The organism is Pedobacter frigidisoli, assembly GCF_032678525.1.
Taxonomy (GTDB): domain Bacteria; phylum Bacteroidota; class Bacteroidia; order Sphingobacteriales; family Sphingobacteriaceae; genus Pedobacter; species Pedobacter frigidisoli_A.
The window spans coordinates 519,043-749,728 of the sequence record NZ_JAVTSE010000001.1 but is presented as its reverse complement, the minus strand read 5'-3'; the positions used below and the strand labels follow the sequence as shown (position 1 = coordinate 749,728).

General features: G+C 41.6%; 176 protein-coding genes, 1 tRNA gene and 1 pseudogene (2 of these 178 running past the window's edge). 75 read left to right on the top strand and 103 right to left on the bottom strand.

All coding sequences use genetic code 11. From position 1 onward, the window contains the following. From R2Q80_RS03130 to R2Q80_RS03095, 8 genes are all read right to left on the bottom strand, one after another. On the bottom strand, nucleotides 1-211 hold the 5' end (the start) of the coding sequence (locus R2Q80_RS03130) for an ABC transporter ATP-binding protein (RefSeq protein ID WP_316798186.1). The gene continues 473 nt to the left of window position 1, outside the view; only the first 211 of its 684 coding nucleotides appear in the window; the start codon lies at nucleotides 209-211; its stop codon lies off the left edge, out of view. 88 nt (nucleotides 212-299) lie between these two features. Further along, complete coding sequence (locus R2Q80_RS03125) at nucleotides 300-2,726, bottom strand: ABC transporter permease (protein WP_316798185.1); 2,427 nt, start codon at nucleotides 2,724-2,726, stop codon at nucleotides 300-302. A 90-nt stretch (nucleotides 2,727-2,816) separates the two neighbouring features. Beyond that, the gene (locus R2Q80_RS03120) at nucleotides 2,817-5,216 is read right to left on the bottom strand and encodes an ABC transporter permease (protein ID WP_316798184.1); all 2,400 of its coding nucleotides are present in this window, start codon (nucleotides 5,214-5,216) and stop codon (nucleotides 2,817-2,819) included. 89 nt (nucleotides 5,217-5,305) lie between these two features. Then, nucleotides 5,306-7,687 carry an ABC transporter permease gene (locus tag R2Q80_RS03115; protein WP_316798183.1) on the bottom strand — a complete coding sequence of 794 codons (2,382 nt, stop codon included), beginning with the start codon at nucleotides 7,685-7,687 and terminating at the stop codon, nucleotides 5,306-5,308. 52 nt (nucleotides 7,688-7,739) lie between these two features. Beyond that, nucleotides 7,740-10,115, bottom strand: coding sequence for an ABC transporter permease (locus R2Q80_RS03110; protein ID WP_316798182.1), 2,376 nt, complete (start codon nucleotides 10,113-10,115; stop codon nucleotides 7,740-7,742). A 52-nt stretch (nucleotides 10,116-10,167) separates the two neighbouring features. Beyond that, nucleotides 10,168-12,528 (bottom strand): ABC transporter permease, encoded by a 2,361-nt coding sequence (locus R2Q80_RS03105; RefSeq protein WP_316798181.1) that lies wholly within the window; start codon nucleotides 12,526-12,528, stop codon nucleotides 10,168-10,170. Nucleotides 12,529-12,748: 220 nt separating this feature from the next. Beyond that, nucleotides 12,749-13,447 carry an ABC transporter ATP-binding protein gene (locus tag R2Q80_RS03100; protein ID WP_316798180.1) on the bottom strand — a complete coding sequence of 233 codons (699 nt, stop codon included), beginning with the start codon at nucleotides 13,445-13,447 and terminating at the stop codon, nucleotides 12,749-12,751. 24 nt (nucleotides 13,448-13,471) lie between these two features. Beyond that, nucleotides 13,472-14,716 (bottom strand): efflux RND transporter periplasmic adaptor subunit, encoded by a 1,245-nt coding sequence (locus tag R2Q80_RS03095; protein ID WP_316798179.1) that lies wholly within the window; start codon nucleotides 14,714-14,716, stop codon nucleotides 13,472-13,474. 179 nt (nucleotides 14,717-14,895) lie between these two features. On the opposite strand from R2Q80_RS03095, the gene R2Q80_RS03090 reads away from it, so the two are divergent. The 3 genes from R2Q80_RS03090 (at nucleotide 14,896) to R2Q80_RS03080 (ending at nucleotide 20,007) form a co-directional block, all read left to right on the top strand. Then, a complete protein-coding gene (locus R2Q80_RS03090) occupies nucleotides 14,896-16,266 on the top strand; it encodes a sigma-54 dependent transcriptional regulator (RefSeq protein WP_316798178.1) in 1,371 nt (456 codons plus the stop codon). Nucleotides 16,267-16,339: 73 nt separating this feature from the next. After that, on the top strand, nucleotides 16,340-17,656 hold the full coding sequence (locus R2Q80_RS03085) for a sensor histidine kinase (protein WP_316798177.1): 1,317 nt from the start codon (nucleotides 16,340-16,342) through the stop codon (nucleotides 17,654-17,656). Nucleotides 17,657-17,817: 161 nt separating this feature from the next. Then, nucleotides 17,818-20,007, top strand: coding sequence for a bifunctional alpha,alpha-trehalose-phosphate synthase (UDP-forming)/trehalose-phosphatase (locus tag R2Q80_RS03080; protein WP_316798176.1), 2,190 nt, complete (start codon nucleotides 17,818-17,820; stop codon nucleotides 20,005-20,007). A gap of 87 nt (nucleotides 20,008-20,094) precedes the next feature. Here R2Q80_RS03080 and R2Q80_RS03075 read toward each other — a convergent pair whose 3' ends face one another. From R2Q80_RS03075 to R2Q80_RS03020, 12 genes are all read right to left on the bottom strand, one after another. Next, the gene (locus R2Q80_RS03075) at nucleotides 20,095-21,879 is read right to left on the bottom strand and encodes a glycoside hydrolase family 15 protein (protein ID WP_316798175.1); all 1,785 of its coding nucleotides are present in this window, start codon (nucleotides 21,877-21,879) and stop codon (nucleotides 20,095-20,097) included. A gap of 137 nt (nucleotides 21,880-22,016) precedes the next feature. Continuing rightward, on the bottom strand, nucleotides 22,017-23,285 hold the full coding sequence (locus tag R2Q80_RS03070; RefSeq protein ID WP_316798174.1) for a glucose-1-phosphate adenylyltransferase: 1,269 nt from the start codon (nucleotides 23,283-23,285) through the stop codon (nucleotides 22,017-22,019). Between the two features lie 8 nt (nucleotides 23,286-23,293). Further along, the gene (locus tag R2Q80_RS03065; protein ID WP_316798173.1) at nucleotides 23,294-24,706 is read right to left on the bottom strand and encodes a glycogen synthase; all 1,413 of its coding nucleotides are present in this window, start codon (nucleotides 24,704-24,706) and stop codon (nucleotides 23,294-23,296) included. Between the two features lie 186 nt (nucleotides 24,707-24,892). Then, complete coding sequence (cobA, locus tag R2Q80_RS03060) at nucleotides 24,893-25,687, bottom strand: uroporphyrinogen-III C-methyltransferase (protein WP_316798172.1); 795 nt, start codon at nucleotides 25,685-25,687, stop codon at nucleotides 24,893-24,895. A 126-nt stretch (nucleotides 25,688-25,813) separates the two neighbouring features. Further along, the gene (locus tag R2Q80_RS03055) at nucleotides 25,814-26,278 is read right to left on the bottom strand and encodes a hypothetical protein (protein WP_316798171.1); all 465 of its coding nucleotides are present in this window, start codon (nucleotides 26,276-26,278) and stop codon (nucleotides 25,814-25,816) included. A 223-nt stretch (nucleotides 26,279-26,501) separates the two neighbouring features. Then, nucleotides 26,502-27,752: a sulfate adenylyltransferase subunit 1 gene (locus tag R2Q80_RS03050; protein WP_316798170.1), complete on the bottom strand. Its 1,251-nt coding sequence runs from the start codon at nucleotides 27,750-27,752 to the stop codon at nucleotides 26,502-26,504. Between the two features lie 72 nt (nucleotides 27,753-27,824). Further along, nucleotides 27,825-28,730 carry a sulfate adenylyltransferase subunit CysD gene (cysD, locus tag R2Q80_RS03045; protein ID WP_316798169.1) on the bottom strand — a complete coding sequence of 302 codons (906 nt, stop codon included), beginning with the start codon at nucleotides 28,728-28,730 and terminating at the stop codon, nucleotides 27,825-27,827. Between the two features lie 116 nt (nucleotides 28,731-28,846). Further along, nucleotides 28,847-29,551, bottom strand: coding sequence for a phosphoadenylyl-sulfate reductase (locus R2Q80_RS03040; RefSeq protein ID WP_316798168.1), 705 nt, complete (start codon nucleotides 29,549-29,551; stop codon nucleotides 28,847-28,849). 2 nt (nucleotides 29,552-29,553) lie between these two features. Next, a complete protein-coding gene (locus tag R2Q80_RS03035) occupies nucleotides 29,554-31,065 on the bottom strand; it encodes a TSUP family transporter (RefSeq protein WP_316798167.1) in 1,512 nt (503 codons plus the stop codon). Then, entirely contained in the window at nucleotides 31,049-31,819 is a 771-nt protein-coding gene (gene cobA / locus R2Q80_RS03030; protein ID WP_316798166.1) for a uroporphyrinogen-III C-methyltransferase, read from the bottom strand. Before cobA (R2Q80_RS03030) ends, R2Q80_RS03035 begins: the two co-directional genes overlap by 17 nt. A 72-nt stretch (nucleotides 31,820-31,891) precedes the next feature. After that, nucleotides 31,892-33,982 (bottom strand): nitrite reductase, encoded by a 2,091-nt coding sequence (locus tag R2Q80_RS03025; protein WP_316798165.1) that lies wholly within the window; start codon nucleotides 33,980-33,982, stop codon nucleotides 31,892-31,894. A 246-nt stretch (nucleotides 33,983-34,228) separates the two neighbouring features. Beyond that, complete coding sequence (locus R2Q80_RS03020) at nucleotides 34,229-34,675, bottom strand: Rrf2 family transcriptional regulator (RefSeq protein ID WP_316798164.1); 447 nt, start codon at nucleotides 34,673-34,675, stop codon at nucleotides 34,229-34,231. 124 nt (nucleotides 34,676-34,799) lie between these two features. Here R2Q80_RS03020 and R2Q80_RS03015 point away from each other — a divergent pair, with 124 nt between their 5' ends. Further along, on the top strand, nucleotides 34,800-36,581 hold the full coding sequence (locus R2Q80_RS03015; protein ID WP_316798163.1) for an ATP-binding protein: 1,782 nt from the start codon (nucleotides 34,800-34,802) through the stop codon (nucleotides 36,579-36,581). A gap of 94 nt (nucleotides 36,582-36,675) precedes the next feature. Then, entirely contained in the window at nucleotides 36,676-37,899 is a 1,224-nt protein-coding gene (locus tag R2Q80_RS03010; RefSeq protein ID WP_316798162.1) for a metallophosphoesterase, read from the top strand. A gap of 47 nt (nucleotides 37,900-37,946) precedes the next feature. On the opposite strand, the gene R2Q80_RS03005 is transcribed toward R2Q80_RS03010, so the two are convergent. Next, nucleotides 37,947-39,665, bottom strand: a complete 1,719-nt coding sequence (locus R2Q80_RS03005) for an FAD/NAD(P)-binding protein (protein WP_316798161.1) — start codon at nucleotides 39,663-39,665, stop codon at nucleotides 37,947-37,949. A gap of 183 nt (nucleotides 39,666-39,848) precedes the next feature. Here R2Q80_RS03005 and R2Q80_RS03000 point away from each other — a divergent pair, with 183 nt between their 5' ends. The 7 genes from R2Q80_RS03000 to R2Q80_RS02970 all read left to right on the top strand — a co-directional run bounded on the left by R2Q80_RS03000 (nucleotide 39,849) and on the right by R2Q80_RS02970 (nucleotide 53,948). Further along, a complete protein-coding gene (locus R2Q80_RS03000) occupies nucleotides 39,849-40,274 on the top strand; it encodes a DUF1810 domain-containing protein (RefSeq protein WP_316798160.1) in 426 nt (141 codons plus the stop codon). Beyond that, entirely contained in the window at nucleotides 40,267-40,851 is a 585-nt protein-coding gene (locus R2Q80_RS02995) for a DUF1543 domain-containing protein (protein WP_316798159.1), read from the top strand. The genes R2Q80_RS03000 and R2Q80_RS02995 overlap by 8 nt, the downstream gene beginning before the upstream one ends. A 416-nt stretch (nucleotides 40,852-41,267) precedes the next feature. Beyond that, on the top strand, nucleotides 41,268-44,498 hold the full coding sequence (locus tag R2Q80_RS02990; RefSeq protein WP_316798158.1) for a TonB-dependent receptor: 3,231 nt from the start codon (nucleotides 41,268-41,270) through the stop codon (nucleotides 44,496-44,498). 11 nt (nucleotides 44,499-44,509) lie between these two features. After that, entirely contained in the window at nucleotides 44,510-46,504 is a 1,995-nt protein-coding gene (locus R2Q80_RS02985; protein ID WP_316798157.1) for a RagB/SusD family nutrient uptake outer membrane protein, read from the top strand. Nucleotides 46,505-46,741: 237 nt separating this feature from the next. Next, a complete protein-coding gene (locus R2Q80_RS02980) occupies nucleotides 46,742-49,702 on the top strand; it encodes a glycoside hydrolase family 2 protein (RefSeq protein ID WP_316798156.1) in 2,961 nt (986 codons plus the stop codon). A 39-nt stretch (nucleotides 49,703-49,741) separates the two neighbouring features. Next, nucleotides 49,742-51,412 (top strand): GH39 family glycosyl hydrolase, encoded by a 1,671-nt coding sequence (locus R2Q80_RS02975; RefSeq protein ID WP_316798155.1) that lies wholly within the window; start codon nucleotides 49,742-49,744, stop codon nucleotides 51,410-51,412. A 67-nt stretch (nucleotides 51,413-51,479) separates the two neighbouring features. Beyond that, nucleotides 51,480-53,948, top strand: coding sequence for a glycoside hydrolase family 95 protein (locus R2Q80_RS02970; protein ID WP_316798154.1), 2,469 nt, complete (start codon nucleotides 51,480-51,482; stop codon nucleotides 53,946-53,948). Nucleotides 53,949-53,958: 10 nt separating this feature from the next. On the opposite strand, the gene R2Q80_RS02965 is transcribed toward R2Q80_RS02970, so the two are convergent. Continuing rightward, nucleotides 53,959-56,322, bottom strand: coding sequence for a glycosyl hydrolase 115 family protein (locus R2Q80_RS02965; RefSeq protein ID WP_316798153.1), 2,364 nt, complete (start codon nucleotides 56,320-56,322; stop codon nucleotides 53,959-53,961). A gap of 257 nt (nucleotides 56,323-56,579) precedes the next feature. Here R2Q80_RS02965 and R2Q80_RS02960 point away from each other — a divergent pair, with 257 nt between their 5' ends. The 6 genes from R2Q80_RS02960 to R2Q80_RS02935 all read left to right on the top strand — a co-directional run bounded on the left by R2Q80_RS02960 (nucleotide 56,580) and on the right by R2Q80_RS02935 (nucleotide 62,646). Continuing rightward, entirely contained in the window at nucleotides 56,580-57,029 is a 450-nt protein-coding gene (locus R2Q80_RS02960) for a protein-disulfide reductase DsbD N-terminal domain-containing protein (protein ID WP_316798152.1), read from the top strand. A gap of 7 nt (nucleotides 57,030-57,036) precedes the next feature. Beyond that, nucleotides 57,037-58,698, top strand: coding sequence for a protein-disulfide reductase DsbD family protein (locus tag R2Q80_RS02955; RefSeq protein WP_316798151.1), 1,662 nt, complete (start codon nucleotides 57,037-57,039; stop codon nucleotides 58,696-58,698). A 131-nt stretch (nucleotides 58,699-58,829) separates the two neighbouring features. After that, nucleotides 58,830-59,984, top strand: coding sequence for a cysteine desulfurase family protein (locus R2Q80_RS02950; protein ID WP_316798150.1), 1,155 nt, complete (start codon nucleotides 58,830-58,832; stop codon nucleotides 59,982-59,984). Between the two features lie 2 nt (nucleotides 59,985-59,986). Next, the gene (locus tag R2Q80_RS02945; protein WP_316798149.1) at nucleotides 59,987-60,790 is read left to right on the top strand and encodes a sulfite exporter TauE/SafE family protein; all 804 of its coding nucleotides are present in this window, start codon (nucleotides 59,987-59,989) and stop codon (nucleotides 60,788-60,790) included. A gap of 21 nt (nucleotides 60,791-60,811) precedes the next feature. After that, the gene (locus tag R2Q80_RS02940) at nucleotides 60,812-62,191 is read left to right on the top strand and encodes an MBL fold metallo-hydrolase (RefSeq protein WP_316798148.1); all 1,380 of its coding nucleotides are present in this window, start codon (nucleotides 60,812-60,814) and stop codon (nucleotides 62,189-62,191) included. A 71-nt stretch (nucleotides 62,192-62,262) separates the two neighbouring features. Then, entirely contained in the window at nucleotides 62,263-62,646 is a 384-nt protein-coding gene (locus R2Q80_RS02935) for a nuclear transport factor 2 family protein (RefSeq protein WP_316798147.1), read from the top strand. 358 nt (nucleotides 62,647-63,004) lie between these two features. On the opposite strand, the gene R2Q80_RS02930 is transcribed toward R2Q80_RS02935, so the two are convergent. Beyond that, nucleotides 63,005-63,676 (bottom strand): YceI family protein, encoded by a 672-nt coding sequence (locus R2Q80_RS02930; RefSeq protein WP_316798146.1) that lies wholly within the window; start codon nucleotides 63,674-63,676, stop codon nucleotides 63,005-63,007. Between the two features lie 153 nt (nucleotides 63,677-63,829). On the opposite strand from R2Q80_RS02930, the gene R2Q80_RS02925 reads away from it, so the two are divergent. Next, nucleotides 63,830-64,414, top strand: coding sequence for a GDSL-type esterase/lipase family protein (locus R2Q80_RS02925; protein ID WP_316798145.1), 585 nt, complete (start codon nucleotides 63,830-63,832; stop codon nucleotides 64,412-64,414). 97 nt (nucleotides 64,415-64,511) lie between these two features. Here the strand turns inward: R2Q80_RS02925 and R2Q80_RS02920 are convergent, their stop codons facing one another. From R2Q80_RS02920 to R2Q80_RS02830, 19 genes are all read right to left on the bottom strand, one after another. Then, nucleotides 64,512-65,837, bottom strand: coding sequence for a rhamnogalacturonan acetylesterase (locus R2Q80_RS02920; protein ID WP_316798144.1), 1,326 nt, complete (start codon nucleotides 65,835-65,837; stop codon nucleotides 64,512-64,514). 81 nt (nucleotides 65,838-65,918) lie between these two features. Further along, entirely contained in the window at nucleotides 65,919-67,652 is a 1,734-nt protein-coding gene (locus tag R2Q80_RS02915) for a RagB/SusD family protein (protein WP_316798143.1), read from the bottom strand. Between the two features lie 17 nt (nucleotides 67,653-67,669). After that, complete coding sequence (locus tag R2Q80_RS02910) at nucleotides 67,670-70,870, bottom strand: SusC/RagA family TonB-linked outer membrane protein (RefSeq protein ID WP_316798142.1); 3,201 nt, start codon at nucleotides 70,868-70,870, stop codon at nucleotides 67,670-67,672. A 62-nt stretch (nucleotides 70,871-70,932) separates the two neighbouring features. Then, the gene (locus R2Q80_RS02905; RefSeq protein WP_316798141.1) at nucleotides 70,933-72,375 is read right to left on the bottom strand and encodes a fasciclin domain-containing protein; all 1,443 of its coding nucleotides are present in this window, start codon (nucleotides 72,373-72,375) and stop codon (nucleotides 70,933-70,935) included. Nucleotides 72,376-72,408: 33 nt separating this feature from the next. Further along, nucleotides 72,409-74,226 (bottom strand): fasciclin domain-containing protein, encoded by a 1,818-nt coding sequence (locus R2Q80_RS02900; protein ID WP_316798140.1) that lies wholly within the window; start codon nucleotides 74,224-74,226, stop codon nucleotides 72,409-72,411. A 9-nt stretch (nucleotides 74,227-74,235) separates the two neighbouring features. After that, on the bottom strand, nucleotides 74,236-75,702 hold the full coding sequence (locus tag R2Q80_RS02895) for a RagB/SusD family nutrient uptake outer membrane protein (protein ID WP_316798139.1): 1,467 nt from the start codon (nucleotides 75,700-75,702) through the stop codon (nucleotides 74,236-74,238). A 12-nt stretch (nucleotides 75,703-75,714) separates the two neighbouring features. Further along, nucleotides 75,715-78,975 (bottom strand): SusC/RagA family TonB-linked outer membrane protein, encoded by a 3,261-nt coding sequence (locus R2Q80_RS02890; RefSeq protein WP_316798138.1) that lies wholly within the window; start codon nucleotides 78,973-78,975, stop codon nucleotides 75,715-75,717. Nucleotides 78,976-78,980: 5 nt separating this feature from the next. Further along, nucleotides 78,981-81,206: a fasciclin domain-containing protein gene (locus R2Q80_RS02885; protein ID WP_316798137.1), complete on the bottom strand. Its 2,226-nt coding sequence runs from the start codon at nucleotides 81,204-81,206 to the stop codon at nucleotides 78,981-78,983. A gap of 362 nt (nucleotides 81,207-81,568) precedes the next feature. Next, on the bottom strand, nucleotides 81,569-84,331 hold the full coding sequence (locus tag R2Q80_RS02880) for a glycosyl hydrolase (protein ID WP_316798136.1): 2,763 nt from the start codon (nucleotides 84,329-84,331) through the stop codon (nucleotides 81,569-81,571). Between the two features lie 6 nt (nucleotides 84,332-84,337). Continuing rightward, nucleotides 84,338-84,646: an L-rhamnose mutarotase gene (rhaM, locus tag R2Q80_RS02875; RefSeq protein WP_316798135.1), complete on the bottom strand. Its 309-nt coding sequence runs from the start codon at nucleotides 84,644-84,646 to the stop codon at nucleotides 84,338-84,340. A 56-nt stretch (nucleotides 84,647-84,702) separates the two neighbouring features. Continuing rightward, nucleotides 84,703-87,150 carry a glycoside hydrolase family 31 protein gene (locus R2Q80_RS02870; RefSeq protein WP_316798134.1) on the bottom strand — a complete coding sequence of 816 codons (2,448 nt, stop codon included), beginning with the start codon at nucleotides 87,148-87,150 and terminating at the stop codon, nucleotides 84,703-84,705. A 37-nt stretch (nucleotides 87,151-87,187) separates the two neighbouring features. Continuing rightward, a complete protein-coding gene (locus tag R2Q80_RS02865; RefSeq protein WP_316798133.1) occupies nucleotides 87,188-88,327 on the bottom strand; it encodes a glycoside hydrolase family 88 protein in 1,140 nt (379 codons plus the stop codon). Between the two features lie 15 nt (nucleotides 88,328-88,342). Continuing rightward, the gene (locus R2Q80_RS02860; protein ID WP_316798132.1) at nucleotides 88,343-91,249 is read right to left on the bottom strand and encodes a sugar-binding domain-containing protein; all 2,907 of its coding nucleotides are present in this window, start codon (nucleotides 91,247-91,249) and stop codon (nucleotides 88,343-88,345) included. A gap of 110 nt (nucleotides 91,250-91,359) precedes the next feature. Continuing rightward, entirely contained in the window at nucleotides 91,360-92,154 is a 795-nt protein-coding gene (locus tag R2Q80_RS02855) for a rhamnogalacturonan acetylesterase (RefSeq protein WP_316798131.1), read from the bottom strand. Nucleotides 92,155-92,163: 9 nt separating this feature from the next. Beyond that, the gene (locus R2Q80_RS02850; protein WP_316798130.1) at nucleotides 92,164-92,931 is read right to left on the bottom strand and encodes a rhamnogalacturonan acetylesterase; all 768 of its coding nucleotides are present in this window, start codon (nucleotides 92,929-92,931) and stop codon (nucleotides 92,164-92,166) included. Nucleotides 92,932-92,965: 34 nt separating this feature from the next. Then, nucleotides 92,966-95,311, bottom strand: coding sequence for a glycoside hydrolase family 2 TIM barrel-domain containing protein (locus R2Q80_RS02845; RefSeq protein ID WP_316798129.1), 2,346 nt, complete (start codon nucleotides 95,309-95,311; stop codon nucleotides 92,966-92,968). Between the two features lie 5 nt (nucleotides 95,312-95,316). Then, complete coding sequence (locus tag R2Q80_RS02840) at nucleotides 95,317-97,164, bottom strand: rhamnogalacturonan lyase (protein WP_316798128.1); 1,848 nt, start codon at nucleotides 97,162-97,164, stop codon at nucleotides 95,317-95,319. Nucleotides 97,165-97,171: 7 nt separating this feature from the next. Next, entirely contained in the window at nucleotides 97,172-99,580 is a 2,409-nt protein-coding gene (locus tag R2Q80_RS02835; protein WP_316798127.1) for a hypothetical protein, read from the bottom strand. A gap of 305 nt (nucleotides 99,581-99,885) precedes the next feature. Beyond that, nucleotides 99,886-101,304, bottom strand: coding sequence for a glycoside hydrolase family 28 protein (locus tag R2Q80_RS02830; RefSeq protein ID WP_316798126.1), 1,419 nt, complete (start codon nucleotides 101,302-101,304; stop codon nucleotides 99,886-99,888). Nucleotides 101,305-101,536: 232 nt separating this feature from the next. Here R2Q80_RS02830 and R2Q80_RS02825 point away from each other — a divergent pair, with 232 nt between their 5' ends. Genes R2Q80_RS02825 through R2Q80_RS02810 form a run of 4 tightly spaced genes read left to right on the top strand, consistent with a single transcriptional unit; the run spans nucleotide 101,537 to nucleotide 107,016 of the window. After that, entirely contained in the window at nucleotides 101,537-103,537 is a 2,001-nt protein-coding gene (locus tag R2Q80_RS02825) for an alpha-L-arabinofuranosidase C-terminal domain-containing protein (protein ID WP_316798125.1), read from the top strand. A 27-nt stretch (nucleotides 103,538-103,564) separates the two neighbouring features. Beyond that, entirely contained in the window at nucleotides 103,565-105,106 is a 1,542-nt protein-coding gene (locus tag R2Q80_RS02820; RefSeq protein WP_316798124.1) for an alpha-N-arabinofuranosidase, read from the top strand. A gap of 10 nt (nucleotides 105,107-105,116) precedes the next feature. After that, nucleotides 105,117-106,049, top strand: coding sequence for a glycoside hydrolase family 43 protein (locus R2Q80_RS02815; protein WP_316798123.1), 933 nt, complete (start codon nucleotides 105,117-105,119; stop codon nucleotides 106,047-106,049). A gap of 1 nt (nucleotide 106,050) precedes the next feature. Continuing rightward, nucleotides 106,051-107,016: a glycoside hydrolase family 43 protein gene (locus R2Q80_RS02810; RefSeq protein ID WP_316798122.1), complete on the top strand. Its 966-nt coding sequence runs from the start codon at nucleotides 106,051-106,053 to the stop codon at nucleotides 107,014-107,016. A gap of 39 nt (nucleotides 107,017-107,055) precedes the next feature. On the opposite strand, the gene R2Q80_RS02805 is transcribed toward R2Q80_RS02810, so the two are convergent. The 3 genes from R2Q80_RS02805 to R2Q80_RS02795 form a co-directional block, all read right to left on the bottom strand. Next, the gene (locus tag R2Q80_RS02805) at nucleotides 107,056-109,413 is read right to left on the bottom strand and encodes a glycoside hydrolase family 127 protein (protein ID WP_316798121.1); all 2,358 of its coding nucleotides are present in this window, start codon (nucleotides 109,411-109,413) and stop codon (nucleotides 107,056-107,058) included. A gap of 189 nt (nucleotides 109,414-109,602) precedes the next feature. Next, on the bottom strand, nucleotides 109,603-110,646 hold the full coding sequence (locus tag R2Q80_RS02800; RefSeq protein WP_316798120.1) for an NAD(P)-dependent alcohol dehydrogenase: 1,044 nt from the start codon (nucleotides 110,644-110,646) through the stop codon (nucleotides 109,603-109,605). A 139-nt stretch (nucleotides 110,647-110,785) separates the two neighbouring features. Continuing rightward, nucleotides 110,786-111,604, bottom strand: a complete 819-nt coding sequence (locus R2Q80_RS02795) for a heparin lyase I family protein (RefSeq protein ID WP_316798119.1) — start codon at nucleotides 111,602-111,604, stop codon at nucleotides 110,786-110,788. A gap of 305 nt (nucleotides 111,605-111,909) precedes the next feature. Here R2Q80_RS02795 and eat point away from each other — a divergent pair, with 305 nt between their 5' ends. The 4 genes from eat to R2Q80_RS02775 are packed head-to-tail and all read left to right on the top strand — an operon-like array spanning nucleotide 111,910 to nucleotide 116,195. Continuing rightward, nucleotides 111,910-113,250 carry an ethanolamine permease gene (gene eat, locus R2Q80_RS02790; RefSeq protein WP_316798118.1) on the top strand — a complete coding sequence of 447 codons (1,341 nt, stop codon included), beginning with the start codon at nucleotides 111,910-111,912 and terminating at the stop codon, nucleotides 113,248-113,250. Then, nucleotides 113,240-114,631: an ethanolamine ammonia-lyase subunit EutB gene (locus tag R2Q80_RS02785; RefSeq protein ID WP_316798117.1), complete on the top strand. Its 1,392-nt coding sequence runs from the start codon at nucleotides 113,240-113,242 to the stop codon at nucleotides 114,629-114,631. The genes eat and R2Q80_RS02785 overlap by 11 nt, the downstream gene beginning before the upstream one ends. Then, the gene (gene eutC, locus R2Q80_RS02780) at nucleotides 114,625-115,389 is read left to right on the top strand and encodes an ethanolamine ammonia-lyase subunit EutC (protein ID WP_316798116.1); all 765 of its coding nucleotides are present in this window, start codon (nucleotides 114,625-114,627) and stop codon (nucleotides 115,387-115,389) included. The genes R2Q80_RS02785 and eutC overlap by 7 nt, the downstream gene beginning before the upstream one ends. A gap of 2 nt (nucleotides 115,390-115,391) precedes the next feature. Then, a complete protein-coding gene (locus R2Q80_RS02775; RefSeq protein WP_316798115.1) occupies nucleotides 115,392-116,195 on the top strand; it encodes a 5'-nucleotidase, lipoprotein e(P4) family in 804 nt (267 codons plus the stop codon). A 40-nt stretch (nucleotides 116,196-116,235) separates the two neighbouring features. On the opposite strand, the gene R2Q80_RS02770 is transcribed toward R2Q80_RS02775, so the two are convergent. From R2Q80_RS02770 to R2Q80_RS02755, 4 genes are all read right to left on the bottom strand, one after another. Beyond that, nucleotides 116,236-116,796, bottom strand: coding sequence for a sigma-70 family RNA polymerase sigma factor (locus tag R2Q80_RS02770; protein WP_316798114.1), 561 nt, complete (start codon nucleotides 116,794-116,796; stop codon nucleotides 116,236-116,238). Nucleotides 116,797-117,162: 366 nt separating this feature from the next. Further along, the gene (locus R2Q80_RS02765) at nucleotides 117,163-118,086 is read right to left on the bottom strand and encodes a DUF5017 domain-containing protein (RefSeq protein ID WP_316798113.1); all 924 of its coding nucleotides are present in this window, start codon (nucleotides 118,084-118,086) and stop codon (nucleotides 117,163-117,165) included. 11 nt (nucleotides 118,087-118,097) lie between these two features. Further along, complete coding sequence (locus tag R2Q80_RS02760) at nucleotides 118,098-119,999, bottom strand: RagB/SusD family nutrient uptake outer membrane protein (RefSeq protein ID WP_316798112.1); 1,902 nt, start codon at nucleotides 119,997-119,999, stop codon at nucleotides 118,098-118,100. A gap of 17 nt (nucleotides 120,000-120,016) precedes the next feature. Beyond that, nucleotides 120,017-123,220 carry a TonB-dependent receptor gene (locus R2Q80_RS02755; protein ID WP_316798111.1) on the bottom strand — a complete coding sequence of 1,068 codons (3,204 nt, stop codon included), beginning with the start codon at nucleotides 123,218-123,220 and terminating at the stop codon, nucleotides 120,017-120,019. A 214-nt stretch (nucleotides 123,221-123,434) separates the two neighbouring features. Between R2Q80_RS02755 and R2Q80_RS02750 the strand changes: the two genes are divergently transcribed. Continuing rightward, nucleotides 123,435-127,514, top strand: a complete 4,080-nt coding sequence (locus R2Q80_RS02750; RefSeq protein WP_316798110.1) for a two-component regulator propeller domain-containing protein — start codon at nucleotides 123,435-123,437, stop codon at nucleotides 127,512-127,514. A gap of 74 nt (nucleotides 127,515-127,588) precedes the next feature. On the opposite strand, the gene R2Q80_RS02745 is transcribed toward R2Q80_RS02750, so the two are convergent. Both R2Q80_RS02745 and R2Q80_RS02740 read right to left on the bottom strand, forming a co-directional pair. Next, nucleotides 127,589-128,977 carry an alpha-L-fucosidase gene (locus tag R2Q80_RS02745; RefSeq protein WP_316798109.1) on the bottom strand — a complete coding sequence of 463 codons (1,389 nt, stop codon included), beginning with the start codon at nucleotides 128,975-128,977 and terminating at the stop codon, nucleotides 127,589-127,591. A gap of 162 nt (nucleotides 128,978-129,139) precedes the next feature. Continuing rightward, nucleotides 129,140-130,366 carry a metallophosphoesterase family protein gene (locus R2Q80_RS02740; RefSeq protein WP_316798108.1) on the bottom strand — a complete coding sequence of 409 codons (1,227 nt, stop codon included), beginning with the start codon at nucleotides 130,364-130,366 and terminating at the stop codon, nucleotides 129,140-129,142. Nucleotides 130,367-130,871: 505 nt separating this feature from the next. Here R2Q80_RS02740 and R2Q80_RS02735 point away from each other — a divergent pair. Then, nucleotides 130,872-131,327 (top strand): hypothetical protein, encoded by a 456-nt coding sequence (locus tag R2Q80_RS02735; RefSeq protein ID WP_316798107.1) that lies wholly within the window; start codon nucleotides 130,872-130,874, stop codon nucleotides 131,325-131,327. A 68-nt stretch (nucleotides 131,328-131,395) separates the two neighbouring features. Then, on the top strand, nucleotides 131,396-132,331 hold the full coding sequence (locus tag R2Q80_RS02730) for a polysaccharide lyase (protein WP_316798106.1): 936 nt from the start codon (nucleotides 131,396-131,398) through the stop codon (nucleotides 132,329-132,331). A 173-nt stretch (nucleotides 132,332-132,504) separates the two neighbouring features. Here the strand turns inward: R2Q80_RS02730 and R2Q80_RS02725 are convergent, their stop codons facing one another. Beyond that, complete coding sequence (locus tag R2Q80_RS02725) at nucleotides 132,505-133,194, bottom strand: winged helix-turn-helix domain-containing protein (protein ID WP_316798105.1); 690 nt, start codon at nucleotides 133,192-133,194, stop codon at nucleotides 132,505-132,507. Nucleotides 133,195-133,366: 172 nt separating this feature from the next. Next, on the bottom strand, nucleotides 133,367-134,356 hold the full coding sequence (locus R2Q80_RS02720; protein WP_316798104.1) for an MBL fold metallo-hydrolase: 990 nt from the start codon (nucleotides 134,354-134,356) through the stop codon (nucleotides 133,367-133,369). Nucleotides 134,357-134,472: 116 nt separating this feature from the next. On the opposite strand from R2Q80_RS02720, the gene R2Q80_RS02715 reads away from it, so the two are divergent. Beyond that, nucleotides 134,473-134,826, top strand: coding sequence for a helix-turn-helix domain-containing protein (locus tag R2Q80_RS02715; RefSeq protein WP_316798103.1), 354 nt, complete (start codon nucleotides 134,473-134,475; stop codon nucleotides 134,824-134,826). A gap of 7 nt (nucleotides 134,827-134,833) precedes the next feature. On the opposite strand, the gene R2Q80_RS02710 is transcribed toward R2Q80_RS02715, so the two are convergent. Continuing rightward, nucleotides 134,834-136,609, bottom strand: coding sequence for an aminopeptidase P family protein (locus R2Q80_RS02710; protein ID WP_316798102.1), 1,776 nt, complete (start codon nucleotides 136,607-136,609; stop codon nucleotides 134,834-134,836). A 97-nt stretch (nucleotides 136,610-136,706) separates the two neighbouring features. On the opposite strand from R2Q80_RS02710, the gene map reads away from it, so the two are divergent. Further along, on the top strand, nucleotides 136,707-137,504 hold the full coding sequence (gene map, locus R2Q80_RS02705) for a type I methionyl aminopeptidase (protein ID WP_047797538.1): 798 nt from the start codon (nucleotides 136,707-136,709) through the stop codon (nucleotides 137,502-137,504). A gap of 105 nt (nucleotides 137,505-137,609) precedes the next feature. Here the strand turns inward: map and R2Q80_RS02700 are convergent, their stop codons facing one another. The 6 genes from R2Q80_RS02700 to R2Q80_RS02675 all read right to left on the bottom strand — a co-directional run bounded on the left by R2Q80_RS02700 (nucleotide 137,610) and on the right by R2Q80_RS02675 (nucleotide 149,132). Further along, the gene (locus tag R2Q80_RS02700) at nucleotides 137,610-139,823 is read right to left on the bottom strand and encodes a GH92 family glycosyl hydrolase (RefSeq protein WP_316798101.1); all 2,214 of its coding nucleotides are present in this window, start codon (nucleotides 139,821-139,823) and stop codon (nucleotides 137,610-137,612) included. 75 nt (nucleotides 139,824-139,898) lie between these two features. Beyond that, entirely contained in the window at nucleotides 139,899-142,112 is a 2,214-nt protein-coding gene (locus R2Q80_RS02695) for an alpha-N-acetylglucosaminidase (protein WP_316798100.1), read from the bottom strand. After that, nucleotides 142,109-143,323, bottom strand: coding sequence for a DUF5009 domain-containing protein (locus R2Q80_RS02690; protein WP_316798099.1), 1,215 nt, complete (start codon nucleotides 143,321-143,323; stop codon nucleotides 142,109-142,111). Before R2Q80_RS02690 ends, R2Q80_RS02695 begins: the two co-directional genes overlap by 4 nt. 128 nt (nucleotides 143,324-143,451) lie before the next feature. After that, nucleotides 143,452-145,122 carry a RagB/SusD family nutrient uptake outer membrane protein gene (locus R2Q80_RS02685; RefSeq protein ID WP_316798098.1) on the bottom strand — a complete coding sequence of 557 codons (1,671 nt, stop codon included), beginning with the start codon at nucleotides 145,120-145,122 and terminating at the stop codon, nucleotides 143,452-143,454. A gap of 18 nt (nucleotides 145,123-145,140) precedes the next feature. After that, nucleotides 145,141-148,179, bottom strand: coding sequence for a SusC/RagA family TonB-linked outer membrane protein (locus R2Q80_RS02680; protein WP_316798097.1), 3,039 nt, complete (start codon nucleotides 148,177-148,179; stop codon nucleotides 145,141-145,143). 65 nt (nucleotides 148,180-148,244) lie between these two features. Continuing rightward, nucleotides 148,245-149,132: an inositol oxygenase family protein gene (locus tag R2Q80_RS02675; protein WP_316798096.1), complete on the bottom strand. Its 888-nt coding sequence runs from the start codon at nucleotides 149,130-149,132 to the stop codon at nucleotides 148,245-148,247. A gap of 335 nt (nucleotides 149,133-149,467) precedes the next feature. Here R2Q80_RS02675 and R2Q80_RS02670 point away from each other — a divergent pair, with 335 nt between their 5' ends. From R2Q80_RS02670 to R2Q80_RS02660, 3 genes are all read left to right on the top strand, one after another. After that, nucleotides 149,468-150,475, top strand: a complete 1,008-nt coding sequence (locus R2Q80_RS02670) for a LacI family DNA-binding transcriptional regulator (protein ID WP_316798095.1) — start codon at nucleotides 149,468-149,470, stop codon at nucleotides 150,473-150,475. A 115-nt stretch (nucleotides 150,476-150,590) separates the two neighbouring features. Continuing rightward, on the top strand, nucleotides 150,591-152,219 hold the full coding sequence (locus tag R2Q80_RS02665) for a sodium/sugar symporter (RefSeq protein ID WP_316798094.1): 1,629 nt from the start codon (nucleotides 150,591-150,593) through the stop codon (nucleotides 152,217-152,219). Between the two features lie 46 nt (nucleotides 152,220-152,265). Beyond that, the gene (locus tag R2Q80_RS02660) at nucleotides 152,266-153,669 is read left to right on the top strand and encodes a glycoside hydrolase family 28 protein (RefSeq protein ID WP_316798093.1); all 1,404 of its coding nucleotides are present in this window, start codon (nucleotides 152,266-152,268) and stop codon (nucleotides 153,667-153,669) included. A 145-nt stretch (nucleotides 153,670-153,814) separates the two neighbouring features. On the opposite strand, the gene R2Q80_RS02655 is transcribed toward R2Q80_RS02660, so the two are convergent. Further along, nucleotides 153,815-155,449 (bottom strand): ABC-F family ATP-binding cassette domain-containing protein, encoded by a 1,635-nt coding sequence (locus tag R2Q80_RS02655; RefSeq protein WP_316798092.1) that lies wholly within the window; start codon nucleotides 155,447-155,449, stop codon nucleotides 153,815-153,817. 276 nt (nucleotides 155,450-155,725) lie between these two features. Here R2Q80_RS02655 and R2Q80_RS02650 point away from each other — a divergent pair, with 276 nt between their 5' ends. Together R2Q80_RS02650 and R2Q80_RS02645 are read left to right on the top strand one after the other, a co-directional pair. Beyond that, on the top strand, nucleotides 155,726-156,034 hold the full coding sequence (locus R2Q80_RS02650; protein WP_316798091.1) for a DUF3817 domain-containing protein: 309 nt from the start codon (nucleotides 155,726-155,728) through the stop codon (nucleotides 156,032-156,034). Between the two features lie 77 nt (nucleotides 156,035-156,111). After that, nucleotides 156,112-156,191, top strand: a tRNA-Leu gene (locus R2Q80_RS02645). 81 nt (nucleotides 156,192-156,272) lie between these two features. On the opposite strand, the gene hscB is transcribed toward R2Q80_RS02645, so the two are convergent. The 13 genes from hscB to R2Q80_RS02580 all read right to left on the bottom strand — a co-directional run bounded on the left by hscB (nucleotide 156,273) and on the right by R2Q80_RS02580 (nucleotide 170,671). Continuing rightward, nucleotides 156,273-156,809, bottom strand: coding sequence for a Fe-S protein assembly co-chaperone HscB (gene hscB / locus R2Q80_RS02640; protein ID WP_316798090.1), 537 nt, complete (start codon nucleotides 156,807-156,809; stop codon nucleotides 156,273-156,275). A gap of 79 nt (nucleotides 156,810-156,888) precedes the next feature. After that, nucleotides 156,889-158,289, bottom strand: a complete 1,401-nt coding sequence (gene rseP, locus R2Q80_RS02635) for an RIP metalloprotease RseP (RefSeq protein ID WP_316798089.1) — start codon at nucleotides 158,287-158,289, stop codon at nucleotides 156,889-156,891. Nucleotides 158,290-158,318: 29 nt separating this feature from the next. Further along, complete coding sequence (locus tag R2Q80_RS02630; protein ID WP_316798088.1) at nucleotides 158,319-159,491, bottom strand: 1-deoxy-D-xylulose-5-phosphate reductoisomerase; 1,173 nt, start codon at nucleotides 159,489-159,491, stop codon at nucleotides 158,319-158,321. A 19-nt stretch (nucleotides 159,492-159,510) separates the two neighbouring features. Next, nucleotides 159,511-161,007 carry a GH3 auxin-responsive promoter family protein gene (locus R2Q80_RS02625; protein ID WP_316798087.1) on the bottom strand — a complete coding sequence of 499 codons (1,497 nt, stop codon included), beginning with the start codon at nucleotides 161,005-161,007 and terminating at the stop codon, nucleotides 159,511-159,513. Between the two features lie 39 nt (nucleotides 161,008-161,046). Further along, on the bottom strand, nucleotides 161,047-161,874 hold the full coding sequence (locus tag R2Q80_RS02620; protein ID WP_316798086.1) for a hypothetical protein: 828 nt from the start codon (nucleotides 161,872-161,874) through the stop codon (nucleotides 161,047-161,049). Continuing rightward, nucleotides 161,871-162,839, bottom strand: a complete 969-nt coding sequence (locus R2Q80_RS02615) for a glycosyltransferase (protein WP_316798085.1) — start codon at nucleotides 162,837-162,839, stop codon at nucleotides 161,871-161,873. The genes R2Q80_RS02620 and R2Q80_RS02615 overlap by 4 nt, the downstream gene beginning before the upstream one ends. 1 nt (nucleotide 162,840) lies before the next feature. After that, nucleotides 162,841-163,791, bottom strand: a complete 951-nt coding sequence (locus R2Q80_RS02610) for a glycosyltransferase family 2 protein (RefSeq protein ID WP_316798084.1) — start codon at nucleotides 163,789-163,791, stop codon at nucleotides 162,841-162,843. A gap of 133 nt (nucleotides 163,792-163,924) precedes the next feature. After that, the gene (locus R2Q80_RS02605) at nucleotides 163,925-164,494 is read right to left on the bottom strand and encodes a DUF4199 domain-containing protein (RefSeq protein WP_316798083.1); all 570 of its coding nucleotides are present in this window, start codon (nucleotides 164,492-164,494) and stop codon (nucleotides 163,925-163,927) included. 11 nt (nucleotides 164,495-164,505) lie between these two features. Next, nucleotides 164,506-165,174 (bottom strand): hypothetical protein, encoded by a 669-nt coding sequence (locus R2Q80_RS02600; RefSeq protein WP_316798082.1) that lies wholly within the window; start codon nucleotides 165,172-165,174, stop codon nucleotides 164,506-164,508. Between the two features lie 99 nt (nucleotides 165,175-165,273). Next, nucleotides 165,274-166,530: a dihydroorotase gene (locus R2Q80_RS02595; protein WP_316798081.1), complete on the bottom strand. Its 1,257-nt coding sequence runs from the start codon at nucleotides 166,528-166,530 to the stop codon at nucleotides 165,274-165,276. Further along, on the bottom strand, nucleotides 166,527-168,566 hold the full coding sequence (locus R2Q80_RS02590) for a BatA and WFA domain-containing protein (protein WP_316798080.1): 2,040 nt from the start codon (nucleotides 168,564-168,566) through the stop codon (nucleotides 166,527-166,529). Before R2Q80_RS02590 ends, R2Q80_RS02595 begins: the two co-directional genes overlap by 4 nt. 119 nt (nucleotides 168,567-168,685) lie before the next feature. Continuing rightward, nucleotides 168,686-169,090, bottom strand: a complete 405-nt coding sequence (locus tag R2Q80_RS02585; RefSeq protein ID WP_316798079.1) for a hypothetical protein — start codon at nucleotides 169,088-169,090, stop codon at nucleotides 168,686-168,688. Between the two features lie 18 nt (nucleotides 169,091-169,108). Beyond that, a complete protein-coding gene (locus R2Q80_RS02580) occupies nucleotides 169,109-170,671 on the bottom strand; it encodes a L,D-transpeptidase family protein (protein ID WP_316798078.1) in 1,563 nt (520 codons plus the stop codon). A gap of 277 nt (nucleotides 170,672-170,948) precedes the next feature. Here R2Q80_RS02580 and hisG point away from each other — a divergent pair, with 277 nt between their 5' ends. The 10 genes and pseudogenes from hisG (at nucleotide 170,949) to R2Q80_RS02530 (ending at nucleotide 179,716) form a co-directional block, all read left to right on the top strand. Beyond that, complete coding sequence (hisG, locus tag R2Q80_RS02575) at nucleotides 170,949-171,800, top strand: ATP phosphoribosyltransferase (RefSeq protein WP_316798077.1); 852 nt, start codon at nucleotides 170,949-170,951, stop codon at nucleotides 171,798-171,800. 60 nt (nucleotides 171,801-171,860) lie between these two features. After that, entirely contained in the window at nucleotides 171,861-173,144 is a 1,284-nt protein-coding gene (hisD, locus tag R2Q80_RS02570) for a histidinol dehydrogenase (protein WP_316798076.1), read from the top strand. 80 nt (nucleotides 173,145-173,224) lie between these two features. Continuing rightward, a complete protein-coding gene (gene hisC / locus R2Q80_RS02565) occupies nucleotides 173,225-174,265 on the top strand; it encodes a histidinol-phosphate transaminase (protein ID WP_316798075.1) in 1,041 nt (346 codons plus the stop codon). A 3-nt stretch (nucleotides 174,266-174,268) separates the two neighbouring features. Beyond that, the gene (gene hisB / locus R2Q80_RS02560; protein ID WP_316798074.1) at nucleotides 174,269-175,402 is read left to right on the top strand and encodes a bifunctional histidinol-phosphatase/imidazoleglycerol-phosphate dehydratase HisB; all 1,134 of its coding nucleotides are present in this window, start codon (nucleotides 174,269-174,271) and stop codon (nucleotides 175,400-175,402) included. Between the two features lie 87 nt (nucleotides 175,403-175,489). Then, entirely contained in the window at nucleotides 175,490-176,083 is a 594-nt protein-coding gene (gene hisH / locus R2Q80_RS02555; RefSeq protein ID WP_316798073.1) for an imidazole glycerol phosphate synthase subunit HisH, read from the top strand. 1 nt (nucleotide 176,084) lies between these two features. Beyond that, a complete protein-coding gene (hisA, locus tag R2Q80_RS02550; RefSeq protein ID WP_316798072.1) occupies nucleotides 176,085-176,834 on the top strand; it encodes a 1-(5-phosphoribosyl)-5-[(5-phosphoribosylamino)methylideneamino]imidazole-4-carboxamide isomerase in 750 nt (249 codons plus the stop codon). Between the two features lie 58 nt (nucleotides 176,835-176,892). Next, nucleotides 176,893-177,282, top strand: a pseudogene (locus R2Q80_RS02545) (endonuclease domain-containing protein); the annotation flags it as partial. Nucleotides 177,283-177,291: 9 nt separating this feature from the next. Further along, nucleotides 177,292-178,092, top strand: coding sequence for an imidazole glycerol phosphate synthase subunit HisF (hisF, locus tag R2Q80_RS02540; protein ID WP_316798527.1), 801 nt, complete (start codon nucleotides 177,292-177,294; stop codon nucleotides 178,090-178,092). Nucleotides 178,093-178,152: 60 nt separating this feature from the next. Beyond that, nucleotides 178,153-178,755, top strand: a complete 603-nt coding sequence (gene hisIE / locus R2Q80_RS02535; RefSeq protein ID WP_316798071.1) for a bifunctional phosphoribosyl-AMP cyclohydrolase/phosphoribosyl-ATP diphosphatase HisIE — start codon at nucleotides 178,153-178,155, stop codon at nucleotides 178,753-178,755. Nucleotides 178,756-178,816: 61 nt separating this feature from the next. Continuing rightward, the gene (locus R2Q80_RS02530) at nucleotides 178,817-179,716 is read left to right on the top strand and encodes a WD40 repeat domain-containing protein (protein WP_316798070.1); all 900 of its coding nucleotides are present in this window, start codon (nucleotides 178,817-178,819) and stop codon (nucleotides 179,714-179,716) included. A gap of 17 nt (nucleotides 179,717-179,733) precedes the next feature. Here the strand turns inward: R2Q80_RS02530 and R2Q80_RS02525 are convergent, their stop codons facing one another. Continuing rightward, on the bottom strand, nucleotides 179,734-180,519 hold the full coding sequence (locus R2Q80_RS02525) for a C40 family peptidase (protein ID WP_316798069.1): 786 nt from the start codon (nucleotides 180,517-180,519) through the stop codon (nucleotides 179,734-179,736). Nucleotides 180,520-180,629: 110 nt separating this feature from the next. Here R2Q80_RS02525 and R2Q80_RS02520 point away from each other — a divergent pair, with 110 nt between their 5' ends. Together R2Q80_RS02520 and R2Q80_RS02515 are read left to right on the top strand one after the other, a co-directional pair. Next, nucleotides 180,630-181,079, top strand: a complete 450-nt coding sequence (locus tag R2Q80_RS02520) for a universal stress protein (protein WP_316798068.1) — start codon at nucleotides 180,630-180,632, stop codon at nucleotides 181,077-181,079. A gap of 10 nt (nucleotides 181,080-181,089) precedes the next feature. Next, complete coding sequence (locus tag R2Q80_RS02515) at nucleotides 181,090-182,343, top strand: serine hydrolase domain-containing protein (protein WP_316798067.1); 1,254 nt, start codon at nucleotides 181,090-181,092, stop codon at nucleotides 182,341-182,343. A 61-nt stretch (nucleotides 182,344-182,404) separates the two neighbouring features. Here R2Q80_RS02515 and R2Q80_RS02510 read toward each other — a convergent pair whose 3' ends face one another. Next, nucleotides 182,405-182,755 carry a 4Fe-4S dicluster domain-containing protein gene (locus tag R2Q80_RS02510; protein ID WP_316798066.1) on the bottom strand — a complete coding sequence of 117 codons (351 nt, stop codon included), beginning with the start codon at nucleotides 182,753-182,755 and terminating at the stop codon, nucleotides 182,405-182,407. Between the two features lie 78 nt (nucleotides 182,756-182,833). Here R2Q80_RS02510 and R2Q80_RS02505 point away from each other — a divergent pair, with 78 nt between their 5' ends. The 6 genes from R2Q80_RS02505 (at nucleotide 182,834) to R2Q80_RS02480 (ending at nucleotide 187,787) form a co-directional block, all read left to right on the top strand. Beyond that, on the top strand, nucleotides 182,834-183,856 hold the full coding sequence (locus R2Q80_RS02505) for an acyl-CoA reductase (protein WP_316798065.1): 1,023 nt from the start codon (nucleotides 182,834-182,836) through the stop codon (nucleotides 183,854-183,856). 69 nt (nucleotides 183,857-183,925) lie between these two features. After that, entirely contained in the window at nucleotides 183,926-184,129 is a 204-nt protein-coding gene (locus R2Q80_RS02500) for a fructose-6-phosphate aldolase (RefSeq protein WP_316798064.1), read from the top strand. Nucleotide 184,130: 1 nt separating this feature from the next. After that, on the top strand, nucleotides 184,131-184,814 hold the full coding sequence (locus R2Q80_RS02495; protein ID WP_316798063.1) for a cell division ATP-binding protein FtsE: 684 nt from the start codon (nucleotides 184,131-184,133) through the stop codon (nucleotides 184,812-184,814). Between the two features lie 125 nt (nucleotides 184,815-184,939). Beyond that, entirely contained in the window at nucleotides 184,940-185,521 is a 582-nt protein-coding gene (locus R2Q80_RS02490; protein ID WP_316798062.1) for a nucleotide exchange factor GrpE, read from the top strand. Between the two features lie 89 nt (nucleotides 185,522-185,610). Continuing rightward, nucleotides 185,611-186,774, top strand: coding sequence for a molecular chaperone DnaJ (gene dnaJ, locus R2Q80_RS02485; RefSeq protein WP_316798061.1), 1,164 nt, complete (start codon nucleotides 185,611-185,613; stop codon nucleotides 186,772-186,774). Nucleotides 186,775-186,872: 98 nt separating this feature from the next. Further along, nucleotides 186,873-187,787 carry an exopolyphosphatase gene (locus R2Q80_RS02480; protein ID WP_316798060.1) on the top strand — a complete coding sequence of 305 codons (915 nt, stop codon included), beginning with the start codon at nucleotides 186,873-186,875 and terminating at the stop codon, nucleotides 187,785-187,787. 10 nt (nucleotides 187,788-187,797) lie between these two features. On the opposite strand, the gene R2Q80_RS02475 is transcribed toward R2Q80_RS02480, so the two are convergent. From R2Q80_RS02475 to R2Q80_RS02440, 8 genes are all read right to left on the bottom strand, one after another. Further along, nucleotides 187,798-188,361 carry a Maf family protein gene (locus tag R2Q80_RS02475; RefSeq protein WP_316798059.1) on the bottom strand — a complete coding sequence of 188 codons (564 nt, stop codon included), beginning with the start codon at nucleotides 188,359-188,361 and terminating at the stop codon, nucleotides 187,798-187,800. Between the two features lie 77 nt (nucleotides 188,362-188,438). After that, nucleotides 188,439-188,840 (bottom strand): Spy/CpxP family protein refolding chaperone, encoded by a 402-nt coding sequence (locus tag R2Q80_RS02470; RefSeq protein WP_316798058.1) that lies wholly within the window; start codon nucleotides 188,838-188,840, stop codon nucleotides 188,439-188,441. Nucleotides 188,841-188,971: 131 nt separating this feature from the next. Beyond that, nucleotides 188,972-189,499, bottom strand: coding sequence for an HAD hydrolase family protein (locus R2Q80_RS02465; protein WP_316798057.1), 528 nt, complete (start codon nucleotides 189,497-189,499; stop codon nucleotides 188,972-188,974). 55 nt (nucleotides 189,500-189,554) lie between these two features. Beyond that, entirely contained in the window at nucleotides 189,555-189,800 is a 246-nt protein-coding gene (gene iscX, locus R2Q80_RS02460) for a Fe-S cluster assembly protein IscX (RefSeq protein ID WP_047797582.1), read from the bottom strand. 71 nt (nucleotides 189,801-189,871) lie between these two features. Further along, nucleotides 189,872-190,204, bottom strand: a complete 333-nt coding sequence (locus R2Q80_RS02455; RefSeq protein WP_316798056.1) for a 2Fe-2S iron-sulfur cluster-binding protein — start codon at nucleotides 190,202-190,204, stop codon at nucleotides 189,872-189,874. A gap of 39 nt (nucleotides 190,205-190,243) precedes the next feature. After that, entirely contained in the window at nucleotides 190,244-191,008 is a 765-nt protein-coding gene (locus R2Q80_RS02450) for a Rossmann-like and DUF2520 domain-containing protein (protein WP_316798055.1), read from the bottom strand. Between the two features lies 1 nt (nucleotide 191,009). Next, nucleotides 191,010-193,475: a cytochrome c biogenesis protein CcsA gene (gene ccsA / locus R2Q80_RS02445; RefSeq protein WP_316798054.1), complete on the bottom strand. Its 2,466-nt coding sequence runs from the start codon at nucleotides 193,473-193,475 to the stop codon at nucleotides 191,010-191,012. A 4-nt stretch (nucleotides 193,476-193,479) separates the two neighbouring features. Then, entirely contained in the window at nucleotides 193,480-193,911 is a 432-nt protein-coding gene (locus tag R2Q80_RS02440; RefSeq protein ID WP_316798053.1) for a cytochrome c maturation protein CcmE, read from the bottom strand. Nucleotides 193,912-194,234: 323 nt separating this feature from the next. Between R2Q80_RS02440 and R2Q80_RS02435 the strand changes: the two genes are divergently transcribed. Continuing rightward, the gene (locus R2Q80_RS02435) at nucleotides 194,235-195,839 is read left to right on the top strand and encodes a Na+/H+ antiporter (protein WP_316798052.1); all 1,605 of its coding nucleotides are present in this window, start codon (nucleotides 194,235-194,237) and stop codon (nucleotides 195,837-195,839) included. A gap of 76 nt (nucleotides 195,840-195,915) precedes the next feature. Here the strand turns inward: R2Q80_RS02435 and R2Q80_RS02430 are convergent, their stop codons facing one another. The 4 genes from R2Q80_RS02430 to R2Q80_RS02415 all read right to left on the bottom strand — a co-directional run bounded on the left by R2Q80_RS02430 (nucleotide 195,916) and on the right by R2Q80_RS02415 (nucleotide 199,131). Continuing rightward, nucleotides 195,916-197,337: a Glu/Leu/Phe/Val dehydrogenase gene (locus tag R2Q80_RS02430; RefSeq protein ID WP_316798051.1), complete on the bottom strand. Its 1,422-nt coding sequence runs from the start codon at nucleotides 197,335-197,337 to the stop codon at nucleotides 195,916-195,918. A gap of 132 nt (nucleotides 197,338-197,469) precedes the next feature. After that, the gene (locus R2Q80_RS02425; RefSeq protein WP_047797589.1) at nucleotides 197,470-197,688 is read right to left on the bottom strand and encodes a CcmD family protein; all 219 of its coding nucleotides are present in this window, start codon (nucleotides 197,686-197,688) and stop codon (nucleotides 197,470-197,472) included. After that, on the bottom strand, nucleotides 197,688-198,350 hold the full coding sequence (gene ccsA, locus R2Q80_RS02420) for a cytochrome c biogenesis protein CcsA (RefSeq protein WP_316798050.1): 663 nt from the start codon (nucleotides 198,348-198,350) through the stop codon (nucleotides 197,688-197,690). Before ccsA (R2Q80_RS02420) ends, R2Q80_RS02425 begins: the two co-directional genes overlap by 1 nt. Before the next feature lie 115 nt (nucleotides 198,351-198,465). Continuing rightward, nucleotides 198,466-199,131: a heme exporter protein CcmB gene (locus tag R2Q80_RS02415; protein WP_316798049.1), complete on the bottom strand. Its 666-nt coding sequence runs from the start codon at nucleotides 199,129-199,131 to the stop codon at nucleotides 198,466-198,468. A 162-nt stretch (nucleotides 199,132-199,293) separates the two neighbouring features. Here R2Q80_RS02415 and R2Q80_RS02410 point away from each other — a divergent pair, with 162 nt between their 5' ends. The 10 genes from R2Q80_RS02410 to R2Q80_RS02365 are packed head-to-tail and all read left to right on the top strand — an operon-like array spanning nucleotide 199,294 to nucleotide 207,056. Then, on the top strand, nucleotides 199,294-199,773 hold the full coding sequence (locus R2Q80_RS02410; RefSeq protein WP_316798048.1) for a methylated-DNA--[protein]-cysteine S-methyltransferase: 480 nt from the start codon (nucleotides 199,294-199,296) through the stop codon (nucleotides 199,771-199,773). Between the two features lie 13 nt (nucleotides 199,774-199,786). Then, nucleotides 199,787-200,185 carry a hypothetical protein gene (locus R2Q80_RS02405; RefSeq protein WP_316798047.1) on the top strand — a complete coding sequence of 133 codons (399 nt, stop codon included), beginning with the start codon at nucleotides 199,787-199,789 and terminating at the stop codon, nucleotides 200,183-200,185. 28 nt (nucleotides 200,186-200,213) lie between these two features. Next, nucleotides 200,214-200,588 (top strand): S-adenosylmethionine decarboxylase, encoded by a 375-nt coding sequence (locus R2Q80_RS02400; RefSeq protein ID WP_316798046.1) that lies wholly within the window; start codon nucleotides 200,214-200,216, stop codon nucleotides 200,586-200,588. Continuing rightward, nucleotides 200,588-201,901: a DUF4178 domain-containing protein gene (locus R2Q80_RS02395; protein WP_316798045.1), complete on the top strand. Its 1,314-nt coding sequence runs from the start codon at nucleotides 200,588-200,590 to the stop codon at nucleotides 201,899-201,901. Before R2Q80_RS02400 ends, R2Q80_RS02395 begins: the two co-directional genes overlap by 1 nt. Then, nucleotides 201,902-202,075 carry a hypothetical protein gene (locus R2Q80_RS02390; protein ID WP_316798044.1) on the top strand — a complete coding sequence of 58 codons (174 nt, stop codon included), beginning with the start codon at nucleotides 201,902-201,904 and terminating at the stop codon, nucleotides 202,073-202,075. It abuts the gene before it with no gap. Between the two features lie 7 nt (nucleotides 202,076-202,082). Next, entirely contained in the window at nucleotides 202,083-202,307 is a 225-nt protein-coding gene (locus R2Q80_RS02385) for a DUF350 domain-containing protein (RefSeq protein WP_316798043.1), read from the top strand. A 2-nt stretch (nucleotides 202,308-202,309) separates the two neighbouring features. Further along, entirely contained in the window at nucleotides 202,310-203,821 is a 1,512-nt protein-coding gene (locus R2Q80_RS02380) for a polyamine aminopropyltransferase (protein ID WP_316798042.1), read from the top strand. Beyond that, complete coding sequence (locus tag R2Q80_RS02375) at nucleotides 203,799-205,454, top strand: NAD(P)-binding protein (protein ID WP_316798041.1); 1,656 nt, start codon at nucleotides 203,799-203,801, stop codon at nucleotides 205,452-205,454. Before R2Q80_RS02380 ends, R2Q80_RS02375 begins: the two co-directional genes overlap by 23 nt. Beyond that, nucleotides 205,447-206,502: a hypothetical protein gene (locus R2Q80_RS02370; protein ID WP_316798040.1), complete on the top strand. Its 1,056-nt coding sequence runs from the start codon at nucleotides 205,447-205,449 to the stop codon at nucleotides 206,500-206,502. Before R2Q80_RS02375 ends, R2Q80_RS02370 begins: the two co-directional genes overlap by 8 nt. A 50-nt stretch (nucleotides 206,503-206,552) precedes the next feature. Continuing rightward, nucleotides 206,553-207,056 (top strand): lipocalin family protein, encoded by a 504-nt coding sequence (locus R2Q80_RS02365; protein ID WP_316798039.1) that lies wholly within the window; start codon nucleotides 206,553-206,555, stop codon nucleotides 207,054-207,056. Nucleotides 207,057-207,120: 64 nt separating this feature from the next. On the opposite strand, the gene R2Q80_RS02360 is transcribed toward R2Q80_RS02365, so the two are convergent. Genes R2Q80_RS02360 through R2Q80_RS02345 form a run of 4 tightly spaced genes read right to left on the bottom strand, consistent with a single transcriptional unit; the run spans nucleotide 207,121 to nucleotide 209,554 of the window. Continuing rightward, nucleotides 207,121-207,519 carry a hypothetical protein gene (locus R2Q80_RS02360; protein ID WP_316798038.1) on the bottom strand — a complete coding sequence of 133 codons (399 nt, stop codon included), beginning with the start codon at nucleotides 207,517-207,519 and terminating at the stop codon, nucleotides 207,121-207,123. A gap of 28 nt (nucleotides 207,520-207,547) precedes the next feature. Then, nucleotides 207,548-207,883, bottom strand: coding sequence for a gliding motility protein GldC (gene gldC, locus R2Q80_RS02355; protein ID WP_010602534.1), 336 nt, complete (start codon nucleotides 207,881-207,883; stop codon nucleotides 207,548-207,550). Between the two features lie 55 nt (nucleotides 207,884-207,938). Next, on the bottom strand, nucleotides 207,939-208,208 hold the full coding sequence (locus tag R2Q80_RS02350; RefSeq protein ID WP_316798037.1) for a hypothetical protein: 270 nt from the start codon (nucleotides 208,206-208,208) through the stop codon (nucleotides 207,939-207,941). After that, nucleotides 208,208-209,554, bottom strand: a complete 1,347-nt coding sequence (locus tag R2Q80_RS02345; protein WP_316798036.1) for a DEAD/DEAH box helicase — start codon at nucleotides 209,552-209,554, stop codon at nucleotides 208,208-208,210. Before R2Q80_RS02345 ends, R2Q80_RS02350 begins: the two co-directional genes overlap by 1 nt. Before the next feature lie 120 nt (nucleotides 209,555-209,674). Between R2Q80_RS02345 and R2Q80_RS02340 the strand changes: the two genes are divergently transcribed. The 3 genes from R2Q80_RS02340 to R2Q80_RS02330 all read left to right on the top strand — a co-directional run bounded on the left by R2Q80_RS02340 (nucleotide 209,675) and on the right by R2Q80_RS02330 (nucleotide 212,756). Next, on the top strand, nucleotides 209,675-211,009 hold the full coding sequence (locus tag R2Q80_RS02340) for a dihydroorotase (RefSeq protein WP_316798035.1): 1,335 nt from the start codon (nucleotides 209,675-209,677) through the stop codon (nucleotides 211,007-211,009). A gap of 250 nt (nucleotides 211,010-211,259) precedes the next feature. Next, entirely contained in the window at nucleotides 211,260-211,634 is a 375-nt protein-coding gene (locus R2Q80_RS02335) for a hypothetical protein (protein WP_316798034.1), read from the top strand. 6 nt (nucleotides 211,635-211,640) lie between these two features. Beyond that, on the top strand, nucleotides 211,641-212,756 hold the full coding sequence (locus R2Q80_RS02330; protein ID WP_316798033.1) for a DUF3810 domain-containing protein: 1,116 nt from the start codon (nucleotides 211,641-211,643) through the stop codon (nucleotides 212,754-212,756). Here R2Q80_RS02330 and R2Q80_RS02325 read toward each other — a convergent pair. Continuing rightward, nucleotides 212,743-213,324, bottom strand: a complete 582-nt coding sequence (locus R2Q80_RS02325) for a tRNA-(ms[2]io[6]A)-hydroxylase (protein WP_316798032.1) — start codon at nucleotides 213,322-213,324, stop codon at nucleotides 212,743-212,745. The two genes, R2Q80_RS02330 and R2Q80_RS02325, sit on opposite strands and share 14 nt — an antisense overlap. A gap of 149 nt (nucleotides 213,325-213,473) precedes the next feature. Between R2Q80_RS02325 and R2Q80_RS02320 the strand changes: the two genes are divergently transcribed. The 3 genes from R2Q80_RS02320 (at nucleotide 213,474) to R2Q80_RS02310 (ending at nucleotide 217,750) form a co-directional block, all read left to right on the top strand. Next, nucleotides 213,474-214,697, top strand: coding sequence for a glycosyltransferase (locus R2Q80_RS02320; RefSeq protein ID WP_316798031.1), 1,224 nt, complete (start codon nucleotides 213,474-213,476; stop codon nucleotides 214,695-214,697). A 75-nt stretch (nucleotides 214,698-214,772) separates the two neighbouring features. Further along, complete coding sequence (gene hscA / locus R2Q80_RS02315; RefSeq protein ID WP_316798030.1) at nucleotides 214,773-216,629, top strand: Fe-S protein assembly chaperone HscA; 1,857 nt, start codon at nucleotides 214,773-214,775, stop codon at nucleotides 216,627-216,629. 92 nt (nucleotides 216,630-216,721) lie between these two features. Next, on the top strand, nucleotides 216,722-217,750 hold the full coding sequence (locus R2Q80_RS02310; protein WP_316798029.1) for an Atu2307/SP_0267 family LLM class monooxygenase: 1,029 nt from the start codon (nucleotides 216,722-216,724) through the stop codon (nucleotides 217,748-217,750). A gap of 48 nt (nucleotides 217,751-217,798) precedes the next feature. Here the strand turns inward: R2Q80_RS02310 and R2Q80_RS02305 are convergent, their stop codons facing one another. Then, nucleotides 217,799-218,242 (bottom strand): DUF4395 domain-containing protein, encoded by a 444-nt coding sequence (locus R2Q80_RS02305; protein WP_316798028.1) that lies wholly within the window; start codon nucleotides 218,240-218,242, stop codon nucleotides 217,799-217,801. A gap of 105 nt (nucleotides 218,243-218,347) precedes the next feature. On the opposite strand from R2Q80_RS02305, the gene R2Q80_RS02300 reads away from it, so the two are divergent. The 3 genes from R2Q80_RS02300 to R2Q80_RS02290 are packed head-to-tail and all read left to right on the top strand — an operon-like array spanning nucleotide 218,348 to nucleotide 222,915. Then, nucleotides 218,348-220,726, top strand: a complete 2,379-nt coding sequence (locus R2Q80_RS02300) for a DUF2339 domain-containing protein (RefSeq protein WP_316798027.1) — start codon at nucleotides 218,348-218,350, stop codon at nucleotides 220,724-220,726. After that, a complete protein-coding gene (locus R2Q80_RS02295; RefSeq protein WP_316798026.1) occupies nucleotides 220,704-221,936 on the top strand; it encodes a DUF3999 family protein in 1,233 nt (410 codons plus the stop codon). The genes R2Q80_RS02300 and R2Q80_RS02295 overlap by 23 nt, the downstream gene beginning before the upstream one ends. Nucleotides 221,937-221,958: 22 nt before the next feature. After that, nucleotides 221,959-222,915, top strand: coding sequence for a zinc dependent phospholipase C family protein (locus tag R2Q80_RS02290; RefSeq protein ID WP_316798025.1), 957 nt, complete (start codon nucleotides 221,959-221,961; stop codon nucleotides 222,913-222,915). Nucleotides 222,916-222,958: 43 nt separating this feature from the next. Here R2Q80_RS02290 and R2Q80_RS02285 read toward each other — a convergent pair whose 3' ends face one another. The 9 genes from R2Q80_RS02285 to R2Q80_RS02245 form a co-directional block, all read right to left on the bottom strand. Then, nucleotides 222,959-223,639 carry a DedA family protein gene (locus R2Q80_RS02285; protein WP_316798024.1) on the bottom strand — a complete coding sequence of 227 codons (681 nt, stop codon included), beginning with the start codon at nucleotides 223,637-223,639 and terminating at the stop codon, nucleotides 222,959-222,961. A 62-nt stretch (nucleotides 223,640-223,701) separates the two neighbouring features. After that, nucleotides 223,702-224,412, bottom strand: a complete 711-nt coding sequence (locus R2Q80_RS02280) for a hypothetical protein (RefSeq protein ID WP_316798023.1) — start codon at nucleotides 224,410-224,412, stop codon at nucleotides 223,702-223,704. 58 nt (nucleotides 224,413-224,470) lie between these two features. Next, complete coding sequence (locus R2Q80_RS02275; RefSeq protein ID WP_316798022.1) at nucleotides 224,471-225,139, bottom strand: DUF4397 domain-containing protein; 669 nt, start codon at nucleotides 225,137-225,139, stop codon at nucleotides 224,471-224,473. A 79-nt stretch (nucleotides 225,140-225,218) separates the two neighbouring features. Beyond that, nucleotides 225,219-226,343: a DNA polymerase III subunit beta gene (gene dnaN / locus R2Q80_RS02270; protein WP_047797611.1), complete on the bottom strand. Its 1,125-nt coding sequence runs from the start codon at nucleotides 226,341-226,343 to the stop codon at nucleotides 225,219-225,221. Nucleotides 226,344-226,376: 33 nt separating this feature from the next. Then, complete coding sequence (gene gldG, locus R2Q80_RS02265; protein ID WP_316798021.1) at nucleotides 226,377-228,065, bottom strand: gliding motility-associated ABC transporter substrate-binding protein GldG; 1,689 nt, start codon at nucleotides 228,063-228,065, stop codon at nucleotides 226,377-226,379. Further along, nucleotides 228,062-228,787, bottom strand: a complete 726-nt coding sequence (gldF, locus tag R2Q80_RS02260; protein ID WP_316798020.1) for a gliding motility-associated ABC transporter permease subunit GldF — start codon at nucleotides 228,785-228,787, stop codon at nucleotides 228,062-228,064. Before gldF ends, gldG begins: the two co-directional genes overlap by 4 nt. A gap of 77 nt (nucleotides 228,788-228,864) precedes the next feature. Beyond that, the gene (locus tag R2Q80_RS02255; RefSeq protein ID WP_316798019.1) at nucleotides 228,865-229,536 is read right to left on the bottom strand and encodes a porin family protein; all 672 of its coding nucleotides are present in this window, start codon (nucleotides 229,534-229,536) and stop codon (nucleotides 228,865-228,867) included. A 34-nt stretch (nucleotides 229,537-229,570) separates the two neighbouring features. After that, nucleotides 229,571-230,278, bottom strand: a complete 708-nt coding sequence (locus tag R2Q80_RS02250) for an ATP-binding cassette domain-containing protein (RefSeq protein ID WP_316798018.1) — start codon at nucleotides 230,276-230,278, stop codon at nucleotides 229,571-229,573. A 29-nt stretch (nucleotides 230,279-230,307) separates the two neighbouring features. Then, nucleotides 230,308-230,686, bottom strand: the 3' portion of a protein-coding gene (locus tag R2Q80_RS02245) for a glycerophosphodiester phosphodiesterase family protein (protein ID WP_316798017.1). 542 nt of this gene lie beyond the right edge of the window; only the last 379 of its 921 coding nucleotides appear in the window; the start codon falls outside the window, past its right edge; its stop codon occupies nucleotides 230,308-230,310.

The window sequence follows — 230,686 nt, the reverse complement described above, 5'->3', positions numbered from 1 at the left end:
TCGTTACATTTTCACCTGAAAATTCATAGGTACCATAAGTTGGGTCCTCAAGCATCCCCAAAATATTAAGCAAAGTTGATTTTCCTGCTCCCGAAGGGCCCATTATGGACACAAATTCTCCCTGATCAATGGTTGCGCTTACATTGCGGAGCACGTAACTTTTGTTGCCTTTTGAGGCATAGTATTTTTCGATATTTTTTAATTCGATCATGTTTTTAAGGTTCATGGACGGAAGGTTGAAGGTAAGAAGGTTCCGTAGGCATTAGCCTCCGACCTTAAGCCCCTTTACCTCACTGCCCTTATTCATATTTAAGTGCATTAACGGGGTCAGAAGTTGCGGCTTTTCTGGCCTGAATACTTACGGTTAAGATTGCAATAATAACAGAAATTAAGGTCGATATTATGAAGGGTACTATCGGCATTTCAATGCGGTAAGCAAAACCATCAAGCCATTTTTTAATAATAATATAGGCTATAGGCCAGCTGATCAGGTTAGCAACAATCACCAGGATCAGGAACGATTTGTTCAGCAGATTTATAATCTGGACATTTGATGCGCCAAGCACTTTTCTTACAGCAATTTCCTTGGTACGGCGTTTGGCTACAAAAGTAGAAAGTGCAAATAAGCCAAGCAGCGATAAGGATACAGAAATAGCACTGAAAAGGATGATCATGTTAATAAAACGCTTATTATCCTGAAGAGTATTTGAAAATGCATCATCCAGAGAGCTGTATTCCATTGGGAAATTTGGGTAAATCGCTTGCCACTCTTTCTCAATTTTACCAATCAGGGTCTGATATTCTGAAGTGGTAAACCTGACTAATAAATTATTTGTATTTGATGTTCCGCCCAAGCTTGTAACTTTATATACTGTTGGCAAAACTGATTTATCAAAACCTTCATTATGATAGTTTTTAATCACTCCAACAATTTGAAAAACATTTGTTTTCCCTTCCCAATCCGCTTTTCCATAGGTTTGCCCGATTATATTCTTACCAAATAAAGCAGCTGCAGCCTCATTTAAAACCACAGTATTCACTGTATCCTGTTTATATTCCTTAGAAAAGATTCTTCCGGCTATCACTTTTACTCCTAGCGCAGGTAATGCATCCATCGTAACTGTAACCGTATTAAGATTAATGGTACTTCCCTTATATTTTACCTCCTCCGGAACATTAAAAGTATTTCCCATTACCTGTGTGGTGGTTGCAACATACTGTATTCCGGGAATCTTCTTTAACCGTTCGGCAAACTTCTCTTCGTAATTGGTTTTGATATTAATCAGATTTGCCCTTTCAAATCCTAAATCCTTATTAGTTATAAAGCGGGACTGCATTTGCATTACCCCTATTGATATGATGAATGTAACTGAGATAATAAACTGAAAGACTACCAGCACATTACGCAGTGCAACACCTTTTAAACCATTTTCATAATTGCCTTTGAGCACAGATACAGGATTATAATTGGATAAAATCCACGAAGGATAAAAACCTGCAACCAAAGTTACAAAAAAGAATAATCCAAATAGCTGGCTTAGCATAACAGATAGTTGCGCGTTATGCCAGAAACTTAAATCAACTTTAAACTGATGATTAAAGGCAGGTAATACCATCTCAATTAGAATGATACAGATAAAAAGAGATATAACACTTTGAAGCGCTGACTCAATTAAAAACTGCACAGTTAATTGTGCCCTGTATGATCCCAGCACCTTTTTTATCCCAACTTCTTTTGCACGTTGAACCGATTGGGCAGTTGCCAGGTTGATAAAATTAATTACCGATACCAACAACAGGAATGCCGATATCGCTATCACCGGTTTTAGCTTTTCGAACCAATTAATGGTGTATGGCGGATTACCATGAACCTCTTTTATTGGAATCACTTTCAAACCGGGTAATTTTCCATCCTTGTATATATCATCGTAGGTTGTTTTTTGTCCATTTAAGAGTTTCTTTTTAAAATCAATATACAGTTTTTTTAAGGTTTGATTAAGCACGAGTGTATCACTTAACTTATTCAATTTAGCGAAAACCAGGCAATAGTTATTGCTGGTTGGATTTTCAGGATCACTGTCTCTATCGCCTGTCCGGCTAATGGCATTAAAGCTCACACTTTGTGGTGATTGCGGATCTGCAACAACCCCAGTAATCGTTAACAGGTTTCCGGCGTCGCTTCTCCATCTTATCATTCTGACAGTTTTCCCGAGCACTTTGGTTGTTCCGAAGAGTTGTATAGCGAGGCTTTCTTTCAATACAATAGTTTCTTTTCTCTCCAGGGCTTTGTCTGCGCTCCCCTGAATAAACTGGTAAGGAAATACATGGAAGAAACTGCTGTCGGAATCCTTGATTTTAGTAATCATAACCGGGTCAGCATTGTCTACCTTTAAGGAATACCCACCTCTGAAATCCCATTCATTGTCTACTTTGGTTACAGCAACTGCCTGAGGTAACTTATCTCGCACCATTGCAGCCACCCTGCTGTTTGCTATCTCATTCCAATGTTCTTTATTATCTGGCGTGAAAAAATCATGTTTCTCCCTGATCTGGTAAATATTTTTTAATTCAGGCGACCAAGTGTCGTAACTTTCTTCATGGTTGATGTACAATAGCATCAGTACAAAAGCGGTTAGGCCTAGTGCCAGCCCACCGATATTAATTGCAGCATATACTTTGTTCTTCCAAAGGTTCCGCCAGGCAATTTTGAGGTTGAGTTTGAACATATCTTTAATGGTTGGAGGTTAAAAAAGGTTGAAAGCTGGAAGGTGTTGGTTACTCTAGCCTTCACCTTCCAGCCTTCCACCTGCCTGCGTTTATTCATATTTCAGTGCATCGATGGTATTGGTAACCGCGGCTTTGTAAGAGCGCACACTCACCGTAATCAATGTAATGACCATAGAAATAATCATAGCCAGTGCAAATGGCCAGATACTGATATCGATGCGGTAAGCAAAACCTGAAAGCCATTTCGAAATGAATAAATAAGCCAGGGGCCACGCCACGATATTGGCAATAAAAACCATGACCAGAAATGATCCGTTGAGCATTTTTACCAGTTCAATAGTTGAGGCACCTAGTACTTTCCTGATGGCTACTTCTTTGGTTCGCTGGGTAGCCACAAAAGAAATTAAGCCGAATAACCCGATAAAGGAAATGAAGATGATGACACCCGCAAAGAATTTAAATAAAGTTCCCATGATTCTTTCAGTTTCGTAGTACTGACTGATATCATCATCAACAAAGGAAGAGCTGTAAAAATTCTCAGGAAAAGTGTCATTCCAGATTTTCTCAATTTGTGGCATCACTGAAAGAATGAGCCTGCTATCCATTTTAACGGCAAGGTTCCGGTAGCTTTCTTTCATTGGCACAATCACTATGGGTGATATCGGATCATGTAAACTCAGGTTATTAAAGTCTTTTACTACCCCTACAATAGTCCCCTCTTTCCCCCACAATCTGATCTTTTTACCCAACGCGTCGTTAAAGTTGACAACATTTAATTTTTTTAGCATAGTTTCATTAACTACGAGCTCTTTAATTGTATCACTTTTGGAAAAGCCTTTGCCGGCAACAAATGTCATCCCAAAGGTGTCGAAGTAATGCTCATCTGCTACTTTTGTATTAGCCTGAAAATTGGCCGTTTCAGTACCATTGTATTTAAAATTGCTTTCGTTATTGTTGCCCGATGAAGGCGGATTTCTACAAAAGCTGCTAGATACCACGCCAGGCAGTTTTGAGATCCGCTCCTGAAACACCTGATATTTCAATACACTTAAACTATCGTTTCTCACACTCACCATTGCTATTGCAGAGGGGTTAAAACCGAGTGGTTTTTCTCTCATATAGTTCATCTGTCGCAATACTACCAGTGTACCAATAATAAGGACTATCGTAATTGTGAACTGCACAATAACCAATATTTTGCGTAAACTCAGGCCACCTGCATTGGCGGTAATTTTATTTTTGATAGCTAAAGCCGGACTGAATTGCGACATTACCATCGCCGGATAAAAACCAGCAAGTAAGCTTACAACCAGCACCAAAGCAATCATAAAAATAAAAATCATTGGATGTTGAATGATACTGAAGGAAATATCATCATGAAATAACTTTTTCATACCAGGTAAAGCAATTTCAGTTAACACGCAGGCAACAAGTAATGATAGTGTGCTTATCGTCAGCGTTTCTGTTAGGAACTGAACAACCAGTTGTCTTTTCAGGCTACCCATCACTTTACGAACTCCAACTTCTTTACTTCTGCTAACGGCCTGGGCTGTGGCCAGATTAATAAAATTAATACAGGCCGTAAGCAGTAGAAAAACACCGATGATCGCCAGGCCATAAAGTTCTTTGCGGGGCATTGTTTTATTGGCAAAATTCCCCAGATTATCGTTGTAATGAATATCTGTTAAGGCTTGTGCGCTCACTTCCTCCTTAGATGACGCATTTTTTTCAAAGTATTTTTCAGAAAACTTAGGGAGTGCGGCTCTTATTTCATCAATTGATACACCCTTCTTTAAAAGGAAGTAACACTCATCATTTGATGAGGTGTTTCCCCACTGATCGAATTTCTCATCTTTATAACTTCTAAACGTTTGATACGAGACCACAATATTAAGGGGAAAAGAGGTGTTTTCAGGCATATCTTCAAGAATACCAGTTACTCTAAAGTTTTCTCTGTTTTGGTAATTGATGGTTTTACCGATCGCTTTAGTCCAGTCCCCAAAAAACCTGGCAGCCATCTGCTTTGATAAAACAACCGTGTGAGGTGCCGTTAATGATTCATCGGGATTTCCCTGTAGCCACTTAAAACTCATGATCTCGAAGAACGCCGGGTCTGCATAAAACACGTCCTCCAGCACTTTCACTCTTTCCTTTCCAGAAACATCTTTTACTTTTATAATTCCGCCGTCCTGTCGGATGGCTCCAACCTTTTCAATTTGATTTTTAAAATCATTCCTCAACGCATCCGGAGCGGGCTTCGGCACGCCCTGCGATTCCTCAAACCCATCTCCTGAAGTCCAGTTGGTAGTTAAGCGATAAATCCGGTTCTGATCTTTAAAACCTTCATCAAAACTCATCTGATAGCGGATGAAAATAAAAATAAGGATACAGCTGGCCATGCCTATAGACAGACCAAGAATATTAATGAATGTATAACCCTTGTTTTTCCAAAGGTTTCGCCAGGCGATTTTAAGGTTGAGTTTGAACATATTTTTAAAGTTTGAAGGTTAAAAAGCTTGAAGGCTGGAAGGTGTTGGTTGCTTTAGCCCTTCACCTTAAACCTTCCGCTTTCCCACCATTATTCATATTTAAGCGCGTCTACTGCGTTGGCATTTGCAACCTTAAAGGTCTGCGTACTAACTGTTAAAACTGCGATAATTACTGATGTCAAAAGCGCTAATAAAAAGGGCCATGGATTGATGCTGATTTTATAATCGTATTTCTCGAGCCATTTGCTAACCAGGATATAGGCTACCGGAATAGCAATTACATTTGAAATAATGACCAGTTTCATGAAATCTTTATTGAGCAGCATAAGTATATCTGAGAGGTTTGCTCCCAAAACTTTACGGATACTAATTTCTTTACTCCGCTGTTCGGCCATATAAAGTGCTAAACCGAGTAAACCCAGGCAAGATATGAAGATGGCAAACCCGCCAAAAATATTGGATAGCACGCTCAACAGCTTTTCATTTGCTATTTTTTCTGCCATGCCATCGCTCACAAGCTTAAGTTCAGCTGGGTAAGCAGGATTTAGCCGGCGGCTAATCTGCTTAATCATTTCAATAGATGCGGAAAGAGATTGCTTTGGACTGAGCTTTAATAACAGGCTTTTGCTTTTCTTAACATTATAGTAGTAAACTGTTGGGGTTACTTTGGCGCCTAAAGATTCATTATAAATATCATGTACAACACCTACAATTTTGAGTGGTGGATTATCACCCCAGTGAATGATTGTTCCGATAGGGCTTTTTAGCTGCATGAGTTTTACAGCTTCCTGATTCAGCAATAATGAAGTTGCCGTATCCGCAGGGAATTTTGAAGAAAAATCTCTGCCCGCAATGATCTTCACCCCTGCTGTGCTGGCGAAGTTAAAACCTGTACTCCGGTAACTTAAAATAGACACATCATTTTTGGGTTTGTTTGGCCAAGATATATCGCCCGTTATGTTGCCCCCACGGGTAAATGCACCTGCATATTCAGTTGCTGATTCAATGGCTCCGGCTTGTTTGAGTTCATTTTTAAACACTTCCATTTTACCGGGCTTTGTAAGCTCGCCTTCCAAATCGATTTGAGCCAGGGCGGTAGCATCAAATCCCAATGGTTTATCCCGCATGTACTGAATCTGATTATAAATTACGATGGCGGAAATAATCATACAGATGGATAAACTAAACTGGAATACCACCAATACTTTACGAATAGACAATGAGCCAGCAGCCCCCTTAGAGCTTTTTAAAACTTTAACTGGAATAAATGAAGACAGGTAGAATGCCGGATAACTTCCGGCTAATAAACCGGTAATAGTAACCAAAATAAATAATGTAAGCCAAATGGTGTATGAGCTATAATCAATAGCAATCCTGATGTTTAATAAGTTGTTGAAATAGGGTAAAAGAACTTCTAACATGGTAAATGCAATCACCAAGGCAAGGATAGAAAGGATAAACGACTCTATCATGAACTGACCCATTATTGTATTTCTAGTTGACCCTAAAGCTTTGCGAACACCAACTTCACGGGCACGCTTTTCAGATCTGGCAGTAGAAAGGTTCATATAATTGATACAGGCTATGAGTAATACGCAAATAGCAAGAAAAAGAAATAATCTCGCCTGGTCTACCCTCCCTCCTGTGGACTTGCCGTTATCAAAATCATTATAGAGATGAAGTTTTGAAAAGGGAAAAAGAAAAGGTGTGTAAATCATGCTTTTCAACTCTGGTTCTTTATTTACTATAAAATTTCGGAGGAGGTTGTTGGTTGCGTCCATAGAAACGTTATCCTTTAATTCGAAAAAAGTATAACAGGTAATGGCACCCCATCCGTTTTCTTTATCTTGAGGATTAATCTGATCAAAAAAGGCCCAGGGATGCAACACATCAAATTGCATGCTCAGGTTTTTGGGCAAATCTTCGATTACTGCACTTACTTTAAGTTCTTTTTTACCATTATAGCTTATTCTTTGTCCGATTGGATTTTCATTACCAAAAAGTTTTTTGGCTGTTGTTTCATTGATAATGATCGAAGCCGGATCATTTAAAGCAGTATTTGAATCACCATAAATGAAATGATAATCGAAAATCTTTAAGAAATCAGGGTCAACGTAGAATGCTGAAAGCTTAAAGTGATCCTGACCATGACTGTACAAATTAACGTTATTTTCGTTGGAGGCACGTGAACTTCTCTTAAAACCCGGCAACTCTTCCATAGCGGCTTTTGAAAGTTTATTCGGTAAGGCCATAGTAGTAGCAAGTTTGCCATTGAACTTCAAATTCAATGCAGCGATATAAACCTTATCTATATTTTTAAACTGCTTATCGTAACTCCATTCATAATTTACATAGAGTAGAAGCATTAAACAGCAAGCCATGCCAATGGCTAGTCCACCAATATTGATAAGGGTAAAACCTTTGTTTTTCCGGAGATTTCGTAAGGCAATTTTTAGGTTGAGTTTAAACATATTTTTCAGGGTTGAGGGATGAATGGTTAGATGGCTGAGGTCATAGCCTTAACTATTCGTATTTCAATGCATCAACAGGATTAGCTTTTACAGCCTTATTGGCCTGGATGCTCACGGTAATGATGGTTAATAAAATAGTGATCAGCGCACTGGTAATAAAGGGTAAAATGGGCAGATCGATTCGGTAAGCAAAAGTTTCGAGCCATTTTTTAGTGAGGATATAGGCTATGGGCCACGAAATAACATTGGCCACAAGCACCATTAAAAAAAATGAGCTGTTTATGAGCCTGAAGATCTGAATATCGCTCGCTCCCAGAATTTTGCGTACGGCAATTTCTTTGATACGGCCATTGGTAATGTATTTCGCAAAAGCGAACAGGCCCAAAACCGCGATGAAAATGGTTAACATTGCCGCCGCAAAAAATACGGACTGTAGCTGCTCTTGTTTTTTGAAAAGTTTTCCATAAAGCTCGTCCAAAAATTCATACCGAAAATCTTCTCCGTCCAGCTTGTTGATTTCCGGCCATTGCGATTTCAAGGCAGCCAAAGCATCGGCCATTTTGTTTTCTTCGATTTTGAGCATGATTTGCAGTTTAGCATTTCCGCAGGAATTTTTAATAGCATAAATGGTTGGCTGAACTGCGCTCTCAAAACCCTGTGCCTTGAAATCTTTAGCTACGCCAACTATTTTATAATTGGTATTGCACCCCCTAATGGTTTGACCGATAGGGTTTTTAATCCCATATTTTGCTACTGCGCTTTCATTGATTACGGCAGAATTTGCAGTATCTGTTTTAAAAGCAGAGGAGAAAAACCGCCCTTCCTTAAGTTTAATACTCAGGGTTTCGAAATAATCAAAATCTACATCTACAAAATCGATGCTTGCATTTACGCCGTTTACGGTATAACCGTTCGAACCGTTTTCTGCGCCGTCGGGCACATCGGTAGCCACGGTTGCCGACTTAATCCCGGGGATTTTTAAGATTTTCTCTCTGAGGGGTTCGAATTTGGCCGGATTGTTAAAATAGGCTATATTTTTAATGAATACCACCTGATTGGCATTAAAGCCCAAATCTTCGCTCCGCATATATTTAAGCTGCGAATTGATGATAAGTAAACCGATAATAAACACAACAGCAATACTGAACTGGAAAACCAATAAACCGTTACGTAACCAGTAGCTTTGTTTACTGGTTGAAAAATTCCCTTTAAGTACCAATGCAGGTTTAAAACCAGATAATACCATTGCCGGGTAAATACCTGCAATAAGGGTGATCATGCAAAGAATTAGCGGCAACTGCCAAAACAGATGATTGTCAATATGCCAGATGGATAACTTAATCTGAAAAAGATTATTGAATGCGGGCAAAACCAATTCGGCTACAATTAAACCTAGTATGGTAGCGGCAAAACACTGCATAAAAATTTCGACTAAAAACTGGGTTGTCAATTGCAGGCGATAAGCGCCCATTACTTTTTTAACCCCAACTTCTTTAGCACGTTTTGTAGCCTGTGCAATGCTCAGATTAGTGAAATTGATACAGGCAATAACCAAAATCAAAATACCCAGAACAGACAGGGCGAGTAATATCTTATAAGGTGCGTCACTCCCGGCTTTTGGTTTTAAATGCTGATTGGCAAGCGGATCTAAAAACGTAGAAACACTTTTTATCTCGTCAATTGTTTTCTTGTCGGTTTCTCCCTTTAATAATTCAGACCTATATAAATTGGTGATTTTTTGTTCAAGATTAGCTACATCAGTTCCCGGTTTTACCTGAATGTAAGTCGTATAATTGTTGTAGCCATAGTTTTCATCCTGTCCCAGCTCATTCGCGATTGATATTCCATCAAAAGTGATGTTAGAGTGTAAATCGTTAAGAATGGAACCATTTATTTTGCTTTTTATACCTGAATTGCTACTTCCTACAACTACCATTTCCGGGCTGTTGTCTTTTTTATCCGGGAAGAGAGTTTTCATATTCTCATTACTCAAATATGAAAGTCTTTCTATCTCGCCATTTGGCTTTTCAAGCCCGCCGGTAGGTTTTAAATTTAAAATTTTAGCCGCACTGTAGTCTGCCTGCATAAAATTTTTGGCAAAAAGTGCATTGTTGCCATTTTTCAATGCCAATTCATAGAAGCCCTTTTTGGTAATCCCCGCCAATTCTACTTCAGGAAAACTATTTTTTATGGCTTTGGCCAATGGAGGGGAAGTATAATTTGTAGTGAAGTCGGGTTCGATTCTTCCTACCACATATATGTTATCGTAATTAGGGTTATTTTTATCGAAACCAGTTTCATAACTGAAATACATTACAACTAAAATAAATGCTGCTAAAGCGATTGCCAGGCCACCAACATTAATGGTTGTGATCCCTCTGTTTCTCCAAAGGTTTCGCAATGCGATTTTTAAATTGAGTTTGAACATATTTTTTAGGGTTGAGGGATGAAAGGTTAGATGGCTGAAGGCATAGCCTTAATTATTCGTATTTTAATGCATCCACCGGATTAGCTTTGGCAACTTTTACCGACTGTACGCTTACCGTTAGAATGGCAATTAAAAGAGATAAACCGATTGCAGTAATAAAGGGTAACGCCGAAATTGATACGCGGTATTCGTATGCAGAGAGCCACTTATTGATGACAATGTAGGCCACAGGAAATGCAATGATATTAGCAATAGCCACCAGCTTGATAAAATCTTTATTTAAAAGGGTAAGAATGTTGGTGGTACTTGCACCCAACACTTTGCGAATACTGATTTCTTTTCTACGTTGCTCGGCCATGAAAAGTGCCAATCCTAATAAGCCTAAACAGGAAATGAAGATAGCAAAACCACCAAACCAATTTGAAAGTGTGCCTAAAAGCTTTTCGTTTCTGAACTTAGCCTCAAAATTGTCGTCAACGAATTTTACATCAACCGGATAAGCCGGATTGATTTTTTTAACGATTGCATTAATAGTACTTAAAGAATTTGTAATGTTATTTTGCGGATTGAACCGCAATACCATGGTTGTAATTCTATCAGGATTTTGAGCAATTAATAATGGAATTGGTTTTTGATAGGCTGACTCCATCACGTAATCTTTCATGACGCCTATTATACGCAATGGCTGCCCCCAGTCGATCATTTTGCCAACAGGATCTTTCATACCCATCACTTTTACCATAGCCTCATTAACCAAAACGCTGGCTGTATCTACATAATCTTTAGAAAAATCCCTACCCTGCAAAATCTCCATCCCAGTGGTTTTAGTCAAATCCACGCTTGTGAATCGGGTGTTTACAAGAATTTTATCGCTTGGGTTTTTTCCTGGCCAGTTAATGCCATAGGTATTGTTTCCTCCTCCGGTTAAAGATTGACTATATTCTGTTACGGCCACTACGGCTCCCGATTTTATTAATTCATCCTTTAAAACCTGCCGTTTCTCTTTTTTACCAAGTTCACCAACTGTCGGAATCTGAATTAAATTTTTACGGTCGTAACCAATCGGTTTATTTTTGATGTAGTTGAGTTGCTGGTAAATAACAGCCGTACAAACAATTAAACAGGCTGCAAATACAAACTGAAAAACGACCAAAAACTTGCGGATAGAAAGCGATGAGCCACCACCAAGTTTAAAGCCTTTTAGTACCTTAACCGGATCAAAAGATGATAGGTAAAATGCGGGATAGCTGCCGGCAATAATGCCTGTGGTGAGCGTTAAACCTAAAAACACCGACCAGAATTGCCATTCGGCATAGTTAATTTGCAAGGTGATGCCTAATAAACTGTTGAAATACGGTAAGCTGACTTCAATTAAAACAAAGGCGATTAACATACTTAATGTAGTGAGTAAAATGGACTCGAACATAAACTGGGCGATCAGATTTTTCCTTGTTGACCCGATTGCTTTTCGCACGCCAACCTCTCTTGATCTTTTCTCAGATTTTGCTGTAGAAAGGTTCATAAAGTTTACGCAGGCGATCAAAAGAATACAAAAAGCCAAAAGGAAAAAGATGCGAAGCTGGTCTATTCTTCCACCAACATTTTTACCGTTTTCAAACTTCTCATATAAATGCCACTTCGAGAGCGGATGAATAAAAGGTTCGCCATTTGCATCTTTATCATGAGCTTTAATCATACCATGTAGCTGATTGTTTACCTGATCAAAACGTGAATTATCCTCCAACTGGAGAAACATCATGCAAAAATTATTACCCCATGGACTGTCTATTGCCCAGGGATTTAATTTTTCATACAAACTCCATGAAAGCACATAATCGATTTCGAGTGTGGTGTTTTTTGGCCGGTCTTCAATTATCCCCTCCACTTTTAAGCTTTCATTATTATCCAGCTTAACGACTTTGTTGAGCGGGTCTTCATTACCGAAAAGCTTTTTTGCAAGCGATTCCGATAAAACTACACCGTCAGGGTTCTGTAAAAATATCGCAGGATTGCCTTTCAAAACCTTGTAATCGAAAATTTTCAAGAAATCAGGATCGGCAAAACTTGCACTTGCTTTAAAATTATTCTGATTATAGGTAAGCAACTGAAATTCAGGGTAGGATAACCGGCTAACTTTAGAAACTCCGCTCACTTTGGTTCGCACATCCTCCTTAAGCTTCCCAGGAAATGCCATGAAACTGAAGGTTTCGGTTGATGTTTTTTGATTATTATACAAAACATAGGTTTTATCATAATCAGTAAACTGTTTATCATAACCGTATTCATAAGCTACATAAAGCAGTAAGACCATACAACTCGCCAAACCAATGGCTAATCCACCCAAATTGATCAGGGTAAATCCTTTATTTCTCCAAAGGTTGCGCAACGCGATTTTTAAGTTTAATCTGAACATTTTATAGTATCAAGTATTTAGTATCAAGTATCAAGACCCGCAAATTGCTTTGGTCTCTCAGTATTAGTCTTTCAGCTTCTTAAGCGCCTTACCCGAATCTTCCTATCCAGAAAGATTCGGTGGCTTATCATTAAACTAAAACTATTACTAAGGTTGAGGAATCGAAAGTAAAGACAAGATGGTTTAACCGCTTTAAGCTTGCAACCGTCTGCCATTCAATCTATATCAGTTCCTCATTTTTGCTTTTATTTATCTTTTCCGAAATTACATGACCATCTTTCAGGTTGATGATCCGGTTGGAGAAACTGGCATCATGACTGGAGTGGGTAACCATTACAATCGTGGTTCCGGTTTCATTTAACTCACAAAGCAATTCCATTACTTCGTTACCGTGAGAACTATCCAGGTTACCCGTAGGCTCATCGGCTAAAACCAGTTTCGGCTTCGTTACTAAAGCCCTTGCTACTGCAACACGCTGCTGCTGACCACCCGAAAGTTGTTGTGGAAAGTGACCGCTCCGGTTTACGATGTTCATCCTTTCAATGATTTCATTAACGAGTTTTTTCCGTTCACCTGCCGGAATCTTATTGTAAATCAAAGGCAATTCGATGTTTTCGAAAACCGTTAACTCATCAATTAAATTGAAATTCTGGAAAACGAATCCCATGTTTCTTTTACGGAAGTTTGAACGTTCTCTGTCGTTTAAGGTTAAAAGTTCGGTATCGATAAACTTGTAACTACCACTCTCCGGCTTATCCAACAAGCCCATAACATTCAGTAAGGTAGATTTTCCACAACCTGAAGGGCCCATAATGGAAACGAATTCACCTTCCTTAACCTGAAGATTGATCCCGTTAAGTGCTGTTGTTTCTATTTCTTCAGTTTTGTAAATTTTTTCGAGATTTTCTATTTTAATCATAGCGTTGTTTATCAGTATTTAGCTTTACTTATTGATTTCTACCTGGTCGTATTGATTAAACTGGTCATACGATGAGGTAATCACCTCATCCCCCTTCTGCAACCCATCCAATATTTCGTAATACAGGTAGTTTTTTCTTCCAATTTTAACGTTTTTCTTAATTGCTTTACCATTATTTACCACAAACACCCACGAGCCTCCGGTACTCTGGAAAAACTGACCCTGCGCGAGTAGTAGCGATTTACTATTGTCAGACAGTGTAAGTTTTGTTTGAAGCGATAAGCCACGTCGCAACCCTTCAGGGGTTGCACCCTTAAATACCATTTCTACCTGAAACTGACCGGCAGTAACTTCAGGGATAACTTTGCTTACAGTTAGATTGTATGTTTTTCCATTGAATTCGCAGGTTGAAGTTTGCCCTTCTTTAACCCGGTTAATATAATATTCATCAACTCCTGCCTGAAGTTTATACCCTTGCAGCACATCGATCTTACCGATCATTTCGTTTGAATTGTAAGACTTACCAATAACAGGATCATAAGAGGACAACTTGCCGGAAACGGGAGCCTTGATGGTCATGTTCTCAATATTTTTACGAATCATCTCCAAACTTTCATTCATCTGTCCCATCGATTGATCTATCTGGGCAAGCTGCATTTTACGGCTTTGATTTTCCTGCTTAATTGCCTGGCGGACAATTTTAAGTTTGCCCTGGTAATACTCGTAATCCTGACTCGATTTATTAAACTCCTGAAGGGTGATTACCTTTTTAGCAAAAAGCGAACTATCCAGTCGATATTGACGTGAAGCGGTTCTCAGACTATTTTCTACATCCAGAACATCCTGATTTAACACCCTTTGGTTTTGCTCAAGATCCAGTCTCGATTTGCGTAGCTGATTGATTTGTTCAGTAGCCGCAGTTTGACTCGAGGTATAACTTAGCATGGCGTTCGAGTTCGAAATTCTCAACAGTGGTGTTCCTTTAACAACCGAAGCCCCATTCTCGGTAAAGATCTCTGCAACCGTTCCCCCTTCTGATGAACTAACGATTACAGAAGTTAGGGGAACAACACTGGCATTCAATAGAACCACATCCTCAAAGTCGCCATATTCCACTTTGCTAATGGTTAATTTATCAGCATCGGCGCTATATGTTTTTTTCAAGGATAAGGTATAGCCATAAATTACAATTGCTACGAAAGCAACTGCTCCACCTATCATTATTAAAGCTTTGGTGCTGAATCTTTTCTTCTCTATCTTTTTGTCCATTGTTTGGCTATACTGTTTGATTGCTTATTAACCAAGCTTATGCCAAAAGGTCAAATCACATTTAAAACACTATATATCAGTATTTTAATAATTTAATTTAATTTTTACTGTTCGTTATCGAACAGTTTATGTGCGGGATCGGACAGTTTATTTAAATTCGTATTTCAAATTTAGTATCCATGTTAGACGCCACAGTTTTAATTATCGATGATGATGATGACATTCTCTTAAGTGCCCGCCTGTTTTTGAAACAGCAGGTAAAGCAGGTGATTACGTGTAAATCGCCCAAAGAAATTAACGTTTTGCTCAGCAAAAATGAGGTTGATATCATCTTGCTTGATATGAATTATCAAAAAGGTGCAAGTGATGGTCGTGAAGGTTTGTACTGGCTGGATCACATTCTGTCGATTGATAAAGATTATGTGGTGATCTTGATGACTGCTTTTGGCAATGTAGAACTCGCAGTTAGTGCCATTAAAAAAGGTGCAACCGACTTCATTCTGAAACCGTGGGAAAATGAAAAACTGTTTGCTACCCTCTCCGCAGCATCAAAACTTCGGCAGTCGACCAGAAAGGTAAAAAAGCTGGAGAAAATACATACGTCACTTCATCAGGATATGACCAGGGGTTTCGAACATATTGTTGGAGAGGCTGATGGCATCAGGCAACTGCAAACAACTTTGCTAAAAGTGGCACCAACTGACGCCAATGTGTTAATATTAGGAGAGAATGGTACAGGAAAACAGGTTTTTGCTTACGAGATTCACGGAAATTCGCAACGCAAGAACCAGGTTTTTATGCACGTTGATTTAGGATCGTTAAATGAAAATCTCTTTGAGAGTGAACTGTTTGGTTATGCAAAAGGGGCGTTCACCGATGCAAAAGAAGATAAACCGGGTAGATTTGAACTGGCAGATGGAGGAACAATATTTTTGGATGAGATCGGTAATCTCACCTTACCGTTGCAGGCCAAGCTGCTGAGCGTTTTGCAAAACCGTACCGTAACACGTTTGGGTGAAAGTAAGGAACGAAAGATCAATGTGAGGCTTATTACTGCGACAAACATGCCATTGGATGAAATGGTTGCCAAAAATAATTTCAGGCAGGATTTGCTTTTCCGCATCAACACTGTGGAATTATTACTGCCACCATTAAGAAAACGCGGAAAGGATATTCTCCTTCTGGCCAATCACTTTATGCAGGTTTTTAGCTCAAGATATCACAAAGAAATACGCAGTTTAAGCCATAAAGCCCAGGACGTGTTACTGAGCTATAAATGGCCGGGAAACGTCAGAGAGCTTCAACATGTACTCGAACGTGCTGTAATTATGACTGATGGCAATGAAATCAGCGAAGAGGATCTACAATTAAGTCCGCAGCGATTTGCACAAACTAATACCATGCCAGATGAAATGGCGCTTGAAGATATGGAGAAAATGATGGTGCAAAAGGCCATTGACAAGCACAAGGGAAATATATCAAAGGCAGCAGCAGAGCTGGGTTTAACCCGTGCAGCCTTGTACAGAAGAATAGAGAAATTCGGAATATGACCATCTACCCTTAGATTTTCGGCTTAGCACTATGTTTTATACACGCTTTACTTTTCGTTTAATTTCCCGGTTGGTGCTTATTAACCTATTGGGCTACCTCTTGTTCTATCTGATCAGCAACACACAATTGTGGTTTACGATTATTGGGGTAAGCTTGATATTCGTTAGTGCAATTATCTCGCTTTACTATTACATTAATGAAATCCGCTCAGATATTAAGCGGTTTATCCTGGCTGTGAAAACCCGCGACCATACACTTAATTTTAAGAATAAGGCCACGAGGGGAAGTTTTCCTGAGCTCTATGAGTCATTCAGCGAAATTCTTCAGGTGCATAAACAGATTCGTATGGAACAGGAAGCCATGTTCCAGCTGATTAAGACCATCCTCGAACAGGTTCCTGTAGGAGTCATTGTAGTCAATAACACCAAAACTGCTCAGGATAGCGAGGAAATTGCATTTTTTAACCAGGCGGCATCGAATTTACTCGGCGTGCCGGCATATAAATACTGGCATCGCCTGCAACTGCATCTTCCGCTTTTCGCCAGGGAAATTGAGCAGATTTCATCGGGTGGGAAACGTTTCCTTGAATTGAAGATCCAGGAGAAACTCATCCAGCTATCCACAGAAGTTATCCCTCTGAATCTTTATGGTAAAAATTATACAATTATTAGTTTTCAAAATATTAAAGATGAAATTGAACAGAAAGAAACTGAAGCATGGAATCGTTTGATAGGTGTAATTTCACATGAAATTCTGAATTCCATCACCCCAATCAGTTCCCTCTCCGATACCATAAATAGCATGGTTACAGATAAAGAGAATCTTGATATTGATGAAATGGAGGATTTAAAAACGGCTTTGCAGACTATCAAACGGCGATCTGCAGGCTTACTGGACTTTGTGAAAGATTACAGGCTTATTGCCGAACTGCCAACTCCAAATCTTGAATCGCACACTATAGGCGAAATCCTGAAGCACATTAAAGTTTTGATGCAGCCTTTTGCCAAAGTTAAGAATGTGGTGCTGGATGTGGCGCAAACCTCCTCTAAAATTACGGTACAACTCGACCTGAAACTGGTGGAGCAAGTGCTCATCAATCTGATCACAAACAGCATCTATTCTGTTGAGGAAGAGGAAAACCCACACATATCGGTGAGTTATCGGCTTGAAAACACCAGACTTTATATCGATGTAACCGATAATGGTAAGGGAATTGAGCCTGCAGATTTAGAAAAAATATTTGTTCCTTTTTACACCACCAGGAAAAACGGATCGGGAATTGGATTAACCATTAGCCGTAACATTATGAAAATGCACAGAGGCAGTATCGAAGTAGTTTCCAGTCCAAACGAACAGACAACTTTCTCCCTTGTGTTCAACTATGTTTAAGGTAATTGCAACAATACTTTAGCTCTGTTTCTGGTCGAAAGCCATCGAACATTCCTTTTAAGTAACCCCTTGAAAAATCATTTGAATGTTTCTTTCGAAACAAAATTCAAACAAAACCGTTGCTAGCTGCTTTTATTTATGTGAATACATCAAATACAAGCATGAAGACAGTTATAATTTCGAACAGACTACCCGTTAAAATCATTGAAGAAAACAACCAGTATACCTTTATACCAAGTGAGGGTGGCCTTGCTACCGGACTTGGCGACGTATATAAAACAGGCAATTCCATTTGGGTAGGCTGGCCGGGAATTGAAGTTCCTGAAGATCGCCAGCAGGAAGTGACCGAAAAACTACAGGAACTTAACCTCTACCCCGTTTTCCTAACGCAGGAAGAAATCAACTTATATTATGAAGGCTTTTCGAACGAAGTTTTATGGCCTGTATTTCATTACCTGGTTACCTATGCCCATTATGAACAAAGTTATTGGGATTGCTATAAATCGGTAAATGAAAAGTTTGCTAAAAGTGCCATGCAAGTGCTCAACAGAAGGGATAAGATCTGGATTCAAGACTACCAGTTACTCGTACTTCCCGGAATTTTAAGGGAAAAACTGCCAAATGCCACCATCGGCTTTTTTCAGCATATCCCCTTCCCGTCTTACGAAATATTCAGGTTAATTCCCTGGCGGGAAGAACTGTTAAACGGATTGATAGGATCTGATTTAATTGGCTTCCATACCTACGATGATGTGCGCCACTTTATCAGCACAGCAACCCGCCTGCTCCCGGTAAATTCATCTTCCAACGTACTCAGCAGCAATGAAAGGCAAATTGTGATCGAAGCCTTCCCAATGGGAATTGATTACGATAAATTCTCATCACTCACGTCGACCGAAAAAGTAAAAAAAGAAATTAACTACTTCAGAAACGGCAAGGAGGATATAAAAATCATTCTCTCAATTGATAGACTTGACTATAGCAAAGGCATTCTGGAGCGTTTAAAGGCCTTGGAATTGCTCCTGCAAATGCATCCCGAATTCATCGGGAAAATCGAGCTTTTTATGATTGTTGTTCCCTCAAGAGATACCGTTCCGCAATACAGCGAGCTTCGGGATCAGATTGATCAGTTCGTAGGGAACCTGAATGCCCGCTACCGGTCTATGAACTGGATTCCGGTGAACTATTTCTACCGTTCTTTTCCAATTGAAGTTTTATCTGCACTTTATGCATCGGCCGATATTTGTTTGGTTACACCCATGCGCGATGGCATGAACCTGGTGAGCAAAGAATATGTTGCCAGTAGAAATAATGAAGATGGTGTACTCATCTTAAGTGAAATGGCGGGTGCATCCAAAGAGTTGACAGATGCGTTAGTGGTAAATCCAAATAATTTGGGCGACATTATGGAAGCCATCGTAACAGCGCTCAAAATGCCCTCAGAAGAACAGCAGCAACGCATGAAAGCCATGCGTGCAATAGTAGAAAAATTCAATGTGAAACATTGGGTAAACAATTTTATTTTAAGATTAAACGAAGTGAAAGATTCTCAAAAATCATTGCAAACTAAACATGCAGTAAATGCTGTGAACGAAGTTATTGCGGCTAAATACGCAGAAACGAACGATCGTGTTTTATTTCTGGATTACGACGGTACTCTGGTGGATTTTACCGGCAACATTGACGATGCTTCGCCCGACGATGAATTATATGATCTGATTGAAAACCTGACGTTGGACAAGTCAAACAAAGTTGTGATCATCAGTGGAAGGCGACATGAGACCCTGGAAAGCTGGTTCGGACATTTGAAGGTTGATTTAATTGCTGAACATGGGGCCTGGCAAAAGGCCCAGCAAGAGAAATGGAACTGCCTGCCATTGCTTACTGACCAATGGAAAAGCGAAATCCGGGCATTACTGGAAACGTATACCGACCGAACGCCCGGTTCATTTATTGAAGAAAAAAGCTACTCGCTGGTTTGGCATTACCGCAAAGCCGAAGAAGGATTAGGTGATTTACGGGCAAATGAAATTGTCAGTCACATGAAGATTCTGGCAGCTGATAAGGGCCTTCAACTCATGCCTGGGAATAAGGTAATCGAATTTAAAAACATCGAGGTAAACAAGGGTAAAGCTGCCCTAAACTGGCTTTATGATAAACATCCTGATTTTATTATTGCCCTGGGTGATGACCATACTGATGAAGACATTTTTAAAGCGCTACCTGACGATGCCATTACTGTTAAAGTAGGAAATAACTTGTCTGAGGCAAAATATTACCTTAACGATTACAAAGAGGTACGGAAATTATTGTGGAGCCTTGTTAAGGAAGAGTTTGTAGAACGAGACTAATCTAAACACCTCACAAAAAAATCCCGCAGCTTAAGATATCGATGCAAAAGTAAATGGCATTAATATTCCAGACTGCGGGATATTTTTTTATAAGAATATCGGCCTATCCAGCTTAATCGCAATGCGGTATGCTGCATTCATTAAGCCTACGTGGCTGTAAGCTTGTGGAAAATTCCCCCACTGACTGCCTGTTTTCGCATCTACATCTTCACTGAAAAGCAATAAATGATTACAATATTTAATGATGTTTTCAAATTCCTTAATAGCCTCATCCGTTCTTCCTACACAGGCCAAAGCCTCCACATACCAGAATGCGCAAATTAAAAATGTTGTTTTAGGTTTTCCAAAGTCATCAGCATGCAGGTATCTGTAAAATAAGCCATCCTCAGTTTTAAGTTCCTTCTCCAGCGCAATTAAATGATCTTTTGCCCTGTCTGATGCCGGATCCAGGTAATTCATCATGATCAGTTGCAGCGTGCTGGCATCGAGATGCGGACTTCCGACGGCATTCGTATATACCTTTCTTATTGGATCATAACAGGCTTCTATATGTGCAGCCGCTTTATCAATGAGGACCTGTGCCCTTTCTTCGAAATCTTTGTTACCGATGGTTTTGGCCATTTTCAATGCAGCCTGGGCACCCGCCCATTGAAACAGGTTACTGTAGCAATGCACATTTGCAATGTTTCTAAATTCCCATATACCGGCATCTTTCTCATCAATGGTCATCTCGATTTTTGAAAGTACACTTTCAATCCATTTTACGGAGTCGCTGCGTTCAGAAAATACAAACCGATGATCGGTATATAAAGGCAACATGGATATTAAAACCTGCCCGTATATGTCATTCTGAATATGCTCGTACGCCTGGTTACCAATGCGAATGGGTTGTTCACCTTTATAACCTTCCAGATGATCGAGTGTGGTTTCGATAATTTCCCGTTCACCGGCAATACCGTAAAGCGGTTGGTAACGGGTATCTTCAGCATGAGATATATCAGAAAGATAATTGAAGTATTTCTCCATTTCTTCGAAATGCCCGATGTGATTAAGCGATGTGAGTACGTAATGAGAATCACGCAGCCAGCAATAGCGGTAGTCCCAGTTTCTGGTACTTCCGGGTGATTCTGGCAAACTCGTGGTACTTGCTGCGATTATCGCCCCTGTATCTTCGTATTGGTGGATTTTTAAAACCAATGCAGAGCGGATTACAAATGGTTGATAAAAACCAGCGATTGACGAATGTTTTATCCACAAACGCCAGTAAGAAACAGTATCGCGAAGGAAGTTTTCTGCAGTACTGATGATTGGTGCTTCGAAATTCTGTCCATAGGTCATGATCAGGTATTTCGTTTCATTCAATACAAAAGGTTTCTCATCGATAATGTAGGTAAGTGATACATTTGAGCTAAGTCTGATATTCTCATCGCAACCCAGATAATCGATATGGTTACTCCCTCTGCTCGAACGCATTTTGCCCTTTCCGTAATCACATACCGGCTGACATTTAATCGTGATGCGTGGATTTCCTTCCAGTGGCTCAATCTTCCTGATGAACAGTAGTGGTTTGAAATACCTGTCGTACAGACGAAAGCGGGGCGCAAAATCAGTAATGCGATATCGCCCATCTTCGGCAGTAATTTCTGTTCTCAGTACGTTCGTATTTTCAATGTAGTATTGTGTGGACGAAAACTCGCCCTGAGGCAGGATTGTAAATTGTCCTCCTTTGTTTTTATCAAGCAAACTGCCAAAAACAAAAGGGCTATCGAAGCGTGGCCAGCATAGCCATGAGATATCTGTATTTTTATTTACATGTGCCAGAAAAGCACAGTTACCTATTATTCCCGTTTCATAAAGGTGTTGTTCTGCCATAAGCTCATTTTGTGTTTATTGATTAACAAGATTATGGCGAAAATGTTGGAGGTGATTAGGATTTTAAATATTCAGATAGAATGAAAAAAGCCAGAGTGAACGAATTCAAACTGGCTTAGTTAATGATAATGATAATTTTATATAACTGTTCCGCTCGGCAAAACTGCTCCTTTTTTAACCACAACAATTCCATCTTTTACGGCGTAGAGCTCGTGATCTCCGTCTTCAAGATGCGGACCGCCGTTAATGTTAACATCATTTCCGATTCGGCAGTTTTTATCAATGATGGCGTTATTAATGTAACACCTGTCGCCGATACCAATCAATGAATTTCCTTTACTGGTTTCACTTTGTATTTCCTCGAGCGTTTGATAACGGTCGCTACCCATGATGTAAGCGTTAGTGATCACCGTATCACGGCCTATGCGTGCCCTGATTCCAAGCACAGCATGTTCAACTTTACTGGCCTGAATAATACACCCTTCAGCGATAATTGCTTTTTCGAGCGTTGTTCCAGAGATTTTTGAAGGTGGCAGCATCCTTGCTCTTGTAAAAATGGTATGATTGCTGTCGAACATATTGAACTTTGGAATTTCATCTGTTAAGCCCAAGTTGGCTTCAAAGAAGGATGAAATGTTACCAATGTCAGTCCAGTACCCCTCATATTGAAAGCTAAGCACACGGCTTTCGGTAATAGCCCTTGGAAGAATTTCTTTACCAAAATCTTTCTCTTCTACATTCTCGTTGAGGATATTAATCAGGTACTCCCGGTTAAATACATAGATTCCCATGGAGGCAAGAAAGTTTCTTCCTTCAGCCTGCATTTCTTCACCCGTGTCAGAAACCCAGTCTTCCAGACCGGTTTTTGGTTTCTCGATGAAAGAGGTGATCATATTTTCCTCATCTGCCTTTAGGATACCGAAATCGGTAGCATCTTTTGCTGTTACCGGAATGGTGGCGATGGTAATTTCTGCATTGGCTTCAATGTGCTTTTCAATCATATCCTTGAAATCCATTTGATACAACTGATCGCCTGAAAGGATTAGGATATAATCAAACTCGTGAGATACTATATGATGCATACACTGACGCACAGCATCGGCTGTTCCCTGGAACCAACCCGAATTCTGAACCGTTTGTTCGGCCGCAAGAATATCAACGAAAGCCGTACTAAAATGACTGAAGTGATAGGTATTTTTAATGTGTTTATTTAGGGATGCCGAATTAAACTGTGTTAACACAAACATACGGTGGATTCCTGAATTCAGGCAATTTGAAATCGGAATGTCTACCAAACGATACTTACCAGCGATTGGAACTGCCGGTTTAGAGCGTGTTTGTGTAAGTGGCGATAATCTAGAGCCCTGGCCACCGCCAAGGATAACGCCTAAAACTTTGTCAGTCATGTTTAAGCTTATTTTAATATTTGGTATAAATCTATATAATTAGTTGCTGCCCTGTCCCACGAATGATCAATCTTCATCATGGTTTTACGCACCGCTTTAAATGCTTTTTTATTATTGTATAAATCAACAGCGCGGTTTATAGAATGTGTTACATCCCATACGCTGGTCTGGTCGTGGCACAGCCCAAATCCGCCGTCTCCTATGTCTACTACAGTGTCCCTTAAACCACCAACCCTTCTTACAATCGGAACCGTTCCATATCGCAGGGCATAAAGTTGATTAAGCCCGCAAGGTTCGACCCTTGATGGCATTAAAAGGAAGTCTGCACCTGCATACATCTCATGAGAAACCTGCTCATTATAGCCGATGTAAACATTATACCTTCCTCCGAAAATATCTTTCAGCTGGTTCAACCTACCCTCTACCCAGTTTTCTCCGGAACCCAATACCAGTACATTAATATTATCCCCATGTTGCTGCAGAGCAGTGTAAAATATATCCGGTAGCAAATCAGCCCCTTTTTCATCAACCAGCCTGCCAATAAAGGTAAACAGTGGCTTGCTGGAGTCTAATTGAAAAACATCGCAAAGCGCTCTTTTGTTTGCTTCTTTTCCTGCTTCAACCGTTTTTAAATTGTAACTTTTGCCTAGCATAGGATCGGTTTCCGGATTCCACACTTCACTATCAATCCCGTTTAAAATCCCTACAGATTTCCAGCGTTCCTGACGAAGGAGACTTTCCAGTCCACGGGCATTGTTCATCATCTCTTCCAGATAACTTGGCGAAACGGTTGTTACGCGCCAGGCACATTTGATTGCAGCCGCCAACGGATTGATGGCATCCTCCCAACCCAGCAGTCCGCCTTTCCACAAGTCGAAAGCCGGCAGATAATACAATTTTTCCCAGCCAAACTGCCCCTGATACTGTGCATTATGAATGGTTAAAATGGTTGGAACTTTACTGATATTCTGGTATTTTAAACAGTTTGAAACCATGAAAGGAATCAAACCTGTATGGTGATCGTGGCAATGAATAATATCCGGGCGATGCTCCCATTGCGCTATCCAGTCAAGTGTAGCAATCTGAAAGGCAACAAAACGCTCGGTATCATCTGCATAGCCATAAACATTAGGCCTGTCAGTTAGCCCCTGTATGTGTACAACATATAAATCGAAACCAAGTTTATTGGTTTTCTCTCTGAGTACGCGGTAGGAAAAATGATGATTCCCATAATTTGACCAGGCATCGTAGGCTACTTCGAACTCGCTTTCGCGTACAAATTTCGTTTCGTAGGCGGGTACAACCACCTTAGCAATGTGGCCTGTTTTATTCTGATATTTTGGTAAGGCCCCTACTACGTCAGCTAATCCACCAACTTTCGCAACAGGGTAACACTCGGCGCTTATATGTATAATTTCCATTAAATATTTGGTGTAGATAACCCTGTTAAGTTAGCAATTGTTTTCTGATTTAGAAATTATCTAAAATTAATTTTTGAGGGACTATTCTGAAGGATCAATGATCTAATCGTAGTGCAATTCCACAAAAAAAACCGCTGGGCTTTAGCCAGCGGTTTTAACAACAAAACAAATATGAGTAATTTACCTTTAGTATTCTTCAGCAAGGGTTTCGTAAAAATCTCTGATGGGCTGGAACTGAGGATGCAGGGAAACCACATCTCCAAATACCAGAAGCGCAGGTGCACTGATTTTTTTGTCTTCCACAAGCTCAGCAATCGTATCAACGATTCCTACAGCTATTTTTTCTTGCGGGGTTGAACCATTTTCAATCACAGCCACGGGCAAAAGGTGTTTATTTTCAGCCTGGAAAATAGCGGCAATCTCTTTTACTTTTTGTATTCCGTTTAAAACCACAATTGTGGCTTTGGTTTTAGCAGCGATATATAAATCCTCGGAGATATCACCCTTAGCATTTGTTCCGGTTACGGCCCAAAAGCTTTCGCTTAGGTCTTTGTAGATCATTGGAATCTTCTGTAAACTTGGGGCGCCCGTAGCGCTTGAAATTCCGGGAATAATCTCCGTTGGAATACTATATGATTCGGCAGCGTCTATTTCCTCATAACCTTTGGCAAAGAAAAACGGATCGCCACTTTTTAAACGGACCACATGTCCGTAGTTCAAAGCATAATCAATCACCAGTTTATTTACCGCGTCCTGAGAGAAACCTTCATCATCACTGCGTTTACCAACGAAGATTTTTGGAATACCATCTGGGGCGTGACACAGTAAAGCTTCGTTTACATTTGCATCATATAAAACAACATCAGCTGTTTTTAATGATTTTACACCTTTCAAACTAAACAAATCAGGGTCACCAGGACCCGCACCTATTAGTGTAATTTTTGGTTCAATGTTCGCTTTTTCTACTTTACTTAAAATCATGACAGAAAATATTAGCTCGTGATAACTTGATTAATATCACAAATATACAAAGTCTATCGAAATGGTAGTAATTTATTTTAAAATAATTTATTTAAATCTAAAAAGGGCTACAAATACCCCTCAAGGCTACTTACACGGCACTTCCTGAAAGCTAAATTTACCTGCTTCGTAATTGATCTCTTTCCCTTTAACGAAGTAAGAACGTCCGAGTGTCGTTTCAATCTGACCTACCCCCATAATCAGCTTACCATCTTTTTTTAAGAATGCAAGGGGATTGGTAAAAGCCTTTGTCGTATCGTTGCCTGTATTAAAGCGATAGTCGACCAATAAGGTGTCGCCGTTGAATTTGCCAGTAATTTTTCCGTTATTCTGGGGTTTTTCAGCATATTTAACCAGCAAGGAGCCTTCAATCTTTCCTGAGGCCATCTCACTGACAATCATCGCAGCGCTGTCTTTTTCGAAAGCGGCGGCATAACAGGTTTGATTAATCAACGAATCTTTTTTTGCTGAACCAGCTTTCTGGTCCGAGGAATTACAGGCAAAAATAAATGGTACAGCAGCAAGGGCTGAAAACAGGATGTTCTTTTTCATGGTTCGAATCAAATAGTTCGTGTTATTAATTTAAGAACATGATGAAAGGTTTAGGACTTTTCCATAAAAAATCCGATTTATGAAAAACGGAGCTACCTTTATCGGTGCCCCGCTGAAATTGCTTTCGCTTTAAGATATACTAAAAGCTTTCCTAATTATATTTGGTCGTAGTTTTTTCATGTTTCAACTCCCCGATCTCACATCTCAGATCTAACACCTAACCCTACTCTACCGCTGCTCTGAACATCAAAGCACCTACCGTTAAGTTGGTTCGGCTGTCTATCAAAATGGCTGAACCATTCGCCCGGTTATCGTCGTAGAGATCAAAAGCCAAAGCATCAGCTGTTTTGACGATCACACGGCCGATATCATTAAGTTTAAATTCATCAGCCTGATGTTTTTCCAGTGTATTGATGTCAACCTTATGAAGGATTTCACTAATTTTGCACTTGGTTACCTTACTGTTATGCTGAATAAGGTACATGATGGAGGTATCCAATGCACGTGTATCCATCCAGCATAAATCTACTTCAATTAGTTTCGATTCCTGAGGTAAAGCAGATGCATTTACAATCGTATCACCACGACTGATATCCACATCATCTTTAAGGTGGATGGTAACCGACTGACCGGCATGTGCGGCTCCTGGAGTTTGATCAAAGAATTCAATTTTTTCTATTGTTGAACTTGCACCTGATGGGAGTATGGTCACCTTATCGTTTAAGTTGAATGTTCCACTTAGTACCCTTCCCGCATAACCGCGATAATCGTGCAATGCCTCTGTCTGCGGGCGAATTACCCATTGAACAGGCATTCGCGCCAGCTGCGATTTGTCCAGATTATCCGTATCTACTTTTTCTAAAAAGTGCAACAGGCTTTCACCACTGTACCAATCCATCCGCTCAGAATTCTGAACAATGTTATCTCCTTTTAAGGCGCTAACGGGGATATAATTGACATCAGCAAGTTTAAGCTGTTGGGCCAACACCTTGTATTTATCAATGATGGTATTGTAAACGTCTTCGCTATAGTCGACCATATCCATTTTATTGATCGCAACCACTAAGTGATTAATCCCCAGTAAGGAAACGATATAAGAGTGACGGATGGTTTGCTCCACCACACCATTTCTGGCATCAATCAAAATAATGGCCAGATTCGCTGTCGATGCACCGGTAACCATATTTCTGGTGTATTGAATATGCCCTGGGGTATCCGCGATGATAAATTTACGTTTATCGGTCTGGAAATATTTATAAGCAACATCAATGGTGATGCCTTGCTCGCGCTCTGCCCTTAAACCATCAGTTAAAATAGCTAAATCAATTGTTCCATCATCGTTTTTGCGGTTAGAGCTTTGTAAAGCCTCCAGCTGATCCGCTAAAATGGAATCTGTATCATATAACAAACGGCCTATTAAGGTACTCTTACCATCATCTACGCTGCCTGCTGTGAAAAATTTTAAAATGTTCATATTAATAAAATGATTGAATGAATGAGGGATTAAATTTTGAATGACTCCGGACTTAATACTCCGAACTCAAGACTAAAAATATCCGCCCTTTTTCCTGTCTTCCATTGCAGCTTCCGATACTTTATCGTCCAGGCGTGCGCCGCGTTCAGAAATTTTGGAAGCACTGATCTCGTCGATGATGTCATCAATCAGGGTTGCCTCTGATTCTACTGCAGCTGTACAGGACATATCTCCAACCGTACGGAAACGGACCTGTTTACGGAAAATAAAATCTTCCTCATCCATGTTCAGGAATGGCGAGGCAGCCATGAGCTGTCCGTTGCGGGTAATCACTTCACGTTCGTGAGAAAAGTAGATACTTGGTAACTCAATTTTCTCCCGGCGGATGTAATTCCATACATCTAATTCTGTCCAGTTGCTGATCGGGAATACCCTTACATTTTCACCTTTATGAACTTTGCCATTATATGTATTCCAAAGCTCCGGCCGCTGGCGTTTTGGATCCCACTGACCAAATTCATCGCGCACAGAAAAAATACGCTCTTTTGCGCGCGCTTTTTCCTCATCACGGCGGGCTCCGCCAATACAGGCATCGAATTCATATTTTGCAATGGTATCCAATAACGTAACCGTTTGCAAGGCATTTCTACTGGCGTTTTTGCCTTTCTGCTCTACAACTTTACCCTGATCTATTGATTCCTGAACAGAACCGACAATTAACCTTTCGCCAATTCTTTCAATCATTTTATCACGATAATCTATCGTTTCCTGAAAATTATGACCTGTGTCGATGTGCACTAAAGGGAAAGGGAATTTCCCCGGACGAAAAGCTTTTTCTGCTAAGCGAACCAGGGTAATTGAGTCTTTTCCTCCGGAAAACAGTAAGGCAGGTTTCTCAAACTGACCGGCAACCTCACGCAGGATGTGAATGGCTTCGGCCTCTAGTTCATCTAAGTAATCGAAATTATATGTACTCATTTATTAAGTTTTGATTGATTGAATCCCGGTTGAGTAAGTACCAAACTTCTCTTTATGGTATTCAATTGTTATATCATTTGTTGTTGTTGTTGTTTTTATCATTCGGTCAGACTACATTAAGCCTTTTCGGTAGCATGCAGTCCGCATTCTTTTTTGCTCTGGTCTTCCCACCACCATCTTCCGGCTCTAAAATCTTCACCTGGCTGCACTGCCCGTGTACATGGAGCACATCCTATACTCGGAAAGCCTTTATCGTGCAAAGTATTGTACACAATGTTGTTTTCCTTTATATAGCTCTTTACATCATCTAGTGTCCAGTCGAAAATGGGGTGGAATTTAATTAAATTATTGCCTTCATCCCACTCCAGATCATGCATGTCTTCCCGGTTAGGGCTCTGCTCAGCTCTAATTCCGGTTACCCAGATTTCATTACCCTTAAGCGCTCTTTTTAGCGGTTCGATTTTCCGGATGTAACAGCATTCTTTTCTGTTTTCCACAGATTCGTAAAAACTGTTCGGTCCTTTGGTGTTCACCATATCCTGCAGTAACTCATTTTTCGGGTAATAAGCATGAATTGGTTTATTATAAACTTCCAGCGTCCTGTTCCAAACATAATAAGTTTCAGGAAATAACCTGCCTGTTTCCAGGGTAAAAACCTCAATGGGGATGTTATTGGCGAAAATAAGGTGGGTAATCGCCTGATCTTCCCAGCCGAAACTGGTAGAAAATATGATACGGCCGGCAAATTTATCTGCCAGTAACTTTAATTTTTCTATCGTATTTAAACCTGATAATTCTTGTTTAAGGCCTTCTACACTCATCACTATATTAGTTTTAAAATAAACATCACTACGCTACGCAAACTTACAATCATTACGATAATTCCCACTGCCACCATGATTGTTTTGGCCGAAATCTTGTTCGAAACCCGAGCTGCAATCGGTGAAGCAACAGCACTGCCAATAATTAAACCGACTACTGCTTCCCAATACTTTCCACCCAGCATGGTAAAAAATGTAAGTGAGCTCAGCGTTGCAATAAAAAACCTGCTGATTTTTACGGTACCAAGAGAAAATAACGGATGGCGTCCTCCGGCAATTAGACTGGATAATACGATAGATCCCCAACCACCACCGAAAGCAGCATCGATAAAACCTCCAAAGAAGCCTAAAACACCTATCTTTTTAATTTTCTCGTCGGCTTTTTTTCTCTTGATATTAAATGCCTTCATCAGAATAACACCCCCTAAAAACAAGGTATATACGGCGACAACGGGTTTAACATAGGCACTGTAATGTTCCAACGAGGATAAGATGTATGCGCCTAAAACGGCACCAATGATGGCCGGAAGAATCAAAATCTTAAACAATTTCCAGTTCACATTACCCATGCGGTAGTGCATCCAACCTGCAATACCATTGCTCATCACCTCTGAAATGTGAATGGCCATGCTTGCTGATGCGGGTGGTAAGCCCATTGCCAGTGAAAAAGAGGCTGTTGTTACACCGTACGACATGCCGATGGCTCCATCAATCAGGGCGAACACAAATCCTGCTCCCAGGAACCAGTAAAATAAGGGATCGATATTAATTAAAAATGACTGAAATTCTGGTTCCGTAGTCCAAAGGGATATGCCAATTGCTCCGATTAAAAAAACCGCAGCCAGCCAGATCAGCCATTTGATATTTCTTTCAGCAAAACTTTTGCGGGGATTAATGAGGCTTTGTGTAACCTTATTGAGCTTTTTAACCTTTGCCGAAAAGTCGCCATTTAACGTCTGACGCAATGCACTCATATTCTGCAGGGTTTCATCAAGCTCTGCCGGCAAACCCTCATTTAAAATCTGCTTTAATCTTTTCGCAATGGTTGGCGACTTACCATTGGTAGAGATGGCGATTTTCAGATCACCTTTCTGAACGATAGATCCCAGATAGAAATCGCACAAATCAGGTTTATCTGCCACATTGATCAGCAAACCCTTTTCATGGGTAACTACCCTGATTTCTTCATTTAAGATATTGTTGTTGGTTGCTGCAAAGACGATATCAATGTTCTCGAGATCAGACACGTCGAAACTTTTCTGCTTCACTTTAATCTGGGGAAAATTTGCTATTAACGCATAAACCTCGGGTGATACGATTTCTGCAACGATGGTAATTTTTGCATGGCGGCTGTTGTTAACTATAGCCGTTAACTTTTCCAGGCCTATATTTCCTGCACCAATTAATAATGTACGCAGCTTGTTCAGCTTTACAAAAACCGGAAAAAGCTGATTACCTTTCTCCTCTTCATGGAGAATGGTTTCATTATCGGGTTGGTTAGGCGATATTTGCATACTGTTTTACAAGTTTTTTAAATGATGGATGTAAGGAAACAACCTCGCCAAAAATCAACAGCGCAGGTGCTTTCACATTTTCAAGCTGAACAAGCTCCTCTATGGTATCCACAACACCTACTACCAGTTTTTCATCTTCCGAAGAGCCATTTTGAACCACCGCTGCAGGAAGCTGATGTCTGCCTGCTGCCTTAAATATTTCTACAATTCTGGAAAGCTTTTTAAGCCCCATCAGTATCAGTACCGTGGCATTCGATTCAGCAGCCTGATAAATATCTGCAGAAACTTCTCCCGAAGTGGTGGTTCCGGTGATCACCCAGAAGCTTTCGCTCAAACCACGGTGTGTAACCGGAATCTGCTGTAATCCGGGAACACCAATAGAACTGGAAATACCGGGTATAACGTCGACTGGAATACTATACGAGGCGGCATAATCCAACTCCTCATATCCCCTTCCAAACACAAATGGATCGCCACCTTTCAAACGCACCACATGGCCGTAGTTTAAAGCATAGTCGATCATTAATTTATTGATGGTTTCCTGTGGATAAGAATGTTCTCCTGAACGTTTGCCCACATAAACTTTTATGGCTTCTGCCGGAGCGTGCTCCAGTAAAGCCTCATTGGTTAAAGCATCGTACAGAACCACATCTGCTGCCTGTAAAGCCTTAACACCTTTCAGCGTTAATAAATCCGGATCTCCGGGGCCCGCACCCAAAAGGGTTATTTTTGATTCTTTATTCTGATTAATCATAATTTTCAATTTTGAGGAGTGAAATTAAATGAATGAGTTTTGAATTCTCTCATTCTTTAATTCAATCATTCATTACTTCACTAATACTGCTCTCTTCTCTTTAATCTGCCCCAAAAATGCTTCTGCTTCTGCAAAATAACTTGTGGCAAATTCGGCCGTAGGTTCATTTTTATTAATCTGCAGCACCAGGTCAGAAAAATTGGTTGGCAAACTGAATTCACCTGTTTCTACATAGTGATTATCAAACTCTCTGATTACGCCAACCTGCGTGCTGCTGTTTACGCCTTTATCCAAAAGCAAGGATTTGGCTGCGCTTACAAAAGTTGCATAGGTATGGTAAATCGCATCAGCATATGCCCCTTTATCCAGGTTCTGTTTTGCCCATCCGAATTTTTCATCCGCTTCCAGGAGCAGGGTCGCCACTAAATCAATCACTACGCCGGCACATTCTCCAACGCCAATTGCAGTTACAAACTGCTCTACATGGCCCCAGTCTACAAATTCTTCCTGCTGTAAAGAAGTCAGATCTGCCAGCGGTTTTAATAACTGGTAAAAATGATCTTTACCTTTCCTATCGTAATATTGGTGAAAGTTTTCACCTTCCTCATTACTGGCTTTAAAATCATTCAAAATATAGTGCAATACGCTGGTTGCCCTTTTTGATGGCACTTTGATCACACGTTCTGCTACACGCCCAACACCGTTCCCAACCGTTCCGCCGCCCAGCATCACCTGAACTGCAGGAACTACTTTTCCTTCTGCTTTTAGCGAACTGCCGTGAAAACCAATTTCGGCGAGGCCGTGCTGCCCGCAGGAGTTCATACAGCCACTGATTTTGATTTTAATATTTTTCTCGTAAATAAATTCCGGAAAATCCGTGTAGATCACTTCTTCCAGCACCTCGGCAAGGGTCATTGAATTGGAGATCCCAAGGTTACAGGTATCCGTACCAGGGCAGGTCGTAATATCTGCCAGACTATCGAAACCTGCCGTAGTAAAGCCAATTTTATTCAACGCTGAATAAAGCGAAGGCAAAGCTTCCTTGCGTACAAATTTCAAAAGCAATCCCTGGTTTTGCGTAATTCTGATTTCATCAGCCACATAAGGTCTGATTGCCTCTACAAATGCACGCGCCTTATCGGTTTTAATGTCACCAACCTGTACTTTAACATAAACAGCGAAGAAACCTTCCTGCTTTTGCTCTACAACATTTGTTGCCGACCAGTGTTTATAGTGTGCTTCATTTAAAATCTCTACTGCTGCATATTCCTGATCAATTGGCAACTCAGGTTGAAGTACGGCATCTCTGTCGATGGAAAAGGTTTTCACCTTGTTGGCTGTGCGCTCCTCGGCAACCAGTTTCAACACTTCTTCCAAACCAAGTTTCTGAACCAGGTATTTCAGTCGCGCCTTGTTTCTGTTTGAACGCTCTCCATAACGGTCGAATACACGAAGAACCGATTCTGTAAAAGGAACCAGCTGGTCCTCAGGCAAAAACTCATGTACGGCACTGGCCAGAAAAGGTTGTGCACCCAAACCGCCTGCAAAAAGCACTTTAAAGCCCCGTTCTCCATCTTCATTGATTTTTGGAATAAAGCCTAAATCGTGGATATAGCTGAATGCCGTATCTTTATCACTTGAGGAGAAAGAGATTTTAATCTTTCTGCCCATTTCCTGGCAAATCGGATTACGCAGGAAATATTTAAATACCGCATGGGCATAAGGTGAAACATCGAAAGGTTCATCCTTATCAATACCAGAATTCGGTGAGGCCGTAACATTCCGAACTGTGTTACCACAAGCCTCCCTCAATGTGATATCGTCCTGCTCCAGTTTTGCCCATAATTCAGGTGTTCTATCCAGGCTTACATAATGCAACTGAATGTCCTGACGGGTAGTGAGATGCAAATTGCCGCTTCCATATTCATCAGCGATATCTGCAATACGCAATAACTGCTTAAAAGTTACCTTTCCAAAAGGTAATTTGATGCGAATCATCTGCACGCCCGGCTGCCGCTGACCATAAACGCCACGGGCCAATCGTAAACTTCTGAACTTTTCGTCGTGGATGGTTCCATCACGAAAAGCTTTAATCTTATTCTCTAAATCGATAATGTCCTGCTCGACAATCGGATTTTCGAGTTCTGTTCTGAAACTTTGCATATGTGTTGTTAGCTTTTATTCAAAAAATGCCTTCCTGGTTATTGAAAGGCATTCAAATATTTACGTCAAATCATTTAATACCCGCTCTTACTTTGTTTTGCAACAACAGCACATGTATAGTATATGGTTCTGATTCTCTGTAAATTTGAAGTTCATGCTTCAAATATATAAAGTATATAGAAATAGTCGTAGTTTTTTATGAAAAAAATTCCAACCATTAGGTTCAAGTGACAAAAAAGGAAGTTTTTACAGCGTATTGATACCCAGCTTCAGCGAGTCTTCACGACCAATTACATCAGCAACGCTGGTTTCACTTAGCACTTTTAGCGTTGCATCTCTTACATCAATAAAAGCACTTCGGATACCGCAGGTTTTCTCATCCTCACATTCATCACACTTGTGGTAGAAATTCAAACTGGCACAGGGAACCATGGCAATAGGTCCGTCGGTTACACGCATCACCTGAACTAAAAGTATATCTTCAGGTTTTTTGTTTAAGCTATAACCACCTCCGGCACCTTTTTTACTGTATAAGAAGCCTGCGTTACGCAAATCAAGAAGGATTTGCTCGAGAAACTTTTTGGGGATATGCTCCTCCTCAGCAATCTTAGAGATTTGCATCGGTGGTTTTTCTACATTTTTACCAAGCGCAACAAGCGCTTTAATGGCGTATTTTGTCTTTTTGGATAGCATATATCGTACAAAGCTAATAAAAGTAACTCATATATAAAACTAATCTCTAGCGAGTAACAACCAAGGCAGGTACGCAATTGAAATTTGTCATTATTCTATATATTTATCAAAAATATTGTTTTCAATGCTTCAAAGTGTAAGGTTATTAAACATCAGGAATCGAAAAATCAGCATTGAGTCTAAACTTTTTGCACTGCTTTGCCTGTGCATGATTATAGTTTCTGCATTCAGCATTATTTTAAATCTGATTATAGGCTTGGCATGGATCAATAGTGCATCTATACTGTTCTTTATCGCGGTTTACATTCTTTTCTATTACTACTCTCTTAAAGATCAGGTATCTGAAAACTGGCGTTTCTGCTTTTTCATTTTCAATTGCCTCACCATGTTTCCGGCCTGGTTTCTAAATGGGGGCTCGCGGGGTTCTACACCTGTTATCCTGATTTTTTACCTGAGCGTTGCGGTGCTTTCCCTTTCCAAAAAATTCAGATGGTGGTTTATATTTCTTTTTATTTCCACTGCTGGTTTATGTATTCTTCTCGAACAATTCATTCCATCACTGGTGAGTCCTTATGAGAGTGAAGGTGCAAGAAATCTGGATTTGATCTTTGCCTTCCTAAACATCTCTTTCATGATGATTTTCATGCTTATTGCTTACAGAAGGGTGCTCGACTACGAAAGAATTTTACTACTAAAAAGTAAACACCGCCTCGAAAGTTCACAGCAGGAGCTCATCCTGGCAAAAGAAACAGCGGAGGAAGCTACAATGGCCAAATCAAACTTCCTGGCAAATGTAAGTCACGAAATCAGAACGCCGCTGAATGGAATTATCGGTGCTTCGGAACTGCTGAAGCTTACTAAACTCAATCAGGAACAATCCGAATTACTCAATACGCTACAGGCCAGCAATAGTATTATGACCGATATCGTGAACGATCTTCTTGATATATCGCGCATAGAGGCAAATAAAATGGAGATCCATAATCATCCATTTGAAATCAGGAAATGCCTCATCGATACTGAGAATATCGTAAAACCTCTATTTACCAGAAAAAACCTGCAGCTGATTATCGAAGTCGAAAATAGTGTACCTGAAATTATCATTGCAGATGAGATCAGATTTAAGCAGATTTTGATCAATTTGCTCGGGAATGCGGTAAAATTTACCGAGTCTGGTTATGCCAAACTTAACGTACAATATATCCGAGTTGATGAGGTACAAACCCTTGTAACGGTTTTGGAAGATACCGGAATCGGTATTGACAAGGAAGATATGGAGAAACTCTTTCTACCTTTTTCTCAGATTAATCCATCCACTACGCGTAAATTTGGTGGTGCAGGCCTGGGTTTGGTGATTTGCAGAAAGCTAGCTGAAATGATGAGCGGAAAAATTTCAGCTAAAAGCCAGCCGGGAGCGGGATCAGTGTTTACCTTTTCGCTTCCTGCCGCATCATATTATGCGCACTCGCTGATTAAAAACCGTGATTTGAAAGCCACTAACCATCCCTATACAATTGCAGGTATGCACATCCTGATTGCAGAAGACAACATATTTAATCAGATCATCACATCGAAAATGCTGGAGAAATCAGGATACCGTTATAGTGTTGCGAGCGATGGAGAAGAAGCACTCATGAAAGCCAAAGCGGAATACTACAACATCATATTAATGGATATGCAGATGCCTAAAATGGATGGTATAGCCGCAACTATCGAAATTTTAACGTTCTACAAATCTCAGGAGGTAGTGCCACCGATTATCATCGGTTGTACGGCGAATGCCATGCAGGTAGATAAGGAGGCCTGCATAAACGCTGGCATGAAAGATTTTCTTGCTAAACCATTCACACTGAACGACCTGAGAACCGTGATGATCAAATGGACCAAAACCGTCATCTCCACTTAATCAAATAATTGTAAAAGTAATGCGGTCGACCAATGAACCGGCTCTTATTGGTGTTTAAGTACTAATTTTAACCTGTCCTGCTAACAAATTTATCATGCGAAGAAAATTCAGCCTCCTTCCTATTCTGGTCATTGCGATTTTATTTTTTAGTCTCAATGCCTATTTCATTTCCGGCCTGGCTGTTATATTTCACAATAGCTGGCTTAAACCTGCACTTTGGATAATCATATCGGCCTTAGCCCTGCTTTTTATATACGCCATCACCACCATTCAACGTAAAGGTGTGACTAAACTTTTCCAGGTTGTTGCGCATGCCTTTTTAATTGTATTTGTTGCTGAAATCATCTTTACCGTATTTTTATTTCTTGGCGATATTTACAGGGTACTTTGGTCTCTACCCACGCGATTTGAAGCAGGGGGTTATCATATCCTTGGCAGAAGTAGTGAATGGATCGATTTCGCGTTCATCATGTTTTGTTTAACCCTGATTTTGTTTGCTTATGGCATTACCAGAGGAAAATACGCTTACCGGGTAATCAGACACACTTTATTTTTCGATGATCTGCCGGAACAGTTTGAGGGTTTTACGCTGACACAGATTTCTGATGTACATGCCGGTAGTTTTACCAATCCAAAGGCCGTGCAAAAAGGCATTGATATGATCAATGCACAAAAAAGTGATTTATTTGTATTTACCGGCGATCTGGTGAATAACACAGCTGAAGAGATTGTTCCATATATCGGCCATTTTTCACAGATTAAAGCACCATACGGACAGTTTTCCGTTTTGGGTAATCACGATTATGGCGATTATGTGAAGTGGCCTGGTGAAGCGGAAAAAACAAAGAACCTGAATCAGTTAAAAGCTTACCATCAGCAACTCGGTTTCAGATTGTTGCTGGATGAGCATGTGGAACTGCATAAGAACGGAGAAAAAATAATCCTGACGGGAATTGAAAACTGGGGAATTGGCTTTGGCGAACGGGGGGACCTGAACAAGGCGCTGCAAGGAACTGCACAAAAAGACTTTAAGATTCTGTTATCACACGATCCATCCCATTGGGATGCGGAGGTTAAAAATTATCCTTCAAAAATTCAATTGAGTCTGGCAGGCCACACCCACGGTATGCAATTTGGAATTGAAGCCTTTGGGATTAAGTGGAGCCCGGTAAAATACAGATACAAGCATTGGGCAGGCATTAAATCCGAAAACGGCAGATACCTTAATGTGAACCGTGGCTTTGGATTCCTGGGTTTTTCCGGCCGAATCGGGATATGGCCTGAAATCACCGTGATTCAACTGAAAAAGAAAGTTTAACGGTATTCACCAACACATATTGTAGTTAAAAACTATCTGATTTGTCATCAGTTCCTAAACAAACTTTCTACAACGGCTTCAGAGGCAGATTCGCTAAAATCAATTCCCGAATAGTCGGGATTGTAGCCACCGATATAAGGAACGGCCATGATGTAGATTCTGTTGTTTACCCTTCCCTGTTTGTCTATTACATTAAAGTTATCATTTATGGTGATGCCCGGAACCTTAAGAAAATGATTTCCGTTTTCCACATTCACCAGGTCATTTCCATCACGAAGTGCGCTATCCCCCTTCTCTTCCGACTTAAACCTCAATTTCGCGGGACTTACCACCTCTTTTTCAATTAAACTTTTGAAGGGAAAATCCTCAAATGCCAGGTGCGGTTGCCCTACACAGTTTACAAAGGTTTTAAAGGAGACAGCCTGCTTTTGATTTTCACTATCGGTATAGTGATAAACTATGCCCCCTGATTGGATCGGCTCAACCTCGCTGTCTTTCCCAACAGTAACAATTTCCAGTGCCCCTGCATCATGCAAGGCCATTAAAACCCTGCACGAGCTTTGTGGTACGAAAGCAATTACAACGGAAATCAGTGGCATCAGGATGTGTTGCAAACGTTGCATGTCTTCAGCTGAAAGGTATTTTGCCGGATAGTTCATGGCAAAGCTCAGTATCGCTAAAGCTTCCTTCCAATAGATAGATTCCTTCCGCTCAATGGATTTTTCAGCTTCTTCATATTCTTTTTTCAAAAGCTCAAAAGGCTCCATGGATTCACGCATGTTCATCATCGCATCCACAAATTCCTCCAGGTTCATATCTTTAATTATCTTGTGGAATGAGGGATCATTTTTAATGAAAGTTTCTTTAAAGTTTTTTTCGAAAACATAATCCAGGTCTACAAACCCGCCGTTTTCTTTTATGTTCCGCATAAACTCCTGCCTGGTAAGTGTTTCGTCTTTACTCAGATGAGAATCCTTCAAATGAAATCTGACTGCAGGGAGTAGACCGTTTCTGGAGTGTAAAATCAGTTTAAAGTCTTTACTATCTTCATTGAGTTTAAAAACCAGCTTGCCATCTTCCCCCTCTTCAAAGTTTCCGTTTAACTTAGCCAGTGTTCGTACCGCATCAATTGCAGTAAGCGATGATCCCATTATGGCTACAGGATGGTTGATTTTTAATAATAATTTCTTTGGTGGATATGGCGAATCATAATATCCGTCAATTTTACCTTCAAATTTTTGGGGCCAGTTGTGCCCCGAGCAAATCATTACGTGATGGAAGTCTGACACCGGGTTCTGAGCCGTAACAACACTCACCATCTGATGCTCAGGCCGATCGATCAAATCGTTTACTAAACAATTCAAATGCACTCTGGTTACAATGCCTTTTTCATCAGCAGAGGCTTTTAATAAATCAAACTGTGCTTTAAGATACTCACCGAAAAACAGGCGTGGTAATACTTTAAATTCGTTGAAGTTTGCTGAACTGATCTGGAACTTCTCCAGTATATCTTTGGGGGCCACCTTAACCCAGTCTTCAATGGAGTTGAAGATACCTGGAATTTCATTGTCTGATACATTGGTAATGTGCTCTACGTTTGCCCCTTCTTCACTATAGGGCATACCCGCACCTAAAAATCCTTTTCGTTCAAAAATCTCAATTTCAATATTAGTTTGTCCCGATTCCACCAAACGTTTATACATAAACAGACCGCTTGGTCCCCCGCCAATGATTGCTATTCGTTTCTTAGTTGTTAATTTACTCATAAAGTTTTACCTTGTTTTTCCTCATTCGCTTAGGGGCTGCTATCTATTCCTCCGCGTCACTGTATTTATCCACCTATAATCCATAAAAAAACAAATTGTTTTGTTACACCACAAAAACTTACTGGCAAATTTCCTTAAACCAAATGCAGTGTGACTTGTTAGTTCACTAAGATTAACAAAACAATGGCAGAAAGAACACTTGAGCGATTTATTTCGGCACAGGCTACAGATTATGAGCAAGCTTTAAGCGAAATTAAAGGAGGCAGAAAAAGAAGCCACTGGATGTGGTATATTTTCCCTCAGATGAGTGGTTTAGGTTTTAGCGATACTTCAAAATTTTATGCCATCAATAACCTTACTGAAGCTAAGGAATATATGAGTCACCCTGTGCTCGGTAAGCGTCTCATAGAAATTTCACAGGTATTGCTGGACCTTGATGAAATAGACGCACTTAAAATTTTTGGTTCGCCTGACGATATGAAATTAAAATCCTGCATGACACTTTTTTCCAGTCTCCCTCAAACATTGCCTGTATTTCAAGCTGTTTTAAACAAATTTTTCAACGGGCAGAAAGACCCTCAAACCATAAAATTAATCCAAAATGACTAATCCGGAACCTTCACAAAGACCTAAACTTTTCATGCTTTTACTGGGGTCAAAAGCACCCCAACGCAATGTAGAGCAGCACGATTATTTCTTTGGTATCGGTTATGCTTTGAAAGACCTTGTCAGGGAAATCAAAGCTTTTTGGCCTGAAGCAGGAAACAGCATCCATGTAGACGGATGGCGGGAGGTAAACAAGGTGGGAGAATATAGCATCCTGGTGAAAGAAAAAACTGAAAACAGCAAAGCTTCTTTAAAAAAACTATTCTTCATCAACCTTGGTGGGTACCAGTCGAACGTACTTGCTGAGCAGCACTATATCGTGCTATCCGTTCATGATGACCGGGCACAAGCTGTTCAGGAAGCTAAAAAATCAGTCTTCTTCAAAACCAATTCTATTAAAGGAGCTAATGCCCATGTCGACGAGAAATATGGCATTGATGTGGATGATATTTACAAGATCGAAGATGTTTTGAGTGCTGAAATGAAAGCCAGATATGAAATAGAGATTGATTATCATCAAGAGACTGAACTGCCTGAAGATGAAATTCACTTAGGTTATTTTAAACTGGACAAGCTGTAGGAAGTCAGAAACCCATTTTAACGCACTCAAAATCAACCTTCAAACTTCACAACCTGAGCCTTCCCGGCTTCGGATCATTCCGTTTTTATTTCGGTTTATTTCATCCCGTTTCAAAAACAGGATAGAACAGGATGGAATAACAAAATTAAAGTCTTAATCTCGTGTAATATTTAACCAGGTATATATCAAAATCAGTTTCAATGTCACCTACAACCATTACACGCACCTGATAGATCAGCAATATCTGTCCCTATCCGCTGCATTCTAATTAAGCCCTCCGCTAATACTCAAAATCTCCTTTAATGCCACAAGATGGAATTGCCTTCCCTGTTTCGAAGCATCTAACGGAATACTATTGCTTATCATGTCGCAAGACATCATAATAAACAAAACCAAATATTTAAAAAATTAAAGCTATGCATTTTAATTTACCCTCATTTTTTAATCAGCGCGTTACCCGTTATCATGGGAAAAAGCTGGTTATTTTCAGTATGTCCGTCCTTTCTGTTGCAGTGGCTTCTCAAAAGGTATCGGCTGATACGATTCATACCCATCATGCGCCGGCCATGGCTCCCATCCATTTTGCGGATGTGATTAAAGGAAAAGTGACCGACGAAAAAGGTGAAACGCTTGTTGGTGTGGTACTGAAAGTTAAAGGAACTTCGGCTGTTGCCACAACCGATGCCAATGGAGCATTCTCAATTACGGTACCAACCGGAACAGCGAATCCCATTCTGGTGTTTTCTTACGTAGGTTATGGAACGCTTGAAGTGCCGGTAAATGGCAAAACAACACTTACCGTACACTTAAAAAGTACCACGAACGATCTGGATGAGATTGTGATTGTGGGATACAATGCCGTTAAAAAAAGTGATTTAACCGGATCGGTGGTAAGCGTTGGGGCGGAAGAGATCAGGTCCAGGCCGGTAGCCAATGCGCTGCAAGCCATTCAGGGTAAAGCTGCAGGGGTCGATGTTACCTCGAATGAGCGCCCGGGTCAATTAGGAAGTATTCTGATTCGTGGGGTCAGATCAATCAATGCCAGCAATTCGCCATTATATGTGGTTGATGGAATTCCATTGCAGTTTGGCGGTATCGACGCGATTAATCCAAACGACATTGAGAATATTGACATTTTAAAAGATGCCTCCGCCACTGCTGTTTATGGATCCCGTGGTGCAAACGGTGTAGTTTTAGTGACCACCAAGAAAGGTAAGGCCGGAAGGTTGACTATGGATTACGTAGGTACTGCGACCATAGAAACATTATATGATCGAATCGATATGATGAATTCGGGACAATATATTGAATTCCGTCGGGATGCTTACCGCAGAACTGCCTATTTGAATTCCATTAATGGAACTACAACAACACCAATCTACAATTATCCTACTGTAGCAACGCAGGCAGCTGACAGAGAAATCTTCAAACAAGATGCTAATATGCTTACCAACTTAGATAAGGGTTGGGTGAACGGCGTTTTTGATGGTAGCCTGGTACCTACAACAGATTGGACAGATCTGGTTACGCGCACCGGAGTTACACAGGATCACATATTGAGCTTGAGTGGTGGTACTGATAAAATTAAAGCCTATGGGTCATTTGGCTATCTAAATCAGAAAGGAACACAACTTGGTCAGGATTTCCAGCGGTATAGCAGTAAAGTTAGTATAGAAATCAATCCGGTAAAATGGTTTAAAATGGGAGCAAATATAACAGCTACCTATGGCCTGCAGAATTACGGTTTCCAGGCTGCAAGTGCATCTGGTGCAGCGGATATATATAGTGCCACACGAGGCATGTTGCCGTTAGCAATTCCTTACGATGAGAATGGAAACAGAATAAATTTGCCTGGCGGTGATATTAATATCCAGAACCCAATTCTGGAGGCTGATTACAATATTAATCTTCGTAAATCATTGCGTACTTTAGGATCCATCTACGCTGAAGTGAGTTTAATGAAAGGTCTGAAATACCGTATCAATTTTGGTCCAGATTTTTCCAATTATTATAATGGCAGATATCAGGATGCTAAATCTGTTAACCGTGACGCCGGAGTCCCGGGATCAACAAATAATTATGCCCAGTTAAATCAGAGCAGCAAATTTGCTTATACGCTCGATCATCTTGTATACTATGACAAAACCATCGGTAAACATAATTTTGGAGCAACCTTATTACAAAGCTCATCGTTAAACAGAGATGAATCATCATCCCTAACAGGAAGCAAAATCTCTTTACCCGGCGCACTGTGGTATGGATTGAACTCAGCAAATGTTACTGCTTTAGACGGATTTGACAGCAACTTAAGTAAATCGACCCTAGTTTCTTACATGGCGAGGGTAAATTATAGTTTCAACAACAGATACCTTTTAACGGCATCCGCACGTTGGGATGGTGCATCACAATTGGCGGAAGGCAATAAATGGGATTTCTTCCCTTCAGCTGCATTAGCATGGCGTATAGAGCAGGAAGATTTCATTAAAGATATCAAATGGATTAATCAGTTAAAATTACGACTTGGAGTTGGTAGTACCGGTAACTCTTCTGTTAATATAGGAAGTACACTAGGATTATTACAACCCTTAACTTACACTTTTGGAAGTTCGGCGCAAACAGGTTACGTATCTTCTGATGCTTCTTTAGCCAGTCCTATCCCCTTACCTAATAAAACCCTCAGTTGGGAAAAAACACTTCAATATAATCTTGGATTAGATTTTGATATCTTAAAAGGAAGAATCAGTGGATCATTAGATGTTTATAAGTCTAAAACCACAGATTTGATTTTACTGAAAAAAATCCCGTCTGTAAACGGATACACAACGGCATACGATAATGTGGGTTCCACTAAAAATAAGGGGATCGACTTAACGGTAAGCTCAACAAATGTCCGGACTAAAGATTTTACATGGGAATCTACACTGAATCTTTCCCTTAGTAAAGATCAGATCGTTAAGCTTGACAATGGCGACATTGTTTCAAACAACCTATTCATCGGGCAAAGAGTTGGAGTAGCTTACGATTATGAGAAAGTTGGAATCTGGCAGGATACACCAGAAGACAGAGCTGAAATGGCTAAATTCAATGCGAATATTGCCAGTAAAACCAGTTGGTTTAGCCCAGGCAGTGTCAGAGTTGCTGATTTAAACGGTGATTACAAGATTGATGCAAACAATGACCGTAAAATTTTAGGCCATTATAATCCTGGCATCACAGGAGGTATCACCAATACATTTGGGTACAAGAGTTTTGACCTTTCCATATTTATTGTATCACGCTTCAATTATATGATCGCAACTGGTGCAGAAGCATTACAGGGTCGTTTCGCACAGCGCGTGGTAGATTACTGGACGCCAACAAATCCAACGAATTCTTATCCAGCTCCAAATTACGCAAGTGCCGGGGGAGATCAATATGTAAATGCTTTAAACTATCAGGATGCTTCCTTCATCAAAATCAGAAACATCTCATTAGGCTACAATTTTGCTGATCATATTGCTAAAAAATTAACACTATCCAGATTGAGAATATATGCACAGGCAATTAATCCGGGCTTAATTTATTCTAAAATCAGTTGGATTGATCCGGATTTGGGTGGTTCAACTTTCAACAGAGGTTTTGTATTTGGTGTTAACGCCAGCTTCTAATAACAGATAACATGAAAAAGATTATAAATATAGTATCAGGATTGGCTTTGTTAGGCAGTATCATGATTGTGCCTACATCCTGCAAAAAAAGCTTTCTGGATGAACAAGTAATTAATTCACATAATACTTCTGAGTTCAAAACGACTTTAGGTTTAGATGGCCTGGTAATCGGAATGTACCAGAGCTTAAAGTTTCATTTTAATTACACCTGGGCTTACACGACTACAAACTATGGTGTTGACGAATTCACTGTGGGGGGTGACAGAACGGAGCAGATGTTCAACTCTTACGACGGAAACTTTAACTCAATTTCCGGAGATATAGCATCTATCTGGGACAATATGTATGGCAATATCAACTCCGCTAACATTGTTATCACCAATGTACCACAATATTACACCGGAGCAAACAAAAATACCCGCTTAGGCGAAGGCTACTTTATGAGGGGATTTGATTACTTCAAACTGGTAAAGCAGTTTGGTGGCGTAGTTTTAAAGTTAGAGCCTTCCGAAACCGTTCAGGAAGAATTTAGCAGAAGCTCTGCAAAAGAAACCTATGCACAGGTAATTTCAGACCTTACACAAGCCTACGAACTGCTTCCGGCAACTGCTGCAGAAACCGGCAGAATTACCAAATGGGCTGCTGCACACTTTTTAGCTAAAGCTTATTTGTTCCGTGCAAGTGAATTAAATAATGACTGGAATAGCGATACTAAAACGGCCGACTTACAAAATGCCGTTAAATATGCCGACCTGGTAATCAATAGTGGTGCTTATACCCTGGCTACGAATTATAGCGACCTATGGAATTTCACTACGCCTGATGGGGCAAATGAGACCAATAAAGAGGTAATACTTGCTGCACAATTTTCAAATAATACGACTACCCAGGGGCGTTACGGAAATCAGATTCATCTTTATTATCCTTCAGTTTATCAAACACTTCCAGGAATGGTACGCGACTTAGCTGGTGGACGTGAATTTCAGAGAATGCGTTCTACCGATTATGCACTGGATGTTTTCGACCGTGTAAATGATTCACGGTTCTGGAAAAGCTTTAAAACCAGATATATCTGTAACAATCCTGCCAGTGCACCTAAATGGACTGCCGCAAATGCACCAACTGCTGCACAAGCTGGCCAAGTGAAATTTGTAGGCGGAGAAGAAGCAGTCCTGTATATTATCAATAATGCTGGAGACACCAGATACACTCCTGCTACAACTTCAGCGTCTTTACCTACTGATATTGGTCGTCGCAAGCCAAATATGTTTGTACGCTATTATTCGGGAGAGGCTCAAAGCTATTTAAACGGTCATGGAAATTATGGTGTAAGTCAGTTTGTTGCGCTCTCTAAATTCATGGACGGATCGAGAAATCTGGTGGCTTCTCAATTTGGTCAGCGTGATGGTATTTTAGCACGCTTAGCGGAAACCTATTTGATCGCGGCAGAGGCTTATGGACGTTTAGGTCAGTACGCGGCGGCAGTACCCTACATCAACAGGGTTAGGGATCGCGCAGCTTATAAAGACGGCGAAAACAGAGAAAGCTATGTAGATGGAGGTATTGCTTACAAAACTAATCCTGTAACTATTTCAAGTGCTTTATCTTCGTATTCAGATAAAAATACCTATTTCGAATCTAACAATTTAACGGCTACAACTGCAAGTACGTTAACATCCATGCACTTGAACAGTGAGACAGATATTTTCAACTCAACCACTAACTTCTACGATAAAATTGGAGCAACGTCACAAGCTGATAAATTCACCGCCTTTATCTTAAATGAGCGGTCGAGAGAGCTCATGGGAGAATTAATGAGATGGGAAGATCTGGCTCGCACCAAAACCTTGGTTGCCCGCACCGCAGCATTCAACTCTGAGGCTAAACCAATTGACGGCAAACATTATTTGCGTCCAATTCCTCAAACTTTTTTAGATGCACTTAAAAGTGGAGGCTCTGCACTAAGCGGCGCCCAAAAACAAGCCATGCAAAATCCAGGCTGGTAAAATATTTTAAATTATTATGCTAAAGGCAGTTGACGTAAAGTTAACTGCCTTTTTTGCTTCCACGCAATTCACAGCAATCTGCTAAGCCATCACTCATTTTTTTCAAACGATTGAAACCGAATACAAAGCTCCGGTCAACCGCCAGTGCACATCAACAGGATGGCACAGGACGGCAATGAAAGCTAAAATCCTTAACCTCGTTTAATTTAACCAGATATATTAAACCCAACGCTAATCATGATCAGAAGACCAATCTTCATTTTCATGTTCTGCCTGTTCTCTATGATCGGCCGTGCACAGGAAAACAATCTTCGGAAAACCTATAATTTTAATCCCGGCTGGAAGCTGTTTGTCGGCGACACTACAGGCGCTGATGCTGTTTCATTCGACGACACAAAGTGGAAGGCCATCACCCTACCCCATGCCTGGAATGAAGATGAAGCTTTTAAAAAATCCATCGAAGCACTATCTACAGGCATTGTATGGTACCGTAAGCATTTTACCGTTCCTCAAAACGACGAGCAACAAAAAGTTTTCCTTGAGTTTGAGGGTATCAGACAGGCAGGCGAATTTTACCTGAACGGCCAGTTTATCGGCAGGCATGAAAACGGTGTGATGGCTTTTGGCTTCGACATCTCAACACTGATCAAAAAAGGACAGGAAAATGTGATTGCCGTAAAAATCGACAATGCATGGAACTACAGGGAAAAAGCAACCAACTCAGGCTACCAGTGGAATGACAAAAACTTCAATGCCAACTATGGCGGTATGTCTAAAAATGTGCGCCTGCATGTTACGGGCAGCATTTACCAAACCCTTCGAATTTATTCCATCCTCCATCATACAGGAAACTATATTTACGCCAAAGATTTCGATATTAAAAACAGAATGGCGACAATCGTTTCTGCCTCGCAGGTAAGAAACGAAAGCGCAGAGCCAAAATCAATTGTGTATGAAGTTGAAATCAAAGACGGCGATAACAAGATCATCAAAACATTTCAGTCGGCAGCGAAAACACTTAATGCCGGAGATAGTACAACCCTATCTGCCGAAAGTGCAGTATCGGGTTTAAACTTCTGGAGCTGGGGATATGGCTACCTTTATAATGTAACCTCAAGATTAAAAGTAAATGGGCTGCCGGTTGATGAACTCAGCACTAAAACCGGTTTCAGAAAAGCCGAATTTAAAAATGGAATGGTGTACCTGAACGATCGGGTATTGATGATGAAAGGTTATGCCCAACGCAGCAGCAACGAATGGCCTGCCATAGGCTTATCCGTTCCACCTTGGTTAAGTGATTACAGCAATGGTTTGATGGTGAAGAGCAATGCCAATCTGGTGCGCTGGATGCACATCACTCCATGGAAACAAGACATAGAATCCTGCGACCGGGTAGGTTTGATTCAGGCCATGCCGGCAGGAGATTCAGAGAAAGATGTAACTGGTACCCGCTGGGATCAGCGTAAAGCAGTAATGACCGACGCCATCATCTACAACCGCAACAACCCGAGCATCCTGTTCTACGAATGTGGAAACGAATCCATCAGTGCCGAACACATGCAGGAAATGCGGGCGATCAGGGATCAGTTTGATCCTTATGGCGGCAGGGCAATTGGTTCCCGTGAAATGCTCGACATCCCTTCCGCAGAATATGGGGGAGAAATGCTGTACATCAACAAAAGTGCAACCAAACCCGTATGGTCAATGGAATATTCGAGAGATGAAGCCCTTCGTAAATACTGGGACGAATTTTCACCTCCGTTCCATAAAAACGGAGCCGGCCCGCTTTACAAAGGAGCCGATGCAAGCGACTATAACCGCAATCAGGATTCGCAGGCTATTGAAGATGTGATCCGGTGGAATGAATACTATGAAGTAAGGCCGGGAACGGGCAAAAGGGTAAGCTCGGGTGGCGTAAATATCATTTTCTCCGATTCTAACACCCATTACCGCGGCGAAGAGAACTACCGCCGGAGTGGCGAAGTAGATGCCATGAGGATTCCTAAAGATGCTTTCTTCGCCCATCAGGTGATGTGGGATGGCTGGGTTGACACCAAAAAAACAGGGATTCACCTGGTTGGCCACTGGAATTATAACAAAGGAACCAAAAAAGACGTCTATGCCATTGCATCCGGAGATAAAGTGGAACTGATCTTAAACAATAAGTCTCTTGGCTTTGGAGAAAAATCAAACGGTTTTCTCTTTACTTTCAAAAACATCAGCTATCAGCCTGGAATATTGAAAGCCGTTTCCTACACCGCTGCTGGTAAAAAACTAGCCGAAACACAATTAAAAACCGCAGGCAATCCATTTGCACTGAAATTAACAGCGATAAAAAATCCTGCAGGCTTCAAAGCCGACGGTGCAGATGTGGCTTTAGTTCAGGTAGAAGTGGTAGATCAATCTGGCATGCGTTGTCCGATTGCATTAAACACCATTAAGTTCAACCTGGAAGGACCGGCAGAATGGCGCGGAGGCCTTGCACAAGGCCCCGATAATTATATCCTTTCGAAAGTACTTCCCGTAGAAGGTGGTGTAAACCGGGTGCTGATCCGCTCAACAATAAAGGCAGGAAAAATAAACCTGACCGCAAATACCGACGGACTGAAATCTTCAACGATCAGCCTGGAAACTTTGCCGGTGAAGGTGGAAAAAGGACTTACCCTGCAACTACCTTCCGAAGGGTTAAAACCAGGTTTGGTAAAAGGCCCAACACCTGCAGGTGCGTCGTACACCGATTCACGTAAATCTGTGCAGATCACAGATGCAGAAGCAGGTGCTAATCAAACCAAAGCCAAACTAAGTTTCGACGACAATGAACTAAGCGACTGGGTAAATGATGGTAAAATTCAAACGGCATGGATTAAATATAAGCTGGGAAAAGAGAGCCTGGTGAATGCAGTGTCATTAAAACTCAACGGTTTCAGAACAAAGGTTTACCCCATTAAAATCTTAGTTGATGGTAAAACAGTATTTACCGGAAACAGCAAGCCAAGTTTGGGTTACTTCGTAGCCAGCTTTACGCCTACAAAAGGAAGCTCAGTAACCATTCAGCTAGCCGGCTCACGAAAAGAGGAGAATACCAATATTGGTGTAGAGGTAAATGGAAAGAAACTGGATGATGGCATAGAACGCGCAGAAACAAAATCAAACGGCGGACTTAGCATTATTGAAGCAGAAATATACGAAAACCCTTAACATAAAAATATTCCGCTGCTGAAATTAACCATCTCTACTATGAAAACATCAACCAAAGCATTGCTGTTGTGGCTGTCATTTGCTTTTCTATCTGCAGGCGCATTCGCGCAGCAAAAAAGAAATATAGAAGTTAACTTTGATCGTAATGTTGCGCCTATGAAACCCGTATGGGCCTGGTTTGGTTACGATGAACCGAATTATACTTACATGAAAGACGGGCAGAAATTGCTCACCGAAATTTCGAAACTCAGTCCGGTTCCGGTATTTGTGCGGGCACATAATCTGCTTACGTCGGGCGATGGCACCCCGGCTTTAAAGTGGGGCTCTACCAATGCCTATACCGAAGATGCCAATGGCAATCCGGTTTACAACTGGAAAATCGTAGATCAGATTTTCGACACTTATGTAAAGAGAGGGATGAAACCACTCGCTCAGATTGGCTTTATGCCCGAAGCACTTTCTACACACCCCCAACCTTATCAGCATAAATGGAAACCCGGCACCCGTTACGAGGAAATCTTAACGGGATGGGCCTATCCGCCAAAGGAATACCAAAAGTGGAGCAATCTGGTTTATGAATGGGTAAAACACAGTATCGACCGCTATGGCAAAGCCGAGGTGGAAAGCTGGTACTGGGAAGTATGGAACGAAGCCGATGGGGCGTATTGGAAAGGAACACAACAGGAGTTTTTCAAATTATACGATTATGCCGCCGACGGCTTGAAAAGGGCTTTACCGACAGCCAGGATTGGTGGCGCAAACGTAACCGGTGGCGGCTCCAGCTACCTGGATGCCTTTATTAAACATTGCCTGGTCGATACCAATTATGCAACCGGTAAAGTCGGCTCGCCTCTGGATGCGGTGTTGTTCCACGCTAAAGGGTCGCCGAAGGTGGTGAATGGCACGGTGGTGATGAGCATCAAAACGCAACTAAAAAATATTGAATCCAATTACAAGGTAATCAGCAAATATCCGCAGATGAAAAACATCCCGGTGATCATCGGCGAATCTGATCCTGAAGGCTGTGCCGCCTGTGGTATGTCGACTAATCCGGAGAATGCCTACCGCAATGGCACCATGTATTCGAGCTACACCGCAGCCTCTTTTGCGCGGTTATATGAACTTACCGATCAATATAACATCAACCTGCTTGGAGCGGTTACCTGGTCTTTTGAATTCGAAAATCAACCCTGGTTTGCCGGTTTCAGAGATCTGGCCACCAACGGCGTCGACAAACCAGTATTAAATGTGTTCAGGATGTTCGGACAAATGAAGGGGAACCGGGTAGAAGCCAAAAGCGATGGCATGTATCCGTTAAAAACGATACTTGATTCAAGCATTAGAAAAGCCACTACCGATCTGGGTGCCCTGGCTACAAAAGATCAGCGCAGTGCTGCAATCATGATCTGGAATTACCATGATGAAGATAAAACCGGAAATAAAGAAATGGTTCGGGTGAAACTTAACGGACTGACCACGCCAACAGTAACCTTAACCCAGTATCAGATTGATCAGGAAAACAGTAACTCCTATGAAGTGTGGAAGAAAATGGGTTCGCCACAACAGCCGGATGCAAAGCAAATCGCTGTGCTGGAACAATCAGGTCAGTTAAAAAGGGTTGATAAGCCACGCAAATTCAATTCCGCAAACGGCGAAATTGAACTAGAACTTAGCCGGCAGGCGGTGGTGCTGCTGAAACTGGATTGGTAGGATTTGGTTAATAGTTTTATATTTGGGGGATCACACAGTATCTAACCAGATTACCGTATAATATTTCATGAAATACATCTCAAGATTTACAAGATGGGCATTGCTCCTCATCACCTTTCTTAACACAGGCGTATCCTTTGCACAAAAAGAAAGTAAACTGTGGTATAAAAAACCTGCCAGCAAATGGACAGAAGCTTTGCCTATCGGAAACGGCCGTTTAGCCGCCATGATTTTTGGTGTTCCCGGTGAAGAGTTGATCCAACTGAATGAAGCTACCTTTTGGAGCGGAGGGCCTGTTCGGCAAAGTGCCAGAGCAAGTGCACCACAAGCACTCGCCAATACGCGCAAAGCCTTATTCGAAGAAGAAGATTACGTTAAAGCCAACAAACTGATCCGAGGTATCCAAGGCCCTTACACCCAATCCTTTCTTCCGCTTGCCGATCTAAAAATTAAACAGGATATCGGAAGCAATGGATATAGTGCATATGAACGGAGCCTTTCTGTGGAAAGAAGCATCGCAGAAGTAAGTTTTCAGGCGAACGGCGTTTCCTATAAACGGGAACTGATCGCTTCGTTTCCTGATCAGTCGATCGTAATCCACTTTACCGCTTCTAAACCCGGCAGCATCAGTTTACATAGCAGCCTGAGCAGTCAGGTGCAATATGTTGTTTCAGGTGACGGAACTTCCGGTCTCCTGCTGAAAGCAAAAGCACCGGCGCATGTAGACCCAAATTATGTGAAATACAACAAAGAACCTGTCAAGTATCTGGATAGTACGGGTTGCGGCGGAATGCGTGCGGCAGTTCAAATCAAAGCCATTGTTCAAGGTGGAAAATCACGCACCGATACAACTGGATTATCGATCACCGATGCCGACGAAGTCACCTTATATCTCACTGCGGCAACCAGCTTTAACGGCTATGATAAATGTCCTGATCAGGACGGCAAAGACGAGCTTGCCCTGTCGCAAAAAGCCCTCTCGGCTGCCTCAGCTAAAGGCTGGAATGAAATTTACCAAAGGCATTATGCCGATTACTCGCAATACTTCAAAAGGGTAAACCTGGAACTGGGCAGTTCCAGCGAAGCGCAAACCAAGCTACCAACCGATGAACGCCTTTTACAGTTCAGTACAGGTGCAAAGGATCCGGAATTTGAAACTTTGTTTTACCAGTATGGGCGCTACCTGCTCATCAGTTCGTCGAGAGCCGGAGGTGTTGCGGCCAATCTACAGGGAATCTGGAACAACCTGATGCGTGCCCCCTGGAGCTCCAACTACACTATCAACATCAACACCCAAATGAATTACTGGCCGGCAGCCATCAGTAATCTCGAAGAAATGGAGTATCCGCTTTTTGATCTCATCAAGGAGCTGTCTGTCACCGGTAGCAAAACGGCCAAAGATTATTACAACATGAAAGGTTGGGTAGCCCATCACAATACCGACATCTGGGCACTCAGCAACCCGGTGGGCGATTATGGAAAGGGTGATCCGAAATGGGCCAACTGGTACATGGGTGCACCATGGCTTTGTCGCCACCTGTATGAACATTACCGCTTTACCAAAGATGAACAGTTTTTAAAAAATGCTTATCCTGTGATGAAAGGAGCAGCCGAATTCCTGATTAATTTCCTGGTGGAAAACAAACAGGGCCAGCTGGTTACCGCTCCCTCTTTTTCTCCTGAAAACGATTACTTCGACGGAAAAGGCCATGAGGCCAACACCTCGGTTGCCACCACAATGGATATGTCGATTATCCGGGACCACTTCCGCAATTGCCTGGAAGCTGCCGAAGCGCTACATGTAGATCCTGCTTTTCAGGCCGTTTTGAAACAGAAACTAGCTAAACTTTACCCCCTAAAAACCGGAAGCAAAGGCAATCTGCAGGAATGGTCGCAGGATTGGGAAGATGTTGATCCGCACCACAGGCACGTGAGTCACCTTTATGGCTTACATCCGGGCCGGGAAATATCACCATTACTGGATCCGCAGTTTGCCGAGGCCGCTAAGAAAACACTCGAACTCCGTGGCGATGCCGGTACCGGCTGGAGTTTAGCATGGAAAATTAACTTCTGGGCAAGACTGCTTGATGGCGATCACGCGTATCAACTGATCAGAGATTTAATGCGCGACCTGAGCGTATCTAAAGGTGGCGGACTTTACCCTAACCTATTCGATGCACATCCTCCGTTTCAGATCGATGGAAACTTTGGTGCCGTATCGGGCATGACGGAAATGTTGTTACAAAGTCACCTGGATAAAATACAATTATTACCCGCACTACCTGCCGCATGGGCAAACGGAAGTGTAAAAGGTTTGAAGGCCAGAGGGAACTACACGATAGATATCGCCTGGCAAAAAGGTGTTCTATCAACGGCAACCGTTAAAGCCAATTTGAATGGGCCATGCACTTTATTAACCAAAATGAAGGTTGCTGTAAAGGGCGTAAAAATCGCTTCCACGCTAACAGGTGGCTTTTACAAAACGACTTTCAGTGCTAAAAGAGGAATAAGTTACACCGTATCGCCATCAAAATGATGGCGATACTTTAAAATGCCAATATTTTAATCTGATCCAATATCACCCCTTCATCAAGCGCTTTAATCTGGATCTCATCCTCCGCACCTGTGGATGATGCTTTCGCCACTTTCAGCCGGACAGTTCTCGAAGCCCTGTTGGTCAGCACGTTTCTTTTCCATTCCTCGTTTCTGTCTACCGTGTGATAATCAACTATCTGCACATCTTTTCCATTCAATGAAATGGCGAACCTGATCAGCTTCCCCTCTACCGGGTGATTGGGTGCCAGTGCAACCTCAATGCTAACCGAATCGGTTCTGATCTTTTTTACCGCATAAAATACGGAGCTGTTCTTCCCCAGGCTGATTGCCCCTCCTTCGTAACCTAAGCCATGGCCAACAGGTGCCTTGCCTTCAAACTTCGAAAACTGATTGCCATTCAACGTCACCAGCGCTTTCTGGCTTACCGGCATTGGCGCTGTACTGGTGGTATGTGGCACTTTCATAAAAACCGGTTGTTTTCGCGGCTGATCGTCCATCATATTCTTCCATTTGCCTCCGCCCAGGTTATTGTATTTAGAAGTCAGTGTTTCGATGGTGTCAAAAGCCTTGTCGCTTTGTTCCCAGCTCGCTTTACCATGTCTGGCCAGCTGTGCATAAAGCATTTTTTTATTCATTTCTGTAGCCCCTCTGACCGGATATTCAATTAGCTGATACCAGGCATCCTGTTTGGTGGCGCCGATTTCTTTAGACAATGAAATTACTTTTTCCGAAATTTTATCATAGGCAGCAATCCTGGATTTGATTTCCTGCTCATCCCAGGGCAAATCGCTAACTGTTTTATATTTTGGATCCTGTTCTTCTGTTCTGGTATTACCCATAAACTCGGGTTTGCGGATATAGGCCAGGCGATAATATTCATGCATTACCTCAGCTAAATCAGCCGCATTTTTTTGCCCGAATTCCCTTGTAAGCCAGTTAAGCATGTGCTTGTCGAGCCCCTCTTTATTATCGGTTAAGGCATTGATGTTCCATGCCATATCCAGAAACAGCTCAGTCAGATACTCGCCGGGTTTAATGTCTCCAACATTCAGTATCCAGATGTCTTTAGCGCCTTTATTGTAGGCCATTTTCATCTGTGTGTAGATTTGGGCAGGATGATTGGTTGACAGCCAAAGGTAATCATGCGGCCTTCCCCAGTAAGAAACGTGGTAATACACGCCGTTGCCGCCTTTACGTGCACGCTCAGCGCTGTCAGGCAAACGGCGGATGTAGCCATAGTTATCGTCGCACCACATCAAGGTCACATCATCGGGCACTTTCAGTCCCATGTTATACACATCCAAAACCTCTTTATATGGAATAAATACCTGCGGTATTTTTTCTACATCTCTGTTCAGGTTTTTTCTGATCATCTCCCGTTGGTCTTTCAGCACATTCGTCAACGCATCGTACTGCTCCTGCAAAGTGTTGGCACCCTGCATTTTGCCATCATGCACGCCGCGAATGCCAAGCGTATAAAGGTTATCGGAGTTTTTAAGCTGCTTTACGCGTTCCTCCCAGAATTTCAGTATGGCAGGTCTGTTGTGTACATAGTCATAATTGCCTGTTCCCTCTAATTTCCATTCTGCATTGGCATTCCGCATCATGGGTTCACAGTGTGATGCACCTACTACAATTCCATACTTATCGGCAATTTCTTTATTTCCCGGAGTAAGATAAAAAGCTACAGATACCTCATGCATGGCCGGCCAGAAGGTATTGGCGCGCAAACGCAGGAGCAGTTCAAAAATCCGCGCATGGGTTTTAGGTCCGATTTGCCCTTTGATTTTTGAGGGTTCGTGAGTTAGGTAGCTCCAGGGTGTAAGTCCCCAATCCTCATCGTTAATAAAAATTCCCCTGAGCTTTACTGATGGGTATTCAAATAACTTAAAACCATTTTTGAACACCAAAGAATCCATTTTACTGATTTTGGCATCTGCCCACCATTCCCAGGGGGAAACGCCCATGCGCCTCGACAGTTCCAGAATCCCATAGGCGGTACCGCGTTTATCACTGCCAACGATACAGATATGGTCGTTTTGTACTTTGATTACATAGGCTTCAGGGTGTAAACGTAAGTCTTGCAATGCTTGCTGATCCAGCAGCTTTTCGGCCTCTGAGCCTTTGCCCAGCGTACCGATAAGCAACTTTGAACTCGCACTCAAGATTGCATATCCACCGAACACCACATGATAATCGTGGCTGAACATTCCAAATGCGGTATGCACCACTTGTTCTTCCTCATTAGAGAGGCTAACTTTTAATATTCTCCCTTTACTAAATATAAAATCAGCAGATACGTTATCGTGCATGGCCAGCATGATCACAATAAAAGCTATCCAGTATTTTTTCATTATTTGCTCGTTATGATGTCCGTAAGTTAATATTTTCAGCCAGCATAACTGTCATGCACCTTGGGTTGCTCTGTAAAATTTCCATAACATCATTGCCCATTCTGAAAGAAAGTACGGTTTACTCCCTTTAACAACCCCTTTTCCGTAAAATATTCGAAATAAAAACCTTTAACAATAAAATATACGGAAATAAGGCATTGTATTGATATAAAAAACAACAATGCTGATATTTACAAAATAATCAACAAACAACCACGATGAAAAAATTACTGATCGCCATTGCTTTGCTAACGCTTTCCTATCAAGGCGCAAAAAGCCAGATTCTTAAACCAGTTACCTGGTCGTACGCTGCAAAAAAAACAAGTACAACAACTGCAACGCTTTATATTAAAGCAACTGTTGACGAAGGCTGGCACCTGTACTCACAATTTGTTAAAGATGGCGGACCAGTGAAAACTACTTTCACTTTTCCTGCGGGCAAGGGATACACACTTGTCGGAAAAACCATTGAACCAAAACCAATTACCAAATTCGAATCTACATTCAAAATGGATGTGAGCTATTTTGAGAAATCGGTGATCTTTCAGCAGAAAGTGAAATTAACCGCAAAAAACGCAACGGTTAAGGGAAAAGTAGAATTTATGGTGTGTAACGACAAACAATGTCTGCCGCCTGAGGAAATTGAATTCAGCATCGCTGTAAAATAATAGCATCATGATGAACAAATTTAAAGTCTTATTTTTAGGGCTATTGCTATCCTGTGCCCTATGCACAACCGGATACGCGCAAGACAGTACATCAACGGATGATCTGGTATTTACGGAAATTACCCCTGCAACAGCAGACACGATCTCTAAGGCAACTGACACCAGAGCTACCATAGTTAAAGCTGCGACGAAAGCTGAACAAGTTCAAAACCTGGCCAAACCGCAGGAGCAAACACTCTGGGGTATATTTATAGCAGGTTTTGTAGGCGGACTTGCTGCTTTGCTGATGCCCTGCATTTTCCCCATGCTACCCTTAACCGTGAGTTTCTTCACTAAGGGAGCAGAAAAAGGAAGGGCTTTTGGAAAGGCCGCCCTTTACGGCTTTTTTATCATTCTGATTTATGTGGTACTCGGACTCCTGGTGACCGTTATTTTTGGAGCCGATGCACTGAACAGTTTATCTACAAACGGAATATTCAACTTCTTTTTCTTCCTGTTACTGGTCACCTTTGCGGCTTCATTTTTCGGTGCGTTTGAATTGACGCTTCCATCCTCATGGGCCAACAAAATGGACAGCAATGCAGATAAGGGTGGCATTGCCGGTTTATTCTTTATGGCAGGTACACTGGCATTGGTTTCATTCTCCTGCACCGGGCCGATTATCGGAACCCTATTGGTTCAGGCAGCCACAACCGGAGCGCTGTTAGGGCCGGCGATTGGCATGTTCGGCTTCTCATTTGCGCTTGCCATTCCCTTTGCCTTATTCGCACTTTTTCCTTCTGCGATGAACAAACTGCCAAAATCCGGTGGTTGGTTAAACAGCGTAAAAGTAGTGCTGGGTTTCCTGGAACTGGCTTTTGCTTTAAAATTTCTGAGCAATGTCGATCTGGCCTATCACTGGGAATGGTTCGACAGGGAAATCTTTCTTGCGCTGTGGATCATCATCTTCGGCATGATGGGCGCCTACCTGCTGGGTAAGCTTAAATTTTCACACGATAGTCCGGTTAACTACATATCTGTGCCGCGGTTATTTATGGCAACGATTATCCTGGCATTTACCATGTACCTGATCCCTGGCTTATGGGGAGCTCCACTGAAATCAGTATCCGCTTTTCTGCCTCCGCAGGATACACAGGACTTTGATTTGTACACCAGCAGTTTAGTTGGCGGTTCATTACCGGCAAAAACGGTGTCGGGAGGCCCTCATAAATATGCCGATAAGTTCCATGCTCCGTTGAAACTGGATGCCTACTTTGATTACAATGAAGCACTCGAAGCTGCGAAACAACAGTATAAACCAATCCTGATCGATTTTACCGGACATGCCTGTGTAAACTGCCGTAAAATGGAAGCCAATGTATGGCCGGATAAGGAAGTCTACAAAATGATCAGTCAGGATTACATCCTGGTGCAGTTATATGTAGACGACAAGAGCGAGCTGGCACCGGAAGATGTGGTAAAAACACCTGAAGGAAAAACACTTGGCACCATTGGTAAAAAGTGGAGCGATTTGCAGGCCAGGAAATTCCAGTCGAACTCCCAGCCGTTCTATGTATTGCTTGACCCGGCAACTGAAACGCTGTTAAGCCCTCCGCAGGGAGCAGATTACGAAGTGGCCAATTATAAAAAATTCCTGGAAACCGGCCTAGCTGCTTTCCAGACAAGATAAAAGCAGGTGTTTAGAAGTTTACCACCTAGTTTTAGTTAGTTAATGATAAACAGAGGGCATGGCTGGATAGCGTGCCCTTGTTTTAATGTTTGCGCTATCCTGTTACCATCAATATAAAATATAAATTCACCATGAACGAGATCGTATATTTAGATAATGCTGCTACCACTTCACTGGATCCGGTTGTATTAGAGGCGATGCTGCCTTTTTTAACGCAGCACTATGGCAATCCTTCTTCTTCCTACAGCATAGGCAGAAAAAGTAAAACAGCCATAGAGGCTGCCAGGAAAAAAGTGGCAGATCTGCTGGGTGTTAAAAGCACCTCCATCTATTTTACCAGTGGCGGTACCGAAAGCAATAATACCGCTATCGCTACGGCGGTAAAAACACTGGGCTGCACGCACATCATCACCTCTCCTATCGAGCACCATGCCGTGTTAAACACCGTTGAACATTATTGTGCCGACAAAAACATCACCTGTTCATTTGTAAAACTGAACGAATACGGGGAGGTGGACTATAACGATCTCGAACTACAATTAAATAGCCAGGTCAAAGCGGGCGTAAAGTGCCTGGTTAGCCTCATGCATGCCAATAATGAAATCGGCACTTTGCTCGATCTTAAAAGGGCGGGAGAAATCTGTAACCGCTATGGCGCCATCTTTCATTCAGATTGTGTGCAAACCATTGGTCATTATCCTTTGCAACTGGCTGAATACGGTGTTCATTTCGCCTCCGCTTCCGGACATAAATTCCACGGCCCTAAAGGTACCGGGATACTTTATGTAAGCGCAGGTACCAAAATCACCCCTTTAATTCATGGCGGTGGCCAGGAGAGAAAAGTGCGGGCAGGAACAGAAAATGTACATGGAATGATTGGTTTTGCCAAAGCGCTGGAGCTGGCATACGAAAATTACCCGGGCGATCAGATCTACATCAGCAACCTAAACAAAGCCATGCGCGATGGCCTGATGCAATTATCGCCTGAAATCAGCTTTAACAACAATGATAACGCACTTTACACAGTTTTGAGTGTCAACTTCCCGGGCAATATGGATACCGATCTGCTGCTGGCCATGCTGGATCAGGCAGGCATATGTGCATCTGGTGGTAGTGCCTGCAGCAGCGGCGACGACCATGGCAGCCATGTGATGCATGCATTGGGTAAAAAGCAATCGGGGGCCACAATACGGTTCTCATTCAGCAAGCTAACGCGGATGGGAGACATCGACATTGCGATAACCACATTGGCAGGCCTCCTGAAATACCCATTATCATTAGCCTAAACATGCAGGTAGTCGGCTATTTCTCTACGCTTTTAATCGGCCTTTCGCTGGGGCTCATGGGTGCCGGGGGCAGTATCCTTACTGTTCCGGTACTGGTGTATTTTTTCCGGCTGGAGCCAGCTTCTGCGGTCAGATATTCGCTGTTTATTGTGGGCTCTACCAGCTCCATATCCAGCATCGCTAAATTTAAACAGGGAGAAGTTCTGTTCAAAAAGGGGATCATTTTTGCCTCCATATCCATTGTTATGGTATGGCTGATCAGAAGTCTTATCATCCCGAAAATCCCTGCAGTGCTATGGCATTGGCATGGTGTAACGCTCACTTTTGGAATGCTTAGCATGATCATTTTTTCTTTGCTGATGATGATGGCCGCCAGAACGATGATGCAGGCGAAAAACGACTGCGACCTGGAACAAGTTGAAAAATCAAATTCCATTTCGGTATTGATTGGATGCGCTGTGGCCACAGGTGTGTTAACAGGCTTTCTTGGTGCTGGTGGTGGCTTTCTGATTGTTCCGGCTTTAACCTTATTCTTTCATCTTGACATCAAAAAGGCGGTCGGTACATCATTGTTTATCATTTCGCTGAATACCTTGTCAGGCTTCCTGAGCGATCTTGGTTTACAGGAAGTCAACTGGACATTTCTTTTGCTAACCACCGTTTTAGCCATTACTGGTGCTGTGGCAGGGCAGCGAATTTCCCACTTGTTCAATACCCGGCAGCTCAGGCTTTGCTTCGGCTGGTTTATACTGATACTGGCCATTGTCATTCTTGCCCTGCAGGCCGGCGAGCTCAGCAATCTATAATTTTATTCCAATAAAAACCACATGAAAATAAAACAGCTTTACGAGAAATGTCTTTCACAAGCCTCCTATTATATCGAACATCATGGTGAAGCTGTGGTGATTGATCCGCTTAGGGATATCGATGCTTATCTTGAGCTGGCAGAACAGGATCAGGCGAGCATTGCTTTCATCATGGAAACGCATTTCCACGCTGACTTTGTGAGCGGACATCTGGAACTTGCGGCAAAAACCGGTGCCACCATTGTATTGGGACCGGGTGCACAAACTGCCTACCCAAGCTACAACGGAGCCGATGGAGAACACTTCTCCATTGGAGGAGCAACCCTGAAACTTTTACATACCCCTGGGCATACGCTGGAAAGCTCCTGTTTCCTGCTCCTGGATGAGCAGGGAGTTGAACAAGCCATTTTTACCGGAGACACCTTATTTCTTGGCGACGTAGGCAGACCCGACCTTGCGCAGTCGCCTGATCTGGATATCAGTCAGGAGGATCTGGCAGGCATGCTTTACGATTCGCTTAGAAATAAAATACTTCCATTACCGGATCATACCGTTGTTTATCCAGGCCACGGCGCAGGAAGTGCCTGTGGCAAGAACATGAGTAAGGAAACCATTGGCGACCTGGGTTCACAGCGACTCAGCAATTATGCTCTGGCTGACGATCTTTCACGTGAAGATTTCATCAGCGAACTATGTGGGAACCTTGCGGCTCCGCCCGCATATTTCCCCATGAACGTAGAACTGAATATTAAAGGCTGCCCCCTGCTTGAAAAGGTACTTCATCAGGCCATCCAGGGGCTCAGCGCATCATCTTTCAAAAGCCGCATGGGGGTACCCGGAACATTGGTTCTCGATACCCGAAAACCTGATGTTTTTGCTTCAGCACATATTCCCGGATCAATCAATATCGGGCTCGACGGCAGTTTCGCACCATGGATAGGTGCCCTGCTTCCCATTGATCAGGAACGTATATTGATCATTGCTGAACCAGGCCGTGAAACCGAAGTCATCAGGCGACTGGCCCGTATCGGTTATCACCAGTGCGAAGGTTTTTTGATGGGCGGATTTGAGGAGTGGGTGAACAGTGGCAACGCAAAAGACACCATTGAAAACATTAGCGCTGAAAGTTTCAATCAGCTCCTTCAAAACGGGAAATATGATGTCATCGATGTGCGTGCAAAATCAGAACACGAACAAGGAACGGTATCCGGCGCATTGAACCTTCCGCTCGATCAGATCGCTCAGGCCGCTGAAGCGCTTGATCCTGGTAAACCTTACCTGGTTTATTGTGCAGGCGGTTACCGCTCCATGATCTTCATCTCCATGCTGAAAGCGCAGGGAATCAGGAAACTGACCAATATTACCGGAGGTTATCACGCAATCAGTGCTATTGTTCACTAAACGCTGATGCTAAATAACTAATTTAAAGGACTTTGAAAGAAACTATTGCGCTATGACTTTGTTTAAACCTCATGGCAACTACACGAGAACTTATCAGTAAAGTCAATCAGATTTTCGGGGAAAACAGGATGGACGAATTTATAGACTTCCTGTCAGATGACATTATCTGGGAGATGTTCAGCTCATCTACCGGACATACCACATTACGGGGAAAAGAGGAGATCAGTAATATGGACGGAGGCGAGAATATGCCTGAACGGATGTATTTTCAATTTGGAACCATCATCATTGAAGGCGACAAAGCATCCGTAGAGTGCACAAGCGCAGGTATAAGACCAGATGGAAGTCAGTACAGTGGTGCATCATGCGATATCTATCATTTTTCCAACGATAAAATTGTCCGCATGGTTTCGTATGTTATTGACAATAGTACTAAATCCCCATCTGATCATTAGCAAACCGAAGGTTCAAATAAAAGCATAAAAGAATGGCTAAAATGCCGATTCCAGCAAGTGGCTAGGATAAAAGTATTCAAAAACGGCCTTGGCGGCATTACGCTGGCACTTTCTTAGGCATTTTATCCTAGCATGTTCCTATCTGGTTCCTATCTTGTTCCTTGCAATATCCTAGCTGTTACCTGCGACGGTACTACGAACCTATAAGGAAACCTATGGCAAACCATGGCCCCCGTAGCGTTTTCTATAATTAGGTAATTGAAAATAAGATTTTTCCCGGAAGAAAGTAATCTTAAAAAAAACGCTCCGAATGTTTATCCGGAGCGTTTCATATGATGATAAGATTGTGTATCTGAAATTATTTTTTATCAGCTTTAAGCGTCAAACCGATTTCCACATCTTTTGAAATAATCCAGTTTTCAGGACTTCCTTCTGCCTTATAATTAATTCCCCATGCACTTCTGTCGATGATGAACTTGGCAGTTGCCGTAACGCCGGTAGCTGAAACTTCAACTTTAGACGGGAAGGTAATGTTCAATGTACTGTCTCTAAGAGTCAGGTTTCCACTGATTAAATAGTTAGGGTCTTTTAACAGGCTCGATGGCTGTGCGCCGGTAAATGGCTCTACTTTAGTGATCACAAATTTAGCAGTAGGGAATTTAGCTACGTCAAAAAAGTCAGGGCTTTTCAGGTGACCTTCCAAATCACTGGCTTTTTTGTCTTTTTCAGTAACAGATGCCGGATCAACTTTCAAAGAAGCCAGGTTGATGGTGAATTCCCCACCAGTTAATGAATCATTATTTACAGAAACGCTTCCTGAAGTAACGCTGATTTTACCCCAACGTGGAGCAAGTCCACCTTTATGGGTAGCTTTCCAGTCAACCGAAGTACCTACGGTATCAAGTGCTAAAGTTTCACCTGTTTGTGTTGCAGCAGTTTGTTCTGTGGTTGTTTTCGCACTATCGTTCGAAGAACCTCCACACGATGCAAGTAAAAGAAGCGCTGGAAGCGCAAAAAATAGTTTTTTCATCTGATATAAATTTAAGTTTAAATAAAATTACCCTTTTTTTGAATTTCAAAAGTAGTGCCTGAATTTAAGGAATGAATTGATGTATGTTAATAAACTTCATTTTCAATCATTTCTATGAACCATTTCCTCAAAATTTTGGTTATGAATGCCAGTATGAGTAAAAATAAGAAAATTATATTTTTCGGAGATAGCCTGACTGCAGGTTACGGATTGAGACAACCACAAAACGAATCCATCCCGGCCTTGCTTGCGGCAAATATTCACGTTGCAGGATTTAACTATGAGGTGGTGAATGCAGGAATAAGTGGTGATACTTCGCGCTCCGCTTTAAGCAGGCTTTCTTCAGTATTACAGGGCGACGTGGCTGGTTTTATTTTGGAACTGGGCGCCAATGATTTTCTAAGAGGGCATGCGCCTGCAGAGGTTTCAGCAAATTTACAAACGATCATTAACCAGGTGCGCAAAGCCTATCCTGCAGCATGGATCTTGCTGTTGGGTATTGAATTACCGGCATGGGCGCAAGCCTTTCAGGGATCAGGTTATGCGAACATCTTCCGTGAACTGGCCACTGTGAATAAAATTTTTCTGGTACCTTCATTTTTAAAAGGGGTAACAGGAAACCGCAGCTTGAATATGATCGATGGTGTACATCCACTTGCCAGCGGCTACATTAAAGCAGCTGAGAATATCTGGCCCACTTTGCTTGCGATATTGCAAAACGATTCATTAAAAGGTTAGCACATGATATTAAGCAGATGAATCATAAGCTTTCTTTGCTAAACACGTAATGTGAATTTTATACAAACCTTCGCCTAATCTCCTGTCATGTAAATGCCTAATTCCCCGCTGGCTTAACCAAATCCATATCCAGACTTGGCGGAACGTCAAAGTCAGCTACAGCATCAGGCTTCGATGGGTTAAAGCTAAATCCGGGAATTAAAAACTTTTTAAGCCCCAGGTTGGATTGCTGAATACCCAAAGCCACGCATTTCGCCAGCTCATAAGCCCCATAAGGATTAAAATGGGTATTATCTGCCAGTTCTTTATCCTGACCCGGATAGGTATTGGCAGGATAAAACACGAAAGCTTTTTTTGAAGGTTCCACACCCAAAACATCGTATAAAACGGCCGTCATAGCGTTCAGGTCAATTAACTCCACCTTTTCATCGGCTGCTACTTTTTTAGCTGCGGCCGGGAAATCACCAAGTGTATTGATCGTTTTACCATTCTCATCGAAACGGCGTCTGCTGGTGGAAGTTACGACTACCGGGATTCCGCCTTTCTTTTTCGCTTCAGCGATATAGTATTTAAAGTTGTCGGTATAGGATTTCCATGCACCATCATTTTCTCCCTTCATTTTCTGATCATTATGACCGAATTCAATAAAAAGATAATCGCCGGGTTTGATGAGTGTAAGTATTTTTTCCAGACGTTTCTGTCCTTTAAAGCTGGCCAGGGTTAATCCCGATTCAGCATAGTTGGCAAAAGCCACTCCCGGTTCGAAAAAACGCGGAATCATTTGTCCCCATGAAGCCCAGGGCTCCGCACGCTGATCAACCACGGTAGAGTTTCCGGCCAGATAAACCGTCACCTGATCATCCACCTTTGTAATTTCCAATGCAGCAACAGACGGTTTTGCACCATTAAATTCAAGCGTCAGTTTTTTATCCCAGCTTCTGCTGTTTAGTTCCCGGTCGTTGAGTTTCACCATGGCGCCTGTGCTGATTTCAGGATTACGTACATTTACAATAAAAGTTTTTGTTACAAACTCACCCGATTTAGTGGTGATGTTTTCAAGCATCAAACGGCGCGCTTCGGCTTTCACAGTCGTCGCGGTTTTTACTTTGGCATCGCCCAGGGTCAGCGTCACTTTATAGTTGCCTTCCGGTACATTTACCGAAAAATAAAAGGGTTGACCTGCAGTGATCGTGCTTTGTTTGATGAGGTCTTTCCCTCCACCCAATGCTACATTCACCGGCGTACCCGGTTCAAATCCATATCCTTTTTCAGGTGTAAATGCTGATTTTTCGTTGACCAAAACATAACCTGCTGGTACTTTGCCGGAGCCAAATTTAAATTTGTAATTGCTTTGCTGGGCGAAGAGTGTAATGCTTGATAAAAGTAAAACGGAAAGTGATGATATGGATTTGAATTTATTCATTAGTGCTGATGATGACTGAATTTTTATACAAGATATGGATTAAAATCTTTTGCTTATTCTTTTAAGAGTCCACCGGATTATTTATTTAGCCCAGTCGAAAGGTAAATACCAGTTGGCAGGATCCATTAGTTTCTCCCTAACCGCACTGGCATTGGGATTTCCGGCTTTTAACAGTTTCTGATAAATCTTATCGGCAAGGAATGCCGGATTATTCTGCCGGCGGGCAATGCGTAATAAATCTGGCCAGCGGTTACCTTCAAATGCAAGCTCCAATGCGGCTTCTTCAATCAGCTTGCCTTCCAGGCCAATCATATCGGTCTGAAAACTTACGTCAATCGGATTTAACACTGCCCTGCCTCTTATACCGATACTGCGGTACCAGGTACCAGACACATCGTTATTTTTTCTCGCATCAAAGTAGTAAGGCGAGCTTTGTGGATAAGGAGTAATCATGGTATTGAGTTCCGCGACGGTAGCGGGCGACATCGCTCCAGCAACAAATGTTCCTACATAATAAGTTCTGTTTAACCCGATGTTTAGAAATGCCCAACCCAGTTTGGTCTGCCCGTCCCGGTTAGCCGCTTCTGAAAAGCGTAGGTGTAACAATGCAGCACGGTAGATGCCCCATTTACCACCGTTATCGGTAAACTTTGTGATGGCATCACCCATTGCTGAAGCTGTGTAAGACAGTTTACTTCTCGAATCATAAGGAATACCATTGTTACCTCTTTGGCTATTCCACAGGTCTTTTACGGCCTGTGATGGCCGGATCTGGTAGCTTTTAAGGGGTGAGCAAAGGTCAATCATCGGATTAACAGGTTTAAACGTAGATCCGTAAGGCATCGCCCAAAACCATTCAGAGCTCCATGCACTGAGGGTAGTTGGCAAACCAAATATACCACGCCAGCCCGCATCAGGACTGTTTAGCAAGCTACTATCGTCCTGACTTCTGGTAAACTGTACAGCCAGGTTAGAGTATACGGCATCAACAAAATTGTTTATTTTATAGAAGTTAAAACGTACGTTATCGTTAGTATTAGTATTTTCAGCATTCATCAGTTTAGCATAGTTTTCTGCTGCTTTCAGGTAATTACCTTTCCACAAATACAGATCACCCAATAAAAATGCTTTCGACATGAAAAGCTTTTGCGTGAAGTTCCCATCAATGGTTACCAGAAGCGAACTACCTGCCGGATAAGCATATGGTTCCTTATAAGGTAAATTTTCGTTTAAAGCAATCAAACGGTCTAATAACTGATCAAAAGAAATTTTAGGATAGGTGTTCAGGTTATTTAAATCCTCAACCGTTTTGAAAGAATCGGTAATATAAGGCACACTACCGTACTGTATCCCCAATTGTAAATAAATCCAGCTTCTAAGGGATGCAATATCAGAGTAACGTTTATTGTAGTCATCCACACTCATCCTCAGGCTGGCTTTCATCGCATCGAAATTTTTAAGCACATCGTTGCAATTCACAATTACCTGATAGTAAGGCCTTGGATCCACATAAGGATTGTTTTTTGTTTCGGTATGTGAAGATAGCTCCTGTAAATCGGCAGTCGATCTGCTGGTCACATCCATCAGGTCGCCGCGAAGCTCGTTTTGCAGTACGTATAGTTTTTCAAGCCCCTGGAATTGCCCGTAAATCCCAATTACGGCGGCATCTGCATCAGAAACCGTTTTAAAACCATTGGCACTATCCAGTTTATCTTCTGCAGGTACATCAAGCATTTTCTTGCACGACCACTGGCCCGCCGACAAAACACCAAGTAAGCATAACGCTGCAATATTTTTATTGAAATTGATTTTCATAATGAATTTTTCTAAAATTATAACCCTACTCTTACACCCAACTGAAACGAACGGAACTGCGGTTCGAGCGTAGTATCTACACCCTGTGTAAATAAACTTGCCGAGTTGCTGAATTCAGGATCGTAGCCGAGATAATTTGAAACAGTGAACAGATTATTACCCGTTGCAAATACCCTGGCATATTTCACCGACTTTAACTTAAGTGGTATGTTGTAGGTAAGTGAAACGGTACGCAATCTCAGGTATGAACCATCTTCGATCCAGCGATCGGAAAACTTCGCATTTCCCATCGGATCGCCATAGGCCACTTTAGGTACATCAGTAATTTGTCCATTCCCTTTCCATCTGTTAATGAGGTTAGGTGTCTGGTTATAGTAAGTACTTCCCGATTCCAGCTGTGCACGGGTATAATTGTAAATATCATTTCCTTGTACAAAGGTAATCAGGGCATCCAGACTCCAGCGTTTGTAGGTAAAGGTGTTACTGAAGCTTCCGAAGAAATCGGGATTTGGATTACCGATCACGGTGCGGTCGTTGGCATCAATAATTTTATCACCGTTACGGTCTGTGAACTTTACATCCCCTCCGGTAAATGGCACGAGGTTACCCAGGCTGTTGCGGATGGACAGTCCTGCAGCAGCGGCTTCGGCATCAGTGGAATAGACGCCATTAGTGGTTAAGCCGAAAAACTGATTGGCCGCGCCACCCACCTGTGTGATATATGCGCCACCGGCATAACTGGTGATGATTGCATTGCCACCTGGCAGGCTGGTGATTTTATTTTTCGAAGTACCTATGGTGATGCCGGCATCCCATTTGAATGTTTTGTTTAAAATACGGCCATTTAGCGCCAGGTCTAATCCCTGAGTTTTCATGCCACCGTTGTTGTTTAGATAAGAAGCTGTTCCACCAACTGAATTCACCAGCTGATAAGTGAGCATGTTGTCGGTATGGTGATTCCAGTAATCCAGACTGATGCTCAGGCGTTCGCCGAAAAATGATCCGTCAATACCTGCGTTCAGCTTCCGAACAGTTTCCCACTGCAGGTTAGGATTAGCATAGTTGCCGGTCATTACACCACGCATACCAAAGAGGTTTTGCGAAACATAGTATTTGCGTGCCGTGTAGTTACCCACATCATCATTTCCGGTTAGTCCGTAAGTAACCCTTAATTTCAGTAAATCAACACGGTTCAGGTTTCTTATAAATTTTTCTGAAGAAATTACCCATGCTGCGCCGATAGCGGGCAAAACGGCATACCTGCTGCCTTGAATCCTTAAACCATCATCGAAGTTCATAAATCCCTGCCCTTCTTTGATTCCAAATCTCGATGAACCATCAACGGCAACAGCAACATTTAAAAGGTACTTATCTGCGTAACTGTAATTGGCAGTAAAATAATTATTCAAGGTGCGCCATTTACCGATGTCACCACCGAAAGTCCTGAATGCCGAGTTACTGTTTCCAATACTGATCAGATCATCTGTTGCAGAGTTAAATCCGGTAGCAAAATCCTGTTCTGCTTCACTTTGCGAATACCTGAATCCCACAATAGCATGTACCTTATGGTGTTTGCCAAATGATTGGTCGTAGGATAAGCGCAGGTCGTTATAGAAGCTGAAGAACCGGGCAACCTGGGTACCTAAACGACTATCGCCCACCACATTCGAAAGCGTATCATTGGTAACACCCTTTCTTGGGATGAACAGTGTTTCCTGTGTTTTATCATAGGTGATACCTGATAAATTGGAAAGTTTAAAGTTTTTGTTAAAGGTGTAATCAAAATTAATGTTTCCAAAAAAGCGGTAGGCCTTTTTAAAATTGGTTCCTTTTTCAATCAGTGATCTTGGATTACTCACCTGAAGGGTATCGTAATCGGCCAGATTTGGTGATACCGAACCGAAAGCATCGATTTCGTTGCGTCCCATAAACGGAGATTTTACCAGCGAAAGAAACAGTGGATTTGTAGCACTGGCAATGCCCTGATCTTTAAGCCGCTGCTCGGTGTAAGTGAAAGATAAACTGGTGGTTCCCTTTAACTTTTTGGTGAGGTTCAGATCACTGTTAAACCTTGTACTGTACTTAAGATTATTGGTACTGTCCAACACACCTTTATCATTACTATAACCCACTGAAAGCGCATACTTAGCGATGTTGTCTCCGCCGGATACCTTCAGAAAGTAATTCTGATCAAAACTTGTTCTTAATACCTGATCCTGCCAGTCCGTTTCATTATGGTATTTAAAATAATCTGCACTTGCAGGATTGGTATTCATATAGGGTTTGGCAGCAATGGCCACATTGCTAAGGCCCTGACTTTTTAAAATGTCTGACAAATACAGACGATGTTCATCTGCATTCATCAGTGGCAGATTTTTTGGTCTGAGGTTTACGCCGCTAAAAGCAGAGAAATCAATATTAGTAGCCTGATCATGCGCACGGTTAGTGGTAATCATCACCACGCCATTCGCTGCACGCGTGCCAAAGGTAGCCGCGGCAAGCGCATCTTTTAATATACTGATGTTTTCAATATCCTTAACGTCGATAAATTGCAAAGGATTGTTAATATGACCTTTAGTCAGGGATTTGCCGTAACTATTCGCATCGTAAATCATCCCATCCACCACGTACAGAGGCTGATTGGTGGTATATAGTGAATTGAAACCACGAATGAATACATCTGCACCAATACCTGGTGTACCCGATTTCCGTACAGCCTGTACACCTGCCGCTTTACCCTGTAGGAAACTCATCGGGGTTTCTGAGTTGTTGGTCCAGCTGTTTTGCAAACCGATGTTGCTTACAGCGGAAATAGTACGGGCCTGTGACTCTACTCCGGATGGTGTAACGACCTCATTGTACACAGAAGTGAAACTTAAGGGATATAGCCTGGTTTTGATTTCTTTCTCCTTGTAAACCGGTAATACCTTGGTTTGGAAACCATCGGCTGAAATGATTACAGTAGCGTTGAAATCGGGAACAACAATATTGAACCTTCCTTTTTCATCCGTAATGGAAGCCGTAAAATTAGGTACAGTAACATTCACCCCAACAAGAGGCTTATTGGTATTTCCGTCAATGACAATCCCCCTCACCCTTTCGCCCTTTACTGCACGGGCTTTCACCTTTACAGTAGTGGTATCCGTTTTTGTTTCAACAGAGTCTGTTTCCTGTGCTTTAACCATTCTGCCAAGCACAAGCAAGCACACCGTGAGCATACAAACTTTTTTTATCGTAGTAAAATTATACATAGTATTTTCTTTCAAAGCAGAGTTAATAATTAAGGTAAAACAGGTTCAAAGCGCAGGTAATCCAAAATCAGCGTGTTTACATTTACGGAAGTACTTGCGGCAGATGTCAGCCTCAGCAGTAATGGTCCAAAACTGCCGGGTGTATATTCACCCAGGTAAGTTTCAGTATAAGTAAGTGGATTAACCAGATGCGTAAAGGCAAGCGTGTAACCCGGTGTTGCTGAGTTCAGATTAAAAATAAAATAACGCTGGGTAAATGCCGCCACCTGCGAATCGCCCAGTGCACCTGAAATAGCCCTTGCATAAACCTTATATTTAACCACAGGCAGGTTAGCGCGACTATAAAATACACCAAACTCTGAGATTCCATGATTGTATACCTCAATATCTTTATATTCCTTTCCTTTATCGTCCAGTTTGGTGCGGTATAAAACGGTACGGGAAGCGGATATATTCACGAGTCTTTCTCCCTCTATTTTAAACTCAGGCACTTTATCTTTTACGCGGAATGGCAATGCACGAAGGACGTGCACTATCCCATTGCTGCTTCTGTAAGATTTAACCACATTGGCTTTACTTAACGGGACTTTTGCCCCGCGAACAGAGATCAGTGTATCGGGTAATTTATCGAGTGTATAAACACCTTTAACTGTAAGGTCTTTCACTACATAGAATGCGGCATTCTGATTTGGGTCTATTGGTGAAAAGAAGCTACTCAGTTTTGCCGATTCAGCTGTAAAGGCCGCATCCTGAAGCATAAAATAGGTGTACTGTTGCGATTCATCACGCAGATCGGCAACATTTACCCAATAGGTATTGCGGGCAATCATGGGTGGATTAGGTGCAAATATTGGGGTTCCGGATGCGTTGTAACCAATAATAGTGGCGTTAGCACTATCGATTACCGATATCGATAAGGCATTGATATAGTTTTTTTGCAGGTTGGCATCGGTACTTTGCTGCATGTAATCCCAGATACTTAATTTACTGGGTACTGGCTGATCAATTTTATACAAGACACCGTTCTTTACAAACTGACCGCTCCCTACAATATTTCCTTCTTCAAAAGTACTGTTGACGAAATTACCATACTTGTCATTCATTAGTTTTATCCGTAAAGTATCATTGGGTTTTACGGATACCTGGTAAAGGGAAAGTGCAATGTGGTTCCCCACAAATTCCTTCAGTTTCACCGGATCAGCAGCAATTGCAGGATCGAGACTGGCAATTGCCGTATTGGTGGGTGCCCAAACGGTATAGTTTTGTGCCGTTGCCAACAGTTTATCATAACCGGTACTCTTCACGTAGCCGTTAAAAATACTTAAGTCGCCCTGAGTATCCAGTCTTTGAGAAAGGTCTACTGTATTATCGGCATTTGTGATCTCATTATGCACCTCCAGATTATCCTTGCAGGAATACAATCCCATGCTCAGGGCCAGAAGCGTGATATATATCAGATATTTCTTATTCATTTCAATACGTATTTGGTTAGCTTAACAGACTGCTTAAGGGCGTTTAAAAATAACACCTGGTGTTGGATGAAATCTTGGATAGTTCTGGTCATCATCAACAGGTATGAAATGAATCATATCCAGGTTAACACCATTTCCATTGCCCCTTAAAGCAGTTAAACGAATCCAGTGCCGGTCAGTCGTTTTGATATCTACCGTTCCAGCAAGTTTCGCAGGCATAATTTTCCAGCCGTTGCTCGTTCCCACTGCCTGTAAACCTTTCGTTACCCCGTCTGTTGCGGTTTCAGCAGTTGTACCCAGGTAGCGTTTAAAGCCATTGGTCAGCATCAGCCCGTCTGATGAGGATTGTAGCGCTCCGGCATCGGTAACACCTGATGACGTCAATTGCTGCGTTAAATCAACCAGATTGGGAAGTATCTGTTCCTGATTGGTACCCACATCTGAAGCCACCTGCAAGAGTGGCCCTGCAACATTATAGGTGTAGCAAATCCAGATTTTGTATTTCCCTTTTACCAGCATTGGTGATCTGAATTCTATCCAGACTGCACGGGCATTGTTACTGATACTCATGTTAAAGTTCATGACATCACGGTTTGCGTAACTTCTGGTATCGGCACCCAATGGAAGGGATGCTGTTGAGTAAACCGGACCAATGGTATTCGACCTGATCTGGTCGAGGCGGATGCCGGCCGTAATCAATTTCCCGTTTTGAAGCAAACTAATCGATTGTCCCGGTACCCTCCAGGCGGCCATGGCCTTTAGCTCCGGCTGATCGCCCAGGTCGAAATAAACTCCGGTAGGAACGCGTGGCTTGATTTTGTAAAAGCTCCTCGATTCGTGTAGAACACCGTTCGAAGCGGTATTGTTGCTAAAGGTTCTGTTTACCTCTACGCCAGGTTCGATCACACCATTAAATTCATCATCATTCAACAGTATTCTGGTTCCTGAAAGTTTAGTGGTTACAATTTCCCCCGGTACAAGTGTTGATAATGATGGCGTTGAAACGATATCCGCTGTATAACTGGCGCCTGGAGATACATGGTAAGCCACATACATCCACAGGCTATCGGTATGGCTTTTGGTATTCCCGGTTTTAGAAAGTTTAGCTTTCAGGGCTGCGAAATTTGCAAACCCTGCTGCACGTATAGCAGAATCAGATTCCAGAACGACTGTTTGAAACCGGCGGGTAGTATCGGGCACGGCAGACTGTGCATAGTTCAATGAGTCATAAAAACCCGTTTCTTTTAAAGCCTGGGTAAAAATACCATAACGGGCATTGCTTTCGATAGTAGCAGCCAATGTTTTAGTTGCGGGTTCAAGAACATGATCAATGACGTGGATGATCCCGTTCCCTACCCTTACATTGGATTGGGTAATTAAAGACTCTTTATTAATGGTAATGTTGCTCGTTCCATTTTGGAAAGTAACACCTGTAAGCAGATATTGTCCGTACAAAGTAATCTGCGCAACCTTACCATCCGTAAACTTCGCTGTTGAAACAGTATCCTGCAATACGTGAAAGCGCACTACATTTTTCAGCTCCTCTGGAGTGAGCTGATCGACCGCTGTTTTATTGATCTTTTTCAGCCATGCATTAACCGCATTGTTATCGGGGGTAAAAATGGTGTACTTACCATAAGCGGCCAGGTAACCTTTAGTGCCCGAGCGGTCTAAAATCTGCGAAAACAGGGAGAATTTATCAGGATATTTTTCCAGGTAACCCGTGATGTTCACATCATCGGTAGTGGCTATGGTATATTGTTCCCTTTTGCAGGCATGAATCACGAACAGGATAAATGCACTGAGCAAAACCAAATAGGTGATCTTGTGAATGTTTAATTTCATTTTCATGTCAGTATACTATTTAGTGTAAAATGGGTTCTGGATGAGACTTGGATTGGTATTAATATCTACCTGAGGGATAGGCAAATAATGACTGTTATAATCCCTGAATTTGGTTATTGCCGATTGCTGCAAGGTTGGCATAACGGTTTTCGATACGACATCAAGCAAAATGTCGATTCTGCTGTAATTATTCCGTTTGGCGTGACGCAACAAATCAAACCAGCGCTTTCCTTCAAAAGCAAATTCGCGGGCACGTTCAGCAAGGATGTAATCACATATTGCGTCACTATCGCCAGGATCAACATTCTGCTCTGTGGCTTTAACGGCGTTCCGTCTTGTACGTAAAGTACGCACCAGTTCTAAAGCTTCGGCACCCCCGCCGGTAAGTGCAAGTGCTTCTGCTTTGATCATCATGATATCTGAAAGACGGTAAGCCTGCCACTTCACGTAAGACGGATTTTCTGTACCGTATTTCTGGATGGTGAATGCATTGTTATAAAATGAACCCGGCCTGATGTCGTAAACGTTATCCGGATCGGTTTCATCAGGGATATAGATTTCTGAAGCAACGAAGGGTGAAGCGATGTAACGTCTTCTGGTATTTACCAGCAGGTTGAAAAACGGGTTTTCAATGGCCTGATCAAACTCGAATATTGTTTCTGTAGATGAGCCACGAAAGAACACGGTATTGTACCATGCCGAATTTGAACCAACCAATGCATAACGCTGCGATTCGATAATTTTATTGCACTCCGCTATTGAAGCCGGATAATCTTCCATCCACAAATAAACATCGGCCAGTAGCGCATTGATGGTAAACTTAGTTACCCTGCCTTTATCTGATTTTGTGTTTCCATAAGTAGTTACCGAAAAGGATTCTGCTTTCTTCAGGTCGGCTACAATTTGTTTTAATATATCGGCCTGTTTGGTTTTAGCCAGGTTTTCAAGATCAGTATCCTTTACAGTCGCTTTTAACTTCAACGGTACATCACTAAAAGTACGCACCAGATAGAAATACATCATACTTCTCAATGTTAAAGCTTCTGACAGGTAGCCGTTTAAAATGGCATCAGTAAGCGTTGGATCGGTACTTTTAACATTAGGGGCATTATCCAGAACGGTATTACAATAATTGATAGTGCGATAGAATGACGCCCAGCTGGCGATGCCATTATCTGAAGTGATGTTTACATTCATAATATCAACTTCAGCAGGGGTAATACTTGGCCCGGCACTAATCATGTCGGCTCTTAATTCTCCGAACATAAACATGTATTCCAGCAGGGAGCGGTCTCCCGCCGTTGGAGGCGCCGCCAGCAGAGAAGTATAACAACCCGAAACCGCAGCCAGGATATCTTCTTTGGTTTTCCAGAATTCCTGGCGCGTAATACCATCCCTTGGCTCGAGATCAAGCCATTTATTACAGGAACTGCTTAAGCTCAGAATAAACAATAAACAGGTAGTATATAGTATCTTTTTCATATCAGGTGAATATTAAAAATTAGCAGTTAAACCAAGCGTTACCGTTTTAATTGGCGGAGTGGTAGAATTATCAACTACAGTATTTGATCCGTTCAGTTTAATGGGCACTTCAGGATCTTGTCCGGTATACTTCGTAAAGGTCAGGATGTTTTCAACGATGACATTTGCAGAGATAGACTTCATCCCAATGCGTTTCATCAGATTTTTAGCAAAATCATATTTTAAGCCCAATGAACGTAGTCTTACAAACGATCCATCCTCAATGTAACGGTCCGATCCGAGGAAGTTATAGCCACCGCCATAAATTGCCCTTGGCATATCGGTCTCGTCGCCTTCTTTCTTCCAGCGGCGTAAAACTGCGGTACTCTGGTTATTAAAGCTGTACATGTTGGTGGTACTGATTTTAGTGCCGTTAATAATGTCATATCCGGTACGGAATGAGAAGTTCACGCTAAGTTTAAGGTTTCCGTTTATGGTAAAGGATGAACCAAAACCACCGGTGATTTTCGGATTACCATTACCCAGATACACGATATCTTTGTAATCGATGTTACCATCGTGATTGATGTCTTCATAAATGGCATCTCCGGGTTGGAAAACATAATCAATAGAAGGATAGGCAAAACGCATGTACACCTTATCGCCGTTAGGCCCTACAATCTGGTTACCGTTTTCATCCACAGCGATTGTGGAGTTTTTATCTTTGTACACGCCTTTAAATTTAAAGCCATAAAAAGATCCGAAAGGATTGTTCTCCTGAACGAACACTTTGTATACATTGTTCTGTGTTACCCTACCCCTGTTTTCACGTGGATACAACGGAGAAACTTCCCGAATCACATTTTCATTGTGGGCGATATTGAAACTCATGTCCCATCTGAATTTTTGTGACTTCATTACTGTACCCGTCACATTAAATTCCCATCCCTGGTTATCCATGGTGCCAACATTCATATCAACAGTAGAATAACCATTATAAGTAGGTACCGCTAAGTCTTCATAGAATAAATCGGTTGTACGTTTACGATAAAGATCGAAGTCGATGTACAACCTTTTGAACATGTTTAAGGTAATCCCTACATTGGATTGGGTTACCGTTTCCCACTTCAGGTTAGAAAGCTCCAGGTTGGTGGAGTAAACGCCTGCATTGCCCAGGTAGCTAAAGCCATAATTCTGGTAAATATTGTAAAAAGTATAATCATATCTCGGTGCGTTACCGCTTTTACCATAACTGGCCCTTAAACTGAAATCATCAATATATTTATCGGTTCTTTTCATGAAAGGTTCGCCTGAAATCCTCCAGCGGGTGGATATTGAAGGAAATACACCATAACGGTTACCTGCACCGAATTTAGAGTTTCCATCTCCCCTGATCCCTGCATTGATGATGTAGCGGTCGAGGAATTTGTATTGGGCAGTGGCCAGTAAACCTACGGAGCGAGACTGGTTAAAAGCCGAACTGGTAGAATTTGAAAGGTTGGTACGGCTATCTACTGAAGGATCGGTCAAAAAAGAAGACGCTGTATTAGTGGCAAGGAGGTATTGACTGGCACGGCGGCTGTCTTCACTATCAAACCTTAAAAAGGCGATCAGATTGTGTTTCGGCCCCAGGGTTGGACTATAAGCTAGATTCATACTGGTATTCATGGTAAAGGAATCACCATCCTGGTCGAAAGCAGTATTCACGACAGACTCAGTAAAAGGGCGGCCGGTTGCAATCTGAGGCAAAAAGGTTTTAACTTTGGTGTTGTTGATATTTACCAGAAAACTTCCATTGAAGACCAATTCAGGAATAATTTTATATTGTAAACTGAACTTTGGTGTAATCCGTTCTCCCAGCTGATGGTTGATACCTGCACTCGCCATCGCCAATGGATTAAAAGTAGTTGAATAGGCCCCTTGAGCTGTTGCAGCAGGGCTAAAGAAATTATCCGTCAGGTTACCATATTCGTCATACTCATACAGGCTTTGGTTTGGCATTTTGGTATAAGCCGTTTCCCTGATCCGGTCTCTGCCACCCAGTGGATTATACAATGCATTCTGATCAATATGGGTATAGGCAAAATCGGACGTAAACCTAATCTTTTCCGATACCACATAATCCAGATTCACCCTCGCTGATATACGGTTAAGGTCAGTACCTATCGTGGTTCCGTTTTGATTAAAATAATTTACAGAGGCACGATAGCGCGCCTTTTCACCACCGCCGGAAATGGAAAGATTGTGATCCTGTAAATAACCTACCCTGGTAATGGCTGCAAGCCAATCGGTATTGTTGCTATAATTGTAGTAATTATATGGATCATTTTTATCGTACTGAAATTCTTTAGCGAATTCAGTGGTCGAAAACTGACGTCCTGCATTGTAAAATTCTTCGAGTATCAATGAAGAATACTGATTTCCATTCAGCATCGGGATTGGGCTTGGCTGCTTGGAATACGATCCTTTAAAATTATAGGAAATGGCTGGGGGGCCGATCGATCCCCTTTTTGTAGTGATCACCAACACGCCATTTGCGCCCCTTGAACCCCACACGGCTGTTGCAGCCGCATCTTTCAATACACTGATTTCTTTAATATCCGAAGGTGCAATGTTTAATAATTGTCCGTAGTTATTTTCATCAGAAGTGGCAAAATCAAAATCAGAAGGAATGGTAATGTCGTAAGGCATACCATCCAATACGATAAGCGGATCTGTGGCACCGTTGATTGATGAAGTTCCGCGAATCCTGATCTGCATAGGTGCTCCCGGATCACCGGTACTGGCCGTGATGTCAACCCCTGCCATCCTGCCCTGTAAGGCCTGATCAATCGATGCAGCCTGCATATCTTCAAGTTCTTTGGCGTCAATCGTAACCGTTGATGAGGTCTGGTCGCGTTTATCGATAACCATTCCACTACCTGTCGCTGCTTTAGCTCTCGAAACAATCTGCACTTCCTCCATCTGGTTATTTTCAGACTCGAGCTGGAAATTGATTACCGGGCGGTCGATTGCCACACCTGTTGTAGATTTGTATCCGATATAAGAAACGGATATGCGGTAAGTTTTATCGGCAACCGGCAAACTGTAGTTTCCATCAATATCTGTTGAAACTCCTTTAATAACCCTTTTATCTTTATCGATGATGACCACAGAGGCGCCAATGATGGGTTGCTTGTCTTTTTTATCAATTACCTTTCCCTTTACATAGTTGATTTGCTGGGCATGGGTAATAGCAGCCATCAGCATACAGCATAGCCAGATAAAAACACTAAAATGATATCTATTGAGCATATTGGTTAGAATTGATATTTTAAGTAAGAGTTGATTTGGTGAATCACTGTGCGGTTTGACAGCACATTACTGCGGTCGTTTGCGCCTAGTAATACATTCACCGTAGCATTGGTTACATCACGAAGAATAAGGGAAGTGGTTGTATTGGTGGCCACCGTTACTTTCGCTGCATCTCCCGATTCATCTTTAAGCAGGCTTTCGAAAGTCCCTGTTTTTTGTCCGTCGCTGGCCACGCTGTTTTTAATGATGTGATACTGGATAAACTTAGATACCTTACTGATATCCAATGCATCGGTAGGTGCATAATTCGGAAGCCCGTTTGCCAGTTTAGGCAGCAAACCAGCCGTTACCGCAGCCTGAATGGCCGCATTGGTTGGGATAAATACTGAATAAAAGCTACCATCACTTACACCCTGTATGGCGCCGGTTGTAGCATTATAAAGGGTTACGTTATTCTTCAGGAACTGAAAAAAAGAGTAGTATGGATCGGTAGTAGCCGTTCCGTATTTTTCAATGTGTTTACTTACCGGTAATGCCGTATAGGCTAAAACCCGTGTGGCATAAACGTCAGCACCATTAACCGCCGTGGTGATGGAATCAATAGGAATGGTTTTATCACTGGTTGCTGCAAGGTCTTCCGTTCCTGCAGAAGAAAGCACCCCTCTGTTGTATTTGATGTATTCACCATTCGATGTCTCCAGAATACCGGCAGCAGTTGTGAAATTAGGTACTGCCCTGTCGCCCAAAGGAATAATATGGGTTTGAAGCAAACGGCGAAGGATTGTTAAATCACCCCTGATCGGCGCTGTAGGAAAGAACGGATCATAAGAAAAGCCTAAACTCACCAGCGTGGCATCAGGGATGGGTACAATCACATATTTAAGGGAAGCGGTTTTAATAGGAATGGTATAACCTAACACATCCAGCGCCTGCTTCATAATGTAAAAAGTTGGATCGAGGTTAACCTTTCCATATACGGTAGAAAAGGAATTGGCATTTTGTGCCGTACTCACGCCATATAGTAAACCGTTGCTCAGGAATTGTTTATCCACTACATTGGAGGGACTGAGCTTGGTTACTTCGCCCAAAACACTGTTTACGGTGCTGAACTTTCCTGGCCAAACCGGAACAGTATAAAAGTGCGAATTCACAAAATCCCTGATGATATCTGGTCTCAAAGCATATAATTCTGAAAGCTGTGCTTTGTAGTTTCCCGGCTGAAGCCTGTTCTTCGCATAATATTTCAGCAAAACCTTCGAATAAGCTTCCACTGCGGCATCAGTTGGTGCAAAAATGGTATACATACCCGCCTGGGCATCATTTGCATCAAGCTTTAGATAGTTTTCATTGTTTGGTGAAAATCCTAAAACACCACTATATATTTTAGCGTAAACATTATCACTTTTACCGGTAAGCACCTGATAGCGGTGACTGATATCGGTGTTGATGCTATATGAAACGTATTTATCAAGCAGCGATTTGAAAGCACTGTATTGTGTTTTGGTAGTAATGTACTGATCAATGCTTTGCGGTGGCGTTAATACCCTATCAATGATATGGATAACCCCATTTTCAGCTACAATATCCTGTTCGGTAATTTTTGCCGGGCCAACATTTTTACCGGTATACTCTGTTCCGGGGAAAAAGTAATTATAATCAGTAGCTCCTATGCCGGCAAAGGTCATGAAAGGAGGTAAAAAATACGGCAGATTTTTGTTATTGAAATCGGTTGACAGGTAACTGCCATTGCGGTTAGCTGCGATCACTTTTATTGAACGGCCATCATTGTCGGTACCATCGTAAACAAAGTCGTAGAAAACCGTTCTGCGTCTGAAACCAGAGTTTTTAACAAAACCCCTGGCAGTCAGGTTATCGCTTAAACGTTCGATCTTCTCTCCATCGTAGGTCATGGAGTAGCGCACAATGGCAGAGGCCTGGTCAACACTTACCTCCGTCAGGTTATTTTCTTTCAGGTAAACCGCAAAAGCTTCATCGGTAGGTGCAAATACGGTCCAGGAGCCGGCCGCGCTTAAAGTTTCCTTATAACCTGATTTATCGATACACTCGAGAAATTTGGTAAAGTTTCCTTTTGCCTGAAGCTGTTGGTAAATGGGATCGGCAAGTGTTTCTGGCCTGCCATAAAACTCATCGAATTCCTTTTTCCGGCAACTGCTCAGCACGATGACAAATGTCAGTAAGACAAATAATGATTGTTGTAAAATTTTACTCATAGCAATTTTATTAGACATGACGGTCTTAAGCTAAATTGCGAACAAGAATCTATGAGGATCGGTTAGAATAAAGGGAATGAGCGGATAAGAAATAAGAGTAGATTTTTATTGCATAAATCAGGCTTAACGATCGTTAATTTTAATATTTGGTTTTCGGTTATTTGGTTAGTAAAATAATTGATTTAAATATAGAGACATAGGCAGCTTCTCCCATCCTGTACTATCCTGTCGGTTATTATAAAATCTTAGCATAAAAAGGAATACATCATGCCTGATGCTTATAAATCGATTTACTCCTAATTTTTATTTTTAGAAAAAAAGTGCCAAAAGGCACTTTTTAAGTATTTAAACCAGAATTATTGTTAAAAAAACGGGGTGATTGTTACCGGTCCAACGAGTCCTGAAGGCTGTACTGCCCAGTTTGCCGCATCAAATGGCTTGTAATTGATGTTGACAAAGTTGATTTCATGGTAATTTCTCCATTGAACTTTCTTCCGGTCCATATCGCGGATCCGGTTGGCCATCAGATTTACGACCTCAATTTTGATGGTGTTTTTTCCGGGTTTCAGGTATTTTCCAATACGTGCCTCAAATGGGATACTCCATAAAATACCCAGCTCCTGTCCATTGATCCATACCTTCGCACTTTCATCAACCTGATTAAGGTTTAACACATATTCTTTGGCATTTTTGACTGGCAGATTAAACTCAGATGTATACACACCAGTACCTGAAAAGGCTTCCAGTTTCGGGTCTTTTAAATCCGTCCATGAAACCAGTTTATCCAGTTGCTGATCAGCGGGAAGCTCAGGTCCGCCACTGGTAAAATGGAGGTGCCATGGCTGGTTAAGGGTAAGGGGATTTCCAGCTTTATTCAGATAACGCCATGCCGCATTCTGTGGCTGTTGTTGTGCAACCATTAGAAACAGTGCTTCACCTGATTTAATCTGCACATGCACTTTATGATCTTTCAGTACTGCTGTACCAATTGCGCCGCTCTGCGGATCAAGCAAGGTCACGTTCCCCGGCGTATTGAGCGGCAGGTAAGTATCGATATCTTTTGCCGTATGGTTAACAGTATAATAATAGGTTGCATTATTAACCTTACGCTTAATCATCTGCAGGCCTGTATCTGTTAAGGCTTCCCTGTTGATGCCGATACTGCTTAACGCCAGCTGCACATTACTGCTCAGGAGTATTTTTCCTTTGCCGGCAGGATAAACGCCGATGCCGTCGGAACCTTTTTTAAAGGTAAGTGTGGCGAGCGTAGATTTAAGTTTAGCGCGTCTGTTTTCAAGATTATTTAAACCGGGAACATCCTGCGGTAATTCCTGGAAAATAACCGTTGCACCATCTTCCGCCAATTGTACAATATTATCTAGAGTTTCCGAACGCATCATTTGGCTGGAGGGCACGATGAGCACCCGGTAAGGCGATGCATTTTCTGCTGTTTGTAAGGTTTTGTTCAGCACTTTTGTTCTGCCCAGCAAGCGGTCTGATGCAAAATCATAGGCGCAACCGGATTTAGAAAGCTGGGTAGCCAGTTTATAGAATGCCGAAGGGTGTAACCATTCGTCTACGTCGTGAACTTTCAGTGCCATATCCAACCCTTTTGCCTGGTTCCATACATCATAAACCGGCCAGTAAATTAAGATTTCATTGTCGGGTTTTCCGGCTTGTAGTATCGACTGGCAGCGGGCGATGTAGTCATTTAAGCCTTTGGCGTGCGGCCATAAGCTGTTATTGGGATTCATTTCAACCGAAGCATAAAACAGCCAGCCCGGCCAGGGCACATTTTCGGGCGAATTGGTGGTACCATGATAGAAAATGTGGTTGATTCCGGAAAGGAACAGCTTCTCGGCTTCAGGCTTGCATTGCGAGTATGAAGTTTTAAAATGTTCGGTGAGCCAGGTAAAGGTTTCGGATGAAACCAGGTTCTTTCCGTTGGTATGTGCCGCCGATGAAGCAAACATACCCATGATCGGATCGGGATCAACATTCCTGATGTCCTCCTGATCCCGGCGCAGTCCGGGAATACCGAAAGCACTTGAACCGAAAATCTCGGTTTCAGGAATATCTACTGTTCCGTATAAATCAAGCAGGTTCCCCGGGGATCCATGCGACTGGTTTTTGGTCAGGGAATGCAGGCCATGGGCCCAGTCTTTCCAGTTTTTGGTAAAGTTATCCAGCAGAAGTTCGTCCATCGTTTCGCGATAATCGGACTTTAAACGGGCAACCTGTACGCTGGTGGAATCCTTGCCTGCCAGGTCTTTGATGTAACTTGTGAGGTCGTAACCCCTGTTTTTCTTGAATGTTTCGAAAAAAGTGGGCGTCCATGTAGCGCCATAAACCTCATAGCTGTCGTTAAAAAATGAACGGATTCCCTGAGGTTGATTTCCAAAAGCATCGGTAAATCTTTTCAGGTAAACATTCACCGATTGCCTGTCGAGGTGATCGAGCGTAAAGCCCTCCCCTCCCGGTGCAGCACGTTTTACCATCTGGCGGGTTTTGCCTGCGAAAGCAGCATATATTTTCCATGTACCTGATTTGGGCGACCAGTTCAAGGTTCCATCCTGCTGTACAGCTCCCAGTATATTTTCGGTTTCCCCGTTTGGTCCGTATGCGGTTAATGCCTGTAGCCGTGCAAAATCCTGCTTAGCTTCTTTAACTTTTATTCCCTCGTTTAACTTCTCGCCGGCTTTTAGCTCGTAGTCCTGAATAATGAGTTTAGTAGCCGCATTTTCAGGTTTAACCTGCGGACCGCCAAAGGGCCAGCCTGTACCGGTATTCATATCTACGCCCATACCCAATGCATTGGCTTTCTTCACCGTGAAATGCAGGATGTCCATCCATTGGGGGGAAAGGAATTGCAGGTATTGTTTTTCGTAACCCACTGCCCCGTAGATCGGGGTGATTTCCACCCCGCCTAAACCCGCATCTTTGTATTTCTGCAATACAAGACCCAGGTTCTTTTCATCAACCGCATTGCCCATCCACCACCAGCGGGTCCAGGGTTTCATTTGCTGTTCTATTTTCGGCCAGGCAACGACTTTTGCCGCCTGCTGCGCATGTAATTGTACAGCAGCACTGAGGGAGAGGAAAAGCAGGATTCTTTTTTTTAACATGATAGCTTAATCAAGGTGAAAGACCATATCGAGGGGAACGCTTACAGGGGAATGATCAGGGTTGGTTTCCATGATGTCGGCCATGTAGGCCCACCACTTTTGTACAATTTCGGTACTGCCCAGATCCTGAGAAGAGTTACCTCTTTGCTGTTGTACCGCGAATAAGGTATTGGTTTCTTCGTCGAGGAAAATGGAATAGTCACTGATGCCATTGGCTTTGAGCAAAGCCGATAATTCCGGCCAGATCTGATCGTGACGGGTTTTATATTCTGCCGCGTATCCGGGCTTGAGTTTCATTTTGAAGGCAATTTTCATTGTTTGTTTTTAATGCATGCTTTTAGTTCCCGCAGATGACACGGATGACGCAGATTTTAATTGATTTGAAAACTGATGTCTGTACTGTTATTTCCTTTTGACTTTATCCAGAGCGTTCTGGTTTTTTCATCATAAAACCAGCCTGCAATTTTATCCAGCTTTTCGGCACGATTAACTGCATTTAACTTTGCAGTATTTTCGCTTACCTGCTTCGGTGCCGTTTTACTATTCCAGTGGATTTTAGCCATATACTGATGGTTGCCGGGCTGGAACGATCCGACAGGCTTTTCTATTTTTAATACCAGTGTGCTTACTTTCAGCGATGAACTGATGCGGGTTGTGGCGAATTTCCCGGTTTTGTAATCCGAACTCAGGTTATCATCTTCGTAAAGGTTATACCGGGAATCGCCAAAAGGAAATACATCCAGTGTAATTACATCTACCGGTTTTTCGCCGCTATAGATCATTTCCGGCTGCATTGGGATAATGCTCCCTGCCTTAACAAAAAGTGGAATGGTATCTAAGGGGGCCACCACATGATGGTAGCTCTTGCCTTCATATTTTTCGTTGGTCCAGTAGTTAAACCAGGTTCCTTCAGGCAGGTAAACCGAGCGCGTAATGGCTCCTTTTATGGTGACCGGAGCCACCATCAGGTTATCGCCAAACAGGTACTGATCGCCGATTTCGTACACATTTTCATCATCCTGATGGTCCAACACCAGTGCCCTCATCATCGGCATACCTGTTGCATATTGCTGGTGCATGGTGGTATAGAGATAAGGAAACAACCTGTACCTCAGGAGATCATATTTTTTGAAATTTCTTAAAGCATCTTCACCATATTTCCAGGGCTCTTTATACCCAGGATAGTCCATCCCGAAAACCAGGGCAATGGGACTGAACATACCAAACTGCACCCAGCGAATATAGAGCTCAGGATCGGCCTGATGCTCGAAACCGCCCATACAGTGTGCCCAGGAACCTACCCCGGAAATACCAATATTTAATCCGGCCTTAATTACCGGAGCGAAGTATTGCCACTCGCTAGGCCAGTCGCCGGCAAAAATATAAGGGTAACGCTGGATACCGGAATAGCCTTCACGGGTTTGGTTCAACCCCCTAAAACCGTTAAACTTTTCAAATTCCAGAAAAGGCGCCTTTGCATAGGCCACAGGAAACACATTGTGTAAGCGCTCTGCATCCTTACCTGTGGGGCCTACTTTTTCACTTTCGTTTGCCAGAGCTCCAAAAGCACTTCCTTCATCTGTTTTGAGGAATTTGGCGCCCAGTTTAGCTACACGCATTACCCCATTGTCCCACCACCATTGCGTGGCCTTCTGGTCGAAGAAGTTGACAAACTCCCCCGGCTTACCATTCTCTGGATAGGTATACCCTTTTGCCTGTGCCTGATCAAGCAGGTTAAGCTTTTTTGCATTGTCAAATCTCGGGCGGAGATGCAGTCCCACCATTTTATAGTTCATGGCATAAATGCTATCAAACATGCCTTTAGGGTTTTTAAAAGTTTCTCTCCACTCGAAGGAAGTAGCCCCCTTGCCACCAATTTCGCCAAATAAACGCCAGGTAGAATCCAGCCAGAGCAAATCAACCGGAATGCCCAGCTCCCGGTATTTTCTGGCCAGTTCCACCACATACTGATCTGAAGTTTTTTCTTCATAACCCCAGGTGCCGCCACTATAGGTACCAGCATGTAAACCAAGTGCAAACTGAGGCAACAGGGGCGATTTACCTGTAACCGCAGTGTAGGAATTTAAGATGGATGGGAAGGTAGGCCCATAAATGAAATAGTAATCAAGTTCCCCGTCGACAGCCTTAAAGCTATATTGGTTTTTATTGGATGCACCCATATCCCATTCTGTGGCAAATGAATTATGCAGGAAAATACCGTAACCTTTGGTACTCATAAAAAACGGCACCGGACAATAGTTGGCCTCCAGGATATTGTAGGCACCAATGGCATGAGGCAGGCCTTTCCCGCGGCCGACATTTAAGGTTACTTTTTTAAAGCGGCGATCCATGAAATCCATGCGCTCACCAAAACCAAAGAAATGTTCATCGGCCTGAAGCTTTTTCGTTACGCCCACCCTGCTATTTTCTTTAACAGTGGCACCGTTCACTTCCGAACTGAGTAGCTTTCCTTTTAAATCGTAAACATTTACCCTGAATGGCGACTTATTGAGCTTAACCACTATCTTTCCGGTAGTCAGAATAAACTGGTCTTTCTTCTCCACTACGGTAACGGCAACCGCCGGCCAATCGTACCTGATGACCATCAAATCTTCATTCTTTTCGAAGGTATGATTCCAGCTGCTGCGAAACCTGAACATTTCCGGCGTGCAGAAATCCAGTTTTATTTCGCCTTTGGTGGTGGAAAATGAAATGGCATTTCCCTGGCGTTTGAAACCGGCTTTGTAATCGCCAATGCTTTGTGAAAATGCAGCGGTTGCAGACAGGATCAGGGCAAACGCTAAATATCTTTTTAACATATGTGTCTTGTGAATGGGAATTCCCGGGATATTGGTATTATTTTTTCAGTTTGTACACTTCGGTTCCAGCCAAAAGGAAACAACCTATACCATAGTCCTCAAAATCGGGCACACTGGTATAGGTTACCGGCTGGCCATCTTTTGGCTCTTTACCGGTTCCCTGCAAAAATCCAAGGAAACCATTTTTCTGAACCGATTCCTTGGCCATTCCGTTCCATGCCTTGATGATTACCGGCAGATAAGTAGCCTTATCCAGGATGCCCTGGTTTACGCCCCAGGCCATGCCGTAAACAAATAGTGCAGTGCCAGATGTTTCTTTACCACCAAAGTGATTGGGATCGTGTAAACTCACATTCCAGAAGCCATCTGCACGTTGGAGCGGCACTAAAGCTTTGATCATTTCGTGGTAAGTTTTCAGGTATTCATCATGTCCTGCAGCATCTTTAGGCATAGTTTCCAGAACACGGACAAATGCAGCGATTACCCAGCCATTTCCGCGTGCCCAGTAACAATCTTCTCCATTAGGCTCTTTATAGGGAGGCACAAAATCTTTGTCTCTCCACCACAAGCCATCTTTCGCATTGTATAAGCCACCACCTTCTACATTTTTGCTATGCAGGTACATCTTGTACATATAATCGTAATAGGTATGATCATTGTACAACTTGCCCAGTTTAGCAAATACAGGCATGGCCATCTGCAAGGCGTCGATCCAGGTCCAGTCGTTCACCTTTCCTGATTGAACCATCAGGTCCATTGAGGCTTTAATATCTTTAATGCGTTCGGGCTTTTTATCGATGTTATACAGATCGATATAGGTTTGTCCGCAGGCCTGGTCATCACCATTGCGGGTCTGGATGCCATTTCTTAAGCCCCATTTATGTTTTTCACCCCATTGAACGGCATAATCATAGTAGGCTTTATCCGGATGAATCGAATACAAGCCCATTAAGCCTTCATAATAAACCGCCCTGGTCCAGATGTTACTTGGCCGCTCTCTGTTCGTGATGATTGATTTACCTGCATCGGGCCATTTGTTCATAAAGTAGGCATTCGTAAGCTTCAATGCTTTTAAAACCTCTTTTTTGTTAGGTAGTTTTTGGGCAAAGAGTTGGGTAGTGATCAGCAGGAAACAAACGGAAGTGGAAAGGAACTTATTCATAGTTGGAGTATTCATATTTCAATAGTATTTTTAATTCGAATTTGGTTTAGGTTTCAATTCATCAGGACTGTCTTTGGTAAAGGTATCGAATTGAATTTTTGAGGGGCTTTCGAAGATATCTTTGATGATATTATAGGCTACTTCATATTTCGGACTGAACTGATCCGACATCATGTATTGCTGTAAGCTAAAAAAAAGTTGCTGAGCCGCGGGTGAATTCTTTAAATCAGGCGACAAAGCGGCACTGGAAATAATGAGTTTTCCTTTAGCAACGCGGGCTTCTAAAACGAGGGCCAGCTTCCGGTTCATGAACCAGGTATCGATGGGTTGGATAATGGGTTTAAACCCTGAAGGGAAATCTTCCAGATTCATTACCTGGGCCTTATTTACAATTTCCCACCACTGCATATCGCTATGGTTATCGGTTGGAAAGTTGGCCAATGCCGGGTGTTTAGGATCGCAGAGTATGCCCGTAGTATGCGGTGGGCGCATTTTGAACCAGGAAGTGTTCCAGAATACAGGTAAAAAGGTTTGCACCACTTCCTTACCTTTTACCACCTTACCTGCGGCATTCAGAAAAACATTGCCACCCTCTTCCAGTATTTTCTTTGCCTGATCATCCAGTTTATCGCTATAATAAAAGCTTGTTTTAAACCTGGGTAATTCGGCAGGATATACCCAGATGTCCCAATCGTTGGCAAATTCAGTTCCCTCGATGCTTACTTCAACGTGAAGTTTCTGCGCTTTGGTAATGGTTTGAAGTGTGCTACTGATTTCCCCAACTTTGATTGCCCCACCGATAGGAATATGCATTCCGCTGAATTCCACCTTATGAAAGATTTTACCCTCAGCGTCGGTAATCCGGCAGTTGATGCGGGCATTCTCCATTTCGCGGGCACCCCAATGTGCGATTTTGACGGTGGCGGCAAATGTTTCGTTATTGGTGTAAATGAACTTTGGCACTTCGAGTAAAGGCACAGTACTATTGGAGAAGCGCCTGAATTCTTTTGCAGAAATATACCCTTTCTCCTCCCAGAAGGCATCGAGCACCCCAACCAGAGCGGTACCCTGACCGGGATAATCGTTTAGCGACAATAACTGGTAACCGTTGTAATCTGGTGTTCTTAGGGCCTTTTCAATTTCATTTTTATAACAAAGGGCCTGTAATTTACCGGAGGCTATCAGGAAATCTTTCGCCTGAGTCGCCATATCATGATCGCCCAGGTCTTCCTGAAACATTTCAAAGTTTTTTGCACGGTACACACCCGTGTATTTTTTAATTTCTTCAAAATTCGGAAAGGCACAATACTGTCCCATTTCATGCGCCACGAAAGGAACATTAAACTGCTCAATCTGTTTGGCATAGGTTGATATGCTTTCCGGCCTTTTGCCCCAATCCAGGCCTCTGGCGCCTGCACGCACCATGTATTCGTTATTGGGAATGACCGGCCAGCTGCCACCTACCGATGCTCCGGTATAAAGCCGGCGTGAATCTTTGGCTTTCCAGTAATTATTGAATTTAGTTAAATACTCTACCTGTCTGCCGCGTGGTTCGTTACCGTATGCCATCATGCAAAAAGAAGCATAGTTTCCGTAGCTTTTCGTCATGCGGTTGGTTTCATCATAAATAAACTGGTCGATGGGCTTACCATCTCCTATCGATGTACCGTGGTTGGCCCAGCTCGGACCTTCGGGCTGTATGTAAAAACCGGTTAAATCAGCAGCAATGAAAGCCGCTTCGGGCGGGCACCAGGAGTGGAAACGCATGTGGTTTAAACCGTGGGCTTTAGAGATTTTGAAAATACGCTCCCAGGCCGCTACATCCATTGCAGGATATCCGGTAAGTGGAAATTCGCAGTTGTTCACCGTGCCTCTAAGAAATACAGGACGGCCGTTAATGGTAAAATTCCGGCCTGCGGCTTTAAATTCGCGCATCCCGAACTGGACCTGTTTCTCATCTTTCTTACCATCTTTAGCCAGTAATGATGCTGTCAAACGGTATAAAGCCGGATCGAATTCATCCCAGGTGGCTATTTTATCGCCCATGGGCAAGTCGACTTCTATACTGCCTGTTCCGTTTTTAAGCTGATAAGGAACAGTTACCGGTTTTACGCTGAGGAGATTTTTGGTATTGAAACTCTTTGCTGATAAAGTAATCTTTCCCGCAGAAGCTTTTCCAAGCGGTGCTTTAAGCTGAATTTTAACCTTTGCCGATTTTTTGCTGAGGTTGGGATAAATTTGAATGTCTTCGAAATAAACGGGCGAACCGGCCTGCAGGAACATCTTTCCCACTACGCCGTTCCAGTTTCCCTGTGTATGGTCGGTTAAACTGTGCGAGTCCTGACCCACGTTGATGGCCTTGATCCGGTTATCGATCAGGAGCGTGATGGTATGTTTCCCGGCCTTCAGATTCGGTGGCAGTTCAAAGTTTTGTGCAACCACGAATGTAAACTGTGTTCCTGCTTCTATGTCATCTATCCACACCCGGGTTTCGGAGTGAGGGTATTCGAGTGATAATACCACGCGTTTATCTTTCCAGCTGGCGGGAATTTCGATATCTTTCTGATACCAGGCGGCACCCGTATAGTGTTTGGCAGGTGTTAACCAGAAAGGTATTTTAAGGTTTCCGGGCTTACGGTATTTTTCCAGACGTGGATGAAAAAAATAGGAGCTGTCGTAAATGCTACCTGTCCATTTTGTTTTCAGGGTGATATCATCCCCTTTCAGGTTCTCAGCCATAGAGCCGGGGAGGTTAACCGTTTCGGGAAGCACAGTGGAATACCATTTGCCTTTTATCCCTTCATCGGCGGCATCGGTTTTAAAACGCCATTTCCCTTTCAATGAGATGGTTTGAGCTGAAACACCAGCGGAAAATATAGAAATCAAACAAATAGTTGCAACTACCCATCTGGTAAACGACAATACCTTTATCTGCATATTTTAAAAGAAAAGCGTGCCGAAGCACAAATATATCTGGTTGAGGCCACTATTATAAGGTTTAAATCCATAACGGGCAACCTGTAGTGTCCTGTACCACCTCACACTACTTATTTCAGATAAGCTTTAAGCTTGCTTGATTTCAGTGCTTTTAACCCTTCTACAACAGCGGCGGCATTTACTTTCGCGCCAGCTTCATTGGTATGCGTATGGTCCTTCTCCGTGAAATAAGCGTTCACCTCCTCTGCTTTCAAGGTGGTGTATTTATCCTTTATCAATTGATTGAGCGGAATAAAATCGACCTTTTCGGCCTTCGCCACTTCTGCAGCCCAGGCTGCATAACTATCGTTTGCTAAAACCACCTTATTATCTTTTACCGGATTACGTGGAATGGACGAGCAGATGATTGCTGTAGCGCCTTTTGCTTTAATGTCATTTATAAACTTGCGCATGTACCAGCCATAGGTGTATACTACTTCCTGCTTTTTCTTAATCGGGTTGTAGGTTTCCTTGCTTTCCATGCCAATTCCTTTAATGGTACCGCGGGCGCGGGCTGTGTCATCCAGAGGGCTGCTGTCGTTATGCCCGAACTGCATCATCACGAAATCCCCTTTTTTTACTTTGGCCAATACCGCATCCCATAAACCATTGGTTTGGAAAGTACGGCTGCTTGTACCGCCCAGGGCATCATTCTCTACATTAATTTTTTCGGTGTCGAAGAACTCACCGATGAAACTTCCCCAACCCCACAAACTGCCGTCGCCTTTGCCTTTGCCGTTTTTCACAGTCGAATCGCCAATCAAAAATAAAGTGGGTTTATCCTTTTGCTTCAACAGCACGCAGGAGGAAAAAATGATGAATGCGGCGCCTAATATCAGGCTTAAATATCTTGTGTTTGATTTCATGATTTTAAACTAGAGTAAATATTTTTTGAGTTCACAGCCTTTCAGGGCCTTAATTCCTTCAGCTACAGATTTTGCATTTACCTTTGCACCCTCGAGGTTGGTATGGGTATGGTCGCCGGGAAAAAATGCTTTTACTTTCTCAGGCCCCATGGCATCATATTTATCGCCGGTAATTTTATTCAGGTCGACAAAAAATGCATTTTCCTGCTGTGCAACGTCAGCGGCCCACTTGCCAAAATCTTTATCTGCACGGAGCACCTTTCCATTCCTGAATTCATTTCTCGGGATCATGGAAACCACTATCGGCGTGGCACCTTTTGCTTTGGCTTCGCGCACAAACTTGCGGATGTACCAGCCGTAGGTATGTACGGTTTCTACTTTTCCATCCGGCCAGGTTAACACCTTTGTTTCTTCACCTGTACCTTTAAGCACACCTCGTCTTCCGGCTTTGGTGGTATCGGGTTCGCTGCCATCGTTGTGACCAAACTGCATGGTCACAAAGTCGCCTTTTTTGAGTGTTTCCAATACCTTATCCCAGCGGCCTTCAGAAAGATAAGTTCTGGTACTTCTTCCTGCCATGGCATTATTTTCCACGTGAATTCTGGTGGTATCAAAAAGCTCGGCAATGGGTGTTCCCCAGCCCCAGGTTTCTTTATTTGAGTTACGTACCGTAGAGTCGCCAATGGTATGAAGGGCAGGCTTGTCTGGTTTAATGAATGCAGTGGCAAGTATCACGATTCCAGCTGCCGCAAGTACTTTAAAGGTTATTGATTTCATGATTGCGATATTGATTGACTTATTGCTCATGGGTTTATTTTGTCTGTGCATTTTCTGTAGCTGTTAATTTTAAAGATGCCCCCTCGAGTCCTTCAGCACTCACTTTAATTTCGATGTTGCCGGCAGTTCTGGCTTTTATGTTTGCCATGGCTACGCCATGGTATGCATGTCGTTGCTGGGCTTTATAGGGTTCGTGACTGATGATACTACCATTGTCGACAGCATCAATTATCCCTGAATCAGAAACCGTAAATTTAATGAGATTATCGGCATTGGGGCAAACATTTCCCTGCTCATCGTAAATGGTTACTTTAAGAAAGGCCACATCATCCCAGGCTGTTGAGAGCTTGTTTTGATCAACAGAAAGGACAAGTTTAGCCGGAGGTCCTGCGGTTTTTAACGTTTCCTCTGAAACCACTTTACCTTTATTCTTGCCCACTGCTTTGATCGATCCTTTCTCAAAAGTGACGTCCCAGAGGCGTGGCGAATCGTCGGCTGGTTTAGGTTTGCTCCCTAATGATTTATCATTCAGAAACAGCTCCACTTCATCGCAATTGCTGTAAACCGCAACTTTGGCATCATCATAGGTATCGAAATCGGTAGGCGTCCAGTTATTGATCCAGTCGCCCGCCCCTGCATTGTCTTCTTTTCTCACGATATGGACTGTTGGTTTTTCCGACCACCAGCTCTGGCGTTGCAGGCTCTGCTGCTTCCACTCGCCTATACGGTCGAACAAGCCTTGCCCGTTGGTAATCTGTGGCCAGTCGGATTCGCCGAGGTAATCAAATCCAGTCCATAAAAACTGGCCCGCCATGAAGGGGTTATCCCGTAAAGCCAGGTATTGCTGGATGACATGGGTATTCTCGGTACCAATTACTTTTAAATTGGGTTTTTGGTTATGCAAAGCCACCAGTTCATTTTCCCTGTAATTTTGTCCGACGATGTCCATGGTTTCGGCAAAGCCATTGGTATATACTTTTGAATTGGCAGGGCGGAACAGGGCCATGGTGACCGGCCGGCTGGGGTCGAGCTGATGCACCAGGTCCTGCTGATCTTTATATTTTTTAAAGCCTTCCGGACTGTTTAGGTCATCATGAATTTCATTACCCACACTGTAAATCACAATGGATGGGTGGTTGCGGTCCCTCATCACCATGTCGCGGGTATCGCGTTCCCACCATTCTTTCCAGAAGCGGTTATAGCCTTTCTCCCCGTTGTTTTTTGCTGCTGTCCAGGTATCAAAAGTTTCATCCATCACCAGGAAGCCCATCTGATCGCAAAGGTCCAGAAACTCCGGCGCTACCGGATTGTGTGCCGTACGGATGGCATTCACGCCTGCTTCCTTCAATTTATTTAAACGGAATGCCCAAACACTAAGCGGTACCGCAGCACCTACAGCGCCACCATCGTGGTGCAGGCAGGCTCCTTTGAGTTTAAAGTTTTTTCCGTTCATCCAGAATCCGGTAGCGGCATCAAATTTAAAACTGCGGATACCGAAGCTATTCACCTGATCGTCGACCACCTTTGCACCCAGAATCACTTTAGTAAGCGTTTTGTACAACACAGGCGTTTCGGGATTCCACAGCTTCGGATTGGACAAAACGATATCCTGTTCTATTTTAGCCGACTGACTGGCAGCAATATTTTGTTTGCTCTGGATGGTTTTAAGCACTTTACCCGCTGCATCCAGCACTGCCGTTTCTATGGTCACCTGAGCGGCTTTCGCCGATTCATTAGACAAGGACGTTTGAACTTTTACAATTGCTTTCTGAATAGTGGCCTCAGGGGTGGTGATAAATACGCCCCAATCATTTATGTGTACCAGATCCGTAGCTACCAGGCGTACATGCCTGTAAATGCCGGCTCCGGTATAATAGCGGGATGCAGGCTGTACCGTATTATCGGCCTTCACCGCAATGACATTTGTTTTTCCTTTACCGAAATTAAGGTGTTTAGTTAAGTCGTAATTAAAACTGATGTACCCATAAGGGCGTTTGCCTAAATGAAAACCATTGATCCAAACATCACTGTTGGCCATTACGCCATCAAATTCGATCGTGATCTTTTTATTGGCTAAACTTTCGTCCAGACTAAAACTCTTGCGGTACCAGCCCGTTCCTGAAGGCAGGTACCCACCACCCCGGGCAGTAAGATTGGTTTTATCATAAGCACCTTCAATGCTCCAGTCGTGCGGTACATTGAGTTTTCTCCAGGCCTTGTCATCAAAACCCGGCTTTTCTGCACCGCTCACGTCCTGTTGCATAAATGCCCAGTCCCGATCAAAATTATTGATGATTCTCTCCTGTTTTATGGCCTGCCCAACGGCAACAAACTGCAGGAACAGCAGGCTAATCAGCAGACTTATTTTTAGTATTTTCATGAGTTTTATTTCTGAGGTTCAACAAGTTTAATATTTGGCCGGGGTGCTTTTTTCATGCCATGACCGAAATAAAACCCCGTATGTGGTGGCTGGTTATAGCCGTCGTTCTGCCAGGCAATACTCAAGCGGTATTGTGGATCGTGCATTAATGTATAATTGCGGTTATCCGTTGGAATGGTGGTCGTGTAAATTCGTAAACTCTGGTTATCGTAAGACCTGAGGATAAGCTCTTCGCGCCAGTCGCCAAAAATATCGGCACTCAGGGCAGGTGTAGATTTTGTCCAGTTATTGGCGATGGCGCCGTTGGCGGTGAGTAACCTTCCGCCGTTGTATTTGTCGATGTGGTTACCATCCAGCAATTCGCGTGATAAATCACCATCCCAGTAAATCAGGAAATTGGTGGAGCGTGGTTGTTCGCCAATTCTGTTTCCTTTGATGTCGAACAAGCCGTTTGAGCCCGACCACCACATTTGTGCACCATATCGGGTGTGATCAATATTATCTGCTACACCCCTGCCTACATCTTCATCTTCAGAACCATGCCATAGAATTTCTCCGGTACGGGCATCATAAACTGCCGCACCCGGCCCCTTGGTCCCTTCTTCTATTTCATGAACGCCAAAAACTTCTAGACCCGGGCGTTCAGGATCCAGATCCGACACGTGAAGCGCATCACCATGTCTTAAGCCAGTGGTATATAAACCTTTTCCATTATCATCCACACACATGGAACCGTATATGATTTCATCTTTTCCGTCGCCATCTACATCTGCTACGGTAAGGTTATGGTTTCCCTGACCTGAGAACGGATTCTTACCATCTTTAGAATCAAATACCCAGCGTGAAGTGAGTTTCCCTTGTTGCCAGTCCCAAGCTGCCAGCACTGTACGTCCATAATAACCGCGGCACATCACCACACTGGGGTGTAGGCCATCCAGGTAGGCCACGCAGGCGTTAAAGCGGTCGGCGCGGTTACCGGTATTGTCATTTTTGCCATTCCCTCCTTTTCCACCCCATCCACCCAGATCACCCCGTGAAGGGATATAATCTGTCGTCGCCAGGGCTTCACCGGTTTTACCGCTGAAGATGGTGAAGAATTCGGGGCCGCTTAATATCTTGCCGTTATTATTCCGGTAATCTTTTGTCGAATCGCCTATCACCTTTCCTTTTCCATCGATGGTACCATCGGCAGTTTTGCAGGCAAATTCAGCAATACCATCCCCGTCAAGGTCGTACACCATAAACTGGGTATAATGTGCCCCTTCCCGTATGTTTTTGCCCAGATTGATTTCCCATAAAAAAGTTCCGTTGATTTTGTAAGCCTGAAATATGGGCGGATCTGTAATGCCATTTGAAGAATTATCCCGGCTTCTTCCCGTTTGGTGAAGAATGATTTCGTATTCACCGTCGCCATCCAGGTCGCCTACAGATGCATCGTTAGGCGTGTATCCGGCTGGGGTGCGAAGGGGAATGTTCAGGTATTGCTGAACCGCTGTATTGCCTTTAAGCGTAAAGGGTTTGCCGGCTGACTCTTCTTTCCCATTCAGGATGGCTTTTACTTCGTAATGATTATCATGATCACTTGCTGCGGTAACATCTACAAAGTTTGTCCCTTTCACTAAAGGATTTGTATTTAACTTTTTAACCGGTTCACCAGCTGCTTTACGGTAAAGATTAAAAGCAATATCGTCGGGTTCGGTTCCGGATATGCGCCAGCTGAGAAAAACGGAATCTGCTGCATACCGTACCGCTACCAGGCCGCGGTCAAGTTTTTCCATTTGCCGTTGGCCAAAGGCAGCCTGAGTGGCCACAGCGGTATATATTATCAATAAATAGCGGAATGCTTTAATCATGATTTCGTTATTGAACGGTATAGGTTGCTTTCGCAGATAAGGCTGTTCCTTTATCGGTGACGCCATCTGTTTTAATATTGATTCTGGTCGGGTTATCACCGTTGTAAAAGCTGACCTGTGCCTCCCCTTTTTCGTTTGTTTTGATTAAAGGCGACCAGAAAATGGTGGTGCGTAAATCTTTGTTTGGACTGGCAGCTGTGCTGTAGTTAGGAGAATAAAAATCTCTGGCGGTGTAATAGCCGGTTAAGTTTGTATTGATCAGGTTGAGGTTGGCTCCTCCCGCCAGTGCACCGTCTTTAACAGTCAGACTAATGACAAAGACATCTTTCGAATACATATCAACCAGGTGCTGTACTTTTACCTGAGTGATCTGATCCATCGTTAAGCTGTAGTAATCCAGACGTTCAGCCACGAGTTCTTCGCGGTTATTCACCTTAATTCTCGGACGGATTTTCTTTCCATTGGAAATAAAAGTAACTCCCTCGTTTCCTATGGAATCGGAATCATCAACAGGTTGCGCCCCGTTCACTTTAGTGAGTAGGAAATGTTCCAGGCTCTGATAGCTGTAGTCTGCCGGTTTGACATCCAATATTTGCTCCGGATAGCCAAAGGTCATCAGTGTCTGGTCGAACATTTGTACATTTCTACTTTTATTGGCTTTAATATCTACATCCTTTAGCGTGATAGAATCCCCAAATTTATATTTACGGTTATAGTCGAATCTCTTACTCATTTCTGCCTGTATGGCGGGTTGCACCACCTGGTCGCCTTTTAGAAATGCTGATACCGGAGGTTTAGCCAAGGTATCGATTTGCAACCACCCTCCCTTTTTACCTTTAGCATCTTTTGAAGACAGTTTGATGGCCTGATTGCCATACCATTTCAGTCCGTCGAGAAAGAATTGTCCATTCTGATCGGTTTTGGTGCTGAATAATTTGTCGCCGCTAAAGTTTGAGCCAAACAAGGTAATATACATATCAGGGAGCATTTTACTGCCCACCTTTTCCCTCACAGTCCCTTTTAACACTAAACCGGCTTCAGGCAGGTAACTCACATGTACAGTTGAATCTGCTATCCTCCGCCATAAATAATCCCTCCAGCCCTGGGTTAACAATAAAAGATCGAGCTGTTTTAAACGCGAGGGGTTGTTCGGGTCAAAATACTGTGCTGCATTTTTGATGTCCCCTTTCACTTCCGATTGGAGCAACAGATAAGACATCAGACTGCCGCCGTCATCCGGCAAAAGGGCATCTGCCGCAGCCAGCGAAAATGAGGTTCTGGCCGGCAAACCAATTGCATCTGTAGCTTTAATATTTAAGGTCACTTTTTCCCTCGGTTTATAAGCAGTTTTGTCGGGTTTAATGGAAAGCATGGCTTTATTGTCGCCATTGATAAAAACCAGGCGCTCGCAATTGGGCCTTCCCAGCTGATCAACCAAGGTGATAATGGCAACGCCCTGAGGGAAATCTTTTGTAGGTATCGTAACGGAAACCGTTGGTTTGGTGATATTGAATGAACCGGTATATACATTATCGCCCCCATGTTTGATGAGGATAGATACAGATTTCCCGGCTAATTCTTTAAATGATTCCTCGCTGGTACTGATGGAGGCTTTGATGTTGGTGGAGTCGCTTACCACATGCAACACCATACCTTTTTTTAAGATCGCAGGCAATGCTGAGGTGAATTTCTCTGTACCATAATATCCTGATACCTGATAAGTTTCACCTGCTTTTGGGGCAAATGCAAATATCCCGAGGCCGGCATCAGTACATTGAAAACTGGTGATGGTATCTCCTTTTGAGGAAATTACACTCCCTTTGGCTTTTATTCCGTTGCCCGACTGGTCGTTGGTTTTAAACGCAACGATACTGGTAAGCCCTTCTACCAGTGCACCGCCTTCAGGGAAAAAGGCTATTGATTTGACTGGTTTTTCAGCAGTGGCGGTCTGACCGGCCGTTCGGGTAGTATAGCTGGCGTTTTCAGCCAGGTTGTTGCTGATGTAAATGCGTTTTTGAAAGATAAAGTCATCACCGAAGTTCCTCATCCAGTTGGTATAAGCACGGATGTTATACCATCCTGACGGGATAGAATCCATCAGTTTGAAATCTCCTTTACCCAGCCCCTTATCGAGCCGGATAATTTTTCGATCGAGCATACCAGCCTTTGCCGAGATCAGCTCTACGTACAAGTTGTTACTGGTGGAGGTTAAACTGGTACTTTTGGCATTACTGAGGAAAGCACTAAACCATAGATCCTCTCCCGTGTTGTAATAACTCCGGTCGGTTTGCAGGTAAACCTTCTCAAAAAACAGTTTCATGGTTTGTGGTGCAGCAGGTACCGGTTTAGGGTTCTGTTGTGCAACAGCATAAAGCGCACACTGTATCATCAAGGCAAAAAGACATAGTTTATTCATCTTCATTGCGTTCGGTTTTGGTTTTAAACTGAATTGCTTTTAAAAGTCCAGTTTTTTCCGGCCGGTATATTGCTATATATAAGCTGATCATCAACAAAAATTGATGAATAACAATGGATCTCATAAATTTAATTGGTTAGTTTGATCTTACTTTTGGGAAAAGGATTGATCAATGGCCAATTTAGAGAGTAAATTTTTAACGCGCATCCTGTGGTATCCTGCAATTGGAAGGTTAAGATCATACAGTTCAATTATAACCCGCCTGGTGCAGGTACAGTGACCGAACATCTATGTAAAAGTTACCATTAAGGGAGTTTTATGTCCGTTGAATTCGTTACGCTTAATGCTTTTCCATCTGCTGCTTTGATGTTAACATCATAGAATTTCCAGCCTGCGCAATAATCAAGTGCTCCGGCGTTTGCAGTTTCTATTGCCAGTTGCGATAAGCTGAAGTTTTTAAGCGTAGATTCCGCTAAGCCAATGGCATTGATGGCTTTCTTTGCACCCGTTGCCTTGATGTTAAACAAATTGATGTTCTGGATTTTAGGAATGCCTTTCTCCTTTGGTTCGACATGGGTAAGCATCTTTTTCCAGTGTAAAGGAACTTCATTGATGTTGTATGCGGGCGGTAAGGTAGAATAGCTATAAGCGGGATTCCAGTTTGGGTTGACCTGCAATACATTTCCAACGCCATGCATAGTGATGTTGCGGAAATAAACATCTTCCACGGTGCCGCCCCTGATGGTGGCCGACTTAATATTCAGTGCATTTCCGGTATCATAACCTGTTAAATCTGTTGCCCATACATGGCGGATGCCGCCTGAAGTTTCGCTGCCGAGGGTAAGCAATCCGGCACCTTTACGGGCAATACTGTTTCTGATCACCACATATTCTGTTGGCTTGTTCACTCGCAGACCATCCCAGTCGCGGCCCGCTTTTAAGCAAAAATTGTCGTCGTTACAATCAATGTCGCAATTCTGAACCAATACCCATGTGGAAGAATCAATGTCAATCCCATCGGTGCTTGGCCCGTGCCCGTCTACATTATTTCTGATGGTGACTTTATCAACCGTTACATAAGATGAATACAGTACCTGAACCGTCCAGAATCCGGCTTGTTGAATATTTACCTCCTTTAACACGATATCTGAAGATTCTGCAATCAGGATTGTTCTGGGGCGTTTGGCGTCGTAGTCCACTATCCACCGCAGGCCTTTGGGTTCATATTCTTTTCTCAGCTTCCAGTAGTAATCCCAGAAAACTTTTCCCTGTGCATTAATCAGGCCGCTACCTGAAATGGTTGCGCTTTGCTGCCCGACAATATTAATCAATGCAGCCGGCCACTTCATTTCAATACCCGCCACCCTGGTATCAATTTCAGGGTAATCTTTAATAACCTGGCTGCCGAGTATTTCCACACCTGCTCCGATATTCAGGTTTACCCCCTTTTTTATAAACAGCGATCCGGTAAGGTATTTGCCAGGTTTAAAAGTTACGATTCCTCCACCTTTGGCGGCACAATCGTCGATTGCCTTTTGTATGGCTACAGTATTCAGGGTTTTTCCATCACCCAAAGCACCGTACTTGCCGGCCTGGAAGGTGGTGCTTTTATACTTTGTATTTCTGTTGCCAACTTTTGCTACCCAATCCGGGGCTTTGGTCTGCGCCATTGCTGCAATATTGTATAACAGTACCAATAGAAAAAAACTGATTTTAACTTTCATGCTCGTGGATAATATCTGGTTACTAACAGGCATAATATTTCTCGTTTAATACCTGCCAGCCCGCTAACTTAGTAAAAAATCAGCAATTGGCGTCCTGTGGTATCCTGAAAGAGGAGCTGGCGCAGGATAATATTGTATATAAATTTATTACAAATAAATAATCGTACAGATGACGTTTATTATCTTAAATATTTTACTTTTACAAATAGTATCGACCAAATATTAAAACTTAATGAAATTAAACCGACCATTCAAAAGTGTGCTTTTTACAGGCCTGGCCTGCAGTTTGAGCGTGCTTACATTCCCTTCCCTTCTCCAGGCTCAGGAAGCAAAAATCATCAAAGTTAAGCTGGATCAGCCAATTGCCAAAGTTCAACCCAACATGTGGGGTGTATTTTTTGAAGACATTAACTTTGGCGCTGACGGCGGGATTTATGCCGAACTGATCAAAAACAGATCCTTTGAATTTGCTAAACCCTTAATGGGGTGGACGGTTTCGAGAAAGAGACCGCAGGAAGGTGAAGTGCTGGTGGTAAACCGTAAGGAAGAAAACACTACCAATCCACGCTATTTACAGGTTAGCAAGCTTACCGATGATTTTGAACTGATTAACGAAGGCTTTAAAGGGATTGGCGTGAAAAAGGGTGTGCGTTACGATTTTTCTGTTATGTACCGTCAGCTGGAGCCTGGAGTAAAGATGGTGCTTTTGCTTAAAGATCCAGACCAGAAAATTATCGGTCAGGGTGCAGTTACCTTTACCGGGCAGGGAAAGGACTGGCAAAAACAAACGGCCAGCTTTGTGGCAACCGAAACCAATCCGAAGGCTAAATTCTCCATGCTGTTTCAGGGAAAAGGAAAGGTTGATCTGGATATGATTTCTTTATTTCCGGGCGATACCTGGAAAAACCGTCCACAAGGTTTACGGGCGGATATGGTTCAGCTACTTGCCGACATGAAACCTGGATTTATCCGTTTTCCAGGAGGCTGTATTGTAGAGGGAACCGACCTGGCTAACCGCTATCAGTGGAAAAATACCATTGGTCCTATCGAAGACCGAAAACTAATGATCAACAGGTGGAATACCGAATTCTCTTACCGCTCGGCACCCGATTATTACCAGACATTCGGGCTTGGATTTTTTGAATATTTTCAGCTCTCCGAAGATATTGGTGCCGATGCCTTGCCCATTTTAAATTGTGGAATGGCCTGCCAGTTTAACACGGCCGAAGTAGTTGCACTCGATGAGCTTGGTCCTTATGTGCAGGATGCGCTCGACCTCATTGAGTTTGCGAACGGCGATGTGAATACCACCTGGGGTAAAAAGCGTGCTGATCTTGGGCACCCTAAACCCTTCAACCTGAAAATGATGGGTGTTGGAAACGAAAACTGGGGACCGCAATACCTGGAGCGTCTGGCTATTTTCACCAAAGCCATCAAAGCAAAATATCCTGATTTTAAAATTATCAATAGCTCCGGCACCGATCCTGAAGGCGATCGGTTCAACTTGCTGAACACCTCACTAAGAGCAAACAAGGCTGATTTTATCGATGAACATTACTATCGTCCGGCCGACTGGTTTTTGAAAAATGCAGGCCGTTATGATAACTATCCAAGAAATGAATCGAAAGTATTTGTAGGCGAATATGCTGTACACGCGGATAAAAACCATGTGGGTAGCAACCGCAACAACTGGGAAAGTGCGCTGGCGGCAGCTTCATTAATGACGGGATTAGAGCGGAATGCCGATGTGGTTCAAATGGCATCCTATGCCCCTTTGTTTGCCCATATTGATGGCTGGCAATGGGCTCCGGATATGATCTGGGTAGATAACTTGAATGTGTACGGTACACCCGATTACTATGTTCAAAAGCTATTCTCCACCAACCGGGGAACGGATGTGGTTTCCATTACGCTGGATGACAAAAACATTACCGGACAAGACGGCTTGTATGCCTCCTCTGTACTGGATAAAAACAAGAAGGAGCTGATCATTAAAATCGCGAATAATTCAAATCAGCATAAAGCGGTTGATTTTGCACTTGATGGCCAAACCAGACTGAAAAGCAAAGGCACACTGGAAGAACTGGCCAGTTCCAATCTTGATCAGCTTAACTCATTCGATCAGCCCAAGGCGGTGAGCCCGAAATTATCGGCAGTGGCTCTAAAAGGCAAAAAACTGAATATGGACCTGAAGCCTTATTCATTTAATGTGATCAGAATACCGTTGAATTAAAAAACGAACCACACACCAATAAACCATATGATAAAAAAATTAGTCCTCTCCCTTTCGCTGCTTTGCAGCGGATTGCTGGCGGATGCGCAGACGACTGTGCTGAACATTAAAGCTGCCGGAGAACAAACAGTAAGCAAGCACATTTACGGGCATTTTTCCGAACACCTTGGTCGTTGCATTTACGATGGATTCTGGGTGGATGAAAATTCGGCTATCCCTAATAAAGGCAGGATCAGACTGGATGTAGTAGAGGCCCTGAAAAAAATCAAAGTACCCAACCTGCGCTGGCCGGGTGGTTGCTTTGCAGATGAATACCACTGGAGGGATGGAATCGGGCCAAGAAATCAACGCCCGAAAATGATCAATACCAACTGGGGCGGCGTAACTGAAGACAATAGCTTTGGTACTCATGAATTCCTGGAACTGTGCCAAATGTTAAACTGCGAACCTTATATCGCTGGAAACGTAGGAAGCGGAACGGTAGAAGAAATGGCGAAGTGGGTAGAATACCTGAATTTCGACGGTACCAGTCCGATGACCGCCATCAGGAAACAAAACGGGATGGAAAAGCCCTGGAAGGTTTCCTTCTGGGGAGTAGGAAACGAAAGCTGGGGTTGCGGAGGCAACATGACACCCGAATATTACAGCGATTTATACCGGAGATATGCCACTTATGCCCGCGACTATGCCGGGGCGCCATTGAAAAGAATTGCGAGTGGCGCTAACGCCGATGATTACCGCTGGACAGAAACCTGTATGAAAAACATCGGTGCCGGCCGCATGTGGGGCTTAACGCTTCACTACTACACACTTCCTACAGGAAACTGGAAAAGCAAAGGTTCTGCCACCCAGTTTGATGAAGAGCAGTATTTCAATACCATGAAAAACTGTTTGCGTATGGAAGAAATAGTAACCAAACATTCGGCCATTATGGATAGATATGATCCAAAAAAGAAAGTGGCTTTGATTGTGGATGAGTGGGGCATCTGGACCGATGTGGAACCAGGTACCAATCCAGGATTTCTGTATCAGCAGAACAGTTTACGCGATGCCTTGATTGCAGGCACTACCCTGAACATTTTCAATAACCACTCCGACCGGGTTCGGATGGCTAACCTGGCCCAAACCGTAAATGTTTTGCAGGCTGTTATTCTGACTGAAAAAGATAAGATGGTGCTTACCCCTACTTACCACGTTTTCGATTTGTACAAAGTACATATGGATGCCAAGTACCTGCCGATTAGTTTCAGCAGTCCGGATTATACTCTAGGAGACAAAAAAATCCCTTCCCTTAATGTTTCGGCTTCTCAGGATTCGACTGGCGCCATTCACATTTCGCTGGTTAACCTCGATCCTAAGCACAAAATTTCCCTGGATACCGAATTGGGAGAATTGAAATGGAAAACCGTAAGCGGACAAATACTGACTTCTGCGAAGTTGACTGATGTAAATTCCTTTACCGAGGCTAATAAAGTGCACATCACGAAATTCAGCGGCGCGAAAAAATCAGGGAACAACCTGAAAGTTGAGCTCCCGGCGCAATCTGTTGTTGTACTGGAACTCAAATAATGCATTATTGATGAAAAAGCTAATCTGCATATTCCTACTGCTATCTGGCTTTTGCCTGACCGCTATAGCACAAAAAAACAGCGTTTACCTGTTTGCCTACTTTAAAAACAATGGACAGGATGGCCTGCATCTGGCCTACAGTACCAATGCCTATGAATGGAAAGCACTTAAAAACGATTCATCCTTTTTGAAACCCACCGTAAGCAAGGATAGGCTGATGAGAGACCCCTGCATCATTCGCGGCGCCGACGGATTATTTCACATGGTGTGGACCGTGAGCTGGAAAGACAAAGGAATTGGCTATGCCAGTTCAAAAGACCTGATCAACTGGAGCGAACAACAGTTTTTACCGGTAATGGCAAAAGAGGACGGTGCCAGAAATACCTGGGCACCTGAAATTACTTACGACGCCAAAACCAAAACCTATATGATTTACTGGGCCAGTACCATTACCGGCAAATTTGCCGAAACGGCTTCAGCGCTGGAAGATGGCTATAACCACCGGATGTACTATGTAACAACCAAAGACTTTAAAACCTTTTCTGATACGAAATTACTTTACGATCCCGGTTTCAACGTGATTGATGCCACTATTGTACAAAACGGCAAACAGTTCGTGATGTTCCTGAAAGATGAAACCCGTGAACCTGCACAGAAGAATTTGAAAATCGCCAGGTCGGATGAGTTGACAGGCCCCTATACCAGAGCCAGCGAACCCATTACGGGGCAATACTGGGCTGAAGGCCCCACTACACTCCGGATAGGTAAAGACTGGATGGTTTATTTCGACAAATACCGGGATCACCGTTATGGGGCGATTGTCTCATCCGATTTAAAAGACTGGAAAGATGTATCGGATCAGATTTCATTGCCGAAAGGACTAAGACACGGCACTATCCTGACCATTACTAAAAAAGAGCTGGCCAAATTACAAACACAATAATATGAAGAAACTGATCTTATCGATTTTAGGCATTTCAGGCTGCGTCCTTTCTTTGCAGGCCCAGCAGAAAATCATTACCGCAAAAGGCAACCCCATCATCACCGATAAATACACTGCCGATCCGGCTGCATTTGTATATGGTGATTCGGTTTATTTATACACGGGCCACGATGTTCCACCGAAAGGCAAAGAGCGCTATGAAATGCACGAATGGTTATGCTATTCCTCTGCAGACATGGTGAACTGGAAAGAACATCCATCCCCTTTAAATGTGAAAAGCTTTGCATGGGCAAGCGACGATGCCTGGGCATCGCAGGTGATTGAACGCGATGGTAAATTTTACTGGTATGTGGCCATTTCGCATGGGTCTATCCATGGTAAGTCGATTGGTGTGGCGGTTGCAGATAATCCACGTGGTCCTTTTAAAGATGCCCTTGGAAAAGCACTGATTACAAACGATATGACCACAGCCGTAAAAATCAGCTGGGATGACATCGATCCTACCGTCATCATTGATGATGATGGTCAGGCCTATTTATTCTGGGGCAACCAGCGCTGTTATTATGCCAAACTGAAAAAGAACATGATCGAACTTGATGGCCCGATTCAGGTGGTGGATGTTCCTGAGTTTACGGAGGCCCCATGGATCCACAAACGCAAGGGCTGGTATTACCTTTCTTACGCTTCCGGATTTCCGGAGAAGATTGTATATGCAATGAGCAAAAATGTAAACGGCCCATGGACCTATAAGGGCATTTTAAATGAAGTTGCCGGAAACTCTAATACCAACCATCAGGCCATTATTGATTTTAAAGGCAAATCCTATTTCATTTACCATAACGGATCGATCAATACGGATGGCGGAAGCTACCGCCGATCGGTTTGTATTGATGATTTGTACTATAACAAGGATGGCAGTATCAAACGGATTATAATGACAAGTGAAGGAGTTAAAGCGGTTAAATAATATGTTGTCCCTCAGCGCTGATTTGGCTGAGGGACAATTTTACTTCACTAACCGTACTTCATAAATCCCCGGAATGGCTGAGCCTTCATCTACCTGAAATTTCAATTCCAGATTACTGGTAAAACTAGCTGAAGGGATTTCAAAATCCTGCGTGTAAAACACATTTCCCCTGCTCCCATCGAGCTTAATCCGCTGAATCACCGTACCGTTCACGAGTAAAGAAAAGCTTCGGTTTTTTTCCTTTCCATAAAGCGTAAGCCTGATCTTTTTGCCTTTGAGGTCTTTATTCTTCAGTGTATAAGCAAACCATCCGGTTCCGTTTCTATAATGGCGGTCCTGAAAAGTACCCGTTTCTGTTTTCTCGCCTTTGAAACCATGGTCAGACTCCGGTTGCTGCTCCCCGGTATTGATTACATCGACCGTCTCATTTTCCAGTTTCATTTTTTCCGTTTCTGCCAGTTGAATCGCTTTGGCTCTTTCCGGTAAGTTCGCTGTTGAAGCGTAGGGAAAGTACACCACGTAACGTTTTTCAGCCAGACTGGAGAAAGGTACCAGTTTTAAATTTTTATATTTCTGCTGATAAATGGCATGTTCGGCGGTAAAGGTAAGGGGCTCCTTCCCACTGGCTTTGAGGCTGGCAGCCAGATCGGCTTTGTTGCCCGAAACCAGAGGTGCTTCACTAAGCGGGAATAGCGGTCCTGAAGCAATATGCCCCATTCTACTGTCGTCGCCGGTCAGGTTTGGTTGTCCTAAAGTATCCAGTTCAGCCGCCAAAACAATGGGACCATGTACAAAAGCCACCCAATCTGATCCGTCGGGCATGAACTCCGTGCGGGTCTGCATCGGCAGGTTTACCTTTATCGCATCACCGCCCGACCAAATCCTGTCGATGCTGACATAACCATTTCCAAGATCTTTCGCCACCTGCGGCTTTCCATTTACGGTAATCTGCATTTTCCCATTCTCCAGCCACGACGGATGGCGTAAACGGATGGCAAACTTTTTTCTGCCTGTGAAGGCCAGTTTCAAGGTAGTGAATTCCGTATTCGGAAAGCTGGTTTCCTGCACCAACGTAATGCCTTTCTCTTTCCAGTTTAATTTTGAAGGAATAAATAAGTTGACATATAAATTCTGGTCGTCGTGGGCATAGATCAGTTCCCCATACTTCCCATGGTTTTCCAGGCCTGAGCCTACGCAACACCAAAAGCTTTGTTGCGGGGCAGAATAGGTACGATAATGTCCGGGACGCATGGGCGTAAAGTAAACAAAACCTCCTTTTTCCCGCTGTGAAGAAAGGATATGGTTATAAAGAGTCCGCTCGTAATAATCGAGGTATTCAGTTGAAGGTGCTGACAAAAACAATTGCCTGGTCAGCTTCAGCATATTATAAGAGTTGCAGGTTTCAGGGCCTTCGCGGGATTCGAGCATGGAAGAAAAGTCGTTTGCCGGATGGAAATGTTCTCTTACGCTGTTACCACCAATGGCAACCGTGCGGTGTTGTACTACTGTTTTCCAGAAGAAATCTGCCGCGTTGGCCCAGGCGGTATCGCGGTCGGCCAGGGCAACCTGCTCAAAACCGATTACCTTCGGGATCTGGGTGTTGGCATGCAAACCGTTCAATGCATCCTTACTATTTAACAAAGGTTTCAGGATCGACTGATCTGAAAACTGTCTGGCCAGCTTTAAATACTTTTTATCGGCGGTGAACGTATATACATCGGCAAATATTTCATTTAATCCCCCGTGCTCACTTTTCAAAAGTTCCTGAATCTGCTGATCCGAAAGATTGGAAACCAGGTCCACGCACCAATCTGTTAGTTTAACCAGCATTTGCTTGGCCTGCTGATTACCTGCGACGGCATAAGCATCGTAGAGGCCTGCATAAATCTTATGAATGTTGTAAAGTGGCACCCATTTGTCGTTCAGTGAAAAACTAGAAGACTTGATCTGACCAGCTTTGATCTGTTTCCAGATCTCCTTTCCTCCAGGTACACCTGATAAGTATCCATTTCCATTATTGTCCTGGCACTTTTTCAGCTCACCGATCATGTAATCCAGCCGCTCTTTCACTTTTGCATCGCCCGTAGCGGCATACATTAAAGCCAGTGCCGAAACGTAATGTCCACCAATATGGCCATCCAAACCGGTATTCTCCCAATTGCCATAGGAAGTGGATTTGGGCGTCAATCCGGATTCTTTCAGATAAGGCGCCAGTAACCGGTCGGGATTGAGGGAAAGCATATAGGCTTTATCAGTCAGTTCGGCTTTAAGAAAAGGACTCTCCATTAGCCTGACATCTGTAAGCTTAAATGCCCTGATACTTTTCTGTGCCGCAGCGTTCAGGCTAAGCGAAGCAGTGAAAAGAAACAGGATGCCTGTTTTTATGGTGTTATTCATGGCGCATCAGTATATTGATTATTCGTTATCGGAGATAAGGGTAATGATCTGGTTAGTTTAAACGTCATCATGACGATTAACGAAGGTAGAAAAAGATTTTTATTCACGAGTGCTTTCCGTCTTCAAAAAGGCAATAAAAAAAGGGCTCCGTTTTTACAACGTAGCCCTTTTCTATAAATGTGATATCGTTTATAACGTAGCCATGTCAATTACAAATCTGTAACGCACATCACCTTTTTCCATACGTTTGTAGGCAGTATGAATGTCTTTCATATCGATCATTTCGATGTCTGACACGATATTGTTATCCGCACAGAAATCTAACATTTCCTGTGTTTCTTTAATACCACCGATTCCGGAACCTGCAAGGCTCTTTCTTCCACCCAATAAACTGAATGCAGCAATTTCTGCCGGTTTAGGTGGTACGCCTACACAAATGTGCGTTCCGTTGGTTCTTAATAGTGAAAGGTACATATTGAAATCATGCTCGGCAGAAACCGTATCCAGGATAAAATCGAAACTACCTTTGGCAGCTTCTACCTGAGCCGGATCGGTGGTCACCACAAAATGATGTGCACCCAGTTTCTTCGCATCTTCTTCTTTTTTAGGTGAAGTACTCAATACGGTTACTTCCGCACCGAAGGCCACACCGAATTTAACGGCCATGTGTCCTAAGCCACCTAAACCTAATACCGCAAGTTTATGGCCTTTACCCACTTTCCAGTGGCGTAGTGGCGAGTAAGTGGTGATTCCGGCGCATAATAATGGTGCAACCGCAGCTAAATCTACACCCTCTTTAATTTTCAATACAAATTCTTCCCTTACTACGATGCTATCCGAATAGCCACCATAAGTTGGTGTTTTTCCGTCTCTTTCCAGTCCGTTGTACGTTTGGGTATTCCCTTCCAGGCAGTATTGCTCCAGATCCTGTTTACAGTTTTCGCAAACCTGGCAGGAATCTACCATACAACCTGTACCAGCCAGGTCGCCCACTTTAAAGTTTTTGACGTGATCGCCTACCTTTACTACTCGGCCAACAATTTCATGGCCGGGCACCATCGGAAAGATCCCAGGGAACCAGTCATTTTTAATCTGGTGAAGGTCGGAGTGGCAAACGCCGCAAAACAGAATTTCGAACTGTACATCGTGAGGGCCTACTTCTCTTCTCTCAAAATTCCAGGGCGCCAGGTCGGTCTCCGGACTTTGAGCTGCATATCCTTTTGTTGTTGTCATATTTTTGATTGTTGTAATTACCTTAACAAAGGTAAAGGTCAATTGTTAGGAAAATATTACGGATTTCAAAGAATTCATTACAAATTTCAAACAATCAGAAGTTGTAAAAAATATAAAGGCTCCGCAGAGCCTTTATATTTTAATAAGGTTTAACATCGTTATAGGTGCTTCCGATTTTCAGGCGCGAAAAGTAGATGTCTCCATCTGCACCTGTATCCCTATAGTAACCCCATTTCGGGTCAATTGAAGTCCCATCAAAGGTTTTGCCGGTGAAACTGGTACTACCTGTTTCTAAAGTTTCGGCCGTTGCATCGTCGCCCCAGTAAACCTGAATATTTCCGGTGCTTGCAGTATTGCCCACGGTAACTTTAAGTACGATACTGTACCAGGTGTTTGCCACCACGCTATGTGTATAAAGCAACGTTGTCGATGTCAGATCCGGATAAAATTCCAGCTTCACGCGTCCGCTGTTGTAAACCAGCAGAAAGGGGTAATTCTGGGTATTGGGTGTTCCGGCGGTTTTCCATTGCATCATGGTGAAAACACTACCTGTTTGTCCGGCTGCCGGAGTTTGTGGCAGCTTGAACTTAAAACCAACAAAATAGGTTTGGCCGACGGAAGGCACTACGCCTGCCGCACCGAGTGCTTCACATCGTCTGTCGAGATCGTCTTTATGTATCTTCCACACTGTTCCTTCAGTGGCATCAGTTACAGCAGTTACTGACGACCCCTTTGTAGAGCCGTAATTACCGGCTGCATCCTGAAACTGAATCTGTTTAAATACACTGGTTCCGCCTGAGGCTGCCCCATCCCATAACAAAGTACGCGATGTTGCTTTGGCGGTGGCCCGTGCAGGGATGGGTTCGGGGATGTCGTCTTTGTTGGCACAACTAACAAAGATCCCTCCGGAAACAATGACTGTCGCAGCCATCAGAGCTGGGAAAAAGGTTGTTTTCATGATTTAGAGATTTAGTGATTAAATGGTTATAACTGAAACAAACTTAAATCATGAAGACAATAACCATGGGTGAAAATCCCAAGCATTATGGGGTAAAAATCCATTTGAAAGAAAATAATCATCCAAATATTCCCAGCATTGAATGATTCTTCTAAAAACAACTCAATTTTCACCCAAAATAGAGAGAATTACCACCCCTCATTAATGAATTTAGCAAATATTTTAGCGAACTATTTATTTTAAAAGCCTTAACTTAAAGGCGAGACAACAAATACCCAAAAACAATATCAAAAAACCAAACATTTGTGAAAGATTCTCAAACATTAAAAAAGACACTTAGTGCTACACACCTCTGGGCCATTGGCGTTGGACTGGTTATTTCAGGAGACTATTTTGGCTGGAATTATGGCTGGGGCGTGGCCGGCACGGTAGGTTTACTTTTAGCTACCGTGATTATCAGTATCCTCTACATCACTTTTATTTTCAGTTTTACCGAACTGTCGACAGCTATTCCATCTGCCGGCGGACCGTTTTCTTATTCTTTGAAGGCTTTTGGCGTTAAAGGCGGATTAATTGCCGGTTATGCTACCCTGGTGGAGTTTCTGTTCGCCGCCCCTGCTATATCCATGGCTTTAGGCAGCTACATTCATTTCCTATATCCGTCATGCCCTGCACTGGCCGTATCCATCGCTTCGTTTCTCGTGTTTACCGGCATCAACTTATTGGGGTTGAAAGAAGCAGCCTGGTTCTCATTAGTGATGACGGTACTTGCTATTGCGGAGTTACTGATTTTCATCTTCATTGCCGCACCGCATTTTAAGATAAAGACGTTTATGCATAACCCTCTCCCATTCGGTTTCGGCGGCGTTTTCAGTGCCTTACCCTTTGCCATCTGGCTATTCGTTTGCCTGGAAGGCATTGCCATGGTTGCGGAAGAAGTTAAAAACGGCAATAAAGCCATCGCGCGCGGATACATTTCCGCTTTGATCACTTTAATTATCCTGGCTTTTGCAGTGATGATTTGTGTGGGCGGAATTGCGCCATGGCAGGAACTCGACAACCTCGATTATCCTTTGCCCGAATCTCTGGGCATTATACTGGGCAGGGATAGCAAAATTACGCGTCTTTTTGCCGGAGTGGGATTATTCGGACTAATCGCATCTTTCCATGGCATTATCATCAGCTATTCGCGACAAATTTTCGCCCTTTCGCGGGCGGGTTACCTTCCCAAAGCGCTGAGCTGGGTAAGCCGGAAACGCAAAACTCCATATGTGGCGCTGTTTCTAGGAACTGCGCTGGGTATTTCTGCCCTTATGTTTTTCGATACCGGAAAACTGGTGATTCTTTCCACCATTGGAGCGGTTGTGGTGTACATCATCAGTATGCTTAGTTTATTTAAGCTGCGGAAAAGCGAGCCGGATATGAACCGCCCTTTCCGGGCGCCATTCTACCCTTATTTCCCGGCTATAGCACTTACCCTTGCCGCCATAACACTGGTATCGATGGTTTATGGTTATCCGGCACTTTCGGGTATATTCCTGATCGGGCTGGTGATTTGTTTTGCTGTATTATTGATCTCAAAGAAAATGGGCAACAACTCCATAGGCATAGAAGAAGCAGAAAATCATCATCAACATGAGTTATAAGTTTACCATCGGTCATTATGTATATGAGTTTGAAAATCTCAGGGTATTGCTGGCCAAGGCGAGCCCGCTACGATCGGGTGATGTATTAGCCGGGCTTGCTGCTGCAAGTGCCGAAGAGCGTATTGCGGCACAGATTGCACTGGCAGATGTGCCACTTGTCAACTTCCTGAACGAAGATTTTGTGCCCTATGAAAGCGACGAAATCACGCGGTTGATTATCGACGGGCAAGATCAGCAATCTTTCGCTGCTATTAAACACTTTACCGTGGGCGCACTGCGCGACTGGTTACTGAGTGACGAGGCGAGTGCAGCTGCCATAGAATCGATATCAAAAGGACTCACGGCAGAAATGGTTTCAGCAGTTTCCAAACTGATGCGAAACCAGGACCTGATATTGGCAGCGAAGAAACTGGAAGTGGTTACCTGCTTTAGAAACACCATTGGTTTAAGAGGACACTTATCCGTTCGGCTACAGCCTAACCACCCCCTTGATGATTTAAGGGGCATTGCGGCCGGGGTTATCGATGGTTTAATGTATGGCGCCGGAGATGCGGTGATTGGCATCAATCCGGCAACCGACAACCCGCATAAAATTGCAGAAATTATTCACATGCTCGACCGCCTTAGATTACAATTTGATATGCCGGTGCAAAGTTGTGTGCTTACGCACGTTACCACCAGCATTCAACTAATTGAACAGGGTGTTCCTGTTGATCTGGTATTTCAGTCGATTGCCGGTACGGAGAAAGCCAATTCGAGTTTCGGCATTAACCTGTCGATACTGGAAGAGGCACATGAGGCAGCACTTTCTTTAAACCGCGGTACCGTTGGCAAGCAGGCAATGTATTTTGAATCGGGTCAGGGCAGCGCGCTCTCGGCCAATGCACATTTTGGCGTTGATCAGCAAACCTGCGAAGTGCGGTCGTATGCCGTTGCACGCCGCTTTGATCCGCTTCTGATTAATTCAGTAGTAGGTTTTATCGGACCTGAATACCTTTTTGACGGAAAGCAGATTACAAGAGCAGCCCTGGAAGACCACTTTTGCGGAAAGCTGATGGGCCTGCCGATGGGCATGGATATTTGCTATACCAATCATGCGGCAGCAGACCAGGATGATATGGATAACCTGCTGACCTTACTTGGTGTTGCGGGAATCAATTTCATTATCGGTGTTCCGGGTGCGGATGATATCATGCTGAATTATCAATCGACTTCATTTCATGATGCCATGTACATCCGTAAAATCCTGAATAAACGTCCCGCTCCTGAATTCGATCGTTGGCTGCAACATCAGGGACTTTTTGATGCAAACGGTCCGAAGCCCCACACTTCAGCCAGGCAACTCCAGGAATTAACCTCAACCATACTGGGTTTATGCTAGAAAAAACAAACGAAATTGCCATAAAAGATCTCTGGGAAGAGTTGCGGCTTTTCACGGCAGCCCGCATTGCGCTGGGGAGAACCGGTGTGTCGTTACCGTTAAGCGAATCGCTGAAATTCAAACTTGCCCATGCGCATGCACAGGATGCGGTATATTCCGATATGGACGTCAATGCTATCGAAACAGCGCTTGATGGTTTGGGCATCACACATGTAATGGTGGAAAGCGGCGCAACCGACCGGACGACCTACCTGCAACGCCCGGATTTCGGCCGTAAACTCAGTGCCAACTCCACTGCATTACTTCAAAATAAAAGAAGTATTCAAAAAGATATCTGTATCGTGATTGCCGACGGACTTTCGGCCTTCGCTGTAAATGAAAATGCCGTAAAAGTAACTTCATTGTTCATGGAGTCGCTCAGTAGCAAGGGTTTTACCTTTACCCCTGTTGTACTGGCCAAACAAGCCAGGGTGGCCATTGCGGATGAAATTGCCCACCACCTCAATGCCCGTTTATCGGTGATTCTGATTGGGGAAAGACCGGGGCTAAGTGCTTACGACAGCCTGGGCGCATACATAACCTACACGCCGCAGCCCGGTTATACTGATGAAAAAAGAAACTGCATTTCCAACATCCGCGACCTGGGCCTCCCACCTGATATGGCAGCAGAAAAACTAAGAGATCTGGTACTGCGCTCCTTACAGCTTAAACTCAGCGGGGTAAACCTTAAAGATGATGATCGACCACTTTTATTATAAAAATGAAAAAAACTCTACTATTACTCGCAATGACCACGGTATCTGTGTTATCGTGCAAAATGAATACCCAGCAGCAAAAAGATCAGCTGCAACTCATGCCCGAGGCACCAGCCTGGGGTGCCCTATGGCAACAACGGGCGGCAGAATACCGCGCGCTGTCTTTTCAGGCCTATAACTTTGCCCGGTTAAGCTTTGATGCACTCGAGAGGAAGCCATCCGGAAAACCACTTGCTGTTGTGACCGACATTGATGAAACGGTGTTGGATAACAGTCCATACTACATTCATCAGGCCATTGCTAAAGCAAATTATTCTGATTCAACATGGGTACAGTGGACCAAGCAGGTACGGGCTGACTCGGTTCCGGGCGCCCCCTCATTCTTTAAGTATGCGGCATCAAAAGGAGCAACCATTTATTATGTCACCAACAGAATTCTTCAGGACAAGGCGGCGACGATTGAAAACCTGAAGAAATTTGGCTTTCCAAACGCCGATGAGGAACATCTGTTATTGCTGGAGACGACTTCCTCAAAAGTAGCACGCCGGGAGAAGATAGCGGCCGATTATGAAATCGGATTGCTTCTGGGTGATAACCTTGGCGACTTTTCAGGCCTGTTCGACAATCACGCAGAGCAGGATCGAAAACGATGGGTAGAGGAAAACCGAAGCCAGTTCGGGAAGAAATTCATTGTGCTGCCCAACGTGATGTACGGCAACTGGGAGGACTCATGGTATGGTAAAAAAACACCGAAATCCTTTACCGATAGCAACACCGTTTTGAATGGATTGATGAAGGATTATAAATAGGGGTTTTAAATTTCTATTTGCAGATTTGCGTGGGAGGTTGTTATGCTGGCTTATAGCACTCCAGGCTTCCCCGCAATAGTGTATAGGCCATATGCAACTGGTTTCTTACCGTTTGTTCGGAGATCGACATATTTTCAGCGATTTCAGTTATAGTAAGTCCTTTCTCCCGCTTTAACCGATAAACCATTCGCATGCGTAAGGGTAAACCCTTAATATTGGTTTCAATCAACTGGCCTAACTCTTTTGTGATAAATAACTCTTCCACGCTTTCTGTTAATTCTTTATCGGCAAAATCGGTTTGATTGACGTATTTGAACCTCACCAGCTCATGTTCGTATAAATGGAATATTTTGTTCCGCAAAATGGCATATAAAAGAGCGATTACACTACGCTGTTGCTCCAGCGTATCCATTCTACCCCAGAGCACGACAAAAGCATCCTGTACTAAATCTTTGGCAATAACCGGACAACCTACTTTTGAGACTGCCTTTTTGTAAAGCAGCATCCATGAAAATTTGAAGATATGATTGAAGGCGCGTAGTTTGTCAGTCTGTAAATGCCTCATAAAATCTCTGTCGAGATTTAATCTGTTGTATTCCAATTGTTGATGTTTTTTATGTTTCGTAACTAAGCAAAACGCAGCGGCATCCACCGCTGCGCTGCAAACCTGTTACGAATGGACTCATCCCTATTTTTTGTTTTCAGACCAGATTTCCAATTTCACCCATGTATTTGAAACCTGTAGAGTTGTCTTAAACAAAATATCCATTTCGTAAGGCAGGCTATCGGGGCCTGGTCTGACCCCAACGTCTTTCATGTCTTAAAAAGGGCCAACCGTCATCAACTACTAACCTGATTACGGAGGCCCCAGTATTTTTAATATTGTAATCCGCAGAAACTAAAGAACGCTTAAAAAAGCCTCCGCTGCAGAGAGACCAAAAACCGCTGCAGGGAGGCCGGACGTTAATTATTGGGTAATTTTTATATAAAAGTTTTTACTACCGGCGTTTGTATTATCCTTGGTATTGCTGAAATAGGCAAAAGTTGATTTGTAAGTACCCACTGCGGCATATTTGTATTCATAATAAGTAACTGCAGCACTTGCGAGGTTTTTAACCGTAGCTGTAGGGATATCCTGCGTTATTCTTCCTACATAAAGGGGTTTGGTAATAATCCAGCTTGTATTGGTTGGTAAGGTGGCTGCACCGCCGACAATAGTTAATGCCGAACTAGTTGCTGTCCATCGAGCTGAGGTTGGCGTCCATACATTGCCGTATCTGGTCCAGTATGATGCATCGTTAGCCAGGTTACTCAATACATAACTGAAATCACTTCCAATATTGGTAAGACTGTAGTTGCTGATTACCCAGGTACGCTGGGTTGAACCCGTTACACCGGAATATTTAAAAGCAAGGTATAGCACATCATCAGCACTGCTTACTAAATCAGTAACATCTACGTTTCCGGTACTCACCGCTGTGGCACTTGTTGCCAGCGTGGTGCGGGAAGTGATATCTGTCCAGTTTGCATTAACAACCGTAGCAGAATCTAAGCTTGCGAGGTTCTTAATTGCCAATACTTTAAAAGTATTGGCCTGGGTGCCGAATTGCATGGTTGTGCTAAAGGTTAAAATTAACTTACCCAAAGCTGACGTGCGGTTTCTGTTATCGTAGTTATTTCCAACAATACCTGACCAATGCGCGATATTATCGGCATATCCGGATACATCAAATTTGCAGGTATCGCCTAGTTTGAACACCAGCGTATCGCCAATAGTGCTTTTCGCATTCCTTACCGTAAAGTCGACAGTTGGGGCTTCTGCAGTAATTTCCTTTTTGCAAGCCATTATGACTATGCTCAGCAAAAAGCTTATATATAATATTTTTTTCATATCCATTTTTATTAATAGCCTGGATTCTGTTTTAATAATTTATTGATATTGAGCTCGTAGGTAGGTTTTGGCAATAACAAATGTTTCGATTCAATACCTGTGATGGTGCTCAATCCATAGGTATTTCCACTTATCCCATTGGCACTGGCATAAGTTCTGAAATCAATCATATCGTTTACAAAATTACCCCAACGAACAAGATCATATCTTCTGGAAGCTTCGTAACACATTTCGCGCATCCGTTCTGCTTTCAGAATATCGAACAAACCAGATTGGGTTAAACCAGAAGCTAAAAGATATTCTGTACCATTGGTAATAGTGGCAGTCGCTGTTGCTCTGGTGCCTGTGGTAGGCGCCGCAATTGTAATCGTTGGCGCACTGGTATAGTATGGACCAGAAGTGGTAATGGTTCCTTTGCTGGTTAGGCGAATTCCTGTAACTACTCCTGCTGTTGAAACCACAGCTGTCGCCGTAGCGCCACTGCCTCCTCCTCCAGTAATGGTTACTGCCGGGGGTGTTGTAGCGGAATAACCTGAACCCCCAAGTGTTACCGTAATATCTTTCAATATATTACCATACTTTGTTCCGTAAGCACGCTGACGTACCATTTCTATATCTTCTTTAGCTGCTGTAAGATTTGGACTCGCTTTTAAAATATTCGCTTCCGCCCTCATCAGCAACAAGTCTGCATAACGAATAGCGGGCCAGTTGGTACCATAATAACCGTTATTTCTTTGCTCTTGAGGGGCATACTCCCTACGGAATTTGCCACATCTCAATTGCCACAAATTAGTAACAGGCGTTGCTGTTCTGAATTCTGTACCGTTGACGATGGAGTAGCTATAAGAAAAATCGGCACAGTTCCAGTCTCTCCGAAGATCAAGAGATGTTTTCCAGGTGAGCTGACTGGTAGGTACAGTTTCATAACTATCAAACAACTTTCGGGTTGCCCATATCCAACCCACAGCACTATAAGAATACAGCGGCGTAACATTAGTGGATAGCGTTGAGGTGATACCAATTGTACTTCCGATATCACTGCTGGATTTGGTTGTTGCTCCAGCCGCCGCTCCCTGAGCTCCCCACTCCAGTATATTTTCTTTTACGTCATATTTATCCTGAAAGATATTGATGAAAACCTGCCTGTAGTCGACATTTAGTGCATGTAAACCCGAATTAACTACCTTATCTGCATAAGTCACAACATTATCGTATTTACTTGTATCTTTAATCGGATACCCCGCCCAATACAAATAAAGCTTGGCAAGCATCGCTTGCACAGCAGTAATGGTCACCACATCATTATATCCAAGAGATGCCGCAGTCCGACCTGCCAAAAGCGTTTCTGCTTCTTTAAAATCAGCTTCCATCTGCTGATAAATGGCTACCTGAGATGAAGAAGCTATATTAACATCATTAATTCCGGGGCTGTGGAGAATAAGCGGAACTTCACCGAAATTAGTTGTTAGAATAAAATAGCAATAAGCTCGTAAAAAGAGTGCCTGTCCTTTGATGTAGCCGCGTTGCGTTTCATCCATCGTGGGTTTGTTAATATTATCAATGAGGTTATTGGCCAGGTTAATGGCCACATAAGGATAGGCCCAGGTTGTTGCTACATAAGCATGCCCGGCAGTCCAGTTGCTATAGTGCATCCCACGGTTGTCCTGAGTTATTGAGCGGTTTGGAATCATTTCATCAGTAGTGCTGGTGAAGTTGAAGTTCAGTACCTGTCCGAACATCCGTGGTATCATCATTGTACCATAAACCGCGTTTAAGGCAGATTGCAACTGCGCAGGCGTTTCATAATAATTTACGGTGGAGTAAAAATCATTAGGTTCAGTATCAAGATACTTTTGGCAAGATGTGGTGATGCTTATCAGTAACACCAAAATAAAGCTATATAGATATTTCATGATTGATTTTATAAAAATTAAAATGTTGCATTCAGACCAAAAGTGACTACCCTGGCTTGTGGATAGGTTCCGTAATCAAAGCCTGGGGTTAGATTGCTTTGACGAGCCGACGACTCGGGATCCAACCCTTTGTAACCGGTAAGGGTTAGAATATTCTGGGCAGAAACGTTTAAGTTTAGTGCAGCCATGCCCACGCGTCTTAACACTTTTTGAGAAAAATTATACCCTAACCTTAGTGTTTTTAAACGCAGGTAGGAACCATCTTCAACCACTCGTGATGAATAATTGGCATTAGGCATTCCACCAGCCCTGAAATTATCGCTAGTCTGATTCTCAGGCGTCCAGCGGTTAGCATAACTTGCAAACTGGTTAAGGGATAGGTTAGATGCAATCCCACCTTCAAACGCATAACGGTTGGCATTAATGATGTTATTGCCATAGCTCCATTGCAAAAACACATTAAGATCCCAATTTTTGTAAGTAAAGTTGTTACTAAAACCTCCCACATGAATAGGCAAACCACGACCAATAATGGTATAATCATCAGCATTTACCACTAAGTCGCCATTTAAGTCTTTATACTTGATATCCCCAGGAAAAACCTTGTCTCTGGTGGTGCCATTGGTGGTAACGGTAGATTTGAGCTGATAAGTACCATTTGGCATTTTATCAAAATCACTGTATTGATATACACCGTCAAAGACTAAGCCGTACATATCACCAACAGAACGCCCTTTAACTGAGATATACGGTGACAAACTTGAATAGTTAGTATCAAAAAACTGACCCGAACCTGCCGTAAGTACATTGGTTCCCTCAGTAAGTTCAAGTATTTTATTTCTATTAAATGAGATGTTGAAATTACTCGTCCACCTGAAACTTTTTGACTGAATATTAGTTGTGTTGATGGTAACTTCCAGCCCTTTATTCTCCAGGCTACCCACATTTTTAAACCCCCTGGCACTTGGTATTCCAGATGCATAGGGTAGCAAAGCATTTAGTAGAAGATCTTCGGTTATGCGTTTATATATATCTACGGTTAACTCTATGCGTTTTTTAAGAAAACTTAGGTCCAAACCAATATTGGTCTGTTTATTGGTTTCCCATTTAAGGTCGGCATTGTCAGCTGCAGTAATCAGGAAACCCGACTGATATGGCAGTGCGTTGTAAGAATACCAGTACTCCTGGTTGGTTAAGTTAGCCTGTGAGGCATACGCAAAATCACCTACACGATTATTTCCTGATTCACCATACCCTAAACGAAGCTTCGCATCCGACAACCATTTCACATCTTTCAAAAATTTCTCCTGACCAAATTTCCAGGCTGCTGAAGCCGATGGAAAGTATCCCCACCTATTGCCGGGTGCAAATTTAGAGGATCCATCAGCCCTATAGCTGGCAGTTAAAAGGTATTTACCTTTATAATCATAATTGGCACGTGCTAAAAAGGATTGCAGTTTCCAGGTTGATGATGAAGAGGCGGCAGAGAGATTTGTTGCCGGAACCATGTCAATGGCATCTAATTCCATTGATTCATCAACAATTTGCTTCGCAGTTATCGATCGTGTTGAAGTTTTATTTGACTGAGTAGAATAACCCACCATAAAACTTACATTATGTTTCTTTGCAAACTTATTTGCATAAGTTAAAATATTGTCGTTGACCAGGTTAAAGGTCTTTACATTCCCAACTGTAGCGTTAGGTCCGCTGCTGGAATATTTACTACCTGATTGTGTTTGGGAATTATTGAAAATATTTGATTCGATATTACCGTTGTTAAAACCTGCAGAAATACGAAGCTTCAGTTTAGGGGTAATCAAGTACTCCCCATATCCATTGGTTTGGTTGCTGGTATTTTTGGTTTTCGTTTGCTGGTTGTTCAGGTTGATGAGTGGGTTAACACGATTATCCTGGGCACCGTTCGTGTCTATTTCAGGGTCATACAATTGGTTTAGCAAATCATCGGCTGTTAAAGTTCCTCCAATCGCAGTAACTGGCCTGTAACCCCAAACTGAGTATAAAAAGTTTGCTGATGCATATTGGTTATTAATATTCAGCTGTAGTCCAAAGGCTTCTGAATAGGAGTAATTTGTATTCACACCCACCTTAATTTTTTTCGAGATATTCTGATCCAATACCAAACGACCCTGATAACGTTTAAACCCTCCGTTTTTAACGCTACCTTGCTGGTCATTGTAGTTCAGCGACATGGAGTAGGTGGTTTTATCTGCCCCACCCCTGATGGCCAGATCGTGATTTTGATTTTTTCCGATCTGATAAATGTAATCTTGCAAATCATAACTTTCTACATTTTTATAGTCATCTAATGTGACGCCGTTAGCAAGATAGCTGGCATTAACTGTGGGGCTTTTCTCAACAATAAGTTTCACATACTCATAACCATCCATCAGTTCCATGTGCTTAGGTTTTTTAGTTAAACCATAATAGGCATTATAAGTGATTTTGGGTGCCCCCACCACTCCACGTTTAGTGGTGATTAACACCACACCATTTGAGCCTCTTGCGCCATAAATGGCCGTCGCCGAAGCATCTTTCAGCACATCAATACTTTCAATATCGGATGGACTGATGGAATTCGCCTCAGAACTTTCTGATGGGAAGCCATCAATTACGAACAAAGGTGAGTTATCCTGCGTAATAGAACCGGCACCACGGATTACAATATCTGCAACGGTTCCTGGTTGTCCATCACCTAAAGAAACCTGTACCCCTGCCACGCGACCCGCCAGCGCCTGGTCAAATGATTTTACAGGAGCTTTCTCAAAATCCCTCATATTTACCGATCCTACTGCACCTGTCAAATCCCCTCTTTTAGTAGTTCCATAACCTACAACAACTACATCACTCAAACCAGTTGAAGCTGATACAAGGCTTACATTAATAGTTGTCTTTGTCCCAACGAGTATAGACTGTGAAGTGTAACCCACATAATTAAATACCAACTGATCAGCGGGCGTTGCCGAAATTTTATACTTTCCGTTGGCATCGGTTTGCACAGCTGTTTTGGTTCCCTTCACCGATACAGACACTCCCGGTATTCCGGTTTTTCCTTCATCGATTACAACCCCGGTAATGCTCTTCGTCTGCGCAAAAGCGGCGGCACTGTTTAACAATAATAAGGCTACCCAAATCAGGATTTTCTGATGTGCAAAGAAATGCACCAGTCCCCGCTGTTTGGCCTTCAAGTAAATTTTACTCATAGTCTGTTTGTTTTGTTTGGTTATAATTGTTTGCTTTCCTAACCAGCCTGGTTCAGAATGGCTGATCTAAAAGCAAACTTACTGGCACTTTCCCATCCACTTGGGGTAATTTTCAAACTAAAAGGGGTGAAAATCCTAAATTTCTCGTGAAAAATACATTTTAACCCTATTTTAGTAGGGATAACAAGACATCCAAACAACAAAACCACCATTCATGAATTGTAGATTACTAACCTGTCTGCTCTCTTCTTTTTTAATAATCAGCATGCAAAGTGCTGCCCAACAAACGATATCGTTTGATCACCTTGGTGTGGAAAAAGGACTGTCGCAAAGTTCTGTGATCTCCATCGCACAAGATCAGCAGGGATTCATGTGGCTCGGCACCCGCCTTGGCTTAAACCGTTATGACGGTTATCGTTTTAAGGTATACCAGCACAATGAGAAAGAACCGACATCCATCTCCAATAATTACATTACAGCATTATATACAGACAGCAGGAAAACGCTTTGGGTAGGTACCATTTCAGGCCTCAACATTTATCATCCCGAAGACGATCATTTTGAGCAGGTATTAAATGATTCAAAAAAACCAAATACGCTAAAGGGCATCAGCATTAACTGCATCACGGAAGATAGAAAGGGTAATATCTGGATCGGCACACAAAGCGGTGTGTTCCTGTTTATAGATGGCAATCCAACACACTTGACAAGATACTTTAATCCTTCACAACAGAAACCAGCGATCAATGCAAGGGCAATCAAAGAAGATCACCTTGGCAACATTTGGGTGGGTACGGCTGCCGGCCTGTTTTGCCTGGTGCCCCAGGATCAGAAGTTCAGGATGGTCAGTTATCAGGCTAATGGGAAGGCAGGGAGTATCAGCGATAACAACATCACCTCCATTCTGGAAGACCGTACAAACCGGCTTTGGGTGGGTACACAAAGAAATGGCCTAAATCTATGGAACAGCAATTCCGCAACCTTTAGTATATTCAGCCATTCAGCCGCTGATTCACATTCCCTGGTGAACAATACCATTAGAAGCCTCGAACTGGATGACCAGGGCCGATTGTGGGTTGGGACGCTCGACGGCATCAGTATTTTAAATCAGCAGGGCACCTTCACTAATCTTCAATACGAGCCCGACAATAAAAGCAGCCTGAATCAAAACTCCATTTACAAGTTATACAAAGATAAAAACGGCTCGATGTGGGTGGGCACATATTTTGGCGGTGTAAACATCAATTACCCTTATCACACTTCTTTCAAAATTTACCAGCGAAGCAATGGCAGATCAAGTATCAACAACAATGTGATCAGCGGTTTTGCCGAAGACAATCAGAAAAATCTCTGGATAGGAACCGAAGGTGGCGGATTAAACTTTTATAACCATATCAGCCGGCAGTATGTTGCCTTCCTGAATACAGGGGCCGCAGGCGCATTGAGATCAAATCTAATCAAGAAAATATTCTACGACCGAAACGGCACGCTATGGGTGGGCACACATTCAGGTGGATTAAGTTGCTATAACTCCAAAACGGCTTCCTTCACGCATTTTGACCTGGGCACTGAAAAAGAAACAAATCTCCTTGATGAAATTGTGTCTATTGCAGAAGATCAACAGGGAAGACTTTGGGTGGCTACACAGCGGAACGGAATTAAAATCTCCAATACCACCAAAACTACTTTTTCAAATTACGCTTTACCTGCTGCGTTTCCAAAAGCTGCAAAGGTGAAATATATGATGATCAATGAACACGTATATTTCGGAACTACCTATGGCCTTTTCATTCTGAATCCATTACGCAATGAATTTTACAGCATTAACGATCCGCAAACCAAAGAACGGATCAATTTCTTCGTGAATTGTTTGCTCGAAACCAAAAACGGTGAAATCTTTATCGGCACCAATCATGCCGGCATGATAAAATATGACCAGCTACATCACCGCATCATCCGATATACTAAAAAAAGCGGCTTACCAAACGATGATGTTTTCGGGCTGATGGAGGACGAAAAAGGCAACATCTGGATTGGCACAGCCAATGGCCTTTCTATGCTGGATCAGCGAAACCAAAGCTTTAAAAACTATACCATATCGGACGGCCTGCCGGGCAACGAATTCAATAGCAATGCCTTTTTCAGAAAAAGTGATGGTGAAATGCTGTTTGGAGGTTATAACGGCTTTGCAGGCTTTTATCCGGATAAGATTCAAACCAATAATCAGCCATCTGAAATGACTTTTACCGATCTGATCCTCGACAATCAACCGGTTAAAATAAATGGAGAAGACCTGCTGTTGGAGAAAAACATTGTTCAGACTAAAAAGCTGGTATTGGGGAACGATCAGAATACTTTTACCCTCGACTTTGCCTTACTGAACTTTATTAAACCGGAAAAGAACCAGTACCTGTATAAACTGGAAGGCTTTGAAAAGAAGTGGAACCGCGGAAACATCCCTTCTGTTACCTATACCAATCTGCCTACCGGTAATTACCGTTTTCTGGTTAAAGGAATTAACAATGATGGAATTTACAGCTCCAATATGCTCAACATGGACATCAGAATTAAGCCACCGTTTTACAGTACCTGGTGGGCTTATTTGTTTTACTTGCTGGTGGCCGCACTTATTGTGGCATTGCTTCTACGCTACATTTTCCTGAGAGCCATCTTGTTTAAAGAGAAAGAAATAAGCGCACACAAACTTGAGTTCTTCACTAACATCTCGCATGAAATCAGGACGCCTTTAACTTTGATTTTAGGCCCTCTCGACAAACTCATCGAAGAAACACGCGATCAGTGGCAGTGGAATAAGGAACTGCAGCCCATTAAAAATAATGCCGACCGCTTGATGCGCCTGGTAACGGAGCTTCTTGACTTCAGAAAAGCTGAAAGCGGCAAAATGCAGCTGGAAGTAAGTCCCGGTAATATTGTTCAGTTTACCAAGGAAATTTACCTTGCCTTCCGCGATCTCGCTGCCGAAAAAAAGATTGACTACAGGTTTGAAAGCGCAGAGAGCGACATTAAATTATATTTTGATCAGAAACAACTGGAGAAGGTGTTGTACAATCTCCTATCGAATGCAATTAAGTTCGGTAATGAAAATGGCAAAGTCGTGGTAAGCCTGAGGCCGGAGAACGGAAGCGTAGCCATCAGTGTTTTTAACGAAGGCAAAGGCATTCCGCTCGACCAACAGTCTAATCTATTTGATGCTTTTTACCAGGTAAATCCCGGATTGAATATTGGCACAGGAATAGGTTTGTCATTTTCTAAAACCATTGTTGAACTTCATCATGGTGAGATTAGCTTTGAGAGCACGCCCGAAACGATTGAAAAAACAGGCTTTACCCGCTTCACTGTAATGCTGAAAACAGGTAAGGATTTTTTCAAAGCAGAAGACCTCGTGGAAGATGACCGCGAATATGAAGCCTTATCAGGCTATAGCTTCTCCCCTGTTGCGCTTAGCGAAGAGAATATTAATGTGGAAACAAGCCAGGATTCAGACTTTAAGGAGCGTTTCACGGTACTGCTTGTTGAAGACAATCAGGACATCCGGATCTTTATTAAAAGTTACCTGAGTCAGGATTACGATGTGGTGATTTGTGAGAATGGCCGTCAGGGCTGGGAGTATGCCGTTGAGCAGATTCCGGATATCATCATCAGTGATGTGATGATGCCGGAAATGGATGGACTTACCCTCTGCAGCAAGCTGAAAACAGATGAGCGCACCAGCCATATTCCAATAGTTTTGCTTACCGCAAGGTCGGCCTATGTTCACCAGATCAGCGGATTGGAAACCGGTGCAGATGTGTACATGACCAAACCATTTAACATCCGTTTGCTTAAAGTTCACCTTCAAAACCTGTTGGCTACACGCGAGAAGATCAAGAGCAAATTTAGCAACGTCATGGTGCTGGAACCTACACATGTAGTGATCAGAAAAGCTGATGAAGATTTTCTGAATAAACTGATCGCAACCATCGAAGAAAATATTGTTGAACAATTTGATGTTCCCTTCTTAGCAAAAAAGATGGGCATGAGCCAGCCGGTACTCTATAAAAAGCTTAGGGCACTTACCGGCATTTCTGTTAACGATTTTATAAAGTCTATCCGATTGAAACGTGCCGCACAGCTATTGAATTTAAGGTCAGGCAGTATTTCCGACATTGCCTATTCTGTTGGCTTTAATGATAGAAAATATTTCAGTGTAGAGTTTAGAAAAGTTTTTGGCGTGAGCCCCAGGGAATACCAGAGTGGAATGAAGCAGCAGGAAGATTTAGGCAGTGAGACCTGAGAGCAGGGCTTAGCGAAATGAAATAACTAAAGCCGGGTATTGGCTGCCCGGCGTTAGTCATTCTTAACAAGAAATTATTTCAGCGTTACTCTAAGCGTATACACTGGTATTTTGCTGAGCTTTTTAAAATTCGCAGGGAGGGTAACGGAAACACCACTATCAGTTTGTTTCCAGGTTACTTTTTCTTTGCTCCCGAGTAATTCAACACTGGAAATAGAAATGCCTTTTAAACTTTTGATATCGAACTGCTTTTTATCCCAGCTTCTCAATAATACAAACACGTCATTACCTTTTTGTGTAAAGAAAATATCCGGAGAAAGAAGTTTTGGAGTGGCATCATAAACGGCGTCGGCCATTTTTCCTTCTACCTTCGGCTTATTGATAACTGCATTTTCGGCTTCATTTCCTTCGGCAGGTATTCTATAAGGTTTTGTACCGGTAATGGCTTCTGAATTGATGCTCATCCAGGCACCAACAGAATCGAGCCTTTTGGTAGCCCATGAAGGAAAAGTGCCGTCTCCTTTAGGACCTACATTGAGTAATAAATTCCCATTCCTGCCCACCACATTAATCAGATTTCGAACTAATAATTCTGCTGACTTCCAAGTACTGTCATGCCTATTATACGACCAGTTTTGGCCAATAGTAATACAAGCTTCCCATGGTTTAGTGGCCGATGCCTGAAGTTTTTGTTCGGAAATTTCAAAGTCACCCCTGCCATTGCCAATTCTACTATTGATTAAACATGCGGGTTGAAGTTTGTTAATTAAACTGCGAAGTTCAGCGCTTTCATTTTTGCTGATAAGTTCGGGTGTATCGAACCACATTACAGCAATATCGCCGTAATTGGTTAAAAGTTCTGTGATCTGTGGTTTAACTTTACGTTCGAAATAACGGTTAAACACCTTGGCATCTTCATCAGGATAATCCCAGGTATTGCTTCTGCCTGCCTTCTGCGGCCAGTTAGTAGGTACATCAGGATCCTGCCAATCCCGTCCCAGAGAATAATAAAGTCCAAGTTTCAGCCCATATTTTTTGCACGCTTTTGCCAGCTCCGCCAATGGATCTCTTTTAAAAGGAGTATAATTATAGATATTATATTCGCTGGCTTTTGAATGGTACATGGCAAAACCATCGTGATGTTTGCTGGTATACACAATGTATTTCATGCCTGCAGCTTTAGCCTGTTTTACCCACTCCTCCGCATGATATCTCGTAGGGTTAAAGTCCTTTCCAATTAAGGCATAGGTTTTTAATGGGATTTTTTCGTACATCATAAAGTGTTCGCCACCCTTCGTTTTATGGCCTTCCCAGTCGCCAGCAGTTTGGGCGTATAAGCCCCAATGGATGAACAGACCGAATTTAGCATCCTGAAACCAGGAAAGATCGGGTTTAGTTTGCTGAGCGAGTGTGGTAGTCCCATACAGGAAAAGGATTACAAAAAATGAAATGCTTTGTTTCATGTAGTTTTAAAAATTTGATTTATGCGTAATTTTAATTGTTTCACAGTTGTTTTGGCTCACCCTAAATTCATTAACTAAGTTAGTGTGGTTTAAAATGATAAAGGGGTGAAAATTCCGTTTAAAAAGGGGGATATATCATACAAAATTGGTAAAAATCCGGTTTTAGGATTTTATGATATAGTTTCCAAGGTCCACACCGTCATCGCGGAGCATATTCACTTTTAACTCATTAGCATCGGCATGGAGCTGAATCAGCGTACGCTTACCGTCTTCAGGTCCCCCACCAATAATCAACGGATAGCTATGCTGCTCATCCGGCGGATGTATACCGTAGGTATGCGTATGCCCGGAAAGCACAATATCGACTTTATATTTTTCGAACAGCGGGTGAAACAGTTTCCGCACATGCGTGGTTCCATGTTTTTCGTCGGAATTAAAGTGCGGAATGTGCATCAACACCACACGGTATCTGGCCCGTTTAAAGGCCTTGCTCTTCATTACCGATTCCGCCCATTTGCCCTGTTCTACTCTATAATCATCAAAATCAACTACACCGGCATATTCATTATGTGTATCAACCTTGTCTTCACCCGTATCAAGTACCATAAACTGCACCGGACCCCAGTTGAAGGTAGAATAAAACTGATTGGTGTGGGTTAGGAAATAACGGTCGAACTGCCGGGCATAGCGTCCCCTGGTTTCGTGGTTACCACGCACGAACATAAAAGGCTTTGTGGAGCCCAGCGATTGTAAAACCGGTTTAATGAAGTGATCAATAATCTGCGGTTCATTGTGCACAAAGGTGAAAATATCACCATTGAAAAAAGTAAAATTGAATGGTTTATTTTTATTTAGGCTGATCAGATGCGGAATAGATTCAGGACGATCGTGCGTGTCGTTCAGGATCAGCATCGAAACTTCTTTTGCATGCTCATCGGCCGCCGTAAAGGAAAACACCTGGCTTTCTATTGTCAGTCCATATTTTGGGAAAGAAGTAAAGCTGGTGATCTCTTTGGAGCAAACCTTGTAATAATAGGTTTTACCCGGTTTAAGATTTTTGAGTATGATTGTGTTTACAGTATTATCGGCCTCCACAAATCCGAGTTTAACCTGTGGAGTAGCGATGTTATTTAGATTTTTATCTTCCCCATAAGCCACCCAGCTTTTCCCGGGTTTATTGGTCATCCATCGAACAATGATTTCGTTAGGCGAAAAGCATTGCAGATAGGGCTGCGTGAGAAACTGATAATCCTTATCAGCCTGGCTGGTTGCTGATTCACTGGATTTGACCTGAGAAAATGCAGGTAATGCACTACCTAAAAATCCTGCCAAGCCAAGGTTGGATAACTTTTTTAGGAAACTTCTGCGCGGGGGTTTCTGATTACTCATTTTATTTGCTGATTTGTTACCAGCAAATTTATCTGGAGCACTTCAATCCAATGGGAGAAAATCCTAAGCAATTAGGGTGATAAATGATTAAATGATAGAAAACTTTATCAGGATATATTGGGTGAGCCTGGGCTAGGTATGAAGGCATATTAAAGGCATAATTCACCTTAAATACAGTATAACTTGTCCGTGTTTCGTACGTACCTGGAACGTGTCTCGAACGTGTCTGCTACGTGTTTTCACATTCATGGCACGTTTCACCCCAGCTTCAGGGATGCCTTTGAACTGTATCGGTTATATGCCGTGGTGCCTTTGTGGTCGAAGGAATACAGGAGAAAACCCTTGCCTGGCAGAAATACATGTGTGATCTTACAAAGCTATCTTCAGCAATTTTCCCCCTAAATAGTTAGAATATTAGCCCTATTTGCTCAAGGTCCGTATCTAAATTTAGATTATTCAACACTGATAAAAGTGGAGGATAACCGATAAATCAAAAAACAAAAAAATGAAAACTAAAATGATGATTGTATCGCTGGCACTAGGCTTGGCAGGATACTCCCAAATGAATGCGGCGAAAGCGGCCGGTAAAGTAATCAATTCTATGGAAAATGCAGTGTTAAAGGTAAGCCTTACCGGAACGGATGTAAAACCATACCAGGAAACAAACCCTGGTAAGGCTACAAAACCAGAGGAACCCAAAGTAACGGTTTTCCAGGGTTGCAGTAACGGCGGCTGGTCTGCATCTTTCGGCGTAGGCAAGTATACTTTAGCAGAACTGGTTAAAGCAGGTGTAACCAAAAATCAGATATCATCTGTGACTGTGCCTGAAGGGCTAAAAGTAACGCTTTACAAGAGCGAAGATCTAACTGGTGAATCAACAGTGCTTACATCAAGCAAAAAATGTCTGGTTGATATCGGTTTCAATGACAATGTTTCTTCCATTGTTGTTTCCAAAAAGTAACAGAATACAGGCACGACTGCTTACGCAGTTGTGCCTGTATCATTTTTACCGTAACTAAAAAGCTAATCATGAAAAAAACAAATCTAATCCTGCTACTTGCAATACTTATTCTTGCATGTAAAAATGATGTTGAAAAATCTGGTTTAAGCCAGGAAAATTTAGTCGAAGCCACTGCTAAAGATGCTTCGGTGTCTGCAGCTGCTGTAATGGAAACCGTTTATGACACTCGAACGATTTACTTTACACGGACAAATGGAGGATACCCCCTCAACTACTGGAACACTGATTTTGGAAATGATAACTCAGCATACAGTGGTTCATCTTCATTAAATACTGATGAAGTCAGTCGGTTGTATACCGAATCCAATACTTTGAGGGTAAAATTACTGGCGAATAAAATTGGGGATGATGGTGGAATGTGGTCAAATGCTACAATCGGACGAAGCACTACAAGAAAAATATTACAATATGACGTAAAATTTGGTTATGTAAAAGAACCATTTGTATGGAGTTGGGGAGGTAAAATCCCTGGTCTTGGAGGCGGCACAACTTACACCGGATGTGTAATTACAACAGATGGTAACGGGTGGTCATCAAGGGTAATGTGGAATACAGATGATGCCGGCACACCTTATCTGATGCCATATGTGTATTACGTAGATAAGCCTGCCACCTGTGGAGATAATTTTGGTGCAAAGTATTTTGGAGGCGACGGCACAGGTTTAAAAAGCGGGAAGTGGTACAGAGTTAGAATGGAAGTTACGCTCAATACCTCTACAAATGCCAATGGAATATTAAAAATTACAGTAAGCGAAAACAATAGCGGAACATGGTCATCACCGCAAACCCTGATTAACAAAACAAATATTCGTTATGCGACTACAGCTGCTGGACGCGAAATTGACGAATTCATAACAGGGGTTTATCGGGGTGGATCGACATTGAGTTGGGCGGCTCCGGTTGACGACTTTATATTTTTAGATAATGTCTCCTGGTCAAATTAATTCAAAATGTATCATTGCAATCCTCAGGTCTAAAACGCTTTGTTTACTTAATATGTGCTAAATACGATTCAATCACACCTGAAAAATAAAAATAAACTGTGCATTCAGTGTGAGTCTGCACAGTTTATTATTTCGTGGATTTCCTGAAAACATTATCCAGCTCCCGATAATATCTAATTTCCCGAAATCAAAAGTTTATGACCGATTGACCTCAGGTTAACAATTGAAATGGCACTGTCGCCGGAGAGCTTGCGTTTTAGTTTAGAAACGCAAACATCCATGCTTCTGGCCGTATAATAATCCAATCTTCCCCAAATCAAACCGAGTGATTTTTCCCTCGGCAGAACATCATTTTTATGTAGCAGTAGCATTTCGAGCAAGGCTGTTTCTTTTAAAGTCAGGTGATAATTATCTACGGGAGTTGATAGTTGCTGATCGCCAACGCTTAACCTGCTGTTTCCAAAGTTGAATGCGGCTTCACCGGTCTGCCACAGGCGCTTGTGATCGTCATTCAGGTAGTGAAGCAATTTTGGCATAAATTCATCGAGATCGAGTGTTTTTTTGATATAGCCCGTACCACGAATGCCCAGTTCAAACAATACGGTTCTACTTGGTGGTATAGTTCCCCAAAAAAGCAAAATAACATCAGGATATTTCCTGCGTATGCTGCCAGCTACGTAATAAGGATTATGGTCAGGGACATCCATATCCAGGATACACCATTTTGCTTTCAGGTTTTCCCCGCTGTTTAATAAATCTTCTGATCTTTGAAAAGCAACAACAGGAAGTTTCCGGTCAAGCATTCCTTTAAGGATGGTTTCACGTACTACCCCCTCCCGTTCTAAAAAAAATATATTTTCCATGGTGATATGTTATGCCCAGGCTTTGCCTGATGATAAGCGGCGGAAAAATACCAACCAGATGGAAGTTTATTTTACATATGCGACACAGCGCAGAAATTCTGCGACCAAACACGGGGAATTTTCGACAACAGCACTACACTCCTATTTGATCTTCACTGCTTTTCTACGCTCTCTATTGAGGCCAGTCTGGGAGCGCAGATTGCTGGGGCAACCATTCGTACGCCTGTCCCTTAGGTTTCAAATGTCCTAATCCCGGCCAAAGCAAATGGTAGGAAAACACAAGGGGTTTCGCTGCAGCTAAATCACTCAGTACTTTTTTACGGGATGTGATGGCCAGTTCAAAATCAGTATCACCTTCAAAACCCCATTCCGGATGTTCGATGACCAGTGCTGCTGAATGCACCAGATCGGCCAGGTGAAAAAGCCGGTCGCTACCAGCATACACCTCCAAAATACAGTGCCCTGGTGTATGCCCCGGGGCGAGATGAACCCTTATACAGCCGAAAAGTTCATCACCATCTCCGACCAGATATAATCGGGATTTTGCTGCAGTAATATTCTTTTTGGCTACTGAGACTACCATACGCTTCAATTCTTCATCTTTAATTTTACTTTTTGAGAAATCCTGTTGGTCTGCCATCCAAAAGTCGTGTTCGATTTGTGATAAATAGATCTCAGCATTCGGAAACACCAACTTGCCAGCCTCATTAGTCAATCCACCTATATGATCGGGATGCGCATGGCTGATGACTACATCGGTAATATCGGAAGCCTTGATACCGGCCTTCTCAAGATTGGGTACCAGCCACCCTGAGTTTGCACCAAAACTGGTTCCGCAGCCGCTGTCGATCATGATCATCCGGTTTCCTGACTTGATGATCATGATATTTATACCGAGGTCTACCATTTTTTTCGAAGCAAAATGAGCTTCAAGCGCCTGATTAACTTTTTTAGGGTCAATTCCGGGAGCGAAGTTGGGTTGAACCGGGGTCATCGGAATGTGACCATCCGTAACCAGTGTAATTTCAAGCTTGCCAAGCTTAAATCGGCTGTAACCCCTGATCTCCTGCTTTGTTTCAGACATGGCATAAATTACTTTTGTATTAACCACTGCCGCTAAAGCGAGTAGCGCAGATTGTTTTATTGCTGTCCTTCTGTCCATCTTTTTTCTTTCAAAACTAGCATATTGGTATATTTGCATCAAGTATGTACTTTTTTGTAACCTACATACCTTTTGTAATCTATTGCTGATTATCAGCAAATTAATTTTTGTCTGTCATGAAAAATGAACATGTTAAAGCCTATTGTGCAGTTGATTTTGCTTTTCAACGCATTGGTGGCAAATACCGTGGAAGGATATTATGGTATCTGAATGAGCACAAGGTTTTACGATATGGGGAGCTTAAACGTTTATTGAAAGGCATTACCACTAAAATGCTGACCCAAACCTTAAGGGAACTGGAACAGGACGGATTGGTTTTCAGAGAGGTATACCTGGAAGTACCGCCTAAAGTAGAGTATTCTTTGCAACCTGCCGGCACAGCGCTTATTCCGATCATTGATCAGTTGAGGCAATGGGCAGACCACCAGATACTTGAACTGCCGATAGCGGGAGCAGCTACGGAATGCTGATATTTTCTTAAATTGCCTTACACTTCCCTGAAAGCCAGCTTTGTTCTTCTGCATTTAAAAACGGACTTAACTGGCGGTACACTTCCTGATGGTATTCATTGAGCCAGCTGATTTGTTTTTCGTTGAGCAGGCTTCTTACAATACAGGAGGTATCAATATGTGCAAGGGTAAGGGTTTCAAAGCTTAGGAATTCGCCAAAATCAGTGGTGTGGTCTTCAATAGTCAGGATCAGGTTTTCAATTCTAACCCCATGTTTTCCGTTACGATAAATTCCAGGTTCCATGGAGGTTAACATGCCGGCTTCAAGGGCAACCGGGACATTTGAGGGCCCGATATTCTGTGGGCCTTCATGAACGTTGAGAAAGTAACCTACCCCATGCCCTGTACCATGCCCGTAGTTGATGCCATGCTCCCACATTTGTTTACGGCAAATGCCATCAATCTGGTATCCGCGGGTGCCTCTGGGAAACTTAGCCATCGAACCGGAGATCATCGCGGAAAGCACCAGCGTATAATCCATCATTTCTTCTTCGGTTAATGCACCAAGGGGTAATGTCCGCGTAATGTCTGTTGTACCGTGAAAGTAATGACCGCCTGAATCTAGCAGATACAGACCTTCAGGTTTAAGTTTTATTTCATCCCGTTGATCTGGCGAATAGTGTGGCATTGCGGCGTTAGGGCCATATGCAGAAATAGGTGCAAAACTTGGCCCTGCATAGGTTTGCTGTGCTGCACGGTAGGCCGTTATTTTCTCAGCCGCCAGCCACTCTGTCACTTCACCTGAACCCGCATTTTCTTCCAGCCACTTGAAAAAACGCGTGATTGCTATCCCATCTTTAATCATTGATAAGCGGATGTTTGCGACTTCAACATCGTTTTTAATTGATTTTAAAGGCGCAATTAAACTATCGCCAAATTTGCATTTGACCTGCCCGGGAAGTATATGTTGAACCTGATAGCTGGTTCTCTTCGGATCGATCAGGACTTCGGAAGTAATGGGAAGTGGTGCCAGATGACCTTCAAAATCATCATAAGGATAAATAAAAATACCCTGTGCCTGAAGGAAGCTTAAATCCGGCTCACTTAATTTCCCTTCCGCAAGGTATAATTTAACTTCAGCGGTTGTGACAATGGCAAACCCGACTACAACCGGGTTGAAATTAACATCCGATCCACGCAGGTTAAACAGCCAGGCGATTTCATCAAGGGCAGAAAGGATTAAAGTATTTGCTTTCTCCTGCTTTATTTTATTCCTCAGCTGATGTAGCTTTTCGGAAAACGACATTCCGCATGCGGTTTCATCCAGCAAAAACGCTTGTTGCGAAGGCATTGCTGGCCTTTCGGTCCAGATCTCAGAGACAAAATCGACACTTTTCAATGCCACCTTTTTGTGTGAAAGGCCTTCTTCTATCTGTGCAACCAGTGAAACAGGAAGCAAGCGGAAATCAAAAGCTACTGTAGCGCCCTGTGCAAGCGAGCCGTTTAGCCATTCAATATATTCGGGCTGATACTGCACCTTCAGCTTAACCAGTTCAAAGCCTGTGTTATTTAATTCTTTTTCGGCCTGCTGAAAATACCTGAAATCTGTCCACAAGCCAGCAAAATCGTGTGTGACTACCACCGTGCCCATAGAACCCGTGAACCCACACATAAACCGGAGTTGTTTGTAAAACTCAGGCACATATTCACTGAGGTGAGGATCGGCTGAAGGAATAATACAGGCATCTACCTGATGCTGTTGCATTAATTTTCTGAGCTGGGAAAGATTTTCCTGATGGTTCATGTTTGATACGTGGTGTTGACCTGTTGTTTTCAAAACTACAAAAAGGAAGGGAAACTTGATACTCAATTCTTGCTACTTTATTCGTAATTTTGCGCCAATGATTTTTTACAAAACTGACGAACAAGTAGAACTGATGCGAATCAGTGCACTTTTGGTGAGCGAAACGCTGGCCGAAATCGCGAAGATATTACGTCCCGGCCTGGCCACGATTGAAATAGACAAACTGGCGAATGAATTCATTTTGGATCATGGTGCCGTACCTTCATTTTATAATTATAGTGGATTTCCCCACCACATCATCACTTCTGTTAATGACGTAGTGGTTCACGGCTTTCCGGGTAAAGAAATTTTAAAAGATGGTGATATCATTTCTGTAGACGTTGGTGTGATTAAAAATGAATACCATGGCGACCATGCCTATACTTTTGTAATTGGCGATGCAAGCGAGGAAATTCTGGATTTAGTTAGAACAACTAAAGAGTCGCTATTTGTAGGAATAGCTGAAGCTGTTGTTGGTAAAAGACTAGGTGATATTGGTTTCGCCATTCAGAATCACAATGAGAAAAAGGGTTATGGTGTGGTGCGGGATTTTGTTGGCCACGGATTGGGAAAAAGTATGCACGAGGATCCTCAGGTGCCTAACTATGGAAAACGCGGATCGGGTTTAATGCTAAAGGAAAACCTTGTGCTAGCCATTGAGCCCATGATTAACCTTGGCAAGAAAGAGGTATACATTGAGAAAGACGGATGGACGGTGAGAACGAAAGACGGAAAGCCTTCTGTTCATTTTGAGCATGATGTATGCGTTAAAAAAGGTAAGGCATTGATCCTGTCAGACTATGCTCCTATTGAGGCCGCAGAAAAGAACAACAGCAATTTGAAGTTTATAGGATAACAGGCATTCGCTATACTCATTTCGAAATAAAAAAGGAAGTCCCGCTCAAATACGAGCAGGACTTTTTTCCTTATGGTCATCATAACAAAATCATCAGTAACGGGGTTACTTCATTTCTTTCAGATAGAACGTGAGCACCCCTCCCGCAGTAAGTTCTTTGTGCGAAATCTGATTACCCGCGAGGGTTTTCCCGTTCAAGGTTATCTTAGCGATATACATCGCATTTGAGCTGCTTTTGACGCGGTTAATTCTGAGTACTTTTCCGTTTGAAAAGCTCAGGCTGGCCTGTGTAAATGCGGGTGATGTCATCTGGTAGATACCGGAAACCGGATCTACAGGGTAGAAACCCAAAGCAGCAAATACATACCATGCCGACATTTGTCCTGCGTCATCATTTCCGCTTAAGCCACCCGGTCCATCACTATACTCTTCATCTAAAATCCGGGTTACTGCCTGCTGAGTTTTCCAGGGCGAGTTGGTAAAGTTGTAGAGGAATGGGATCTGATGCCCTGGTTCGTTTCCATGCCAGTATTCTTTTTTCTTAAAAATCGAATCAAGCTCATTTTCCAGCTGTTTTTGCCCACCCATTAATTTAATTAATCCGGGCATATCCTGTGGCACATAGAAGGTATACTGCCTTGGCGTACCTTCGGTGATATAGGGTTCACGATGATCAGCATAAAATGGCTGATACCATTTTCCACTGGCATACCTGCCGCTCACCATTCCCACTTCCTTATTGAAAACGTGCTGATAATTTCCAGACCTTTTCATCAGTGTGTTGTAGTCGTCAGTTTTACCTAAACCTTTAGCCACCGTTGCGAGCGCGTAATCATCATAGGCGTATTCAAGCGTTCTGCTTACCTGCTCTTTTTTATGAAAGGCGTTGGGAATACTGTCTTCCATTGGGATGTATCCATATTTCAGATAGCTGTTTATCCCCCTCCTCCCTTTGCCATCCAGATAACTCGCAGAATCGGGCATATCAAACGCATTTTGCCTCATCAAACGGTAGGCCTCATTTACATCATAATCCCTTATACCTTTATTGTAGGCGGAAGCCAGGAAAGCCGTACTGTGGTCGCCAATCATTGCAGCGGTATAGCTGTTCCAGCATGGAAAAATAGGCAACCAGCCACCTTGCTGACCTTTCAAAACAAGTGACTTGGCGAATGCATTTGCATATGAAGGATTTAGCAACTCCACTAAAGGCAGCTGCGCGCGGTAAATATCCCACATGGAGAAATCATCATAATAATCACCCTTATCGATTACCTTACGCTGGTAGTTGCCCGAAAAGGCAGGATAACCACCATCAACATCATTAAACAACCGGGGATGCTGTTTTGCATGATACAATGCGGTGTAGAAAATTCTCTTTCTCTTTTCATCCTGATCAGTAATATCGATCTGCGAGAGCGACTTCTCCCAAACTGCAGTTGTTTTGCTTAGCACCTGTTCAAAGCTATCCGTATTGATTTCCGATTTCAGGTTTAGCTTTGCGGACTCAACACTTGTAAAAGAGGTACCTGAGTATACCAGGATAGACTCTCCTTTTTGAAGTTTGAAGCCCACATAGGCGCCAATATCTTTCTGATTGCCGATGGATTGCTGATGAAGGATTTTTTCTTCTGTAAATACCCCGCTGTTGCTGAAGCCACGCTTAATCTGTGTAAAGAAGTATCCGCTAAACCCCGCAGGCTGTCCCCATCCCTGATAGATGCGATGTGCCGGATTGTAACCAGTAACCTCCCCTTTAGTTGCGTCAATACGAATTGCCCCTTTTTTCTGGTCGCTGTTTGGTGTAATGAGCAGGTAAACACTATCGGCTTGTAATGCAGTAATTTTCATTACGCTACTCCGCAGCGTAGCGGTAAGCTCAACCTGAAGATTGTAACGGGGCAAATTCACTTTATAATATGCCGGGGTAGCTACTTCTCCGCTATGGCTGTAATCATCTGCATAGGCAGATGGCAGGGTTTTAAGTTTACCCGAAATGGCCATTATAGTGAAACTACCATAATCCTGTGTACAGGAACCACTAATCCAGTGACTGCCCCTGAAGCCGTAGATTTTTTTATTGTTGTAATAGTAAGGCGCCAAACATTTTGTTTCAGAAAGCTGCGTTTGCGGCGTCCATTGTGTCATGCTAAATGGCGGTGCCACCGCAGGGATGGTATTGGCAAGGCGTTCGGTTTTATCTTCAATATGCTGACTTGCAGATGTTGTACTTGCTGAAGTGCCGGAGAATGGCTGTACGTATTTAATGAGTTGTTTTTGCGCGAAACTTTGATTGCACGCAAGCGCTATTAAAGCCATCAGTAAAAACCGGTTACTGCACTTAAAAAAATTATTCTGATAGGGTAACGTAAGCATCTTAATTATGATTTATCTTCATTTTGCATGGCTGGTGCCAGCTATTTCTCTGTATTTTCTGTGTAACTCAATGACGGTATTTATTGCATTTCCTTTAGGATTTAAAGGATAATCTTTTCGTGTATTTACCCACTTCCATTCCCAGGCGCTTATTTCATCTTTGAACTGATTCAGATCAGCTTCCTTCCCTTGTGCCATAGATTGTTCCAGTTTGCTAAAAAACTGCTCCCATCGTGGCTTGTAAAAATCAGAGAGTAAACCACTCCATTGTCTGCAGGCATATTCATTCAACGGACTTTTAGCATCGCCCCACAAAGTAATCAAATCTTTGGCATTCATTTCATATAAAGATCTTTCTTTGGCTGTAGTGCCCCAGGCCCGTGCCTGACTTACCCAGGGGCCAAGCATAAAATCTTTTCTGGTAGCCAGTAATCTGTCGAGGTCATCGATAAGCTGCAAAAATTTATGACTTTCAGTCTTGAAGGTTTGAAGATCTTTCTTCCGATATGCTTCAACAAATTTACGCTGAACCGGTAGCGCATAGTTGGCCAGAACCTGCCGGGTTACATCTACCAGGTCGTATTGAAAACCATCATTTGTTTTGCATGCCGCACTTGCTTTAATCAGTTCGTCCCATGCGGGTAATAAATCCTTTTCGTGATAATTAAGTGTTGTTTTTGCCCATCTTGAAAGGGAATCTAAAGTTGGCCTTGCCTGAATAATAGATTCGGCCCCATCTCTGATATATCGGTCTTCGGGCACTTTATATACCGTTTGCCTCAAAATCAGCCATGCTGTTATTGCATTTACATCAGGGGTTCCATAGCGGTTACGGACGAATTCGGGCAACCAGTTATCAAGGTTAATCGGTTTCGAGGTCCATACATTAGCCATCATAAGTTCATAGAGTACCGGGTTTTGTTCAATCCCTTCCATGCTTAGGCCAATGCCTTTCATTTTTCCGCTTTGCGGATGGCGGAGTGCGGCGGCGGGCTGCGTTGCTACGACATCCATGCGGCCGAACAAATTGGTATTTCCACCGAAATTATGGAGCATATTCCAGATCCAGGGCTTACCATAAAAGCCATTAGTTCGTTTCCAAACGGGTTCAATTTCGGTAGCCAGATCCAGCAGAATCATTTTATCATCGGGGACGGCACGTAGAAGGGCTTCTGTCTGCGCTTCTTTCCAGAACTTTCTATCGCTATAAAACAGCCAGCCCTGCATTACCCAAATGGCCCGGGGATCTGCAGCCGACATACCACCATATACTTTTGCAGACAGTTCACTTAAAAATCCAGGGTCGGATGATGGGGGCTCATTTTCATTAAAAGTATCTGCAGAATACAGGTGGTCGGTTCCCAGAAGTGCTGTTTGTTTCTGCAGGAATTTCTTTCCGATTGTTGCAAACATCGGGTCTCCGGCATCCAGGATATAGGTATCGGCAAAGCCGTTGGTCCAGTTTGTGGCTTTCAGCTTTGCATTTGGGAATTTTTGTTTAAAAGCAGCCGGAACGTGACCGGTAAATGCGGGCAGAACGGGTTTCATCCCCAATGAACGTGCCCGGGCCAATATTTTCTTTTGTAGTTCGAAATGACTTTTCATCCAGCTTAGGGGAAGCGGGCCACCCCAGCCATCGATATTACCCATCCAGAACCAGGAAAAATAAGCCGGCCCGGTAAAGAAGCCCTTTAATTCATCGTCAGAAAAACCCATTTCTTTATAAAGCAGATACCAGGTATATTCCTCACCAGTAATGGCCAGGGGCATATTAATGCCGTGTAATGCCATCCAGTCGATTTCCTTTTCCCATCGTGCCCAGTCCCACCAGCTCATGCTATAGTTGAAGGTACAATAATTCAGGTAATAGCGATAATCGTAAGGGGTTTGCTTTCTGATTTTCTTGGCAACCACAGGTAATTTTGGAGGCAGGTTCAAATTTGTCCCATTCCACGTAACCTGGCTATGGGTATAGTTAGTTAGGTAATGATAAAATGCGGAAGCCACTGCTACACCGCTGCTGCCCCTTAAAATAATTTTTCCGTTCTTACTTTCAATTTCAAAAACGTCTTTTCCGCTTTCCAAACCAATGCTTTGCGTAACAAAAAACTGGTGCTGCTTGGGAACAATGCGGCTGATCAATGCATTTGAGGCCTTCAGAAATGGCTGTGACCATGTTTTTGTTGCCAGCAGCGTAAATACGGTAAGTGATAGTAATAGTTTGTATTTCATATTTTTAAGAACCACTTTTTATCGTATAGAAATTTAAAGAGTAAGAGCTGTATGACCAGAACACCTGCCCACAAGGCCGCTGATTGCCATATTGACGGGATCATTTTGACCAGTCCGCCGAAAAGAAATGCTGATGAAGATTCGAAATTAAAAAAACCGTGGGCACAAACATAAATGAGTATTGAATTTGTTCCCATCCAGATAAAGGGTATGCTCCATTTCTGCCAGAACTGAACATCAATAATAAAGTAGAAGACAGCAAAAAGAACGATACTCCAGCCCCCTGCATATAACACAAAGGTGCTGCTCCACATCGTTTTATTGATTGGAAAAACAGGATTCAGAACCCAGCCTGCGAGAATAAACAGCAGGCCAGCGAGCAACATGATTCCGGTTTTTTTAAGGGAACTAATCCGTTGCATTTCTGTTTTGATGAATGTTCCTGTAAAAACACCTATCATTGCCGAACATATCGCCGGAACGGTACTTAATAAACCTTCGGGATCGTACACCAGGCGATGGAGCTTACCTGGTAGAAACAACCGGTCTACGTAAGCAGATAAATTGCCTTCCGCTGTAAACACACCCTTTCCAAAACCAGGAACCGGAACGAAGGCCATCAGTAAGTAGTAGCCTGCCAATATTAAAACAAACCACAAAACCTGCTTCGGGAGCTTACAGTTTAAATAAATAACTGCCGCGAAGAAAGTTGCCAGACCAATACGCCCAAGCACACTGGCGAAGCGAATGTTTTCGTAACCATTCCATTGCAATAATCCATTAACAATCATTCCCAGCACAATCAGTACCAGGGTTCTTTTGATTAATGGAAGGTAAACTGACATTTTATTTTTTACACCGTTACTGAGGTATTTATGATAGGAAAAAGGCATTGATACTCCTGAAATAAATATAAAAAGCGGAAAGATCAGGTCGTAAAAGGTAAAACCATTCCAGGGGGAATGGTGTAATTGATTACTTAGTCCGATAAACAATCGCTCGAAAAAAGAAAGATTGTCGTTGGTGGCAATGGTCCAGTCTAAGGGATTTCTCACCAGCCTATGCTGTTCTTTTATTCCATTTGCTATGCCATGAAAAATCCCCTCACCACTAACGATCCAGAACATATCGAAACCGCGCAGGGCATCCAAAGAAACTAGTCTTCTTGGCTTTTCATCCGATCCGACTTTTGCGGGTTGTTTGAAATTCATATTGTTTTTATCCTTTGGCAGGGTATTATTGTGCGATCAGCAAATTAAAAATCGCTTAATTGATGGTTAAAATTAACATTCCCCATGAAATGAAGGGGAATGTTAATTAATAAAAAGAATGCAATAAATTAGTAGCCTGGATTTTGAACCAGGGTATTGTTGGTGGCAATGGCTGTACTCGGTATAGGAAAAATGCGTCGGTAAGTGTCGGCATTGGTTTTAGACAAACCGTAAGTATTTTCAAATTTACCAAACCGGATCATGTCATTACGGTGCCAGCATTCCCATGCAAATTCTTTTGAGCGTTCGTTATATAATACATCGAGGGTTAGTGCGCCTAACACAGCAGATGTTGTTCTGTTGCTTCGAACGCTATTTACCAGACCTAAAGCAGTAGCGCCCAGGGTTGGTGTACCTCCCCTGAAAATGGCTTCAGCTTTCATCAATACAATATCTGAATACCTGAACAAAGGCATATCATTATTCTGATTACGGTTAGTGGTATTGGTATAATCAGCTATGAATTTAATGTTACGATAGCCAGTGTTCCAGGCAATTTCATCCTTACCTAAATCATAGGAAGATGCGCCTAAGCGCGAACTTGATAATGGAGTAAGATTTAACTGGTAAGTATAAGTTCCTGCCGGTGTACCGCCTGTGTAAAACTGATCATAGCCTAAGTTTGTGGTACTCACCATAATCGGATTTCCATCCTGCCAGTATTGCAAACCTGTAAGCCATTGTTTATTCCGCACATCATTGGCATCGTTAAAATTGGCATAAAATTCAGTCGTTGTCATTCGTGGTCCGCTGGGTTTGTTGTTTACCAAACCGCCACCGCTACTCTGGTTCATTACCGGGTTAGTGAATGAGCCTGGTGTTGATCCTGAATAAAGGTAACGGATACCCAGGTTCCGGTTTAAATCGTAACGGGCCATAAACATATTTCCTGTGGAGGTAGAGGCATCATAGGGTATGGCAAATATGAATTCCTTTTGCGAAGGACCATTCGTCGGATAAAACATTTGAAGGTAAGTAGACAAAGGTTCAATGCTGTACAAGCCTGAACTGATGACCTGATCGCAGGCCGCGATACAATCATCGTAACGTGGAGTACCGGTATATACCGCTGCATTCAGGTACATTTTAGCCAGGATGGAATAAGCCAGATATTTTGTTGGCAAGCCGTAGGTTGCGATACCTGAAGTTCCTTTTAAGTACGGAATAGCCGCTTTAAGTTCGCTTTCTACAAAATTGAAAACGGTTGCGCGTGGCGAATTGGTTTTTAACGTAGTTGATCCGTAAAGTGTATCCAGAGGTACATTACCATATAAATCCATCATCATGAAATAAGCCAGCGAACGCATGGTTTTTAATTCGGCAAGGTTGGTGTTTTTTGCATCACCTGCGGGAGCTGACTGCCTGATGATTGAAATGGTTTGGTTAGCGGTACCGATAATATTAGTGAGGTACGACCAGCCTGCGGCCACCCATGCATTGTCTTTAGTCCAGGTATGGCGGTGCAGTTCGAGGTATTTATTTCCATCAATCCAATCGGAAGCAAAAATAGGCAATACCGATTCATCGGTAGATGAACTTTGCAAAAAGAAGTAGGTTGTAGCATAATCACTTCTTAAATTGATGTATACCGCCCCTGATGCCGAGGTTAACTGAGCAGCTGTTTGTGGGTAAGTTTCGGGGGTAAGTTCTGAAGAAATGGGTACCTCAAGCTTTTGGCAGGAGGAGAATATCAATGCCCCGCTTAGTGCGCATAATATTCCAAATAATATCTTTTTCATGTTCTTAAAATTATTTTGTTAAAATGATGCGTTAAGGCCCAATAAGAAAGTGCGGGTTTTAGGATAAAAATTGTTGTAATCTATCCCCGGTGCAACGCCTCCCTGGTTAATTTCCGGATCAATTCCTTTATATCCGGTGATAGTAAACAAGTTGTTGGTGGAAACGTACAACCTTACATTGCTTACATTCTTAATCAGGTTTTTGAAATTATAACCCAGTGTAGCATTATCAAGCCTTACGTATGAACCACTTTCAATATACCTGTCAGAATAGAATGAATTCCGGGTGTCACTGACTTTATCATCAGCAGCGCTGTTGAGGATGTTATTTACTGCTGCACCTGCTGTGTAAGATAAATCGGCCCGTGTAGCGTTAAAGATTTTATTGCCAAAGGTCCCCCTTAAAAAGATGTTTAACTCCAGCTCTTTATATTTGAATGTATTGCTCCAGCCCATCAGCACTTTTGGCTGTGCGCTGCCAAGGTAAAAGTAGTCAGTTCCGATGGCGGGTGTGGTAGTTGTGGATCCGTCTCTTTTATAGAAAAGTGAATTGCCGGCGGCGTCTTTTCCTGCATATTTAAGGGAGAAAAACTGACCTAGCGGGTAGCCTACTTTAAGAATCTGCAAAGTGGCATTGGTTTGACCCGGCCCCTCAGGATCTGAGTAGCGTACAGAATCTCCGTTTGAATACGGCCCTTTTAAGCTGGTGATTTTGTTTTTGTTGTAAGCCATGTTAATGGTGGTAGACCAGCTAAAGTTTTTTGTAGCTACCGGTGAGCTGCTTAAGCTTACTTCGATACCTTTGTTGTTGATACTTCCGCCATTTGCCCAGATTGCGCCTCCAGGTACCAGAGAAGCCGATACACTATATTTGAATAACATATCTGTGGTATTTTTATCATAAACATCAACACTACCGGAAACCTTATTGTTGAAGAGACCGAAGTCGACACCTAAATTTTTGGTTGCTGTACGCTCCCATTTCAAATCGGGATTTGAACCCTGAATCGGGGCGTAAGCAGCAGCCTGTACCCCATTGTTGTAGTAAGTACCGCTTATACCATAAATTAACTGACCGGTGTATGCTCCGATGCCCGAAGAGTTACCCGTAATACCATAACTGGCACGGATTTTTAAATCGCTTACCACGGTTTGCCCTTTCATAAATTCTTCTTCACTCACTCTCCATGCTAAACCCACTGAAGGAAAATAACCCCACTGGTTGTTTTTACCAAATACTGAACTCCCGTCGCGTCTGATCGATCCTTGTAATAAATATTTGCTTTTATAATTATAGTTCACCCTGAAGAAGTCGGAAATCATCTTGATTCTTCCATAGGTAAGGTCGTTACCTAGATTAATACGGTAAGAGGAAATGGCATAAGGATTTCCAAGTGCCAGGTTGGCAAAGCCAATGTAATCTGTCGGGAAATTGGTACTTGAAGTCTGAAACCCGTCACCCACCACGTTATCCTGGTAAGTATAGCCTAATACTGCGTTGATGCTGTGGTCACCAATCTTCTTATCCCAGGTTAAAAAGGTTTCCAGTGTTTTTGTGGAGTTCTCATAATTGCTTCTCAATGCAGATCCGTTTGTTCCGAACAAGCTTCCGATGAGGGTGTGCGCTATGCCTATACCAGGATCAGGATTATTATAAAAGTTTGACGTTGGGTATTTACCAAAATAGCTGCTGTAGAATTCTCCGTGTGCGGCAGTGGTTTTCTGGTAAGATAAGTTTACGTTATACGTAAAACCAAATGGCAACTTTACTTCTGTATTAAATCCACCGAGTAGTACATTGTATTTGGTTTCATCCTGTGCATTATCTGAAATGGCGATGGGATTGAAATACCCTGTATTATTCAGGTTTTCAAAATAACTTCCATCAGCATTGTATATCGGTGAAACGGGTAAACGTTTAGCGGCCTGCAGCAAAACGATGTTTTGCAATGGCTCATTTATTGATTTGCTGCTCGAATTGGATAAGTTTAAGCTAAATTTCACCTTATCGTTAAAAGCATATTGATCGATATTCAAACGGCCGATGATCCTTTCGAGTGAACTTTTTGACAGGATCCCTTCTTTATCGAAATAATTTAAGCTGGCACTGTAGTTACTGTGCTCTGCCCCGCCGCTAAAGGAAAGGTTATGGTTTTGTGAATATGCGGTAGAACGCTCGATGGCTTTCATCCAGTTTGTATTCTGGCCTTTGTCATCGTTTGGAGAAAAGGAAACTTTATTGGCGGTAAGATAACTTCTGAGTTGATCGGCATCCATTAAATCAAGCTGGCTGCTCACTTTTTCCGCAGCGGCATAACCGCTGTAGCTGAGTTGTGGTTTACCGGATTTACCTCTTTTAGTAGTCACCATGATTACCCCACTAGCTGCGCGGTTACCATAAATTGCCGTTGCAGCAGCATCTTTCAACACATCGATTGAGGCGATATCGGCTGGTGCGATTGCAGCAATATCGGCTCCTGGAATTCCATCAATCACATAGAAGGGCGCTCCAGGACTGTTTACAGTGGATGCTCCACGCAAAATAACTGCTGCAGGCTTATTCGGATCGCCGCTGGCACTGATATTTACACCGGCAACTTTTCCCTGCAATAACTGACCCACATCAGAAATGGCACCTTTATTCAGTTCTTCGGGTTTTATAGTGGTAATGGCACTCGACAACGTTTTACGGGAGCTTTTTCCATAACCTACAACCACTACATCGGTAAGCGATGCAGTAGCTTCAGCAATGGTTACCTTATAGTTAGAAGAGGCGCCTATGCTGATTTCTTTTGTTTCAAAGCCCATGAAAGTGAAAACAAGTTTATCACCTGTTTTTGCCGCGATGCTAAAAGCACCTTTATCACCCGTAATTGTTGCTTTGCTGGTTCCTTTTACCGATACAGAGGCACCGATAATGGGGGCCCCGGAAGCCTCAACTAAGTTTCCGGTGATTTTCCGTTCAGTTTGCGCAAAGGCGATATTGAACGATTGGCTGATCAATAGAAAGAGCAAAATAATGCAGCCAGTATTTAAGCTTTTTAATTTTGATTTCATGATTCGTGTAGCATTTGGTTCATAATTGGTTAGTTTAATTTGGTTATAAGGATATTTGTTATTGATTAGAACTTTATGTTTACCGGCAGGTATTTGGCTACCAGCGCCTGATAATAGGGTTTTAATTCTTCCCAGCTTTTCTGATTGGGATTTTTCGAGTAAAGATCGTAAGGGTTAAACAACCTTACCCATTTAAACATTTCGTGGTCCTTCTCACTCATCAAATGATCGTAAGCATTCTCTCTGTGTTGGGCATAAAAGGAATGGTAACGCAGCATGTAAAGCCCCCCTTCCGGTATATAGGGTTTCATCATGTGATACACATATTCATCGTGGCCCCACGACATATGCACATGATCCAATCCGCAATTTTGCGTATATACCCCCAGCTTAGTCTGGTATTCTGGTTTATGATAATCGGGATTATTGGCAAAAAACTCTGAGTAAACAATTTTATCTGAATAGGCACATCCAACCGGGAAAGTATCACCAACTACAGCCCACTGTGGTTCACCATACAGGCAAAGCACTTTACCCATATCATGGATCAGCCCCACCAATACCATCCAATCCGGGTGACCGTCATTGCGGATGGCTTCGGATGTTTGAAGTAAATGTTGCATCTGGTCGAGGTCGGTGTCGGGATCTGAATCATCTACCAGCTGATTGAGAAAATCGAAAGCACTCCATATCGGCATCTCCTCTTTATCGAACTTCAGGTAATCTGCTTTTTTCTGCTGAACGAAGTCGTATGTCTGATAGGTATGATTGAGTCTGTAAAACTCCTTTACCCCATCTTTTTCGGTTTCCTCGTAATTCCGGAACTGTTCCTCTTTTTTATCGGTATTGATGGTTGTTGGATCGGGATAACGGACTAATAAATCCTCCTCCCACTGATCGAGATTTTTCAAAGGGTTTTCATTTTCCTTTGAAAGCAGGTTTTCGTTTCTCATAATACTAGAAATGATTTGGTTAAAAAATATTTCTTTGGTTAGCTAAAATTGAGAGTTTGAAAACGTAAAGCATTATATTTTGGCAACTATATTTACTTAAACGATTACGTAAATTTTAAAAAATAGATTACTGATTACTGAAAATCAATACATTATCTATTTGTTTAGAATGATTCAAGGTTGTAAACATCCTGCTCAATCACATGTTAAAAAGATGCTATTGTAACAATTATTTTATATTTTCGTAATAGCAGAGTCTATCATGAATAAGCCAATGTCTGGTGTTTTCAGGATATTGAAGCAGAATTAAAGACTAACAAACTAAGAATTATAAAATGTCGGGGGAAGTTAATATTAAAAGACTTGCGCAGGAGCTGAACATCTCTATTGCAACGGTTTCTAAGGCGCTAAATGATAGTTACGAAATCAGTTTAAAAACCAAAACCCGTGTATGGACACTGGCGAAAGCACTTAACTATACCCCAAATCCTGCAGCCAGCAATTTAAGGAGCAATAAAACCAAAACCATCGCTGTAATTATTCCATGTGTGGCCAATAACTTTTTTTCGCTCGCCATTAAAGGTATTGAAGAAATAGCCCGGCAATATGGCTACCATGTACTCATCTATCAAACGCATGAAGATACGGAAATGGAAAAATCATTTACCAACAGCTTGCTGAATGGAAGAGTAGATGGCATACTGACCTCCGTTTCGAGCAATGAATACAATGATGAGTATTACCGGGAGCTGGTAAAGAAAATACCTGTGGTGCTCTTCGACCGTGTATATGAAAGCCTGGATACCTTCAAGGTGACTACCGATGACTATCAAATATCGTTTGAAGCAACAACGCACCTGATTGAATGTGGTTGTAAGAAAATTGCTTACCTGTATGGGCTGGATCAATTGCCTGCCGGAAGGGCAAGGTTTATGGGATATACTGACGCACTGCATGCAAACGGACTTGAACCGAGAGAAGAACTTATTGTAAAATACCAACCCGAAGAGGAAGTAAACCTAAAGCAGATCAAACAGCTTTTTCAAGATCAGCAACCTGATGCACTTTTTTCTTCAATTGAAGAATTTATCATTCCTGCGTACTCGGCTTGCATTGATCTGAAACTAAATATCCCTGAAGATGTAAAAATTTTAAGCTTCTCCAATATGAGCTCGGCCCGGTTACTCCATCCTTCGCTAACCACCATCACGCAACCCGCATTTGAAATCGGGAATGAAGCTGCCAAATGTTTGTTTAAAATTTTAAACAAGAAAGGTATTGATGATGAGCGGGATGTAGTGCTAAAATCCGTGCTCATTAAACGGGCTTCTACAGGCTGTTAGACAGCCAGGCATTTAGCCACTACCCGAAAACGTTTACGTAATTAAATAAGCTGCTAATTCTTTTAACTATGGGATTTTTTCGGACTTTTAAAACAACCAAATATAATTCCTTTCTATGAACCATTTATCAGGGCTTGACTGTACTGTATTCTTTATTTATTTTATTATCGTTTCAGCTTACGGTTATTGGGTTTACCGCAGCAAAAAACAACAGAAAACCGATACTAAAGACTATTTTCTGGCAGAAGGTTCTTTAACCTGGTGGGCTATCGGTGCATCTATTATTGCTTCCAATATCTCTGCAGAACATTTTATCGGCATGTCGGGATCTGGTTTTGCTATGGGACTTGCAATTGCCAGTTATGAATGGATGGCTGCCGCAACGCTGATTATTGTTGCGGTTTACTTCCTCCCCATCTACATCAAGAATCACATATACACCATGCCGCAGTTTTTATCAAGGCGGTATAATAATACGGTAAGTACTTTAATGGCTGTATTCTGGTTATTGGTATATGTTTTTGTAAACCTCACCTCCATATTCTTTTTAGGTGCAGTGGCCATAGAAACCATTACCGGAATCCCTTTTAGTACCTGCATCATTTTTCTCGCTATATTTTCTGCAATCATAACCCTTGGAGGAATGAAGGTGATTGGCTATACGGATGTTATACAGGTGGTTGTACTGGTTATTGGCGGATTAATTACCTGCTACATGGCGCTTAAACTGGTGTCGGAGAAACTACACACCCAAACGGTACTGGATGCTCTCCCCCTGCTCCGGACTGAAGCTTCTGATCATTTTCATATGATTTTTAATAAAGGAGACAAGTTTTACCATGAGTTACCGGGTATTGCGGTATTGGTTGGGGGCCTGTGGATTAATAACCTGAATTACTGGGGATGTAACCAATACATTGTTCAACGTGCCCTTGGGGCAGATTTGAAAACCGGCCGGAACGGATTGATATTTGCAGCATTCTTAAAATTACTCATCCCGGTGATGGTGGTGATTCCGGGTATTGCTGCATTTGTACTTTATCAAAGGGGCTATTTTCAGGCTGAAATGCTGGATGCGGCTGGGGTTGTTAAGCCAGATCATGCCTATCCTGTGCTGATGAACCTGCTTCCAACGGGCATTAAAGGGATGGCTTTTGCAGCGCTTACCGCCGCCATTGTTGCCTCACTTGCCGGAAAATCAAATAGCATTGCGACTATCTTTACATTGGATATCTACAAAAAATACATTAGCCCCGACGCCTCAGAACGGAAGCTGGTGAATGTGGGCAGATGGGCCGTAGTTCTCGCCTCGCTGATTGCCATAGTGGTCGCTCCGGCTTTAAGGAGTTTTGATCAGGTATATCAGTTTATCCAGGAATATGTAGGATTTATTTCCCCCGGTGTTTTCGCTATTTTTCTGCTGGGTTTCTTCTGGAAAAGGACTACTTCGAGAGCTGCGCTTTCTGCAGCTTTGCTCACCATTCCACTATCCATACTACTCAAATTTTTGCCAACTTTAACCGGTAGCTGGGTTGAGCCCATCCCTTTTCTAAACCGAATGTCGTGGGTTTTCCTGATTATTATTGTACTTATGGTTTTGGTTACACTTGCCGATCCGAACAGTAAAGACAATAAGCAGGGACTGGAACTAGACAGAAGCATGTTTAAAGTTACGCCTGCATTTGCGGTAGCCTCGGTGATAATTTGTGGAATACTTGCAGCACTGTACACCGTATTCTGGTAAATTCATCCCCTTTATCATATCATATTTTATCATCAACACATTTAACATGAGATTAATTATTGCCATTGCCCTTCTGATCACGATTAGTTTACAGGCGGGCGCCCAATACAACATTATCCGGTACGGTGCCAAAGGCGATGGAAAAACAAACGATGCTAAAGCCATCCAAAAGGCAATAGATGCCTGCTCTGCTGCTGGCGGAGGACAGGTACTCGTACCGGCAGGTCATGTGTATCTGGCAGGTCCCTTTGACCTTAAATCTTTTGTAGAACTGAGGGTTGAAGGCGGCGCGAAAATCCTGGCAAGCCCTGATGAAAGTATTTACAAACAAAGTGCATTCAGAGACAATAAGGGTGAAGGTACTATCTGGATCGGCGGTAAAAACCTGGAACGGGTAAGCATCACCGGCGGTGGTATCATTGATGGGAACGGCATTTCATTTATGGGCGAAGAATTAAGTGATTCGTATGTACTTAAACCATTTAATATCATTGATCCACGACCACACCTGTTAACATTGGAGGGATGTAACAAGCTGAACATCGAAGGGGTAACTTTTCAAAACTCTGCCTACTGGACTGTTCACCTGATTGGCTGTAATGATGTATCCATCGCCAATATCACTTTACTAAACAGTATTAAAATCAGGAACAGTGATGGGATTGATCTTGACCATAGTAAAAATGTGAGGATCACCAATTGTTATATTGAATCGGGTGACGACTGCATTTGTCTGAAAAACCGCCGTGAATTTGAAGAATATGGTGCTTGTGAAAACATCGTAATCAGCAATTGTACCATGACTTCAAGTTCATGCGCCATCAAAATAGGTTCTGAAAATATGGACAGGATCAGCAAAGTGCTGATCAATAACTGTAATATTCGAAAAAGTAACCGCGGCATAGGTATTCAAAACCGGGATGAAGGAACAGTGAGCGACGTCATTTTCTCTAATCTGATTATTGAATCGAAGCTATTTTCGGATGTTTGGTGGGGTAAATCTGAGCCGATTTACATTACCGCTTACCCGAGGGCAACTGCCAATAATAAAGATGCGGGCTGGCGTTTACCAAAAGGACAAACGAAGGGTTTTGTAGGCGCGGTTAAAAATATATATTTCAGCAACATCCGTTGTACAGGAGAAGGAGGAGTTTACATCAGCGGAGAATCGCCTGAAAAAATCAGCAACATCGAGTTCGATCAGGTAAGTGTTTTCATGAATAAAAGCACAACAGAAACGGGTGGGATTTACGATCGAAGACCCAGTAATGTAGATGGGCTGGTTAAAAGCCCGATTGCAGGGTTCTATTTTGAGAACACCGGGAATATGAATGTATCTAACAGCCAGGTGATTTGGGGACCGAACAAACCAACCTATGCCGGCAAAGCCATTGAACAGAAAAATGTGAGCAAACTTAAAACTGCGAACTTTACGGAAAGCACTTATTAGGCTTACTTCCGGCTTTCATTGAGCAACTCTTAAAGTATTCAAAAACCTGTAGGAATGGGGGAAATGGATTTTTTAAGACTCAAAAACCTTCGGAAAAACCGAAGGTTTTTGAGTTATAGAGGGTGAATTCTTTGTAAATACGCTATTAATTTTGTTCGATTTCTTTGAGGCTATCCATTTTCTTATAAGCCAGAAATCCTTTGATGTCTTCGAAATGTTCGCGCACCCTTTTGTTTCCAAATTCAAACACCTTCTGTACCAGACCGTCGAGGAAGTCCCTGTCGTGCGATACCAGAATTAGGGTACCATCAAAATCTTTTAAGGCATCTTTGATGATATCTTTGGTTTTCATGTCCAGATGGTTGGTGGGCTCATCGAGGATCAAAACATTAACCGGTTCAAGCAATAATTTAATCATGGCTAAACGCGTTTTTTCTCCTCCTGAAAGCACTTTAACTTTTTTAGTGGTATCGTCACCACTAAACATGAAAGCACCAAGAAGGTCTTTGATTTTAATGGTATTGTCGCTTAACGGAATCTGATCAATCGTTTCGAATACGGTCAGGTTTTCATCCAGCAAAGCAGCCTGATTCTGGGCGAAGTAGCCGATTTTGGCATTATGCCCTACTTTTAAACTTCCTTCAAAATCAATTTCGTTCATAATGGCTTTAATCATGGTTGATTTACCTTCGCCGTTTTTACCTACAAAAGCAACCTTCTCCCCTCTCTCAATAACCATAGATGCTTTTTGAAATACGGTATGATCGCCATAAGTTTTGGTCAGCTCTTCTACCATTACCGGATACTGCCCGGAGCGCGGTGAAGGAGGAAACTTCAACCGCAACGCCGATGTATCCACTTCATCGATTTCAATAACCTCCAGTTTCTCGAGCATTTTTACGCGCGACTGTACCTGGAGGGTTTTGGAATAGGTACCCCTGAAACGATCGATAAACTCCTGGTTATCGGCAATGAACCGTTGCTGCTCTTCGTAAGCTTTGAGCTGGTGTATACGGCGTTCAGCCCGCAGCTGCAAATAATGGGTATACTTCGCTTTATAATCGTAAATCCGGCCCATGGTAACTTCGATAGTCCGGTTGGTAATGTTATCTACAAAAGCACGATCGTGCGAGATTACCATTACTGCTTTTGCTGAATTAACCAGAAAATCTTCCAGCCACTGAATACTTTCGATATCCATGTGGTTGGTAGGCTCATCCAGTAAAATTAAATCAGGCTTTTTCAGCAGGATTTTTGCCAGTTCGATACGCATGCGCCATCCACCTGAAAATTCTGATGTTTGTCGGGTAAAGTCTTTACGCTCGAAACCCAGGCCTTTCAACACTTTTTCTACTTCAGCATCGTAATTGGTTTCTTCAATGGAGTAAAATGTCTCACTCAGCTCTGACACCCGCTCAATGAGTTTCATGTAATCATCGCTTTCATAATCGGTACGCACGGTGAGCTGTTCATTCAATTCGTCGAGCTCTTTTTGCATTTGGTTAACCTCTTCAAAAGCCTTCATGGCTTCTTCGAAAACGGTAGCCTTATCGTGGGTAAGCAAATGTTGCGGCAAATAGGCTATCACTGCATCTTTAGGACCAGTTACATTTCCTGAAGTTGGTTTGGCTACATCTGCAATGATTTTGAGGATGGTAGATTTACCCGCGCCATTTTTGCCCATCAGGGCTATCTTATCGTTCTCGTTTATCGAAAAGGTTACATCGCTGAAGAGCGTAGTTCCGCCGAACGAAACGGAGATGTTGTTTACATTAATCACAGTATGAAAAAATTGAATTACAAGCAAAGATAATGGAAAGTATTGAGTACCGGGTATCAGTTACCCAGTATTAAACCTGATTTTCCGGCATGCCATTCGGATCCATCCATACAAATTCCCAATGGTGACCATCAAGGTCGTTAATACTACACGGATACAGGAGACAAATTAATAGGTTAGTTTAAACAATTTCGAAATTAAACAGGAAAGTGTAAAATCATGATTTAGTTTTTGTTCAGCCACAGCTTTAACTTACTTTCGGAAAAAATCAGTTTCATGAGTTCTCTTTCCATTTTTCGCAAAGTTGCCGTAGCAGAAGGTATTTCTTATCTATTTTTGTTGTTGATTGCTATGCCAATTAAGTACCTGTTGCATTATAAAGAGGTAGTTAAGTATACTGGCTGGCTACACGGGATTTTGTTTATTGCCTATATAGCCTGTCTGGTGATGGCCTGGCAAGAGCAGAAATGGAAATTTGGTAAAGCCATTTTGATTTTTCTGGCTTCATTACTTCCCTTTGCGCCATTTGTAGTGGATAGGAAGTTAAAAGACGAGCGGCCGGAAAATGCAAACAACACTCCGTAAATCAATTACGAACTATTTTAAAATATTTTTTGCTTTTTCATTTTCGTTATCTACATTTGCAACCCCGTCCAACACATGCCCGGATGGCGGAATTGGTAGACGCGCTGGTCTCAAACACCTGTGGGAAACCGTGCCGGTTCGACTCCGGCTCCGGGTACGGATTAAAGCCTTAGAGAAATCTAAGGCTTTTCTATTTATAGAAAATATTTATTCTGTAAGTACCCTACTCCATCTGAACTTAGCGAGGAAGTTTCTCCCGGATACGATCTATGTATTTTTGCCGATAAAAATTATCTTTAAGGGCGGGAAACAATGTTTCCGAAGCTGCCGGATTTTCGTCGAACTGATTAGTAAGTTCCTTCATTTCCGCAGCAAGTTCCTGTTCAATGTTTGCAACAGCTTTACTTACTTCGGCCAGCTTTTCAGCATCAGGCTCAAACTGCAAATCCATCAGCGCCTCGTTAACGTCCATCATTTCCATTAAAAACGATTGCGGCAACTGATAGCCTTCATCTGTTTCGACTATCCCCTTAAGCGTTAATACATAGCTCAGACGCTTTTTAGTATTGCTTAAGGTTTGATAAGCTTTATTATTCAATGTAGATAGTGCCAGCACTTCATTTTGTTTATCCTCACTTTCGTTTGCATAAAAATCAGGGTGGTATAACTTGCTTAAGGCGTAGAATTTGGTTTTGACTGCCGCCTGATCAGGATTGAACGATATGGGTAATTCGTAAAATCCGAAATAATCGGGCTGTGATGTTTGTTCGCTCATGATTTTATAAATTAAAAAAGCCGCAAATGCACCGGCTTACAATCAGCCCTGCATTTGCGGCAATATTATCAAATTGGTTTTACTTACCGAAAGATTTTAAAATATCATTACCAAACGCAAACACCATTAAGCAAATCAGGATCACAAAGCCTACAATCTGAGCCCGTTCCAGTACTTTTTCGCTTACTGGTTTTCGTTGAACCATTTCAATGAGCAGGAACACGACATGCCCCCCATCTAAACCCGGGATCGGCAATAAATTCATAAAGGCAAGTGCCATTGAAATCAGCCCGGTCAAGGTCCAGAACTTAACCCAGTCGAAGTTACTGCCATAAGCTTTGGCAATACCTACCGGGCTGCTGATGTTACGTGCACTTAATTTACCGGTAATCATTTTACCAATACCTTTCGCATTATCAAGGAAGGTGCTCCAGGCCATGTTAGCACCAATAGGAAGTGATTCAGCAAATCCGTAATCGATGTGAGCACTTTCAGGCAATTTAAAGTTAGGGCCAACACCTATTGTTCCGTCGCTATTCACGATTGGATTAAAGGTGATTTCCTTGCCTTTACGTAAAGCAACGATTGTTACCTTTTTATTTTTATTAGCCGAAACCTCATCTTTAAACTGATCAAAGAAAGTGACAGGCTTGCCGTTAACGGTTAAAATACTATCCCCAGGTTTTATACCTGCACTATAAGCCGGATATAATGGCTTTTCGAACTTCCGTCCGAATAATTTATCTAAAATTTTACCGATAAAAGATTGCTCATCCACAGAAGGATCCGGTACCACAACTTTTTCTATGCTTTGCATCCGGTACCTGGGCGCGATGAAGTTATCTTTTTCGTTTTTAGAGATTTTGTTTAAGATGGTATCAGGTACTGAAACATAAAGGGTTTGGTTGCCACGCAAAATAGTCAGCTGGGCACCGTCAAACAAAACTTTGCTGGAAATGGCATCTTCAAAACGGATCAGTTTGTTTCCGTTGATGGCTAAAATCCTATCCCCGTTTTTCAGTCCGATTTCTTTCCCAATATTCCCTACAGAAATTCCGTAGGTCAGTTTGCCATTAACGGTGTAGTTCTGTCCGTATTTGAAAGTAAGCATCCAGAAAATGATGACGCCCACAATGACATTTACGATAATACCACCAAGCATCACAATTAAACGTTGCCAGGCTGGTTTTGAGCGAAACTCCCAAGGTTGAGCAGGTTGAGCCATTTGCTCAGTATCCATACTTTCGTCGATCATTCCGGCAATTTTCACATAGCCGCCCAAGGGTAACCATCCCACACCGTACTCCACATCCCCTTTTTTAAAGCTAAACAGTTTAAAACCCCATGCATCAAAAAACAAATAAAATTTTTCTACTTTAATACCAAATGCCCTGGCTGCCAGAAAATGTCCTAATTCGTGTAAGATAACCAATAAAGACAATCCAAGCAGCAGCTGCCCCGCCATAATCAATCCATTCATATTCTATTATAATATTTTTATGTTAGATGTTAAACTATACTTTTTGTTACCAATTCGCCGGCTAAGATACGGCTATGTTTGTCAGTTTCTAAATAATCGTCTAATTGCGGGAGTTCTATGAATTTGATTTCATCCATACACCGTTCAATTACATCGCTCATTTGCAGGAAACCTATTTTGTCTTTCAAAAATGATTCTACTACTACCTCATTCGCTGCATTTAAGATACAGGGCATATTCCCTCCTTTTCGCAATGACTGGAATGCTAAACCCAGGTTTCTAAAGGTTTCCATATCGGCCTGCTGAAAGCTGAAGTTGGGATAATCCAGAAAATTAAAACGTTTAAAATCGTTTTTTAGCCTGTCGGGATAGTTCAATGCATACTGAATAGGCAATTTCATGTCTGGCACACCCATTTGCGCTTTCATCGATCCGTCTGTAAACTGAACAATTGAATGGATAATGGATTGCGGGTGAACAATTACATCGATCTGATCTACTTCGAGATTAAAAAGCCATTTAGCTTCAATCACTTCCAGGCCTTTATTCATCAATGAGGCAGAATCGATAGTAATTTTAGCCCCCATTACCCAGTTAGGGTGTTTTAAAGCCTGTTCTTTTTTTACGGTTGAGAGAAATTCCCGGCTTTTGCCCAGAAAGGGTCCGCCAGATGCGGTCAGATAAATTTTTTCGATCTCGTTTTGCGTTTCACCCACCAGGCATTGAAAAATAGCAGAGTGTTCAGAATCTACAGGGAGAATCTTTACCTGATATTCGGCAGCCAGGCGGGTAATGTATTCGCCTGCTACCACTAAGGTTTCCTTATTGGCCAAAGCAATGTTTTTTCCTGCTTTAATGGCAGCAATAGTGGGCTTTAACCCAACAGAGCCCATCAGGGCAGTGAGCACAATGTCGCTGTCAGGATAAGCAGCTACTTCTGTGAGTGCCTGCTCACCAGCTAATACGGTGATGGATAGAGGCGCAAGGGCATCTTTCACATAGCTATACTGACTGTCATCGCAGATGACAACAACCGAGGGTTTAAATGCTTTGGCTTGTTGGATCAACAACTCGGCATTTTTTAAGGCAGATAATACAGATACTTTGAAAATACCGGGATTATCGCGCACCACCTCGAGCGCCTGAGTACCGATGCTCCCGGTAGAGCCGAGAATGGTTATATTTTTATGTTGTTTTGTCAATGTTTTTTTGAATCTCTATTTAAATCACATATTGTTTAAGGCCGTCGGCCAGTTTCCGGTCATTACTTAATCTTGGCACCTTATTCTGTCCACCTAATTTCCCTTCGCTCTTCATGTAGTTAACGAACGCGTCCTTTTGAAGCGACCTGATTACAAGAGGCTGAAGAATATTTCCCTCAATGAGGTCAAAGTAATAAATATTTTTCTTCTGCAAAGCCTGATCTACCTTTTTACTAAAGGCTGCCAAATCTTCTGGCGCAGACGAAAACTCGATAAACCACTCGTGATAAGGCAATTCCCCTGCTTTGGGGTTTACTTGTGGTGCAACTGTAAATTCGGTAATTTCTACTTGTTCTTCGTTGGCTACACTTAACAAGGCATGTTCTACCTCTTCACCAATAACATGCTCGCCAAATGCCGAAATGAAGTGTTTGATCCTGCCTGTTACAACAATTTTATAGGGATCTTTTGAAACAAATTTTATGGTATCGCCAATGCTGTATCCCCATAAACCGGCGTTGGTATTGAGGATTAGTGCATAATTAATATCTAATTCAATCTCGCCCAGTGACAAACGGGTTGGATTTTCATTGTATTCATCTGCAGGAATAAACTCATAAAAAATCCCTGCATCTGCCAGAAGCAGCAATCCTTTTTCTTTTTGTGAGTCCTGGTAAGCAATGAAGCCTTCTGATGCGGGATAGGTTTCTATAGAATCTATTTTTTTTCCGATGCTTTGTTCGATCTTTGCCCTGTATGGTTCAAAGTTTACGCCCCCGTAGATAAACAGGCTAAAGTTCCTGAAGATTGATGCAATTTTTGCGCCTCCGCTTTTTTCAGAAAGTTTATCGAAATACATCTGTACCCATGGTGGAATACCAGAAATGAGGGTCATATCTTCATCGATCGTTTCCTCAACAATGGCATCAACCTTTTGCTCCCAGTCTTCGATAATATTAGTTGGGTAGGATGGCAAACGGTTTTTCTGCAAATAAGCGGGCACATGGTGTGCAACAATTCCAGATAAGCGGCCAATATTGATCCCGTGTTTCACGGTCAATACCGGGCTCCCCTGCAGGAAAATCATCTTGCCGTTTACAAAATCAGCCTTTCCGGTTTCATGAATATAGGTTAAAATGGCATTTCTTGCAGCCTTAATGTGCTCGGGCATCGACTCTTTAGAAAGCGGAATATATTTTACCCCTGAAGTGGTTCCTGATGTTTTGGCAAAATAAAGTGGCTTACCTTTCCAAAGCACGTCGGCCTCTCCCGCCACCACGCGATCTACATAAGGTTTTAAACCTTCATAGTCCTGAACGGGTACTTTTTTGCGGAAATCTGCATAATTTTTTATTTCTCCGAAATGATGGTCTTTTCCGAAGGCTGTATATTTAGCTTCAGCGATCAGGCGCTGAAGTATCTTAGTCTGCGCACCAACAGCGTTTTTTTTCCATTTATTAATCTTCCAAACAGCAAACGCTGCAAAAGGCTTACTCAATGCCGCTTTTAATCCCATACTTTAAGATTTGATGATTGATGGTGAACAACCGCGATGCTAAACGATATTATGCAAGATATCCGGATGCTCATCACCTTTATATTCGCCTGCAATTTTACGATAGGCTACCGTCAGGGCAACACTAGATAGTGGAACAATGATAAATGAACTTAAAATATTAACGATGAAAGCCACAAATGGCCAGTGTAACAAATTAAATAGCAGGTATATTAAATAGCCTCCACCCAAAACCAATAACAGTAATAAAATTTTAGTAAAGTTCCCTTTTGTAATGGCTAAACTTAATTTGATTGATTCGAAAGGGGCAGCATTTTTATCGATAATAAAAAATGGAAAAAAAGAAATTCTCAGCCAGGTAATAAATAAGGCTAGAATTGCAATCCCCACTGCCACCTGAGTAATGATGACGCCTGTTTCCCTGAAGCTGCTTACCCAGCCAATTTGGACCAGATACCTCAAAACTGGGTCTAATATATATAGCACCGGAAACAAAATCAATCCAATGAATAAAATACAGCCAATGAAATACAGGGTTGCAATCAGGAACCTGATAATCTGCTGTCTGGTTGGTAAGGTATCAACAATTTTAACATCGTGCTCCTCATCATCCATCAGGTGAAAAATGTATTTAAACAAAGAAAGGTTAATGGTGAAATACAAAAACACGAAAACAGCTGCCATTACAAAACTGAGCGCCTTGCTTACATCTTTAATAAAAAAGGCCATCAGGCTGGATGCACTGGCTGTGATAAACATGAGGAAGCACAGGGTAGCAATAGAAAAATAATGTTTTCTGGTGATGCTCCATGCCTTCTGAATCACATCGTTAACGGCAAACGTACTTTCTTTTAAATAGTTGATCATTGTTGTTTGAATACCACTCTTTTAAATAAATCCTGTATAAATCCTAAGCCATAGGCAGTTAATTGGATGAAGGAGGATATAATGCTCAAAAATGCAACTTTTAAAGATTTATTTACAGACCAGGCGTGAAAAAATATCAACATAAAATAAATCAGCAAAAAGAAATTGCAAACATAGGCCAGTGGCGGGTAAATAAAGTTGCACAATACGGTAAATCCAAGGCCCAGGGTAAACATTGCCGGGAAGAAGTGAACCAGCTTTAATTCTTTGGGGAAATGTTTATAAATATTAATTCTTGCCCTGCCAAAAAAGTGCAGTTGTTTATAAAACTGGATAAAGCTTGTACGGCGTTTATGGTACACCTTTGCATTTGGGATTAAACCGATTTTAAAACCATTTTCATGAATCCGGATGCTGTACTCGATATCTTCGCCCAGGCGGGTAAGGATAAAACCTCCTACCTTTTCATATGCCTGACGGGAAATACCCATGTTGAAACTACGCGGATGAAACTGGCCTACATGTTTTTTATTGCCACGAATTCCGCCAGTTGTAAAGGGCGAGGTCATGGCATAGCTAATGGCTTTCTGTACAGGCGTAAAGCTATCGTGTGCAGCATCAGGACCGCCATAAGCATCTAAATGATGTTCGAACAAATAGTTTTTAACAATCTCCAGGTAGTCTGGTGGTACGAGAATATCGGAATCAAATATAATGAAATAGTCTCCATTTGCCCTTTCAAAGGCATAATTCCGGGCAAAACCCTGACCAGCATTTTCTTTGAAATAATATTTAATATCAAGCTTATCCTGATAGGACTCAACAATTGCCTTCGCATCAAGTTTAGATCCATCTTCAATCACCAGAACCTCAAACTGCAAATAGGTTTGTTTGGTAAGGGTATATAAAAGCTCGTCTATTTCCTGCGGACGATTGTAAAGCGGTATGATGATGGAGAAAAACATTTTATTTTAGTTCCTTTTCTATCAGGTATTGGTTTCTTTCTGGTGCATTACGGGATAAAAGTTCAGCAATGAATCCGGCAAGAAACATTTGGGAGCCAACTACAATAGCCACTAATGATAAATAAAATAAGGGTTGCTGGGTAACATCGCGATAAGCCAGGCCTTGCCAGATCAAGATCTTCTTTTCTATTAAAATATAAAGCGACATGATAATGCCGATAAAGAAACTCAAAACGCCTAGTGAGCCAAAAAAATGCATCGGGCGTTTTCCAAATTTACCGACAAAGAAAATGGAGAGTAAATCTAAAAAGCCATTGATAAACCTGCTGAAACCAAACTTTGTGGTACCATATTTACGGGCACGGTGTTCTACAACCTGCTCTGCGATTTTGCTGAAACCTGCCCATTTTGCTATAACCGGAATGTAACGGTGCATTTCGCCATATACCTCAATGGTTTTAACCACATCGCAACGGTACGCTTTTAAACCACAGTTAAAGTCATTCAGCTCTATGCCGCTCATCTTACGGGTTGCAGCATTGAACAGTTTAGTAGGTATTGTTTTAGTGATGGGATCGTAGCGTTTCTTTTTCCAACCTGAAACTAAATCCAGTTTTTCATCTTTAATTCTTCTGTACAGTTCGGGGATTTCATCAGGACTATCCTGCAGATCGGCGTCCATGGTAATCACTATGTCGCCCTGGGTTGCCTCGAAGCCTACATTTAAGGCTGCAGATTTACCATAATTTCTTCTGAATTTGATTCCTTTAATTGCAGGATTGTTTGCCCGAAGCGCTTCGATAACATCCCATGATTTATCCGTGCTACCATCATCAACCAAAATAACTTCATAAGTAAAGCTATTTTCAACCATTACTTTATCGATCCATGCCGTTAATTCAGGTAAAGATTCGTCTTCGTTAAACAAAGGTACTACAACTGATATATCCATTTATGAGTATCAAGATTCGAGCATCTGGTATCAGAACCTAAGTCCTGTCAGCAAAACTCTTTTAAAATAAAACGTGCAAATTTCATCAAATTAAATGATAAAACCTGCACGTTCGAAATTTTGTAATTGCTAATTAAGCTTCTTTAGGGAATGTACTTAAACTTTCTGGCTGTTTTTTCTTTAGAATTGCAGACAAAATTAGTGAGAGAACACCATACATAGCAATTGAAACACCAAAGCTGGTTAGAATATTTTTGAAGGTTGGTTCAAGCTTTTCCTGCATATTGCCTGCTTTGGCTAAGGCTTCGTCAATTTCTTCGTTACCCAAACCAAACTTAGCCATCATGGCTCTTTGTGCATCTTCAATAGCAGCAGCTGCTTTGGCAGGAAGATCCGGATCAATAACTTTCATCAATATCACGTTATATAGCGTTGCTGTTATCGCCAGGATAAGCGAAATAATTAAAAATGCTTTAAAAGCCTCTCCGAAACTCCAGTATCCACCGATTTCTTTTCTGATATTAATTCCTGAGACAACCAGTAAGGCTATAAATAAAATAAAGATTCCAATTTGAGCTGCGAAGCTCGTATATACAAGCACCGGATTGATAAAATGTAGTGTTAACGAAACAACTATTGATACTGCTGCCAGTATAAAGCCGTATTTAAGAGATAGCTGTGAAATTTGAGCACTTTTGTCCATATATGTTTAATTTAGTTATTGATTGTGGTAATCAAAGTATAAGATGCCGCATCGAAGGCTTTGTTACTGCTAAACTGAATTAATTCTTTATTGGTGGTTGCACTGCCTTCCACATCGAGGAAGAACACCATAAAAGGAACAAAAAGTTCCTGTAGCTCTTCACTTATATTTAAATTCTTAGCTGCTTTACAAATATCCTCTACACTGCTCTCCGCTAAATTCTGGTTGCTGATCATTTCTTCATAAATTTCAAATTCATCTTGAAATTCATCATCTTCTACCAATAAAAACTCTTTCAGGAAATCGCCCAATTCAGGCTCAATATCCTCATCCTTACATTCTTTGATATAGAGTAGAAGGTTTAACAACTCGGAGCCACGCTCAATTGTCTCTTCCTCAATATTTGCCCACTCATCACTTTCCAGGTAGTCATCCTCAAGCTTCTGAACATCGCTGCTGAAGAAATTTACCATGAGTAAGTCGAAGAAAATTTCGCGTAATGGTTCAAAGTCTGGATGGGAATCAAAAACAGCATCAAAAGCCGTTGCTTTGTCTAAAAAGTTAAGGTCAAGCTCAAAAGTTGCGATCAACTCCGTTTCGAAACCTTCAACGTTTATTTCAGAAACTTCAGCATATTTATTTAATGAAGCGACAAGCGCTTTTTTTACTCTATTATCCATGTTTTTATCGTATCAAGTGTTTTGTTTAAGTAGCGAGTAGCCCCAGTAATGAGTATCAGGTATCCAATATCAGGTAGTGGATCTGGAAAAGCTTGTCTTTTAATTTTCCTGGTATTGATTATTATTATAAACTAAGATCACTTTTCCCGTAAGTTCAGTTCCTAACAGCGGGTTATTTGCTGATTTGGAAAAGTTACTGGCAGCATTATACAACCATTTGTCACTCGTGTTAAAGATGGTAAAGTTTGCTACCGCCCCTTCCTCCACAACGGGGATAGTTAAATTTAGTAATTTTCGCGGGTTTATTGATAACTTCTCTGCAATTAATCCGGCATCCAGTCCCGCCTTTATTAACAAAGGAAGAACCGTCTGCAGCGCGATAATTCCATAATGCGCAATCTCAAACTCCACGTTTTTAAATTCAATTTCTTCAGGACGGTGTTGTGAAGTAATGGCATCGATCGTTCCGTCTTTCAAACCGGCTATTAATGCTTTCACATCAGATTTGCCCCGCAGTGGCGGTTTCACTTTATAGTTGCTGTCAAAGTCGGATAAGAGTTCTTCGGTAAAAACCAGGTGATGAGCGGTAACATCGCAGGAAATCTGTACGCCATCTTTTTTCGCTTTGCGAATTAAGGCAACCGAACCTGCTGTTGAAATATTACTGATGTGAATTTTAGTGTCATTATAGGACGCCAAAAAGATATCACGTGCGATATGCATTTCTTCAGCTAAAGCTGGCAATCCCTTCATACCGAAAAGCACCGAATTTTTACTCTCATTAATTTGTGATTTACCGGCTATGGATTTATTTTCCGGATAAACCATTAGTAAGGCCTGCAAACCTTTGGCATATTGCAATGCACGGCTCATAAAGCCATCGTCTTGCAGCGCTTTATCACCATCAGAGAATGCCACTGCTCCGGCTTGCTGCATATCAAATAATTCAGCTAGCTCTTTGGCTTCACGATTCTGACTGATTGCGCCAACAGGATAGACATCAACAAGGTTATTTTTGGCTTTATTGATGATATATTCTACCTGCGATTTCGATTGAACAACCGGGCTGGTTTGCGGTAAAAGGGCCAAACCCGTAAAACCTGCTGCCCTGGCGGTTTGGGTTAGCGTTTGAATATCTTCTTTGGTTTCGAAACCCGGATCACCTGCAACACAGTTCAGGTCGAAAAAACCAGGTGTTAGAAAAGCTCCCTGAGCATCGAAAAGTGTTTCATCTTTTCCAGGAGATATTTTTCCTATGCTTTGAATTTTACCATCAACGATCCTGACATCGCATTCTTGTTTATTGAAACTACTTTGCGGATCGGCAATGGTTACATTTTTAACTAGGAGATTCATATTGTTTTTTTAGGGTTTTTAAAAAATCGTATGAGCAAAATTTCTGCTGCAATAAAAATCAGCGACAAAATTAGACAAAGTTTCCATAATGTTTGTCCGATTTTGTTACTGCCAGAAATTAATTTCACCGCATCTTTATCTGTATCAAATATTTTCAGGTTGCTCTTTTCAGCAAGATTGCTTAGCTCGGTTTTACTCAGGTAGTGCATGTCCGACTCACTTCTACCACTATTAAAAGCGTACACATTGATTAATGAATCTGCTAGAGTAAGGTTGTAAAATCCGGCCTGCTTAACCTGGTCGGCAACATATACAAGGGTTTTTCCATCAGTCTGGCGGATTTCCGGAATGGCCTCAAAATTATTAGCAGTTAATTTCAGCGTCTGATTTCTGCCCAGGTTGATCTTTGTGCTCGCCAGCGCATTATCATTATTAAGGCTATAATATAAAGCGTTGTCGTTTCCTCCATTTAGGGCAACCTGATACATCAGTGGAACAAAAAGCGGATGGCGTGCGAGATTTCCATCAGCCGGATTAAGCCCTGATGCGGATAAGTAAACTGATCCGTTACCCATACCGAACTTTGCAAAAAAAAGCTTACCACCAGGTAAAGACAAAACAGACTCCTTATTTGCGGCATTGCTTTCAGCAAAGGTAAAATACCTGGTAGCAACAGGTAGGTCGAGGTTTTTTGGAATTTCCTCAAATACAGATTTAAAAACCGGATTTTGCAGGTCAATCTGATCAACCCTAGCTTCAGTTTTATCCAAGCGATCTATAACGGGCAGCGAAAGACCGCGGAGAAAGGTATTATAAGTTTGCTCATCGGCATCCATATCCGGGAAGATCACAATTTTACCACCAGATTTCAGATAGGCCTTCAGTTGCTGAGCCAATCCACTTGATGGATTCTTTAATTCACTTAACACGATCAAACCAAAATTGGGAAAAGCACTGTAGCTGATGTTACCTTCAGTATTTTCTGTTAGCTTATAGTAAGGATCGGCAGCATAAAGTGACTTGATGTAACTGCCTCCATTAATACCGTTGATATTTAATACGGGCATACTATCATCTACTTTAAATGCAAATGACAAGGTATCATCGAAAGTTACAGGAAAATCTTTTATGGTAATAATACCTTTTTGCCACCCCGTCTTTAATCCGGAAAAACTTAAAGTATCGGATAAAGTTTTGCCCGCCGGTATAGTTACTGCGCTTAATCCTTTTTGCTGGCTGTTAATAGTTAACTTCAGGGGGATATTTTTTGCTTCTTCATCTGAATAGTTTTTTAAACGGACTACCAGTTTCTCGCTTGCATTGGGTTGGTGATTCGGCGAAAGCAACCAAACGCTATCTACAGCAACATTTGCTAAGGAAGTAGCATTTAATTTAAGAAGTGAATATCGGATATCAGCTTTCGTTTCAAGTTTTTTTCCGTTGGAGAGATTCTGTTGAAAATCGGAGATCAGGAAACTGTATTTGTTGGCAGAAGCAGTTAATACGTTTCCCTGGCGGTTTAAAATCTGCTGCAGGTTTCTTTGTGCTGAAGATATTTTGACATCATCCAGTGCTTTGAGAAACTCATCTTTGCTTAACAACCGCTGATGCCTGCCCTCGAAATCGTTGGTTAAAAGCTGAAAACGATCGTTAATCCCAAAACCGTTAACCAGTTCCTTTGCCCTCCTCCTGGCTTCATCTAACAAAGTGCCATCTTTATTAACGGCCTCCATGCTGTAAGAATTATCGATATAGATACTTACAGCATTATTCAAAGAAACTGTTTTCTGATCGGATAACGGAATGTAAGGTTGTGCAAAGGCAAGTACTAAAAAGATAATTGCCAGTATCCTGGAAGCCAGAATAAGAAGGTTTTTTAGTTTCTCTTTTGATGAGTTTTGTTGTTCTACCTCTTTAAGAAGCTGAACATTTGAGAAGTAGACTTTCTTAAATTTCCGGAAATTAAATAAATGAATAACAACCGGGATAGCAACCGATATTAGTGCAAAAAGAAAGCCCGGATAAAGAAAATTCATTAAAAACCAAAGATAGAAAAATTATGGAAAGCTGCGAATGAGAAGTGTAATAAAACCATGTAACCTTGTATCAAAGCAAACTGGCTTTCCCAATTACATGATAGATATGCTCAGCAGGATTAAAAGCTGAAACCTGGAAATTCGATATTTACAATTTTCCACTGGCCGTTATTTAACGCGAAGTAAAGCTTAAATGGCCCGCTGATGATTTTAGATTCCGTTTTCAATACGGCTCTAAAACCTGCTACACCCTCAACATATCCCATTCCCTTGCCGCCATCCAGCAATTCAAAATTTACATCGATGATATCATACCGCCCGCCTGCATATTCGTCTGACTGTCCAAAAATACCTTTCAAGCGGCCAATTACCACCTCTTTGCCAATCACTTTTCCCTGGGGAAGAATAAAGAAATCATTTAATTCGGCTGTTATCGACTTTGATTGTTTAAACCAGGAGCTGATAAATCTAATGGCTGAATTTACGATGTCGGCCTGATGGTTGAACTGGGAGGTACCTTGCATGTGGCAAATCTACAGCTTCTATCTGAATTTTCTCATCGCCATCCATAGCTTCTCATCCATATCATAAACATCCGGACGATATTCAATCTTATTATTCTCCGACCAGGCTGTGAAATATGTGATCAAAAGTGGAACACTTTTCTTAGGAGAGAACCATGCCGGTTTCAATTGAAAAGCTTTTAAGGTATCGGCTTTGGCGGCCATACGTTTCTTATACCATTTGTTATGCGTGCTGTCAACCGGAGGCAAATCAACCTCAGCTCTTAACTTGTCATAGGTATAAGTATCTCCCACCAACTTTTCAGCAAAGTCCAATGGTTTTTCAATACGCACACAACCATGACTGATGGCACGGTTACTCAAATTGAAACCGTTTTTATTGTTTGTATCGTGCAGGTAAATGCTCGAACTATTATCAAAAATAAATTTGAATTTTCCCAGGGCATTACCACCACCCGAGCCTTGTTTAAATTTAAAAGGTAGTTTTTCTCTCGAGTATTTATTCCAGTTTATGGTATCAGGCTCGCCAATCAATTTGTCTTTATAATAAACTTTAATATTACTGTTTGAAAGATAATACGGATCCTTCCGAGCCATCCAGTATATCTCGCTCTGCGCGATACTTACCGGGATATTCCAGATTGGATTTGCCTGGATGGAATTGATTTTACTAAACAACAATGGCGTCTCATGGTTCTTCGGCTTGTCATCAAGACTACCCGACTTCGCAAAAGCTTTTAACTTTTCTTCATAACCACTTTCGCGTCTGCCGCCAACACAAACTTTCATGCTGATTACGGTGTCCTGATCATCGAACCAGGTAAGTTTAAAATCCGGAATATTCACTTGCACAAAATTATTTCCGGTTGCAGGCATCTGCCAGCGAAACCGCTCCATGTTTAATAACAGAATCCGTTTTTCACTGGCTATATCCGTATTGAGATAAGCAGTTTGCAAAGCCTTATATTGAGGCGATTTTGGCTGTGCAGATTTTAGGGAATCAAGTAAATGATCAGTTGATAAAAGCCTAACCATTCCCGCGCTGTCCGGACGCCTAACTTTGATGTAATATCTTGAAAAAATATTGCGTGGATTTACCACTCCGTATTTCAGGAAATTGGTATAGTTTAAATAGGCATTGGCACTCAAAATCTCCAGCCTGGCAATAACCGGATAGCTATCTTCAACTTTCTTAAAATTATTTTCGCCAAGCTGGCTTAGCAGGTTTTTTATTTCTTCGGTTTTAAAAACTTTAGGATTCAGCCCGTGAACTGTACTATTTTCAAGGTAACTGTTCAAAGAATCCAACTCACCGTTGATATAAAACCTGGTAACTAATTCAGGTGCATCATTATTTACAGCATAAAAGGCTTTTATAGTTTTCGGATTGATAAAACCTGGAGAAAGCTCATTCATCGTTTCAACAAAAACACTATCATAAGCAGTTGTATCGAAGTCTTTGTACATCTTATTTTTGAAATGTTCAGCTAAAACTTTTCCTATTTCCGGTGGAGACTTAAACCAACCACAAGAAGAAATAGCTAATATAAAGGGGATAATCAGAAAGCGAAAGTTTTTCAATGCGTGATGTTTTAGTACAAAAATAAGCCGATTGCAATATATAAACAGCATAAAGGCAAATTAAATGCCATTATTTTTTGTTTTACGGTTTCAAACGCTATATTTGCCAACGCTAGTCAGCTAAAGCATTGATATTGGCAGAAATAAATATATGAAATTAACTTTGAACCATCACTTACATTTGCACCATCGCCGTTAGGCGATGATATATGTTTGTTTTGTACTTCAAAACTATTTTTCCGTAAAATTATTTCTTGTTCATTCTATATTCAATACTTTGAAAACACTTAAAATTGCTATCCAGAAATCGGGTAGGTTAAACGAAAAATCTGTAGAAATATTAAAGAACTGTGGTCTTTCTTTCGAGAACTATAAAAGTTCACTAATTTCGACTGTTACCAACTTCCCTTTAGAAATTCTTTTCCTTCGCGATGACGATATTCCAGAGTACGTACAAGACGGTATTGCCGACCTTGGTATTGTTGGCGAAAATGTGATTGTAGAAACTAAAGCCGAAGTAGATTATTTACAGAAATTAGGGTTCGGAAAATGCACGCTAAAAATCGCAGTTCAGGCCACAAGCGATGTTCAAAATTTAGAAGAACTAAATGGCAAGGCAATCGCTACTTCCTACCCTGTAATTCTCGAAAAATTCCTTACAGAAAAAGGCATAAAATCCGACATCAGGACAATCTCAGGATCGGTAGAAATTGGTCCGGGCTTAGGGTTAAGCGATGCGATTTTTGACATCGTTTCTACTGGGGGAACATTGAAGAGTAACGGACTAAAACCGTTCGCTGATGTAATGCAGTCGGAGGCTGTTTTAATTGGTAACAAATCAATAGCAGACAACCCTGAAGTTGCCGAATTACTTCAAAGAATCCGTTCGGTACTGAGTGCAAAATCTAACAAATACGTGGTATTAAATGTATCGAAAGACAACCTTCAAAAAGTTGTAGATTTACTGCCTGGTGTTAAAAGTCCTACCGTGGTTCCGCTGTTTGAACCGGATTGGGTTGCCGTTCATTCTGTAATTGCTGAAGAAGATTTCTGGGATAAAATAAACAGCTTAAAAGCAGCGGGCGCTGAAGGAATTTTAGTGATGCCAATCGAGAAGATTATCCGTTAAAAAACACCAAAAAAGCTTTAAAAACACATTAACTATTAGTTAATATTAAATTATAAGACATTGAGGATCTATAATTATACAGATTTATCTAAATCAAAAATTCAGGAACTGTGTTCCCGACAGATTGAAGACGATAAATTGGTTGAAGAACGTGTGGAAGACATCATTAATATCGTTAAAAAAGATGGCGATACTGCACTCTTCAATTTCGCAAAAGCATTCGATAAAGTGGAACTGGGAAAGCTGTTCTTAGATGCTGAGGAGTTAAAAACTATTGCGTCGACTATTCCTACAGATGCAAAAAAAGCGATTGAAACTGCTTATCACAACATCAGGGCATTTCACGAATCACAGCTTAAAACAGAAGATAAAGTAGAGACCATGCCAGGCGTTATTTGCTGGCGTGAATCCAGAGCAATCGAGAAGGTCGGGCTATATATCCCGGGCGGGACAGCGGTTTTACCGAGTACATTTTTAATGCTGGCCACACCAGCATTAATCGCGGGCAGCAGAGAAATCATTGTTTGCTCGCCACCGCAAAGTGATGGTAAAACAAATTGCTATCTTGCATACTGTGCGGTGTTACTGGGAATAGAAAAAATCTACCTGATTGGTGGCGCACAGGCTGTAGCGGCAATGGCCTTCGGAACCGAAACAGTACCCCAGGTATATAAGATATTCGGCCCTGGCAACCGTTATGTAACAACTGCCAAAACGATGGTGCAAAACAAAGTAGCTATTGATATGCCAGCAGGTCCATCAGAGGTTTTAGTCATAGCTGATGAAACTGCCAATCCGTCATACGTAGCTGCGGATTTGCTTGCACAAGCCGAGCATGGAACTGATAGTCAGTCTATTTTAGTTGCTACCTCAAATGAAATCATAGCTAAGACTTTAAAAGAAGTTGAAGATCAACTTAAAGAATTACCTAGAGCAGAAATAGCCGCTAAAGCCGTAGCGAATTCTTACGCTTTATTAGTCAGCGATTTAAACACTGCCATGGCCTTTTCCAACGAGTATGCACCCGAACATTTGATTCTTGCTACCGAAAGCTTTGAATCACTAATCCCTCAGATAATTAACGCGGGCTCTGTGTTCTTAGGAAACCTGACTCCTGAAAGCGCTGGCGATTATGCCTCCGGAACTAACCATACCTTACCTACCAGCGGGTTTGCAAAGGCTTATTCGGGTGTATCAACAGATGCTTTCCTTAAAAAAATAACCTTCCAGCATCTGTCTGCAAACGGACTAAATAACATTGGAACTACCGTGGAAACACTTGCCGCAGCAGAAGGCCTGCAGGCCCACAAAAATGCGATTACAATTAGATTGAAAGAGATATAAGAACCTAGATATGAGATTGGTGAAACTAAAATGTACCCCATTCTTCTATCTTACCTCCAAAATCTCAAAACAAAAAGAAAATGGATATCAACGATTTAGTTAGAGAAAATATAAAAAACCTTAAACCATACTCTACCGCCAGAGATGAGTTTAAAGGTCAGGCATCAGTATTTTTAGATGCCAATGAGAACAGCTATGGCTCTCCCCTACCCGCAAATTATAACCGCTACCCGGATCCGTTACAGCTAGACTTAAAAGATGCGATCAGCAAAATCAAAGGTGTACCCATCGAAAATACCTTTTTGGGTAACGGAAGCGACGAAGCAATTGACCTGCTTTTTCGTGCCTTTTGCAACCCTGGAAAAGACAATGTAATTGTGCTTCCGCCAACCTATGGAATGTACGAAGTTTCGGCCAATATTAACGATGTGGAAATCCGCAAAGTAAGTCTGCTTCCCAACTTCCAGCTGGACATGGAAAAGATAGCAGAAACGATTGATAAAAACACCAAACTAATCTTCATTTGTTCGCCGAATAATCCTACAGGAAACTCTATAAACCGTGAAGATATTGAAACCATTTTAAACAACTTTAACGGGATCGTTGTAGTGGATGAAGCGTACATTAATTACGCCCGTCAAAAGACATTTATACAAGAGTTAACCGAGTATGCAAATCTGGTTATTTTGCAAACTTTTTCTAAGGCTTGGGGCCTCGCCGCTTTACGTTTAGGGATGGCATTTTCATCACGAAATGTGATCGATGTTTTGAATAAAATAAAACCTCCTTATAATATCAATCAAGCTACACAAGATTTAGCGTTTGAAGCGTTAAGAAACATTGCGCAGGTTAACGAATGGATTAAAGAATCTGTTGCCGAAAGAGAGCGACTTTCTGTCGATTTAAACAGCCTGAATATCGTCACAAAGGTTTATCCATCGGATGCAAATTTTATATTGGCTGAAGTAACAGATGCAACTAAAATTTATAACACTTTAGTTGATGAAGGAATCATTGTTCGCGACCGTTCGAAGGTAACTTTGTGTGAAGGTTGTTTAAGGATTACCGTAGGAACGAAAGAAGAAAACGACAAACTATTAACCATTCTGAAAAACTTTTAAGAGATGAAAAAAGTACTTTTTATTGACCGCGACGGAACCTTAAATATTGAACCGGACGATGAACAGGTTGACAGTTTTGCGAAGCTAAAATTTTATCCAAGATCACTCTATTATCTTTCGAAAATAGCCAGCGAAATGGATTACGAACTGGTGATGGTAACCAACCAGGATGGACTGGGAACACCTTCGAATCCTGAAGAAAATTTCTGGCCGATCCACAATTTTATGCTTGATACTTTTGCAGGTGAAGGTGTAAATTTCAGTGAGATTATTATCGACAGAACTTTTGCAAAAGACAATGCCCCTACCCGTAAACCAGGCACGGGTTTATTGACGAAATATTTTAGCGAAGAGTATGATCTGAAAAATTCGTACGTCATTGGCGATCGTTTAAACGATGTTGTATTGGCAAAAAATTTAGGGGCGAAAGCCATCTTTCTGCGTCAGAACGATGCCTTAGGTTCGACCGAAGCATTGGACAAACATGAAACTTTGCTGGACATCATTATTCTGGAAACGCAAAAATGGGAAGACATCTATAACTTGCTTAAAGCAGGAAGCAGAAAAATCAATCATGTGCGCAAAACCAATGAAACCGATATCACCATCAATCTTGATTTAGACGGGACAGGGAAAGCAAAAATCGAAACAGGCCTGAACTTTTTCGACCACATGCTCGATCAGATTGCCCGACACGGCAGTGTAGATTTAGAAGTGATCGCAAAAGGAGATCTTCATATCGACGAACATCACACCATTGAAGATACAGGAATTGCGCTTGGGGAAGCATTTGCCAAAGGCTTAGGCAACAAACTCGGTATTGAGCGCTATGGCTTCTGCCTACCAATGGATGATTGCCTTGCTCAAGTAGCGATCGATTTCGGAGGCCGCAACTGGATAGTGTGGGATGCTGAATTTAAACGTGAAAAGGTCGGGGATATGCCAACTGAAATGTTTTATCACTTTTTTAAATCTTTCAGCGATGCGGCAAAATGTAATTTAAACGTTAAAGCCGAAGGCGATAACGAGCACCATAAAATTGAAGCTATTTTTAAAGCCTTTGCAAAAGCGATAAAAATGGCCATTAAACGCGATGCGGAGAAAATGGTGTTGCCGAGCACGAAGGGGATGTTGTAAATTTAAAGCCATTAATGAACACTCGTTTCGATACTCAGCACTTGATACTCGATACTAAACACCTGATACTAAATACTCAATAAACATATGATTGGAATAGTAAATTATGGCGCTGGCAACATCTTTTCCTTAACCGCTGCTTTAGAACGCCTGGGCCTGGAATATGGTATGGTGAATACCGAGGGCGACCTCGAAAAATACTCGCATATTATTATTCCTGGTGTAGGCCATGCCGGCGCAGCCATGGAAAAGCTAAATCAAACAGGTTTAGTCCAGGCAATAAAGGCATTAACCAAGCCCGTTCTGGGTATTTGTGTAGGGATGCAGCTGATCACCGAGCATTCGGAAGAAGGCGATGCGGCCCTTTTGGACATCGTTCCGGTAAAGACTAAAAAATTCGATAAGTCGCTGAATATCAAAATCCCGCACATGGGATGGAACGCCGTGAAGCCGGCAAACAATCTGTTGTTCGATGGTGTTGAAGATAATACACAATTTTACTTCGTTCATTCGTACTTTATTGAATATAACCCTATTTTTGACATCGCATCTGCCGGTTACGGATTGAAATTTTCGGCTGCTGTGCAAAAAGACAACTTTTATGGGGTTCAGTTTCACCCGGAGAAATCGGGGAAAGCTGGCGAACAGATACTAAAAAATTTTTCAAACTTAAGCTTATAAAATGTACATAATTCCTGCTATTGATATTTTGGACGGTAAGGTTGTTCGCCTGCGCGAAGGCGACTATAACCAGAAAACTGAATATGATGTTTCTATTGCCGATATGATTGCGAAATACCAGTCGAACGGTACAGATTTTATCCATATCATTGATTTAAATGGTGCAAAAGGCGATTTCAGCAACCAGAAATCACTATTTGAAATCATTAAAAAAACTGAAATGAAAGTGCAGTACGGCGGCGGAATCCGTACCATTCAGCAGGTTACCAATTTGCTTGATGCCGGGATACACCGTGTTATTGTAGGTACACAGGCCATTACCAATCCTGATTTCTTGCAGCAACTGAGCGAAGCCTTTGCCAAAAAAGATAACTATGCCAACCGCATCGTAATTGCCATTGATGTTTTGGATGAAGTGATTAAGTATTCGGGCTGGATGGAAAGTTCGCCAATCAAACTGATGGATTATGTTGATAAATGCCTTGCATTAGGTTTCTTTAGGTTCTTATGTACCGATATCAGCAAAGATGGAAAATTGGGCGGGGCAGCGGTTGAGTTGTATAAAAAACTGTTGGAGCACTCGCCGATGATTAAGTTAATTGCATCAGGCGGTGTGAGCTCAATGGAAGATATTTATGAGCTGGCAAAATTCCCCATCAGAAGTGTGGTGGTTGGAAAGGCCATTTACGAAGACAGAATCACGATAGAACAAGTGAAGGACTGGAATTTGAAGATGCTGAGTTCGATTTAATTCCCCCCAGCCCCCTAAAGGGGGAGCTTTAGGCGGGGTTGAAATAGCATAATTCAAGATGGAAAATATCATGAATGATGAAGATTTTGACTTTTTAAAAGTTAATAAACCTAATATGTTTTATGGGGCATCGAACATTATTTTCCAATATGCCAAAGAATTAAGAAACAGACTTACAGAGGCTGAAAAACTACTTTGGGAGCATTTAAAAGGAAATAAATTTAGCGTTAAGTTTAGACGCCAACATCCTATTTCTTTTTTCATTGCTGATTTTTATTGCCATGAAGTTAAACTTATAATCGAACTTGATGGCAGTGTTCATAATCTCAAAGAAGTAATCGAAAACGATTTAGAAAGACAAACAGCGATTGAAGCCTTTGGTATAAAGGTACTAAGGTTCAAAAATGAAGAAATTTATAAAAACATAGACATTGTTTTGGAAAAAATAAAAGAAGCCATACAGGCTCAGCGATTTGCAGTTCCCCCTTTAGGGGGCGGAGGGGGGCTTAGTAAAAGAATAATCCCCTGCCTCGACGTTAAAGACGGCCGCACCGTAAAAGGTGTGAACTTTGTTGATTTACGTGACGCAGGCGATCCTGTAGAATTAGCCGCTCAATATGCACAGCAAGGTGCCGATGAGCTGGTTTTCTTAGACATTACCGCTACCCACGAACGTCGGAAAACGATGATTGAAATGGTTAAGGCAGTAGCCCGCCAGTTGAATATTCCCTTTACCATTGGTGGTGGAATAACCGAAATTGCAGATGCTGAAGCCCTTTTGAATGCAGGAGCCGACAAAATCAGCATCAACTCTGCCGCTGTCAGAAATCCTAAATTGATTGAAGAACTGGCCAAAGCCTTTGGTGTACAGTTCGTAGTTCTGGCTGTAGATACCAAGCATGTGGATGGCAGAAATATGGTTCACCTGAATGGTGGGCGATTAATTACCGAACTGGAAACCGAAAACTGGATTAAACAAGCAGAGGATTTAGGCGCAGGAGAAATTCTGCTCACCTCAATGGATCATGACGGTACAAAAGCAGGTTTTGATTGTGGTTTATTAAATAAGGTAAACCAAATGATCAACATTCCCATTATTGCTTCGGGCGGTGCGGGAAGCATGGAGCATTTTACAGAGGTTTTTCAAAAAGCCAACGTTGATGCAGCACTTGCGGCTTCGGTATTTCATTATGGGGAAATCCTGATCCCTGATTTAAAACAGGAATTAAGAAAGAATAATATTCCGGTGAGGATATAAATAAGTCCGGAGTTTGCAGTCCATAGTTATGTGTCTGTTTTTCCGCAATAAAAAAATAAAATGACAATCGATACGAACTCCCTTGATTGGGAAAAAACTGAAGGCTTACTTCCGGTAATTATTCAGGATTACAAAACATTAGAAGTTTTAATGCTAGGCTACATGAATGCTGAGGCTTTAGAGAAAACACAGGCTGATGGCAAAGTGACTTTCTTTTCACGTTCTAAAAACCGACTATGGACTAAAGGAGAAACCAGTAATAACTTCCTCTATGTAAAGGAACTTTTTGTGGATTGCGATAACGACACCATCTTAATCAAGGCTGATGCTGTTGGGCCAACCTGCCACACCGGTAGCCGCAGCTGTTTTAAAACAGATTTCAATCAAAACTTTATTTTCGAACTCGAAAACATCATTACCGATAGGTACGAAAATCCTGTTGAAGGATCTTACATCAATAAGATGCGCAGCAAGGGTTTGAATAAAATCGCTCAAAAGGTTGGCGAGGAAGGTGTAGAAACGGTTATTGCTGCATTAGCAGAAACTGAAGAAGAGTTTATCGGTGAGGCTTCTGACCTGGTTTTCCACCTGTTATTCCTGTTAAAAGAAAAAGGATTATCAATTCAGGATATCGCAAAGAATTTAGAAAGTAGACATAAATAAGATTGACGGTTGCAGGCCAAAGTTCCTCAGCCTTCCAACCATTCAACTTCGGACCCTAGATATGCTTAAACACCTTAAAACACTTTCCGGCCATCAAAACCCTGTTTACGCTTTAGCCAAATCAGATAACGAAACAGCTTTTTTTAGCGCAGGCAACGATAAAGGTATAGTAGAATGGTCGCTTGAAAGCATGGCTTTTGTAAAGGTTAAAATGCCCGTTCAAAGTTCTGTGTATTACCTGCATTATGATAACGATCAGCTTTTCATTGGTGAGCGAAGTGGCGCTTTCAGCGTTTATGACTTGACTGAGGAAAAAGTGGTAGCAAGAATAAATGCACATACAAAACCTATTTTTAATATTCAAACGATAAAAAGCAAAAATGAGCTTTTGACTACCGGCGAAGACGGTACTGTTGCTGTTTGGTCCTTAAACGATTTTACTGAGATTTATCGATTTCAGGCAGCATATGATACCGTAAGAGTAATCGCAGTATCACCTGATGAAACTGAAGTTGCTTTTGGATGTAAAGACCATCTAATTAAAATCTACAACCTGGAAGACTACAGTTTAAAGCAAAACCTTGACGGACATACCTTACCCCTTACAGCGCTGGCCTATCATCCGGCAGGAAAATATTTGATCTCAGGTTCCCGCGATGCGCAATTAAAAATCTGGAATCTGCCCACTTATGAGCTATTACAGACTATCCCGGCGCATATGTTCACAGTATATAATATCGCTTTTCATCCAACCCTACCCTATTTTGCCACCAGCAGCCAGGACAAAAGTATTAAAATCTGGGATGCAGAAAATTTTAAGCTATACAAAATCCTGAGCCTGGAAAAATCAGGAACCGGACATACGCATTCTATCAACAAAATGATATGGAGCAATGATGGAAGGTATTTAATCTCTACCGGAGACGACAGGCAGGTAATGGTTTGGGAAATGGAAGAATAATATCATTATTTCCTTCATCAATCCACAAACCGCTTAATAATTCTCAGCTTATGCGTATATTTCCCTAGCTCTTTATTAAAAATTCCCTGATCATCAATCGGGTCTATCTTTACTTTGGCTGATGAATGGATAATTTCATTGGGGCTTAACATAATTCCAACATGGGTAATTTTACCATCTTCATTATCAAAAAAAGCTACATCTCCGGATTTTACTTCCGCTAGAAATCCAACCAGTTCTCCTTGCTCTGCCTGCTGTGAAGCATCACGATTGAGTTTTATGTTGAACATTTTAAAAACGGTTTGAACAAAACCTGAGCAATCCATGCCAAACAGATGCCTGCCACCCCATAAATAAGGAACGTTTAAGAAAAATTTAGCAGTAGATGCAAGGTCTGTTTTAAAATCGGATACTGTCGTATCGAAGGGTTCGAAATTCAGCTTAAACTTTTCAGCGCCTGCATAGCAATAGCCATCAGTAAGATTTGGTAGATTACTTCCGGGGCTTAGATAATATAAACTGCCATCGGCTGAAGTCAACACATTATTAAAACCTAACGGGGCAAGCTGTTTCTGATTTTCAACTTCAACAAACTGCTGGTAAGTAATGCCAGCCAGTTGCCTGAAATCCATCCAGCCTTCATAACTGTCATAGCCATTTTTCACCAGCCACCATCTTTCTTCTTTTGCAATAATCTCCACATGGTCACCAAATAACAATTGCGAAACAATCTCCGCCTTGTCTGATGGTTCAGCCCTTAAAGGAGCTACTGCAATTCTACAAATACCGTATTGATTTTCCATTTAATGATGTCCGTGAAAGATTTGGTAAAACTAACAAATTACATCTATTGCCTAACATTTTGATATGAAATTTGTTATTTTTATGATGTAAACATTTAAAGCTGCCCGTTATGAATTTTAAGAGAATATTAATTGCTGTCGACAATAGTACCTGCTCTGAAAAAGCGGCGAAAGCGGGTTACGATATGGCCGGAAAGTTTGGTGCCGAGGTAGCATTGGTCAATATTATCGAGCCTGTACCCGCAAATGTAAATCCTGATTTAACACTTGCCCCGGTATTTTTAGAAACTTATGATAATAGTGAGGAAAACAGTCATATTCTCCTGAAGGAAATAGAAACTAAATTTGGGAACGGAATAACAACCACCTACTTAAGTGTGGTAGATACAGCCGCTCATGGTATTATCCAGCAATCTGACGAGTGGGGATCGGATTTAATTGTTATCGGAACCTACGGAAGAAGCGGACTCTATCATTTCCTGATGGGTAGCGTGGCAGAGCATGTAGCGCGGAAATCTGCTTGTCCTGTTTTAATTATCCCAAATAAATGTGATGTTTGACCCTTAAGTGATGAAAAAGCACTTCTACCTTCGGCTAATATCTCTTTTATTGATTTTTAATGTTTCCTATGCTCAAAATAAGGATTCGAGAACCGCTCTATCGCAGAAAGGCCTTAGCAAAATAGATGTGCTATTTAAGCAATATTTAGATAGCGGATGGATCAAAGGTATTACAGCTAACATAATTTATAAAGGAAATACGGTATACAACAAAGCATTCGGCAGTCAGGTCGACCGGCCTTTTAAAACGGATGATATTTTAAGAATTGCCTCGCAAACGAAAGCAGTGACTTGTGTCGCAGTGATGATGTTATTCGATCAGGGCAAGTTTATACTCGACGATCCAATTTCAAGATTTATTCCCGCTTTTAAAAACCCAAAGGTTTTAGATAAATTTAATAAAAAGGATACAACTTACACTACCAGGCCTGCAAAAAGGGAAATTACCATTCGGGATTTACTCACACACACGTCAGGACTGGGTTATGCTCAGATTGGATCGCCGGAGATGAATGCGATTTATGCAAAAGCAGGGATTGAAGCCGGCTTTGTCATCAAAAAGAAAACACTGGAAACCGACATCGATAAACTGGGAACACTTCCACTTGCTCTGCAACCCGGAGAGAAATGGCAATATAGTTTAAGTATGGATGTTTTAGGCCGGTTGGTAGAAGTTGTGTCAGGCTTAAATCTGGACCAATATTTTAAAGAGAAGATCTTTACGCCGCTGGGAATGAACGATACTTATTTTGCCCTACCAAGAGAAAAGCAATTCCGGCTGGCAACAGTGTATACCGAAGATCCTATTACCAAAACTGTCAAGCCCTGGAAAGACGGTACTTTCCCTGGTGCTACCATTAATTACCCGATAAATGGTAACGGATATTTCGCAGGTGGAGCCGGCCTGGTTTCAACTTCAAGAGATTACGGAAAATTCCTGCAAATGCTATTGAATAACGGCGAATTGAATGGCAAAAGAATACTCACTAAACGGAGTGTAGCGTTAATGACTATGAATCAGCTCGGGAAAATCCCTTTCAGCGAAAACTATTTTGGGCTGGGGTTTGAAATTATTTCCGAAAAAGGAAGCAGGAAGCTTGGCCAAAGCGCTGGTTCTTATGGATGGGGAGGCTTTTTTGGCTCCACTTATTGGGTTGATCCACAAAAAAAGATTGTTGCCCAGATCTATATCCAGCAATGGCCATTTACCCATGGCCAACTTTCTGATCAGTTTAAATCCTTGATATATCAGGCAATAAAATAGTTAAGTAAATAAAAAAGTCCCGGCAATGCCGGGACTTTTAATTTTTATATCTTTCAGATTACTAACCTTCCTGGTGTAACCATGCTTTCTTAGCCAATAATTCTTCTTCCGTCTCGCGAATATCCTCATCGTCAACACAACAATCTACCGGACACACTGCAGCACATTGAGGCTCATCATGGAAACCCTTACATTCTGTACATTTATCTGAAACAATGTAATAAACTTCATCGGATACCGCTTCCTGAGTGGCATCAGCTTCAATTTGTTGATTACCAAAATCTATAGTACCTTCTAAATTTGTTCCGTCAGAGAAACGCCATGCAGTACCGGCATCGTAAATTGCATTATTAGGGCATTCTGGTTCACAGGCCCCACAATTTATACACTCATCTGTTATTTTAATTGCCATGTCTTCTTCTAATTCTTTTGCTTAGTTTACCTTTGCGATGCAAATATAAGATATAATCAATTAATAATAATTCTAAATATGTCAGCATTAACTCAAGATAAAGTAATTATTGCATTTAAAGCACTTGGGCAAAAGCTCACAAACCCCACTGACATACTAGGAAATGCATTTTATAGTGCCCAAAACAGCAATACATGGTTCACACCAGAAAACATAAAAAAATCAATTTTATCATTTGCCGAAATGTTGAATTCAGCTGATATTGATTTCTGGTTCAGCAACATCACCTTCAGTCAATCTCCAAAAAAAGTGGGCTTAATCCTGGCTGGTAACATTCCGATGGTTGGTTTTCACGATGTATTATGCGTCCTCGCAACAGGTAATACTGCGCTAATTAAATTGTCTTCTTCAGATGATAAGCTAATTAAAGCGGTAATTGCTGAATTAATGAGCATAGAACCATTGATATCAGAGCGAATTCACTACGTAGAAAGATTGAAAGATTTTGATGCAGTGATTGCCACAGGAAGCAACAACTCATCACGATATTTTGATTTTTACTTCAGCAAAGTCCCTCATATCATCAGAAAAAACAGAAATAGTGTAGCGGTGCTAGACGGATCAGAAACAAAGGAGGAAATTGGACGACTTGGAAACGATATATTCGATTATTTTGGTCTCGGATGTAGAAACGTATCAAAGGTTTACCTTCCAAAAAATTATGATGTCGCCAGCTTATATGAGGGAATTGAAATTTTCCTTCCGGTTATTAACCACTTCAAATACCAGAATAACTACGATTACAACAAGTCCATTTATCTGGTTAATGGCGCTAAACATTTCGACAATGGCTTTCTATTGCTGAAAGAAGATGACAGTATGGCTTCCCCCCTAGCTGTTTTATTCTATGAAGAATATGAAAATATTGATGAAGTTAACCTTAAACTTAAATCCCTTGAAAACCAGATTCAATGCGTGGTTTCAAAAATAGATCTGGATTTAAAAACATTCACTTTTGGAGAGAGTCAGCACCCCAGACTTTGGGACTATGCTGATAATGTGAATACAGTTACCTTTTTAGGTAGCTTGACCAGTTTATAGTCTGGTTGGAAGGTATAAAAAGAAATTCTACCTTTCGCTTATCGATCGGAAATGCTATTTTTGAACACAATGTATATCGTTAAAGTAAAAGGCATAGCCAAAATACCTGATTATGTTCAGTTAAGGGATGACAAGTTTACACTGCTCGCTTATTTCAGGGTAGACAGACCCGACAAATCACTCGAAAAACTGGGATTGGCAGATAAGCAAGATTACATAATGGAAATGGTTAAGGATTTGCCTTTTGGGGAAATCAAAAAATTAGAAATATAAAATGGCAGGAAACGCAGTAATTCATTTAAGCAATGTTGATGTATTTCAACAGAAACACTTAGTACTCTCAAACGTTAATTTACATATCGAGAAAGATGAATTTATATTTCTAATCGGTCAGACAGGTTCAGGTAAAAGTAGTTTACTTAAAATATTATATGGCGATTTACACATCGGTAATGGTGAAGGTAATATTGCCGGATTTGATCTTAAAAACTTAAAAGAAAATCAGGTTCCCTTCTTACGCCGTAAATTGGGCGTGGTATTTCAGGATTTCCAGTTGCTTACCGATCGTACCATAGAGAAAAATCTGGAATTCGTTTTAAGAGCAACAGGCTGGAAGGACGAGAAGCTGATCAGTGAACGCATCAAAGATGTTCTGGATAAAGTTGGACTGCGTTCTAAAATCAAAAAAATGCCTCATGAAATCTCCGGTGGTGAACAACAAAGAATTGTAATCGCAAGGGCACTGTTGAATGATCCGGAAATCATACTGGCCGATGAACCAACTGGTAATCTGGATCCGGAAACATCTGAGGAAATTGTGACCCTGTTGAAGCAGATCAGTCAGAATGGTACTGCAGTGCTGATGGCTACGCACGATTATCACATCATCCGTACCTTTCCATCACGAATCATTAAATGTGAAAACGGTGCCGTTTTAGAAGGCGGCCAAATCGTATAAAACGCTGACATCCGTCAGTCAATCAGCCAATCTGTACAGATAACTCCAAATAAATCTGACAGCTTGGCTGATTTTGCTTTATGGCAAAATAGTTGATCATCCCACAAAAAATTCAGCCTCCTGTTATGTTTAATAAGAAGAAAAATAACGATCAAGAAGAAAATATAATGAACACTGAAAATGCATCAGAAAATCCTGCTGAAAATGTAGAAAATACTGATACAACTGCTAACGAAACAGAACAAGCTCCTGAATTATCAGCAGAAGAGAAATTACAGGCAGAAGTTCAACAACTAAACGACAAATATCTACGCCTTTATGCAGAGTTTGACAATTATAAACGCCGTACCCAAAAGGAACGTGTTGAGCTATTGCAAACTGCAGGTAAAGATGTAATCGTTTCTCTTCTTCCGGTATTAGATGACTTCGACCGCGCTTTAAAGGCAATGGAAACCGCAGCAGATGTTGCACCGGTTAAAGAAGGTATTTTATTGGTAAGCAATAAATTAAAGAACACCTTATCGCAAAAAGGTCTTAAAGATGTTGAAAGTATCAATCAGCCTTTCAACACTGATTTCCATGAAGCCATCACCAATATCCCTGCACCTAATGAAGCGCTTAAAGGAAAGGTAATTGATGAAGTAGAAAAAGGTTATACTTTAAATGATAATGTAATTCGCTTTGCTAAAGTTGTAGTTGGAGCATAAATTAATTTTGAATGAGAGAATTTTGAATGATAGAATATTAACCCCATTCATTCACTCAATCATTCAGTCATTCAATCATTAAAATAAAGATGAGTAAAAGAGATTACTACGACGTATTAGGCGTTACCAAAAGTTCTTCTGCAGAAGAAATCAAGAAAGCGTATCGCAAAATGGCGATAAAATATCACCCTGATAAAAATCCTGGTGATAAGGCAGCAGAAGATCAATTCAAAGAAGCTGCAGAAGCTTATGAAATTCTAAGCAATCCGGAGAAAAAACAGCGTTACGACCAGTTTGGTCATGCAGGTGTAGGCGGAAGTGCCTCGGGTGGCTATGGTGGCGGTAACATGAACATGGACGACATCTTCAGTAATTTCGGAGATATCTTCGGTGGCCATAACCCATTTGAAAGTTTCTTTGGCGGCGGCGGCGGTGGCCAGCAACGTGGCGGCCGACGGGTAGCTAAAGGATCTAATCTTCGTATAAAAGTAAAATTAACCTTAGAAGAAATCGCCCATGGTGCAGAGAAAAAAATCAAGGTTAACAAATTAATCGTATGTAAAACATGTGATGGATCTGGTGCAAAAGACAAATCATCAGTAAGCACTTGTGGTACATGCGGTGGTAGCGGCCAGGTACGAAGAGTAACCAATACCATACTAGGCCAGATGCAAACCGCATCTACCTGCCCTACCTGTAATGGTAGCGGCCAGCAAATCACAGCCAAATGTAACGTATGTCATGGCGATGGAGTTGTTCGTGGTGAAGAAACCATTACCATTAATATTCCAGCTGGTGTAAGTGAAGGAATGCAATTGAGCATGAGTGGAAAAGGAAATGCTGCACCTAACGGTGGTATTCCAGGAGATTTGATTATTCTAATCGAAGAAACTGCCCACGAAACGCTTAAACGCGAAGGAAATAATATTGTTTACGATTTACATTTAAGCTTCGTTGATGCGGCTCTGGGAATGAGTATTGAGGTACCAACTATCGATGGTAAAGCAAAGATCAAAATCGAGCCGGGTACACAAAGCGGAAAACTATTACGTTTGAAAGGTAAAGGTTTGCCGGAGGTTAATTCTTATCATCGTGGTGATGAAATTATCCATATTAATATCTGGACCCCTAAGGCGTTGAGCAGTGAAGAACGTACTGCTTTAGAGAAATTACGCGAATCGCCGAATTTCAAACCACAGCCAGGAAAAAATGATAAAAGCTTTTTCGAAAGAATGAAAGAATATTTTGAGTAATTATTTAAATATAAATGGAAACCGGTGTCAAAAGCACCGGTTTTTTTGTTTACACCTATTTCTGGTTACCTTAGTAGCCATTCAAATTGTAAACTACTATGCGTGTTGCTGCTATTGACTTAGGAACGAATACATTTCATTTAATTATTGTTGAAATTAAAGATTCCATATTTAAGGTGCTTTACAAAACCAACCAGGCTGTAAAACTCGGCGAAGGAAGAATCAACGAAAACATCATCGTCCCAGCAGCTTTTGAGAGAGGGGTAAATTGTCTCAAGGTCTTTAATGAAAGAATCGAAGCATATAACGTCGATATTGTGAAAGCCACGGCAACATCTGCAGTACGAAGTGCAAATAACGGGCAGGAATTTATTGATGCAGCGAAAGCTAATGCCAATATCCGTATTGAAGCAATAACCGGCGATGAAGAAGCAACGTTGATTTATGGAGGCGTAAAGCTGAGTGGCGCCATTGATAGTAAATCACTCATCATGGATATCGGTGGCGGAAGCGTAGAGTTAATTTTGTGCGACGAGCGGCAAATATTCTGGAAGAAAAGTTATAACATAGGTGCCGCGCGCCTGATGCAGCAGTTTTTCAAATCCAATCCAATCTCTGATAATGAAAAAAACAATATACTTGATCACATTGAAAATCAACTCACAGATTTATTCAATATCTGCGAAGCCCATCAGCCCGAAACCCTTATCGGATCAGCTGGTGCATTCGAAACCTTTGCTGAACTGATAGAAGCTAAACATCACCGCAGGATAGAGGTATCAAAAATCAAAAACCACACTTTTAACTATGGTGATTATATCGAAATAAGTAAAGATATTATCAAATCAACGCATCAGCAACGTTCAGACATGAAGGGAATGATACCCCTGCGCGTAGATATGATTGTGATGGCCACATTAATTACGAATTGCGTATTAGACCGGCTGCAGATTGTTAATTTAAAGCTTTCTACCTACGATTTAAAGATGGGAATCATTGCGTTATACCTTTGATATCAATCCTTTAACCTATTGTTGAAAGAACCTTATATAACTTTTCGGTTGGTAATCCCATTACATTGGTGTACGACCCTTCTATCCTTTCAACGACAGTATTCCCCCACCAATCCTGTACACCATAACTACCAGCCTTGTCAAAGGGCTCATAATGGTCGATATAGAAGTCAATTTCCGCTTCACTGACCGTTCGGCAATGTACTACGGTCCGATCGTAAAAAGAATTTAAATGTCCGTCCTGAATTACAGTTACTCCCGTAAACACCTCATGTGTCTGACCAGAAAGCATTCTTAGCATTTCCTGAGCATGTGCTTTGTCGCGCGGTTTACCTAAAATCTCACCGCCAATGGCTACAATAGTATCGGCTGTAATTACAATCTCCTCAACAGCTTCAAAAGCCATTGCTTTCTGTTCTGATATGTAAACTGCTATTTCTGCCGGGCTTAGGTTTTCAGGGTAGCTTTCATCTACATCTTTAAGCACTACTTCAAAATTTAATCCCATTAAGGATAAAAGTTCTTGCCGGCGTGGCGACTTCGAAGCTAATATAATTGACAAGTGTTTCAACATAATATTTAATATGCCCCTAAAATAATAAAAGCGGCCGATAAGCCGCTTTAATTATTATTATTCCTAAACTAAAAAGCTTAGTTATTTCCACCACCCTGACGCTCTTTCATGCGTTTCTCCATTTCAGCACGTTGCTCATCCTGCCAGGTTTTATAAGTTTTTTTCTGATCTTCGGTTAATAGAGCAGTTATTTTCAATTCACTTTCCGCACGCATTTTCTGAACTTTCTCTCTCATTGCATCGCGGTCGCCATCCTTACCTTCTTCACGCATTTTCTTCATCGTTTCCGCCTGCTCGGTATAAATAGCTGTCAGCTTAGTTTTCTGGTCATCACTCAGTTTAAGTTTTTCATCCAGTTGCTTAACCCTCTCTTCAGGCTTCATCATCATACCACCTCTTCCAGGGCCGCCACCTTGCTGCGCATTTGCAAAAGTTACTACAGAGAATAACAATGCACAAATCATCATTAATTTTTTCATGTTGTTTTTGTTTTGAAATTTAGACTGATTGGAGTCATAATAAGATTGAAAGTTTAACAGTAAAAACGCAACTTAACTGTTACACTCAACAACCCTATACACAAAGAAAATAATAATGATTGAAAAAGAATTTAAACCCCGGAATCGACGGCATTGGGATGTTCGTCGTGCCATCTTCCCTGAACCTTCATCACCTTCTCAATGATATCACGTACAGCGGTCTTTCCACCAGCGTAAGGTGAAATAAATACAGAAACTGCCTTGATTTCTTCGACTGCATCTGCAGGGCAGGTAGGCAACCCCACAAGCCTCATTACTTTTAAATCCGGAATATCATCGCCCATGTAAAGCACCTCGGCAGCATTAATGTTTTTATCAGCTAAATACTGTCTAAAAACAGCCACTTTATCTCCAGTACCTAAAAACACATCTGAAATACCAAGATTAGAAAAGCGCCTTCCCATCGCAACCCCATCGCCCCCGGAAATGATGCAGAGGTTATAGCCTTTTTTTACCGCAAGCTGCATAGCGTAACCATCCTTAATATTAAAAGTGCGAAGCGATTGGCCATTATCAGTTACCTGAACAGATCCATCTGTCAATACACCATCAACATCAAAAATAAATGTAGTAATATCTTTGAGCTTTTCTAGAAACATGAGCAGTTATAAAAAAAGGAAGGACTGTTGTTAAACAGCCCGTTCAAATCCGAAATCAGTCTTGATTATCTCTCCACTCGTACACCCAGGCAGATTGAATTTGCTCCAGATGACCTTCATTACTTTCTTCGCGGGTTCCTTTAAAGTTAGGCAAGGTCAAAACCCATTCTAATAAGTCGGTAAAACGAATGCGGTAAATTTTAGTTTCGCCAAATTCGTCTCCGAATTTTTCATATAAAGACATTGCGATGTCTTCATAATCATTCCAGTAAAATGGTAAGGCAAATTTATCGTTGTTCATGTTTGTTTTGTGTAAAGTTGAATGTTTGTTTAATGTGATTTTCCGATTAAAGGATGTAGCAAATGACTTATTTAGTGTCCCATAAATCCAGACTGATCCGGAATGGTCACTTCAATATCGCCATCAATTACGATACATTGGCAACCTAATCTCGAAGTAATTCTCGGACGAACAGCCCTGTCTATAAAATCCTCTTCCTTGTCTGAAATCTCCTGAATGCTATCCATTCCCTTGGTTACATATACGTGGCATGTACTGCAACCGCAAACACCCCCGCAGTTATGCTGAAGATCAACACCATTATCAAGGCAAACATCTAAAACAGACTCTCCCGCAGCAATAGGCAATTCTATCGATTCGTGATCTGCTTCTTCAAAATTTATTTTTAATTTAAAAATGCTCATAATATAATGCAAAAGTAATAAGCAAAAGCGGCACTTACGCTATTTATGTATTAATTTAATGCTATTGCTTAAGGTTTGATAAATTTCCTGCAGATGAGGAAGGTTATTTAGCATACTTAAATGCTTGTTTACAGTACTTTCATCCTTGCGTACAGATGGACCAGTCTGCATATCCAAAGGCATATTTACCATCACTTTATCGGCTGTTTCCCTGATCAATGGCCTCATGATATCAAAATCAAGTCCGCTTTGTTGTAGAACTTCTGCTGCTAATGCATAAAGATGATTTGGAAAATTACAGGCAAAAACTGCAGAAAGATGCAACACCTTTCTTTTTTCACCATTTAACTGGTAAACCCGGCTGCTTAATCGCTCGGCTAATGTAATTAGAATGCCCAAGTCATCATCACTGCTACTCTCCAAACAAAGGGGAACATCGTCCAATGAAACCAATCGGCTTTTTGAAAACGTTTGTAAAGGATAAAATACCCCTACCCTTTTTAAATGCCCTGCCAAAGATTTAATATCAGTAGTTCCAGAGGTATGAACTACCAACCCGCTAACTTCAGTAAGCGATTGCGCAACTTGTTCTATTGCATCATCCTTAACAGAAATGATATATAAATCGGTATCACGAACAACTTCAGATAAATTGGATATGCCTTCCGCTCCGACTTGTTTAGCCAAAAAAACGGCATGCTCGATGTTTGGACTGTAAACCTGCAATAACCTTTCACCAGCATTCTTCAAAGCTTTGGCTAAACTTGTTGCAACATTTCCCGAACCGAGTAATACAATATCCATTCTACGCTAGTTTAGCTTCTTTTCTTCTTCTAAAAATGGAAAGTAAAAAGCCAACAACCATCACAATTGTACCTGCCCAGTAAAGGTTAATAAATGGAAATTCTATCGCTTTGAAAACTACCCAATCCTTAGCTTGCTGTGGCTTTTCAAAAATCTGAAGCTCCACTTTTTTCTCGTCAGGTAAAACTCTGGAAAAACGGAATTTTAAATCCAGTTCGTCAACTTTCCGCGCAAAATCAAAAGTATTGTTTCCCTTAATTAAGAACATCGGTTCAGCCTGATAAACTTTGCCTGCCGAGTTAATTTCCAATGGTAATCCCACAGCATAGTCGCCTTGGGCCAGAACTAAATCTTTAGCTTCAGGCTTATTGTTTAATGCTTTTACGGTTACTACACCGCTGGAAGTATGAATGGTGTCTCCTGCAGAAACTTTTACAATGCGGGGTTCTTTGTAGTTCTCATCGTCAGAATGCCCTTCATGATCGTCATGCGATGCCGTTTTTATGGCCGCGCTGGTGATATGCGTGTACACATCATATGTTAAATAATGTTTCGTATCAGGCGAAGCAATTAAACCCATTTTTTCGTTGTCCTGAACGTGTGGATGTAAATCGAAGTCTTCTTTTACCTTACCTTCTTTATCTACAATCTTAAAATTAAGCGTGTAAATGGTATTTGGTGCTACAGTCGTATCAGTAGTATAAGTAACGGTGTATTTACCCATTTGCTTAGGTTCGTTCTTATACAACATAATGTTTTCTCCTGGCTTTTCAGTTTTCTCGAAATCTTTAACTGGAATAAAGTTATTGGCATTGATAGAAATCGGTTTATTAGTAGCTGCGGAAATTAACGCACCTAATATTAGAAAAGCAAAGCCAATGTGTGCAATTGCCGACCCTGCAAGCTTAACCTTTCCACCAAAAGCCTGATATAAAACAGCAGCATTTGAAAGCACTGCAAATAAACAGCTGAAAGTAATCAGAATATACATGGTGTTCGTATATACATCGGCCACATACACCAATCCTGCAGTTAGTACAATTGAAAACAATACCACAGAAACCAAGCTGCTGTAAAACTTGCGTGGATCTGTACGTTTATATTTCAAATACTGAGAGAAACCTGATATAAGGGTGATTAATACAGCAAATGGTGCTTGCCATTGATTATAATATTTTACAGCATCAATAGGCGGAGAAAAGTTTGTTCCGAAGGCTTTATTGAACACTGGTACCGATGTGGAGAAAATAACCTGAATACAGGCAATGGTAACCACTAAGGCACCAATGAACATCCAGAATTCACGGGAATAAGTTTCCTCATCTTTCGTTGTAATCGGCAATTCTTTCCAACGCCAGATGATCAACCCAATAGCCAGAATAGCAAAAACCACATTGTATAGGATAAGATGCCCGAACATCCCCATATCGGTAAACGAGTGGACAGATGTATCACCCAAAATCCCGCTTCTGGTTAAAAATGATGCATACAGTACCAGTAAGAAACTTAAAAAAACTAGCGCAATAGCCGTAAAGTAGGCGTGACCCGTATTTTTGTAAGCAATCATCACATGCACAGCTCCGATTAATGTCAACCATGGAATTAATGATGCATTTTCAACAGGATCCCATGCCCAGAAACCACCAAAGTTAAGCGCTTCATAAGCCCAGAAAGAACCCATAATAATGCCTGTACCCAAAACCATTACGGCAAAAAGCGTCCACGGCATAGCTGGTTTAATCCATTCTTTATATCTTCTTTGCCACAAACCCGCAACTGCATATGCAAACGGAACCACCATACTGGCAAAACCAAGAAATAAGGTAGGCGGGTGAATCACCATCCAATAGTTTTGCAGCAACGGATTCAATCCCCTGCCGTCGGTAATAAACTTTAGATAGTTGGCAAAGTTCTCCGGATTGGCAAAAACTACAGGTGCCATCGACTTCAAATCAAGAGATTCTCTTAATAGAATGAATGGGGAACTGCCAATACGTTCGCCAAAAATCTCAACACCCAAAAGCATTGAAGTTAGAAAAACCTGAGAAAAAGCAACTACGGTCATTACCGGACGTTCCCATGTCCTGGCCTTCCAGATCAACAGCGCACCTAAAAACGACTGCCAGAAAGCCCAAAGCCAAAAACTTCCCTCCTGACCTTCCCAAAAAGCAGAAATGATAAAGTAAACAGGCAACTGTTTTGAGGAGTGCCAGTAAACATAACTATATTCATTATAATGGCCTAAAACAAGATAGAAAAGAATGGCACCAATACCAATAATACTGGCCCAGTTTACCAGAAATCCAATTCGGCCAAGGTTCCTCCAGGAATTATCATTTAAGTTTTTTTCGCGACTGGCGTAGAAATACGCAATGGCTGATAATAATGATGCGCTAAACGCCAGCACAATAAAAAACTGCCCGATTTTACCCGGCAACAGGTTTTCGCCTATAAATTGAATGTCCATTAAATTAATTATATTTTTCGCCGTATTTGCCCACTGTATCCACCTTACCATCTTTGTTAATCTCAACCAGATTATCATTATATTTAGATGGGCATTTCATTAATATTTTAGACGCATAGAATTTATCCTTATCCATTTTTCCGATAAGCACCAGCTTTTCTGATTTTTCAAAATCCTGAGGCTTCGTTCCCTTATATACAACTTCCCGAACTTCACCTTTTTCATCCTTCATATGGAAAGCAAAATGATTGGCATCTTTCGCGGCATCATAATAGGCACCCATAGATTTTACCCAGTAACCCATAACATGCTCTTCTTTCTGAGAAGCAGCGGCCTCTTTAAAATTAGAATACGTGTCAGTATTTGCGTTTAAACTAAAAAGAATTCCAACAGAAATCGCAATGGTAATCAGACCAATTATCGCACTTTTTTTCATTTTATATGTTATTGTAAAAGCTGGCAACAAAGATAGAAAAATAGCCTTAGCAAGCATTCTTTTACATTTTTCGTGTCGTTATATTGACAATTACCTGATAGTTGAGCTTAACAAATTAAGTTGCATCACCCTATTTATCTACGTTCTTAAATAGAGCGGGAAAATACAGTTTTACAGTCCTTAAAAACGAATGGATTAAATCACCTCAAACCATATGTGCTTGGATCCTGGCATAACAATGTGGCAGAATTGCATATTTCATTTCTGTTTTACAAATAATATCCATTTTTTTGTTACTATTAGTATACCAAACAAAATTCTACATGCTACACGACAATCTCGTCCTTATCCTTGTTCTTCTGCTAGGCGTAACCCTTCTGGTGATGTTGGGCCAGAAAATAAAGATTTCATACCCTATATTTCTGGTGATGGCTGGTCTACTTATTGGCTTTATTCCCGGTATGCCACAGATTAAAATCGATCCAAACATCGTTTTCTTGTTATTCCTGCCACCCCTGCTATATGAAGCAGCGTGGTTTACCTCATGGAAAGATTTCTGGGAATATAAAGGCGCCATTTTTCTTATGGCAGTAGGATTAGTTTTCATTACATCTGTAGCTGTAGCCTATGCATCCGTAGCATTTATACCAGGATTTACCCTCGCTCTTGGCTTCCTTCTGGGCGGGATCATTTCCCCTCCCGACGCCGTAGCTGCTGCAGCAGTTTTAAAAGGATTAAAAATCCCAAAGGCAGTCAGCTCCCTGTTAGAGGGAGAAAGTCTGGTAAACGACGCATCCAGTTTAATCGTGTTCAAGTTTGCTCTGGCAACTGTTGCTACAGGTAGCTTCGTACTTCACGAAGCGGCGGTAAGTTTCATCTCAGTTGCAGGATTGGGTATCGTAATCGGTTTGGCAATTGGAGGAATATTCTATTGCATCCACAGATGGCTGCCTACCAATGAAAATATCGATACCGTACTCACATTACTTACCCCATATTTTATGTATGTAGTAGCAGAACATTTCGAAGCATCGGGTGTAATGGCTGTAGTATCGGGGGGATTATTACTCTCCAGTCAGTCGCATGTAATCCTGACCCCAAATTCCCGGATCAAAACGGTTTCAGTGTGGTCGGCACTCACTTTCATGCTTAATGGTGTGGTATTCATCCTTATCGGATTGGCCCTGCCTGATATTGTACACGGCCTGGGTCCGGATTATCCAATGATGACTGCAGTAGGTTATGGTGTAGGGATTAGCCTCCTTGCCCTTGTTGTACGGTTTATCTGGCTGTTTTCAACAGCTAACATCACCAAGGTTTTTAACAAAAAAACTCGCGTCAGGTATCAGGATTTAACCTGGCATTCCTCCCTTGTAATCGTTTATGCAGGTATGAGAGGTGTGGTATCGCTCGCAGCTGCCCTATCCATTCCGGTTATGATTTCTGAACAGATTCCATTTCCGTTAAGAAACCTCATCCTGTTTATCACATTTGTAGTAATTTTTGTAACACTTGTTTTGCAAGGCCTTACACTACCGTTCTTCATTAAATTACTAAAAATACCTGAAGCCAAACACAAATTATCTGAATCAGAACAAAGCAACCAGATTAAATTAAAACTGCTGGATCTCTCACTGGAAAAACTGCAGTCAGACTATCAGCACCAGTGTACGCACAACGAATTGATGGTAAATTTAAAAGCCGAACTTCAGCATTCATTAGTAGAAAAGAAAGATACAATACAGGCCTACAAGCGTGGAGATATTGATAAAGAAGACTTAAGTGCCTATAAAAAGATTGTGCTAGAGCTGATTGAGATCCAGAGAAATGAGCTTCATCATCTTAAACACAACAAAAATTACGACGATGAGATTATCAGAAAAGAAGAATGGCGACTTGATCTGGAAGAGTTGGGGATAACAACATAACCACCTCTATATATAAAAAATCCCTGCAAATGAGTAATCTGCAGGGATTTTTCGTTTTAACTTTTAGCCTTTGTTATTAAGGCCAAACACCCAAATTCATATAAGAAACTGCAATTTTATCAATCGAATTAACAAAAGCAGCAGTTCTTAGGGTCTGCGTACCCGGCTTATTTTTCAAAGTTTCACGAATTTCATGGTAAGAATGAATCATCGTATCCTCTAACCCCGAATTTACCAGTTCCATTTCCGAAGCGCCCTTAACAATCATTAACCTGTGCTCAGGAAGAATGGTTTTTCCTGTTAAATTCTCTAATGTTGCAATTAAGTTCGCATTTGAATTAGCTGCATAACGGTTCTCCATACGGCCGAATGCCACGTGTGAAAGGTTCTTCAACCACTCGAAATAAGATACAGTAACACCACCGGCATTGCAATACATATCAGGAATAATGATACCACCCATTTCAGTGAAAATAGCTTCAGCTTCTGGAGTTGTTGGTCCGTTTGCACCTTCAGCAATTATTTTTGCTTTAATATTACGGATATTACTTTCAGTAAACTGATTTTCCAATGCTGCTGGAACAATGATATCACAATCCTGCTCTAAGCCTTCCATTGAATTTTTAAAATCAGTTGCTCCGGGAAATCCTAAAATTGAACCTGTATTTTTGCGGTGTGCAAAAACTTCGTCTACATTTAAACCGTTAGCATTGTAAATTGCACCTTCAAATTCACATAAACCAACAATAGTTGCGCCGAATTCTGCAAGGAACTTTGCAGAGTGGTACCCTACATTACCTAGCCCCTGAACAATAACACGTTTATCACCTAAACCGGCTTTCAAACCAATTTTAGCCATATCTTCAGCAACCTCTACACATTCGCGCACAGCATAAGCTACACCACGACCAGTAGCCTCTTTACGGCCGCGGATACCGTGCAACGCAATTGGCTTACCGGTAACACAACCCAGAGCATCTAACTGACCAGGATTCATAGTCATATAAGTATCAGCAATCCAGCTCATCTCACGCTCACCCGAACCATAATCTGGTGCAGGAACATCAATACCAGGACCAATAAAATTTTTCTTGATTAATTCTGTGGTATAACGGCGGGTGATGGTTTCTAATTCCGCCACACTGTATTGCTTCGTGTTAATTTTGATACCACCTTTTGCACCACCAAAAGGAACGTTTACTATCGCACACTTGTAAGTCATTAAAGCTGCAAGCGCCATCACCTCATCTTCATTCACCATTTCGCTGTAGCGAATACCACCTTTGGTTGGACTCATATGATGCGAGTGCTCTACACGCCATGCATCGATAACTTCAAAACCGTTTCCTCTGCGAATTGGGAATTGGAAACGATAAACACTATTACACGCTTTAATCTGGTTCAATAAACCTTCCGGATGATTGGTAAATTGAGCCGCACTGTCAAAGTTTTTGCATACGTCAGCAAAAAACTTGTTCTCGTCTGCTAGATTAGCCATTTTTTATTTTTATGAATTAAGTATGGTGCAAAATTGCCTAAAAAAAATGCATATATCCAAATGGAAAAACACTTAGTGTAAAGCGCACACCAATAGAAAATGTTTTAAAAAATGGCTCTGAACAGTTTAAAGTTAGTTTTTAGGAAAGTTATCTTTTTCTATTTTTTTTAATCTTTTATCGATCGAGAAAAGATAGGCAAGCAAACCAACAAGAATGATAACAATACACGTTACCACAACGTAAATTTTACCATCGCTACGCAGCTTATCGGCCATTTCTACACCATTGTCCTGCGCAAACAATTGCAAACCGGCAAGCATTAATATGAGTGAAAATAATATCTTTTTCATTAGTTGTGTTGTTGTTTATTTTCTATTGAACGTAGTCTGAATCGGATAGTGTAAACCCAATACCCTATTAATATCCAGCCTAAACATGCCGGATAAAATACCATCCGCATGCGGCTATCTAAATCGTAACTGTTAAATCCCGGATTACCGCCATTGCCCGGATGGAGCGAATCTTTTAAACGTGGCAAAACGAAAAGTAAAACGACCATCATCGGAAACGCAAAAATATTGTAAATGGCAGAAATCTTTGCCCTTTTTTGTTCCTCATCTATCGCATTGCGAAGGATTAAGTAAGCGAAATATAATAAAACTGAAATGGCTGCGAAATTCTGTTTCGGATCAAAACTCCAGAACTGTCCCCAGGTATATTTAGCCCAGATTGCACCGGTAATCAGCCCCAGAAGGCCAAAAATAATCCCCGCGTTCACACTTTCCACCGCTTTGATATCATCAATTTCACTTTTTGAACTCAAAGATTTAATACTATAAAATACAGAAATCGAAAACAATACAATCATAGCAAACCACATCGGAACGTGAAAATACAGGTTCCTGATTGACTCATTTAAAATTGGCAAACGTGGCACCCCAAGCAACAAACCTGCAATTGCAGTATAAATCACCAGTACCGAACCTAAAATTTTCCACCAGGTTTTATTCATATGTTATATTTAATTTTAATGAATGGATTTTAAATGAGTGAATATTACTAGCATGATGAATACTCAATCATTCACTAATTCTATCACGCTATCAATCACAATTCAATCATTCACTTTAATCTCTCCAAAGGTAAGGAAATAACAATAAAGAGGTCGCAACCGTGAGTACATTTACAATTACCAGCATTCCTATCTCATCATAGCTATTTTCCCAGGGTAATCCGTCAACGGCATTCTTAGCCAGTTTAATCAGCAAAATCAATACAGGAATGATAATAGGAAAACTTAAAATGGCCATTAACATTCCACCGTTACCAGCTTTACTGGCAATTGCCGAAACCATGGTAAAAACCGTCGAAAAACTAACGCTGCCGATTACAACCGCAATATAATATAACATTAAATCGGGTGGAGTAAACGTATCAAAAACAAGTGTATAAAACCCCAGTGCAATTGTTGTTAAAACAAGCATTAATAAAATATTGTAGACTATTTTTGATATTAATACGGCAGCCGGGCTGGCCAGAATATAGCTGTATAACTGCTGCCCCTTGGTTTCCTGCAAAAAGCTCTTCGAAACCCCGTTAATAGATGCAAAAAGCATAATTATCCAGAAAAGTGCGTTCCAGGCCAGCTTATCGCTCAGGCTTACAAAAGAAAGGTAGCAGGTAAAAATAGTAGAAACCACATATAACAACACACCATTAATAGTGTATTTGGAGCGCCACTCTAACAGTACTTCCTTATGGATTAAATATTTAACCTCCTTGGCCAGTTGCATAACCGCAAAGATACTTTTATTGACAAATATTGGATATAAAAATTGTATGATTGTTGTAATATTGTTTAAAGTTTTAAGCACAGATAACGGCCACTAAAACACAGGGATATAATGAAAATTTTATCCTTCAATTCAGCAATCGCCGTGTTTCCATAAATCAATATGAATTACGCATCCGTTATAACATCGCCTATTGGCAACATTACCATCCTCGCTGATGATGATTTCGTATACAGTATCACTTTTGCTGAAAAAGTTACAAATGGCCTGCTGGAAAACGAGCTAACAAGAAACGCTGCCGGCCAGTTGGAAGCATACTTCAACGGCAAACTAAAAGTTTTTGATTTCCCCGTTAAACAAAAAGGCACAACCTTTCAGCAGGAAGTATGGCAAAACCTCCTCACTATTCCCTACGGAAAAACTACTTCTTATGCTAACTTCTCAGCGCATAAGCCATTAGCCATTAGGGCTATTGCCGCAGCAAACGGTAAAAACGACATTGCCATAGTAGTTCCCTGCCACCGGGTAATAGGTAGTAACGGCAAACTGGTAGGTTATGCAGGTGGGTTGTGGCGTAAACAATGGCTTTTACAACACGAAAGTGATACCGAACAAACAGGACAAACAACACTAAAATTTTAAAAATATTTTGAAGATGACACTAGAAAAAGCCGAGACTAAAAATTACATAAAGGCCATTAGATTAATCAATACAGAAAACAACGACTGTACTTTTGACATAGGCAAAATACCAATCAGGCAGCACATAAACACCGGTTACTTTTTCGCCCAAACAGATACTTCTTTACAATATTCCTCCCATCCGGCACCACGAAGGCAATATGTAATTACTTTAAGGGGGAAATTAAAATTCACGGTTACCGATGGAAAAACCTTTATCCTAGAGCCGGGCATCATTCTGATTGCCGATGATACGCAGGGAATGGGCCACACCTGGGAAATTGTTGACGGCACTGAATGGGAAAGGATTTATCTTCCATTAGATGAAGATGCAGATGATCATTTTATTATAGACTCCCAACCATCGATTTAATCGCTACTTTTTGAAATAATTATTATTTTTGGAAAATACCAAACGCTCCATGAAGTATAGTCCGGGACTACATATATTATCAGAATTTTCTTCCTCGAAAAACATTCAGCTTTCGAATTACAGTGATTCAAAGATTTTCTTCGACGGGCTTATAAAGGAAAATCAGTTAGAAAAAGTAGGTGAAGTTTATTACGATTTCCCAAATGGAGGCTTTACAGCGGTAATCTGCCTTACAGAGTCTCACCTGTCAATCCATACGTGGCCTGAATTTAAGCTCGCAACATTCGATATTTTTCTTTCCAATTACCAGAAAGACAATACCGAAAAAGTAAGGTCAATTTATAAGGATGTATTAATCTATTTCGCCGGGGTAGAAATCCGGAAAACAGAAGTAGTTCGCTAATGGGAACATCTTCTAAGCCATATTTCAAACTATCTGAAGCAATTAGTTGCCCGGATTGCGGGCAGAACGTGATACTTTACGATCTGCCACGCAGCGAGTTCACCATATGCTCATTTTGCCGGTCATATTTCCAGATAGTCGGTAATGATTTAAAAAAGCAAAAAAAACAATTGGATGGGCCGCAAAAACAGCCTTTATTAAAACTCGGAGCCACTGCAAATATCCATGGGGTAGATCTAAAAGTGATTGCTTACCTCGAAAAAAAAGAAGCAGGAACCGATTACAACTGGAGAGAGTATATCTTAACAAGCCACAACAAGGGTTATGTAACGATTTCGGAATTTAACGGCCACTGGAATTTAATTGCAGGCCCGGAATTTCTGCCTGATTTTAAACAGCCGATTTCGTATGGAAACAGCGTAGGTTATAAAGATGTGGAATACAAACTTTTTAACCATTACACACCAGCCATAACTGCCATGTTAGGGGAATTAGACTGGGATGTTCTTAATGAAAAGGTTAAAGCTACCGAATACATTGCACCACCTTTTATGGTTGTTAAGGAAATTATCGGCAAATCGAACGGCTTAACAAACTATTATATAGGAGAATACCTCCAACCTGATGAGATAGCCGCAGCGTTTGGATTGAATATAAAAGAACTACCGGTTAAAACGGGCATTGGCGCCAACGAACCATCAAAGGCCTACGACAGGTGGATCCCAACTTTACAGATCAGTATTATTGCCATGCTGGTTGTTTTGGGTTTACATTTTGCATTCGAGATCTTCAAACCCGAAAAAGATCTCATCAACGACGACTTTGCAATTCAATTCGACGGCAAAACCGATCCCAATTCCTTTAAACCTTTCATTACACCTTCATTTAATGTTGAAGATTATTCTTCCAATATTGAATTTAACATCAGCGCCAATGTTGACAATAACTGGTTTGAAACAACTATAGTACTTGTAAACGAAAAAGACAACCGCACCTGGGAAGTAAGCAAGGGCATTGAGTATTATCACGGTTACGAAGATGGCGAAAAATGGAGTGAAGGCTCTACAACAGAAAAAGTAATGGTGGCAGGAATTCCAAAAGGTAAATACCACCTCAATGTATATCCCGCCTCGGGCGATACAACAAGTACAAACCTATATATTAAGGCCACAGCCAACTCCAGTATGTGGCGCAACACGCTTTTAACCATGCTTGCTTTTGCCATTTTCCCTGCTATTTCCTGGTACCTGATGCGTAACTATGAAAAAAGACGGTGGAGCAACAGCGATTACTCACCTTTTGTAAACGATTAAATGAACATCAAATCAATTAAATATTACCTGGTTATTTTAATACTTGCAATTGGCTACTATAGCTATTGCGGCATTACCGGCACCGCCTTTTACCAGGATAACGTAGAAAAAAACACCGAATTTAATGGAAACAAAAGCCATTCGGGAACTGTAAACAGATTTTACCATAAATAAAAAAACCATGAGCTTAAGTGAATTAATCAACATCAAATACATCATCGCCTCTGTGGTGTATTCTGTTTTGGGAATCTCCGTACTGTTTGTTTCCTTTTGGATTATCGAAAAAATTACACCCGAAAACCTGTGGAAAGAGATTTTGGAAAAGCGCAACATGGCTTTGGCAATTATTGCGGCAGCATTTATTATCGCGATTGCGATTATTATCAGTTCAGCCATCCATAGCTAGAAATGAATAAAAAACTCCCTGCGCTTTTACTTATTTCTGTATTTGTTGTTGCAACCTGTGGACTCATTTACGAGCTCATTGCCGGTACGTTGGCCAGCTACCTGCTGGGCGATTCGGTAACACAGTTTTCGACCATCATAGGCGTTTACCTGTTCTCTATGGGCATTGGCTCATGGGTTTCAAAATATTTTGAAAAGAATATACTATCGTGGTTTATACAGATCGAAATCCTGGTGGGGTTGGTAGGCGGGTTAAGCTCAACGGTACTCTTTCTGGTATTCGAAAGTATTGCCTCTTTCCGCATTGTACTTTACGCATTTGTAAGTTTAACCGGAATTTTAGTCGGGTTGGAAATTCCCCTTTTAATGCGGATTTTGAAAGACCGCTTTGAGTTTAAAGACCTCGTTTCTAAAGTTTTTACCTTCGATTACATTGGCGCTTTACTCGCATCGCTTGTTTTCCCCTTGCTCCTCATCCCACACCTGGGCCTGGTAAAAACGGCCTATCTGTTTGGAATGCTTAATGTTGCGGTGGCACTGATTGTATGTATCAGCTTTAAAAAAGAAATTAAAGCTTCGCGGTATTTACAAAGTGCTTCAATCATCAGCATCGTTTTCCTTTTGGCCGGATTTGTATATGCCGATAAAATTACCAGTTTTTCTGAAAGCCAAACCTATAGCGATACCATTATTTATTCCAAAAGCACTCCATATCAGCGCATCATCCTCACCAAAAAGAACAAGGTTTTAAAACTCTTTTTAAACGGTAATCTTCAGTTCAGCTCTGATGATGAATACCGTTACCATGAAGCCCTGGTACACCCCGGCCTGCAGGCTTTGCCACAGGCACAAAATGTTTTGGTAATGGGCGGTGGCGATGGGCTTGCCGTAAGGGAAATCCTCAAATATCCCAACATCCGCTCGGTAACACTTGTTGATTTGGATAAAGGAATGACCGGTTTGTTCCAGTCGAACAAAATATTGATGGGCCTGAATAAAAATTCGCTGCTTTCACCAAAAGTACAGGTAATCAATGCCGATGCATTTAGCTGGATCAAGGCACAAAAAAACACCTTTGATTTTATCGTGATCGATTTCCCCGACCCTTCAAATTATGCTGTTGGCAAGCTTTATACCAATGCATTTTACAAACTGGTAAAGGGGATATTGGCCCCAAAGGGCTTGATGGTAATTCAGTCTACCTCTCCGTATGTTGCTCCAAAATCGTTCTGGACGGTAAACAAAACCCTCGAAAGCGTAGGCTTAAAAACCATCCCCTATCATAATTATGTTCCATCGTTTGGCGAATGGGGATATATTTTGGCTACCGAACCCGGTAATCCTTATGTAAAACCGAAACAATATCTGCCCGGTTTAAAATTCATGTCTAAACAGAGTTTAGATTTAATGCTGTATTTCCCGAAGGATATGGCCAGGGTAGAAACCAATGTTAACAAGCTGAACAACCAGATTTTGGTGAAGTATTTCGAAGATGAGTGGGCAAACGTATTATAAGGATAACTTTTCGTCGTACCTGAAAAGGCGCTCATTTTTATTGAGGGTTGGTTTAATTACAGGTGGGATTTTCATTAACGGGTGTATCAAAAAGCTTAAGGGCCATCCGTATCACATTAAGGGAAGCCTGAAAGGGCCCAACGAAAAAGCCGGACATATCTTAAGAGACCGCATCAGGTTACCGGAACCCACAAGCGCAAGAAAAATTAAAACCCTAATTGTAGGAACAGGCATTTCAGGGCTATCTGCCGGCAGGTGGTTAAAAAATAATGGGGAGACAGATTTCGAAATCCTCGAACTCGAAAACCATACCGGGGGAAATGCCCATTGCGGAACAAACAATATCAGTGCCTATCCGCTGGGTGCCCATTATGTAACCATAGCCAACAATGAAGATGGGCTGCTTATTGATTTTTTCAGGGAGATTGGAGTAATTACCCATACCGAAGCCGGCCTGCCTTACTACAACGATTATTATTTAACCTTCGATCCCGAAGAACGCCTGCTGATTAACGGAGAATGGCAGGAAGGACTGATTCCCGATTTTGGCGTGCCCGAAGCCGATAAACAACAGATCAGGGCTTTTTTAAAAGAGGTTGATCTGCTTAAACAAACCAAAGGCAGCGACGGAAAATTTGTTTTTGATATTCCGCTTAAAAATTCATCGGCCGACCCCACATACCGGCAACTGGACCGGGTAACTTTTAGTTCGTACCTCGAAGAAAAAGGGTATCATTCCAAATTCTTGCTATGGTATTTAGATTACGCCTGTAAAGATGATTACGGGCAGAAAGCCAGCAAAATTTCTGCATGGGCAGGCTTGCATTATTTTGCATCGCGACGGGGAAAAGCAGCCAATGCAGAGCAAAATGCCATTTTAACCTGGCCCGAAGGAAACGGTTGGCTAATGAACAAGCTGGCGTCGGGCCTAAAAACTCATATCAGAACAGGTACGATGTGCTATAACGTATCACTATCACCGGCCGGAACGGTTATCGCATCGGTTTTTAATACCGAAACCCAGCAAACGGAACAGATAGAAGCACAAAAGATAATTTTATGTTCGCCGCAATTTGTAAACAACAGATTGCTTAAAACACTGAAGCGTGAGGTCGATTATACGGCTTTCAGCTATTCGCCCTGGTTAATTGCAAACATTACCATCAGTGCGCTTCCCCAATCAAAGGGGATAGATTTATGCTGGGATAACGTGGCGTTCGGAACGCCGTCTGTAGGTTATGTTAATTCGGCACAGCAACACCTTAAAATTTCAGAAAACAAAAGGGTAATAACTTATTATTTACCGCTATGCGATTATGAGCCTGCGGTTGCACGTTTGGCCGCCTACTCCAGAAGCTATGAGCAATGGTTAGACATCATTATGTCCGAACTGGAAATGATCCACCCAAACATTACCCAAACTATCGAAAATATCGATTTATGGGTTTGGGGGCACGGCATGATTGCTCCCGGAAAAGATTTTATCTGGAATGAAAACCTGGAAACAGCCAGAAACAACATAGCTGATAAAATTTTCTTTGCCCATACCGATTTAAGCGGTATTTCGATTTTTGAAGAAGCCTTTCACCAGGGAATCAACGCAGCACAGCAAATACTCGATCTGAATGGATAATCGGCAACCCTGGCTAAATTCGAAATGGAGTGATATATTTTTTATCCTCTCGCCCGCATTTATATCGCTTTTACTGGTTGTGCTTTTTCCTGCCCAGTTTCAAAAATCAGTCGGTATTCCGGTAGCTTACTGGGTTTTTCTGATCCTATTTATCGATGTAGCGCATGTTTACAGCACACTGTACCGCACTTACTTTAATTCAGAAAATTTCAAAAATCAAAAAACCTTACTCCTTTCGGTTCCTCTCGTATGTTATATTTTTGGGATAATCATTTATAAGTTTGATGCCTTGTGGTTCTGGCGGCTATTGGCCTATCTGGCAGTTTATCATTTCATCAGGCAGCAATATGGGTTTATGCGTCTGTATTCGCGGACCGAAAAAACATCAAAAGCCGTTAAGCTTATCGATCAGGTAGCTATTTATACCGCAACCATTTACCCGCTTATATTCTGGCACCTCAGCCCCGGAAGAAACTTCAACTGGTTTGTAGAAGGAGATTTTTTAAGCTTTGAGAACGATTTTTTATTGCACTATGCCACCATATTATACGTGGCGATCATTTCAGTTTACGTTTTAAAAGAAACCATAAGCTGCATGAAAAACAAATGGGTGAATGTTCCACGCAACCTGATCATCATCGGTACATTTTTATCGTGGTATTTTGGAATTGTGTATTTCAATGGCGATATGGCCTTTACCACACTGAATGTAATATCGCATGGAATCCCATACATGGCACTGATCTGGTTTTTCGAAAAAAAGAAAAATCACAACCTCAGTTTAAAGAGTAAAATATGCTCTTTATGTTTTGACAAATTTGGTATTGTGTATTTTGTAATGATTCTGCTTGTATTTGCCTATCTCGAAGAAGGCTTATGGGATGGGATGGTCTGGCGTGAACATCAATCTGTTTTTAAGCCATTTGTATTTTTACCTTACCTAAACAGCAACAATGCGCTGATGCTGATTGTACCCCTGCTTTCATTACCGCAATCAACACATTATGTTCTGGATGGCTTTATCTGGAAATCGAAAAATAAGTTTTAAAAGAAACTGTTTTATGCTTTCTTGCGTAAATAATATCAAATCCTGATGTTATGAAACTGATCTGTGCAATCCTTTTAATGTTTATGAGTGTTTTACCAATGGAGAAAAATGCACCCGTTGCTAAACTCGATCTTCGAAAATATTCAGGCACATGGTATTCGCTCTATTCAATACCAACCATTTTCGATAAGGGAAGTAGGGAAACTACCACCAAATACACTTTAAACAAAGAAGGGTACTATAATGTGCTCACTACTTACAAGAAACCGAACGACGACAAAATATACTCCAGAAACTCAAAAATGTTTCCCTCAGAAAATGGTGATAGCGGCGAACTACAAGCTCAGTTTATCTGGCCAATCAAGGTTGATTACTGGATCATAGAACTGGCTGATGATTACTCCTATGTAGTTGTCGGTCACCCAGACCATAAATTTCTCTTCATCATGAGCCGCAATAAATCGATACCCAAAAAATCCTATGAAGAAATTGTGGCACATTGCAAATCAAAAGGTTACGACGTAAGCAAGTTGACTTCTCAACACCATAGCTAAAACACATCCATAAAAAAAGCCACTTTTGATTTCGTCAAAAGAGGCTTAAATACCTTACACTGAATTAGGCGCTCAGTTGCTCTCCCTTTTTTGTGCTAAATAACATAAAAATCACTCCTACCAGAAATACAATCCAACCCCACTGGAAGTGGACAACTTTACCGATCAACTTATTTGCGAAACCATATTTTGTATAGTTATTTGCTGTGAAATATACAGCTACAACAGCCAGAATGAACCATGTAGTCATTACAATGCTCATAAACTTGAACGCCCCGGCTTTCCTGATAAAAAGGAAAAGTACAGATAACCCTATAATCACAAATGTAATCAGGAACAATCTGGCATCCGACTGATATAAATTCCAGTTACCCTTAATCGGAACTTTTAACATGGGGCAAAATGCAGCAATTACACAAAGTAATACACCCAACCAGGCCCTGAATTTGTTTAACACTAACATAGATGTTTTGAGTTTTTTAATTTAACAATTACTGCCCCTCAATAATACCCATTTTCTCCGCGAAATGTGCACAATAATCACGTAAATCTTCTACAATCAAGGTCTCATTTGTAGCCTTTAAAAAGCTATCACCCATAGTTTGCAAAGTTTCATAAAAAAACCTTTTCATCTCATCAACAGGCATATCTTTAGTCCAAAGATCAATTTTCAATGTATTTTTATAGTTATGATCCCAAACTGATAAGAACATTGCTTTCGCAGGTACTTTATCGGCATTTCCAGAGTCAGTACTCTCCCAAAGGATATTATCTGGATTGTTGGCTTCGTCTAACTCAACTGTTAATTTTATTTCTGCTGTTTTCATTTTAATTTTTTACGCTTGCAAAGATGCTGATTTTAATAAATAATTAGCCTTTTGCCTATGCTACTTTTTGTAATATTACCATCAGGATTACGGTAATCAGAATGAAAATCGATTCAATAATCCAGATTCGTTTCAAACTTTTTAAGGTAAAGCGAAAAATCAAATCGGTAATAAATGTTACGAGAATCAAACATCCCAGAATGAGTTTATAAAAACCACTCATATCAAATGGCTGATTTCCTCCACGTGGTTGAAAAAGACTAACCATCAAAAAAGCAAACGCAATTGAGCTGATGATATTTAAAGGCGTTACTCTAAACTTCATTATTTTTTCTTATCAAAACGTTTGCCTTTTTTGAAAGATTTTATCTGCTTACCTGATTTTGCTTTAGCCTTATCTCGGGCTTTTTGCTCAATTACTTTCGCATTCTTTTTTTCATGAAAAGCCCCTTTAAAATCAGGATCATCCTTACGCTTTTGCATATCGATTTCCCGGGCAATGTGCTGGCGTTCTTCATAAGGCGTTTCGTCAATATAAACACCGGCAGGTATTTCAGATACAGGAATATGTTGGCGGATCAACTTTTCAATTTTTCTGATATAGTACTGTTCAGCCTCCGTAGCAAAAGTAATAGCGTCGCCTTTTGCAAATGCCCTTCCTGTCCGCCCAATTCTGTGAACATAATCTTCGATGATAATCGGCACATCAAAATTGATAACGTGGCTTACATCGCTTACATCTATCCCTCTACTGGCCACATCTGTAGCTACCAAAACCCTGATATTACCTTCTTTAAAACTATTTATTGAATTGATCCGCGTATTCTGCCCCTTATTTGCGTGTATTACCCTAACATTTTCCGCACCATACCTCCGTTCAATAAAACTGAAAATATTATCAGCAACCGTTTTAGTTTTACAAAAAATAATCAACCGGCTAAAAGCCTCATCATCCTTGAGCAAATACTGCAACAGATTAATCTTCGTTTTGAAATTTGGTACATGATATAATGTTTGCGTAACGTTTGCGGCTGGCGTTGCCTGTTGCGAAGTTTCAATGATCGTTGGATTCTTAAGAAAATCTCCGGCTATTTTCTGAACCAGGTCGCTCATTGTTGCCGAAAATAATAAGTTCTGACGTTTACGCGGAACAATTTCAAGTATGCGGTGAATCGAACCGATAAAGCCCATATCCATCATTTTATCTGCCTCATCCAGCACCAAAAACTTCAGGCTTTGTGTATTAATATCACCGGCAAGGTATAATTCTAAAAATCTGCCCGGAGTAGCAATTAAAATATCAACCCCCTTTGCAATCCGTTCTTTCTGTGTTTTTGGGCCGATTCCGCCAAAAATCACCAGCGAACGCAAATCGGTATACGTTGAAAATAACTTCACCTGTTCAGCAATCTGCATGGCCAGTTCTCGTGTAGGAGACAAAATTAATGCCCTTGGGTTTTCACCCTGCGCATATTTCAATTGCATTAATATCGGCAATACGAACGCCGCAGTTTTTCCAGTTCCTGTTTCAGCGATACCAAAAATATCCTGTCCCGATAGTACCGGACCAATAGCCTTCTCCTGGATAGGCGTCGCAACGGTGTAACCTGCATCCGCAACTGCATTTAAAATTTGCCTGTTTAACTTAAATTCCTCGAAAGATTTTGCCATAGACCGCAAAGATAGTGATTAAGGTTGAGGGTTTGAACTCTCCTTTTACCCGCCCAACCTCATCCTACGTTTCGAAAATCTCACATCAAACTTCTCAAATCTATTTTTAACTTTGAACCCATGAATACTTACCTGATAAAAGCCGCCACAATTGTAAATGAAGGGCAGAAACTTGTTGCCGATGTATTAGTACAAAATGGAATGATTGCGAAAATTGGTCAGAACCTCTCTGCAAATGGTGCAACAGAAATAAATGCTGAAGGACAATATCTTTTACCAGGAATGATTGATGACCAGGTACATTTTCGCGAACCGGGCTTAACGCACAAAGCCGATATTTTCACTGAAAGCATGGCTGCCGTTGCGGGAGGTATAACATCCTTCATGGAAATGCCCAATACGATTCCCAATACCTTAACGCAGGAACTATTGACCGATAAATATGCAATTGCAGCAGAAAGTTCTCTGGCTAACTACTCATTTTATATGGGAGCAAGCAACGACAATATCGAAGAGGTACTTAAAACAAACCCGAAAAATGTTTGTGGAATAAAAGTATTCATGGGATCATCAACCGGAAATATGCTGGTTGATAACGAAAAGACACTGGAAAACATCTTTAGCAAAGCGCCGATTTTAGTAGCTACCCATTGTGAGGATGAAGCAACCATCCGCCATAACCTCGCGCAATTTAAAGCTAAATACGGTGATGACTTAACCATTGATATGCATCCGCTTATCCGCAGTGCCGAATCTTGCTATAAATCTTCATCCTTAGCTGTTGAACTGGCAAAGCAATATCAAACCCGCCTGCATATCCTTCATATTTCTACAGCAAAAGAAATTTCATTGTTCGATAACACTATCCCATTGAAGGATAAGAAGATTACTGCGGAAGCATGTGTGCATCACCTTTGGTTTAACGATACTGATTACGCAACTAAGGGTAATTTCATTAAATGGAACCCAGCTGTAAAAACTTCAGCAGATCAGGATGGTATTCTTCAGGGTGTACTCAATAACAATATCGATGTGATAGCAACCGACCATGCACCACATACCTTGGAAGAGAAAAATCAACCATATGCTCAGGCACCTTCAGGAGGCCCCTTGGTTCAGCATGCACTTCCTGCTCTTTTGGAGATGCATTTACAAGGGAAGATCTCGCTGGAGAAAATTGTCGAAAAAACAGCACATAACCTGGCAATATGTTTTGATATTGAAAAGCGCGGCTTTATCCGTGAAGGGTACTGGGCAGATTTAGTATTGGTTGATTTAAACGACTCATGGAAAGTAACAAAGCTGAATAACTTTTACAAATGTGGATGGAGTCCGTTTGATGGCGATACCTTCCAGGCAAGCGTTACTCACACTTTTGTATCAGGAAACCTGGCTTACCAAAAAGGCAGATTCACCACCGATCAGATTGGTAAGCGACTAACTTTCGAAAGATAGGTTTGCTATATTTATTTATTAGGCAATATCAAAATGGAAACTTTAATCATTCGTCCCAAAAATGAAGATAAGGCAATAGTCAGAATTGTTTTATGATACAACAAACAGTGTTCTAAACCTATATTCTTGGAGAGGCCACTATAATAAATAATCAATACTGAATTTAAAGTTTTCAGATTATCATTTTTTCGCCTGATCCATATCAACACCAAAACGCGATACAAAGAAATTAATATCTAACTAGCTCACCATGGATCAACCCATTCCGCCGATAAAAGAACGGACTAACAAACAGCTCCTTGAAATTGTAAGTCATCCTCACGACTGGTCGGAAATTGCCTATAAAGAGGCTAAAGCAGAATTAAAAACCAGAAATGTTCCCGAAACCGAAATCAACCATCATATTTACCTGGGACAAAAACACACCAGACTGGAACAGCAGAAAACAGCCAGAGAATCATACACTATTTTGGACTTCATTTTCAGTCCTCTGCATACCTGGTTCGAAATTCTATTCTCGATGGAATTAAGAACCGACGGCTATATCCGTAAAGCAGAACAGCAAGCCTGGTTAAGACCAATATTTATTGTGGTAATTATAATGATGATTATTATTTTTAGCTAAAATTCAATGCAGCCCAATAAAAAAATCTTCAGTAAATTTACCGTGTTGCTTACCCTATCAGCAGGGATTTTTATTATTGGCTTCTTCCCTTACATTGTTAAAAAATATTACAGCCTGGGCATTTACCCTTACATTTCCTCGGCACTTCGCTTTGTTTCCACATTTTTCCCCTTTGCATTAGGCGATATCGTTTACATAGCGTTGATTGGCTATGTCTTGTATAAAATTATCAGGTTTTACCTACACCGTAAAAAATTAAAGATTAAACACAGAATTATAGTTCCGCTACAGGTTTTAAATTTCTCTTTAATCCTTTACATCCTGTTTAAACTATCATGGGGGTTAAACTACAGCCGACCGAGCGTTAGCGAGGAGCTAGGCATGGGAAATGAGAAATACAGCCTTAAAGAATTGGTTTTATTGGGTGATTATTTTGTGAGTAAAACAAATATGTTAAAGCTCAAACAAAATAAAAACATGGTCTATACCGTAAAAGACCTGGAAAATAACTCAGCCTCGGCATACAACTTAATGGAACATAAAAATCCATTATTTAAATATCCTTACCCCTGTTTAAAAGCAGTTTCAAGTGCCTGGCTAACCAGCAAAGCAGGTATTGAAGGCTATTATGCCCCCCTAACAGGTGAGGCCAATATGAACATGGCCCTCCCCGATTTTGTAAAACCTTATGTGTCCTGCCACGAAATTGCGCACCAGTTGGGAATTGCCTACGAGGATGAAGCCAATCTTTTAGGTTATTTAACCGCAAACAATAGTCCTGATGTGAATTACCAATATTCAGCCAATTACGAAATGTTGAGATATATCTTATTTGAAATCAGGATGAAATCTCCTGATGATTATAAAATCCTGCATGATAAACTCTCGGCTGATATTTTAGCTGATTTTAAAACCGAAAAAGAATTTTGGCGAAAATACAACGGACAGATGTTCGGCTACATGGATAAAGCATTTGATAGATTTTTGAAAATGAACAACCAGCCAAAGGGAACAGATAGTTACCAGGATATTGTAATCTGGTTATGGAACCTGCATAAATCTAAAATCATTAAAAACAAAATATCACAAATCCTACATCGCAAATCAGCTACCCATGTATAGCTTCCCTCGTTCCGAAACTTTGGATCAGCTCTCCTTCAAATTCCAGCCATTCCTTCCACCGTTTATCTACATCAACATCAATAGCATACTTCCGTGCAAAATTTAAGAAAGTAGTGTAATGTGTCGCTTCAGAAACCATTAGTTCATGGTAGAATTTTGCCAGCGACTCATCCTTAATATTTAGTGAAAGTACCCGAAAACGCTCACAGCTTCTGGCCTCTATCATCGCCGCAAATAGCAACCTGTCAATAAATGCCTGGTTCCGGCTGCCATCTTTCTTGCTAAATTTCACCAATCTGCCAACATAATCATCCTTACGCTCACGGCTCAAAGTATAACCACGTTCTTTGATAATATCAATCACCATCTGAAAATGTTGCATTTCTTCAATGGCAATGGATGTCAGCTCCTCAACCAAATCCTGATGTTCAGAATTTTGAGTAATTAAAGTAATCGCATTTGAAGCAGCCTTTTGCTCACACCAGGCATGGTCGGATAGAATTTCCTCTAAATTAGATTCAGCAATATTTGCCCAGCGTGGGTCTGTCAACAACTTTAATCCTAGCATCTGATATCATCAATTGAGCTGCAAAATTAAGAATATTTAACATACATTTAATACGTCCCGGAGATTAAGATGGTATAGCTTTTAATCTGCGGAAATCAAATTTATCTGCGGGAGCCAGAAAAAAGCACTTATTTTGTAGCTACATAAATATGGATCTGAAAAAATTATTGATTATTGGATTAGTATGGCCTGAGCCCTCTTCGTCGGCGGCAGGAACTCGGATGATCCAATTGGTCGATTTGTTTTTAAGCAAAGGCTATATGGTCACTTTTGCTTCCGCTGCATCTAAAGGTGAATTCAGTTATGATTTTACCGGAAAGGCAGTAACTGAACGGCATATCAAACTTAACGATGAAAGCTTTAACCGCTTGCTGAAAGAGCTAAATCCTAATGTAGTGCTTTTCGATCGCTTTATCATAGAAGAACAGTATGGATGGCGGGTACAACAGGAATGCCCCGGGGCTATGCGGATATTAGATACAGAAGATTTGCACTTTCTTCGCAGTGCCCGTCAAATCGGCAGTAAAAAGCAGGAAGCCCTGAATTTGTACAATGACGTTGCAAAGCGCGAAATAGCTTCGATACTACGCTGCGATATATCATTGATCATTTCCGAAAAGGAAATGGAAATCCTTCAGGATAAGTTTAATATCGATCCCGTTCTACTATATTACCTCCCCTTTCTCGAAAAAGAAATTACACAGGAAGCCATTCAAAAATGGGTGCCGTTTGATGATAGAGCCGATTTTATCTTTATTGGCAATTTCCTGCACGAACCAAATTGGAATACCGTTCAAACGTTGAAAACAAAAGTATGGCCGCTGCTCAGAAAAAAGCTACCGGGAGTGGCCATCAACATTTATGGCGCATATGCCGCTCAAAAAGCTTTGCAATTAGATAATAAGAATGAAAAGTTTTTTATTCGTGGCCGGGCCGGAAACGCCCAGCAAACCATAGCCAGGCACAGAGTATTAATTGCCCCTATCCAGTTTGGCGCAGGAGTAAAGGGCAAGTTCATCGATGCCATGCACACCGGAACGCCATCAATAACCACAACAACCGGCGCCGAAGCCATGAAGGGCGACTTTGATTGGTGTGGATTTATTGAAGATAATCTGGAAATATTTGTTGACAAGGCGGTTGAGTTGTATTTGAATCAAAATATATGGCTGTCAGCTCAGGAAAAAGGTGTAATTATTATCAACAACCGTTATAGCGCCGTTACTTTTGCCGATGGATTTATTGCTGAAATAGAAAAACTGGATTTAACTGCTCACCGGAACAAAAATTTCATCGGGCAAATCTTAAATCACCATACACTACAAAGCACAAAATACATGTCGCTTTGGATAGAAGAAAAAAACAGAAAGTAAGCACGTGTTCCCAACAACCTGCCAACTTTACAACATTCCAACAATTTTAAATTAACTATTACGTAAATTCGCCCCATGGCGAAAATATCGATTAACCTGGCCACAGGTTCATTACAGAAAGAAGAAATCATTGTTGGTATCGACTTGGGTACAACCAATAGTCTGGTAGCATTTATTAATCCTGAAAAAAATCCTCAGGTGATAAACGATGCAGGAAAAGGAATACTCGTTCCGTCAGTAGTTTATTTCAACAATCAAAGCGAAGCGCTTGTTGGAAACGAAGCAAAGGAATTTTTAACAACCGATCCTGCAAATACTATTTTTTCTGTAAAAAGACTGTTGGGTCGTTCTTATAAAGATGTTGCCGAACACAAGGATATTTTCTCCTATAAAATCATTGATGACGATACTGACGCGTTAGTAAAAATTCAGGCAGGGAATCGTTTCTACACGCCTATAGAATTATCGGCAGAAATATTAAAAGAACTTAAGGCAAGGGCTGAACACGCATTGAAAACGCCTGTTAACCGCGCGGTAATTACCGTTCCGGCATATTTCAACGATAGCCAGCGCCAGGCCACACGTGATGCCGGAAAACTTGCAGGATTGGATGTAATGCGTATCGTAAACGAGCCAACAGCAGCAAGCCTGGCTTATGGAATAGGTCTCGATCCCAGCGAGCAGAAAACGATTGCTGTTTACGACCTGGGTGGTGGAACTTTCGATGTCTCTATCCTTCAAATTCAAAACGGTATTTTTGAAGTTTTATCAACAAATGGAAATACTTACCTGGGAGGCGATGATTTTGACCGTGCAATCCTAAACTACTGGCTGGAGAAAAACAATCTTGAGCTGAGCATAGTAGCTAAAGACAATATTTTAATGCAAACTCTACGTTTACAGGCGGAAGCTGCCAAAAAAGCGCTCTCAGCCCAGAATTTGTACAACGAAAAGGTTGGTGAAATCTGGTGTACGCTGGATAAACAAACCTTTGAGGAACTCATTTCAGCTAAGGTGGAAGAAACCATCACCGCCTGTAAAAATGCTTTGAACGATGCAGAACTAACAGCCGCCGATATTGATGAAGTAATTCTTGTTGGTGGATCAACCCGTACCCCATTTGTAAAACAGGCTGTAGAAAATTTCTTTGGCAAAACACCCCAGGATAACATTAATCCCGATGAGGTTGTAGCCTTAGGTGCTGCTATACAGGCAGATGTTTTGGCAGGAAACCGCTCTGATATTTTATTGCTTGATGTTACTCCTCTTTCATTGGGAATTGAAACTATGGGCGGACTGATGGACGTGATTATTGCCCGTAACAGTAAAGTCCCTACCAAAGCTGGCCGCCAATACACAACTTCTATCGACGGACAGATAAACATGAAAATTTCTGTTTACCAGGGGGAACGGGATCTGGTAAAAGAAAATCGTAAACTCGCTGAGTTTGATCTTAAAGGAATCCCTGCAATGCCTGCAGGTTTGCCAAAAGTAGATATCAACTTCCTGCTTAATGCAGATGGAATTCTAACTGTTCAGGCAATAGAATTGCGGTCGGGAGTAAAACAGGAAATCGAAGTGAAGCCAAGTTATGGCTTGAATGATGATACCGTGGAAAAAATGCTCATAGATAGCATTACCCACGCCAAGAGTGATGTAGAACAACGCATGCTCATTGAAGCACGTAGTGAAGGAGAGCAACTTCTTTATACAGCTGAACGTTTCATCGAAAAACACCAGGAACATCTAACATCTGAGGAAATCGCTGAAACAAAAATCCACATCGAAGCATTGAAAACCGCACTAGCCTCGCAGGAAAAAGATACTATCCTCAAAAAAGCTGACGAATTGAATGAATTTACCCGGCCTTTTGCCGAACGAGTAATGGATGCAGCCATCTCTACAGCCATGAAAGGTAAGAAAATAGAGTAACCGGAAGTCCTGTTAATGTAACTTCTTTTCTTACCATACATCAAATGCCATTATCCCTGAATCCATTATTTTTGCTAAATAATCTTAGCAAAATGGAATTAGGTATCGGTATGTTTGGTGATTTGCAAATCAATGCAAATGGAGAAATTCAGTCTGCACAGCAAAGACTTCAGGAAATTATAGAAGAAATTAAGCTGATGGAAGAAGTCGGCTTGGACTTCTATGGAATTGGTGAACACCATCGCCCTGATTATGCGGTTTCAAGTCCTGAAATCATTCTGGCAGCCGCTGCAACCGTCACAAAAAACATCAAATTAAGTAGCGCAGTTTCTGTGTTAAGCTCTTCCGATCCGGTTAAGCTTTACCAGAATTTTGCTACCGTAGATTTAATCTCCAACGGCAGGGCTGAATTAATGGCTGGCCGGGGCAGTTTCATTGAGTCCTTTCCCCTATTCGGCTATAACCTTCAGGATTATGATGAACTTTATGAAGAGAAATTAGAACTCTTACTAAAAATCAATAAGGAGCCAAAAATTACCTGGAAAGGTAAATTCCGCCCCGAATTAGCTAACCAGGAAGTCTTGCCCCGCGCGGTTAACGACCATTTAAAAATCTGGGTGGCCGTTGGTGGTACGCCTGAATCTGTAGAAAGAGCAGGAAGATTGGGCTTACCCGTAATGTTTGCCATCATCGGCGGGCAACCTGTACAGTTCAAACCACTTTTCGATTACTATAAAAAAGTATATCAGGCTTATGGTCATGATATAAGTAAGTTTGAAGTAGGCGTACACATGCACTCCCTGTTCGGAGAAAACAGTCAGGAAATTTCCGACTATTATTTCCCGTTATATTCAGCTCAAATGAATAAAATTGGGAAAACACGCGGCTGGCCTCCCTTTCAGCGCAATCAATTTGAAGCCGGAAGAGGCAGCAATGGCGCACTCATTATTGGTGACGTGAACGAATCGGTAGATAAAATTCTCGCGATGGAAGAAACATTTGGTCTAACCCGGTTTTCAGCACACATGGATGTTGGAGGGCCTTCACATTCAGCGATGATGAAATCAATAGAAATTTTCGGGACACAGATAGCCCCAAAGGTCAGGGCAGCATTGAACTGAAAATAAAATGATGAAAAATAGGAAGTATATTCTCACCCAATCAGCAAATCAATAGCTTTTGGTTCTGCTAAACATTTGAATTATAGAATAAACATAACATCCTACACAAACTGCCAACAGGCTTTCTAGTAATGCAAAACCTGTCATTACCGATGTGAGAATAAGTGCAGCAACCGGAAATTCAAAAATAAATGTTGCGGTAATCAGAAGGCAAAAAACTAAGCCCATGGTTGCCGCAAACTTTTTTGGGGCCAGGTCAGTCATTTTAGGCTTAAACCTCAATGCTCCAGCTAAATGAATGGCCATAAATTTCAACAGGCTAAACCTTCCCGAAGTAAAAGCCCTCAAAGCAAAATCTGCAACTAGATATAGTACTGCCCAATAATTTGAAAACAAAATACAGCCTATCTCAATTAAGGCAACCATAAAAGCAACAATCCTTACTACATTTTCATTAACTCTTTCGGCAGAAACCGGACACGATAATTCCATACATCTTTTTTGAATGATAAAAATACAAAATTGAATATGGATAAATCTTAAAAATTCATTCCTATATTTATTAACGTAAATTACGCACATCAACCTAGATATAGAATGGATAATTCGGATCAGTTAAATCTGCTTTTAGTCAAACTCGAGAATTTGCTACTGAGGCAACAAGGTTTCGAACAAGAAATCGAAGCCTTAAAACAACAGGTAAGAGCAATGCAGTCCACTGGAACCGCCGGTTTGTCACCAAAATCACAAACAGGTCCTTTACCTGTACCCCCACCACTAAAAACGCAGCCAACACCTGTTCATAACAATACAGTACCGTCGCAGCCGGTTCCTGAAAGATTTAAATCCCCTGTAAACCAACCACAAGTTAATTTTGCAGATCGTTTTAAACGAGAGAACATAGTTAAATCCGATTTCGAAAAATTCATTGGCGAGAACCTTATCAGCAAAATCGGGATCCTCATCCTGATTTTAGGTGTTGCCATCGGCGCCAAATATGCCATCGACCACGATATGGTCAGCCCGCTAACACGCATTATTTTAGGATATGCAGTAGGTGCAGGTTTAATGGCATTTGCGATAAAACTGAAAACCCGTTACGAAAACTTTTCCGCAGTACTCGTGAGCGGTGCCATTGCCATAATGTACTTTATCACCTATGCTGCCTACGATTTTTATGCCCTGATTCCGCAAGCTTTAGCATTTTTATTAATGGTCGTATTCACCTCATTCGCCGTAGTGGCCGCCATAAAATATAACAAACAGGTCATTGCGCATATTGGGCTCGTTGGCGCTTATGCAGTCCCCTTTTTACTCAGCAATGGTTCAGGAAAAGTGGGAGTGTTGTTTACTTACATGGCAATTATCAACATCGGTATTCTTATCCTAAGCTTTAAAAAATATTGGAAACCACTATTTTATGCCTCCTTCATATTATCATGGATCATATTTTTGACATGGAGGTTAGGCCTCAGCTCCAATGCTGATTTCTTTACTCTATCATTGCTGTTTTCAGCTATATTCTTTATCACATTCTACATCACAAACCTGGCCTATAAAATCACTAAACAGGAAACTTTCGAATTTGGCGACGTGGTAATTTTACTTCTAAACTCTTTTATATTTTATGGAATAGGTTATTTCATACTCGCGCAAAATAAAAATAGCGTAGAGTTACTTGGTCTTTTTACATTAGCCAACGCAGTTATTCACTTCGTAGTAAGTTTAATCATCTACAAAAATAAACTTGCAGATAAAAACCTTTTTTACCTGATCTTGGCAATGGTAATTACTTTTATTACAATAGCCGCACCTGTACAGCTTAATGGTGGCTGGGTAACAATCTTCTGGACGGTAGAGGCCGCCGTCTTGTTTTATCTCGCCCGTGCAAAACATATTGCTATCTACGAAAAGTTATCCTTTCCACTCATATTCCTCGCATTTATAAGCCTCCTTCAAGATTGGACGACCTATTATGATTTTTATTATGGCAATGACTCCCCCATGACACCAATAATAAATGTAGGTTTCTTAACCGCCTGTATTTTTATAAGCTGTTTTTTCTGGATGCTTCGGATAGATAGAACGAAAACAGAACTGCAGCCTGAATGGCACTGGATAAGACAGATTTTGACTTATGCCATTCCTTCTATTTTAATCATAGCAACATACGTATCCTTTAAATTGGAGATTTCAAAATATTTCAATAGCCTCATCCAATCAACAAGGATCAGTCTTCATCCCCAAAGTAAAACCGGTGACCAGACGTATGAACTTAACTATAATTACGAAACGCTTGAAACCGCCTGGATCTACATCTACACCTTATTTTTTGCATCAGCACTCACTTATCTCAATCTCAAAAAACTGAAAAATAATGAGCTTGCAATTGCAAATCTGGTCATCAATGTAGGGGTGATAATATTATTTTTAACGCATGCGCTTTATACCTTGAGCGAACTAAGAGACCATTATCTTTTTCCGGATACAAATTATTTCACCATAAGTACCTTTAATATATTTATAAGATATCTGTCGATAGCCTTTTTTGCTCTGCTAATCTTTCAATGCCATCAGCTGGAGCGCTCAGGATTGTTAAAGCATAATTTTAAAACAATGTTTGATTATCTACTGTACATATCCATTTTATGGGTACTTAGTAGCGAAATGATCAATATTCTGGAACTATCACATTCAGAGGCGAGTGACAAATTAGGTCTGAGTATCCTTTGGGGCATTTATGCATTGTTTTTAATCAGCATGGGGCTGGCAAAAAACAAAAAACATCTTCGGATCGGAGCAATGGTTTTATTTGGTATTACGCTGATAAAACTATTTTTCTACGATATTTATTCGCTCAGTACCATTTCCAAAACAATAGTTTTCGTTTCCTTGGGTGTACTCTTGCTCATCATTTCTTTTCTATATAACAAGTACAAACATTTAATTATTGATGATGCTAAAACTGAAAATTAGTACGCTTTTGTTATTCACGCTGCTATTCACCATTACGAAAGCACAAACAAATAATTTCAAATTCAAAAGAAATATAACCGGCGTTAATGCAACCTGGCATAGCTTCAAACTGCCTGAAGGATTATATCAACACGTAGGTTTAGGATTTGATGATTTAAGAATCTTCGGCATAAATGATAAAGATACTTTGGAAGTACCATATCTTTTGAAACAAAAGGATGAACTGATCAGCAGCCAGGATATCCCATTCAAACAAATCAACCAAAGCTCCAATGCTGCTGGCTACTTATTTACCTTCCAGTCGCCACAAGTCAGCACAATTAACCAGATTACCTTAAACTTCAAAGACCAGAATTTCGACTGGCAGGTTAAACTCGAAGGAAGTAATGATAACACAGAGTGGTTTACCATACTTAACAATTACCGCATCCTGTCAATCAAAAACAAAAGCACCGATTATCATTTCACTAAACTGGACTTTGCAGATTCAAAATATCAGTATTTTAGAGTTGCTCTAAAAAGTCAAATCCAGCCTGAACTGTTAACAGCTAAAATTTCCAGGATTGATACCATCAGGGGAATCTCTCAGGAGGTAAAGTATAAAAGCTTTAACATACAGAATGATGCGGTTCAAAAGGAAACAATTATCGAAATTCCCCTGAAAAACACAGTGCCGGTTTCGTTTCTAAAATTGAAAGCAATGAATACTTTCGATTTCTACCGTCCCCTGAAAATCGAATATGTAACTGATAGTTTTAAAACCGATAAGGGCATCCGGTATCATTATGCCAACCTATACCAGGGAACAATCAGCTCATTTGAAAAATCAGAATACCATTTCCCAAACACCATAACTTCAGGATTGAGAATTACTATCCAGAATAATGACAACCAGCCCCTGCGCCTAAGTGACTTGGAACTAAAAGGTAATATTTACGAAATTATTGCCCGCTTCGATAATCCCGCACTATCTTACGCACTATATTACGGAAATGAGAAAAGCACCGCGCCTAGCTATGAAATAGAAAAATTCCAAAGCAAAATCCCCGCAGACTTAACTCCCGCAATAATTGGAGAGGAACAAAAAAATCCGGCATATTCAGTAAAAATACCTAAACCAATATTTGAAAATAAAGCATGGCTATGGATAGTAATGTCCGTAATTATTGCATTATTAGGTTGGTTTTCATTCAGAATGTTGAAAAATTAAAAATACATGATTATATTTCAGCATGAAAAGATTAACGATTCTATCCGCGTTAATCATCCCGCTTCTTCTTTGTACATCCTGGGGATTCTTTGCGCACCAAAGAATCAATAACCTCGCTGTTTTCACGCTACCTGCTGAAATGGTTGGATTCTATAAAAGAAATATCAAATATATTACCCAACATGCCGTAGATCCCGATAAACGGAGATATATAGATAGCCTCGAAGCACCGAGGCATTATCTCGATGTTGAAAATTACGAAAACAAGATAGACAGCATCCCTCTAAAATTCAGCGATGCCAAAACTAAATATGGGGAAGCACACCTACAAAAAAATGGAACACTTCCCTGGCAAATCCAAAAAACTTATTATAGTCTGGTCAATGCATTCAAAACCAGGGATTCAATTAAAATCTTAAAATGCGCTGCAGATTTAGGGCACTACATTGGCGATGCTCATGTTCCACTCCATACAACAAATAACCATAATGGCCAGCTCACCAACCAGGTCGGAATCCACGCCTTCTGGGAAAGCCGTTTACCCGAATTATTTTCTACCAATTATAATTTCCTGGTAGGTCGGGCAATCTACATTGAAAACCCGCTTAATGAAGCCTGGAAAATACTAAGGCACACACATAGCTTAGTCGACACTGTGCTAACGTTCGAAGCGAAATTGTCAGCTTCATTTTCCTCAGATCAGAAATACAGTTTTAGCGAAAGAAACAATACTGTACTGAAACAATATTCCTTTGCCTATTCAAAAAAATACCACGAAATGATGGACAAGATGGTGGAAAAACAGATGCGCTCAGCGATCCTGGAAATCGGATCCTATTGGTATTCGGCGTGGGTAGATGCCGGACAACCTGAGCTAAAAAACCTCGTCAAAATTGAACAGGACCCCGAAGAGAAAAACTCAGAATTGAAAGCTGAAAAGAAATACCAGAATGGAAATCCAATTGGCCGTGAAATATAGCTGAAACAAAAAAGCGGGAGTAAATCCCGCCTCAATAGCAATTCTACTTAGACTCTTCGCCTTCTATAATTTTTTCAATTTTCTTAGGCTCCATACGGCTTTTTATGGCCGCCCATATTGCTGGAACAAAAGTAACCACAGCAATCGTTAAAATAACAATCTCGAAATTGTTCTTGATAACAGGGATTTGCCCCAACAAATAACCACCTATTAACAAAGCAAAAATCCAGGTTATACCGCCAATAATATTATAGTAGGTAAAACGGCCGAAAGGCATCTTCGCAATCCCCGCAACGAATGGAGCAATTGTTCTGAAAATTGGTAAAAACCTGCTCAACATAATGGCCTTTCCACCATGCTTTTCAAAAAACTCGTGAGATTGATGATAATACTTAAGCTTCAGTATTTTATTGTTTTCCTTAAAAACACCCGAACCCAACACTGTTCCCAGTTTATAGTTCAAGGTGTTTCCTGTAATTGCCGCAAGAATTAAAATCACCAGCATTAACCAGATATTCAATCCGGTGTTTCCACCTGCAATCAGCGCACCCGCAGCAAAAAGCAATGAATCACCAGGCAGGAATGGTGTAACCACAAAGCCTGTTTCAGCGAAAATAATTAAGAATAAAATAAGGTAAGTCCAGGTTTGATAATCGCGAATAATCTCTGCTAAGTGAACGTCTATATGGGCAATAAAATCCCAAAGTTGATGTAGTAATTCCAAGTTATATGATTTTAGGCAAAAGTAGGGATATCAAATGATTTTATCTGTAATCTTTCCAACAATTAATTGTTCGAAACCAGGCGTTCCTTCAACTTGCCGTTTGCCGCACCTTCCAGAATAACAGTATAAACTTTGCCCAGTGCCAAACCCGAAAAACTAATCGAATCCACAACCCCTGTCGAATCGGCTAAATTAAATAACATAGTCGCCTGATTATTTTTAATACTGGTAAATTCGTAGTATTTTGATTTCTTGCCATAAGCCAGCGCATCCGCGAACGTTTTAGCCCGGTTAGTAATTTGTACTGAAGAATTCAGGGTATATCCCATATTGATAAACATCACCTTGGCCATGTTAGCATTTGGCCTTACGGTATCCTGATAAATAACCATTTTGGCTTTTCTCCCGGAAGTTGCGTCGACCTTGGTGTAGTAGATAGAATAATTTAAACCCAAACCAAATTTGGTTGTAATAGAAGTATCGCTGGATCTTGCAGTAATACTGTTCCTCGCATCGATGACATACTCTTTATCGGCATCAACTACAAAATAAGATGAATTTGTTGCAGTAGCGAGGGCGCTAACACTAGTCAGGTCGTTAAATAACCTGTTGTTGAAATAAAAGTTCTTAGTAGTATCTGAGATTACCGTGTTAAATATCCTAACCTTTGCATCTCCGCTTAAAATACCATTATTTTTAATACAGGAACTGGCCAGCAAAATCACAAAAAACAGAAGAAATATTTTAGAGAACAGAAACCTCGGATTATTCATATATGTAGGCTAAACAATTAAAACGTAAAGATAACAGAAAGCATACTAATCTCTGAAATTAATTATCAGCGATCACATGGGCTTCCAGGTTCGCAGCAGTGGTACCACTAAACCATATGGTATATATTTTCCCCGGGCTGAACTTTGAGTTATCGATTGTCTTAACATTACCCGACCCTACAACCGTGTAGCGAAGGTTGATATCAGCGTCAATAGAAAAGTAATTTGACGTTTCCTTATAAGCTAATGCATTCACAAATTGTGTCCCAGCCTGAACACTTACATTAATACCCGTTACAAATGACTGTGTTAAGCTAATTAGCCTGACTTTGGCTTTCCCCACTTCAGTATTGCTCAGGTTGTCTTCATAATTAACAATCTCACGTTTGCCACTCCTGTCGCTTACCAGAAACGTGGTGTAGGTAATAGATGGGGTAAAATTCATAGAAGCACTGGTTGAACCTGCAGGTGAATTGGTAAAAGAAATATTTCTCATCCCGGAAGCAATTTTAACGTAACTCGTCACGTCACCATAAGCTAAAGCATTCGTGGTAAGTTTAGCATCGTCAACATAAACATCCTGATTAACTTCAGTTGTTACTGCATTCACGACTTTTATTTTTGCTTCACCTTTTACAACCACATCGGGGTCATGTTTTTTGCAGGCCGTGAAGGTGATTGTCGAAAAAACGATTAATAATAGTGAGAGATTAGTAAAGATTTTCATACGAGCTGATTTGGTTATAAACAAAAATAGCTCGGTCAAAAACCAAGCCATTTAATGTTAAAACTAAAATTTCTGTATGTTAATAGCTGTTATTTAGCATAACTGGCATCACCAACATCAACACATCTTCATTCTCATCATTCGTCTGAGGAATTAAAAGCCCCGCCCTGTTTGGTGTCGAAAGCTCTAAAGTAACCTCATCACCACTTAAATTGTTAAGCATTTCGATAATAAAACGGGCGTTAAACCCAATTTCCAGATCTTCACCATCATATTGACAGCTTAAACGCTCGTGTGCCTCATTAGCAAAATCTAAATCCTCAGATGAAATATTCAACTCACTGCCGCTAATCTTTAATCTCACCTGGTGCGTGGTTTTATTAGCGAAAATTACAACACGACGGAGCGTGTTTAAAAACAAACTTCTGTCAATGATCAGTTTGTTTGGATTATTCTGAGGGATTACTGCCTCATAATCAGGATAGCGCTCGTCTATTAAACGACACACCAGATTAATATTTTCAAACTTAAAAAAAGCACTTGTTGCGTTATAATCTACTGATACATTAATATCTGTAGATGGAAGCGCACCTTTTAAAAGCGTCAATGCTTTTTTTGGCAATATGAATGAGGCTGCTTTGTCTGCCTTGCTGTCCATTCTGCGATAACGTACTAACTTATGTGCATCAGTAGCTACAAAAGTAATGTGCTGTGGAGATAACTGACAAAATACACCAGTCATTGCCGGACGCAGTTCGTCATTACTTACCGCAAATATAGTTTTTGTAATGGCCTCTGTTAAAACCGATGCCGGCAAATTAACAGATGAAGCATTCTCTACAACCGGAATCTTTGGAAAATCATCACCATTTTCACCACTTAACTTGTATTTTCCATCCCCGGCACTGATCTCAATCGCAAATGTTGTATCGTCAATATTAAAAGCAATCGGCTGATCTGGAAGGGTTTTAAGCGTATCTAATAAAATTTTAGATGGAACTGCTACTTTACCCTCCTCTTTCGATTCTACAGGCAAAGCAGTGGTCATACTCGTTTGCAAATCAGTAGCAGAGATCGTTAAGTTTCCGTCTTTAATTTCGAAAAGAAAATTTTCCAGTATAGGCAAAACCGTACTGCTGCTCGAGGCACCATTTACAGTTTGTAAATGTTTTAATAAAGTTGATGTGGATACAATAAATCTCATGATATCTTTTAGTCTTCTTCAAAAATATAAAAATTATTTAGCGTACTTGTATTTACGATAATAATGTTGAAAAATCGCAAACAATATTAACAATAACAGCGGGACCGCAATATTTAACAGCTGCCATTTGGTTTTTTCGACTTGAATTTTCGCTTTATCCAATAATCTGATCTTAACTTCCTTGTTTCTTAAGTCGATTAAATTTCCCTCATCCGTAAAATAATCAACAATGTTTAATAAAAGGGCCTTGTTCCCAAAAGTACGCTGAGTATACCGGTCAAAGCCAAGTGGAAATGGCGCACCATCTTTCTCCGAAACCTGGTTTTTAAATACATCACCATCACCAATAACAATCATTTTTGCCGGCTTACCCCTTCCGGCAAGAGTGTAGGGCTTAGCAATGCCAGCGGGCAGTGGCCTCCCCGCAAATACCGAAGGAAAACTCCCCTCAAGAAATACAGCTGCGTTTTGTGGACTACCTTGAAAACTCCGGGGATCCAACTGATCGCCCACCATTTGCAAACTAAACAATTTAGGAGTACTATACACCTTATTGAACGATGAAGTTGTCAAAATATATGATTTGGATACACCTGTCACTCCAATGGTATCTACAGTACTAGGAAATTCCGACTTAATCCCATCCAGTTTTTTCACTACACTGTGCACAGTATCTGCCAGTAATATCGGATAGTATATCCATGGAACAAGTTGCATCTGATTCAGCCCACCAACAACCCCCGTCGATATCGGAATTTCAGCAGCATTTGCCGGATCCGCAACGATGTTGTAATTAATCCTCGCCCCATACATAAACAACATGTCGTCAAGATTTAAGCTTCTATTGCTCACCAGCTGCCCACTCCTGCTCCTCAAACTGTCAAGTTCAGCACTAACCTGATCAATGCTCCAGAGTACACTCCCACCATTCATCACAAAATAGTTGATCTTATACTTCTCAGTTTCTGTAAACGCCTTGGTTGGCTTCGCAATAATCAGCATGCCTAGCTTGTCCAAACCGGCCTGATCAATAGTACTGAGGTCTACCCTGCCAACCTCGTAGCTGGCCGATAGTGCATGGATGGCATCAGCCAGTTGCAAATCGTTTAACTCCCCGTTCGACTCCGAAAACCCAACACGCGCATTCTTACCCGATAATACTTTTTTTAAACCCGAAGTAAAAATATATTCCAGGTTTTCGATGGCACGGTTAATATTATCCTCGTAGCTTCCTCTGGTATCCAAATTCTGAAAAAGTTTTATTGGAAACTCGTTCCCGTTACTTTCAACAATAGCCATCGGAAAAACTAGCTTTTGTGTTAAACCGGAGGCCGTTTTAACACTTAAATTCGTAGCTTCAATCCCTTGATCGTAAAGGTTATTGATGACCGTGTCCTGGTCTGCCTGATTCAATCCCGCAAGTGGATCGACAAAAACAACTTTGAAATCTGATTTGGAATAGGCTCTATAATCAGATAAAATATCATTTACCGCGGCCTGCAAACGCTTAAAAGCAGGGGGAAGTTCGCCATCCAGGAATACGGTAACAACAACCGGTTGGCGATTGCCTTCAAGAATCTTTTTAGTTTTATCACTTAATGAAAAACGTTTATCTGCCGTAAAATCAAAACGATGAAAAAAATATTGGCTTACAATATTCAGAATGAAAATTCCAGCCAGTAAAATAAAAAAACGTAGCCACTTATTTTTAGCCCCTCTCATTTCTTACCTCCAATGATTAAACTGGTTAACAAAAGAAAAAGAAATGAAAAAGTAACGAAATACATGAGGTCCCGCGTATCTAACACACCCCTGCTGATTGCAATATAATGTTCGTTAATTCCTAAGCTGCTAATTAACGATTCGATCGGCTGAAAACCAGTAATCTGACTCGAATAATCGAACCCTAAAAATGCAAAGGCACATATACCTGCACAAATTACAAAAGCAATAACCTGATTTTTGGTAATAGCAGAAGCAAATATGCCGATAGCGGTGAATACAGCTCCGAGCAGAAATAAACCAATATATGAGCCAATCACCCCCCCCGAATCGATATTTCCCTCAGGGAACCCAAGTTTCGAAATTGAATAGTAGTATACCAAAGTTGGTATCAGTGCAAATAAAACCAATATCAGGCTTGCGAAATATTTTGCAAAAACAATCTGCCATACTGTAATTGGCCTCGTAATTAAAAGCTCAAAGGTTCCTTCCCGTTTTTCCTCAGCAAATGACCGCATGGTAATCGCCGGAATTAAAAACATGAATAAATAAGGAACCAGACTAAAAAAACCAGTTAATTCCGCATAGCCGTAATCCAGAACAGAAGTATCGGGAAAAACCCAAAGCAATAATCCGGAAACCAGAAGAAAAATCCCAATGGTGATATAAGCAACCATCGAACTTAGAAAACTGAAGAATTCGCGTTTAAAAACTGCGTACATGGGCTATTAAAACGTCGAAGTTAAATAAATAATATTTCAATCAGGAAATAATACAATTCTTAATCAATGGCACACAATTACAAGGCGTAACCCAGTCCCGCTGAGAAAACCAGATTTCGCGCATCCAGATACGTATCGGTGGAATTGGATATCTTAAAAGCACTGGCACTGATACCGGAGTGAATGTTTATACCGTTGCCAAAGGTATACCCGGCGAGTGCATTTCCCCCCAGATCAAAACGTTTGAAGTTTTTCGTCGATCCAAATTCAATAGCTTGCTTGGTCTGCGTAGCAATATTCGTATTACTGAAAGTGTATTTTACAGTTCCAGAAAGTGCGTAGGCAACGTAAGGCCCCAGGCCCACAAAAAATCTTCCCCCTTTGAATGGAAAAACACGAACAAGATTGGCCGGTAGTTCAAGGTAAGTCAGATTAATTTTAGCCGACGAGGGTGAGTTTGGCAAATAACTGTAATAAGAAACCTTTGTACCTTTTCCCGAAACGGTAAATCCTGGTTGTAGTAACATGTTTTTACCAACAGGTAAATCCACCGTTGCACCAAAATAAAAAGAAGTATTGATATCATTTTCCTTAATTCCACCACCGTCATAAGCAATGGCATCCGTTGAGGTATGTATGTTAGGAAAGGTTGCCCCTGCCTTACCTCCAATTTTCAAAGGCTTCCGTTGTGCCTTTGCCTGGATAAAAAAAATCGGGAGAAATAATAATGTAAAAAATGTTTGCTTCATCTATATGCCAGTTTGCTTTTAAATATAAAAAATCCTAGGCGGTTAATTTCCTAAAAATATTTTCAAGTGAATCATCATGATATGTTTTCTTGATCCCCTCAAGAGAATCGTTCGCAACTATTTTACCATTGCTGATAATGATAATGTCATCACATATTGCTTCAACCTCCTGCATAATATGCGTAGAGATAACCACAGTCTTATCCCTCCCAAGTTCCTTAATCAACGCCCGGATGTCTACCAGCTGATTCGGATCTAACCCAGACGTTGGCTCGTCCAGAATTAAAACTTCGGGATTATGGATGATAGCCTGAGCTAATCCTACCCGCTGTTTATATCCCTTAGATAACATTCCTATTTTCTTATGTTGCTCCGGAGTCAACCCTACCAGTTTAACTACTTCATCAATCCGCTGCGATAAGTTTTTAAGTGCATAAGTTTCCCCAACAAAACTTAAAAACTCCCTCACGTACATTTCCATATAAAGCGGAGTGTTTTCAGGGAGATAACCGATGTGCTTTTTAGCAGCGATAGCCTGAGTAAGAATGTTGAAATCCGAAATCATTGCATTACCCGAACTTGGTTCCAGATACCCCGTAAGCATCTTCATCGTTGTTGATTTCCCTGCACCATTAGGACCGAGAAAACCTAAAATACGTCCAGGTTTTGCTTCAAAACTAATTGAATCTACCGCTTTCTGTTTATCGTAATATTTGCTCAGGTTTTCAACTAAAATACTCATGTTATTTATTTAGAAATCAGTACTCATCATTAGTTAATATGCACCGAGCTTAGCTTTTTATTATACCTGAACTTATTTAGTTCCTCCGAAGCCTGTGGCAAATTATCGCCCGACAAAATATCTGCACCATTATTCACTAAATGGTAATAAACGTTCTTCGCCGGACTTGAAAGAGCGCTGTTATCTATATTACCCATTGTACCTAGTATAGTGGTGATTCCCTTAGAATGAAGAAACTGATATAATTCCTTTTCCGGAGCAGAAACCCCTACAAAGGCAACAATCCTGCTATCCGGAATTCCCAGACCATTCAGTCTTTTTAACTCCGCTTTTTTCTGAACAGATGCAGAAATCATCAGATCAGGTGCTAACTGATGTACTTCCTTAGCCTGGTCTGCGCTGTAGGTA

What these genes read in the sequence shown, in the direction of transcription:
- R2Q80_RS03125 (WP_316798185.1), bottom strand. Translation starts at nt 2,726, where the DNA reads ATGTTCAAACTCAACCTCAAAATTGCCTGGCGGAACCTTTGGAAGAAC.
- R2Q80_RS03120 (WP_316798184.1), bottom strand. Translation starts at nt 5,216, where the DNA reads ATGTTCAAACTCAACCTTAAAATCGCCTGGCGAAACCTTTGGAAAAAC.
- R2Q80_RS03115 (WP_316798183.1), bottom strand. Translation starts at nt 7,687, where the DNA reads ATGTTTAAACTCAACCTAAAAATTGCCTTACGAAATCTCCGGAAAAAC.
- R2Q80_RS03110 (WP_316798182.1), bottom strand. Translation starts at nt 10,115, where the DNA reads ATGTTCAAACTCAATTTAAAAATCGCATTGCGAAACCTTTGGAGAAAC.
- R2Q80_RS03105 (WP_316798181.1), bottom strand. Translation starts at nt 12,528, where the DNA reads ATGTTCAGATTAAACTTAAAAATCGCGTTGCGCAACCTTTGGAGAAAT.
- R2Q80_RS03100 (WP_316798180.1), bottom strand. Translation starts at nt 13,447, where the DNA reads ATGATTAAAATAGAAAATCTCGAAAAAATTTACAAAACTGAAGAAATA.
- R2Q80_RS03095 (WP_316798179.1), bottom strand. Translation starts at nt 14,716, where the DNA reads ATGGACAAAAAGATAGAGAAGAAAAGATTCAGCACCAAAGCTTTAATA.
- R2Q80_RS03090 (WP_316798178.1), top strand. Translation starts at nt 14,896, where the DNA reads ATGTTAGACGCCACAGTTTTAATTATCGATGATGATGATGACATTCTC.
- R2Q80_RS03080 (WP_316798176.1), top strand. Translation starts at nt 17,818, where the DNA reads ATGAAGACAGTTATAATTTCGAACAGACTACCCGTTAAAATCATTGAA.
- R2Q80_RS03075 (WP_316798175.1), bottom strand. Translation starts at nt 21,879, where the DNA reads ATGGCAGAACAACACCTTTATGAAACGGGAATAATAGGTAACTGTGCT.
- R2Q80_RS03070 (WP_316798174.1), bottom strand. Translation starts at nt 23,285, where the DNA reads ATGACTGACAAAGTTTTAGGCGTTATCCTTGGCGGTGGCCAGGGCTCT.
- R2Q80_RS03065 (WP_316798173.1), bottom strand. Translation starts at nt 24,706, where the DNA reads ATGGAAATTATACATATAAGCGCCGAGTGTTACCCTGTTGCGAAAGTT.
- cobA (WP_316798172.1), bottom strand. Translation starts at nt 25,687, where the DNA reads ATGATTTTAAGTAAAGTAGAAAAAGCGAACATTGAACCAAAAATTACA.
- R2Q80_RS03055 (WP_316798171.1), bottom strand. Translation starts at nt 26,278, where the DNA reads ATGAAAAAGAACATCCTGTTTTCAGCCCTTGCTGCTGTACCATTTATT.
- R2Q80_RS03050 (WP_316798170.1), bottom strand. Translation starts at nt 27,752, where the DNA reads ATGAACATTTTAAAATTTTTCACAGCAGGCAGCGTAGATGATGGTAAG.
- cysD (WP_316798169.1), bottom strand. Translation starts at nt 28,730, where the DNA reads ATGAGTACATATAATTTCGATTACTTAGATGAACTAGAGGCCGAAGCC.
- R2Q80_RS03040 (WP_316798168.1), bottom strand. Translation starts at nt 29,551, where the DNA reads ATGAGTGTAGAAGGCCTTAAACAAGAATTATCAGGTTTAAATACGATA.
- R2Q80_RS03035 (WP_316798167.1), bottom strand. Translation starts at nt 31,065, where the DNA reads ATGCAAATATCGCCTAACCAACCCGATAATGAAACCATTCTCCATGAA.
- cobA (WP_316798166.1), bottom strand. Translation starts at nt 31,819, where the DNA reads ATGATTAATCAGAATAAAGAATCAAAAATAACCCTTTTGGGTGCGGGC.
- R2Q80_RS03025 (WP_316798165.1), bottom strand. Translation starts at nt 33,982, where the DNA reads ATGCAAAGTTTCAGAACAGAACTCGAAAATCCGATTGTCGAGCAGGAC.
- R2Q80_RS03020 (WP_316798164.1), bottom strand. Translation starts at nt 34,675, where the DNA reads ATGCTATCCAAAAAGACAAAATACGCCATTAAAGCGCTTGTTGCGCTT.
- R2Q80_RS03015 (WP_316798163.1), top strand. Translation starts at nt 34,800, where the DNA reads ATGCTTCAAAGTGTAAGGTTATTAAACATCAGGAATCGAAAAATCAGC.
- R2Q80_RS03010 (WP_316798162.1), top strand. Translation starts at nt 36,676, where the DNA reads ATGCGAAGAAAATTCAGCCTCCTTCCTATTCTGGTCATTGCGATTTTA.
- R2Q80_RS03005 (WP_316798161.1), bottom strand. Translation starts at nt 39,665, where the DNA reads ATGAGTAAATTAACAACTAAGAAACGAATAGCAATCATTGGCGGGGGA.
- R2Q80_RS03000 (WP_316798160.1), top strand. Translation starts at nt 39,849, where the DNA reads ATGGCAGAAAGAACACTTGAGCGATTTATTTCGGCACAGGCTACAGAT.
- R2Q80_RS02995 (WP_316798159.1), top strand. Translation starts at nt 40,267, where the DNA reads ATGACTAATCCGGAACCTTCACAAAGACCTAAACTTTTCATGCTTTTA.
- R2Q80_RS02990 (WP_316798158.1), top strand. Translation starts at nt 41,268, where the DNA reads ATGCATTTTAATTTACCCTCATTTTTTAATCAGCGCGTTACCCGTTAT.
- R2Q80_RS02985 (WP_316798157.1), top strand. Translation starts at nt 44,510, where the DNA reads ATGAAAAAGATTATAAATATAGTATCAGGATTGGCTTTGTTAGGCAGT.
- R2Q80_RS02980 (WP_316798156.1), top strand. Translation starts at nt 46,742, where the DNA reads ATGATCAGAAGACCAATCTTCATTTTCATGTTCTGCCTGTTCTCTATG.
- R2Q80_RS02975 (WP_316798155.1), top strand. Translation starts at nt 49,742, where the DNA reads ATGAAAACATCAACCAAAGCATTGCTGTTGTGGCTGTCATTTGCTTTT.
- R2Q80_RS02970 (WP_316798154.1), top strand. Translation starts at nt 51,480, where the DNA reads ATGAAATACATCTCAAGATTTACAAGATGGGCATTGCTCCTCATCACC.
- R2Q80_RS02965 (WP_316798153.1), bottom strand. Translation starts at nt 56,322, where the DNA reads ATGAAAAAATACTGGATAGCTTTTATTGTGATCATGCTGGCCATGCAC.
- R2Q80_RS02960 (WP_316798152.1), top strand. Translation starts at nt 56,580, where the DNA reads ATGAAAAAATTACTGATCGCCATTGCTTTGCTAACGCTTTCCTATCAA.
- R2Q80_RS02955 (WP_316798151.1), top strand. Translation starts at nt 57,037, where the DNA reads ATGATGAACAAATTTAAAGTCTTATTTTTAGGGCTATTGCTATCCTGT.
- R2Q80_RS02950 (WP_316798150.1), top strand. Translation starts at nt 58,830, where the DNA reads ATGAACGAGATCGTATATTTAGATAATGCTGCTACCACTTCACTGGAT.
- R2Q80_RS02945 (WP_316798149.1), top strand. Translation starts at nt 59,987, where the DNA reads ATGCAGGTAGTCGGCTATTTCTCTACGCTTTTAATCGGCCTTTCGCTG.
- R2Q80_RS02940 (WP_316798148.1), top strand. Translation starts at nt 60,812, where the DNA reads ATGAAAATAAAACAGCTTTACGAGAAATGTCTTTCACAAGCCTCCTAT.
- R2Q80_RS02935 (WP_316798147.1), top strand. Translation starts at nt 62,263, where the DNA reads ATGGCAACTACACGAGAACTTATCAGTAAAGTCAATCAGATTTTCGGG.
- R2Q80_RS02930 (WP_316798146.1), bottom strand. Translation starts at nt 63,676, where the DNA reads ATGAAAAAACTATTTTTTGCGCTTCCAGCGCTTCTTTTACTTGCATCG.
- R2Q80_RS02925 (WP_316798145.1), top strand. Translation starts at nt 63,830, where the DNA reads ATGAGTAAAAATAAGAAAATTATATTTTTCGGAGATAGCCTGACTGCA.
- R2Q80_RS02920 (WP_316798144.1), bottom strand. Translation starts at nt 65,837, where the DNA reads ATGAATAAATTCAAATCCATATCATCACTTTCCGTTTTACTTTTATCA.
- R2Q80_RS02915 (WP_316798143.1), bottom strand. Translation starts at nt 67,652, where the DNA reads ATGAAAATCAATTTCAATAAAAATATTGCAGCGTTATGCTTACTTGGT.
- R2Q80_RS02910 (WP_316798142.1), bottom strand. Translation starts at nt 70,870, where the DNA reads ATGCTCACGGTGTGCTTGCTTGTGCTTGGCAGAATGGTTAAAGCACAG.
- R2Q80_RS02905 (WP_316798141.1), bottom strand. Translation starts at nt 72,375, where the DNA reads ATGAATAAGAAATATCTGATATATATCACGCTTCTGGCCCTGAGCATG.
- R2Q80_RS02900 (WP_316798140.1), bottom strand. Translation starts at nt 74,226, where the DNA reads ATGAAAATGAAATTAAACATTCACAAGATCACCTATTTGGTTTTGCTC.
- R2Q80_RS02895 (WP_316798139.1), bottom strand. Translation starts at nt 75,702, where the DNA reads ATGAAAAAGATACTATATACTACCTGTTTATTGTTTATTCTGAGCTTA.
- R2Q80_RS02890 (WP_316798138.1), bottom strand. Translation starts at nt 78,975, where the DNA reads ATGCTCAATAGATATCATTTTAGTGTTTTTATCTGGCTATGCTGTATG.
- R2Q80_RS02885 (WP_316798137.1), bottom strand. Translation starts at nt 81,206, where the DNA reads ATGAGTAAAATTTTACAACAATCATTATTTGTCTTACTGACATTTGTC.
- R2Q80_RS02880 (WP_316798136.1), bottom strand. Translation starts at nt 84,331, where the DNA reads ATGTTAAAAAAAAGAATCCTGCTTTTCCTCTCCCTCAGTGCTGCTGTA.
- rhaM (WP_316798135.1), bottom strand. Translation starts at nt 84,646, where the DNA reads ATGAAAATTGCCTTCAAAATGAAACTCAAGCCCGGATACGCGGCAGAA.
- R2Q80_RS02870 (WP_316798134.1), bottom strand. Translation starts at nt 87,150, where the DNA reads ATGTTAAAAAGATATTTAGCGTTTGCCCTGATCCTGTCTGCAACCGCT.
- R2Q80_RS02865 (WP_316798133.1), bottom strand. Translation starts at nt 88,327, where the DNA reads ATGAATACTCCAACTATGAATAAGTTCCTTTCCACTTCCGTTTGTTTC.
- R2Q80_RS02860 (WP_316798132.1), bottom strand. Translation starts at nt 91,249, where the DNA reads ATGCAGATAAAGGTATTGTCGTTTACCAGATGGGTAGTTGCAACTATT.
- R2Q80_RS02855 (WP_316798131.1), bottom strand. Translation starts at nt 92,154, where the DNA reads ATGAAATCAAACACAAGATATTTAAGCCTGATATTAGGCGCCGCATTC.
- R2Q80_RS02850 (WP_316798130.1), bottom strand. Translation starts at nt 92,931, where the DNA reads ATGAAATCAATAACCTTTAAAGTACTTGCGGCAGCTGGAATCGTGATA.
- R2Q80_RS02845 (WP_316798129.1), bottom strand. Translation starts at nt 95,311, where the DNA reads ATGAAAATACTAAAAATAAGTCTGCTGATTAGCCTGCTGTTCCTGCAG.
- R2Q80_RS02840 (WP_316798128.1), bottom strand. Translation starts at nt 97,164, where the DNA reads ATGATTAAAGCATTCCGCTATTTATTGATAATATATACCGCTGTGGCC.
- R2Q80_RS02835 (WP_316798127.1), bottom strand. Translation starts at nt 99,580, where the DNA reads ATGAATAAACTATGTCTTTTTGCCTTGATGATACAGTGTGCGCTTTAT.
- R2Q80_RS02830 (WP_316798126.1), bottom strand. Translation starts at nt 101,304, where the DNA reads ATGAAAGTTAAAATCAGTTTTTTTCTATTGGTACTGTTATACAATATT.
- R2Q80_RS02825 (WP_316798125.1), top strand. Translation starts at nt 101,537, where the DNA reads ATGAAATTAAACCGACCATTCAAAAGTGTGCTTTTTACAGGCCTGGCC.
- R2Q80_RS02820 (WP_316798124.1), top strand. Translation starts at nt 103,565, where the DNA reads ATGATAAAAAAATTAGTCCTCTCCCTTTCGCTGCTTTGCAGCGGATTG.
- R2Q80_RS02815 (WP_316798123.1), top strand. Translation starts at nt 105,117, where the DNA reads ATGAAAAAGCTAATCTGCATATTCCTACTGCTATCTGGCTTTTGCCTG.
- R2Q80_RS02810 (WP_316798122.1), top strand. Translation starts at nt 106,051, where the DNA reads ATGAAGAAACTGATCTTATCGATTTTAGGCATTTCAGGCTGCGTCCTT.
- R2Q80_RS02805 (WP_316798121.1), bottom strand. Translation starts at nt 109,413, where the DNA reads ATGAATAACACCATAAAAACAGGCATCCTGTTTCTTTTCACTGCTTCG.
- R2Q80_RS02800 (WP_316798120.1), bottom strand. Translation starts at nt 110,646, where the DNA reads ATGACAACAACAAAAGGATATGCAGCTCAAAGTCCGGAGACCGACCTG.
- R2Q80_RS02795 (WP_316798119.1), bottom strand. Translation starts at nt 111,604, where the DNA reads ATGAAAACAACCTTTTTCCCAGCTCTGATGGCTGCGACAGTCATTGTT.
- R2Q80_RS02785 (WP_316798117.1), top strand. Translation starts at nt 113,240, where the DNA reads ATGAGTTATAAGTTTACCATCGGTCATTATGTATATGAGTTTGAAAAT.
- eutC (WP_316798116.1), top strand. Translation starts at nt 114,625, where the DNA reads ATGCTAGAAAAAACAAACGAAATTGCCATAAAAGATCTCTGGGAAGAG.
- R2Q80_RS02775 (WP_316798115.1), top strand. Translation starts at nt 115,392, where the DNA reads ATGAAAAAAACTCTACTATTACTCGCAATGACCACGGTATCTGTGTTA.
- R2Q80_RS02765 (WP_316798113.1), bottom strand. Translation starts at nt 118,086, where the DNA reads ATGAAAAAAATATTATATATAAGCTTTTTGCTGAGCATAGTCATAATG.
- R2Q80_RS02760 (WP_316798112.1), bottom strand. Translation starts at nt 119,999, where the DNA reads ATGAAATATCTATATAGCTTTATTTTGGTGTTACTGATAAGCATCACC.
- R2Q80_RS02755 (WP_316798111.1), bottom strand. Translation starts at nt 123,220, where the DNA reads ATGAGTAAAATTTACTTGAAGGCCAAACAGCGGGGACTGGTGCATTTC.
- R2Q80_RS02750 (WP_316798110.1), top strand. Translation starts at nt 123,435, where the DNA reads ATGAATTGTAGATTACTAACCTGTCTGCTCTCTTCTTTTTTAATAATC.
- R2Q80_RS02745 (WP_316798109.1), bottom strand. Translation starts at nt 128,977, where the DNA reads ATGAAACAAAGCATTTCATTTTTTGTAATCCTTTTCCTGTATGGGACT.
- R2Q80_RS02740 (WP_316798108.1), bottom strand. Translation starts at nt 130,366, where the DNA reads ATGAGTAATCAGAAACCCCCGCGCAGAAGTTTCCTAAAAAAGTTATCC.
- R2Q80_RS02735 (WP_316798107.1), top strand. Translation starts at nt 130,872, where the DNA reads ATGAAAACTAAAATGATGATTGTATCGCTGGCACTAGGCTTGGCAGGA.
- R2Q80_RS02730 (WP_316798106.1), top strand. Translation starts at nt 131,396, where the DNA reads ATGAAAAAAACAAATCTAATCCTGCTACTTGCAATACTTATTCTTGCA.
- R2Q80_RS02725 (WP_316798105.1), bottom strand. Translation starts at nt 133,194, where the DNA reads ATGGAAAATATATTTTTTTTAGAACGGGAGGGGGTAGTACGTGAAACC.
- R2Q80_RS02720 (WP_316798104.1), bottom strand. Translation starts at nt 134,356, where the DNA reads ATGGACAGAAGGACAGCAATAAAACAATCTGCGCTACTCGCTTTAGCG.
- R2Q80_RS02715 (WP_316798103.1), top strand. Translation starts at nt 134,473, where the DNA reads ATGAAAAATGAACATGTTAAAGCCTATTGTGCAGTTGATTTTGCTTTT.
- R2Q80_RS02710 (WP_316798102.1), bottom strand. Translation starts at nt 136,609, where the DNA reads ATGAACCATCAGGAAAATCTTTCCCAGCTCAGAAAATTAATGCAACAG.
- map (WP_047797538.1), top strand. Translation starts at nt 136,707, where the DNA reads ATGATTTTTTACAAAACTGACGAACAAGTAGAACTGATGCGAATCAGT.
- R2Q80_RS02700 (WP_316798101.1), bottom strand. Translation starts at nt 139,823, where the DNA reads ATGGCTTTAATAGCGCTTGCGTGCAATCAAAGTTTCGCGCAAAAACAA.
- R2Q80_RS02695 (WP_316798100.1), bottom strand. Translation starts at nt 142,112, where the DNA reads ATGAAATACAAACTATTACTATCACTTACCGTATTTACGCTGCTGGCA.
- R2Q80_RS02690 (WP_316798099.1), bottom strand. Translation starts at nt 143,323, where the DNA reads ATGAATTTCAAACAACCCGCAAAAGTCGGATCGGATGAAAAGCCAAGA.
- R2Q80_RS02685 (WP_316798098.1), bottom strand. Translation starts at nt 145,122, where the DNA reads ATGAAAAAGATATTATTTGGAATATTATGCGCACTAAGCGGGGCATTG.
- R2Q80_RS02680 (WP_316798097.1), bottom strand. Translation starts at nt 148,179, where the DNA reads ATGAAATCAAAATTAAAAAGCTTAAATACTGGCTGCATTATTTTGCTC.
- R2Q80_RS02675 (WP_316798096.1), bottom strand. Translation starts at nt 149,132, where the DNA reads ATGAGAAACGAAAACCTGCTTTCAAAGGAAAATGAAAACCCTTTGAAA.
- R2Q80_RS02670 (WP_316798095.1), top strand. Translation starts at nt 149,468, where the DNA reads ATGTCGGGGGAAGTTAATATTAAAAGACTTGCGCAGGAGCTGAACATC.
- R2Q80_RS02665 (WP_316798094.1), top strand. Translation starts at nt 150,591, where the DNA reads ATGAACCATTTATCAGGGCTTGACTGTACTGTATTCTTTATTTATTTT.
- R2Q80_RS02660 (WP_316798093.1), top strand. Translation starts at nt 152,266, where the DNA reads ATGAGATTAATTATTGCCATTGCCCTTCTGATCACGATTAGTTTACAG.
- R2Q80_RS02650 (WP_316798091.1), top strand. Translation starts at nt 155,726, where the DNA reads ATGAGTTCTCTTTCCATTTTTCGCAAAGTTGCCGTAGCAGAAGGTATT.
- hscB (WP_316798090.1), bottom strand. Translation starts at nt 156,809, where the DNA reads ATGAGCGAACAAACATCACAGCCCGATTATTTCGGATTTTACGAATTA.
- rseP (WP_316798089.1), bottom strand. Translation starts at nt 158,289, where the DNA reads ATGAATGGATTGATTATGGCGGGGCAGCTGCTGCTTGGATTGTCTTTA.
- R2Q80_RS02625 (WP_316798087.1), bottom strand. Translation starts at nt 161,007, where the DNA reads ATGGGATTAAAAGCGGCATTGAGTAAGCCTTTTGCAGCGTTTGCTGTT.
- R2Q80_RS02620 (WP_316798086.1), bottom strand. Translation starts at nt 161,874, where the DNA reads ATGATCAACTATTTAAAAGAAAGTACGTTTGCCGTTAACGATGTGATT.
- R2Q80_RS02615 (WP_316798085.1), bottom strand. Translation starts at nt 162,839, where the DNA reads ATGTTTTTCTCCATCATCATACCGCTTTACAATCGTCCGCAGGAAATA.
- R2Q80_RS02610 (WP_316798084.1), bottom strand. Translation starts at nt 163,791, where the DNA reads ATGGATATATCAGTTGTAGTACCTTTGTTTAACGAAGACGAATCTTTA.
- R2Q80_RS02605 (WP_316798083.1), bottom strand. Translation starts at nt 164,494, where the DNA reads ATGGACAAAAGTGCTCAAATTTCACAGCTATCTCTTAAATACGGCTTT.
- R2Q80_RS02600 (WP_316798082.1), bottom strand. Translation starts at nt 165,174, where the DNA reads ATGGATAATAGAGTAAAAAAAGCGCTTGTCGCTTCATTAAATAAATAT.
- R2Q80_RS02595 (WP_316798081.1), bottom strand. Translation starts at nt 166,530, where the DNA reads ATGAATCTCCTAGTTAAAAATGTAACCATTGCCGATCCGCAAAGTAGT.
- R2Q80_RS02590 (WP_316798080.1), bottom strand. Translation starts at nt 168,566, where the DNA reads ATGAATTTTCTTTATCCGGGCTTTCTTTTTGCACTAATATCGGTTGCT.
- R2Q80_RS02585 (WP_316798079.1), bottom strand. Translation starts at nt 169,090, where the DNA reads ATGCAAGGTACCTCCCAGTTCAACCATCAGGCCGACATCGTAAATTCA.
- hisC (WP_316798075.1), top strand. Translation starts at nt 173,225, where the DNA reads ATGGATATCAACGATTTAGTTAGAGAAAATATAAAAAACCTTAAACCA.
- hisB (WP_316798074.1), top strand. Translation starts at nt 174,269, where the DNA reads ATGAAAAAAGTACTTTTTATTGACCGCGACGGAACCTTAAATATTGAA.
- hisH (WP_316798073.1), top strand. Translation starts at nt 175,490, where the DNA reads ATGATTGGAATAGTAAATTATGGCGCTGGCAACATCTTTTCCTTAACC.
- hisA (WP_316798072.1), top strand. Translation starts at nt 176,085, where the DNA reads ATGTACATAATTCCTGCTATTGATATTTTGGACGGTAAGGTTGTTCGC.
- hisIE (WP_316798071.1), top strand. Translation starts at nt 178,153, where the DNA reads ATGACAATCGATACGAACTCCCTTGATTGGGAAAAAACTGAAGGCTTA.
- R2Q80_RS02530 (WP_316798070.1), top strand. Translation starts at nt 178,817, where the DNA reads ATGCTTAAACACCTTAAAACACTTTCCGGCCATCAAAACCCTGTTTAC.
- R2Q80_RS02525 (WP_316798069.1), bottom strand. Translation starts at nt 180,519, where the DNA reads ATGGAAAATCAATACGGTATTTGTAGAATTGCAGTAGCTCCTTTAAGG.
- R2Q80_RS02520 (WP_316798068.1), top strand. Translation starts at nt 180,630, where the DNA reads ATGAATTTTAAGAGAATATTAATTGCTGTCGACAATAGTACCTGCTCT.
- R2Q80_RS02515 (WP_316798067.1), top strand. Translation starts at nt 181,090, where the DNA reads ATGAAAAAGCACTTCTACCTTCGGCTAATATCTCTTTTATTGATTTTT.
- R2Q80_RS02510 (WP_316798066.1), bottom strand. Translation starts at nt 182,755, where the DNA reads ATGGCAATTAAAATAACAGATGAGTGTATAAATTGTGGGGCCTGTGAA.
- R2Q80_RS02505 (WP_316798065.1), top strand. Translation starts at nt 182,834, where the DNA reads ATGTCAGCATTAACTCAAGATAAAGTAATTATTGCATTTAAAGCACTT.
- R2Q80_RS02500 (WP_316798064.1), top strand. Translation starts at nt 183,926, where the DNA reads ATGTATATCGTTAAAGTAAAAGGCATAGCCAAAATACCTGATTATGTT.
- R2Q80_RS02495 (WP_316798063.1), top strand. Translation starts at nt 184,131, where the DNA reads ATGGCAGGAAACGCAGTAATTCATTTAAGCAATGTTGATGTATTTCAA.
- R2Q80_RS02490 (WP_316798062.1), top strand. Translation starts at nt 184,940, where the DNA reads ATGTTTAATAAGAAGAAAAATAACGATCAAGAAGAAAATATAATGAAC.
- dnaJ (WP_316798061.1), top strand. Translation starts at nt 185,611, where the DNA reads ATGAGTAAAAGAGATTACTACGACGTATTAGGCGTTACCAAAAGTTCT.
- R2Q80_RS02480 (WP_316798060.1), top strand. Translation starts at nt 186,873, where the DNA reads ATGCGTGTTGCTGCTATTGACTTAGGAACGAATACATTTCATTTAATT.
- R2Q80_RS02475 (WP_316798059.1), bottom strand. Translation starts at nt 188,361, where the DNA reads ATGTTGAAACACTTGTCAATTATATTAGCTTCGAAGTCGCCACGCCGG.
- R2Q80_RS02470 (WP_316798058.1), bottom strand. Translation starts at nt 188,840, where the DNA reads ATGAAAAAATTAATGATGATTTGTGCATTGTTATTCTCTGTAGTAACT.
- R2Q80_RS02465 (WP_316798057.1), bottom strand. Translation starts at nt 189,499, where the DNA reads ATGTTTCTAGAAAAGCTCAAAGATATTACTACATTTATTTTTGATGTT.
- iscX (WP_047797582.1), bottom strand. Translation starts at nt 189,800, where the DNA reads ATGAACAACGATAAATTTGCCTTACCATTTTACTGGAATGATTATGAA.
- R2Q80_RS02455 (WP_316798056.1), bottom strand. Translation starts at nt 190,204, where the DNA reads ATGAGCATTTTTAAATTAAAAATAAATTTTGAAGAAGCAGATCACGAA.
- R2Q80_RS02450 (WP_316798055.1), bottom strand. Translation starts at nt 191,008, where the DNA reads ATGGATATTGTATTACTCGGTTCGGGAAATGTTGCAACAAGTTTAGCC.
- ccsA (WP_316798054.1), bottom strand. Translation starts at nt 193,475, where the DNA reads ATGGACATTCAATTTATAGGCGAAAACCTGTTGCCGGGTAAAATCGGG.
- R2Q80_RS02440 (WP_316798053.1), bottom strand. Translation starts at nt 193,911, where the DNA reads ATGAAAAAAAGTGCGATAATTGGTCTGATTACCATTGCGATTTCTGTT.
- R2Q80_RS02435 (WP_316798052.1), top strand. Translation starts at nt 194,235, where the DNA reads ATGCTACACGACAATCTCGTCCTTATCCTTGTTCTTCTGCTAGGCGTA.
- R2Q80_RS02430 (WP_316798051.1), bottom strand. Translation starts at nt 197,337, where the DNA reads ATGGCTAATCTAGCAGACGAGAACAAGTTTTTTGCTGACGTATGCAAA.
- R2Q80_RS02425 (WP_047797589.1), bottom strand. Translation starts at nt 197,688, where the DNA reads ATGAAAAAGATATTATTTTCACTCATATTAATGCTTGCCGGTTTGCAA.
- ccsA (WP_316798050.1), bottom strand. Translation starts at nt 198,350, where the DNA reads ATGAATAAAACCTGGTGGAAAATTTTAGGTTCGGTACTGGTGATTTAT.
- R2Q80_RS02415 (WP_316798049.1), bottom strand. Translation starts at nt 199,131, where the DNA reads ATGCAACTGGCCAAGGAGGTTAAATATTTAATCCATAAGGAAGTACTG.
- R2Q80_RS02410 (WP_316798048.1), top strand. Translation starts at nt 199,294, where the DNA reads ATGAATTACGCATCCGTTATAACATCGCCTATTGGCAACATTACCATC.
- R2Q80_RS02405 (WP_316798047.1), top strand. Translation starts at nt 199,787, where the DNA reads ATGACACTAGAAAAAGCCGAGACTAAAAATTACATAAAGGCCATTAGA.
- R2Q80_RS02395 (WP_316798045.1), top strand. Translation starts at nt 200,588, where the DNA reads ATGGGAACATCTTCTAAGCCATATTTCAAACTATCTGAAGCAATTAGT.
- R2Q80_RS02390 (WP_316798044.1), top strand. Translation starts at nt 201,902, where the DNA reads ATGAACATCAAATCAATTAAATATTACCTGGTTATTTTAATACTTGCA.
- R2Q80_RS02385 (WP_316798043.1), top strand. Translation starts at nt 202,083, where the DNA reads ATGAGCTTAAGTGAATTAATCAACATCAAATACATCATCGCCTCTGTG.
- R2Q80_RS02380 (WP_316798042.1), top strand. Translation starts at nt 202,310, where the DNA reads ATGAATAAAAAACTCCCTGCGCTTTTACTTATTTCTGTATTTGTTGTT.
- R2Q80_RS02375 (WP_316798041.1), top strand. Translation starts at nt 203,799, where the DNA reads ATGAGTGGGCAAACGTATTATAAGGATAACTTTTCGTCGTACCTGAAA.
- R2Q80_RS02370 (WP_316798040.1), top strand. Translation starts at nt 205,447, where the DNA reads ATGGATAATCGGCAACCCTGGCTAAATTCGAAATGGAGTGATATATTT.
- R2Q80_RS02365 (WP_316798039.1), top strand. Translation starts at nt 206,553, where the DNA reads ATGAAACTGATCTGTGCAATCCTTTTAATGTTTATGAGTGTTTTACCA.
- R2Q80_RS02360 (WP_316798038.1), bottom strand. Translation starts at nt 207,519, where the DNA reads ATGTTAGTGTTAAACAAATTCAGGGCCTGGTTGGGTGTATTACTTTGT.
- gldC (WP_010602534.1), bottom strand. Translation starts at nt 207,883, where the DNA reads ATGAAAACAGCAGAAATAAAATTAACAGTTGAGTTAGACGAAGCCAAC.
- R2Q80_RS02350 (WP_316798037.1), bottom strand. Translation starts at nt 208,208, where the DNA reads ATGAAGTTTAGAGTAACGCCTTTAAATATCATCAGCTCAATTGCGTTT.
- R2Q80_RS02345 (WP_316798036.1), bottom strand. Translation starts at nt 209,554, where the DNA reads ATGGCAAAATCTTTCGAGGAATTTAAGTTAAACAGGCAAATTTTAAAT.
- R2Q80_RS02340 (WP_316798035.1), top strand. Translation starts at nt 209,675, where the DNA reads ATGAATACTTACCTGATAAAAGCCGCCACAATTGTAAATGAAGGGCAG.
- R2Q80_RS02335 (WP_316798034.1), top strand. Translation starts at nt 211,260, where the DNA reads ATGGATCAACCCATTCCGCCGATAAAAGAACGGACTAACAAACAGCTC.
- R2Q80_RS02330 (WP_316798033.1), top strand. Translation starts at nt 211,641, where the DNA reads ATGCAGCCCAATAAAAAAATCTTCAGTAAATTTACCGTGTTGCTTACC.
- R2Q80_RS02325 (WP_316798032.1), bottom strand. Translation starts at nt 213,324, where the DNA reads ATGCTAGGATTAAAGTTGTTGACAGACCCACGCTGGGCAAATATTGCT.
- R2Q80_RS02320 (WP_316798031.1), top strand. Translation starts at nt 213,474, where the DNA reads ATGGATCTGAAAAAATTATTGATTATTGGATTAGTATGGCCTGAGCCC.
- hscA (WP_316798030.1), top strand. Translation starts at nt 214,773, where the DNA reads ATGGCGAAAATATCGATTAACCTGGCCACAGGTTCATTACAGAAAGAA.
- R2Q80_RS02310 (WP_316798029.1), top strand. Translation starts at nt 216,722, where the DNA reads ATGGAATTAGGTATCGGTATGTTTGGTGATTTGCAAATCAATGCAAAT.
- R2Q80_RS02305 (WP_316798028.1), bottom strand. Translation starts at nt 218,242, where the DNA reads ATGGAATTATCGTGTCCGGTTTCTGCCGAAAGAGTTAATGAAAATGTA.
- R2Q80_RS02300 (WP_316798027.1), top strand. Translation starts at nt 218,348, where the DNA reads ATGGATAATTCGGATCAGTTAAATCTGCTTTTAGTCAAACTCGAGAAT.
- R2Q80_RS02295 (WP_316798026.1), top strand. Translation starts at nt 220,704, where the DNA reads ATGATGCTAAAACTGAAAATTAGTACGCTTTTGTTATTCACGCTGCTA.
- R2Q80_RS02290 (WP_316798025.1), top strand. Translation starts at nt 221,959, where the DNA reads ATGAAAAGATTAACGATTCTATCCGCGTTAATCATCCCGCTTCTTCTT.
- R2Q80_RS02280 (WP_316798023.1), bottom strand. Translation starts at nt 224,412, where the DNA reads ATGAATAATCCGAGGTTTCTGTTCTCTAAAATATTTCTTCTGTTTTTT.
- R2Q80_RS02275 (WP_316798022.1), bottom strand. Translation starts at nt 225,139, where the DNA reads ATGAAAATCTTTACTAATCTCTCACTATTATTAATCGTTTTTTCGACA.
- dnaN (WP_047797611.1), bottom strand. Translation starts at nt 226,343, where the DNA reads ATGAGATTTATTGTATCCACATCAACTTTATTAAAACATTTACAAACT.
- gldG (WP_316798021.1), bottom strand. Translation starts at nt 228,065, where the DNA reads ATGAGAGGGGCTAAAAATAAGTGGCTACGTTTTTTTATTTTACTGGCT.
- gldF (WP_316798020.1), bottom strand. Translation starts at nt 228,787, where the DNA reads ATGTACGCAGTTTTTAAACGCGAATTCTTCAGTTTTCTAAGTTCGATG.
- R2Q80_RS02255 (WP_316798019.1), bottom strand. Translation starts at nt 229,536, where the DNA reads ATGAAGCAAACATTTTTTACATTATTATTTCTCCCGATTTTTTTTATC.
- R2Q80_RS02250 (WP_316798018.1), bottom strand. Translation starts at nt 230,278, where the DNA reads ATGAGTATTTTAGTTGAAAACCTGAGCAAATATTACGATAAACAGAAA.